Here is a 230,686-nt window from a genome sequence, read left to right as displayed (position 1 = left end):
ACCCTAACCAAATTAGCTTTTTAAGTAAAGTAAATGAGTCGCACTATCATGCGGATTGATATGAGCACTTTGTGTGGTTGTTAGTCACGCTTCCTCAGTCTTTCTTAAACAAAGGCACTGCTTGTTGTGTTTTGACTGTTCACGACTTCCCCTTAAATAGCGAATAGTTGGCTATTAGTGGTGCTTATTTGAGCAATTTAAGTCGCTATGCTACAAAATAATTCATGTATGGCATTTGGGGAAATGCCTACATCAACCTAAAAAATAAAAGACATACAAATACATACAAAGACAACACGGCACAAACATAAGAGGAACATACTTTGATATCACTTAACTCATCTGTAAAAGGTTTGAGTAAGCTCAGGCTGCTGAAACCAATCTCATTACTGTCTTTTTCAATGCTATTGAGCGCCTGTGGCAATGGCGATTTTACGTATAATAGTCAGTCCAGTTTTGAGCCGCCGACACCAGAAGTTCCGCAGCCACCAATGCCCGTTGATGTGGTACCGGCTTTTGCGCCGGAAGGTCAGCTTAGCGCCAATATTCGTTGGACAGACTTTGGGGTGCCGCACGTTAAAGCCGATAATTTAGAAAGCTTAGCTTATGGCGTTGGCTATGCGTTTGCCAGAGATAATATCTGTATTTTGGCGGATCAAATTCTTAAATATAACTCGGAGCGCGCTAAATACTATGGCCCTGATATGGTGCCTGGATCTGGCGATTCAGAACACTTAATCAGTGATTTTGGTTTCCTTACCTTAGATATTCGCAATATCGCCCAGAATAGTATTCGCGGCATGTCGACTAACTCGCAGGCAATGCTGTCAGGCTATGCCCAGGGCTACAACAAATATCTTGCTGATACGGGCGTAGAGAATATTGATCCAGCTTGTGCTGGCCAACCTTGGGTGCAGCCAATTAGCGATCTCGACATGCTCACATATTCCTTGGGGATTGCCCATTTACCCGGTGCAGCGAACTTCTTAGGCGCCATGTTTGCTGCTGCGCCTCAAGGTGAATCGTTTTTACCCTTTCCAAAGGGGAGTAAAGCGGCGAAAGCAGCTGCTGAAGAATTGCCTTTTAAAATTAACCCGAAAGTGACGATGCCAGAGATAAACGAACAAGAGCTTGGCTCTAATGGCTGGGGGCTAGGTAAAGACAGAACCGCTAACGGTAAAGGTATGGTCTTGGCAAACCCTCACTTTCCCCATACCGGCAATCTCAGATTCTGGCAATTTCACTCAACTATTCCGGGTTATATGAATGTTATGGGCGGCTCGCTAATGGGCGTGCCAGGCGTTGTGAATATCGGTTTTAATGAAAATGTTGCCTGGACACATACGTTTTCGACCGCTGAGCATTTTGTCTTGTATCAGTTGACGCTAAACGATGGCGACCCAAGTCAGTTGTCACAAGTGGTCGATGGGGTAAACCGTCCGATCACTCGTCGTGAATTAGTGATTGATGTTGCCGTGGCGCCGGGGCAAACCATACAACTTGCCAAAAATAGTTACGCAACTCATCAAGGGCCTATGGTTGTTGTACCGGGAGCTTTTGAATGGGGACCAGATGGCGACGCATACGCAATTAAAGATGCCAACACCGCCAATTTGGATATTGTCGACCATTGGCTGGCGATGAACCTTGCCACTAATATGGACGAGTTTAAGCAAGCGTTTAGAGATCACGATGGTGTTATTTTTAACAATACTATGGCAGCGGATCGAGAAGGCAATGTCTTTTACATTGATGATTCAACCGTACCGTTTTTAACCGATACTGCGATCACTGAGTTAACGACCAACCCGTTATTGATTGGCGCCAAACAACAAGCAGGTTTTACCGTTTTACCAGCGTTTATTTCGGCGTTTGATTTTGATCGCCCTGTTCCTTATGAACAAGCACCTAAGTATTCAGGCACTGACTATGTGCAAAACTCTAACGACAGCTTTTGGCTAACGAATGCACAGGCGCCAATTACAGGCGTTTCACCGCTTTATGGGCAAGTGGATAATCAACAATCATTGCGTTCGCGTATGGCGCATAAATTGTTAGCAGACGCAGCTGGCAGTGACGGTTTGTTTACCCCAGAAGAAGTGGAACAAGCGCTGCTCGGTAATCGCAATTATTTGGGTGAAGCAGTTCTTAGCGACTTACTCACCATGTGTCAAAATCAGGGCAATACGCCCGTTAATGTTGATGGCCAAAATATCGATATTAGCGCGGGCTGCAGTGCATTGGCGCAATGGGATGGCACAATGAACCTAAATAGCAGTGCCGGTCACCTGTTCCGCGAATTTGCTTTTCAGTTTAATCTCGCGCCGCAATGGCAAAATGATTTCGATCCGGCTAATCCTATTACAACGCCCAATACATTGGCGGCAACGCCTGAGGTGTTAACTCAGTTTGCACGGGCAATTATGACGGTAGAGTCAGCTGGCGTAGCGTTAGACGAGGTGCTAGGTACGGTTCAGTTTGTGGAACGTAGTACACCTGATGGGCAAGCAACCGGCGTGAAAATTCCATGGGCAGGGGCGCATAATATTGAAGGTGGTTTTAACGTCTTTAGAGCGGCTACCAGTAATAATGGTACTTTATTACCACGCCATACTTACCCAACGCTGCCAAATACCATGATGAGTGTCGAAGGTGAAGGCTACCACATTAATTATGGTAGTAGCTGGATGACAGTGGTGAACTTTACTGATGAAGGGCCGGTAGCTCGTGGCTTGTTAAGCTATTCGCAATCACATGCGTTTGGCGCAGATCACAATTTAGATCAAACCATGCTTTATTCTCAGCAGCCGCAATTAAGACCACTTCGCTTTACCGAAGAGGACATTGAAAATAATAAAATAGGCGAAATTACAATTACTTCTGGGGAATAATAGCTAACGTGGCTAAAAATGTTCTAAAAGCCAACGTAAAGTTGGCTTTTATGTACAGGAAGTACGGTATGCCACGGTGACAGGACATCAAAGAGTGGCGATGTCTAGGACATACGGTATGCCGCGGTGACAGGATGTCAAACAGTAGCAATGTTTAGGGCATTCGTTATGCCTTATCGGAGGAAAATGCCAGAGACAGGATGCCGATATGTGATCAGATGGTCACGCTCGAATAGCATTAAACAATCTACTCTCGGCCAGTGATTATTCCGGTTGGGATAAATATTGGTCGACGTTTGTACTTGGCATAATATTTACCGTTTCATAAAGCTCAGAGTAAACAATAACCGCTTGGCCAGTGACTAGCTGCTGTTTAACTTGGGCAATTTTCTGCGTTAACTCGACGTCTTCTAAGCCGTAATCTGTGCCTTCACGCAGTACAAACTCTTGAATTAACTTGGTCAAGGTTTCTGGCTGGATTTCTTGGTAGGGGATAATCATAGAAATTCACTCAAATAGTCTGGCGCCCGTTGCTCTAACCAGTAATCAGGCTTAAAGGGATTATTGCCACTGATAAAGCCAACGTGTCCGCCTTTTTTACTGATTTCAAATTGAATATGCTCAGGCAAGGTTTGTTTTGGCACAATCTGCTCGTGATCCAAAAAAGGATCGTCGGCAGCGTGAATAAACAAGCATGGCACATGAATATCACTCATTACTGGCTTACCGCTAGCTTTGTGGTAGTAGTCTTCGGCGCTGGCGAAGCCGTTGATGGGCGCTGTCACCATATGATCAAAGTCCCAAAGTTCACTTACTTTGGCAAGTTTTGTCGGGCAAATTTGAGGCAATAGTTGCTGTTCAACCTTCACGAGTGTGTTGGCTTTTAACATATCCACTAAGTATTTTTGATAAATTCGCGAGCTACCTTTAGCGATGTGACGGCTACAACTGGTTAAATCGAGCGGAGCACAGATAACGGTTGCTGCTCGATAGGGATGATTTTGCTGCTCAGCAAGATAGCGGGTTAGCACATTGCCACCCAAGGAAAAGCCAACCGCGGCCTTTGGTGCTTGTGGATAGAGGTTGTGTAACCACTCAGATAAAAAACTAATGTCACGCGTATCACCTGAGTGGTAAGAGCGTCCCTGACGGTTTGGACGACCACTGCAACCGCGAAAGTGCATCAATAATCCTATCCAGCCACGGGCTTTGATCGCGCTTAGCATTCCCTTGGCATAATGGCTATCTGCCGAGCCTTCTAAGCCGTGTAGCACCACTACAATGGGTTTGGTATTATTGCGCTCTGGTAGTGCTGTCCACGCAAGATCGATAAAATCATCGTCCGGGGTTTCAAGGCTTGACTTGTGCAGCGCGATCCATTGTTTTTTTCTGAAAAACTTCGCCAGAATGGTTTGCAGGTGAGCGTTACGCAGCCACCATGCAGGTTTAAAGTTGCTAGTTGTGATCATGAATGTTGAGCGGAATAAACAAAAAAGCCTACCCATAATGATGATGGATAAGCTTTATTATACGGATCTTAACTGTTTAGAAAACTGCTGGCTTAACCTGATTAAACGAAATGATTAAGCGAACGCTTCAACACGTTAATTAGACCAGTTGGTTAACGAGCAGGCCACGGCGCGAATCTTCTTCACGGCGTGTAATTATTGCCGCTTGCAGTTGTGCTTCCGCTTGTTTTTGCTCTGAGCTAGCTTGCCCGAAATCCGTATCTTGAATGCGTGAGCGCGATGCACTGACATTCACAACGGATGTTTCGTAAGTGCTCACTTGGCTGCCTAAGCTATTGCTATCGGCACCCAGTGCCGTTGCTTGCTGGCTAACACTTTCAAAGGCCGTTTCCAGTGCCGCTTGTGTTGCTGCAGGGTCACTTGCGTCTAAACCGGATAAGAAATTTGGATCACCCAGTGCTTCACCGGCAATCGCATTTACCTGTTCGGTTAATTGGTCGAGCTCACCTTGAATAGCGTTTGGATCATTGAATGCGCTACCAGATTGCACCGAAAGTTCATTGGCGCGCTGTAAGCTATCTGAAATAGCAGACAAGCTGGCTTCTTGCACATTGTTTAGGTTGATTTGATCCTGAGCGTTTACGCTCAGTTGTCTGTCACCATTAATTTGCGAGGTTAATCGCTCTGATATTTGCAGGCCCGCAGGATCGTCAGCCGCTCGGTTAATACGGCGAGCAGAAGAAAGCTGTTCTTGTGCTTCTTCTTGACGTTGACGCTGCTGCTCAATAAAGCTGAGCGAAGAGGATTGTTGGTTAACAGAGATCATAACGACGACACCATGTTTTCAAAGTCAAGTTATCTGAGTTAAGCTCCATTATAGCAAAGCTAGTACAGAAAATGTTTAAAAAATGTACGTGAATTTTACGCTTGTTAACCAACCTCAAAACTTGTTAGTAAGCCTATGTTTAAGCTGATAAATTTACTTATCTTCAGCAATGTTCTTCAAGAAGAAGTAAACGTAGAAGGTACAAATAGCGAGTACGATAGCCAAGCCGCCAAAAGAGAACCAGAACACAGGGTCGTTAAAGAATGATTTAAGAATGTCCATGACATGCTCCTTATTTGTTACTGATTGCTATTGTAAATAAGGAGCAGAATAGGTTTGTGATGTAGATCAATAATGCCCGTTAAAATTGATTAATTATTGACTGTTCTTTGCTCTGATTTCGGCTTGGGCAAGCAAGTTGCGATAGAGACTGTCGGCTTCTTCTCGGCCTTTTTTAATCTGCTCTACGCCTAATTTGCGCTCGTCGAGCACGCGACTACTCTCAGCCGGTTTGTAGCCATTGCGCGATGCAATGGTATTCCAAATATACGATTGGAATAGGCTTCTTTCTGTGCCTTTTCCTTCAAAGTGCATCAGGGCAAGGTTAAATTGTGCCAGTGCATAGTTCTGACGTGCTGCTTTTTCGTATTCACGCACGGCTTTTGTGTTATCGCGATAAGTACCGGTTCCTTCTGCATACATAACCCCTAGATTGAACTGTGCGCTAGCTAGTCCTTTATCGGCGGCCTTTTTAGTGAGTTCAAAAGCTTTCTTAGCGTTTTTTTCTACGGGCTCACCTTCGGTGTACATCAAGGCCAGCTCAAATTGTGCGTCAGGGTAATTTTGATCGGCTGCAAGCGTCAGTAACTGATATGACTTTTGCAAATTTTTGCGCATTCCCCAACCATTTTTATACATCATGGCCACTTGGTATTGTGCAGGGGCGTAGCCTTCTTCAAGCAAGGGCTGAAACTCCGCCATAGCGGCTTTAAACTGGCCGCGATTGAGTTCATAAATGCCAGATTTTAAGTCAGCGCCTAAGGTTGATAGCGAGGATATTGACAGCACTAGCGTTAGGCTAGCAAGGTTAAGTTTGTTCATAATAACTCTCTTGTCGTAAATGAACGCGTTATTGTTTAGTGTAGCAAAGCACTATCAAAGTGCCGTAAAAACAAAGCAATTTCGCGTTAGAGATCATTGTGTTATCTTTATCTTACGCGATTGGATTCATGATCGCGTCAATTTTTTCTTCCAAATCAAGCCATTCCATTTCGGCATCACCGATCTGCCCCGTCAACGCTGCTTGTTGTTTGAGTAAACTTGATAGCTTGGCTTTGTCGTCTGACTGATAAATTTCACCATCGGCAAGAATGGCCTCGACCTCGTCAAGTTCAGTTTGCCACTGCGCCATCTGCTTGTTGAGCTTGTCTACCTGCTTTTTCAGTGGTGCAGCTTGCTTGCGTAGCTCAGCCTGTTGCTGACGCTGCTGTTTTTTATCGACACTGGGGCTTTGCGCTGATTTAGGCTCAGCCGTTTGTGCTTTGGTGAATTTTTTATCATCATTTAACCATTGCTGGTAATCGTCGATGTCACCGTCAAAATTGGTGACTTTGCCTTGCCCAACCAATAAAAATTCGTCAACACAAGATTCTAATAAATAACGATCATGGGCAATGAGAATGATCGCCCCTTGGAAGTCTTGCAGCGCCATCACTAAGGCTTGGCGCATCTCCAAATCTAAGTGGTTAGTGGGCTCATCCAGCAGCAGCAGTTGTGGCTTGGCCAAAACAATCAGCGCGAGCACAAGTCGCGCTTTTTCACCACCCGACATCGTACTGGCTTGTGCCAACGCCTGATCGCCGCTAAAACCGAAACGCCCTAGATAATTACGGGCATCGAGTTCACCAAAATGCGGCGCGTCACGCAAGATATGCTCAAGTGCGGTTGAACTGCCGTGAAGTTGCTCCAGTTGATGCTGAGAAAAATAGCCAATATTTAAATCTTGTGCGCAGAAACGCTCGCCGCTCAGCAAGGCGAGCTCACCGGCTAATGACTTAATCAAGGTCGATTTACCCGCGCCATTTCGCCCTAATAACCCCAAACGTGTGCCTGGTACTAAGGTGATATTCGCTTGCGCTAAAATACGGGTTTCACCATAGCCGCAGTCAGTATCTGTAATTGACAGCAGTGGGTAAGGTAAATGCTCAGGTTGCTCGAAGCTAAAAGTAAACTGGCTATCAACATGGGCTGGGGCCAAGTCAGGTAACTTTTGCAGGCGCTTTAAACGGCTTTGCGCTTGCTTCGCTTTACTGGCTTTCGCGCGGAAACGATCAACAAATTTGGTTAAATGAGCTACTTCTCGTTGCTGTTTTTGGTAAGCGGCGTCTTGCTGGGCTAAATGCTCAGCGCGCTGTCGCTCAAACGCGGTGTAATTGCCCGAGTACAACTTGGCACTTTGGCGCTCGATATGCAGAATTTGCCCAACCACATCGTCGAGAAAGTCACGATCGTGAGAAATTAGTACTAGCGTGCCATCAAAGCGCTTTAACCACCGCTGTAGCCAAATGACGGCATCAAGGTCTAAGTGGTTGGTTGGCTCATCCAGCAACAATAAGTCGGCTCGACTAATCAATGCTTGTGCTAAGTTGAGGCGCATGCGCCAGCCACCAGAGAAGCTTTTCACTGGCTGACTTAGTTCCGTTTGGCTAAATCCCAAGCCGTGCAGCAATTCGCCAGCACGCGCGGGGAGGCTATAGCCATCAATGGTTTCTAGCTGGTTTAATAGGCTCGCCTCTAAGGTGCCATTATCGGCGAGACGAGCTTGCTCAAGCTCGGCTTCAATGGCGCGATATTCAGTGTCGCCATCAATGACATAGTCCAGTGCACTTACGTCTAAGGCTGGGGTTTCTTGTTTTACCGTGGCGATTCGCCATTTAGCGGGCATTTTTAGCTCGCCTTTATCCGGTGAAAGGCCGCCCAGTAACACGGAAAATAGTGATGACTTGCCACAGCCATTCGCACCGACTAGGCCAACTTTATGTTTGGCGTGGACAGTAAACGTGGCATCGGTAATTAAGGCTTTTGAGCCTCGGTAAACATCTAAGTCTTGGGCAGTGATCAAGTGCGCGTTCCAATTAGTACTACTTTATAAAATTGGCGCTATTGTCGCTTTTCCCCCCAGTCGCTTTCAAGTTAAAATGCAGGCGAAGTAAGGTAAGAGGTACAGTAAGCCGTACGATAAAGAGAACGAATGTGAAAAAACGATTTATTGCGGGCGCCGTTTGCCCGAGCTGTAAGGCAATGGATACCATGGCATTAACCAAAGAAAATGGTATTGAGAAAGTGACTTGTGTGAGTTGTGGTGAGCAAATGACACAGCCCGAAGCGCATGTTGAAAAGCAAGTGCGTGAGAGCGAACAAATGATTGGTATTTTTAAACCGGAATAGTGTTTAACCATAAAAAAGCCAGCGTTAACGCTGGCTTTTGCGAATACCTATGTTGGCGTGACACATTAATAATGTGGCGGCGGTGGCTCATCTTCCGCCTTCATTACATTACTTGGCGCCATGTCTTTTACGCGCTGTGCAACAAGGTGCAGGTGTTCCTTCATTTCAGCGATTGCCGCTTGATGAATGGTAATTTCTTGGTTTAATTGTTCAATTAAATCTTCTTGAAACGCGTTTTTCGCTTCTAGCGCTTCAATGCGTTGTTCTAACGCTTCCATTGCTTGATGTGAACCGCTAGGGTTATCAGCAGTTATTGGGGTAGTGGCCATAGTTCGGCGAATCCAGAGGAGCTTTCAGTAATAAAGGTACTATTATCGCGAAAAGCGGCACTGTAAACAACGGCACCAGCAGGGCGAATATCTTCGCGAGGGGTTACCCGCCAACTGGCAATGCGTTGCCCTGTCCCAATATTCCATAAACTCACTTTACGTGTTGGCGCGCCAGTGAGGAGTTGAGTGCCATCAGGCGAGAAGCGTACTGAGCTAAAAACTTCTTGGCGATTCGTATATTTTAAGCTGTTAACCAACTTGCCGGTTTTCAAATTCCAAATATGCGCATCTTTTTTACTGTCGGCAGTAAAGGCATAGCGCCCTTGTGGGTCAAGCGCGACTTTAGTGACGCGACTTGGGTGGTTGAATTGGTAGATTACCTGCCCTGACTGAGTATCCCAAACATAGGCAACAAAATCGTTACCACCAGAGATGGCAACCCGACCGTTAGGTAGCATATCTACCGTATTCACTTTTTCACTATGGCCTAAAAATTCGAGGCGACGGCCGTCAGCCATAGTGACATGAACCACTTTACCGTTGGACTGACCGATAAGCAGATAGTTACCGTTGTTAGCAATAGCGATATCGCGAATGCGTGATTCACTGACTTGATAAAACCCTTCCGATTCACCCGTTTCCACGTTCCACAGCGAGAAAGCTTCGCTGTTGGCGGTGATCACATGTGAGTTGTTGTCGGCAATATCAATGGCCAGTACTAAATTGTCGGCGTTGTCTTGCTGCTGTGACCAAGTGTATTTGAGGGCGTTTTTGTCGAGATCCCAAACACTAATACCGTGATGAATAGAAGAGACGACACTAAGTTTACCATCGTTAGCAATGTCGGCTGCGCGAGCGCCTTCTGCGGCGTGACGCCAACGCTCAATTGGCTGTGAATCACTCGGCTGACAAGCGCTTAAAAACAGCGGCAAAATGGCAATTTTACAAAGCGAAAACAAGCGATTAGCTAACATCAATATTTAATACTTTTTTCTGACCACAATAGCCGTTAGTATAAGTGTTTTTTCACGCGATTGAATAGAATAATAAAAATCACCTCGGTCTGTACTGTTGTGTTTGAGTTATGTTCAACTTTGGAGTATTAAATGAAATTGTTTAAACCGACTTTGGTTGCAATTGCAATGGTGTCTGTATTTGGCTGTCAAGAAGCTAAAAAAGAAGACCCAGTGGCAGCACAAGCGCCAGTTTTGGAAGCGGAAATTGACAAGCAAGCTTATGGTTTAGGCGCGTCAATTGGTATGTACATGGAGCGTAATCTAGCTGAGCATGAAAAGTTAGGTTTAGCGTTAGACAAAGAGCTTATCGTAAAAGGCTTTGTGGAAAGCTTAGAAGGCAAATCACAACTGCCTCAAGAAGAAATTCAAGCCTTGCTAATGTCGCTTGATCAACAAATGAAAGAAAAGCAACAAGCGCAAATCGCCAAACAAGCGGAAGATGCATTAGCAGAAGGCCAAAAGTACCTTGAAGAAAATGCGAAACGCGAAGGTGTGATGACCACTGAATCAGGTATCCAGTACGAAATTATTACCCCAGCTGAGGGCGAAAAGCCAACGGCAACTGACACGGTAAAAGTACACTACACAGGTACTTTAATTAACGGTGATAAGTTCGATAGCTCAGTGGATCGCGGCCAACCAGCGGTATTCCCACTAAATCGCGTTATTCGCGGTTGGACTGAAGGCGTTCAGTTAATGTCGGTAGGTGCTAAGTACAAGTTTACAATTCCTTCAGATTTAGCCTATGGCCCGATGGGTAACCCGCCGCGCATTCCGGGTAACTCAGTACTGAATTTTGAAATTGAATTATTAGAAATTCAAAAGCCAGAGCCAGCACCAGAAGTGGGTGAGCAGGCGGAAGCGGTTACACAGTAATTTTCTGTTAGCCCTTGTCCTTGTCCCGTCCTAAAATAAGTTGACGGTTTTTGAAGGCCAGTGATTTTTATCATTGGCCTTTTTCATTATGCACTTGATTAGGCGTTTTCATTTCTAAATTTAAGTGCGGTCTCATTTCATTGTATATGTAAATTGATTCATCGACGAGCTGCTTTAACTCGGCAATACCTTTACATTGATACAGTAAAAATTCTTGCTTGAGAATACCGTTAATTCGCTCTGCTAGTGCATTCTGGTAACAGTCATATCCATCAGTCATTGATGGCTTAATTCCATGTTTGTTTAATACCTGTTGATATTCATCCGAGCAATATTGTAAGCCCCTGTCTGAGTGGTGAATTGCCTGATGTGAATATCTTTTGTTACCGATACTCATATTTAACGCCTTAACCACATCCGATGCTTTCATTTCATCACTTAACTCATACCCCATTATTTTGCGTGAGTAAGCATCCGTTGTCAGTGATAGATAATGAGTCCCTTCGTCCGATTTTAGATACGTAATATCACTAACAAGCACCTCTTCGGCTTTCGTTGCTTTGTGCTCTTTAAGCAAGTTTGGGTGCTTACGCATCCAATGTTTACTGTTCGTGGTTTTAGTATAATTTTTCCTTGGGCTTACAAGTAAACCTTCAAGCCTGAGGTAAGTAAACAAACCATCTCGGCCAAGCTTTATACCACGCTTCATTAAATCAGGCTTTATCAATTTGTATAGCTTGCGAGTGCCTACTCGTGGCATATACTTTCGCCAATGGCCAATTAACTCTTTAACAGGCGCCAGTGTGAGGCGTTTTGCTTCACTTCGTTTAATCGCCTGATAAACACTTTGCCGCGAAATACCAAATGCTCGACATACCGTCGCTAATTTTATTCTTCTTGTTTCTTTTTCTCGCCAGAGATACTGGCGTAATACTTTTTTCGAATACCAGCCCCATACTCATTATCCATAATATCAACCATGCCTTCCATGACATCATTTTTAAGCTTTAGGTCTGCTATTTCTTTTTCTAGACGTTTGATCTTTTGATTTGGGCATATCAGGCATACTAATTGGTTTCGACCAATCCAGCTTACCATGCTTTCGTAACCAAGTTAGAACCGTACTTCTACCTTGAATGCCATAATGTCGCTGGGCTTGCTTATATGTAAAGTCGCCTTTTTCTACTTGCTCAACTACGGCTAATTTAAAGCCCAGCGTGTAATCTCTTTGAGTTCGTTTAACTCTTTGTTTATCTGTACTTCTCATAACAAGTCCTAAATGTGTAAACACATTTCAGGACGGGACACCTTGTTAATAAAAGCCAGCAGCATTTGCTGGCTTTTTTACGTACAGGACGTACGCTTTGCCCGTGCCTCATGGTGAGAGGGATAGGGCATCAAGGAGTGGCGAGTGATTGTATAGATGTCGTAAAATAGCCATATTCTTCCTTTCCGCTATTTGCTATGAAATCTTTGCTTATTATTGGTTGGGTCTGGCCAGAGCCTAACTCTTCTGCCGCTGGTAGCCGTATGGTGCAGCTTATTCGCCTGTTCCAAATGCTTAACTATCACATCACTTTTGCCAGCCCTGCCCAAAAAACAGATCATATGATGGATCTTTCCCATCTCACTGTCGATGTCCAGGAAATTACCCTGAACTGTGACAGTTTCGATAACTTTGTCTGTGACTTAAACCCCGATGCGGTGATGTACGATCGCTATATGATGGAAGAGCAGTTTGGCTGGCGCGTTGCCAAACACTGTCCTGATGCGCTGCGCATTTTAGACACCGAAGATTTACAAAGCCTGCGCAATGCGCGTCACCAAGCGTATAAGCGTGATGGTCACCTCGACGATACTAGTTTAACTACTGAACTGGCGATTCGCGAAGTGGCGGCAATTTATCGCTGTGATCTCACCATTATGATCTCGCCAGCTGAGATTGACTTGTTGAAAACACACTATCAAGTTCCAGAATCACTGCTGTGTTATTTACCGTTTTTGTACACGGATAAAGAGCTCTCACGCACTAGTGCGGCTTTTAGTGAGCGAGCGCACTTTGTTTCCATCGGTAACTTTCGTCATGCGCCTAATTGGGATTCCGTACTTTGGCTTAAACAGCAAATTTGGCCAAAAGTGCGCAAGGTATTACCACAAGCTCAGTTGCATATTTATGGCGCATATCCCCCGAAAAAAGCGACCGATTTACACTGCGAAAAATCAGGTTTTCTTGTTAAAGGTTGGGCTGATGATGCGTTTGAGGTCATGAGTAAAGCCAGAGTGTGTTTAGCGCCTTTGCGTTTTGGCGCGGGTATTAAGGGGAAGCTAAGCGATGCTATGCTGTGTGGCACGCCGTCGGTAACAACAGCGATTGGCGTTGAAGGTATGACGACTGAGTTAGATTGGGCTGGTGAGGTTGCCGAAACGGTTGATGACTTAGCGCAAGCGGCGATTAGCCTCTACCAAGATGAAGACAAATGGCTTAAGGCAAGTGCGTTGGCCAAACAAAATCGTCATTTGTTGTTTCATCATGAGCCTTTTGTGCAGCAGTTTCGCCATCAGCTTACAGAGCTAGCGAATAACCTGGCCGAGCACAGGCAAGCGAATTTTATTGGCTTGATGCTAAACCACCACAGCCATAAAAGTACCCAGTATATGTCACAATGGATTGCCGCGAAAAATCGCTTGGCAGACTAGTAAGTGCCAGTGCCGCTTAACAGTTGAGCGGCACTGGCGAGGCGCAAACGTTGAGGTCTAGTTAACCTCAGGTTTGGATAAAAAATAGAGAATAACAAATCAATTCAAATGCTGATATTCATCGTTATCTTCTAGCGAGAAATTTTTGCTGATATCAAGGCAAATTTGCGCGTCAATAGCGAGTCTATTGCAAGTAAATTTAACGCTGGTAGCAGTAAAAATAGCCGCTAGAAGCACATTAGTTATCCTGAGCTGAGGTTAATTATTTCGATTGGTATTGAAGATGGTATTTAGCTGATGGGCAAAACGCACACTCGCCATCACCATACGTTGATTAATTTGCTCAGACATCACATCAAGCTCAGCTTTCCCCAATGATATAGGCTGAGCCTTTTCTTGACAGGTATCAGAGGCATTGAGCTGGCAGTAGTGAGTGGATGGCGCGCGGGCGATAGCAAAAGACTCATTGGCCCAATCGATAACCGTTGCTTTTTGCCAATTAAGCTTATCAGCTGCTGGAACGCTTAATAACTGCTGATTTAATTGAACAATAAACTGCTGGTATTGACCTGCGAGCTTGTTGCTCTGGGTTTGTCGGGTGAGCAAACATTCATCCCACAGCCAGTGCATACTCGTGCACTTAACGCCCTCTGCGTTGACTTTAGTCTTATTACCGCCCCAATCGTTGGCAAAACTAACATGTAACGGCTGATGAATATCACCTAGCCAATGGCCTAAAAACATCAGTGCTTGAGTACGTTGTTGAATGTTTTTGCCTTCGATCACTTGGTTGGCATGATACGGAATCGCCTGAGTAATACAGTCTTTTTGGCAGGTGTCGTGTGTTAGCGCTTGTTTATCTCGACCTGTGTTAACGTAATGCCAAGGTTTCAAGTCATCGTATTTACTCAGCTTTTTGATGGCATCCGGCCAAGTGCAGGCCTTGCCCAGCGTGACCTTACTCGCTTTATCATCAAAGTTGTATTCGTTGATACGCTTGCGTTCAGTTTTGCTAAGGCTGGCCAGCAGGTTATCTACTTTGGCTTGTGCGGTCGGTGTTAACTGCTGGTAGGCAAGGTCGCAGACTAACTGGTGTCCAAGCTTACCTAGTGCATGGGCTGGTTGAAGTGAAGTGATAAGTGTAATGAGTGCAGTCGTGATCAAGGCTGCAATGGTTGTCGTTTTCATGTGTGTTGTTAGTACTTGTTGTCGGTGATGGTTTTCAGTAATGGTCGTAAAGGTTTGAAGACGTGCTCGTTGAAGGGGCAATGCTGTCATGCTGCATAGTTTACTGCAATGGTTTTTTACTTTGAAGCGCCGTCGGCTTGAATTGTCTAGCTGTGCTCTGGAGTGAACTAGATTCACCAAATCGTCAGTAAATAACCAATAAATACAAACAGGCAAGTAGCATGGCTACTCACCTGTTTTACGGGGCTTGCTAGCTTTTCTTACGCCTTTTGCGATTTCCCTAATTATTCGTGAGCCGTGACTATTTCTGGCTCAGCGCGTTTGGGGGTTAGTTAGCTGTTGACACGTAAATGATTTTTGGCGCTTGGTCTGCTTTAGCAACATCGCGAATAGTTACCGATGCCTTTACCTTGTTACGGCCAACACTGTGCTTATTTAAAAAGTTGAACGACGAGTTGGCATGGTAGGTATAGGCAAATTTTGCTGGCGATACATCATTACAGCGTATGTTATTGATATTCACCTTGCGATCGTGAATCCCCATTTTGCGCAGCATGTTTTTAACCCCTTTGACATCATTATTGCCTGCTTTCACGCAAAACTGTGTTTCATGCGAGTTATCAGTGGCGACGAATTTGTATTGTTGAGCAAAGCTGGCTGGGGCATATGAGCCTGCAACAATGGCACTTACGGCAATTCCAGCGAGTAGTTTACGTTTCATTGTTCTCTCCTAAACTTATCTTAATGTGCTTAGCCAATATGCCGACTAAACGTATGATACCCAGCGCTAGCTAAGTATTCGCATTGTTCCGTATTTAAAACTTGGTGTTCCTTTTCACTCTATTGCTACTGATAATGTGCGAGTGAGTAAACAAGGTCATACTGCTGTCACCGTAAAAGCAATTCCGTTTTGCTTGTCATTAGTTTTAGCAAAAGAGTGTGTACGAGCGATGTCGTGGTTTTGTCGAAATGTAAACGAGTGTAGAAAAGCATGACAAAGATCACTTTTTGCAATCGCTCAGATATACTAGAGCTAATAACTAACCCATTCTTTTACAGGGAATTTGCTAATGAATGAGCAAGCAGCAAGGGCATATTTGCTCGCAAAGCCTGAAACAATTAAAGATTTTCCATTTGGCGAAGACGTTGAAGTTTACAAAGTGAAAGGCAAGATGTTCGCCACCTTATCCTTGGGAAAAGGCAATGAAAAAGGCACGGACGGCAAGCTTGAGGGGTATTATTGTATGAATTTAAAATGTGACCCCGAAGAAGCGGTTATGCTGCGAGATATCTTTGATAGCGTGATCCCCGGCTATCATATGAATCGCGCGCTGTGGAATACGGTGATTTTAGATGGTTCCATTCCGCAAGGTGAAATTGAGCGAATGATCGATAACTCGTTTAAACTGGTGGTTGCGAAAATGACCAAGAAAGATCAACAGTCACTTTTGATCCATTTAATCTAGTCCACAGGCTCTAGCCGAACTAGTTTAACCCACGTATTTTAAGCCTCTTATTTTAGTACACCTCATAAAGCCGATGGGACTAGTAACGCTCACCATGTTTTTTGCTTTAGCGACTCAATAATTACCTCCATACCATTTGCAGGTTAAAGTAACTGCTCATCGCCGTTTGTCATTGACTGTAAAAACTGACTATTTGGTAAAATTTGCGGAAACTGCATATTCACTATCTGGTATAACCAGTAAAATAGCCAGGCTTTGTGAGTTAGTACTCATTACCCTTATCGGGCTAAGTGCTAGGAAGTTAATGGAATGTTCAAGGATTATAGTTTATGCACACAAAGGATATTAGCGATAAATTATCACCTGAGTTGTTAGCGGGAGCAAAAGTAGGTACTAAGCTAGTTTTTCAGTTGCTAATGAAGCGAGAGCAGAAAATTTATGGCGAGTTAGTTGGTATTGATGCTAATCGTTTGTTAATTGTTAAACCAACGGTTTTCCCTGCGGCTATTAGTTATAGCCAAATTGAAGCCGGTGCATTAAGTGCCATTCACCTTGTTGTCGATAATGGTGAAAAGGTGTGCCTTGCCTTTCGTAGTGAGGTGGTGACGAGCATGACATATCCGTCCAAATTTATTTTCTTTAAATTTCCTGAGCAGGTGACAGGTCGCTTTGCCAGTAGCCGAAACTAACAAGCATATGGTGCTTTAAGCTGTTAGTGATATGCGTTGTTATGATCCAATTGAATGTTAAGTATGTTTAGTCAGTTACTCAAAAAGTTATTTTCTCCGCTACAAGCCGCTCCTAAAAGTGCACAAACGAACCTCTATTATTTTGAGCAATCTCGGCCATCTTCAGCCGCTCAATCTGCAATTCAGTCAGCCACTGCGAGCCCTTCAGTACAGGTTAATGGGCGACTAGGCACTGATAATCAGTATGGTAGCAATCAGCCTCATAAGCGTGACAGCCAACTAATCCCTAAAGCGGTAGAGTTTGCTACTAGCGGGCATACTTTTACGCAGCGAGAGCAATATCAAAACCACTTTTACGATGCCTTGTTTGGCCAGCAAACACAGCACAGTGCTGACGATGAGTTAGCGGGTTACGTTGCTGAACGTATCGCGCTTTTATTAAATAACCCAAGTGTTATTCTACAAGCACTGCCTGTTTTACCGGCCTCATTGAGTGAGGTGATTAGTCAGCTCAATAATGACGAGTTTGACACCAATGCCATTGTTCATTTATTGCAACATGAGCCAGCGATTGCTGCGAAAGTGATCCAATTAGCGAATTCATCAGCATACAACCGCAGTAGTAAGGCAATCACTGATCTTAAAAATGCGTTTATGTTGCTAGGGGCAAATGGTGTTAACGAAGGGGTCATTCGTGGTTTTATTAGTCAACTCATTCCGCAATCTGATGTTTATTTTAAATATTATGGGCGGAAAATATGGCAGCATAGCTTATTGTCGGCGCAGGTCGTTAAACACTTGTTGTCCGAATCAACAGACAAGCAAGTTGCTGCTAAAGGCTATTTGATTGGCTTAGTGGCAAATTTAGGTAACATCGTTATTTATCAGTTATTGTCTGAGGCTTTTTCACAGGTGCACCCAGATGCCAGCCCAAGTTCGGCTGTGTTTAGAGCGTTATTGCTTAAAAATGCCAGAAAACTTAGTTATTTGATTGCTAAATATTGGCAATTTCCAACCGCCATTACCGATGTGCTAGGGTTATTAGCTAAGGTTGAACAAGCTGAAAAGCTGGCTGCTTTGTATCAACATAATGCTGTTGCAGCTTATGTCTATGAAGCTATTTTATTGGCAGAAATTAGCATTGCAGTTAGTGATAATCAGCTGATTGTGGAAGACGCTTACAGTGATGTACAAACCTTACTGTTTTCACCACAGGCAAAGGCTTATGCTCAAAAGCTATTGGCAGCGCCCACTAAAGTCATCGCAAGCTAGCTTTAAGAGTTTGCGATGGTAATACACCAAAAAGCTGTTTGTACTCCTGTGCAAATCGCCCTAGCTCTAAAAATCCCCACTTTAAAGCAACATTGCTCACTGTTAATGATTTATCCTGAGCTGCTAATAGTTCATAGTGAACTTTATTTAAACGCAACGCTCGTAAATATTTGACGGGCGTGATGCCTAAATATTCGATAAACCCATATTGTAAACTGCGCTCGCTAATCTGTGCAATTTGGCATAAAGCACTCATATCAGGTAAATCACTGGCATGATGTTCCAAATAACCTAATACGCGTTTTACCCCGATAATGCGTTTAGGCTGGCGTGATAAGGTTTTCTCTGATGCGCTTGTTGCTGCCAATGCGTTAAGGGTGAGCCCTAGTATTTCAGCGTTTAATAGGCGCATTAATTTCGGTGAAGCCATCACTTGCTGATTTACTTGACTGAGTAAGCGTTGAATCACTGCTGGATAATCAGTCGCGATATTATCTGCAATCGGCTTTAAATGGCTGATGGCGAGCTGCTGATTAAGCTCTTCACCTGTTAACTGGTGGTAATGTTGGTAAAAATAATCACGCTGAAATACGTTTGAAATATAATCAATTGAGCCTGAAAAGCTGATATCCCACGTGCCACCTGTTGCGACAATTAAGCTTTTCTCTATTCTAGCTTGGCCGCAAAAGTTGTAATCGCCAGAATGTGGTAAAACAAAGCCAAAAGGGACAAAAGTTTCTGCTGGTGAAGCACTTATACTACTGCCTAAGTTGATCGACTCTCGAAAAATATGGAGTTGACCTATCGTCACTTCTTGATAGTTAGCGGCAACTTTCCCTTGTTCAAGTTGAGTGTAGTGACGATTTTTTTTCGCCTGAAAGTCAGCAAGCTGTTGTAAATTACTCGTGGAAAGCTGGCGTGTGTGCATACGAATTTATATTAATGAATGTCGATAACTCACTACGACGAGGGGTTTTTTAATTCGGGTTAGGCAAGGGCTAAAAACCCAGCGTATGTTAGCTGGGTTTTATCAGTGCATTAACGAATCAGTGATTAAGCTAATGAATCTTGTAGTGGCGGTACGACTTGTTTTTTACGGCTCATAATGCCGTCGATCCACACTTTACCGTCAACAGATACAGCACCGTAGGCTTTTTCCGTTAAGTCATCATTGTTACTGACGACGAGCACTTCTGAGCCTTCTTTCATAATGTCGGTAAGCACTAACAATACGCTGTGGTAGTCGCCTTCCGCTTTTAATGCCGCGATATCGGCTTGTAAGTCAGCTTTCATGTCGTCAACTAACCCTAAGTTGATCAGCTCTAGCTGGCCAATACCGACTTTGTTGCCGTGCATGTTGAAATCTTTAAAATCACGCATCACTAAGTCACGTACTGGTGTGCCAGCAACCGCTGACTTAACTTCAAACATTTCCATGCCTAGTGCTTTGTAGTCTTCTACGCCTGCGATTTCCGCAAGTGCTTCAACACACTTGATATCCGCCGTGGTACACGTTGGCGATTTGAAGATAACGGTGTCAGATAAAATCGCACACATCATGGCGCCCGCAATGTCTTTTGGAATGTCAACACCGTGGAAGTCGTACATCATTTTAATAATGGTGTTAGTACAACCTACTGGGCGAATCCAACACTCAAGTGGTGTTGAGGTGGTGATATCACCTAGTTTGTGGTGGTCGATAATACCTAATACTGTCGTGTCGTCGATATCATCTGGACCTTGGATGCGATCTGAATGATCGACTACGTAAATGCCGTCAGTATCAGCAAAGGTCATTTTTAATTCAGGTTGCTCAAAACCAAACTTGTCTAAGATAAATAACGTTTCTGGTGATAGCTCGCCTAAACGTGCTGGTTTTACGTCTTCACCAATTTGGTTTTTTAGGTACGAGAGGGCGATTGCTGAACAAACTGAATCAGAATCTGGCACCTTGTGTCCGACCGCGTAAGCTGGCATTGATAATTCTCCAAGCAAGAAATTGATATTCGTTAATTGGCGCGTATTCTAGCAGTTTTTGGTGGATAAAAAAAAGCCGCAGTCTTATTCGAATAACCTCGAATTTGATGCGGCTTTTACTGAGCTATGAATGAGCGATGAATGAGCTTTTGAAGCGTTTTGAAATCGCGTGATACGAGCTAGTTATAGTAGCTCAAGCATTTTTCAACTTCGTTTTTAGAGCCCATGATCACTTCCACACGCTGGTGAATATCATTTGGCTCAATCTCCATTATCGGCCCCTGGCTGGTCATCGCCAAACCACCCGCTTGCTCCACTAAATAGCTCATCGGGTTCGCTTCATACATTAAGCGCAGCTTGTAAGGTTTTTCGGGGTTTTTGTTATCGGCAGGGTAAGTGAATATACCGCCACGAGTTAGGACACGGTGAATATCGCCAACCATAGCGGCAATCCAACGCATGTTAAAGTTCTCGCCGCGCGGGCCATCGCTACCAGCCACTAAATCATTAATATAGTTTTGCATTGGTGCTTGCCAGAAACGTTGGTTCGACATGTTTATAGCGAACTCACGGGTATCGGCTGGCACTTGTACATTGCGCTCAACCAACAAGTAACCACCGTGGGTTCTGTCGAGTACGTAAAAATGCGTGCCTTTACCTGTGGTCATGACCAACATGGTTGACGGGCCGTATAGCACATAACCAGCGCACACTTGCTTGTGGCCAGGTTGTTGGAATTGTTTAGGATCGTCAGCGGCAAGCTCAGGAATAGCTTCGTGAATCGAGAAAATTGTGCCAATCAGTGAGTTAATATCGATATTTGAACTGCCATCGAGTGGGTCGAACGACACTAGGAACTTGCCGTTAGGATCGCCAGCCACTGAGGTATCTTCTTCCTCAGACGAAATGGCGCGAACAAAGCCTGATTCCAGCAAAATATCTTTAATTAATTCGTTGGAAACCACGTCTAGCTTTTTCTGTACTTCACCTTGAATGTTTTCATCCAAAGTCGAGCCCATTAAGCCGCCTAGTTGTGCTTGGCTGACGCGGAATGAAATTTCTTTAGTGGCGGCAAGAATGGTTTTAATTAACGAGATTAAGTCTAAAGGTACGTCGTCTTCGCGTAATGCTGGCGCTAGTCGTTGCATAGGGTTACCTAATTGCTTGTTGTTGATGGCAAGTTATTGTTGGCTGGTCGATTTCTATTTGATCCACCTTCGCCAACTGTATATTGTAGGGCGTGTTGAACTTTCAGTCTCTAATGTTCAATACGCCCTAGCTAGAGCAAAATTTCTCGGTGGCCAAAAAGCTAGTTAAGTCATGCATTTCGCTATTGGCGCGGGTGATCAATTTATTGAAAGTTTTCACTCTAACTTTTAGCCGATTATAACGCAATTTTGCGACCGTTTTTAGTAAAAATAATAAGGAATTAGGATGAAATTAAATCGTCTGTTAACCGTGCTGATACTCTGCCTTAGCTGGCTTTCCAGCGCGTGGGCAGCGCCTGCTGACTTCGCAGAATTTAGCAAAGACAAGCAATATCAATCAGGCTATTTTTCGTTTTATCACGACGAAAATAGCGGCAAGGTTTACCTAGAAATTGACAACTTTGAGCAGCCGTTTTTATTTCAAAGTAGTATGCCACACGGCATTGGCTCTAACGATATTGGCTTAGATCGCGGCCAGTTAGGCAATACCCGTTTGGTGCAGTTTGAGCGTGTTGGCGAAAAAGTGTTTTTACGTCAGCTGAACACTTACTACCGCGCAAATAGCGACAACGAGCTTGAACGCCAAGCCATTAATGAAGCCTTTGCCAGCTCAATTATTTGGGGCTTTAAAGTGGCTAAAGCGAGCAAAAGTGGCAAGGTTGTGGTGGATTACACGCCGTTTTTACTTTCTGATATCCACGGTGTCGGTGAACGTTTAAAACAGCGCAAACAAGGTAGCTTTAAAGTCGATGCTACTCGCAGTGGCTTGTACGCTAAGCGCACTAAAGCTTTTCCTCAAAATACCGAATTTGAAGCTACGATCACGTTTAAAGGGTCGGGCGCGGGTACTTACTTAAAATCAGTGACGCCAGAAAACACAGCGGTAACCGTTAACTTTCATCATTCCTTAATTGAACTGCCTGACGATAATTACCAAGAACGTGCATTCCACCCTTACAGCGGCTATTGGGCAATTAGCCATGCCGATTACGCCACTAAAATTGATGAACCACTGATCCAGCGTGTTATTCCGCGTCATCGCTTAGCAAAGCAAAATCCTGAGGCAGCTGTTTCACCGGCAGTTGAACCAATCGTTTATTACCTAGATGCGGGCGTGCCAGAGCCAGTAAAAAGTGCCTTGTTAGACGGTGCACGTTGGTGGAATCAAGCGTTTGAAGCGATTGGCTACCAAGATGCGTTTCAGGTGAAAATGTTACCAGCAGATGCTGATCCTATGGATGTGCGTTACAACGTGATCCAGTGGGTTCATCGTGCCACGCGCGGTTGGAGCTATGGGGCATCGGTTATTGACCCACGCACAGGCGAAATTATCAAAGGCCATGTTACCTTGGGCTCATTACGTGTCCGCCAAGACTACCTGATTGCCCTTGGCCTAACTTCACCATTTGGCAATGATACAAACGAGGAGAGTGGTGAACAAGCAGATACCAGCAAGCAGCAGGAAATGGCACTAGCACGTATTCGTCAGTTATCCGCACACGAAGTCGGTCACACGCTAGGGATTGCCCATAACTTCGCAGCCAGTGTGAATAATCGCGCCTCGGTGATGGATTATCCACATCCCTACATCACACTTAATAACGGTGAAATTGATTTATCAAACGCGTACGACACAGATATTGGTGCGTGGGACAAGTACGTTATCGCCTATGGCTATAGTGATATTGCCCCTGAACTTGAAGGTGAAGCACTCGCGGGTTTGATTGCCCAGGCGAAAGGCCAAGGCTTGCAATATATGTCGGATCCCGATGCCAGACCAAAATCAGGTGGCCATGCGACAGGGCATTTATGGGATAACGGCAAAAGCGCCGCCACTGAGTTGACCCGCGTATTAGCGGTACGTGAAAAAGCATTGCAAGATTTTGGTATTAACTCAATTGCCAATGGCACGCCGCTGTCAGAAATTGAGCAGGTATTAGTGCCAATCTATAACTTCCATCGCTACCAAGTGGAAGCGGCAGTGAAGCTTGTTGCTGGTGTTGATTACAGCTACGAAGTTAAAGGGGAAGGTGAAGTGGTTGGCGTGTCAGCCGTCGCGGGTGATAGCCAATATCAAGCCCTAGACGCCTTACTGGCGACCTTAACACCGAAAACGCTCACCCTGAGTGACGAATTAATCGGTTTAATTCCACCAAAAGCCTATGGCTATCAGCGCAATCGTGAAAGTTTTAAAGCCAACACTGGGCTAACTTTTGATCCGGTCAGCGCTGCAGAAGCGGCAGCGAAACATACGGTTGGGCTGTTGTTAAATGCCGAGCGTTTAGCGCGATTACAGCAGCAATCGTTAATGGGCAAAGATATTCCGTCAGTGGAAAAACTGTTGGATATGCTGCTAGAAAGTACTATTAAACAAAACAGTGAAAAGGGCTTAGGCTTACTGGTGCAGCAACGTGTTAACCAACAGGTAGTTGAGCACTTACTTACCCTGTGGCACAGCGATAAAGTGGTGACGGAAGTTAGAGCTGAGCTTTATGTCGCGCTAAAAGACTTAGGTGACTGGTTAGATGACAACCGTAAATCACGTAAACACCAAGGCATGAAAGCGCAATTTACTTTATTGGCTGAGCAAATCGACTTTAGCTTAGCGCAAGGCAAGCGCGTCACTCCGGCATCAAGTATAGCGTTGCCACCGGGTTCACCAATTGGTCATGAATAAGCTGATGCAAAGTGAGAGCTTATTAAGCGAGTTTCATTCGCTAGCATTGCTGGGTGTTCCGTTTGACGATAATTCATCGTTTGAACCAGGCCCAGCCAAAGCGCCAGCCGTGATCAAAAACGTGCTGGCGCACGGCTCGCTTAACAAGGGCACTGAGCTTGGGGTCAACCTTGCTGACAACCCCCAGTGGCAAGTTGTTGAGGATGTTAGCTTTTTAGCGGGCAAATCTACCCCATATGGCTTTAACCACGATATTGAACAAGCGGCATTAGCGCAGCTCGCGGCAGGCAATTTATGCTTGTCGCTTGGTGGTGATCACAGTGTTTCCTATCCACTGCTAAAAGCCTACGCCAAGTATTTTCCACAGCTGACCATACTCCATATTGATGCCCATTCAGATTTATACGACAGTTTCAAAAGCAACCCGTATTCAAATGCTTGCCCGTTTGCGCGGGTAATGGAAGACGGGCTATGTCAGCGCTTAGTACAAGTGGGTATTCGCACGTTAAATGCTCACCAGATTGCCCAAGCGGAAAAATTCTCGGTAGAGATGTTCGAAATGCGCCACTGGCCGCTCGCTAAGCCATTGTCATTTGATACGCCTGTATATTTATCGCTAGATATTGATGGTATTGACCCAGCTTTTGCACCGGGGGTGTCTCACCGCGAACCGGGCGGCTTAACGACACGTGAAGTGATTAACCTTATCCATCAAATTGATGCGCCACTTGTCGGCGCTGATATCGTGGAATTTAACCCGAATCGTGATATCGACGGGGTTACTGCCCAAGTTGCGGCAAAGCTGACAAAAGAGCTGGCCGGTAAGATTATTCAATCGAGCTTAAATGGGTAACTGAGCATGTGGGGGTTGGCATGGTTCATTTGGTCTGGTTGAATTGGCGTAGATGATTGGGCATTAATAATAAAAGTTAATTAACACTTTCACTTTTTTAACCTTAGTTAGCAGTCAAGGATTTGAAAAACTAATTTCACTGAATTTAAAAGGGAATTTATTTTGCGAATTAACACCTTCATACTGCTTGCGCTGCTTTACCTAGGAGTGACTTCAAGCACATACGCGAGTGAAGCAAAGGCATTTATTGAGCTACTACAAAAGCACTACCAGCAAACGGCCTCAATTAGCGCTTTTTCACTGACTCACAGTTATTTTGGCCGCAGTGACCCATATCAATCATGGGACTATCAAGCCCCTAGCCGCTACAAAGCCTTTAAAGTCACAGATATTGATATGGAAAAGCAGCACTACTATCAAAATGTTGTGCATCACTTTACTGGTGGCTTGTATTTAGATGAAGTGCACTTTCAAAATGATAGCGAGAGCTCGCGTTATGAACGCAATGGTATTTCCTTGGGTAAAAGTGCCATAGCGCAGAGTATGAATAGTTTCTCTCGCTATAAAAACTTAACCTTAATGAATCTCGATTTCTTAGCGGTTAGACCTTTGCTGCAAACAATTAGTGTTAGTCAGGATATTAGTGAGACCATCGACATTCAGCCAGACAAAGTCGCTGGAAAAGTGACTTTAGCGCATCGACAGGCTGAGGGCGCTAAAGGTAAAGAAATCGAGTATGTGTTTAATCTCGCGCCGCTGCGTTTAGAATCCATCAATAACAAAGCGAGAAAACGCATTTTTCTCTATGGCGATTACCGAACAAGCAATGGCTACCACTTCGCACATTCATTGATTAAGCACTACAACGGCGATGTGATCCCCAGCTTTATAACCCGAATTGAGAAGTTTGAGGTGATTGAGCAGATAACACCTGAGAAGCTCACATTGCCCAATGGTTATCGCATCAAACCTGCTGAGCAATATTTAGCGTTAGCTGCTACTGAAATCGCTGAAGACCTTTACTTAATTAACGACGCATCACAAAAGCACAATACCTTATTTACCGTAAACGGCGGCAATATTATGGTGTTTGGCGCACCAAGAAGTAGTCGCTTATCAGAATCTGTGTTGAAAACCATCAAGCAGCAATTTCCTACTAAGCAAATTAGTGGTGTTTATGTCACTCACCCTTATCGTGAACACATAACTGGGCTTTTACCTTTTGTGGAACAAGGGGCGAAAGTGTATGCCGATGACTATACGATTGCGGCAATTAAAGCCTATCCACGCTTTACGGATAAGATTGACAGCTTTTCTTTTGAACCTATCAGCCATGAGCAGGTGAACAATGGTGTGCAATTTTATGTTCTTGAGAGCGCTCGTTCAAAACGCCAAAGCTTTGCCTACTTTACCCAAAGCGGAACGATTTATCAGTCAGATTTTCTTGAAATCGCTCGCGATAATACCATTGCCAATATCCTGCCCAGCTACAGCAAACAATTTATTGATTTTGTTCGAGACTCAAAGCTCAAGGTTACGCGCATTGTAGCGCAAAACCGGAATAGCAATATTTCACTGGCGGTTATGAATAAGGCTTATCAAGCGAACACGATGTAAGGCAATGGTGTTTTTATGCTGAGCTTTCTATGTATTCCCTTTTAATAAAACCTTTCAATAAACAAGTGAACATAGTTAGTCTGCTATGTTCACTGAATAAACTATCGGTTAATCATCAATTAGGGCAAAATCTACATCATGGCGTTATAGGTTTTATTCATCACTTCTACTGAAATATTGTTGTTTTTGTAATTGCCGACAATACGCTTTAATTTCAGTTGTTTGCTACGGACAAAATCAATAAAAGTTCTAGTGTAATTCGGTATCACTTTAGGAATAGTGTTATCAAACGCTATATTAAGAAAGTTTGCTTGAAAGATAATTTCGCTGTCTTTGAAGTAGACAAAACTTTGTCGCTTAGCGTGCATACTTTCTAAAATATAAAAGCTCGCACCATCAATCACTTGTTCATGCTCGATGGTGCGGAATTTGAATGAATCGATATTTTCTGCAAAGCTTGGAAAGGCTTTGATAGCCGCAATAGTATAGTTATCTGCCAATATCTCGATTCCTTGCTCCGCATAAACATTAAGGCCTGCTATATCTGGTGTTTGAGGGTGGGTTACATGAATGGCAGTAATTGCTTTTTCGGGAAATTGTTCGCGAATAAGTGCAGTGGTTTTCTTTGCTTGTGCTGGCGAGCCACTTGCGCCAAAGACCATGATTTTATCGCCATTGACTTTAAATAAGCTGTTACGCCAAGCTGAAGCGTCGGTGACGAGAAAAAGGTCTTTGGCAATTTCTGTGGCTGTTAAAACTCCATCTCCCCTTTTAATTTCGGGACCATAGCCTGCTGGAAGCTTTAATTTCGAGGTGTCTACGTGCTCAATGATATCGAACCTATCATTAAAACTGATGTAGGCAGGTACGGGATCGCCGTTGTAATACTTATTCACCGAGCGTGCGAAGGTGAGACCTCTGGTTGTTTGGTAATCATCGTAGACGTAGATCGCTTGCCTTGATTTATTGTGTAGTTTTAGAAGCTGTAAAGGCTCGTTACTGAATTGATAGTCAATAATGCTTTCTTCTGACACTTTATGGGTAAGGGTAGTTGTATTTGATTGAGTATCGTGAGCAAGGGTAACTTTACCGCTAATATCAGTTTCATCTAGTAACGGTCTTACAGCCAGAAAGTCGATATTCATTGCCATAAAACTCATAAAGCGATCAAAATTCCCCATACCTCTGTTTAAATACCGCTTGCCTAAAAAGTTACCGTTTTTTTCGTAGTAATAACTTTCGGTATCGTTTTGGTACTGCGCTCTATCAAGTATTTGACCGCCGGGAGAATACAGAATGTCATTGTCATAAAAGTGCTTTTTCGCCATATCCACTTCGACCATCCTGACCGACAGAACGCGATTCGGTGCTTGATAGTCCCAATAATCATGAGATCGATACTGTTTGTTTAAGAAGTGGTAGCTAAATGAAAAAGCGTTAATTGATCTGGTGGGTTGATAGTGGGCTTTTAGTTTTTCAACAAAATCTTCCGTTTCGCCTGCCCATGCGCTTGCAGCGAGTAATGAAAAAGACACCATAGCGACATTTATTGCGAATGTTATGTGGCGTGTCTTCTTAAATAATTTCAACATAACGATTTTTACCTTCTTCCTTGCATCAATAATCTAACTGGCTGAATAATAAGCTATAAAATATCGAGGAAGTGTGCTGCTAATAAACGATGACAAGTCAGTATTCTGCGTCTAGTTGCAGTTTTTCGTTTTCAATTTTTTACTCTGTTAGCGAAGGAAGGTGAGCGTAATGCCACCTGCTCGTTTCGGTTTATTCTGCGGCGTGATTGTTAAGCGTTTGCTGATACTTGCTGAGTTTTTCTTGATACGTGCGTTGCCAATAAGGCACAAGGTCTTTAGCGTGCTCGACCGCAAGTTTCTGCTCTGCTACTGCCTTTTTATAGTCTTTCAATTGAAAATAGCCAGCGGCCAGTGCTTCGTGGGCAAAAGCAGATTCTGGATATTGTTGAGTCGCTTTTTGCAGGATCGCAATCGCAGTTTCAGGTTCATTTTCTAACTTTGACTTTGCGAGTGCTTTTAGCGAGTTAAGCGCTGAGACTTCAAAGCCGTATTTTTCTGCCGATAAAAACTGATAGTGGGCAAGAATGGCATCAGCCCCTTGTTTGGCGATAGCAGAATCAGGTGTTAGTGCTTGGTGAACATCGTTAAATATTTCTTCAATGGCATAGCTGGTTGCCAGCACGGGCTGGGTCATATAGTAGTTGCCGTCAAAGCGTTGAACGCTGACTTGGGTATGCTCAGGCGCTAGCAGTGTCATCTGCGCAGTGACTTGTTCAAAAGCCGCAAGGTGTGATTTGTCGTAGCTGCTATCACTCATCGAAAGTGCCACGTAGCGGGGTTTGTTGGGTAACTTACTAAATTGTGTTGCTACTTTTTCATGAAGTTTTAGTGGGTGATTGTTGAGTGTCGGGCTGGCAAGAATATAGGCATTAAATAAATCAGGTTGATCGAGTAGCAAGCCTAAGCCTACAGCGGCATTGCCGGTAAAGCCGCTGTATATTTTAAAGCCATTAAGTCGGTAGTTTTTGGCAATATTGGGCAGTAAATCTTGGGCAAAGTACTCTAATAGTTTGGTGCTTTTTCCTTCCACGTACTCAGCATAAATAGCCGCAAAGGCTTCGTTGTAATTTTTTGGCGTCACAATAATGGTTTCCAACCATGGCCAAGCACCGTTATGACTCATCCAGTCGTGCATGCCTGCGTGCATCGGCTGGCTGCGCGGATGGATATCAAACAACAGTACATAGCGCTTGTCAGTTTTGGTTTGATAACTAGCGGGTAGGGTAACGTTGTAAATAACTGGGGCATCGACTAACTCAGAAGAAATAGTTAGCTCTTCAATTGGGTTTAAGGCGCTGATATCTGTTGCGCAAACGGACAGTGATAAAAGCGAAATAGTACCTAGCATCGCCAGCATTAGATAACTAGCAAACTTAACCATTTTATGTGAGATGACAGGAAATGCTTTGTGTATTGTATGCATTGCGTTCTTCCTTGTTTTTGTTGTTATTTTTAAGTCGAGCTTAAAGTATAAAATTTATACGGCCATCAATTTACGACTAGTTTCGTATATTGATAACACAGCGAAAAGCGTTGTGCAAAAATTAAACTTAACCATACTAGGTGGTTCAGAACTGAATAAGGTGAGAAAAACGGCATGGCGGGAAGGAATGCCATGCCGGTGGCAACAAAAATTGATTGAACTAGTCGTTTTGTGTTGCCAAAACTGATGTGAGTAAAGTGATTAGCTGGCGGTTACTTTGTCTGTGTCGATGTTGTTGGGCTTTTCCGCGCTATGTTTTTCAGTACTAGGTTTTTCGCTGCTAGCCTTGTCATTATTAACCACCATTTTGTCGCGCTTTAACGCCCTTGGTTTTGAGAGCACAACAAAGTTACCCACCATAATGGCGATAAAGCCAAATACTGTGTATTGATCCCAGACAAAGCCTTCAACCACGGTTGAAATAGCCACGGCAACTGCAGGAAATAGGATATTGGCATACGAAGTTTTATGCGGGCCAATACGCGTCATCAACGACAAGTAACAACCAAAGGCGATCACTGAGCCAAAAATGGATAAAAATAACAGTGAGCTGATATAAGATGCAGACCACTCAAAGGTAAACGACTTACCCTGTGCCAGAGCTAAAACGCTCATAAAAATAGTGCCATACAGCATGCCCCATGCATTAGACTGAACAACGGGCATTTTATTGTTTTGGTTGCGAATCGAAATCATATTGCCGGTTGATGCCGATGCGGTGCCAATTAGGCATAACACTAGGCCGTATAACGTCATATCAGTAAAACTCAAGGTCTTCACTTGTGGCCAAAACAAAATCACAATGCCGATTAAACCCAAAGTACCGCCGATAACCACTTGAGAATTCACAGGGGTTTTATACCAAATACGGGCGTTAATAATGTTGAACAGCAGCAAGGTTGAAAAGGCAATACAAGTTAGCGCTGAGTTAATATGTTGCTGTGCTTGATAGAGAAAAAAGTAGTTACAGCCAAATAACGCCATGCCGAAAAGTGCTACCCACATATGTTGCTTAGTGTTCATTGCCAGTGGCAGCTTTCGCAGCCAACAATAGATAAACAAAACAGTCGCGGCCAGGCCAAAACGATAGGCGACCGAGGCTTCAGGCGCGACTTCGCCCAATTGGTAATTAATGGCTATCCAAGTGCTGCCCCAAATCAGCACAGTTAGGATGTAAAGCATGGTGTTGTTCATCGAATGTCCTATCACAATTGGGTGTTGAATATCGTTGCTTAAATACGCGACTGACTGTTTATTATTTCACTGACCTTATTTTAGTTGTGCTGCCAGAAACAGTGTCGAAAACTTTGTTTGAAGGCAATGTCTAAAACTAATTGCTTGATAGACAGTGTAGCGAGTGTTTGTTTTAATAACATATACAGAAAAATGAAAATGTAACCTATACAGTTTGCGATGAAACTACTTAACCGTCAGTCGTCTGATTTCCTCTATCAGCAAATTATTGAGTTTATTGATGATCAACAGCAGCAGGGCTTATTACGCGCGGGTGACAAGCTGCCAAGTTTACGCAAGCTGAGTAAGCAGCTGGAAATAAGCGTACCTACGGTTAAGCAAGCGTATTTAGAGTTAGAAAAGCAGGGGCGGGTTTGCGCTCGCCCGCAGTCAGGCTATTACTTGCAAGCCGAGCAAGCCCGTACCTTGCAGCCTACGCGCAGTAAATGGATGGGTAGTAAGCCTGTGGAGGTCAATTGTCGTAGCTTGATTGAGCAAGTGCACGATGCCGTTCACTTACCCAATACGGTGGCGCTGGGCATTTCTAACCCTGTGAATACTCACCCGCCAGATAAAGCGCTAGCGAGGTTAATGCGCTCAGTGCTCTGCAAAGTGGCAGAAAAAGCGGTGAGTTATGGGCCAGTGAATGGCGATCCTAAATTGCGAATGCAGTTGGCATTTCGCTATCAAGAGTTGGGAGTTGCGGTCAATTATCAGGATATGCTGATCACCAATGGCTGTCAGGAAGCGCTGTCGATCGCATTGCAATGTGTTGCTGAAAAAGGCGATGTGATTGCGATTGAATCGCCTTGTTTCTTTGGCCTAATTGAACTGATTGAAAGCTTGGGGATGAAAGCGTTGGAAGTATATACCTGCACAGAAGACGGTATTTGCCTTGACGAGCTGGAAAAAACGCTCAATCAATATCCCGTGAAAGCTTGCCTATTTTCAACGGCGATCAATAATCCCTTGGGGTCACTGATGCCTGATAGTCGCCGTCAGCAAATGGTCGAGCTGCTAGAGCGCCATAATGTCCCCTTGATTGAAGATGATACCTATGGCGACTTGCATTTTGACGGCGAGCGACCAAAGCCAGCCCAGCTGTATTCTGAAAAAGGACTAGTGCTCACTTGCTCGTCTTTTTCGAAAACGGCAGCACCGGGCTACCGAATTGGCTGGTTAATTCCGGGGCGTTTTGAAGAGCAAGCAAAGCGTATTAAACGGGCGCAATCGTGTTCAACCCCGATGTTGCAGCAATGGACGCTAACCGAATATTTGCTGTCGGGTGAATATGATCGCCATTTGGCTGTACTGCGTAAAAAACTGATCTACAATTGTGAGCGCATGCGAGCATTAATCGCTGAGCACTTTCCCAGTGAAGTGTGTATTGCTAAGCCACAAGGAGGCAGTGTGCTTTGGGTGCGATGTCGTTCACATGTCAATACCGATGATTTTTTTCACGAGGCGATTGCCCAAGGGGTGAGTTTTGCACCGGGTGGGATTTTTTCACCGTCGGGTAAGTACCAGCACTATATGCGCATTAGCTTTGGTGTGCAGTGGCACCAAGATATCGAGCAAGCGATTAAAATTCTGGGGCAATTAGTTGCTCAACATCAGCACCATTCAGTCAATAAACCTTACATCAAAAAATAAATTTGAGAGCACTGTGACCCAAAATCCGTTCACTATTTCGAAGAAAATCTTATTACCTTTGCTGGCGTCAATTATGGCGCTATCACCGTTGGCAATTGATTTGTATTTGCCCGCAATGCCGCAAATTGCGGATGAGTTAGCGACGACCATGCCAAGCGTACAAAATACGCTGAGTATTTATCTCGTTGGCTATGCTTGTGGTTTATTATTTTTTGGCCCCTTGGCTGATAAATATCCGCGCCGCAATCTAGTGATGATAGGCCTCATTGGCTTTATGCTGGCCACATTCGCCTTGCCGTTTGCCACTAGCATAGAAGCCTTTATGGGCATGCGATTTGTACAAGCGTTTTTGAGTAGTGCCGCGACAGTTGTCGTGCCAGGTACGATTCGCGAGATCTATCAGAAAAACACAGCCAAAGGCTTATCGTACGTTAGTATGATCATGATGCTCGCCCCGATGATCGCGCCTAGTATTGGCAGTGTGATTTTGGCGTTGCATAGCTGGCAGGCGATTTTCTATGCCCTAGCAGTTTATGCCTGCCTGATTTTACTCTTTGCTGTGAAACAATTGCCAAATCGCGCAGCGTCCTTAGCAAGTGAGCAAGGTGAACAGCAAGCGCAATCACCGAGTTTTCTCGGCCGTTATAAAATTGTCTTAGGTAATAAACCCGCGCGCTTAGAGCTGATCGCTTCTATGATGATCTCACTGGCGTTTTTCGCTTACATCACGGCGGTGCCGTTTGTTTATATGACGGTATTTCAAGTCAGTGAATTTACCTTTAGTGTGCTGTTCGCGGCAACGGTGGGCGCTTTGATGACAGCACATTTTATTAATACTCGCTTAGTGGTGCGCAAGGGGTCACGGACTATGCTTGGTTATGGCTTGTTAGTGGCAGTGATTGCTTCAAGTGCGCTCGTCATGGTGAATTACTGGCAGTTACCGATTGCCTACACCGTTTCTGCGGTATTGCCATTAATGGGTAGTATTTCCATGATCGCAGTCAATGCGGATGCCATTATTTTGCAAAAATTTGCGGAACAATCAGGCACAGCCACGGCGGTGATTGGCGTATTACGCTTTGGTATTGGCGGTTTAGCTGGGCCAATTTTAGCCTTCTTTTATGATGGCTCTGCGATGCCGTTTAGTTTGCTGATGTGGTTATCAGTGCTAGTCGTCTTGCTTGTGCAACTGCCGCGCTTTCTTGGTGAGAAAAACGTTGTGGATAAAACGCTCAGCAAGAGTAGCTGAGCCTGACTAAGCCTAAGTGACAGGCTGGGCTGAATGGCTTAACTCACATACTCAATTTAACGAATAAGGAAACAACAATGAAAAAAGTCGCAATTATTTTAAGTGGCTGTGGTGTCTTTGATGGCAGCGAGATTCACGAGGCGGTGATCACTATGTTATCGGTTGAGCAAAATGGTGCTCAGTATCAATGTTTTGCGCCTGATGTTGCGCAAATGCATGTGGTAAATCACCTGACGGGAGAAGTCGCGGAGCAAGAGTCTCGCAATGTACTCGTTGAAGCTGCGCGTATTGCCCGTGGCGAAATTAAGCCAGTGACTGAGCTTAATGCTGATGAATTTGATGCCTTGCTATTACCGGGCGGCTTTGGCGCAGCAAAGAATTTATGTGATTTTGCCGTTAACGGCGGCGAAGCATCAATGAATGCGGATGTATTAGCTGCCTGTCAAAGCTTTGCCAATGAAGGTAAGCCAGCGGGTTATATTTGTATTTCACCAGCAATGATCCCTATGGTGTATGGCCAAGGCGCAAAAGCAACAATTGGTACTGATGCCGATACTGCCGCAGGCGTGACTGCGCTGGGGGGGGAGCATATTGAATGCCCGGTGTCTGAGTTTGTTGTCGACGAAGCGCGCAAAGTGGTCAGCACGCCGGCCTATATGCTGGCAGGCAATATCTCACAAGCCGCGGAGGGCATTGGCAAACTAGTAAAACAAGTGCTAGCAATGACTTAGTACTACGGCTGGCTATCTTACGGAGAAATTTTAATCTACGTAATTTATGCGCTAAGCTATTGATTAAGTAATAGTTAGCACGCTGCTAGCTAGTATTAATCAATAGCATAAATTAATAGCAGGTAGGCAATGAAAATCGTCAATAAATGGTCAACCTTAGGTGTTTTTTTCATTGTTCTGCTGTTGCTAGTGATGTACGCCAGCGCCCCTGTCGTCGTGTACTTTGCCAATAAATCACTAGCACAGCAAAATCTCGCTGTTGATATTCAGCAACTAACCGTTAATCCTTTCATTTCGGCAATTGAAGTAGAGCAGTTCTCGCTCAATCATCGTCCGGCGAGTCAGCAAGAAAACTCGACAGCTTTAGACACAACATCAATGCTCACGCTGCAACACCTAGCAATTAAACTGGACACTTGGCAGCTAATCAAAGGCGAAATACACGTTGAGTTTGTTGATTTACATGGTATTCAAGTGTTCAGCGAGCTTGCTGACTCTCAGGTGTCTTTTTCTGGCTGGCAACCTCGCTCAGAAAATTCAACAGCTAAGCCATCAAAAGAGGGCAGGGCTCCTAGCGGCGATAATACGCAAGTGTGGTCCGTTCGCGGAGACTTGTTAACGCTTGAGAATCTTAGTTTTTCACTGAAAGCGAAGCGAGAGCATACTTGGTTAGTGCATCGCTTGGCCATCAGGGAATTGAACGCCTCTCAGCGCTCGCAAAGTCCAGTGCCGGAAATTGCTTTTAATCTCGCGTTAGAAAGTGATTTTAACCGCCAGCCATTCAATGTTGAGCTAACCTTGAGTCACCTTGAAAAAGTAACTCAAATTGACGTTCGAAAGTTCGAAGCCAAAGCTCGAATTGAAGACTTTATGCAATGGCTACCACAGGATAGTCAACTCTCAGGCATGGCTGACTTAGCTTCAACAGCGAGACTAACTAAAACGGAAAAAGCTCAAGGTGCTTATTGGCAAATTGCCGATTTAGACACGCAATTCAAGTTAAACACGCTGGCGTTAACCTTACCCGAAGGATCAGCTGATGCGCTTGATGGTTCAACGCTGAAACTCGGCGATATGGCAATAAACTTGGCTTCAGAGCAGTTCGCGATGCGCACCGCGAAGCCATTGGGTGTAGGGGAGCCATTAGGTTCAGCTGAGCAAGTGGGTGCAAGTGGCACAGGTGAACTCGCTGACAATCTGGAAGGGAGCTTGCTCGCGCAATTGTCGCTTCATCAACTGAACTGGTTGCTCGCCAATGGCGACACGTTAGCAGCCATTGAAGAGATTATCGTCAATGATCTTAATGTAAAGGTTACAGAGCAAGCGATCGATATCGCATCGTTGAGCCTAAGCAACGGCATTATTTCACAAGCACAAGCGTTGCATTCAATCGCGTTAAATGGTGAGCAACCAGACGCTTTGCTTGACATTGATATGCTTGATATTACCGCACTATCTTTTACTTCCTCTACATCGCCTATTGCTCCTGCTGCGTTAAATATTGCTGATATTGCCCTTAAACTTAAACGTGCGACAGTATATAAAAGTCAGCTCATGCCAGCCGAAAACTGGGTGCTCGCGCCGCCAGTTGTACCAGAGTCTTCGAATCAAGAATCAACTCAAGCCGTTTTGCCTGCAGTGAAAACAGAGCAAAGCCAACAAGCTTCTACAGCTAATCTCGTAGCTAAACAGGAAACTCCACTTGCTGAACCGTCAGAAACAAAAGCAACTGACGAATCAGTCACCACAGTTCACATTGATAATATTGCGATTTCAGGAGCCGCCGAGCTAAACATGTTTGACTATACGCCGAGTGAGCCCGTTACTCAGCGCTTGCTCATAGATGAGTTCAACCTGAAAAACATCAATTCACTAGCGCCAACCCAGGCTAGTCCATTTGTATTAAACGGCCAACTTGGCAAGCGAGCCAAGATTGAAGTTGCTGGTGATATCTATCCTTTTACTGAGCATCTGGATTTGAATATTAAAGGGAAGCTCTCTTCTGTTAACCTAGCAACCTATTCCCCCTATGTTGTCGACGCCATTGGTCACAGAATTAGTCAAGGTCAGCTAACGTCAGACTTTGCCCTAAAGTTGCAGGAACAGCAGATTAATGGTGAAGTGACCACCTTGCTCAAAGCAATGGCGTTAACGTCAGCCCCCAAAAAGGACTCAAAAAAAACGAGTGGCAGTCTTATTCCCATCAATGCGGCGATTGGCCAATTGGCCGACAGCCAAGGCAATATTGAGTTAACATTCCCGCTGACGGGTGATATTAATCAACCAAACTTAGGCATTGGTGGTTTAATTTCCTTAATTACGGAAAAGGCGCTCAAAGAAGGGGCGAAGAATTATATGATCCAAACCTTCTTACCTTATGCCAACATCATCACAGTGGCTATGCTGGCGAGTGATTCTCTGTTCGAAATTTCGATGGAAGATTTACCGTATCAATCTGGCCAATTAGCACTTTTGGAGCCTCAACTGGCATATGCTAAGCAACTGGCTGCGGTGATGGCGCAGCAAGAAAGTGCGCAAGTGGTGATCTGTCCCAAAGTGAATGCCTTGGATATAACAAACTCAGCGGGCACTGCAGTAGCCGAGCCAAATATTCAACTTATCGCGTTTGGGGAGGCTCGGTTAGATAAATTTACCGATCATTTAATTGAGGAGCTGGGCATTGACGCCGAACGCATTATTCATTGCCAAGCAAGGATTGAGGATGAGAGCCAAGCCAAGTCTCGGCTGACTTTTGCCATAAAATAAGCGGGTTAGTAAGGTTTTGCGCTGCGATTCAAGGCAGAGAAGAGCTTAGGCTTCGCCGTGTTGCTCTCTGATTTTTGCTTGCTGAATGCGCCACTTTTGCAGTCTCTCGTAGTAGTCATCCCACACACAGGGGCAACAAGCACCGCCGCCACAGCAATCGTCATCCGCAGGCGGATTTGGCTTTTCTCGTTGATCTTGTAAAGGTTGCACTGTGGTTATCTCAGACATTTTTAGCACTTATCTTTAGTGAGCAGGCAGTATACGAAATATTTCGAATATAAAAAACGCTAACCTAAGTTAGCGTTTTTGTTGAGCAAATAACGGATAATTAAGCGCTATTCTTGCTCAGCGAGTTTTTTCTCTAGGTAGTGAATATTCGCACCACCGTTAACAAAGCCTTCATCACTTAAAATATCTTGGTGAAGGGCGATGTTGGTTTTAATACCATCAACTACTAGCTCGTTTAACGCATTGCGCATACGAGCAATCGCCACGGCACGATTATCACCATAAGTGATCAACTTACCTACCATTGAATCATAGTGCGGTGGCACTGAGTAGTCGGCATAAATGTGAGAATCCCAGCGCACACCTAAGCCACCTGGTGGGTGGAAGCGAGTGATTTTACCCGGTGAAGGAATAAACGTGCGTGGGTCTTCGGCATTGATACGACACTCAATGGCGTGACCGGCAATTTTAATGTCTTCTTGCGTGTACGACAGCGGTTGACCCGCAGCAACACGCAGTTGCTCTTTGATCAAATCAACACCTGTGATCATCTCAGTCACAGGGTGCTCTACCTGAATACGGGTGTTCATTTCAATAAAGTAGAACTCACCGTTTTCGTATAGGAATTCGAACGTGCCCGCACCGCGGTAATCAATTTCGATACAAGCATTACAGCAACGCTCACCAATTTTGGCGCGCATTTCCGGGGTAATGCCCGGCGCTGGTGCTTCTTCCACGACTTTCTGGTGACGACGCTGCATCGAGCAATCACGCTCACCTAAGTGAATGGCATTACCTTGGCCGTCGGCGATGACTTGGATTTCAACGTGACGAGGGTTTTCTAGGAATTTTTCCATGTAAACCATATCGTTGTTGAACGCTTGGCGTGCTTCCGTTTTGGTAAGCTGAATCGCTTCTAATAGCTCTGACTCTTCGCGTACCACGCGCATACCACGACCACCGCCACCACCAGAGGCTTTGATGATCACTGGGTAGCCAATGCGCTTACCGTGAGCAAGGTTGGCTTCGTTGTCGTCAGTTAATGGGCCATCAGAGCCAGGTACACAAGGTACGCCAGCAGCTTTCATCGCGCGAATTGCAGCGACTTTATCACCCATAATGCGAATACTTTCTGCTTTTGGACCAATAAAAGTGAAGCCTGATTGCTCAACTTGCTCGGCAAAGTCGGCATTTTCAGCTAAGAAGCCATAACCTGGGTGAATTGCCACGGCATTAGTGACTTCTGCTGCGGTAATAATACTTGGAATGTCTAAGTAACTTTCTGTCGCTGGTGGCTTACCAATACAAATGGTTTCGTCGGCCAGCAGTACGTGTTTAAGATTGCGATCCGCTGTTGAGTGCACCGCTACCGTTTTAATACCGAGTTCTTTACACGCGCGCAGAATGCGCAATGCAATTTCTCCTCGGTTGGCGATAACTACTTTTTCTAACATGAAATTACCCTTAATGGTTGGGCTTATTCAATGATGAATAGCGGTTGGTCAAATTCAATAGCGTCTTCGTTTTGCGCTAAGATCTCTTTAATGACACCAGACTTGTCTGCTTCGATTTGGTTCATCATCTTCATCGCTTCAACAATACATAAAGTATCGCCAGCGTTAACGTGTTGACCTACTTCAACAAATGATGGTGCGTCAGGTGATGGTGAAGCGTAGAAAGTACCCACCATAGGTGAACGTACAATGTGGCCTGAAAGTGCCGCTGGTGCACTTGCTGCCTCTGCAGGCGCTGCGGGTGCAGCAGCAGGTGCTACTGGTGCTGGTGCCGCCATTGGCGCAGCTTGCATAACAGGTGCAGCCACCATAGTGCCGCCTTTGTTAATGCGAATAGACTCTTCGCCTTCAGAAATTTCAATTTCGTTAATACCTGATTCTTCAACGAGTTCGATCAGTTTTTTGATTTTTCTAATATCCATGTTTACACCTTGTTGTCGCGTGTGGATTCTTATTTATGCTCGGCGCTGCGCGTAACTTACGCGAGTGCTAAATTTACTAATTGCTGATGTGCACTATCGAGTGCACAAAAATAACCATGACTACCTAAACCGCAAATAACGCCAACCGCGACATCTGAAAAGTAAGAGTGATGCCTGAAAGGTTCGCGCTGATGTACGTTTGATAAATGCACTTCAATAAATGGAATGCTTACTGATAACAGTGCGTCACGCAGCGCGATACTGGTATGGGTATAGGCTGCTGGGTTGAAAATAATAAAATCAATTTTTTCAAAAGATTGATGAATTTTATCAATCAGTGCACCTTCTGAATTATGTTGAAAGTGCGTTAAGGTAATGCCTTTTTGCTCAGCCGCTTGAGTTAAATTCGTCATGATTTCGGCCAGCGTTTCGCGACCGTAAACCTCTGGTTCACGCTTGCCAAGCATGTTTAAATTGGGGCCGTTAAGTACCAGAATGTTGAATTTTGCAGTCATCTTTATCAATTTTGCGTGAAAAATGTTATTAACTATTGATGTTGTCACAAAAGATTTAAGATGAGAACCGTGTTGCGCAAAAAATCACCTTAAAATTTAATTTTCGACACATTATAGTGATTTCGACGAATTTGGCAGCAAAATACTGGTCTAATCACTGAAGTATGTAAAATGCTTTGCGAGTTTGAGTAAATTAACTACAATAACTTAATTGCTCGCATCTATTTGTTTCTGTTCAACTAATTGTGTGGCAATAAACTGTAGCCATAGCGCTGTGCTCGTTAACATAGTGAAGTACACAAGGACGTTGTTATTAACAAGCTCATTCTCCTCGTTATTTTCCTTGCTTTATGTTCAGCTCCCTCACTCGCCGCGGAGGTTTCTGCCGTTGTCCATCCATCGGCTTCGACTACTCAGCTGTCGAAACTTGAGCTGAGAAGAATATTTTCTAAACGCATTACCCGGTGGCCCAACGGGCAGCCCATTATTGTGTTTGTCTTGGCAAGTAGTGACCCGTTACACCAGCGCTTTTCAAAAGAGATCCTAAAGATATTTCCGTATCAACTCGACCGAATTTGGAACAAAATGATTTTCTCCGGCGTCGGCAGTGCCCCGATTGTCGTTAAAGATCACGCAACACTACTGGAAGAAGTCAGAAATACTCCTGGTGCAATTGGTTATGGTGAGGGAGTGGCACATCAAGGAGGAATAAATGTTATTAAAATCAGTGGCTAGTGCCAAAGCACTGATATGGTTATGTGTTGCGCTAGCGAGTACTGACGCTAATGCTGCCGAGCGAGATTGGCAAGTACATGGCTTTATCGCTCAGGGAGTCGCTAAGTCGCAAGGGAGCGATTATGTCAACGATGATGGTAATACGTCGCTAGAGCTGACAGAAATAGGGATTAACGCATCGTATCAAGTCAACGAGCAAATCAGGCTTGCCGGGCAAGCAGTTTATTTAAATGCCGGTAATCGCCTTGCTGAAGGCGCTAGAATCGATTACGCCTTGTTAGACTGGTCGGTTTTCCAAACACCGCAAAGCCAACTCAATATTTATTTGGGACGATATAAAAACCATCACTGGCTCTACTCAAGTACTCGTGATGTGCCGATGACTCGGCCTTCTATCGTGCTCCCCCAAGGCATTTACTTTGATGGTTTTCGCGATATTGCCGTGGGTGGCGATGGCCTTGCCATTGCGTACAAGCGCAACAACGAGCAGTGGGGCGAATTTGACTTTAATTTCAGTTATGGCACGTCGAGTATTTCGGATAAACAAACCGAAATTATTCTCAGTGAACTTGCGATGGGGCGCATGAGCCACGAGCGTGATCATCAAGCTAGCATCTTTTGGCAACCGCAAGCGAGTCAATGGCGGTTTGGCATTTCAGCGTTAGACAGTGAATTTGCTTATAACATGGGTAGAACAGACAATTTTCTCGATGCAACGATTGTTTTACAGCGTTATCTCGTCAATGGCCGTTATGAGGGAGAGCTTTGGGAGTTTAGCGGCGAGGCAATGCAGGAGCGCTTCTTACTTGAAGGCTTTTATACCTCAGATTTCCAACAAGACAATATCGGCCAAGGTTTTTTCCTGCAAGCGCGTTACCAGCTGACAAACAGCACTAAATTATTGGCGCGTTTTGAGCGATTTTATGCGAATAAGGACGACCGAAAAGGTAACAACTTGATGGCGACCACCCATGGGCAAGTGCCCAATTATTTTGGTTTCCAACACGATAATGTCGTGGGGATGTCTATCCAGATTGCCAACCATTTGGAGTTACAGTTGGAACATCACTGGGTTGAAGGGACCGCGCGGCTGACGCCCGTTGTTGTGCCCAATACACAGATCAACGACAACAAGTATTGGCAGTTATGGGCCGCTCAACTGATGTACTGGTTTTAACATGAATCGCACTTTTGTCAGCGTACCATTAAAGTTACTGTGCCTCATTGTTGGCACTTTGCTCTTGATGAGCGCTGGCTTTTCCAGTCTGTCGTTGTGGCGCTTAGAGCATGAGTTTACCCAATTTCAACGAGACAAATTAAATCTAGGCAGTGCCCAATTCAGTGTTGAAAAGTCGCGCCTTGATAACCAAATCCGTATTTGGGTTGAGTCATTTTCGGATATTGTCGGTGTCAATGAACAGCCGACTTTTAACCCGTTAAGCGAAGCAGTTGCCGAGCAGTTTTACGCCCTTCAGTTACACCTTAACGTGGAAAACCTCTGGTTAATTGATGAAAACTTACAAACCTTGTGGCTGTCTTCAGAAACAACCCCCAGATTGGTACGAGAGCACGCGATTGAAGTCTTAAATGTGCAAGAGCCGTTGAGTTCAATTCTCTGCGATCGCGATTGTCAGCTTTATACCAGCGTACCAGTGATTAATGAGCAGGGGAAAATTGCCGTGGTTACTATGTCAGCTTCGTTGATTGACGTGATTTTCTCGCTGCACCAGAGTTTGGACAGCAATGTTGCAGTCATTAGCGTGCCTTCGGGACAAACCTTATCATTGCAGCAAGTCTCTTTTATTTCGGCATCTAATCAGGCCTTACTGAAAAAAATATTTGCACAGCGGCCTGAGCAGCTATCGCTAGCGCAGGTCATGGACGAAGGTATTCAATTAAGCCAGGCTGACAACCATTTCTTGTTGAATTTTATGCCTTTGGCAACTACCTCGTCGCGCGAATACTTCTTGGTATTGATTGATGATGTCAGTGTGTTTAAAGAGAAAAATGAAAGTTACCGAAACTATTTTTTAGTCACTGAACTGTTTATTTTTATCACCCTTGCCATGCTAGTATTTTTCGTGACTAGCCCATTTGCCCGCCGCTTAATCAACCTTGCCAATGCGCTCCCGATGTTGGCGCGTCGAGAGTTCAATGAATTTCGCAAAGTGCCGCTTAAACGCCGCAGCTTTTTTGTTGATGAGCTCGATATTCTGGCCAACGCTGCGCAAGAGTTAAGTTTTGAATTAGAGCAGCTTAATCTGGAAATTGAACAGAAAACGAAAGAGCTAGAGAACATTGCCATGTATGATTTGCTGACGGGCCTGCCCAACCGCAACATGCTTAATTTGCAATTACACAAACTGGTCGCCAGTTTGCGCCGCCGTGATGATGGCATTGGTGTGTTATTCCTCGATTTAGACGACTTTAAAAAAGTGAACGACAGCCATGGTCATGGCGAAGGGGATCGCTTGCTGGAAGAGGCCGCGAATCGCATTCGCACCAGTATTGATACGGTTGATTTAGCGTGTCGATTTGGCGGTGATGAATTTGTGATCGTCTTACCGCAAATATCGTCGATTGACGAAGCGATAGCAACAGCACAACAAATTCTCACTCGCTTTAAGCAGCCAATCAAAGTCGGCTCAGGCGTGTTTTATGTCTCTACCAGTATTGGTATCGTCTACAGTGATAACGAAGCGCTGCGTGCCGATGACTTGGTGAGCTTTGCCGATATTGCCATGTATGAAGCGAAAAAAAGTGGCGGCTCTCGATATCACATTTATCAACCGGAAATGTTCACCCGTGTCGCACAGCGTGTCGAGCTTGAAGGTGAAGTTCGCCAAGCACTCCTCAAACAGCAGTTTAGCTTGAGCCTGCAACCTCAACTAAGCGCGAAAGATAAGAGACTCATTGGTTTTGAAGCGCTACTACGCTGGCATCATCCTGAACAAGGCATGATTCCACCCGACGAGTTTATTCCAATTCTGGAAAACTCGGAATACATGATTGAGTTAGGCTATTGGGTGATGCGTCGTTGCTTTGAGCTGATGAGTGAGTTTTTAGAACAAGGGTTAGTTGACGTGCGCATAGCGATTAACCTGTCGGCGATGCAATTCTTAGATCCTCATTTAATTGACTACTTACGCCAGTTAATGCGGCGCTTTAATTTATCAGCTAAACACTTCGAGCTGGAATTAACCGAGCAGACCTTAGTGTCTGACATCGACAAGGCAATCAAAGTGATGAATAGCCTAAAACAGATTGGTTTCAGCTTTGCCATCGACGATTTTGGTACTGGCTACTCGTCACTTGCTTACCTCAAGAAAATGCCTGTTGATGTGATAAAAATCGACAAAAGCTTTATTTTCGGTATGTTGGAAAATCACTCGGATTACCAAATCATTATGTCGACCATTGCCATGGTGAAAAATTTGGGGCTTACCGTCGTGGCAGAGGGCGTTGAGAGTGGCGCTCAGTTGCGTAGTTTAACCATGAACGACTGTGATATTATTCAGGGCTATTATTTTTCAAAACCCGTACCGGAAGCTGAACTTCAGCACTTTATTGCTGATAAAGTCGTCGATGGTTTTTGGAAAACCCAAGCCAAACAACACTAACGCTCAACCGCTACTAATCAAAAAGAAATAGACAATGACGACGTGGACTGACCTTCTTGCTGCAGAAAAACAGCAGCCTTATTTTCAAGACACTTTAGCTTACGTGCAGCAGCGCCGTGCTCAAGGGGTAACTGTTTATCCGCCCAAAGACGAAGTGTTTAATGCCTTTCGCACCCCGGCATTTGATGAGATAAAAGTGGTGATTTTGGGGCAAGACCCTTACCACGGGCCTGATCAAGCACATGGCCTATGCTTTTCAGTGAAGCCGGGTATCAAGCCGCCACCGTCTTTAGTGAATATGTACAAAGAGCTCGCCACCGATATTGATGGTTTTGAGATCCCTAGTCATGGCTATTTGCAGCCTTGGGCTGAGCAGGGGGTACTGCTGCTTAATACTGTGCTGACGGTCGAAGCTGGGCAAGCTCACTCGCACAAGCATTTAGGGTGGGAGCAGTTTACTGATCGTGTCATTCAAACGCTAAGTGACAGTGGCCAAGGCATTGTATTTTTGCTGTGGGGATCGCATGCCCAGAAGAAAGGAAAAACGATTGATGGTAACAAGCACCATGTGCTCAAAGCGCCGCACCCATCACCGTTATCGGCGCATCGAGGTTTTTTCGGTTGCCGCCATTTCTCGCAAGCTAACCAGTTGTTGGTGAGCCAAGGTAAAACGCCCATTCAGTGGCAGGTATAAATTGGCAGAAATAGCGCGGCAGGTATAGCCCGTCGCCATTGAGCCTTTTACTTTGACGCTAACAAAAAACGCCGAGTTATTGCTAACTCGGCGTTTTGTTTTAACCGTTTGAACTATTGAAATTGGTGTGACTACTCAAATGTAGCATTTACGTGGGCAGCAAATTCTGGTGCGCCCATAAAGCCAGTTACACGTTTGTTACCAACTTCATTACCTTGCTTATCAAAGAACAGAATCGAAGGTAAGCCGAAGACATCAAAGTGTTCCATCAGCTCGACCGAGCTTTGTGAACCAGTGTCGGTTAAGTCAATTTGTACCAGTAAGGTATCTGACAGTGCTTTCTGTACTTCCGGTTTCGGGAAGGTGTATTCTTCAAACTCTTTACAGGCGATACACCAGTCAGCGTATAAATCTAGCATGACTGTTTCACCGCGCTGATTCGCCTGAGCAATCGTCGTTTCTAATTCTGCAAGATTGGCTATGCGCACAAAGTGTTTAACATCAGACTCATGGCTGCTGGCAGCAACGGCCGGTTGTGGGAACACTTGTTTGTATAGCTGGTTTGCACCGACAAATAGCGCTAGGAAAATCACTAAGCTACGCGCACCATACCAGAAGTTTTTATTGGTATTTTGATTCGCTACGTAGAAGTAAGTAGCGGCACCTAGAATAAGTAACGACCATAGTGCACCAGAGATACTTACTGGTAAGAAGCGCTCTAGTAAGAAAATAGGCACAGCTAATAGCAATATACCAAAGATGTTCTTGATGATGTTCATCCAAGCACCAGCTTTCGGTAGTAATTTACCACCAGAACTACCCAGTACTAACAATGGTAAGCCCATGCCAATACTTAGCGCGTATAGCGCAGCTGCACCCAAGACAATATCGCCAGTTTGCGAGATGTAGATTAATGCGCCAGTTAATGGGGCTGTGGTACAAGGTGAAGCCACTAAACCTGAGATTGCGCCCATTGACGTTACGCCTGTGTATGAGCCACCTTCTTGCTTGTTGCTCATTTCGTTTAGCTTGTTCTGCCAGCTTGCCGGTAGTGCTAGGTTAAACATGCCAAACATCGAAAGCGCCAAGAATACGAACAGCACACTCAAGACGATTAGTACCGCAGGGTGTTGGAACATGGCTTGGAATTGGGCACCGGCAAGCGCTACCACGACACCTAAAATCGTGTAAGTAATGGCCATACCTTGCACATAGAAAAACGAGAGGCTAAAGGCGCGTTTCGTTGATAAGTTATCGCCTTGTCCAACAATAATACCCGTTAAAATTGGGTACATAGGGAAAACACAAGGAGTGAATGACAATAATAAACCACCAGTAAAGAAGGCGATTAAAGTCACTAGCAAGCTTTCATTTTGCAACAGTGATAATAATTCAAACTGCTCGCTGCTGCCTGCTACAGCCGTTTCTGTGTTAGCTTTTGGCGTTGTCTCGGCACTGTTTGGTGTCGCGTTTAACGCCGCTAATACATTGTTGGTGTCGCTCGCTTTTACCGCATTTAAATCAACCGTTTTAGTGGTTGGTGGGTAGCAAAGGCCTTTTTCCGCACAGCCTTGGTAGCGAATGGTGACACTTGAACCGTCGGCCGCTTCAATAATTGGCAGCGTAAATTCTACGTCTTTATTAAAAATTTGTTGAACGCCAAAGAATTCATCTTCATGCTCTTTACCAGCAGGTAACTCAGCTTCCGCGAGCGTTGCCCCCTCGCTGGTAAAGCGAAATTGGTGGCGGTATAGGTAGTAGCCTTCTTTAACGTTAAAGCTAACGAGTAACTTGTCTTTGTTTTGGTGAAAATCAAAAACAAAGGCTTCGTCAACTTTTAAGAATTCATTGTCGTTGCTGAATAAGCTAGACGCTGAGGTGTCAAAAATACTGTCTTGTGCATGTGTATCAATTGGCGCTAGTGAAAGCACAAACCATGTCAATAAGAGTAAAGCGAACTGTTTCATAAACTACTTTAACGAACCTGCAATCCAGTCTAAATATGCGCTATTGCCTTGCTGGATATCTAGGGCAATAACTTCCGGTACCTCGTATGGGTGAAGCGCTTCGATACGAGCCGATAACTCGTCAAAGATCTCTGCTGATGTTTTGATGAACAGCAGCACTTCATCCTCTTTTTCAATTTTGCCCTGCCATTGATACACAGAAGTGATACCAGGCATCAGGTTGACACAAGCAGCGAGTTGCTCTGTGACGAGTTGCTCTGCGATTTGCTCGGCAACCATTCGGCTTGGGCAATTACACAATACGACTTGATACATGACTTTTCAGCAATTAGCACGGGCAAAAATAGTGGGCTATTTTTACCATGTTTAGGCCAATAATGCACCGTTATAGGTCATGAATAACCTCGCAATGCAGCTAGTAAGCGTATCGTGTGGTTGAAAATGACCCGACTACCCTCATATAAGTTTCAATAAAGTTTGCAGGTGGACTTATGTTTCGCGTTTTATTCTTTTTATTTATTGTGGTTCCGATTATAGAAATTGCGGTGTTAATGCAAGTGGGCTCGCTGATTGGCGCATGGCCAACGGTGGCGATTGTGGTCATTACTGCATGGCTTGGGGCAAAGAATGTTAAAGCACAAGGAATCGCGACCATTCAAAACTTACAAACTAAAATGGCGGTGGGCGAAGAGCCATCACAAGAAATTGTTGCCGGTTTGTTATTACTGGTAGCTGGTGTGCTGTTAGTCACCCCAGGCTTTGTGACTGACGCCTTTGGGTTATCATTGCTTATTCCACAAGTACGCAGTGGGTTAGTGGCGAGTGTGCAGCAGCACTTGGCAACGCAGACTGTACAAGGCATGCATGGTATGGGTGGTGCAAGTTTTACCTATCAGCAGCGTTCTACCTATGAGCACGGCTCTAGCTATCAGCAGGGCTCTGGGCAGTCATCAGGTCAGCAACAGGGCTTTGAGCAACACACGGATCCTTTTGACAAAGCGCGAACTAAAACGGGTCATGTCGAGCAAGGTAATACCATTGAAGGCGAGTTTGAGCGCAAGGACTAAAAAATTTAATTATCAGGGTTGTATTGGCAAAATACGGCCCTATTTATACTCGTGCCACCTCAAGATGTTTGATTTCAGCGTCTTCACAGGAGTTCAATATCAAGGCGCAGCTTGCAGGAATGGTTTTCCCTTTCAATAAGTTGCAACGCAGAGATTGAACTCCTGTGAAGCGCCCTCATTTTAGATAGTAGAGAAGGGTTGGTTTAAAAACGATTTATGCTTCGTTATTAATTTTAACAAGGGAATAACCATTATTTGCAATGAATGCCTTGCCTAAATCGTTTTTAATACCAACTGAAACAAACACTTTGAAGTGGCACGAGTATATCGTTCAAAAATTTACATAAACACTATTCTCAGGAGAGAACATTCATGAGCATTCGTCCATTACACGATCGCGTAATCATCAAACGTAAAGAAGTAGAGTCAAAATCTGCTGGCGGTATCGTATTAACGGGTAGCGCTGCTGAAAAATCAACGCGCGGTGAAGTTGTTGCAGTTGGCAACGGCCGCATTCTTGAAAACGGTGAAGTACGTGCCTTAGACGTTAAAGTTGGCGACCAAGTTATCTTTAGCGAAGGTTACGGCGTAAAAACTGAAAAAATCGACGGCGAAGAAGTACTTATTCTGAGCGAGGGCGACATCTTAGCCATCGTAGAATAACGAGCAAAGTTGACGAATTATTGCCGCGCATGCTGTAGCACAACATGCAGTATTAGCGGTGAATAAACTATTGCCATATCTGCTGTAGCACAACATGCAGCAACCAAGGGCGATAAGACGATAAAAGATAGGAATAAAAATCATGGCAAAAGACGTATTATTCGGTAATGACGCTCGCGCTAAGATGCTTAACGGTGTTAACGTTTTAGCGGATGCGGTAAAAGTTACCTTAGGTCCAAAGGGCCGTAACGTAGTATTAGACAAGTCATTTGGCGGCCCATCAATCACTAAAGATGGTGTTTCTGTGGCAAAAGAGATCGAACTTGAAGACAAGTTCGAGAACATGGGCGCTCAAATGGTCAAAGAAGTAGCGTCTAAAGCAAATGACGAAGCTGGTGACGGTACAACAACTGCAACAGTACTTGCACAATCAATCGTTAACGAAGGCTTAAAGTCAATCGCTGCGGGCATGAACCCAATGGATCTAAAGCGCGGTATCGACAAAGCGGTTGCTGCAGCTGTAGAAGAGTTAAAAGCGATTTCTACACCATGTGCTGATAACAAAGCTATTGAGCAAGTAGGTACTATTTCTGCAAACGCTGACACTAGCGTTGGTGAAATCATTGCCACAGCAATGGACAAAGTAGGCACTGAAGGCGTTATCACGGTTGAAGAAGGTCAATCGTTAGAAAACGAACTAGACGTGGTTGAAGGTATGCAATTCGATCGCGGTTACCTATCGCCTTACTTCATCAACAACCAAGAAAGTGGTGCGGTTGAATTAGAAAACCCATTCATTTTATTAGTGGATAAGAAAGTATCAAACATCCGTGAATTGCTAACAACGCTAGAAGGCGTTGCCAAAGCAGGTAAGCCACTACTTATCATCGCTGAAGATGTTGAAGGTGAAGCGTTAGCAACATTAGTTGTGAACAACATGCGCGGCATCGTTAAAGTAGCAGCGGTTAAAGCACCTGGTTTTGGTGATCGCCGTAAAGCTATGCTGCAAGACATCGCAATCTTAACAGCTGGTACTGTAATTTCTGAAGAAATCGGTATGGAGCTTGAGAAAGCGACTCTAGAAGACCTAGGTCAAGCGAAGAAAGTTGTGATCTCGAAAGACAACACAACGATTATCGACGGTATCGGCGAAGAAGCTGACATCCAAGGTCGTGTTGCCCAAATTCGCGGTCAAATCGAAGAAACAACGTCTGACTACGACAAAGAAAAACTTCAAGAGCGCCTAGCAAAACTAGCTGGCGGTGTAGCAGTGATCAAAGTGGGTGCTGCAACTGAAGTTGAAATGAAAGAGAAGAAAGACCGCGTTGACGACGCACTTCACGCAACTCGCGCTGCAGTTGAAGAAGGTGTAGTTGCAGGTGGTGGTGTTGCGCTAGTACGTGTTGCTGACAAGATCAAAGATGTTAAAGGCGACAACGAAGACCAAAACCACGGTATCAATGTAGCGGTTCGCGCAATGGAATCACCATTACGTCAAATCGTTGCTAACTGTGGTGATGAAGCGTCAGTCGTACTTAACGAAGTACGCAACGGCGAAGGTAACTTCGGTTACAACGCTGGCAACGGTTCATACGGCGACATGTTAGAAATGGGTATCTTAGATCCTGCGAAAGTAACGCGCTCTGCATTACAATTCGCTGCTTCTGTTGCAGGCTTAATGCTAACGACTGAAGCTATGGTCACTGACGCGCCGCAAAAAGATGCAGCTGCTCCTGCGATGCCTGATATGGGCGGTATGGGTGGTATGGGCGGAATGCCAGGCATGATGTAATCATCAGCTGACCATTTCACTGAAACACATCCTGTTTCAGAAAGCCCGTAAAGCAATGTTTTACGGGCTTTTTTAATGCCTTAACAATTCAATTTGTTTCACTCTTGTTCATGTTGTTTCATTTTTTTGAGGGTATAAAGTGGGGTATCGTTCCTTGCTTAACTTCAAAACCTTACCTTTATTTATAGTGATACCCCAATTTATACCCCATTGAGGAGTAATGAAGTGGCACTATTAGCAAACGAACTATTAAATCTTTCCTGTCCAGAAGACAAAAAACAAGTGAAGTATTATGATTCTAAAGGGTTGTATTTACTTGTAAAAATAAATGATTCGAAACTATGGAGATTTCGTTTTAAGTATGCCGATAAGCATCAAGAAATGGCTCTTGGAAAATACCCCGCGATACCCCTAAAAAAAGCTCGTGAAATGGCAGAAAAGGCGAGATTGCTTTTAGCTCAGGGTATAAATCCTATGGATGAAAGGAGAGAAAATAAACGTGTTAAAAATACTCCAGAGCGAGCATTTAACAAAGTAGCTCTAAAATGGTGGGAACATCAAAAGGAAACGTGGAGTGAAGATCATGCCGCCAGAATAAAACGGTGGATAGATAATGAAATGAAAAGCCTCGGTAAGCTAGCAGTAGAAGAAATTGATACAGGCCATATTACTGAACTAATGCTAAAGCTCGAAGCGGCGGGAACTCCCAAAAAAGCGCCAACAATTTTGTCTATCATAAATAGAATTTTTGGCTATGCACTCGCTCATAGACTTACCAGAACGAATCCCGCTCAAGGCTTACCTCTGAGTGATATTATTAAACCGTTACCCAAGGTGCGCTCTCATTCTGCCATCGTAAAACCAACAGAACTTGGTAAGTTAATCTATGCCATAGATAACACTCAATCAGGCTCTTATTGTACCTCAGAAGCTTTAAAGCTTATTCCTCGTATATTTTTAAGGCCAAACGAAATACGTAGCTTAAAATGGGAGTATGTTGATTTTGATGAGAAACTTATTCGAATCCCTGCTGAAGAAATGAAAAGAGATAGGGAGCATCTCGTACCATTGGCTCAACAAGTCATTGCACAGTTGAGAGAAATACAAAGTATCACAGGCTACTCCGAGTATGTGTTCCCAAATCACAGAGATGGTAGCAAACCAATGAGTAAAAATGTCATGACTAACCGTTTACGCGATTTAGGGTATAGTGCAGATGTGATGACCGCACATGGATTCAGAAGTTCAGCATCAACGCTATTACATGAGCGAGGCTGGCACCACGAAGTTATAGAAACACAACTTGCTCACCTTATAGGTAGCGCAACAACAAGGGCATATAATCGCTCAATTCACTTGGCTCAACGTAGAAAAATGATGCAGGAATGGGCTGATTATTTGGATAAAATAAAAAAACAATAGATACTGGTTTAATATACAGTTTTTTATCTCCATATATAAATGCATTAGTAATATGGAGATAAGCAAAGTGTTAAATACATCAAATGAAAGCGTTGGGAAAGTACAGCTTGTTTTAAGCAACGAAAATACAAAATATGCAGGAATAATTATTATTCTTAGCTTACTGCAAGTAGTTCTAACAAGTTGGATCATGCCAATGGTAGAACCAAAAGCAAAAAGTAATTCCCCCTCAAATCTTGCCAGTTTTAATCTCATGAAAGAGCAAGCTGTAAAAGAGCTTGAGTACATTGTGGTTAATGATCTGCGAAATGGCGTAGAACTAAGAGAAGGGAGTAAAATAACGATGGATGAAGAGTTTAAAAAGAGGAAAAACAAGCTTTTCTTTCACTATCGTGCGCTCATCAGAAACTTGATGTACTGCAAGGATTTTTCAGCATCATTATTAGGAGAAGTGCCTGACCTAAACTATTTCATTTTTTATGATATGAAAGAGGAAGCCTTAAAAGATGTTCTAACAGCCCTTCAGAGTGCAGGCGAATCTTTAGCTTGGTTAGAATCTGTAGAACAGGAGTATATTAATCAAGTTCAAATGGAAAATGACCTGACTAAGTATGTGGTTGAAAACCAAATCAAAGAGCAAACAGCAGAATTGATTAAAAAGCAAATAGAGTTCTTTCAGTCATTATTTGGTGGAGAGTTTTCATTACTAAACCGAGGATCAGAGCCTAACAAAAAGTTTGTTAAGTTCATGAAAGATACTGAAGTACTGATAGGTATTCACTCATTTGCTATTGAAAAATACAACGAAAAGATGAGCTTTTTTAAATCTCTAATTGTCTTGCTTCAAATATTTCTCGCGGTAATTACTGCTGTAATGCTATTTCAAAAAGAGTGGGTTTCTATACCTAAGTTAGAAGCTTAATATCTACCTATATCGCGAGTTTAAAATAGCGACAAGGTAGTGTATCTATATGAAGAAATTAAACCATCGCAAGAATGTAAATCCCAATTTTCTTTAGACACTAATTAACAGTAAAAAATTTGAACAAGAATGTTCTTTTTTGATGAAGTAATTTTATTAATCAGATCCAAAAATTAGCAGTTGTCAATTTTTAGAGCTATCAAAGCTTGGCTCAGCAATCAGTCGCATTGGCAACTTTGAAAAAAGTCTGAAAAATTAATGTTTTGTTAACATTGCCTCAGTATGATTTTTAAACTGGTGACGTCCCAGAATTATATATTTTTTAACTTTTTTTGAATGAAAAAAGAAACATTCTTAACGTCGATTGCGATCGACGTTTACCAATCAAAAAACGATCAAGCTCCAGAACGATCGAAAGTATTTTATGATTTGTTCAATCTGGATAAACAACAAATTAAGAGCATTATTGATATGATCCGTTTTCACTGAAATCAATGAGACTCTATAAATGTGTTATAGAACTTGAAAACAATTTAGCTTATTTCTTAGCGAGCCAAAAACAAAATTACTGCACGTTAGGAAACGAATTAAAAATCACTTTAAACTTAATCATATCTACATGATCCCAATCATTTGAAACATTCAAAACTGGTTCTTTCATTATCACTTAAACAAGCGTATTGCTTTATCTCACAAGCAAAGACACACCTACATCACTTGAAGAACGGGCTGTGGAAAAAGTGAATTAATTAAGCAATTTATTTATTCAGAAATAAAATCAAAGAAAACTAAAAATGCGGTCATCTTACTTGATCCACATTGAGATATGTCGAGAGAAATAAGCAGATTCAAAGAATTTGGAAAACTCCCAACATCCCAAAGGTTGGTCTATATTGATCCGCTGCTGAGCGACACTCACTCTCCGAGCATTAACCCGTTCTACTTCACACTAAACGATGAGAGAAGCACACACTTAATGGCTCAAGAGATCATAAAAATACTCAATACACTACTAAAAGACGCCACAACCACCAGCCAAATGAACGCTATATTATACCCATGTATTAGGGTGCTACTTTCAAGAAATAATAGCTCACTGGCAGATCTCAAACGATTCATGAACGACAAGCAAAACCAAGATCTCGTACAAATAGGGCTACAGGCCAGCAACTCAATCATTCGAGACTTCTTTGAGAATAAATTTCAAGAAAAGTCACTAAATGTCAGTAAGCACGCTATTGAAATGAGATTACAATGATTACTCAATGATCCCTTATTTCAAAGGCTTTTACTGTGAAGTAGCTCACTCGATTTAGAGCAACTTATTGAACAAAGAAAGATCATTATATTTAGATTACCACTTGGGGAAGCATGAAGTGAAACCGTTCAAATTTACTGACGTTTCATAGTCGCTCTACTCAAAGTCATAGCCTTAAAACGAGCCAAGATCAGTGGTTATCAAAGAACACCAACCTATCTATTTATTGATGAATTTCATAACTTTGTGAGTCCTGACTTTGAAAAAGCGCTTACTCAACTTCGTAAATATAGGCTCTACCTAATATTGGCAAGCCAGTATATCGGGCAATGTGCTGACAGATACTTACAAAAAGCTTTGTTATCAGTTGGAGTGATCATCACTGGTAATAACGAACGAAAAAGCCGAAAAACGATAGAAGATGAAACGGGAATATCCAGCACAGACATAGAGAATTTGAGGAACTGAGAATTCTTCGTTAAGTCCTATCTCACCCCACCATTTAAAATAAAAGTACCTAGGCTGCTCCTCGGGAATTCCCACTCTATGGCTTTGCAACAATTCAAAAAGCTTTGCAAACAACAAATATCAAAATATTACCGTAAAGATGTGTTTAGCTTTGAACCGCAGAAATATCTAAGCACTATAAATTTAAAAGGTTTAACCCCTAAATATTCAAGCTAATGCAATGAAAAATTATGGAAGTAAGAATTTTAGAAGCTTTGGCCTTGTTCCAATATTTGACCTCGGTTCAACTAAAGCGACTTTTTCCTAAACTTAGTAATTCAACAATAAACAGGTATCTACGAAAGCTCAAACGAGCAAATAGGCCAACTCTGCGAGCCTTAGAATTTGGTTTTCACCCAAAGAAGTGACCACTTGCTCCAGTGTATTGCTTGACTCAACAGGGCAAAAACTGGCTTATGAAGCATCACTGATATAATGAAGACGATATAAAAATGCCTAAAAGCAGGAGTAGTTTCTTCACAATCGACTACTTCCACCGCCTAGCCACTGTTGATTTCGTGATGGCTTTTATACAAAAACTAATCTATGAAAAATATAAGCTGAAATTTGTTCATTACTATTTTGAAAAACGTTGAAGCAATAACTCGCATCAATGATTACTCTCTCAGTCAAAAGCAGCTATTAGCTTTGAAGACGTTCAGATCATTCCAGATGCACTGCTGTGCTACCAAACGCCCTCGTCTACTCAATTAGTGTTATTCGAGCAGCACATGGGAAGCGATGTAAAACGAGCTATTAAGCAAATACTTTGGCATTGCTACTTTTTATCAAAATGAACAGTAAGTAAAAAGTTTGGAGTAAAGAATAACGCGACTGTAATTTTTGTTTTTGAACTTGAATCCTGTCGTCAATATGTGATTGAAAGGTTAGAAAAACTTAGCGACTTTACTAAATTCAAACCTTACTTTCGATTTTGGCATCAAAACTCTAAGTTTATTTTGCCTTAGCGGAATCTAATTCTTGCTTTGCCAAATCAACTAAGCTCCCAGCCGAGCAACCTAATACATCAGCAATTGCAAAAATAGTCGATAGGCTTGGTTGGAACAACCCTCGCTCAAGCTTTGATATGTGAGCTCTCTCAATATTAGCGTCTAGTGCCAGTTGTTCTTGAGAAATCTTTGCTTCTTTGCGTACCTTTTTTAACACAATACCAAAAGCAACTTTTGCATCCACGACTGAAACTCACATTACGAATAATGCTTGAAATCATGAAATTTTGAGTTATATACTGCCACGTTATATATAACTCATTTTGATAGGTGATTGATATGAAGTGGTCTGCAATATTACTAACTGTTTTGTCATTTGTATGGCAAAACGCAAACGCAAACGCAAACGCAAACGCACAAGAAAACAAAACTTCAGCCTATGGCATCAATTACCAAGAGCATACATTTAACGAAATTCTTACTGAGTTTATGTATGGTATTGAACCCAAATTGCTAAAGCACTACGAACAATTGAACCTTACGAAAGAAGAAAAAATCTGGGGATTAGAAGGGATGGCTGAAGCCCTAGCAATGAACAACATATTTTCAACCATCGTAAAAGACATTGAAGCCGCAGACCCAGACGCAACAGTCGCTTTTACAAAATTGCCCAAAGAGCGATATTCAAAACTTCATTTACTTGCCAAACATTTTCGAATTAAAAAGGAATACAAAGAAAAATTTGGTGTAGAGCTTACCGAAGAAGAAGCTAAAAAAAGTCTAAAACTCTATCAAGCTTTGTTTGGAAAAGAATATGAAGCAGAGAAAGACACTATTAAACACTAACCAAGATAGTATGGAAAACACGAATGAACAGCTGTCACAAGCTGAATTGAATAGTCAAAATGTATCAGAAATGGTTCATCAACTATCAAAGCAAGTTGCTTCTCAATTATGAGAAACTAATTTACAAAGCCTATGAAAAATGGTTTTACAGCACTTTGAATTAAAAGTTACAGAGTGATTTGATATTCAGCAGGAAAAAGAAAACTTTCATTTGCGTTTAAACGGCTTGAAACGACTATCTTTACTAGAGCATGTTAGTGGCTTTTGAATTTTTACATCACAGCTCTCAAAACAAAGTATGAGCGCGGTTGACTCATTGTTCCTCACAATGAGTCAAAGTAGGGAATCAGTGTCATACCTAAGAGTAAACTGATTCCCTACTAATAAAACATCTATTAATCTTTTTAACTGAGAATTTGGCACAGACCTTAGTCACGAAATAGCTTTGAATGAGGCTGTTACGAATTCCGATGAAGCTTGTGTTGAAAGGTTAAGTTATTTGTTTTCAACACTTGATCATACAGAGCTACAAGGTACAAAAACAATAGGTTTGCTTGAACAACTCGCAGATGGAAATATTGATGCTTATACCCAAATTAAAGAGCTGTTACTGAGTGACCCAAATGAGCTAAATAAACTATTATTGGCAGCTAAACAACATGATGCAGATAACCCTGAGTCACAAATATTTCAAGAAATCTCATCGGTTTTAATTGATATAGACCCAAGCTTTGGTGAAAAGATCAGACAATTTGAAGAAAAGTACTCAATGAGCAAATCACTAGAAACCAGTTATTTGCTATCTTTGTCTGGAAGTAAAATTCAAAGAGAATGAAGCTCTTTTATCTCAGAAGGTGAAGATAACGAAACCATTGCTATTGATATGGAAAAAAAGCCACCTCTGCGAGAAATATCGCTTGATGGAGATAGTTATTTTATCGAATCAAACTTTCCATTGGCTGAGCTGCATAAACCTGAATTGGAATATCAAAATACTTATATGGAAACCATGCCAAAACTTAGATCTGTTTGATTACTTAAAACTGACACTGTGCAAGAACACATCGAAGACCTTATTGCGCACCAAAGCAATTTAGAAGCTATCAAATCAACTCTACACTCATGCTATCAAATTGATGTTTCTTATATCGAGTCTATAAATGATTTACAGCCATCAAATTTAGCAAACACCATGATCGAGTTACAACGAGTGCTTGATCTGGCAATGGAGAGATATAAAACGTGAATTGACGCAGCAATTAAAGCCAACAAAGAAATGGTTAAACTACAGGATAGGGAAAAACGCCAGATCCTGAGTTTTATAAAATCAATTGGCTTTGATCTGATAGACCAACACCTAACCGACTCTCTTATCCAAGAAATCAGAAGTAACTCTCTCATGGTTGAGTGAATTGACCTTGCTGTTGACCGCCTAGATATTGCCAATGGTATTTTCGGTGAAACACCTAGCGAGCAATGATGAACTAAATGGAAAGAAAACATCATCATGTTTTACAACAAAATGATCAGTTGAACTCCAAACGAACCTCTATCTGTAGCAGCACATATTTCCACATGAGGAAAAGTTGAAGATAGAACTCAAATGCAATATTCACTCAGAGCTTATGGGCTGGTAAATGACAGTGGAGCGTTTAATAAAGAAAAGGCTAGGAATAATTTGAAAAGCAATAAAAGTACGCTCTAAGCTACTAACTAGCTTGAATATTAATATATTACCCCAATAAAAGTAGGGATAGATTTAAAGACAAGATTTTATGGAAAAATTAAAAAATATTAATTGGGAAGATTTAGTTGACGGTAAGCACTCGTGGATTAGCGAACACCTAAAAGAACATGACCCAATTCAAGATGGGAAAGTCATTACAAGGTATTACTCTGTAGATTTTTCAGGAACTCAACAAGAAACTGTAGCTCTAGTTGATTCGATTGCGGAGTCAATATCACATTACGTCTATGATCAAAAGCAGCTTAATGAAATGAACCAAAAAGGAATTACGCCATTTAGAAAGGCCGTGTCTTTTTTTGGTGAAACGAATCCAGACATGGATGGTAAGTACGGGGAATTATTACTCTATATCCTCACAGAAGCTATTTTACAGACCCCTTTGATTTGCCATAAGTTGTCCCTCCTTACAAATACTAATGACCAAGTTAAAGGAGGAGATGGAATATTTTTTGGGGAATATGAAGATGAGTTATCAATTCTAATTGGTGAATCAAAAATTCATCAAACACACTCAAGTGCTTTAGTAGATGCTATGGGGTCACTAGATAGATTTCACGACAACTATAGCTCAGATAACTTATCCCATGAACTGTTCATAGCTCGTTCAAACATATCTGAAAACTTTGAATTTGATGAAATTGAAGCCTTGTATAAAGCTTTTACACCAGGAACAAAAGAGTATAAAAATTGTATAAAAACTCATCCGGTGTTGCTTGTTTTTGAATCAAGCAAAATTAAATCAATTGAGGAAAAAGCTAAAAATAAAGCTGAAGCCGAAGAGCTATTCGATAAATGGCTTACTAAAAGAGCAAATAAAACTAAGGAAGCAATTGAGGAGCAATTAGATAACTACCCGAATCTAAAGGCTGTGTACCTTGATGTATTTTTACTTCCTTTGAATAACGTATCTAAATTCAAAAATGCTTTATACAAAGCAATTCACGGAATAGATTATAAACCTACAAAAGCAAAATAAAACATGAGAAATAACGGATTACAGGCGGCAAAACATGAAGATTTTGCAAATGTTTTAGATAGATTGCTAGAAAACTTATTTTTAGCAGATATGGCATCGCAAGATAGTTTAAATGCCATTAATGATGAAGAGATTAGAAGGGCTACTTGGTTAGCTTCAATTGCAGCACTAGGTGCTGGTGATTATGAAAAAAACCTAGCAAACTCATACGGGGCTCTTTTACACCTTAGTGATCCTGAAAATGAAGTATATAAAAGAGCTTGTTATGTTTTACAGTCAAGAACAGGAAATTTAATAACCAGCCAACATATCCCTAAGTTATTTAATGGTGAGAAGCATGTTGGAGATTATGGAACAGTTTTAAATTACGAGTTAACTGCAAATAGAGCTTTACTAGAACATTCATTTTCAGATGAATCGAAAATATATTTCACTAGTTTTCAAAAACTACTGTGGGAATCCTTAGTTGATGGAAAAAATATAGCAATTTCAGCACCTACTTCAGCTGGTAAATCTCACATAATTAAGAAATATATTTATGAATTAATCAGTAAAAAATCATGCAATATTATTTTTATTGTTCCAACAAAAGCTCTTATTAATCAGGTGAGTAGCAACTTAAAGTCAGAACTCAAAGATAAAGCTCACGTTCTTACAACCTATATCCCGATTGAATTATCAGAAGGTGTTTCATCTGTATATGTTTTAACACCAGAAAGATGTTTAAAACTATTACAAGATAAAGAACTAATACAACCTGATTTAGTATTTATTGATGAAGTGCATAATATAGAGAGTGGCGCTAGAGGAACAAAATTTGAAAATATAATTTACTCTTTGATTTCTAGGTTTAAGAGTACTCAGTTTGTTATGGCTGGACCATTTATTAATGAACTGTCGAATAGTCTAAAAGCAATATGTGATATTTCACTAATAGACCATCAAACATTATCTACTCCTGTTTTTCAGTTAAAAACAGCCCTCACATTTTTCCCAAAAAGTAGAGAAGTAACTTATAAAATCATCAGTCCGACCGAAAATTTAATTGAAGGAAAAATCAAACTAAAAAAGTCACTTTTTTCAAAAATAAAAACGAATAAAGGTGACGCGCTAGAGTTTATTGCTGGTTTGTTCCATCATAATGACCTTAATATTTATTACTCTCCTAACAAAAGCAGTGCAGAAAAATGGGCAAGTAAAATTGCACCAACAATAGCATCAAACAATCCTGACATTATTGATGCCGCAGATGAGCGAATAAAAGAACTAATATCATTCCTAGAAGATGAGGTTCACCCTAGTTATTCATTGATAAGAACTCTCAGGCTAGGTGTAGCATTTCATCACGCAGGTTTGCCTGATATTGCGAGACAAGAAGTTGAAGAACTATACTCTAGCTCTGCGATTAAAAACATAGTATGTACGTCTACATTACTCCAAGGTGTAAATCTGCCAGCTGATAGGTTAATAGTTATTTCTCCCAAGGTGAGTAGACAGGAAATGAAAGACTTTGATTTCCTCAATTTAATAGGCCGCGCAGGAAGAGCTAATACTAAGCTTTTTGGAGAAATTTATTGTATCGATGTTGAAAATGAAGAGTGGGCTGAAGATAGACTCACAAACAAGGTAGCGAAAACAGTAAAGGCATCGTCTTCAATTTTTTTGAAAGAATACGAAGTGGTACTAGACAAAATAGCTGATCTTTCTCGCACTGAGTTAAAAGAAATCACTGAAGATAAAGACGCTCATGAAAATATTTCTTATATGAGGTCTCTTTTCCATACTGATAATGCCCATTTTAATAAACTATTATCTAGTTCAGGTATATCTGAAGAAGCATCAACGAAATTTGTCTCAAAGCTAGAGGATATATATTCAGGTATACGCATTCCTTCAGAGTTAATATCAAAGAACCCTTTTATTGATCCACTACTTCAAAATAAGCTGTTTACCGATATTGAGAAAAATGGACTTAATATGTGGTTGTTTTCAAGGCTTCCTATACATAAGGGTGGGGAAAATGATGAAAATGCAGCATTTGAAGAGCAAAGCTATTACAGGCAGTTTGAATCAATCTTTATCCGATTAAACGATATTTTCGAAATTGAAGATGAGATAAATTATCAGTCATTTAACGATTACGTTGGTATAAGAAAGCTTGTACTTGATTGCCATCGTTGGATGCAAGGTAAGAAGCATCGCTTTTTTATCGATAAAGTTATAGGTGAAAGCTCTCGCGATGAAAAGCAAGTTGATAAAGCAGCGCGGAATATTACTAACCATATAAGTAGAAATATCACCTTTATAGCGGTTAAATATTTAATGGTTTGGTCTGATATTGTCTCGCACTTCCTTACTGAAGAACAACGTGAGGAGAATAGTTACATACTGAATTTGCCATCTATGCTTGAAATGGGAAGTTATGATCCTAAAATATTGGAACTTATGAGTTATGGTATAAACCGCTCAGTAGCTTTTGCTATTTCAAAAGATATTAAAAAACTAGATATGTCAGTAGAAGATGCCTTGAGTAAAATTGATAAGACTTCTTTACCCAATATTTTTGGACGATACTTAAAAAAAGCTGGATATTAAACGAATCACAGTCTCAAGGTAGCCAGTTATTTTATTTTTAACATTAAGAGTCGGTTTAGGCTTTGAGCCAAGCCGATTTATCTTTGTACCTTAAAATAAACCGAAAAAGTTAGGAACTTTGCTTTTTATAGCTGAGTGTCCCTATATTCATAATATAACCCCAATACACATGCAAAATACAGTAGCTAAATTACAAAGCCACTTTTGTCCCTACGGCTATCTAGATATAAAAGCCATTTGTGAAATGTGAGACGACGTTAATTTAAGAGAAAACGAACTATTTGAAATTATCGATCAAGCGAGAACTGATTGCTGATATAAAAACTGGGAAGATCTCGATCCTGTTTACTTTGTCCTCAATCATATTGTGCAAAACGCTCGAAGCAAAATAGAAGAAATTACAGGTTTTGATTTTCAAAACGATACAAATTTTCCCATCGAAGTTTATGGCAACTATATGTGTTCTAGTATCGAGTATTCAAATGAAGCAGTTGATGAACTGGTAAGCAATACCACTTGAGAAATAGAGCAAATTCTTGATGATCAATGTTGCCAGTACCTTTTTAAAAGCCTAGAACTGGCAACGTAATAACACCGATCTTCTAAAAGAGATTTTTAAGGTGCAATTTGCTTCACTTCTTTTTTCTTTTCTTTCTTAAATTTATCATTGAGTACTTTTTGACTGTTTTTCAGCTCAGCAAGGATTTCTTTCTTGCGAAATACGCTGAGTACTTCCTTAAATATTTCAAAGGCTTTTAGTAAATCATCTTCATTAACACCATCAGCATGAGTACCTTCATTACCGACCAATCGCAACGTATGAAGTAACTCAGACTCAAGAGGGTATGATTTAGCTAATGCTTGAATGTTATTGTTCAGATTGTCTGTTTCAGCACCTAATTCTTTGCAAAATTGCTCGATAGCACGGCGTAATTTACTCGCGGAAGAGTTCGTATCAATATGAAAATGGTGAAATGCGCCAAGTAGCTCTAGCTGAACTTTCACTGGCACCTGCTTATCAATTTCAAAAAATGGAATGGGAGTAGAAAAGTGCTCTACTTTAAACAGTGTCGGTGATGGTGCTCTGTTAGAATTATCGCTCAAATCAACTTGGGCTAAACCATTAATTGAGACACTATCTCCGCATGAATTACATGACATGAAAGCTATAAATTTATGAAAGTAGTATTCAGGTCTATATGCTTCTAGAGCAATTTGACCAATACCTAACAGTATTCCCATTAAGGGACTATGCTCAATAACCTTATTAAGTCGCTGTTCACTTTTCTCTAGCTCAGATTCTTTTTTCTGGATGACCGCTTGATAATGTCTGGAAGTCGCAGAACGTTCATAGTTCTGAGAAATTTTTCGTGTCTGAACACTTTGCTGGTCTATGGTTAATTCAACTTGATTACAGTACGGACAAGGTAGTTTAGGGTACTTATTGTAGTGCTACAAAGTTGATAATGCCTTTCCATAGTTGCGTATTCAATGCCTATCCCTCATACAAAAATTAGGCGTAAAGCCTAACATTTTTTGTACCGTATAGAACTTAAAAATAGCGAAACTCTCTAGCTTCCACTACGCTTGGATAATAAGTAAGCAAGATTGCAAAGTCGTTACGACACTTTGCTATCTTGCTTAGGGAGAAATCCCTAAGAACCCTTGAAGCCAAGCAAGTGAATAGGTGGAGTCATGGACGAAAAACGTCGAGATTATTTAAACAAATACAAAAGCCAGCACAGGCGGATTAATCTTACCGTTTCTAATTCTGACTATCAGAAAATCGAATATTTAGCCGATAGGCTTTCACTCAAGCCAACCTCATTTGTATACAACGCTCTGCAAGAAAAGCTAGAGCAAAGTCCGTACCTGCCAGATGATATAAAACAAGAACTCAGCGAGGTTAAGTTTTTAATTCGCAATATAGCGAACAATATAAATCAAGTGGTACATCGCTCACATACGTTAAAAGTTATGGTACATGAAAATGACTTACTTATGGAGCTAAAAAGACTCGAAGAGACAGTCGTTAATTATGTTCATGGCAAGGTGGATCATGATCATTAAATCAATGAGCAGAAAAACTAAAAGCTTCTCTCAACTTTATCATTATATGAAAAGTGGCTCGTCACTGAGTAGTGAATATGACGTTTTTCGTCACAACCTATACGCCACACAAGATAAAGATATTGTCAGAGAATTTTTAAATAATGCTAGGTTTGTAAAATCTCGAAAAAACGGCAATTACTTATTTCATGAAGTTATCTCGATTACCAAATCTTCAAAACTGACCTTAGCGGAAGAAAAACAACGTTTGCTCGATATTATTCAAGTTTATGTGCAAAAACGTTGTGACCGAAACCTTGTTGCCGGTTACTTACATGATGAAAAAGATAACAACGTCCATTACCACCTAATGATCAGTAGTAATGAAGTTGACTCACCAGTAAATCAACGTCTTACAAAGTTCGAATTTGATAAAGCAAAGAGAGAAACAGAAAAGTACGTCATTGCTACCTATCCAGAGCTTGAACAGGATATTTTAATTAGTGCTACATCAAAGCAGCGAAAAACTCACCAATCAAATAAGGCTAGCGAGGTAAAGCGCAGAGGTGGTCGTTTGGAGAAAAGAGAAAACGTTTACAAGACGCTCAACAGTATTTTTGCGCAATCAAAAAGTATGCAAAACTTTTTCGCTCGTTTAGCTCAAAATAATATTCAGATGTATAACCGTGGTAAAGCCATTGGCTTTATAACATTAGAAGATGGCAAAAAATATCGTTTAAAAACCCTAAAACTCGAAGCTGAGTTTAAAGAATTTGAGACGAGAATCAGTGAGCCAGAGCATTCTCAAAAAGAAGAGGATAAGAAACGAGGTCAAGCTGCTGAAAAGAATAAACAGACCCAAAGCTCTCATACAACAAGCCAAACATCCTCTCAACGTTCTGTAACCGAGCTAGAACGAAGAAAGGCTCAAGCTGAAAATATTCGTAAGCAATCTCATAACAAAGATCGTGATCGTGGTAAGGAGCATTAAACTTGTCAAAAATACTCAAAGACACGTTTTCAAGTATATTTAAAATTGGCAGTTACTTCGCCAAGAAGAAATTACTTTCTCGTGAAAGTGGTGCAAGGCTTGCCAACAATAAAGAGCTGTCGAGTATTTTTTCACGCTCAAATAAAGGGCTATTGATTAATGGTAATGATCAGAGAATTTCACTCACTGATTCGTATGAACACTTAGCTGTTATTGCTAAGCCTGGTTCAGGAAAAACCACTGCCTTTATTGTGCCAAATGTCTTAGAGCTGGGCAGTAAAGATTGTTCTATGATAATAAATGATCCCAGTGGAGAGATATTTCAACTCACCAGCGGTTACCTAGAAAAACAAGGATATCGAGTTCAGATTCTTAATCCTGAGAGTTTAGAACAATCAGCCAGATTTAATCCATTTGCTGGACTCACAGCCCAAGATACTATGGAAATAGAGCAAATTTGTACCTCTATTATCATGACGAAATATGGCGCAGATAAAGAGCCAATATGGAACGAAGGAGCTATAAGCATACTAGAGGTGCTAGCCAAATGTTTATCTTATTCTCAAACTCAAGAGCTGAACCTTGTTGAGTTGAACTCACTCATTACGCTTTTCGGTAGTGATGGTCGAGCAATCGAAGATTGGGTTGCTGAAAACTCAATTAACCCACAAGACTACAACGATAGAACACTGTGGCAATCTTGGTTAGGGATCATATCGAGTAACGAGAAAATGCTCAGCAGTTATGTCACTATCTGCAAAACGGCACTCAAACAATTATCAAACCCAAATATTCAAAAGCTTCTTTGCTCAGACACACTCAATCTGCAAGAGATACGAAAGCAAAAAACAGTTATTTACTTAAACTTCTCAGAAGCAAAACAAGGCTATTACCAGTTTATTATTGATCTGTTTTACATAAGGTTGATATCTACACTCATGCAGAAAAAACCAACTGCAAATGAGTTAGATATATTTGGCTTACTCGATGAATTTGGTAATAGCTACATTCACGAATTTAATATTTCAATCAATAACCTGAGAAAGTATAGAGTTTCTTTATCACTGATATTTCAAGGCATTTCTCAGCTGAGTCAAAAGTACGGTGAACAAACAGCCAAAGCAATCAAATCAGGGATAGGCAGTTATTTAATTTATCGTGGTGGTGACTTAGATACTAATAGTGAGTTTTCTCAGATACTAGGGAATAAGTTTATCCATCAAAAAGAAAGCTTCGGCAATATTGTTGAAAGTAGGCAAGAACAACAACTTCTTGCTCCAGACCAAATACGAATGTTGCAAGACAATGAAGCCATCTATATTTCTAAAAATTACCCTGCGGCTATCTTGAACTGCACTAAGTATTTTGAGCATGGAAGATATAGGCGCTTAACAAAGAACAAACCTGCTTGCTCAACGACTAATAAATTTACCTTAAATTTTGACAGTAAATTGAGGATATAAGTATGAACTCGGCAATCCTTATTTTCCTTTCAATTACTTGGTTTGTCGGCCTGTTTATTGGTTGGTTTTTCAGAAATGGAACATCAATATTGGGAGTAATCGTGTTGATTGTGATGTCACCTGTATTTGTATTTATTTCAGATGTTGATTGGTGGCCGTTAACGCTCGCTTTTGTTTTGGGGCTGCTTACTCATACATGGAAGCCGATATATAGGAAGATACAACAACTATGACGGAACTACTCTTTGGCGCAGCTGGATTTATGACTATGGGGTATCTCATAGGGAAGCTGTTTATACGCCTTAACCCTTTTTTGATATTACTTGGTGCTTTTGTGCTATTTTTTGCTGTCGCACCAGTTATGTTGCAATTAGATAATAGAAACTTTGCTACTGTTTTTTTCATTCTAGGTGCAATTCTTAATTTTAAACGGCCTATTTCCAGCGTTATGGACTATATCTCTGGGGTCTTTGGTACGCTCAAACTAAGAAAGTTAAACGAAAGCTATATCAATGACCTTCACACGCAAAAAGCCCAAGTCGAGCAAGAACTTCACGAACAAAAGCGACAGTTTGAAGAAGATATACGCCGCCAAAAGGCGCAAGCTGAGGAACAGCTCAGACGACAAGAAGAAGACCTGAAACGAAAACAAAAGCAATTTGACCGTAAACAACGACAAAAGAACCAAGGATCAAGCTATCAACAATCCCAAAGAGCAGATTCACCATCAGAAAAAGATAAATGGCATCTAAACCCGTTAGTATTTGAAGAAGCCTGTGAAATACTCGGATTGAGTGCTGGAAAAACACTGCTTGAGTACAAGCGAGCGTATAAGGCGTTGGTATCAAAGTATCACGCAGACAAGCTTTCAGGCTTGAGTGAGGCTTTGAAAAAGCAAGAAGAAGAGAAGATTAAAACTTTAAATCTAGCTATTACTACGATTAAGAAAAAGTTGAGATGATCATCTATTTAAAATCACTCAAGGAGATCTATTTTAAGCGATTTTCTTGACTTATATTTTTTCAGAATACAATTAATATGTGCCCCGTAAATCAAAAAATTACACTACCTAAAGAGTTTGAATTTATTAATGAAATTCAAAAGAAGCACCGCAAGGTAAAAAAATATGACATATTAAAAAGAGCTTTGATATGGAATTCAATTCTTGAGGGCTTACATGACTCAAACTCAGTTTAAGCATGTAATGACCGTATAGATAGCTTATTCAATAACAAGTAATTATGAAGGGAATAATATATTACAGGAAATCAACTGATAGGGATGATAAACAAGCTAATACGCTAACGCATCAGCTTAGTAATTGCCGTCAAACAGCAATTGAACAATGAATACAAGTTGTTGAAGAAATCTCAGAAAGTAAAAGTGCAAAACAAGAATACGCACGCCCCTGATTTAATCGTTTAATTGATATTTGTAAGCGTAGGAATATCGACTACATCATTATTGATGAGCCTAAAAGATTATCGAGAAATAACATTGATACGTCTAGAGTCATTGACTTGCTGGATAAACAAAATATTCAGTGAATACTTGGTACATCACGCCAATATCTATCATGAAATTCGAGAGATAAGTTTTTATTGCAACTTGATTTATCCTTATCAAAGATGGATAACGAAGACAGAAGTCATGACGTAAAAAATAAAATGCTGTCATGCACCCAAAATACGTGAAGGTTTCTCAGCAAAGCTCCTTTTGGTTATAAAAATATTACTGTGAGAAAATGAAATAAAGCCATTAGAGTTGATAAATATTCTGCAACTATAGTCAAAGAGATCTTTGAGTTAAGGTGTGACTGAAAATCCTTCCGAAACATTTGAAAAACTATTGCTAACAAATATGGCAACAACATAGATACAAGCTTAGAGCCAAGTGCCATTCATCGCATAATAACTAAAACATTTTACTATTGAGCCTTTAAATGGTCATGAAAATACATCATTTGAAATCATAGGCCGATCATCACAAAAGAAGTTTTTGAACGCGCTAATGCGATTTGAAAATGAACATATGAACTAACATCCGCTCCTAATCCCAAACCTAAAAGTGATGCGACCCCTTACCACTTAAAGTGATTTGTAAAAGATATCTCAGGTAAAAAGCTCACGGCTTATACTAAAAAATGACATATCTACTATATGAATCACTCGAAAAGTAAGGAAAAGGTAAACATCAATCAGCAAATTATCTTTAATGAATTTGGGTGATATTTAAGATGTTTTGATAACAAATTAAGCCCTTTTAAATCGCTGGATGAAAAAATAATCACAAAGCTAATAGAAAGGCAGCATAAGCATGTGAATTTATCTATTGAGCAACTTGAGCATAGAATAAATATGCTCAAATCAAGACAAGAGAGATTACTAGATTTAAAAATTGATGCATCAATCAATAATGATGTCTTCTTATTTAAAAACAACCAAATTGACGCAGACATATTTGAATTATCAGAGCAAAAAAAGAAACTGAGCAGTAAAAATGTCACGGAAATCACCCAACGAGTAATTGAACTGTCTAGTGGGCTATATGATGCCTATTGTAAGGCTTCAGATAGAGTAAAGGCGATGGTGATCAAGTCTTGTGGGATTGAACTTTTTATAAACCACAAAAAAGAGCTCAAAATAGAGGATTCTCCGCTATTTAAAAGCTCTAAAATGCTTGTGTTCTTATTTGGTACACCTGAAAAGTTCGACTATTGAACTTTTTATGAATCCATAGCCAAAATAGACCTCAAAAAACTCACAGATTTGCACCACGAAATTAACCATTTAGAAGCGTCTGAGCTATCAGATTGAACATAATTCCAAGTAAAAATTAATGCTAAATAAAAGATAACCAAGTTTTGGTTTGAAATATAAATATGCTCTGCTTGATCTTTGCACTTTATAGGTATAATACAATTAGTTAGAAATAATATCTTAGAACTTCATTCAGTAAATAGCGTTTATGAGTAGTACAAATAATTCAGTACCTGAAAAAACAGAAGCTTTATACCAAGGCTTTATCAACATGCTTGTTGAAGGCAAGGTTAGTGATGTCTCAGACCTTATTACTCAAATATTAAATAAGCGAAACAATATGGACTTATCAGAAAAAATTTCACAAGTAGATACACTGAAAAAATGGCTTGATAGTTTTAGACCTCTTTCTTATGAAATCGTTGAAGAACTGAAGAAACAATACGATGTGAAATTTACATACAATTCTAATGCTATTGAAGGTAATACGCTTACTCAAAGCGAAACAGAGTTGGTGATCGAAAAGGGAATTACTGTTGGAGGAAAACAGCTTTCAGAACATTTAGAAGCAATAGGACACAAAGAAGCTATTGACTATATTGAAAGCCTCTCTAGAAAAGAACAACCAATTACACTTCGTGAAATTAAAGATATTCATAATGTCATTATGAGGGGGATTAGCATTGAGGAAGCAGGAAGGTATAGACAACTCGATGTAAGAGCTGCTGGTACTGGTCATACGTATCCAGCTCACTTTCTCGTATCAGGATTGATGGATGAATTTGTTGATTGGATGAATTCACAGGAAGCTAAATCATTACACCCTCTAAAACTAGCTACTGAAGTGCATTATCGTTTCGTTTCTATTCACCCTTTCAAAGATGGTAATGGCCGGACAGCTCGATTACTTATGAACCTCTCACTTTTACGCTCAGGCTACCCTATAGTGATTATTGATAATCAAAAACGCAGTGAATATATCAACTCACTTGTTTTCGCTCAGGATAATCATGATAACACTGATGAGCTATTTGGAATGATCCTTGATGGCTCAGAAGAATCTCTTATTGATTACTTAAAAATTTCCTCTACGGCAGCAGCTAGCCAAGGGAAAGGGGAATTATTTTATGAAGAAGTTCAAAATTATTTAGACAAATTAACTGTTAGTGAAAAATAGAACTATGTGACTCATCCGTTGCATAGTTCTTGTTAAATGACTCTGTAACTAAATCTGTGTAACTGCCTATTATTAATACCCATATAGGGTTTAGGATAGGTAGTTATGAACAAGAAAGAACTTGAAGTCTTTGCCAAGCAAGCGGCTAAATCCATCAAAACGGAAGCAGATTTAACGAACTTTCGTAAAATGCTTACCAAGGTAACGGTTGAAGCTGCGCTTAATGCGGAGCTGGATGAACACCTTGGTTATGTTCGTCATGAGCAATCCATCAACGATAATTCACGCAATGGCTATTCGCCCAAAACTATACGAACAGAAGATGGCGAGATTGATTTAGATACACCTCGTGATAGAGATTCTAGTTTTGAGCCTCAACTGGTTAAAAAGAATCAAACCCGCTTTACGTCAATGGATGACAAGATTTTATATCTGTATTCCAAAGGCATGACGACTCGTGAAATCGTGTCCACATTCAAGGAAATGTACGATGCAGATGTTTCACCAACACTGATTTCTCGTGTGACTGATGCGGTTATCGCTCAAGTCGTCGAGTGGCAAGCCAGGCCGCTTGATGCTGTTTACCCAATCGTCTATCTCGACTGCTTGGTTGTAAAAATACGCCAAGATAAGCAAGTCATCAACAAAGCCATTTACTTAGCCTTAGGCGTGAATATCGAAGGCCATAAAGAACTTCTAGGTATGTGGATATCAGAAAACGAAGGCGCGAAGTTCTGGCTTAACGTATTAACGGAGCTTCAAAACCGTGGCGTCAAAGATATCCTTATCGCCTGTGTCGATGGCCTTAAAGGTTTCCCTGATGCAATTAATACCGTTTATCCTGACACACAAATTCAGCTTTGTATTGTTCATATGGTGCGTAATTCATTGAAGTTTGTGCCGTGGAAAGACTACAAAGCCATCACGGCTGATTTAAAGCGCATATACCAATCGGTAACTGAAGATGAAGCCTTAATGGCCTTAGAGCAGTTTGAGCAACGCTGGGACAGTAAATATCCCAATATCTCTCGCTCATGGCGAAATAACTGGCAAAACGTTAGTACCATCTTCAATTACCCTGAAGATATCAGAAAAGCTATTTACACCACCAACGCTATTGAATCGCTGAACTCAGTTATACGTAAAGCCATTAAGAAACGTAAGCTGTTCCCACATGACGATTCGGCGAAAAAGGTGGTTTACTTAGCTATTGAGCAGGCATCTAAAAAATGGACGATGCCGATAAGAAATTGGAAATCGGCCTTAAATCGATTTATGATCGAATTCGAAGACCGATTAAAAGATGTTATTTAAAACTGGCAGTTACACAAAATGTGTTACAGGGTCTGTTAAATTTAAGAAGTTGAAGGCATTCAATTTGATTCGGTAATAATCTTATTAATTTTTTCTTGTACCCGTCTTAAATTCGCATCACCAAATGCAAAAGGTCCAACACTGGTTACACCATTGTCATTGTGTGCGGTAAGCCAATAGCCCTTGCCATGACCTGTTGTTCCAATTTTTAACATCATTACCCCTATCCACTCTTCACCATTTGAATCAGCAACAATTTTGTAGTGCATAGCAGCAAAACCATTTAGGTATTTACCAGTCGCTTTAAAAATACCTATGTAATCTGCATTTTCTCCGTCAATACTATTAGTGTAAATATTGGTGAGCATTTCAATGTTGTCGCCATTAATAGTAACTTCGACATTTTCAAATTTGTACGCATACAGCTGTGTATGAAAATCACTAAGCCCTTCAACACTTGAAATATCATAATCAGTGCCAAAGCCAGAAAATTTACCTTTGTGATGCAGAAAGTAGGTTTCCGAGTTTTTAATATAAACGATAGAGAACACTGTTATAAGCACCAGTATAGCGAGTAACCAAACATACTGGTTTTTGCTTTTTTGGCTGTTAGAGCTGTGTAATCGGAGAGACGTATCATCCGTTTGCTCTGGAGAGGATATATCTTCTTGAAGCTCAATTTGTTCAAACTGTTTAGGCTTGTTTTCAGCTACCTCAATATCAACGTTAGAAGTATCTAGCTGAGTGGTTATAGGGTGCCAACTGTGGATCGTTTCAATTGAAACATCTAAAAAATCGGCTAATCGCTCTACGTGAAGATCGGAAAGCGGTTTTGATAAAACTCTATAATAGGATGAACTAGAAATACAGAGCAGGTCATAAACAAAAGGCATCTTCACACCTTTTTTTCTGCACATGTCAGCTATTTTATTTTTTAGAATTGACTGCCCTTGTTTTGCATTCATCAAGACGACCTTATCTTTACCACAACATTAACGATCCTAAGCTTGTAAATCGTAACAAAGTAAGGGAACAACAAAAAGGCAATGTGATTGATTTTCAGCACGAATTTGCTCATATATTCTTCATTGAGTGTTGAAGAGTAACTTATTAGCCTCACTATTTTCCCAATATTTTCTCATTTTCCCAAACTTTTCCCAAAACACCTAAATTATTGAATTTCATTTACTTTTATCTTGATAAACTTGCTTTTCAAAGTTACAAATAATGTTCGTTTTATATAAGTTTTCATTTTTAGGATGTTACTTCTGTGAAGGCACTGGCGAATATTGTACTCAATTCATTACTGATAATTTCCACTCTAACTTTCTCTAGTAACTCGCTAGCTGAATTGAATATTTCAGATGCTAATCCGTCATTGAGCCTGAGAGGCTGTAATGATAGTAATGTCCAAAGAATGATTTCCGATGGCATTCTTGTTAGCGGAACTATGAGCGTATCTGAAACTACAGAGAATACAGCGCTATTTAAATGGAACTACCCAGCAGATAATGATCATCAAAATTTAAAAGCGCAGTTAGGCATTTATGATTCGAACGACAATGTTATTGCTCGAACACAAATATCAAATTTACATAGCATTTCAGCAGGCTTTATATCTCAGCATAAAGAAAACATAAGCAACGGTAATTATTACGCTCAAGTTGCAATTATGCTAAGGGGGGATAGTTCAAAGCTTTGCGCCCTAAAAAGTAATACGGTCAATATATCTCAAATCATAGTACAACCTAATGAATCACCAGAGCATATAAGGTCGAGTGTTTCTTCAAACGAAATCAATGTGAATGAAAATGTAACTTTTACAAGTGTTTGGAAAGACCAAGACTCAACAGCCATTGTCAACGTAAAGGCTCGCTACCGTAAAACAGGCACAACACCATGGACTGAAGTAGTACTTGATGACATTAGCGGCAATGTAAAAACAGGCTATACCTTCAATAAATCCATCACCATGACAGCGATTGGTCAGTACGAAGTTGAGTTCCAAGCATCTGATAATGATGGCAATACTGCAAACTATCAAGGTCGCAAAATCTTTACGGTAGTTGAAGAGAGTAATAGTGCGCCAACATTAAATTCAAGTAGTGCCTCTCCAACTTCAGTCACGGTAGATAATGATGTTGTGTTAACAAGCGTTTGGAAAGATTCAGATTCCACTAGCATTATCGATGTTAAAGCGAGATATCGTAAAACGGGCACATCATCATGGGCTGAAGTCGTGTTGAATGCCATTAGTGGCGAGGTTGCTACGGGTTATACCTTCAACAAAGCTGTCACTATGACTGCCATTGGTCAGTATGAAGTTGAGTTCCAAGCGTCTGATAATGATAGTAATACCACGAGCTATCAAGGGCGCAAAATCTTTACGGTAGTTGAAGAGAGTAATAGTGCGCCAACATTAAATTCAAGTAGTGTTACTCCAGCTGAGGTTACGCTAAATGATATAGTTACTTTGGCCAGCGTTTGGCAAGACCAAGATTCAACAGCCATTATCAACGTAAAGGCTCGCTACCGAAAAATAGGCACAACATCATGGACTGAACTCGTATTAGATGCCATAAGTGGTTCGGTTGCTACGGGCTATACCTTCAATAAAGCTGTCACCATGACAGCCATCGGTCAGTACGAAGTTGAGTTTCAAGCATCTGATAATGATGGTAATACAGCGAGCTACCAAGGGAGAAAAGAGTTTCTGGTTCGAGAAAGTGCTAGTAACGTTTCTATCTTGAAAGTCAACCTGTCAGGTCAAGGTAAGATACACAGTTCACTAAATAAAGATATCGACTGTGGCTCCAAATGCAGCTATCAATATGAAAACAATAGTCAAGTCACTCTAGTGGCTGTAGCTGAAGAGGGCTGGAAGTTTAGTTCGTGGAGTTATCAGCCTACTCAAACTAATCAATGTACGACGGCAACTTGTAGTTTAGTCATTAAAGAAGATTTAACGCTTACTGCGGTATTTATAGAACAAGAAACACCAACGACAGATCCTCGCCTTATTGACTTTAGCCCCAAACGAGCTGTAAAAGGCAGTAGTACTACCTTTACTTTGGTTGGTGAAAACTTACCAGAGCAAATTATTGCAAACATTCAGGGGACGTTAGGGCATTGTACTGATATTAGCAGTAATGGAAGCACTGTAACTTTAACTTGTACCCCAGATGAACAGGGCGCTAAACGTTTTTATATAAAAGATGCAAGCGATAAAAACCAGCCTATTGCAGGCTCGGAGCATTGGTATGTAGAAGTTACGCCAGCAGTCCAAGGTAATGCGCCTTCTGTATGGATTGATAACTTACCCGATTATGTAACTTTAGATGAGCAATTTACTTTAATTGTCAAAAGTGAAGATGTTGACGGAGATCTGGTAAGCATTCAAGCTGACTGGGAAGGTGATAATAATCTTGATCGCAAAGTTAATGTAAGTAACCCATACGGACAAGATATCGTATTCTCTTATACTCGTAGTAATAACGATTTAAGTGATTTAACACTGAAGTTCATCGCAACAGATGAGAGCGGTAATGAAAGTACTTTTAAATACAACATTCCAGTTGTGCAGTCTCAAGAAACGGAAGAGGTAGTTTCAGGCTACGAAGGGGCTGAATTAGTTAGAGCTCAAGATCAATGCACAATAAATGCCGCGGCTTTGAGCAATTCTAACCCAATAATTCCAAGCAACGGCGCTAAAGTTGAGTACAAGCAATTACTCACTGTAAATGGCGTTGTACCCGTTACTTTTGATATCAGCTATAACTCACTTATTCGTGGGCAAAGCGGTATTGGTATAGGTTGGGATTTCGCCAATGCCTATGCAGCACAAATTGCTGAAGCAGCAAATGGTGATATCACCATTTTATGGTCAGATAATCAGCAACATAAGTTTAGCCCTAAAGGTGATGGAACATACAATACCGAAAGCTTTGGCTGCCGTTTAGATAAGCTTAGAAAATTAGAAAACGGGACTTTCTCAGTTGAACGCCGTAATCGCTTAACCTATGTTTTCAATGAATTTAATTTCTTAACCCGTATTGAAAACCACAAAGGTCAAGGTGTTAACTTTGAATTTGATGAGCAAAGTCGCCTCAAAAAAGCATACGATCCTATCAGTAATGCAGGTATCAACTACATCTATAACCAAGATGGTTTCTTAGTTAAAGCAACCAGCACTGCGGGTAGAACAGTTAATCTTAACTATGAAGATAAGCGATTAACCAAAATCACACATGCCGATGGCACAGTTGAAGAATTCACCTATAACGCCCTAGATCAAATCGTAGACCACTTCCTAGACACTGTTCTAGTGAGTTCAACTAAATACGACAATAAAGGTCGCGCTATAGAGCAGGAGGATTCACGCAATGACAACGAACCTCTTCGTCTTGCCTATCAAGAAACCTATGAACAGGTTATTACAACCATTACCGATAGAAACGGTAAAATCACTCAAAAAACCTTTGATAAAAATTATCAGCTTGTTAAGGAAGTAAATGCTTTATCGCATGAACAAAACTTTGAATACAACCAAGACGGCAAGCCAACCTTAGTTACCAATGGTAGAGGCTACTCCACCAGTATGGCTTATACTCAATTTGGCGATGTCACCGACCTATCAACACCAGACGGCGCAATTGATAAAAACCAATACGATAATAATCGTAACCTAATAAGACACGCCAATGCATTAGGAGAAGAAACGCTTTATAGCTATGTAGAGGGAACTAACAACATTGCAACCATCACAAATGCACTCGGATTAACAACGTCGTTTACCTATGACGAAAATAATCAGCAAACGAGCATCACTACTCCTGAAGGAAGAACCACTTACTTTACTTATACTAATGGCTTATTAACTAGCGAAACTAATCCAGAAGGCGATAGCCGTAACATATATTATGATTTAGATGGCTTTATAGAATCTGAAACTGACTTTCAAGGAAACACAACCACGTACGAGCGTGATGGCTTGGGGCGTGTTACTCGAAAACAAGACCCGCTCAATTATGCTGAAACGTGGACTTATGATGCCAGAGGCAATGTGCTGGAATATGGTGATAAACGCTATAACAGTGAGGCCATAGATTATGCAGGAAAATTTAAGTATAGCTATAACGGGCAAGGTGATTTATTAGAAAAACGCTGGGTTAGCAAACACTACAGTACGCCTGATGTTGTACATAGCTACAAATACGATGGCGAAAGCCGTTTAATCGAAAGTACCGATCCTAATGGCAATATCACAGTAATAAAACGCGACGCTCTAGGCCGAGTTATCGAAACAACCGATGCATTAGGGAATAAAGTAGCAGCCAAATTTGATGAAAACGGCAACCTAATTGAATCTAGTGATGCTAAAGGCAATACCAGCAAAGTGACGTTTGATGCAATGGATCGCACCACACAAACAGAAGATGCCGCAGGTAACAAGCAATCTTCTGTGTATAACTTACTTGGGCAGATCACCAAAACAACTAATGCCTTGTCACAGGTTTGGCATAGTGCTTATGACAAACTTTCTCGCCTAATCAGTATTACCCATCCAAGTAATCCCGATGAGCCACTAGTTGCCAAGCAAAGCTATGATAAAGATAACAATGTTACCGGTGTCACTGCGCCAGCCGATGACACGCGTACACTCGACCTTAATAACAATGCGCAAGTCGAAACTGAAACCACAGCTGATAACGTAGCGCTGCAATATGCATACAATGAAAATGGTTTAGTAAGTACTTTCATTAATGGACGCAATCAACAAACAAGCTATCAATACGATGGTAGTTCACGTTTAATAAGCGTTACTGACCCTATTTCTACTGTTAGTTACGGCTTGGACGCTAATAGTAATCCTATTAGCATTGTAGAGAACAGTGTCACTATTTCTCGTTTGTACGACAGCTTTAACCGCGTTGGTCAGTACAAACAAAATGCTGACGATGATCAGCGAATTAACTTTGCGATTGATGATGTGGGTAATGTTACCCAGCTGCAATACTTAAATAATAACCAGAGCTTAAACACGCAAATTAAGTACACGCATAATGCCCTGAATTTGGTTACATCGGTAAGTAAGCTGGGCAGTAATGATATTGCAGCAGAGTATGAATACGATGCCAACCAAAACATTACTAAAGTGACTCGTGGTAACGGTACTGTACTGGAAAACACCTATGACAACTTAAATAGGCTAACTAGCAGTATTGATAAAGCGCCAGATGGCACTGTAATACTTGAACAGCATTATACCTACAATGCTATTGGGCAAGTCATCAAGGAAGATATCAGCCCAGAGTTTGCTCCACCGGTTGAGCTATTAACTCAGCAGGTAATGACCTATTCAGCCGATAACCGTATTGCCAGTAAAAATTCAGAAACTTTTGACTTTGACCTTGATGGCAATACACTCAATGTAGGTGATTTGGCATTAAGTTTTAATGCCCGTAATCAACTAACCAGTGCAGGTAATCACCAATATACCTACAACGCTGAAGGGATGCGTGATACGCAGACTTATTCAGATGACAGTGGTGAAACTCAAATTCGCTATGCTTTGTTACCAGATTATATCGGCTTACCACAAATCGCATGGCAGCAAGTTACTAACCCTGATGACTCGGTAGATTACCATTATTTCATCTACAGTCCTTATGGTTTAGTTTCTCAACGTACATCGAAAGCCAACCAAGCCGCACAAGACTACTATTTTCACTATGACTATCGTAGCTCAGTAGTCGCAATTAGTGATCAAAATGGTGATATGGTTGCCCGTTATGGCTATACGCCATTTGGTACACGTTTTGATGCGCCAGAGTTTGCAGAGCAAAACCAAGCGATCACAACACCATTCGGCTACAACGGCCGCGATGGTGTGATCACCGATAATAACGGCCTTATCTATATGCGTGCCCGTTATTACTCACCAGAGCTACGCCGTTTTGTGAGCAAAGACCCTATCCGTGGAGATATTAGTGATTTAGGTTCGCTCAACCGATATGCCTATGTGGGCGGAGATCCGGTGAACTTGGTAGATCCGAGTGGTCAAGCAGCTGAAACTGCTTGGGATATTGCCAATGTTTTGATTGGAGTTAGAGAAACCTATAATAACATAGAACAAGGTAAATATTGGTCAGCTGCTGGATCAGCATTTGGAACTGCCTTAGATGGTTGTGCAGCAGTTTTTCCATTTGTACCAGGAGGTGCCAGCACACTCATTAAAGCCAATAAATATAGTAAAAAGGTAGCCTCAGAAAAAAGTGTACCGCAGCAAGTAAACCCCAATAAAAGAAGCTATAACTCGAAGGAAAGAAATGAGCTATACGATAAATATGACGGTAAATGCTATTATTGCGAAATCCAATTACAAAAACAGAAAGGTAGTCCTACCTCATTAGAAGCTGATCATGTTAAGGCTTATATTAAGGGTGGCAAAACCACGATAAAAAATGGAGCCGCCAGCTGTAGGAGTTGCAATAGAAAAAAAGGCAAAAAAGACTTTTTACTAGAATGGATGCCTCCTAAATTAAGGTACAACGAAAAAGTCGAATATATTCTAAATAAAATATCAAATGAATAAAGTTGACGTGAATGATTTAGCAATTGTTTGTCCACATATTATAAAGAATGAGAGACCTATTCTTTATATTGATAAAGATGAAAAAGATAGATTTGCTTTTATGTGTGGATTATATGATCACATCGGTACTGAAGGAGCAAGACTAAGCCATATTAGTCACATAGTTGAGGCCGATAAAAGTATTAAAGAAGCCATTGAGAATTTGAAACAGAATCAATATTGTGAACGAAAGTCTATAAATCATGAATGGTTTTTTGGGGAACTAGAATGAATAAACTAATTTTATGTAAAGCTATTCTATTATTAAGCTTTAATACTTTTGCTGTCGACTACAAATACGACAATGCTAATCGTATTACAGAAGCTGCCTATAAAGACGGTACTGTAGTCAGTTATACCTACGACAAAAATGGAAACTTACTGACGGTAACACCAAATAAAAGTTCATCTGGTGGCCAAGATACTGGAGGCTCAAATACAGGAGGAAGCAATACTGGTAATACGAATACAGCGCCCCCCGAAACAATTGAACCAGCTAAACAAGAATCTAGCGGCGGTTCGTTCGGCTGGATAACTTTGATCATTGCTAGCGTTCTGGTTGTAATACGCCGCAAAGTGGTTGTGAGCATAAAAAGGTGACCAAATAGTGATGTTATCGGTGGTTGGTGAGCAGTGAAAAAAAACTTAAACCCAGATAAAGAAGCAATAGCGAAGAATTTGCAAGAGTTAGCATTGCGCCCTATCAATCGTTATCTGTATTACCAAGAAAAAAGGCATGTGGGCTGTATTCCTACTTTGCCAGAATCTGCAAGAGCAGATGCAATCAAAAAGCGAATTCAGCACTATTACCCGAATCAAAATATTAACCTAGATGAAGTTACAATACAGCTTGCTTCGCCTGTCGCACGTTTTGACAGCTGGCTTGAGGCGCAGCATGGCAACGCTAGTTGTCAGTTAGCCCTTGAGCAATTTAGCAACCAAATTTTAGCCTTAGTTTATGCGGGACAGCCACAAAACCATAACACTCACTTTGACTTAAAGCAGGCACTATTAATGGCGTGTGAGTCGGTGAAAATTAACGATGAATATCGCAATCAAAAATTTCAATTAATTGCGTTTTCATCTAAATACATTCGCTCAACAGTGTATGCGTTTATTGGTCATACGGAGCCGCTTTATGGTTGTGTGTTACCAAAAGACGTTAAATCGACAGCACAGTGCTATATGGATGACGCCCTATTTAGCCAATGGTTTGGTGCTAATTTGTCAGTTGTAAAATAATTCAATCGTTAGATAGCAAAGGTAACTTTGATGAATAAATTTGTATTCGTAATTATTCTATCCCTATTAGTTACATCTTGTGGTGGTGGCAGTTCAGACTCTTCACAGTCTGAAACCACAGCGTTAATACCAAAAATTGAATTACTTAACAGTGATATTATCGCTGGAGATCGTATCCAGCTTTCTGGCGCCAAAAGCGAAGGAAGTGGTTCCTTGAGCTACTTATGGCAGCTGACTAGCAAACCATCTGACAGCCAAGTATCAATATTAAACGATACGAGCCAAGGCATTGAGTTCATAGCTGACGTTTCAGGTGAATATGAATTGATGTTAACGGTAAATGCCAATAATCGTTCGCAAAGTACATCACTAACAGTGAATGTTGCAGTCAATGAGCCTCCTGTAATTAACATTGAGTATTCGGACAGGCTTACGTCAATAATTGCTGGAGAAACAGTATCGTTAAACGCTCAACAATCAAATGACCCTGAGCAACACGAATTAAGTTACCTTTGGCAGTTTTTATCTCAGCCAGAATCAAGTAACCAATCAAGCACAACTAATGATTATCTAGATTTTAATCCTCTAGTGCGAGGTGATTACTCGATACAGTTGTCCATTACTGATGGGTATAATACCGCTACTCTAGTACTCGACTACAAAGCAGTTGAAACACGCTCGTTACTCGTACCCAATGCCAACTCTAACCTATCAGCTAAAGAACAAGTTGAAGCTGTTTTCGGTGAAGGAAGTTTAGACTTACCAGAAACTCACGATGCGGAGCATTTCGCAATTACAACAGATAGTGATATTGGCGATCACTTTAGCTTTACACTTCACTTGGAACAAGATGGTGACCGAGCCATTCCAATAGAGCAAACAGACCGACAACGCAGCGAAATAAAAACATATGCGAATAGCCCTGAGCAATTGACCTGTGAGCAAGGTGAAGCCATGTCTGTTTTCTGGCAATTCAAAACGGATGACATAGGATTAAGTTATTCGTTTTCACATCTGTTTCAAATAAAGGGGGAAGCTGACCACCCACTGCTTACTTTTACTGCTCGGCGTGTTTCTAATGAAAACAATGCGCTAAGAATACTGCACAGCGAGCAAGACACTGTATTAGCTGAAATTGACTGGGATTTAGTCAAACAGCGTTGGCTGGATGCTCGTATTGATTTTTCATGTCAAAACGATGGCTATTTAAAGGTAGTGATTGCTGATACTTCCAATCAACAAGAACTTGTATCATTGGACATATCAGAGATTGATATGTGGCAAGACATCGCTCTCGATAAACTGGGTTTTAAATTCGGACTATATCGTAGGGTTAAACTCTATGCTGATGATGAACTATTTAGAGAGGGGCTAAGTTCACTGATTGATAAGGTATATGTGGGCACGATACGCATAGAAACACACTAAGCCAGCTAACGTTAAACCAAAAACCTTTGAATGGAATATCAGAATGTTGAACTCACTATTTAAAACTCACTGGCTAGCACTTGGTCTCAGCGTATTAGTTTCAGCTTGTTCAACTTCGCCCCATTTGAATCATGGAGATTACAGTACTCATTTTACTTGCACAGATAAAGACAAAAAAGGTGAATACTTCTTCGTCAATAAATTCTATTTTCCTCCAACACCACAAGAAAAAGAAAATGAGCTACCAATATTAAAACAAAGAATGGAAAAAGAGCTGAAAATGAAATTATATGATTGCAAGGAAGTACCAGATGAATACGTTCCAGATGATCTTTAAGAGAATAACGAATGTCTAGTTCATATAAAGAAGAAACAGCGACATATACACGCACATGTAAGCACTGCGGTTCAACGCGAAAACCCTTAGTAAAAATAGCCTACTACAGAGGAGATGTTATTAGTTCTGACGTATATTGTGATGCCTGTGGAAAGAACATGGATAGCTTAAAAATAGAAAATAAGCTTTTGATCATGGTTGTTATTTTGGTCGCTATTATTTTGTTATCGTCAGACTGGTAAATATAGCTATCTATTGTTTATCTCTATCAAAATCACGCTTAGAAGTATTATTTTCTCTGAATTTCTGCATTTCATCTTTACGAGCTTGAATAACTGAAGCTTTATTATCAACGCATGACTCAAAATAGTCTTTTTCATCACCTGTAATAAGTGAGCGTTGTAAAAGCTCTACTTTTTCTTCTGGAGAAAATGAAGTGACAGCTACGTTAAGGGTATTTTGGATAGTATCTTGAGCGTCAAGCAGCTCTTGCTTTGAACCAAGCATTCCCTCCCAGCCTTGCTGATCATGATATTTAAAACTAGCCCCAATATTTTTCCACTCTTGGTAAACACGACTAAAAGCCTTTGCTTTTTCCGCAAGTGAATCGTCTACTGGGTGAAAAAAATGAGCGTTCAAAACATCAATCCTAAAGAGAGTACCACTTAATAATGTGCGCTAATCACCATAATTGCAATATTTAGCAGAACTTTGATTTTTATAAATAAAGACACTAATTTAAGTATTAGGAGTATGAAGCAACTAACAGTGTAGTAAAAACTCAGGAGTAATATTTAGCTATGTCACAACCATTTAATCAGCAAATATGTGATATGGCGAACTCAATGGGGATATCGCTCTACCAGCGCTTTTCTCAAACAGAAGCATCCTTATTTCTTCACTGTAACCTTGAAGTGCTACAAACACTCCAGAAACAGCATAAAATCGAATACATTCAAGTGAGCAAAGACATTTGCGAATTTTTTGGCTTCCAGCTAATCCAATACCTCGTACAACAAATCCAACCTAGCACTCAGCAGTCTTCACCTGAGAATCCAGATAGAATAATAGACATCAAAGAAGTACAGAAGCTTACAAACCTCTCTAGAACAACAATTTGGAGAATGGAAAGGGTAGGTAAGTTTCCTGACAGATTACCGCTTTCAAGTAGTCGAATTGGTTGGCGTTATAATGATATTCAAGAATGGATAAAGAGTTGCTAGGAACGATTTATATAGAATTTTTAGCGAGTGTTTCATGTTGTTTCAATTTAGTCCATTATTCATGCTTTACACAGATCGTAAAGCCTTTAAAATATCATCGAGAATCACATTGAACCATCATAAAAAGTAGGTGGGGTATAATGTGGGGTACGACTAAAAAAAGTAAAGATATACTCAATATAAAACAATGAGATAGGCTGCAAATGGGCAGCATGATGTAATTTTGCTGGTCTAAATTGATTCTTACTGCGTTGCCTTTTCGGCTCGCATAGAAAATGACCTATGCGTCGCTCAAGGCGCCTTGTCATAATCAATTTATCCTACGCAAAATATGCTAACCCTATTTGCTAAAACCCGCTTAGGCGGGTTTTTTATTGCCTGAATATTTATCAGTGGAGCGATGTGATGTATTGCTGGTTCGGGCGCTCACATACAAAGTAACCTATGCTTCGCTCGAACTGCCTTGAATTAGCCACTTTTCTCAGCGTAAATTGGCGTAAATAAATGCTTAGAAAAAAGTTTTATCCTGCGCAAAATGTGCTGACCCTATTTGCTAAAACCCGCTATTTAGCGGGTTTTTTATTGCCTTGAATTTGTGCCCGTAATTTTGATTACGGCGTTTTTATTCCGATCACATACAAAGTAACGTATGCGAAGCTTATAACGCCTTGTACGAATCGTTTTATCCTGCGCAAAATGTGCTAAAACTCGCCTAGGCGGTTTTTTATGGCCTGTAGCTTTGATTACTTTACAATGAATGCTTGGTTCGGACGCTCACATTATCGCTTTTATTGCACGTCTAACACCTTGTTTATTTTGCCATTCGGCGATGATTTCTTGCCTTTACACTATCTTTACTTCACTTGATGTAAATCATAGCTTACATCTTTAAGATGTCTTAATTTGACGGGCGATGGCTTGTTGCTTAAATCGAACATAATGTTGTAAAAAGCATGTGAATAGTTAAGCGATTGTCAGTACAATTGCCGCCCCAATTATCGGTGCTGGGTATCGGCATTCGCGGCGCATTGCAGTTCTGGGCTGTTTCTTACAAGGTTAGCAAGTTAACCAACATTTACACAGGGTATATGATGAAGTATTGTCACTTAGTATTGCTCCTCTTGGTGTTACTGGCTGCTGGCTGTGTACAACTAAATCAAGCTCAAACCGGTGCGCAAGTTGATAAGCAAACACAGCTGGCAATTTCTGCGGTGCGTGATTTACCCAACAGTTTTGCCAAAGGCGATGCGTTTACTATTGTGCCAACATTTGTTGATTCTTCCGTTATCAATACTGAGCAAACGGCGATTTATCAAGCCTATGGCGAGGCGATAGCCAGTGCGTTGCAATTAGCGGGCTATCAGCAAAGCGCCAATGAACAATCAGACTTTACTGTTGTCTATGGCTTGGCGCTACAGCAAGATTTATCCGACACGGCGATTAGTGAAAATTTAGGTGTTTTACCTGGTTTGAGCAGTGCCGAGCGCTTGGAAAAAGGCAGTTTTCTTATCTATATTGAAGACAGTGTCACTAACCAGCGTATCTGGCGTGGTGCGGTGCAAGGCTTTGTTCATCAAGACTTTAGCCGCGCTCAACGCGAACAGCGCGCGGTTACTATCGTCAACTCTGTTCTTTCATCGTTTCTCAACGAGAAATAACAACTTATTCAGACGTTTATATTACTATGATGCAATTTATTTCCCTTCTAACTTTTAGCGGTAAGCGCTTAACAGGTGTACTGATGTCGGTGGCTCTGGCAACTTCATTACTGGCCTCAATGCAAGTGAGTGCGGCGTCGGTTCAAGTCGAGTGGCGTGAACCGGATAGCTACCGCGATATCCACCCTGCTGGCCGCAGTCACGAACAATTTAGAGCGACGACATTTACCGACTTGGAGCATAATTTCGGTAAATTAGCCAAATCTTTACCTGACAACCAACTGTTGAAAATCGTGGTGCGTGACTTAGATCTAGCTGGCCATGTCAATATGAACAGTGAGTCGCCGCGCCGTCGTTTTATTTCGAGCTCGTACTTTCCCAGAATGAAATTTTCATACAAGCTGTATGATCAATCGGGTCACTTGATAAAAGCAGGTGGCGCGTATTTGAAACGCCCCGATTTTATCGCTTCAACCGCACAAGAATACAAAGACAAAACGCTTGGTTATGAGAAGCAAATGATCGACCGCTGGTATGCTGAAACCTTTGCGCCACGGGATGTGAAGTAAACTTTGTGATTAATTGTAAAGCCGCTGAACTAGCGGCTTTTTTATTGGTCACAAATAATACAACAGCGCAGTAGGTATAAAAATGAAACAGACAACATCAGTTGTGATTACGGCACTTATCAGTTCGACGCTTAGCTTTTCATCGTTAGCTTCTTCATCGTCGGCCTTGTCACCAGCGACCAACAAGGTCGAGATAAATTGGACGAATGCTGAACACTACCGTGATTTGCGTTCGACCACTGAAACTAAGCAGGCCACTCAGCGCCGATTTTTTAAAGAAATGGGGGAATACCTCAACCACTTGTCAACACAGTTACCAGATGGCTACAAACTGGCACTAGAGGTAACACAAGTCGACCTTGCTGGTCGTATTCGTTTTGTAAATGGGCAGCAAGTTCGCATCGTCAAGGATATTGACTATCCTAATATGGCATTTAGCTATCGATTAACCGCGCCGAACGGCCAATTGATCAAGGCTGAAACAGCTCAAGTTAAAGGAAAACGCTTTTTGTTGGGGGCACAGCACCAGCCCCATAAATTAAAGCCGTTTGCCTATGAAAAAAAGATGATCGAAGCTTGGTTCGACAAGCACATCGTCCCTCAGATTTAATCGTAAGCTGATCAGCCACTTGCGATTACGAGTGACAAAACAACAATCGACAAAGCTTTCAGTACCAAAGTACATAGTGACAACATAATCAGTGACAACGCAGGATTAAAAGACATGAAATTATTATCGTACAGCCTAGTAGCAATTTTACTTTCGGTATTTAGTCTGACTACGGCTAATGCCGGCACCGTATCGGTCGAATGGACAAATCCAGACGACTATCGTGATATTCGCCCAACCAATGAATCAAGAAAGCGTTTTAAAGAGCGAACGTTTAAAGACTTAGAGCAGTTTGTGACTAAGTTAGCCGCTGAATTACCGCAGGGATATGAGCTTAAACTTAACGTGACCAACCTTGATCTGGCTGGCAATGTCGAGTTTGGTCGCACACAGCAAATTCGCATCGTTCGCCAAATTCACTTCCCCAGTATTGAGTTTGACTATCAGCTGATTGACGGCAATAGCCAAGCAGTGGCGAGTGAGCAAGTGTCGCTCAAAGACATGAATTTCTTACACCATATCAAATCAAATTTGTTGTCTAAGTCATTGGGATACGAAAAACGTATGTTGAAAGAGTGGTTCAACAAAACCTTCGCAGAGCAGATTCAAAAGACCTAGCTTTGCGCTATTTTGCCTAGTGTTGAGATATTTAGCATAACGGAATGACAAAAAATATTTAGCGAATGAGCACTTAGGTGGTATATAAACCGTGTTGAGCAACAAACTCTTGGTTATCAATGCGGTTTTTTTTCTTTATTTTTAGTGTTTTCCTTACTTTTACGCCGGTTGCAGCTGCCGATATTGACGAGCAGTTAGCGACTATTCAACAATTAGAGCGCACGCAGCAATTGGCCGAACTTAAACAGCTACTCGGGCAATCTTCATTAACACCCATTCAGCGCTTTTCGGTTTTAGAAGCGGTTACTTGGCATTATTTTCAGCACAATGAGTTAGATGCCTCGCTTGAACAAGGGCAAATTGCCCAACAATACGCAAAACAATATCGCCTGGCCGACAAGCAGGCGAGCGCGAATAAGTTAATTGGTATTATTTATTACTACCAAGGCAACTTAAAACAAGCACTGGCAAGTTACCAACTTGCACTCGCTTACTTTGAAAAAACTGCGCAGAAAATTGAGCAAGCAAATGTGCTAAACAATATTGCACTGGCGCAAAGTGCGATGGGGCGCTCACAGGCCGCGTTAACAAGTTACCTAGCGGCAGAGCCGCTGTATTTAGCGCACGGATCAGAGTACGACGCCATCGATGTGCGAGCCAATATTGCTGGTTTGTACATAGCGCTGCGGCGATTTGATCAGGCGATCGCTATGCTTGAAAGTGCAGTCACCTATTACCAAGCCAATAATCATCAGCAAGACTTAGCAAGAGCGCAGGCCGACCTTGGTGTTGCGCATAAGTACGCGGGTAATTTGCAGCAAGCCCAATCTCGCTTGCTCGCGTCCTTAACGTTTTATCAACAACAAGAGGACAGTTACAACCTAGCTGCTACGCTGCACAATATTGCCGAAGTGTACTTGCTGATGAAATTACCGATTAAGGCACAAGCATACGCAGAGCAAGGGGAGATGCGCAGCCGCGATAGTGAACACAGTAAAGCATTAATTGGCAATTTACAGGTACTGGCCAAGGTCTGGTACTGGCGAGAGGATGCTCTGCGGGCTCAGCAACATTTACGGGAAGCGATGAATCTCGCCAAAAAGCTTGATTACCAAACGTCGATGGCCTCGTTACAGATACTCAATGCACTTGTTGAGGCGGCGTTAGGTCGCCCTGAACAGGCAATAGCGGCAGCGCAAGCGTACCAGTCATTGGAGCGCAATCGCTTCAATACTGAGCTCAATGCGATGTTGGCAGAAACTGAGGCACTTCAACTGCAACAAAAGTTTGATATTTTACAGCAACAAACTGCTTATCAAGCGCAATTGAGCCACAGCCAAACCGTTAAGGAGCGTTACTTTTTTGCCGCAGCGACTTTGTTTATGTTAGTGCTGTTTTTGGGCTATCGAAAATTGCGCGACTTTCACCTGCATAAAGAGTTGGCGCTGCAGGTTGAATTACAGACGGAGAAATTAACCAAAGCTAATCAACAACTGCTACAAGCCTCATTGCAAGACGGGTTAACAGGTGTCCAAAATCGCCGTAGTTTTGATGCGGATATCCGCAAACTCTGGCAAGGGGTTACACAAACTAATCAATCATTTGCGTTGTTGTTTATCGATATTGACCACTTTAAAGCGTTTAACGACACGTATGGTCATGTTACGGGCGATAACATACTAAAAGCAGTAGCTCAGGTGTTGGAGCAGTCGGTTACTCATAATGCCACGGTTTATCGCTACGGAGGTGGAGAGTTTGCGATACTGCTTGAGCATAGCAGCAAAACGCAGTTAATTGAGCTGTTCGAGCGGATCCAAGCCAAGCTGAACACTATGGCCAGTGTGGCGATGCAAGAAACTATCACCGTTAGCGCTGGGGCGTGTTATTCAGATGAATATCTCGGCTCGCTAAACGAGATGCTCAAGCGTGCAGACAGTCGTTTATATCAAGCGAAAGATGCTGGCCGAAACCAGCTTGTCGCTTAGCTTACCCGCGAGTGGCTTACCGAAATCAGTCGGTGTAAGACTTTTCGAAGTTAGCGAGTACCGTAAAAAGTTGCTCAATTTTTTTCACCAGCGCAATTAACTGCGCTTGATTTTGCGATTCTTGCCACGTTAACAAGTCGTCAGCGACTTCTTCCACATAAGGTTGGAAGGTATTCGCTGATGAGTTAAAGCCCGCGTCAGCAGTGAATATGGCAGAAAAGCCCGCTTTTTTCTCTTCGCGCAATTGTGCCAGCGTAGCATCGGCAGCTAGTGATTTTTTCAAAATAATCGAAATATTATCAATTAGTTGTTGGTTTACAGCGTCAGACATAACAAATGAAGTAATGAGGAAAGTTAGCGCTATTATCGCAAATTAATAGGGGTTTTGTTAGGTTCGCCAGCAATTTCGCGTACTAGCTTAGGCATTAAGTAGCCGGGTAGTATGGTCATTAATTCATTAACAATACCAATGGCACGTGCTTCGCTAATATCAAAATGCGTCGCGCCTTTTACTTTGTCTAACAAAAACAAGTAATAAGGCTGAATGCCGCTATCAAACAAGCGTTCGCTTAGCGCAGCCAAAATTTCTGCACTGTCATTTACCCCTTTAAGCAAGACGTTTTGATTAAACAAGGGAATGCGTTTAGCCCGCAGTTTTTCAATCGCTTGTTGGACGTGTGGGTCGATTTCATTCGGGTGATTAATATGAAATACCATAGTCGCTTTTAAGCGTGAATTGGCCAGCATATTCACTAAACCGTCGGTGATACGGGCTGGAATAACCACAGGTAAGCGAGTGTGTATGCGCAATCTGGTGACATGTGGAATTGCTGATATTTGCTCAACCAGCCATTGCAGGTGTTGATCGTTAGCCATTAGTGGATCACCACCGCTAAAAATTACTTCGTTGATTTCACTGCGCTTGGCAATATAATCCAGTGCTTGTTGCCAGCGTGCTTTGTTGGGGCTGTTGTCCTGATAGGGAAAATGGCGGCGAAAACAGTAGCGACAGTTCACCGCACAGCCACTTTTCACTATCATCAGTACGCGATGGGTGTATTTATGCAGCAATCCCTCGGCTGCGGTTTCGTGCTCGCCGAGCGGATCGCTAACAAAACCATCAAGTTCAATAAATTCATCGCTAAGCGGCATGACCTGCTTTAGCAGTGGATCATTTATATCGCCTTTTTGCATCCGTGAGATAAACGGCCTTGGCACGCGCACGGGAAATAACTTGCGGGCGTGAAAGTGCTCAAGATATTGCTCAGGGTTGATGGTTAATAACTCAAGTAGCTCACGAGGATCGGTGACCACTTCGGCTAACTCTTTTTGCCAAGAAGTGTGCAAATCTGGTTGAATTTGAGTTATTATCTGCGGCATTTGTTAATCTAATCTCTCGAAAGTTAAGCGAGTATTTATGGCTTCTTTTAGTACAAACCAATTTAAAGCTGGTCTGAAATTAATGATCGACGGCGAGCCTTGTAACATTCTTGAAAATGAAATTGTTAAACCGGGTAAAGGCCAAGCATTCAACCGCGTTAAAATCCGTAAATTAATCTCTGGTAAAGTACTAGAGAAAACCTTCAAATCAGGCGAGTCTGTTGAAGGTGCTGATGTAATGGATTCAGATCTGGGTTATTTATACGCCGATGGTGAATTCTGGCATTTTATGAATAACGAGACTTTTGAGCAAGTTGCTGCTGACGAAAAAGCGATTGGTGACAACGCGAAATGGTTAGTCGAAGGTGACGTTTGTACTATCACTTTCTGGAACGGTAACCCTATCTCAGTCGCGCCGCCGAACTTTGTTGAACTGGAAGTAACTGAAACAGATCCGGGTCTAAAAGGTGACACAGCGGGTACTGGTGGCAAGCCTGCTACTTTAAGCACAGGTGCTGTGGTTCGTGTACCATTATTCGTACAAATTGGCGAAGTGGTTAAGTGTGATACACGTAGCGGCGAATACGTCTCTCGCGCTGGCAAGTAAACACACCGAAATCTTAAAAAAGCTCGCTTAGGCGAGCTTTTTTTGGTGCTAATTTTTGCATCAGTTTTGCTTTAGTTTGCGTATTAGTTTTCGCGCTAATTTCGGTATTAGCTGAGTTGAAAACCCCCGCTTTGCCCTCATAATTACTAACTCCACAAAGTTAAGGTTGCGTTCATGACCCCCGCATTAGAAATCAAAGATCTACAAAAAATATATAAAGGCGACTTTCACGCCTTAAAAGGTATTAGTTTGTCGGTTGAGCAAGGCGACTTTTTTGCCTTGCTTGGCCCCAATGGTGCAGGGAAGTCCACTTCAATCGGCGTGATCACATCACTGGTGAACAAAACCTCAGGCACGGTTAACGTGTTTGGCCACGACATTGATAGGGAGCTGGAAAAAGCAAAAAGCTATATCGGTTTAGTGCCGCAAGAATTCAACTTTAATCAGTTTGAATCCTTAATGCGTATTCTGGTCAACCAAGCGGGTTATTATGGGGTTGAGCGCAGTGTTGCAGTAAAACGAGCCGAGAAGTACCTCAAACAATTAGACTTGTGGGAAAAGCGAGACAACGCTGCCCGCATGCTTTCTGGTGGTATGAAGCGTCGTTTAATGATCGCCCGTGCGCTGATGCACGAACCCAAGGTGCTTATTCTGGACGAGCCAACGGCAGGTGTGGATATTGAGCTACGTCGCTCTATGTGGGAATTCCTGCGTGAGCTGAACGCACAAGGCATCACCATTATTTTGACCACTCACTACCTGGAAGAAGCCGAAATGTTGTGCCGCAATATTGCCATTATCGACAGTGGTCAGATTGTTGAAAACACTAGCATGAAACAGTTATTGGCGACCTTAGATATTGAAACTTTTGTCTTAGATTTGCCAGCCAATAGCGTTAAACCTAGCCTGCAAGATTTTACCTATCGCGTGATTGATGATCATACGCTGGAAGTGGACGTGAAGAAAACCCAAGGCTTAAACGGCGTATTTGCCCAGCTTTCCGAGCAGGGCGTGCAAGTGTTAAGTATGCGTAATAAGTCAAACCGATTAGAAGAGCTTTTTGTGCGACTCGTTGCTAACAACGATGCACAAGCTGGGGCATAAGAGGAGTAACCAATGAACTCAAGTACAAATTTTATTGCGTTAAAAAGTATTATGCACAAAGAAGTGCATCGTTTTATGCGCATTTGGGTACAAACCTTAGTACCACCAGCGATCACGATTAGCCTGTATTTCGTGATATTCGGCTCGCTAATTGGCTCGCGCATCGGTGAAATGGGCGGCTTTGATTATATGTCATTTATTGTGCCGGGCCTGATCATGATGAGTGTGATCACTAACTCTTACTCTAATGTTGCCTCGTCGTTTTTTAGCGCCAAATGGCAACGAAATGTCGAAGAAATGCTAGTGGCACCTGTGCCAAACTGGGTGATCGTTGCGGGTTATGTGGGCGGCGGTATGGCACGTGGTATTTTAGTCGGTGCCATTGTCACGTGTATTGCCATGTTCTTTACCAATATTCAAATTCACAACGTTGCCGTGATCATCATTACAGTGGCGCTCACCTCTGCGGTATTTGCCCTTGGTGGTTTGATCAATGCGGTATTTGCCGGCAGCTTTGATGATATTTCGATCATTCCAACCTTTGTCTTAACACCGTTAACGTACTTAGGTGGCGTGTTTTACTCGATTAGCTTGCTCCCTGAATTCTGGCAAGGGGTGTCACAGCTGAACCCTATCGTCTACATGGTTAATGCGTTCCGTTATGGCTTTTTAGGTATTAGTGATATCGACTTAACGGTGGCTTTTGCTGTGCTCGGTGTGTTTATTGTGGGCTTATGGTCAACGGCGATGTACTTAATTCGCAAAGGCATTGGCCTAAGAAGCTAATGGTGAGCAAGCTAATGTCTGAGCAAGAAAATCAAATTGACGCGCTTAGTGGTGATTCTAAGGCCATTGTCACCAACCAAGATGGCGTACACGAAAAGCTAGAGCAAATTGTGCAAAAGCACTTGGCGCATCGTTTTGAAAAACCTTACCAGCAGCATACCCTAACCGCTTTCGAAGCGCTTGATGCGAAAGTTAAAGCATGGGGTGGTGAGGTTATTCTTGATGCTTGCTGTGGCGTTGGTCAAAGCACGCGGTTAATCGCCAAGCAAAACCCACAAGCGCTGGTCATTGGCGTTGATAAATCGGCACATCGGGTCAATCGTAACGTTGAAGAGCACTTTCCGGTGGATTTAGCTGGGGTCAGTAACTTTGACATTATCCGTGCGGATCTTAACGATTTTTATCGACTGGTCGCCCAAGCGAATTGGCCAATTGTTAAACACAATATTTTGTACCCCAACCCTTGGCCAAAAGCGAAGCATATACAGCGGCGCTGGCATGGCGCGGCGGTATTTCCCAGTATTATTAAAATCGGTGACACCATAGAATTGCGCAGCAATTGGCGTTTATACCTTGAAGAGTTTTTGCTCGCGGCTAAGCTTGCTGGGCGCAACGGCCAGATCACTGAGGTTAAACTAAGCGCTGCTGATACACCCATTACGCCGTTTGAAGCCAAATTTATCAACAGTGGCCAACAATGTTGGCAATTAACCATATCCTAGTGATTTTCACCAAATTCACTGGTTTAAATCACTAAGCTTCACTTGCTACTTGGTTATCAAACAAAATAAAAGCTAAATAAAACAAGTGGTTGCGATATTGGCGTAAAAGTTGATTTACTCCTTGCTCAACGCAAGGAGAGTTCAATGTCTAACACCGTCAAAAAAGATGTATTAACTAAAGCATTTGTTTTAATTAGCCTTTCCCAAGCTATTCTGATCTACATCGGGTAATCAATACGTAACAGACACTTAGCATTCGCTATGGTGGCAATAACACAAAGAAACGAGACATTTTCGACGATTTTGATTACACTGCCGCATTCGTTTTTAAACAGACAAAAGTTCTAATATCACGGTAATGTATGACGGCAGGTAAACGCGCGGCGGAAGTATCATTAGAGTCGATGCACCGTATCTTTACAATTCCTGAAGCTCCAGATTCAACCTTAGGTCGTATCGAAAAAGAAATTTCGGAGAACCTAGCGGGCTTCTTGGGAAACCATATCGTTGCGACGGAGCAGGCACTGACAGAGATTGAAAAAGACTTTGCTGGTGCCAGCATTCCAGAGCAGCCAGCATTTGTCTCTGATCACACGCATCACTTGCTAGACAAACTGGTATCGCGCTCTGTGCACACCTCAAGCCCAAGTTTTATTGGGCATATGACCTCGGCATTGCCGCATTTCTTATTGCCATTATCAAAGTTAATGGTTGGCTTGAACCAAAATCTGGTCAAAATTGAAACCTCGAAAGCCTTTACGCCACTTGAACGCCAAGTACTGGGTATGATGCACCGCTTGGTCTATCAAGATTCCGATGACTTTTATCAATCGTGGATGCACAGCGCAAACCACTCGCTTGGGGCATTCTGCTCAGGGGGCACGGTTGCCAACTTAACCGCGCTGTGGGTTGCGCGTAACAATATGCTAAAACCCGACGGTGACTTTAAAGGGGTTGCGCGTGAAGGCTTATACAGTGCGTTAAAGCACTATGGTTACGATGGGTTAGCGATTTTAGTCTCTGATCGCGGTCATTATTCACTGAAAAAGTCGGCAGATGTACTAGGACTAGGCCAAGACAGTGTGATTGCTATTCCGACCGACGAATACAACCGTATCGACTGTCAGCAATTAGCAGCCAAATGCCAAGCGTTAGCCGATCAGAATATTCGCGTGTTGAGTATCATCGGTGTTGCAGGTACTACGGAAACGGGCAATATCGATCCACTGGCCGAAATGGCGGCAATTGCCAAGCAATTTAACTGTCATTTCCATGTCGATGCGGCGTGGGGCGGTGCGACTCTTTTATCGAACAAATACCGTGGCTTACTGGCTGGTATTGAACAAGCGGACTCGGTGACAATTGACGCACATAAGCAAATGTATGTGCCGATGGGCGCTGGCTTGGTGGTATTTAAAAATCCGTCTTCTGTGGCGGCAATTGAACATCACGCTGAATATATTCTGCGTAAAGGCTCGAAAGACTTAGGCAGTCACACCCTCGAAGGCTCGCGCCCGGGTATGGCGATGTTGGTCTATGCAAGCTTGCATATTATCAGTCGTCCGGGTTATGAATTGCTGATCAATCAAGCGATTGAGAAAGCAAAATATTTTGCCAACATTATCAAAGCGCACAATGAATTTGAGCTGGTTACTGAGCCAGAGCTATGCTTATTGACCTATCGCTATGTGCCATCGCAAGTACAAGCCTTTATGGCAGGTGCCGATATTGAAACCAATCAGGCACTTAACAAAGGTATTGATAAGCTGACCAAGCATATTCAAAAGACACAGCGAGAGGCTGGTAAGTCGTTTGTGTCGCGTACGCGTATAGAAGTGCAAAAATACGGCGGTAAAAAGGTATTGGTTTTCCGTGTGGTGCTGGCAAACCCATTAACAACAGAAGAAATTCTGCAAGAGGTGCTTACCGAGCAGGTGGAAATTGCGCAAAGTAGTATTAAGTTTTTGCCAGAATTGTTGGCGAAAATTAGCAACTCGAATTAGGTTAACTAAACTCCCTCATTAATAGCAAAAAGCCGCGTTTATACGCGGCTTTTTAATCGGGTTCAGGAAAATAAGCTTACTGATTGATGGTAACTTGTAAGTTATCAATCAACCTGGCTTTACCGCAGTAGGCGGCAGCAAGAATGACCAGCGCTTTGTCATCGTCACTGGCGGGCTGCAGTGTTCGAGCGTGAACAATGTTGAGGTAGTCCACCTGCAATCCTGCTGCGTTGATTTTTGCTTCGGCTTGTTTGGCTAAGCCAATAAAATCGTCGTTATGCTGAATTTGCTCAGCCAGCCATTGCATACTTTGATAAAGCACCGGGGCGGCGGCTTTTTCTTCTGCTGTTAAATAGCCGTTACGCGAACTCATGGCTAAACCGCTGTCTTCACGCTTAGTGGCGACTGGTACTATGTCAATCGGCATGTTTAAGTCTTCAACCATGGTTTGAATCACTTGCACTTGCTGATAGTCTTTTAAACCAAAGCAGGCAACATCTGGCTGAACGAGATTAAACAGCTTGCAAACCACAGTTGCAACGCCACGGAAGTGACCGGGGCGACTCTCGCCACAGTAGCCATCTGAAACTTGCAATACTTCCACAAAGCTCTGCTTGTCTAAGCCTTTGGGGTAAATCACGTCTGGCGTTGGTGTGAACAAGAGCTCACAACCTTGTTCAATAAGCTTTGCTTGATCTGCTGCCATCGTACGTGGGTAGTTATCAATATCTTCACCAGCGCCAAACTGCATTGGGTTAACAAAGATACTGGCAACGATTTTGTCGGCGCGCTTTTTTGCTTCCGTGACTAAGGATAAGTGCCCTTGATGTAAATTTCCCATGGTTGGCACAAAACCTATGGTCAAGCCTTGTTGCTGCCACGCCTTAATTTGGGTACGTAGAGATTGAATGTCGCTTACAACTTGCATAACAATAGTGCTCTTACCTAGCTAAAAATATGGTCTTCGCCAGGGAAGTTACCGTTTGATACTTCGTCGATATAAAGTTCGATCGCTTTTTTGATATCACCAGTATCTTTTAGGAAGTTACGGGAAAATTTCGGCATATAGCTGCAAGAAATACCCAAGGCATCATGCATCACTAGAATTTGACCATCCGTATCGCGACCTGCGCCAATACCTATGGTTGGAATGCTTACCGCTTGGGTGATCGCTTTACCTAAGCTTTCAGGAATACATTCAAGCACGAGTAGCTGGATACCTGCGGCTTCCAGTGCCTTGGCTTCTTCAATCATGGCTTGCGCTTGCGCTTGCTCGCGGCCTTGTACTTTAAAGCCACCAAATACATTGACCGATTGCGGTGTTAACCCCAAGTGACCACAAACTGGAATACCGCGCTCAACTAAGCCTTTGATGGTATCAACTAACCAGCTACCACCTTCCATTTTGACAATCGAAGCCCCCGCCTGCATCAGCTTAGTGGCGTTTGCAAAGGCTTGCTCTTTGGTCGCGTAGCTCATAAACGACAAGTCACTAATGATCAGCGTATTGTCAACGCCTGCTTTAACGCAACGGGTGTGATAAGCCATATCTTCAACGGTCACAGGCAAAGTATCATCGTTACCTTGCAGCACCATTCCCAATGAATCGCCAATGAGAATGGCATGAATGCCCGCTTGATCAAACAGCTTGGCAAAGCTTGCGTCGTAGGCGGTAATGGTGGAGATCTTCTCACCATTTTGTTTCATTTTTAATAGCTTAGAAGTTGTCATTTTAGCCATAGTATTGTCCAAATAAGTAGCGTTACACCGCTGAGGTAAAATCGCTAGCTGAGTTTGAAGGTAGCATGTGCAAGCTCAGCTAATTTAGCTGCAACTTACCATAAATTTTTAACCCGTTAGTTGCAATCGCTTTGCTTAAATCACTGACGAGTTCACCACTAGGTAGCGATAATTGAGGGGCAATTTCTGCCAAAGGCAGTAACACAAATTCACGCTCTGTCATGCCGTAATGGGGAATGATAAGGCGCTCTGAGTTAATGACTTGTGCATCGTACAAAATTATATCGAGGTCGAGAATACGCGGCCCCCAGCGATTGCCTTTGCGCACGCGACCCGCTTGTTGCTCTATTGCTTGCAGCGCATCGAGTAGGGCTAGGGGAGTTAGCTCAGTTTCCAGTGCCAAGACGGCATTCATATAATCGGGCTGATCTTGCGGTCCCATCGGGCGGCTAAAGTACAAGCTTGACACAGCGCTAATACGCGATTGCGCCACTGTGCCAATCGCGTCGACGGCCAGTTGGATCTGTTTGGCTGGCTCGGCGAGATTACTGCCTAAGCCAATGTATGCGGTGGCCATGATTAATCAGCCTTAGGTGCACTGGCTTTATTGGCGTTGCTGCGAGGTTTGCGGCGTTTACGTACCGTGCGGCGTGACGAGCGCGCACCGCTGACTGATTTAACCATCATTTGCTGTGCTTCGTGCGTTGCCGCTTGAAAGTCTGTCCACCACTTAGCGAGTTCGGCGGTTTCACCACCTTCAATTTCGCCGCGCAAAAGCAAGAAGTCATAACCCGCTCTAAATTTCGGGTGCTCAAACGCTTTATACGCGCGTTTGCCTTCGCGTCTAGCTAACTTGTCCTGCAATATCCAAATGTCTTTCATCGGTGCTTGAAAACGCTTAGGCACGGCAATACTGCGCTGTTGCTCAGACATGACCTCGTGCAGCGCGGCAAAGAAGGCGTCTTGCGGCGTTAACTGGGTTGTTTGCTTTAATTGGTTCACTTGACGAGACAACGGATACCACAGGAAGGCGGCGAGCAAAAACGCTGGTGTCACTCGTTGGTTAGTATTAATGCGCTCGTCGGTGTTGTTCATGGCGAGTTGAATAAAACGCGACATTTGCTCGTTATCGTCAGCATCTGCGGTGGTCAAGCCTTGCTCAACAGTCGGGAAAAGGTACTTAAACAGCTCGTAGTCTCTGAGCATATGAAAATTGGCGAGTGCTTTACCGGACACGAACAGTTTGAGGAATTCTTCAAACATCCGTGCTGGTGGAATATTGTTTAGCAAACTTGCCAACGGCTTGATCGGCTCAGCTGTCTCGCTACTAATATTCATGTCCAGCTTAGTGGCAAAGCGCACTGCGCGTAACATGCGCACAGGATCTTCGCGATAACGAGTTTCAGGATCGCCAATTAAACGAATAGCCCGTTGTTCTATATCGGCGACACCGCCCGCAAAGTCGTAAATGTTGAAGTTTTTAACGCTGTAGTACAACGCATTAATGGTAAAATCACGGCGCTCGGCATCTTCGTCGATGGAACCGTAGATGTTATCGCGCAGTAACATGCCATCAGCACTTTGCTTCGAGGTTTTCTTGCACTCTTTTTGTTTGTCGTTGGCGCTGTCGTGATGACCTCTAAAAGTCGCCACTTCAATAATATCGCGGCCAAAAACAATGTGTGCAAGTCGAAAGCGTCTACCAATCAGGCGACAGTTGCGAAATAGCGCTTTGATCTGCTCAGGGGTTGCGTTGGTGGCGATATCAAAATCTTTTGGTTCAATGCCCAGTAGCATATCGCGTACACCGCCGCCAACAAGGTAGGCTTCGTAACCGCCTTTTTGCAGGCGATAAAGTACCTTCAATGCGTTGTCGCTGATGAACTTGCGTGACACTGTGTGTTGGTCACGAGAAATCACGATGGGGAACTGGCTGTCGGCAAAGGTATTTGCCTGTTTAGCATTGTCTCTACGGAGCATTTTTTTACACAAATTGATAACGCGTTTAATAATCACAACCTCTGAATACAACTCGGAACACAAAGAACATTTTAGGCACTCGCCTTAAAACGGCGCAATTTTAACCTAGCCATCAGTAAAAGAGAACGAAAACTGTTGATGATTAGAATAAAAGTTCTAAACCTAATCGCCTAAGGTGGTAACGCAATACTGGACTGTTTCGGTACGTTAGCCAAGCACCAATGTTCAATAGCCCAATTCAGGATCTCTTCAGGTGTTGCTTCACTTAGCGTGTTCGGCGGTTGCTGTCCTAAAAATTCAAGTGCTTTAATGATACTGGCTTGCGGCGATTTGCGATCAATTGCGGGCGCTTTATTCTGTTTGCTTAGCTTGAAGCCGTCGTGGGTCGTAATTAGCGGTACATGCGCATATTGCGGCGGCTGAGCGTTGAGCGTTTGATACAGGGTTAATTGACGCGCTGTGGGTTCTAACAGATCGCAGCCGCGCACGATATGGGTAATGCCTTGGTCAATGTCATCGCTAACAACCGCGAGTTGATAGGCGTATAAGCCGTCTTTACGCTTAATGATAAAATCTTCACGAGCCAAGTTGGTGTCACATTGCACCGCCCCTTGGATTAGATCTTGGTAATGATTGGTTTGAAATTGATTCCTAAGACGCGTGGCATGGTTTTGGTAAGGCAATGCCAAGTGCTGGCAATGGCCATTGTAAGTGCCGCCACTGGCTTTAATTTGGGCACGCGTACAGGCGCAAGCATAGGTCAAGGCGTGCTGTTCCAGCTCAGTTAGCACCTGCTCATACAAAGCGGATTGTTGGCTTTGATAACGCACGGTTTCATCCCAGTGCAGGCCATAATCTTCCAGCGTCCGCAGAATTTCGTCGGCGGCGCCAGCTTGCTCTCGCGGCGGATCAATGTCTTCGATACGAACAAGCCACAAGCCGTCATTGGCTTTTGCATCTAAGTAGCTCGCCAGTGCCGTTAATAATGAGCCAAAGTGAAGTAAACCAGAAGGGGAGGGAGCAAAGCGGCCGCGATATTGGTTACTCGGCCGCTGAGTTAGCGAAAACGCCATATTGTAGTGTCAATCAATACGTTAGGTATTTAAACGTATTAGCCCGCCATTTGGCGTTCTTTGATTTCCGCTAGTGTTTTACATTCGATACATAAATCGGCTGTAGGGCGCGCTTCTAAGCGGCGAATACCGATTTCGATACCACATGAATTACAGAAACCAAAATCATCTTCTTCAATCAGTTGAAGTGTTTTTTCGATTTTTTTGATCAATTTACGCTCGCGGTCACGAGTACGTAGTTCTAAGCTGAACTCTTCTTCTTGCGCGGCGCGGTCAACTGGATCTGGGAAGTTAGCGGCTTCGTCTTGCATATGAGTTACAGTGCGATCGACTTCTTCACGTAACTGATTACGCCAAGCTTCTAAGATTTTCTTAAAATGCTCTAGCTGATCGCTGTTCATGTACTCTTCACCAGCTTTTTCCTGGTAAGGCGCTACGCCAGCTAATGCGAGAATGCCTAATGCTTTTTGTTTGTCTGGCATGCTGAATCTCCTAATGCTACTAGTCCAGTATGGGGAGTAATGTTACTCACTTGCAAAGCCATCTGACTTCATTTGCCAAAATCAGGTCTTGCGACCTAGTCACCATTTTTCTATCAAGGCTATATTGTGCTTGCTGCAATGGTTTTCAAGAGAAAGTCACGAATAAATAAGGTAACGCAATAAATTCAATAAGTTAATCTATTACTTTACATTTTTTAGCCGACTGACCCTCAACAAGCAAGCCCTTTTAGCAGTATTTACTAGGGTTAGTCAATATTTTTGTGGTGTTGGTTCCAATCAGTTTAGATCTTGATCAAGCTTTATTGTTACATGCTAGGAGCTATCTCAAAGGATAAGCATTAGCGAGTAACTTCATTTGGCGCGCGCCTGACAGGTAAGGCTCGGTTTAGGGTCATTTCTGTCGGAGAAATATCTGCTTGATAAACCAGTACTTCAACACCGGCGGCCATCGCCTCAGCCAATAGCTCAGCGTATTTCGGATCAATGTGCGCTGCTGGGGCAAAACTGGTGATGCCAGAGTGTAAGACCGCAAACAGTAACACCGCCCTGTTTCCTTGCGCGGCGATATGCATCAATTCACGTAAGTGTTTTTGACCGCGCGTCGTGACGGCATCTGGAAAATAGCCGTGGCCGAGTTTAGTGGGCTCTGAATACGCATCTGCGTCGAGTAAGGTGACGCTTTTGACTTCGACATAGGCATTTGGCGATACCCCGTTGGAGAGGAGAATATCAATTTTGCTATTTTCTTCACCGTATTTCACTTCCCGCTCAATGGTGTCATAGCCGTTGAGTTCAGCGATTAATCCTTGGCTAATGGCCTGCTCCGCTAGCTGGTTGGCACGGACGGTATTAACACAAATAAAATCGCCTGCCCGTTGTGTTTCGGTCAGCTCCCAGCTGAACGGGTATTTGCGTTTTGGATTGTCCGACGTACTGTACCAAACGGTATCTCCTGGCTCGGCACAGCCAGTCATGGCGCCAGTGTTGGCAACATGTAAGGTCGTTTCGCTGCCATCGGCCAATATAACGTCGGCAAGAAAGCGCTTGTAGCGTTTGATCAGGGTGGCTTTGTTTAATGACAACTGCATAATACGGCTCAGTTTTGGTGAGAATGGCTTAACTCTGATGTGATGACAGTCTCGATTGTATGTTGTTTGTCACGCAATAGAAAGTGACCTACAAGCTTAAAGCGTACCGTTAATCACTATAAACAAGCCAATGGTCAACCTATCCTGTCGATAAATCTGAGCGACTGCTATTTTTTTACTGGCCTCAAACAAAAATAATAAGGTGGTAAAAATGACGGTTTTAGCCAAAACAAATTTACCTGCGCAAGCCTCGCTGCAAAGATGCTTAATCGTAATAACACTGGGGATTATCGCCCTGCTGTTAAGCAGCTGCGGCGGTTCGCAAGTGCGCCCTTGTGAGCGCAATATTGAAGACTGTCTCGTCGACATCCCGCCACCTGTAGAAGTGTGGTGGGATGCACCACTGCCTGATTTTAGTGAAAACCCCGATCGCCCCGTTATTTCATTGCTCGGTGAGCGTACTCAAGTTTTTTCAGTTGGCGAATTTTACCTTGAAGAAGGAGCGTTGGCAGCAGATGAGCAAGATGGGGATATTTCTGAGCAAATTGTGATCACTGGTGATGTCGATACCAGTCGCGTGGGCGACTATCTAGTGCGTTACGCCGTCACCGATAGCGATGGACAAGCCGCTATTGAGCAAGCACGTGTCATTCGCGTGATCGACAACAACCCCCAACACTTAACGCGGCGACCACTAGGCACAACCGCTGCAAATTTTGGTTATTTTGAGCACTTACCGACCAATTATGGCGAACCAGCTCAGCAAAAGCCGCCGCTGTTAATCTACTTACATGGCAGTGGTGGTAACCTGGAGTTCACGACAGACACAGATCCGGTTACCTCACTTGACGCGGTTTTGGAAAATTATGGGGTTCCTCGGCTGATTGATGACCGAGAGTGGAACAATAATTTGCCCTTTGTTGTCGTGGCGCCGCATTTGGGCACCATTCCCGGAGTCGGTTTTAAAGACCGTCTTGATGCTTTTGTCGACTATGCGATTCACACTTATGATATTGATGTTAATCGCGTTTATTTAACGGGCTGGAGCAGTGGTGGTTATTTAAGTTCAGCTTATGCGGTCGATTTTCCTGAAAAAATTGCCGCTATTGCCCCCATTGCCTCTGGCTTAGCCACCGAGATTGAAGATTTACCCGATGACTTCTGCAATATTGAGCAAGTGCCTGTGTGGCTGTTCCATGGTACCGGCGATCAAATTACCCCCTTCGTTCGCTCAATTCGCGCTTACAATGCCATTGTCGATTTGTGTCAGCCTAGGGTTATTCCCAAGTTATCGCTTATTCTGCAGGCGAGACATCATATTCACCATGCCGTTTACGATTTATCGGCGCTTGTCGGTGGCAGTCAAGAGGCGACTTATGACCCGCGCTATGAACCGTATGACGAAGACATCTTCCAATGGCTGCTCAGTCATAGCTTGCTTGATAGGTAGTGTTTACGCCATGGGTTGACCACATGCGTGTTTTTTTCACCCCACGGTAAGAGAAAATAAGATATAATCTTGGCTAAAATTATTGGTCAGGAAAGTTGATGTTACAGCATTTTTATAGTGAAGAAGCCGTCAGATATAACAGCATGGAAATTGCTGTTATCCTGCAAAAGTTTCGCGAGCTATTGCACTATAATCAGACGCTTAATCAGCACCTGATCAATAATACTTACTGGCTAAAAATGACCGAGCAAGGGCTAACAGATTTATTTCCCTTCATTGAAAAAGGCAAGCTACTACGTACCCTGTACCGGATGAAAGAGCTTGGCTTAATCCTGCAAAAACAAGATCAAAGTAACACCTACTGGTTCACCGTTAACGACCTTCCCGTGGAAAACCCAGCGGCGCCAAGTCATTCAGTTAGCCCGCAAGCACAGGCGTTTGTTAATGGTCAGCAAGTAGAGCCTGCGAGTAAGCGCCTATGGTCAGATGTCAATCAAGAGTTTATTGCGGAATCAGTCGCTAAGTTAGTGGCAAAGCACGGTTATGATCAAAACCACTTCTTTGAGATATGGCATACGTTTGCTGCATCAATGGATGCTAACGGCGAACAACCACCCGCGCGCATGGATCTTATTCAAAAACGCTTTGTTGCCTATGCCAGTAAAGTGCAAATGAACTTAGCGCACGGCAACAGGCGCTATCAGCACACGTATAACCAAACCGCTGAAAAACGCGAACAAGCGGTGGAAGCTTGGCTTGGCTATATTGATAAGATGCCACCGGAATTTGTCTACAAAGTCGATTCTAGTGGCCTACAGGCTTCGCTGGATTTTGTTTGGAATTGCTTTATTCGCAAGTCTTACGAAAAACAAATACCGTTGAAGAATAGCTACCAATTGGAAAATGGCTTTTCGGTTTTTGTTAACACTTGGCGTCAAAACGAGTTGAAAGATCAGCAAAAACCTAGCTATAAACCAAGAGGTGGTTATCAAAAAGTGGATCACAGCGACACCTCGTGGGCGGATGACATCGATTTGGAGGGACTGTAGCCAATGAACAAACGTACGATGGACAACAACCGATACGGTATGGCGCACAGTGCTCCGCAAAACGTGTCATCGACAATGTCTGATTTTAGACAACAATACCAACAACAAGGCCATGGCAATAGCATGGCACAACGTGGCACAGCTGATGTACCTGCTGATTTACAGGTCACCATTAACAAAGTCGTGGAAGCGATCGATGGTATGTATCAGTTTTCCGGCCTGCGAGATACCGACAAAACCAATCGCTATAAAGCCGAGTTAACCAAGGGCTTGTACAGTATTCGCGATCGTATTGATGAGGGAAATTTGAGAAGTGCGTTGAATTTTTTCCGCACTCAAGGAGGCAAGTTCCCGCCGAGCGTACCTGAATTTATACAAGCGGTATTGGGTCAACACGAGGAGCAGGCCAAGCCACCTGAGTTAGTTTGGTTCGACGCTTCAAAGGCGTTGCCAAAACATAGCGCAGAGCAAATGGCTGCGTTTGCAAAGCAAGGTATTGCTGATGCCAGAGCAGTATTAAAAAAGCGCCCTAAGCGCTAGCTATTGGCGGCTGTTTAGGCGCTAGTTAACCATGTTCAGTGCTCACCAGCCTCAAACCTTGTTGTTAAAAGCTCAACTTGATATGGCCTCATGATGCTCGCTTAATTACTGTTGCGTAATAGCTATCGCGCTATTCGTCATAGCATTTGTCATCTACACTCATTGTTGTGATTACAAGTTTTATGGCTGAAACATAGCACATCAAGAAGAATAAGGTCTTTATGAACTTAGCTGTTAACCATCGCTTTTTTCTGACTTTCATTCGCCATGCGGCGCTTTGCACTGGCCTTTTTATGCCTGTACTAAGCTGTGGGCTAACGTATGCACAGCCCATCCAGATGACAGTGTGCATTGATGATCAACTATACATTCCCTATTTCGATAAAGACGAACGCATGGGCGATGATGGCAAGGTCATCGAGCTAATCCAATGGAGCGCCGAGCAGAATAATTTAGTGCTTAAAGTACTGCGTAAAAGCTGGCCGCGTTGTTTAGCGGAAATTGCGTCAGATAAAGTCGATGCCATTATGGCCGCTATTTACACACCAGAGCGGGCTGAATTAATGGCGTTTCCAGATGGCGCAGCACAAGCCAATCCCGACATTTATTTACTGCGCCTACGGTATCCATTTTTTGTTCGCAAAGGGAGTGACTTTCGCTTGCGTGATTACCAACGGCAATCGGGCTTTGGTATTAATGCGCCAAGAGAATACATTGCCCATCAAATGCTTGCGCATATGGAGCTGTTATCAGCCTATGACTATACGCTTGAGAACGGCTTAAAAATGGTCGCGGCCGGCAGGCTTGATGCTTATGTTGTTGAGAGTGCTTCTGGTCATTATGCGGTGGAGCGATTGGCGCTTGAACAACAGCTTCAGGCGACAAGTGAAATCTTAATGGAGCGCTACACCCATATTCCCGTCAGTCGGCAGTTTTATCGCCATTACAAACCTCAAGTAGACAGTTTTTGGCGCGACTTAGCTACCGCCCGTGCAAGGGTATTAGCTGACGTTGACTAGCTAATACCAATTGAAACAAGCACTTTGAAGTAGCATGGGTATATAATGTTGTTATAACAATGACATTTCTGAGGCTAGCGATGACCACTACTTCACTATTCCTATCAAACCAACCTCCTTCTACTGGCTGGCAAGCGAACAACCTGATTCAAGTGATTGATGATCACATTCATGTCTACCTTGAGCCAGAAAGCTTGTACCCATTGCGTGACCTGCAGCGTGCAGGGCGAAAAATAGATGGCTTAGGTGTTAAACATATTCATTTTGACGGCGATGCTTGGTCGGCTGAACAGCAGTGGGCTGTGGCCCTTGGTTTTACCAGCATTGGTAAGCTGACCAATGTTGATTTTAGTGGCGAACAGCAAGCAGAGTTAAGCAAAAAACTGGCAGTGTATGCATGGGCGAGAGACTTAACCAACCAAACACCAGCAGAGCTTTATCCTTTATCGCTGGCAGAAAAGACGGTGACGTATCTGAGCGGGCTTGCTGGCGACAATATTTCAACCACAATTACTGCCGGTGAAGCGCTAGTTGAGCAAGGCTGGCTTGGTATTTACAACGTCGGTAAAGCCAGTGCTAACCCACCTTGTTTACTGGAAGTTGATTACAATCCAACAGGTGATAGCCAAGCGCCAGTTACCGCCTGTTTAGTGGGGAAAGGCATTACCTTTGACAGCGGTGGCTACTCAATTAAATCGAATGCCGGCATGTTTGATATGAAGTGTGACATGGGCGGTGCTGCGGTGGTGGCAGGTGCATTCGCACTGGCCATTGAACAAGGGCTGAACAAGCGCGTAAAACTGTACTTGTGCTGTGCCGAGAACATGATCAATGGCCATGCTTACAAGCTAGGTGATGTTATTCGCTATAAAAACGGTGTCACGATGGAAGTCGCCAATACCGATGCCGAAGGACGAATTGTACTTGCTGACGGCCTGTTAGCTGCGGGTGATACTGGCGCGCCATTGATCATTGACGCTGCTACGTTAACGGGGGCAGCGGTTAGTGCGACCGGTGGTGACTATTCGGCGCTGTTTTCACTGGATCAACAAACGGCAGATCAAGCCATTAACGTGGCTCGGGCGGTCAATGAACCCATTTGGCAATTACCGCTGGAACAATGGCACCAAACTAAATGCCCGTCGGCCTTTGCCGATACGGCCAACAGTCGACCAATTCCTGGAGGTGGCCCGGGCGGCGCAAGTAATGCGGCAGGTTTCTTGAGTCGCTTCGTACCGAACCAAGGCAAAGGTTGGTTACACTTTGATATTGCTGCGGCTTATCATGGAAAAGCAAATGAATTGTGGGCGGTGGGGGCAACCGGTTTGTCAATTGCGACTATTGCTCAGTTAGTGCTGGACGCTGAGTAAGCCTCAAAGCACTAGCCGATCAACAGGCAGCAGCTACATGGCTTGTGGTTGCTGTTTTAAAAAATCTGTCAGCCAAGTTTCTGCACTGTCGATATTGCTGAACACAAAAAATGGCATGCTACAGCTTGAGTAAATACGCCTGAGTTGCATTTGTTGGATGTCGGCATGGGCGTTTTCCAGTAACACAGTTGCATTGGCAACCATATTGTTTTTAGCGCGAAACTTGGTGATATCAACAATGTGGCTTTCTATTTCCGGTGTGAACACGCCATTACCGCGGTAAACCACCAGTGAAGCCCAAGGTTGGTGTTTCATTTCCAGCGTCAGATCAATCATGTCTTGATGATATTGCTCAATGGTTTGCTCGCCTGTTAGCCGCTGTACCTCGACCAGTAAAATATTACCTTTCTTGACCATTTTGTAGTAAGAATCGAGATGCTTGTTCATAACGCCCAGTCCACTTTTTGCCGGGCTATATCAATAGCAAGGTTTGACTTTCTTGCCAAGTAAGCAGATTTTTAGCAAGTTACAAGTTTTTTAAATTATTTATTATTCAAGTATTTATAATGGTTTAGAAATGTTGAAGCGCTCAATTACTTGATAGTCAACGCCATTGGCCGTGGACTTTGAAAGATATAAACTAAAACTTGAAATCGTGAGCACAATAGGTGGAATAAGCACGGAATTAATTTCTTTTTTACCTTCAACTTCCCCCTTTACTTTATCTTCAATTTTACTCTCAACTTTACTTTCACCAAAAGAGAGCTGACTCACTTTTCGGCTCAACGTAATGTGAGGGATAAATTCCCGCTCGGGTATTTTGATGCCTTGGCCTAGGGCTGCGTTAATTAACTGCTTGGCAAGTGCTGCCAGCCAGTGTGGTGTTATTTGCAGACCTGCGTAGAGTACTTTTGCTGTTTGAAATATCGCGAGATGATCGACTGTCAATGTTAGCGGCTGAGGTTGAATATTGGGGCGAGGTTTGGGGGACTGAATTTGGCTATTCGTTGCAGTCTCTTCGGCTGATAAGTTTGCTTTTGGTGGGGCAAATGTTGCTGCAACTTGGTTAATCGCGGTGAGTTGCTCGTCAGTGGCTTGACCAAGAAACGCCAGCGTAAGATGCAAATTCTTAGGGGGCGTAGGTTTTGGTAAAGACGGCAAAATACGCGCTTGCAATGCTGCTAAATCGTGCCTGCCACGCTCATCAATGTCTAACGCATAAAAGTATCGAGCCATAGTGTCTTTTATAAAACAGTGCCTTGTGCAACGCAAGCGTACGGCTTGATTATCGTATCAGGCGTTTTTCATGCCCTAATCCACTAATTTTGCAGCCAATACACTAGCTTTGACGATTTGGTGACAACTCGATGATATTTTGTGTTCGAATAATGAACAGGTGTTTGTGTGCTAAGACCGAGGAAAATGACTGAGGAATATGGCTGAGGGATATGACAGAGGAATACAGAGCTCAAGCGAGTCGTGCGTGACTCGCTTGGCATTATTCGAAAGGCTTACTGATCAGTTTATTAAAGGCGGAAACTGATTAGAAAGTGGCGAATTAAGTCGTCATAACGCTATTAATCGTTTCTGCTAAAGCGGGGAGGTACTGCTCAGCTTGCTCGAAGTCATATTCGCTCAAGGCGCGAGACAACTTGCTCTCTGTTTCATTAGGTAGCAGTGTACTGAGTTGTTTTCGTAAAACGCGCCATGTTTCCTGCGCGTCAGCGTCAAAATCAGTGACCTCTTCACACAGTTGTTGATAAAGCTTGTTGAGCGTAGCTGTGTCGTGTACTGGCTCTGCTGGTTGCGTCTCGTCGCTACTGAGTGGTGGTAGGCTAACTGATTGTATTGATGCGATGACGTTCGCCATTGCCTGCTCTGCGTTGCTAAGCTGAGCGCCATAGCTATGACCTTGCTCAATAATTTGCTCTAGCTGAGCCAGAGTTAACGACAGCTCAGTAGCGCCAATACTTGCTGTGACGCCTTTAAGCGTGTGGGTGGCGCGCACCGCGCCATCAATATCGTTAGTGGTGAGTAGTTGGCGAAGATGGCTAATCGCTTGACTGTGATTGGTCACAAACTTCTCGAGTAAGCTGAGGTAAAGTGGGATATTCCCCGCGATTCTTGCAAGCGCGCTTTCGGTGTCTAAGCCAGCTATTGCTGGTAATGGTGAAGTGTTTTCTGTCAGTGGTTGAGCGCTTGTTAAGCTCTTGTCGGCGACACCTGTCGTTGCGGCTATAGTGTCTGCGTTTATCCCTCTATCGGTCGTCAGTAGTTGATTTAGCGGTTGATTTTTCGGCGCGATCCAGTGGCTTAACATAGCGAATACTTCACTAGGTGATATTGGTTTAGTGAGGTGATCGTTCATGCCTGCCTCTAAACAGCGCTCGCGATCGCCTGCCATGGCATTGGCGGTCATGGCAATAATTGGCAAGCGTTCTTCGCCAATGTGCTCACGTATACGCATTGTTGCTTGGTAGCCATCCATGACCGGCATTTGAATATCCATGAGGACAACATCGTAGGGCAATATAGCCAAGCGCTCACTCTGTTTGTCCGCTTGTTCGTCAGTGTCCATATTAGCCAAAACTTTATCGACCGCTTGCTGACCATCAACGGCAGTATCAACATTGAGGTGTGCCATCTCCAGCAGTTCAGTGGCGATTTGTTGGTTGATTTCGTTGTCTTCTACCAGCAACACATTCGCCCCTCGAATGGCTTCGGTGGAGCTGATATCGAGCTTTTGTGTGGTGATTTGTTGAGTGACTTTCTCACTGCGCCCAAGTGCTTGTAAATTGGCATCAAGCAATGTTGATGCACTCACTGGTTTCGTTAAATAAGCGCTGATGGGTAAATTGTGACAGGCTGCCATCATCTCGTCGCGATCATACGCGGTCAGCATAATAAATTTCGGCGTGACCGAGTGGTGGTTGGCTAATATTTCCTTGATCAGCTCAGCGCCGTTTGTGTGTGGCATTTTCCAATCGGTTAACACAATATCAAAAGGTTGCTGATTTTCTACCGCGCGTTCAATGTGCTGTAAAGCATGCTCGGCTGACTCGGCAATCACGCTATTAAAGCCAATGCTTTGGGCGATGGTTTGCAATATTTCACGCGCGGCCATGCTGTCGTCAACAATCAACACTTTGATATCGGCAGCATCGGCGATGGCGAGTTTAGGTCTACTGACGGGTTCATCTGAGCGGTCAAATTGGGCCGTAAAACTGAACGTACTGCCTTTTTGATATTCACTCTCAACCCAAATTTCTCCCCCCATCATTTCGGTTAAGGTTTTGCAAATTGTTAAACCTAAACCTGTGCCGCCATATTTGCGAGTTGTTGAGGCATCCGCTTGACTGAATGATTTAAACAAGCGTTGCAGATGGGCTTCTGTCATACCGATACCGGTATCACTGACAGAGAATTGTAGCGTTAGCCCTTGTGCTGAGTCTTCTTTGGCCGCTATTTTGATGATGATTTCACCTTGCTCAGTAAATTTGACGGCGTTGCTCGCAAGGTTGATAAGAATTTGTCCTAATCGCAGTGAATCGCCGACTAGGCACGTCGGTAAGCCGGGGGCGAGATCAATTAATAGCTCAATCCCTTTTTGCTGGCTTTTTAAGGCGATGGTTTCAATAACATGATCGAGTGTTTCCGTGAGGTTAAACGGTGCTTGTTCGAGTGTTAATTTGCCTGCTTCAATTTTAGAAAAATCGAGAATATCATTAATAATTCCCAACAGCGCATCAGCCGAGCCGTGAATTTTATTAATGTAATCATGCTGTTTATCGGTGAGGTGAGTTTGCAGCGCCAAATAGCTCATACCGATAATAGCGTTCATGGGGGTGCGAATTTCATGGCTCATATTTGCCAAGAAATCACTTTTGGCTTTCGTGGCTTCTATCGCTGAATTTTTAGCCTGCTCTAGTGCGCGTTGCGCATCTTTACGAATCGTGATGTCGCGCACTGCGCCCGTGAAAAAGTGTGCACCTTCAAAGGTAAAGTCACTCACTGAAATACCAATATCAAAGGTTGAGCCATCGGCGCGTATACCGAGTTGATCAATGATATGGCCGTTAAACATGTCTTCTGGACTAATGTGATGAAACGGTAGCTCCATCAATAACGACAGCGGTTGACCAATAACTTGCGCTTTACTGTAGCCAAACATCAACTCTGCAGAAGGGCCAAAGCTGTCAATAATGCCTTGATCGTTGACTATGATGATTGCATCGGAAGCATTGTCGATAATGGTTTGGGTGCGGTCAATATTGCTTTGCAGCTCGCTCGTGCGCTCTGCAACTAAGCACTCAAGCTCTCCATGTGAGCGGCTTAATGCTGTCGTGGCGCGCGTGCCGAGTTTTAGCGTGAACAAAGTACAGCCGAATAGCAAACTCAGGGCAACACATAGCATACTGATAAGTGTGTATTTGAAAATGGTTAACAGCTGAACTGACTCTTCAAGGTCAACTTCAACTGCCATACCAATGTTCAAATCCGCATCCCAAAGCCAACTACCAACCACTTTGACGCCGCGATAATCGTTATAGCCAACTAGGTTACTGCTAGTGAAACCACGCGTTGCACTCTGTGCCATTTCGGTCAATGGCCACGACGCCATTGCTTGCGCGCTGTATTGCTCGGTGAGCAAGTTTTTTCCGGGATTGCGCAGTGGCAATGTGAGTATTGGCGACTGCTCAGCATTGATTAAGCCAATAGTTTTCAATTGATTTTCAAAACGCACGTTTGAAATAAGTCGCCCTTGTTGATTAAAGGCATAAGTTTCCCCTGTTCGACCCGTGAACCCCGTTGCCAATTGGTTGGAAAACTCTTCGCTCGGATCAAATGCCAGAGCAAGAATGGCAATGGTTTGGCCACCTATATCGGTAATGGGCACAGCAAAAAACAAACGCGTTTGATTGCTTTGGGTTGGCGTTGGGTTAGGTATTGGGCTAAGCACTTGGCTAGGCATTTGAATAGGTGGTAAGAATACTTGGTCACCTGCTAGCACGCCAGTGAGTTGCTCACCATAATACTGCGCCAGTGGGTGCTGTTTGCCTAATTCACTATTACCCATGGCGGATAAGCTCACCATGTCAGGGGAGAGAATATAGAACTCTTGTTGGCCCAACGTTTGGCTGCGGGTAGCAAAAAACTGGCGCAGTTGAGATTGCAGTGGTGAGCGAGTTAATGCCGCGGTACTGGTGTCAATCACGAGCAGTTGTTCAACCATAGCGACCAGATCACTGTGGCTGGATAGGCGACTAAGCAAGAGTCGCTCTTCGTCTATCCAGTTGTTCAATCGGCTGTGAGTTGACGCCAATAATGAGTTGAGATTATAGCCCAATACCTGTTTGGTCTTGTGTTCAGCATTGTTAATCACGATAAAGGCAATGAGCAGCAAAATAACGGCAAGCCCTACCAAGCCTGAGATCACCAAACGTTGAAAACGCGTTGAGCCAAAGCGTTCAGCCAAGCGTTTCTCATCACTGCGTAGCATTAACGTACTTACACCAGTGCCAATTAACAGTAAAACAAGTACTAATGCGATAGCGACATAGTAAAGCTCAAGGTTACTGACAGTAGCGCTCGCTTGGATTTGCGTTACATCGCTAGATTCCAGCCAATGTTGATTCTTTTTGATCAGCCGAGAGACATCGGTTACCGCGAGTACCTTGTTAATGATGCTAAGTAATTCTGGGTGCTGCTGGCCGACAAGAAAATGCAAAGGCTCTGGCGGGACGACTTCTTCATCAAGCATTTTTAAGTTGCGAATACCTGCTGCGGCGATTCGATCGCGCATCACGATTTGTGCGTCGAGCAGGGCGTCTGCTTGGCCTGACAATACGGCGTTAATCGACTGATCAACACTTTCGGTTGCCAGAATATTGGCCGCTGGAAAGCGATTGGTGAAATGTTCAACACTCACGTAGCCACGAGGAATGGCAATGGTGGCATTTGCTAAGTCGTCTAGCTGAGTGAGGTTCTTGTTTTCTTTGAGAACAAATATTTTTTCATGAATGAGGTAATACGGCCTGGAAAAATCGCCGAAGCGTTGTCTCGCTTGGGTCAAGTAAGCGTCTGGGATCAGGTCAATTTCACCTTTGGCTAGTGCTGACAGCAGGTCTTGCCACTGACCACTGACAATTTCAAACTTTAGCCCCGTTTGTGCCGCAATACTTTGCAGTAGCCCGCCTGCAATGCCGCCAAGCTCACCATTGTTTTGCTGAAAAATAAAAGGTGGCCAGTGCTCCACGCCTACTTTGATCGTGGTATTGGCCAACCAGTCACGCTCTTGTTGGTTCAATGTAAATAGCTTTCCTTGACCCTCAACCGCGGCGTGCTGTTGGTTGCGTCGGCTTTGTTCAAGGTGGTTTTTAAAGCCCAAACTGGCCGTCATAAAGGCGTCTTTAGACGCGAAGTAGTCGTCAGAATTGAGCACTTGCATAGCTTGCTGGCGCTTAGTTTGTTTTGCCAAATCAATGGCCTTGGCCTCTAATTCAAGCAGTTTTGCGTTGCTGATAGTCAATCGCTGGATAAATTCAGACTCACTGGCCTCAGGGTGGTGTTGCAACCTTGCGACTAAAATCTCCAGCTGAGGTTTGTGCTCGCGATAACGGGCTAACCACTTTTGCTCTCCTGTAAACACATAACTCAGCACAGACGAGGTTAGCACTTCATCAAGGTATTTTAATTCGGTCGCAATCGCTTGTGCTTTGCGGTTGCCGTGGTCAAAGTGCTTTGTTGATGCCGTGATAGGCAGAGTGTCGGCAGTAGTGTTGCTATTAAGGTGGGGGGCTGGTTGGTGCTCAAGCCGATCATGGGCAAATGCCAAATTGCCGGAGAAAACACCGAGCAATAATAGGGTAAAGACCATCCATTGCGGCCGACAACGAATGCAAGCCAAGCTATGCGAGCCACGGGAAACTGCGGCAAATAGGCTGTTGAGCATGGTGATTGGCTTCCTTAATAATTCAAGAGTCGTTACAATTTGGAACGGAGACTAGTTCCCAGTATAACAGGGCGGGCAATTGGGAAGAAATGACAATTACCGTCACTTTTTAATTTAGATCAACTTCTTGAATTGTTCGTAAAATCGGCAGTTGTGCCAATTGATGAGCAATAAACAAAGCGTGAATATTTTGCCAAGCTTTCCTATCGAGCAAATTAAAGCCGAGTTTCTTACGGCGTTAAACCAGCATCAAACCATTATTTTATCGGCGCCTCCCGGTGCTGGTAAATCAACGGTATTACCCCTTTGGCTGCTAGCAACGCCGATGGCAGATAACACCATTTACCTGCTACAACCTCGGCGTGTTGCGGCCAAAAACATTGCTATTTACTTAGCGAGCCAGCTCGGCGAGTCGGTGGGGCAAACGGTCGGTTATCGCCTGCGAAACGATAGTAAAGTATCTGCCCAAACTAAGCTCGAAGTCATCACCGAAGGTATTTTAATTCAGCTGTTACAGCAAGATCCTGAACTTGCTCAGGCGAGTTTAATTTTGTTTGATGAATTTCACGAACGCTCGGTGCAGGGCGATATGGCGTTTGCATTGGCAAGAGACTGCCAGCAAGGTCTGCGTGAAGACCTCACGATAGTGCTGATGTCGGCAACGTTATCAACCGAGCAGCTAACGGCGCAACTGCCAGATGCCGTCAGTTTGTATTCACAGGGGCGCAGTTATCCGGTTTCTACTCAGTTTTTTCCCGTGCCCAATCAAGTGTTTTGGCGTGATCATGCACTGAACGTTATTCGCCAACACGCCTTGCATCACCAAGGTTCCACGTTAGTCTTTTTACCGGGTGTCGCGGATATTCGATACCTATTTGACCAGCTGAGTGACCAGCCTCAAGCACTGCCAGCAGATCTGATTATCGAACCATTATTTGGTGACCAATCACTGGCCGAGCAACAACGGGCAATGCAAGCGGTAACAGGGCAACGAAAAATTGTATTGGCAACCAACATCGCCGAAACCAGTTTAACCATAGATGGCATTACCTTAGTGATTGACGCGGGCTTTGAAAAAGTCGCCCGCTACGATGTGCAAACCATGACCAATCAACTGACTCAGCAAGCAATTAGTAAAGCGTCAGCAATTCAACGAGCAGGCCGAGCAGGGCGATTGGCACCGGGGCACTGTATTCGCTTGTACGGCGAAGAAGACTTTCAACGTCGTCCAGAGCAAGCAGCGCCAGCGATTTTGCAATCAGATTTACTTCCTGTGTTGATGGAAGCTGCCCGTTGGGGTGTGTCAGCACTGACTGAGCTGCCCTTGTTGGATCAACCTAACCAAGCGTTGACTAACCAAGGCTGGCAAGCGTTAGCACAACTTAACATTGTCGATGAACAGCAAAAACTCACCAAACACGGCCAGCAAGTGGCTCAGTTGAGTTGCCATCCAAGATTTGCCCATATGCTAGTGGCGGCTAAAAGTATCGCAGCCGAAACGGACGACTTGAGGGTATTGAATTTAGCTTGTTTGTTGGCCGCGTTATTAGAAGAGCGAGATATTCTCAGCCGTGAAGCCAGTCGTGACAATGCGGATATTGGCGTGCGCGTTGATTTAATTGTCAGCAAAAATCGCGCAGGTAAAACGCATGGCGCTATTGCTCGTATTGTGCAACAGGCCAAGCAATTGGCGCGACAACTAGGGCATACATGGCAGGGGCAAGTAGCCCGTGAATCTTCAGGGTTACTCTTGGCATTCGCTTACCCAGAGCGCATTGCGAAAAAACGCAGTCAGCAGTCAAGTTACCTCTCTAGCGCAGGCAAAGGGCTAACCTTATCTGATAGTGACTCGCTTTGTGATGAGACGTTTATTGTCGCGGCGAACACCGTCAAACTTGGCAATGAGCAACGAATTTCACTGGCGGCACCTGTGAATTTAGCCGTGTTAGAAGAATGGCAGGTGGTTGAAATCATCGCCCGCGAAGAATTGAATTATAACGAGCAAAAAGATGCGATTAGCGCCAGTATCAAGCGTTATTTAGGGGCTATTGTACTGGCGGAGCAAACTAGTCAAACCCAGTTAACCCCGGAACTTATTACTGCCATGTGGCATCAGCAATTGGCGAAAAAAGGACTGGCATGGCTCACGTTTTCTGACGATGTGAAAGCCTTGCTGGCGCGTATTCGTTGGTTGGCAGCAAATGCCCCTGAGCTATCCATTCCTTGCATGGATGATAGCTGGTTACTGGCTAATTTAGCGGAATGGTTTGATCCTTACGTTGGCGATATTAAGAAAAAGTCGGCTCTACTGGCATTAGACTTTATGACGATGCTGCATTCGGTATTGGATTATCAGCAACAACAAGCGCTGGAACACTTTGCGCCACTAGCCTTTGTGGGGCCGACCGGGCGCAAATGCCCGATTCGATATCCAAGCGATTCAACCAGTGCGCTAGTAGGAAAATCGCCAATCGTGTCACTGCCAATGCAGGAAGTGTATGGCCTATCTGACTCACCACAAGTTGGCGATAGCACTCAAGTTACACAAGGCAACGGTATTAACCTGACGCTTGAACTGTTATCACCCGCCGGTCGACCATTGCAAGTTACGCAAGATCTGGCTGGCTTCTGGCAAGGCAGTTATCAACAAGTGCAAAAAGAAATGAAGGGTAGATACCCAAAACACTTCTGGCCTGATGATCCTGCTAATGCCCAGGCCACCAATAAAACGAAGCGATTTATGTAACAGAAAGTAGCGGCTAATTAGGCGGACTCGTTTGGCCTTAATACTGGGTCATGGTTATGTATGGAGGATATAACCTGTGCCTCTGAGCCTTTTAATTCTCGCTGAATGATTAAGTATTTATTTCATTTGGCAGAAATATGAAGGTAAAAATGAGCGCTAGGTGTCCGTTTGCTCTTTAGTGTTAACAGTGAAGAGCAAACGGCATGAGTGTTATCGTTATAAGTGTTAACGGTTTAAAGACTTCCAAAAGATAACTTTATCATCGCCTTTATCGTAATAGTCAGGCACGGTCGCGATTTTTTGATAGCCAAGTTTGGGGTAAAACCGTCGAGTTAATTCATATGCTGGCAGGCTAGATGTTTCAACCAGCAAAATCCTCGTTTGCATACTGCGAAGCTTCGTTTCAGTCGCAAACATCAATTGTGAACCGACACCTTGTCCCTGATGGGATTTGGCGACAGCGATCATTAATAAATTCCAGGTTCCTGCTGTCATTTGCTCTGGCGCGCTATAGGCTACACCAACAACTTCACCCTGTTTGCACTCGGCGACAAGCCAATACTCAGGTGTTTGCTGCGAGAAGTAGCCATGGCTCATTTCGTCCAGATAATGGGCCGGAAACAGTTGGTTTTCTGCGATAATCTGTTTGATTGTTGGTAGATCGGCTGTTGACATTGCGCGAATATTGATAGTTTTTTTCACTGTGTTGTACTCAAATTTAAGGTATGAAAAACCGCTCAAAAAGCATCAAGTTTTTGAGGGAAAGAAGGCTAGTAAACTAATCGCTCAGTAGCAGTGGTTTACTAGTAATTGATGACAATCGCGTTCAAAAAATTACCAAGTTGACGAGTGAAAATGCTGCGCCATGGATGCGCGCAACAAAAGAAAATATATCCGATAGTTTGGTATTTCACAATGCTCAGCGAAGTCAAAGTAATGAGCCAACGCAATTTGCATGCAGATTGCGGCATAAGTTGTAATGGAAGCGCTGATGTACGTTGTCTGTGAGTGGCGAAATAGAGAATGCTAACTAGCGCCTGTTAACCCGTAAACTTAAATGATTTTGCTATATCGCTTATGCAATATCTCAACCCGTTCAATATATACCTGAGTTTCGGCATATGGCGGAATGCCGTTGTACTTCTCTACTGAGCCTTCGCCAGCGTTATATGCGGCGGCAACCATGCGAATATTACCGTAGTATTTCTTTGTCAACTTGGCGAGGTGTTTCACGCCACCACGAATATTTTGCTGCGGATCAAATGGGTTGACCACGCCAAGTTCGCGCGCAGTCGCTGGCATTAACTGCATTAACCCCTGTGCACCTTGCTTGGAAATCACATCTTTGCGAAAGTGCGATTCGGCATGAATAATGGCGCGTACGAGATTGGCATCCACTTGGTAGTAGTCAGCCATGCCTTCGATTTCTTTGTAGTAGGCGTATGGGTAGAGCTTAGTTTCTAGCCAGTCAATTTCGGAATAAACGCCACAGGCATAGCAGCCAAATTTGACGGTTTCGTAATAAGTATCGACAGGCTCAATGTCAGAAAACGACAGCACGCCTTGCTCAGAGTGGTAGCGATAAACACTTTCTTCTGCCTTAGCACTGCTGGCGGCCAGCGCGCTTGCTGCTATCAGCAAGGTCGAATAACTAGATTTTAATCTGAATTGGAACCTGCACATGGTTTTGCGGATATTCCCTTATCAACAGCTAACACGCCACACCATCATCAAACGCGCTTCGCTTTTGTGAGAGTTTTTATAATTATTGAATTAACATACTGTTTTTTGATGTAAATGTCTAAATAACCAACACATTTAGCCGTTTGGCTGCGCAGCGAATAACCGTCGTTAATGTTATGACATTGTTAGGTGGTGATTTACAGCAGCGTTTTACGCCTATTTGCGCTATGATCCCGACTTAGACAACTGCTTAGCGAACTACTTAGAGAATCCCATCTTGCCAACACACAACACAGCTCAAACACCTGCCCAAAATGCCGCCACAGGAAAGCGCCTGAATAAATTTATCAGTGAATCGGGTTTTTGCTCGCGCCGTGAAGCGGATAAATTAATTGAGCAACAGCGAGTGACGATAAACGGCAAGCTACCGGAGTTGGGAACAAAGGTACAAGATGGCGACCAAGTGGCCGTTGATGGCAAGCCAATAGCCGCCAGTGCTGAGAATAAATCGGATCGTATTTATATCGCTTATCACAAGCCGATAGGGGTGATTTGTACCACTGAGCGCCAAGTGCGCGGCAATATCGTTGATGCCATTGGTCATCAAGCGCGAATTTTTCCCATTGGCCGTTTAGATAAACCCTCGGAAGGGCTGATTTTTCTGACCAGTGATGGCGATATTGTCAATAAGATCTTACGTGCTGAAAATGCCCACGATAAAGAGTATATCGTCACGGTAGACAAGCCGATCAGTGAACGCTTTGTTGAGCGTATGTCGCGCGGCGTGCCTATTTTAGGGACGATTACCAACCCTTGCCGCGTTGAACCCGTCAGTCGTTTTGTTTTTAAGATCACCTTAACCCAAGGCTTAAACCGACAAATTCGCCGTATGTGTGAATACTTGGGTTATGAAGTGACTAAGCTCAAGCGCGTGCGCATTATGAATGTTGATTTAACCGGCTTAAAGCCGGGGCAATGGCGCAACTTAACTAAAGACGAGCTAGCGCAAATTAATAGTGCGGTAAAAGACTCGCGTAAAACCTCACTGAAAGCCGAGCAGGCGGAAAGCGAAGGCAAGGGAATTAAAAGAAGCAGAAGCGATAAAAGTCGCCCAAATGCTAACAAAGTCAAAACAGATAAAGCCACTCAAAAACCCAGTGCCCAAAGAACAAATCTAGACACGCGTGATGCTGGCGCATCGAATAAGCCACAGCACAAGCCGAAAAATGAAGATCGCAGCGGTAAAAAGCCAGCAGCGTATACGAATCGCAAAGACGCCAAGCACACTGCCAAACGAGATCATCAATCAGCGAGACCTATTCGCGATAGCGAACAGCCAAGAAAAAACCGTGCTGAAAAGCCTAAGCCAATTAGCACTAAAAGCAACACTTATCGCATCGATAACCCTAAACTCAAAGCCAGTAAAAAAACTGATAACGAAGTCAATGAAACGGGTAACAATGCAGGTAATAAAAAGCGTTTATCCCTCGGTCGAAAAAAGTAATCACGCTGAAACTAATAAGGCTATGGTAGGTCAATAACGGTTTTAGCTATTCATCAAATTTCTGCTGAAAATAAATTCTTAGATTCACATAGTCAGTGGCTTGTCTGTTATTTTGTTGATTGGATATATCGACTAATGGATGAGGGCCCGTATGCACGTTCCAGAAAAATGGCGAATTCAAGCGCCGAGTGATATTGCTGACATTATCAATCGATACAGCTTTGCGACTGTCGTTTCCCCCAGCTTAGACGCCACACATGTACCGCTAATATACGACCAAGCACAAAACTGCTTAATCGGTCATATCGCCCGCAATAATCCCCATAAAAAAGTGGCCGAAAACTCTGATGTGTTGGCAATATTCCATGGCCCACACGACTATATCGACCCGACTTGGTATCAAAGTAAACCTGCCGTACCCACATGGAATTATGTTGCTGTGCATGTTCATGGCAGCTTGCACTGGCTTGATGAGGTGCAAACCATAGAAGCGGTTCAACAGTTAGTTCAAAAATATCAGCCTGCGCTATTACACGAGCAAGAGTTAGACGAACAAGCATTGGATGAACAAGCGCTAAATACTGATAGCCAACTCACCATGCCGCTGGATTACCAGCATAAACTCGCTAAAGGCATTATCGGTTTTTGCATTGATATCGACCGCGTCGAAGCTAAGGCCAAGCTCGGGCAACATCGCAGCCAAGCGGATCAACTGGGGACAGTGAAAGGGTTAATGAATAGCAAGAGCCCAGACGCTCAGCAGCTACTCGCGATTATGGAGCAGCTTTCACTGGGGCTTGGTAAGTAGCATATAACTAATCAATTCTTGCTCAACTCTATTTTGAGTCCGTAAATTGTTAACAACAATATTGCTACTGGTTCAACAAGTTCGCAGGTGAGTATTGATCCGTTAGCAATGGTGTATCACTAGGCCAGTCTTGCTTGTCAGTAAAGCTGTTAAATACTTTGAGAATGTTAACGTCGTAAGGGCGCAAGCGATCGTGAAGTGATGCCAAGTTTGCTTCTAGCTGATTTGGCTTGGGTAAGCCATTTTTCGTGGTTAAAATGATGCGGTTGTCATTCTTATTGTTTTTTACTTGGTAAAAGTCACCAAACACGGCTTGGTAAGTTGCTGATTCATAATCATATAAATCGCTAATAGAAAAAGTGTTAGCGGTGATCACCCCATTTGCGGACAGCAGCGCTTTGGTTTCCTGTAAAAACTCTTTCGTCATCAAGTGTTCGGGAATATAGTCGCCATTAAAAGCGTCTAAAATAATCCAGTCGTACTGCTGTTTTTTCAGCAATGCGCGCTTGATAAAAATACGGCCGTCTTTAACTTGGCTGGTAACCTGATCATTTTCAACGAAACTAAAATACTGGCGAGCCACTTTGATCACGGCTGGGTCTATTTCAACGTTTTCAATTTCTGCAGTGGGTAGCAATTGGTGCAGGGTGTTCGACATAGTACCGCCCCCTAAACCGACAATTAAAATACGCTCTGGGTTGGGGTTCACTATCATGCCGGAGAACATTAATTTGGTGTAATTGAACACCAATCGATTTGGCTCCGATTTCAGAAAACAGCTTTGATTGGTTTTCTTGCTCTTGACATTGAATTTAAGACAGCGAAGGTTGCCTGTGTCTTCTACCAAAATATTGCGATACAAGGATCTTTCTTGGTGAATCACTTTTGCTTGCACGGCATGACCTGCTAAGCCAAGCACTAAGAGCAAACTCGCAACGTAAACACTAACTTTCATGAATCACCTCGGCTGCACTGTTATTGGATGTTTGCTGAGCGGCTTTCTGGCAGGTAATGGCCACACTACCGAGTGCCACCAGCAGCAAACTGTAACTGACAATCAAGGTATTTACTTCAAACCACAAGACGAAATAGAAGGAAGTGAATATTGTGCCAAGCGCTGAGCCTAACGTACTAACAAAATAGAGAATACCCGCCACTTGGCCACTTTGTTCTTTATTGGTAACCAGTAAACGCACTGAATAAGGTGAAATCATACCAAGTACTATGGTTGGTAGCAGAAATAAGGCACTTGCTGCGGCAAGCGAGCCATAGCGGCTGTCCTCTATCGCCACAAATATCCACTCCATTATCGGGTTTGCCCACAGGGCAATGGGCAATACCAACACACCGGCAATGATAAAAATAATCCCGTAGCGGCTAAGGTTAGCATCACGGGTTGATAGCTTACCGCCATATAAGTAGCCAATCGACAGGCTCAGCATAAACACAGTAATAATGCTGCCCCAAATATGCACGCTGCTGCCAAAAAATGGTGCGAGAATACGACCACCAAGCAGCTCTACCCCCATAATCGAAAAACCACTGCAAAAGGCGAGCAGGTAAATCAGTGGGTTTTGCCAAGCGGCGCGAGGTGGAGTGTTTATTGATGAAGAAGCCGGCGTGCTTGCGCTAGACGTATGCGGCATAGCTGAGTCTCATTGGTGGGTATTTAGTCAATAAGACTATCGTATAGATATACCCATGCTACTTCAAGATGCTTGATTTCAGCGCTGTCACAGGGACTCAATATCCAGGCGCAGCTTGCCGGAATGGTCACTCCCTTTCAATAAGCTGCAACGCAGAGAGTGAGTTCCTGTGAAGCGCCACCTAACTTAAAAAAATGGGTTGGAATTAAAAGCGATTTATTTAGGGTGTGTTGATCTTTCGAGATTGAATTTTGTTCAATCTAAACGCTTTCTGATCGCGACGCTCGCTTTGTCGCATAGTCGTTCTATGTAAAAAGCGAGCAACAATGAGCAGGAAGCGTTTAGATGAACCCGCAGGGCAGCGCCTGTTTGAATTTTCTACTGTGTTGGCACTTATTTATGGAGAATGCCTACACTGCACAAGTGCCGCCTTGTATAAAACCCAAACAGGCTGCTGCAAAAACAACCCTGAAAGATCAACACGCCCTAGTGTTATTGATTTTACTTTCTATGTAAAAAAGGGAGCATGAAACCAAACCTGTGCCGAAATCGCTTTTAATTTCAACTGAAACAAGTGCTTTGAAGTAGCATGGGTATTTACAGATTGCTGGCTAGTCAGCAATCTGTGTTTTTCCGTAGGTCAGTACCAGTAGGTAGGTATTTGTTGGTAAGGGCTTGTTACAACAAAGGTTTTAGGAAGCGCGCTGTATGCGAGCTTGGATGCTCTGCGACTTGCTCTGGGCTACCAGTAACCAGAATTTCTCCGCCACCAGAGCCACCTTCTGGGCCAAGATCAACAATCCAGTCTGCGGTTTTCACCACGTCTAAATTATGCTCAATCACTACTATGGTGTTGCCGTGATCACGCAGGCGGTGGATAACTTGCAATAGTTGTTTAATGTCGTGGAAATGCAAACCCGTTGTCGGCTCATCCAAGATATACAAGGTTTTACCTGTGTCGCGTTTGGACAGCTCTTTGGCGAGTTTCACGCGCTGCGCTTCACCACCCGATAGCGTTGTGGCCGACTGGCCAAGCGTGATATAGCTTAAACCGACGTCCATTAAGGTTTGTAGTTTGCGCTTCACCGCTGGAATGGCATTGAAGAACTCAAGGGCGTCTTCGATGGTCATATCCAGTACTTCGTGAATACTCTTGCCTTTGTATTTTACTTCCAGCGTTTCGCGGTTGTAGCGCTTACCTTTACACTCGTCACACGGTACGTAAACGTCTGGCAAAAAGTGCATTTCCACTTTAATCACACCATCACCTTGGCACGCTTCACAGCGACCGCCCTTGACATTAAAGCTAAAACGCCCCGGCTTGTAACCGCGCGAGCGAGACTCTTGTGTCGCCGCAAAAATATCACGCACAGCGGTGAAAATACCTGTGTAGGTCGCAGGGTTTGAGCGCGGTGTACGACCAATCGGGCTTTGGTCAATATCAATGACTTTATCGAGCTGATCTAAGCCTTCAATTGACTTGTAAGGCGATGGCTCCTGCGTAGTGGCATTATTGAGCTCGGTATGGGCAATTTTATACAAGGTATCATTGATAAGTGTCGATTTACCTGAGCCGGAAACCCCAGTAATACAGGTCATTAGGCCAACGGGGATAGTTAAATCAACATTCTTGAGGTTGTTACCTGTCGCACCTTTTAACTCAACCACGGCTTTTTTATCAAATGGTGTGCGTTTTTTCGGTACTTCAATCAGCTCTTTACCTGAAAGGTATTTACCCGTTAGTGAGTGCTCATTATTGACAATGTCTTCCAGCGTACCGGAAGCGATCACTTCACCACCATGGACACCAGCACCCGGGCCAATATCGATAACGTGGTCTGCTTCGCGAATGGCATCTTCATCATGCTCAACCACAATCACAGTGTTACCTAAATCACGCAGATGAGTTAAGGTGCCAAGTAAACGCTCGTTATCACGCTGATGCAAACCGATAGAGGGTTCATCCAGCACGTACATAACGCCCACTAAGCCAGCACCAATTTGGCTCGCTAAGCGAATGCGCTGGGCTTCACCACCGGAAAGCGTGTCGGCACTGCGTGATAGGTTTAGATAGTTCAAGCCAACGTTGACCAAGAAGCCTAAGCGATCGTTGATTTCTTTTAAAATTTTCTCGGCAATTGCGCCTTTTTGCCCCGTTAAATTGAGCTGCTGGAAAAAAGCGAGGGCATCAGCAGTGGAAAGTTCCGCAATATCTTGCAGTGGCTGCTCACCTACAAATACGTTACGCGCTTCAAGGCGTAATCGCGAGCCACCACAGTCGCCACAATGTTGGCTGTTAAGGTATTTCGCCAGCTCTTCACGCACTGCATTCGATTCAGTTTCTTTGTAGCGGCGCTGCATATTGTTCAAAATACCTTCGAACGGGTGATTGCGCACCACAATATCGCCGCGATCATTCATATACTTGAACTCAATCGTTTCTTTGCCACTGCCGTACAATACGAGTTTGCGGATTTTTTCCGGGAGCTCTTCAAATGGCGTATCAACCGTAAATTGGTAATGATCGGCTAGGGCTTGCAGCATTTGGAAGTAGTAAAAATTGCGTTTGTCCCAACCGCGAATCGCGCCACCAGCCAGGCTAAGCTCAGGGTTAGTGATCACGCGATTAGGGTCAAAGAACTGCTGAATACCTAACCCATCACAGGTTTGACAAGCGCCAGCTGGGTTGTTGAATGAGAATAAACGCGGCTCCAACTCCTGCATGCTGTAACCACAGTGAGGACAGGCAAAGTTAGCCGAGAATAGCAGCTCTTCGCGATCAGGCTCGTCCATAAAAGCGACTTTGGCGGTGCCAGCGGTCAGCTCTAATGCCGTTTCGAATGATTCCGACAAGCGTAGCTGAATATCGTCACGTACTTTTAAGCGGTCCACCACGACTTCAATGGTGTGCTTTTTGTGTAGTTCTAACGTCGGTGGATCAGACAGATCACAGACTTCGCCATCAATACGCGCGCGAATGTAGCCTTGAGCGGCAAGGTTATCGAGCAGTTTTACATGCTCACCTTTACGGTTTTGCAGCACAGGCGCAAGGATCATCACCTTTGTGCCTTCATCTAACGACAATACTTTGTCTACCATTTGTGACACGGTTTGCGCCGCGAGTGGTTCATAATGGGTTGGGCAACGTGGCTCGCCAACCCGGGCGTAAAGCAAGCGCAAGTAATCGTAGATTTCGGTGATGGTGCCGACCGTCGAACGCGGGTTGTGGGAGGTGGATTTCTGCTCAATAGAAATTGCGGGTGATAAGCCTTCAATGTGATCAACATCAGGCTTTTCCATTAAGGATAAGAATTGGCGAGCGTAAGCAGAAAGTGATTCAACATAGCGGCGCTGCCCTTCGGCATACAGTGTATCGAACGCCAATGATGATTTACCCGAACCAGATAAACCTGTGATAACAATGAGTTTATCGCGAGGAATTTCTAAATTGATGTTCTTGAGATTATGAGTACGAGCGCCTCTTACTTCAATGTTTTGCATTAACCAATCCACAACCTAAATTTAATCGCTCATTATTGCATATAAAGGCGGCAAAGTTGATCTGAAATATCAATGAAACTTATGGATTATCTTTGTGGCGGGGGCATTGGCTGTTTACATAGAGACTGTTGCGCAAAAGATCTAGTGGGTGATCGACTAAGTTATTGATTTGGTTATGGAGTAGGCTGTTGGCTAGACAAACTTGTATCGCCTCGTTATAACAGGGGGATAAAGCGTTAACAAATTCGTTGAATTCACGATAATAAAAACAAGCGATAACCATGAACTTATATATTCAATCGAAAAAAAGCTACAAGGTAAAACATCCTGTTTGCACGCGCAACGTATTAAAATCTGCATTTGTCAGTTTGGTATTGCTAGCCAATGTAGCCACGGCTCATCGTTCTTCAGCCCTTGATTTAGCAACCTTTACTGAAACGGCCACAATTCCTCAGTTACATCAGAAAATGAAAACAGGTGAGCTAAGCAGTGAGGCGCTGGTGCGTTTTTATTTGGATCGAATTGCCGCCATTGATGACAGCGGCCCCATGCTTAACACGGTTGTGCAATTGAACGCGAATGCACTGGCGCAAGCTAAAGCTTTTGATCAGCGCTTAAAAAGTGGTGGTTTAGTGGGGGCAATGCACGGTATTCCGGTATTGCTCAAAGACAACATAGACACCACCGATGGTATGGCCAATACCGCAGGGTCGCTCGCGCTTGCCAATAACTTTCCGAAACAAGAGGCCTTTTTAGTCACCCAGTTAAAAAAAGCGGGCGCGATTATTTTAGGTAAAGCGAATCTCAGCGAGTGGGCAAATTTTAGAAGTGATAAAGCCAGCAGTGGCTGGACTAGCCTTTATGGTCAAACGAAAAACCCTTACGATTTAACACGCAATCCTTGTGGTTCAAGCGCTGGCTCAGGAGCGGCCATTGCCGCTAACCTTGCTACGGTCGCGGTCGGGACTGAAACCGATGGGTCAATAACGTGCCCGTCAGCGGTCAATGGGGTGGTCGGCATTAAGCCAACCATAGGGACGGTGAGCCGCCAAGGCATTATTCCCATTGCCTTTAGCCAAGATACGGCAGGGCCAATGGCGCGCAATGTGGTTAACGCTCAGATCGCACTAGCAGCAATGACGGGATTTGATCGGCAAGATCCTGCACCAGTAAAAATTGATGATAAAACGCAAACATTCGCGAAAAACAGTAGTCAAGGCAAGCGTATCGGTGTGTTGCGTCAGCTTAGTGGCTATCACCGAGATGTTGACCAATTGTTTGAGGAGGCTATCAAACAGCTTGAAGCGCAAGGCGCGGTTATTGTTGATGACTTAGCGTTCGATGAAGGCGTCAGCTGGGGCGCTCAAGAATATGACGTGTTACTTTATGAGTTTAAAGACGGGATTAATCACTACCTTAAAGGTACAGCACAAGGTTTGCCTAAGTCGCTAGCTGAGCTGATTGAATTTAATAACAAGCACAGTGATAAAACCATGCCGTATTTCGATCAGGAAATTTTTATCAGTGCTCAAGAAAAAGGTGATTTAACCAGCGAAGCATACCTAACGGCGCGCAAGCACGCGAAAGAAATGAGCCAAGCTAAAGGTATCGATAAGCTGCTAGAAACCCATCAATTAGACGTGCTTATTGCGCCAACCACGGGGCCAGCGTGGAAAACAGACTTAGTCAATGGCGATAACTTCTCAGGCTCTGCCTCATCACCTGCTGCTGTCGCAGGCTACCCACATATTACCGTGCCTATGGGATATGTGAGTGGTTTACCTGTGGGTTTATCGCTATTTGGGGCAAAGTTGGCGGAACCTGTATTGATCGATGTTGCTTATGCTTACGAGCAGGCGACTTTACACCGCAAGCCACCTAAGTTTACTGGGCGATAGTTCATTGTATAAAACTTTATGCAACAATGTTTATCGCTTGGTGGCGTTTGGATTAGGTAACAAGCTGTATCCTTTGGTGGTGTGGTATCATACGCCGTGGTAGAATCTGCCGCCTTATTAACCCTAAGTTAAACCTTAACCTGTCAACTTTCGTTAACTGATTTATGAGTGCTTCTGGACTAAATTCCCTCGAAAAAAAGGCGGCGTTTTCACTGGCAACCGTCTTTGGCCTGCGTATGTTGGGCCTGTTTATGATCTTACCTGTGTTTGCCATTTATGGGCCAGAGCTTACCGGCTTTTCACCAATTTGGCTGGGGTTGGCGATTGGTGCTTACGGGTTAACGCAAGCACTGCTACAAATTCCAATGGGCATACTTTCCGATAAGTTTGGTCGCAAGCCTATTATCATGGGGGGCTTAGTGGTATTTGCCATTGGTAGCGTGGTTGCCGCGATGTCTGACTCGATTTATGGCGTAGTGCTTGGCCGTGCATTGCAAGGTATGGGGGCAATCGCAAGTGCCATTTTAGCGCTAGCCGCCGACCTCACGCGTGAGGAGCAGCGGCCTAAAGTAATGGCGACGATTGGCATGTTTATCGGTTTATCCTTCACATTGGCGCTCGTTGTCGGGCCATTAGTGGGGGAAAGTTACGGCTTGAGTGGGCTTTTTTGGTTTACTGGCATCTTAACGATTTTCGCCATGCTGATGATCCTGTTTATGGTGCCAAATTCTGTGCACAAAGCGCCAAAAGGCGATAATGTCGCTATGCTCGACCAACTGGGTAGCTTGGCTAAGCATCCGCAACTGGCGCGCCTGAACATCGGTGTTTTCGTCTTGCATATGGCATTAACCGCTTGTTTTATTTACTTACCGACGCGCTTGGTCGAAAGCGGCGTAGCGCTTGAACAACACTGGCGTTTATACCTGCCAACCTTACTGTGTTCATTTTTCTTGATGGTGCCGTTTATGATCATTGGCATCAAAAAAGGTAAAGAAAAAGAAATGTTTTTGGCGGCGATCACCTTACTAGCGTTGACCTTGCTGATGTTTGGGGTGCTTGCGAATACAACCACTACGCTCGTGGTGTTAATTCTGCTGTTCTTTGTTGCCTTTAATTATTTAGAAGCAACGATGCCATCCATTCTATCGCGTATTGCCCCAGCTGGCGTTAAAGGCAGTGCCATGGGGATTTTCTCGTCGAGTCAGTTTTTTGGAGCGTTTGCGGGTGGTGCGATTGGCGGCTGGCTTGCCAATAGCTTTGATGCCACTGTGGTGTTTTTAGTGATGGCCTTAATTGTTGGTGTTTGGCTGGTGGCTGCCAGTGGTATGAAACGTCAGGCAAAATCGAAAAGTTTCAGTTTTGCTGCGCAATTTAGCTCAGAGCAACAAGCTGATGAAGTGGCTGAGCAACTCGTTAATATGCCCGGTGTAGTGGAAGCTACCTTAGTGTATTCAGAAGCCGTTGCCTACCTAAAGCTAGATGACAAAGTGGCTGATATTAAAGAAATTAAAGCGCTGTTAAACGCTTAATTGCAGAGCTTTGCTGATCTGGTAATACTCGGTAGTACGGCTAGGTATGACTACTTGCCATTGCCACGAACATTTCGACCAAGCCATCCAAGGGGATGGCTTGGTTGTTTATAGAGCCTCATTAGGCGCTCATTTGCTTAATAAATCGCGACAACATAGCCCGTTTGTTGTTTTACTCCAAGGTTAAGTGAAAAGTCGTCATCGACGGTTAGACCAATCAATGCTCTACCAAGTGGCGCTGCTGGGGTGATCACATAAATTTTTTGACTGTGCTCTGGTTGCGTATGCTCTAGTTGCGTTGGCGGATCGTTTGCTAGCGTTATGCAAGTGCCAGCGGCACAAGGTAGCAAGTAAAAATGCTTTGTGGCGCTCTCGCTGTCTGTCGATGCCGAGTCGTAAGCTAACGAAAACAAAGCACCGATATTGATCACCTCACTTTCCTCAACGGCTTGTTCTTTTAGCTGTTGCAATTGGCTTTTCAATTCGGCAATTCGTTTACTTTGCCCTTCAGCCAAATAAGCTGCTTCAATTGCTAGCGTATCGTACTGCGTTTCGGCTTTTGATTGATCATCAATTGCCGCGTTGTGCGCTTGTGTTGCCGCAGCCAATGCTTGCGTTAACAGGGCCTCAATGGCAGCTTGTACTCTGGTCAAAATATCTTTTTTATTCATGCACTTAACTTGATGAAAATAGTTATCATTTTTACTTGTGAAAATTTAATCTGACAGGTGTCAAAATAAGCTTGAGTTTTAGTTTTAGCATGCGTATTTTAAATAATAAAGTGGTATCAGCCTAACGTAAAAAGTGACTTAACTATGACAACTGCAACGACAACCGCAACTCAATACCCTCATATGCTTGAACCTTTAGATCTCGGTTTTACAACACTGAGAAATCGCGTGTTAATGGGCTCTATGCACACTGGCCTAGAAGAAGAGCGAGGCGGCTTTAAAAAGCTCGCTGCTTTTTATGCTGAACGCGCCAAAGGTGGTTGTGGTTTAATTGTGACGGGCGGTGTTAGTCCCAACATTCGCGGTCGTGTTGAGCCATTAGGTAGCCAGATCAGCCGCTTTTGGCATGTCAATAAACACAAAGAAGTGACCGAGGCGGTGCACAACGAAGGTGGTAAAATTTGTTTGCAGCTACTGCACACTGGCCGTTATGCCTATCACCCATTTAGTGTGGCGCCAAGTGCGATTAAAGCGCCAATCAATCCATTCAAACCGAAAGAAATGTCGATCAGTGATATTCGCGGTACCATCAAAGATTATGCGAAGGCATCAAAACTAGCGCAGAAAGCCGGTTACGACGGTGTTGAAATCATGGGCTCGGAAGGCTACCTGATCAACCAGTTTAGCTGTAAGCGCACCAATCACCGTACCGACGAATGGGGTGGTTCGTTAGAAAATCGCATGCGCCTTGGGGTTGAAACTGTGCGTGCGGTTCGCGAAAAAGTCGGTGAACACTTTATTATTATTTTCCGTTTATCCATGCTCGATCTGGTGGAAGGTGGTAACGAGTGGCATGAAGTTGTGACTATGGCCAAAGCCATTGAGGCAGCTGGCGCAACCATCATCAATACAGGTATTGGTTGGCACGAAGCGCGTGTACCGACCATTGCCACCTCAGTGCCTCGTGCGGCGTTTACTTGGATCACCGAGCGCATGAAAAAGGAAGTGAGCATTCCATTGGTCACCACTAACCGTATCAATACGCCAGAAGTGGCTGAGCAAGTGCTGGCTGATGGTCACGCCGATATGGTGTCAATGGCGCGTCCGTTCCTGGCCGATGCTCATTTTGTCAATAAAGCCGCAGCGGGCAAAGCGGAAGAGATTAATACGTGTATTGGCTGTAACCAAGCGTGTTTAGATCATGTCTTCAAGCGCCAGCGTGCATCGTGTTTGGTGAATCCAGAAGCGTGTTACGAAACTGAGCTAACCTTTAGCAACACCAAGCAACAAAAACGCATTGCCGTAGTAGGTGCCGGCCCCGCGGGTCTGGCATTTAGTGTTTACGCCTCGAAACGCGGTCACGCGGTGGAAATTTTCGATGCAGCGGGTGAAATTGGTGGTCAATTTAACTTTGCAAAACAAGTTCCGGGTAAAGAAGAGTTTTATGAAACGCTGCGCTATTTCCGTGTTCAGCTTGAAAACTTGAACGTACCAGTGCATTTAAACAGCTGGCAAACCGCACAAAGCTTAGCAGAAGCTGGTTTTGACGAAGTGGTATTGGCAACGGGCATTAAACCTCGCGCATTAAATATTCCAGGCATTGATAACGAAAAAGTCATGAGCTACTTAGACGTACTGCGCGATAAAAAGCCTGTCGGTCAAAAAGTGGCGGTGATCGGTGCAGGTGGTATTGGCTTTGACGTCTCTATGTTCCTAACCGAAAAAGAAGGCTTAGTGAATGATGTCGATGAGTGGTTAAAAGAGTGGGGTGTAGACCGCAACTATGAAACTGGCGGTGCCTTATTGCCAACAGCGCCACATAAAGCAGAGCGCGAAGTCTTCTTAATGCAGCGCAAAACCACCAAAGTAGGTGCGGGCTTAGGTAAAACGACGGGTTGGATCCACCGTGCTTCACTGCAAAAGAAAGGCGTAAATATGATACCGGGTTGTAGTTACAAAGAAATTAACGACCAAGGTATTGTGATTGAAATTAATGGCGAGCCGCAGCTGATTGAAGTCGACAACGTCATCGTTTGTGCTGGCCAAGAGCCAAATCGCGATTTACAGCAAGGCTTAGTTGACCTAGGGCAGAGCTGTCACATTATCGGTGGTGCCGATGTGGCTGCGGAGCTTGACGCTAAGCGTGCTATTCGCCAAGGGGCGGAATTAGCGGCGAAGATTTAGTGTTTAATTATTACTGTGTGAATCTAAAGGCACCGTATTTTTGATTACTAGTGCCTTTGAATGATAAGGGTTAATTTAAACCGAGTATATTGGCCGTCATTAATAGGTTAAATGGTTCCGAAGGTTTAATGATACGTTTTTTTATATGCTCGTCTAAGTTATCAAACTGATGCTTGGCTTTTAAATGGGCAATGTTTGTTGATATTACGAGTCGATTAGCCTGTTCTGTGGTGTTCAGGAAGTCAGGCTCGATACTTTTCAGGAGTGTTGATTGGGTTAAGAATTGCCCTAAAGCCTCTTTCGAGCATTCCAATAAGGTATCGTAGTAAAAATACTCGATAATTGTTAGCTTTTGCTCTTTGGATAGTTTTACGCCGCTAAAAGTATTCGCATCAAGCACCCTGTCACTCATTGAACAATGAGACTCCTGCGCTTCGAGTGCCACTAAGCTCTCGTTAAAGTTGTTAAAGGCCTCAGATATCAGTGCCTTTTGGCTTTCTGAAGCAAAAGCGGAGTAGGCGAGCAAAGAAACAAAAAAAACAAACAGTTCTTTCATCATCATCATTCCTTAATTTAGTTTGCAGCCTTTATGAATAGCTTGCCAGAACTTGCGCTCCTTGTAGTTCTTAACCTTTAACATCGTTAAACCCGAAATATTCCAAATACGTCTTCTCGCTATTTTGGGAACTACCGTCATAGCTCTAGTAAATGCTTCAAAATCATGAGAATAAACTGAATAGGTTGAGGCAATCGCACCATTTCCTGCGAATAAGTTGAGCATTACACCACCGCCAGATATCTTTACTAAAAATGGCGCTAACTCATTAATTTTTTGAATCTCTTTTAGCGAGGCTTTGCTTTCTGATGAGAGCTCTATGCTTTCGATGTTAGGGCACTTCATTTTAATTTCCTTATTAAACAATTAAGTGTCAATCACACACTAACCAAAATCAATTGTAAACGCAATCAGCGAGTAAAAGCTGACAGGCAAGGAAATGCTCCAATAATGTGCCTGTTGCTTGAGCGCTCTAAGCTTCTCAACGCTCACCTGCAACTTCGTTGATCTGAATTGGGGTTGTAAAATCTGCTTGCTGATCGAGCGCGAGTGGAATCAGCCAACGCAGGTTAGGCAGTAGATTGTTTGGTAGCGCTTGCACATCAATTAGCTGGACTTTTTCTTGTTCCACCGTTCTCGCCTTGTAGGCCAGATCTGAGTGAGCAAAGAAAAAGGCGACATCGTAGCCGTTGGGGCGAAATACCTGGGCAAAGTGCGTCCATTGCGTTGCATTGGTGGTAACGCCAGTTTCTTCTGCAAATTCGCGAACCATAGCCGCGATGGGTTGTTCGCCTGCTTCAATTTTTCCGCCGACACCATTGAGTAAACCACGCTGCCAAGTGGGATTGATTTTCTCGATTAACACAACTTTTGATGCATCTTGGGTAAACAAAAAGCCCGCTACGTATTTTTTCATTTTTACCTTTACTTACTGTGGTTTACTTATTCATGTGAACTGAGCTTACTATGTTATTTATTATGCGAATTTAACGCTAGCAACATCTTCAAGCGCATTCGAGTCGCTATTAAGTTGGCTAGACAATCAGCCATTAAAAAGGCCAGCAACGATGCTGGCCTTGATTAAGCTCAAATGCTTGTTACACCTATGACCAATTTAACCGACATTCGACTCCATTGTCATTAATGACGCGTTGCCGCCAGCGGCTGTGGTGTCTATCGTGATAGTCTTTTCAGTCACCAAGCGGTGGAACAAGCCTTCATTCGTATAAGCGGTAATGAGAGGTAAAATTGCTCCTTTACGCGCGGCAATGGTTTCACCTGCATATTGCTTAACTTTGCTGTTGTTACTGGTTATCGCACCTGCCAAATGAGCATGGTTAAGTACAGCGGGTAAGTGGCCTAGTTTTGCAACGGTAAACACACCTTTCGGCAAGCCAATCGCAGTCAGCTGCTGGGCAATACTTTTGGCCTCTTCAAGGTATTTGTCATCAACCACAGCAACGACACAGTTACCAGCCACTAGTGCTGACGCTACGGCGACTAACCAGAAGTTAAAGCTAGTGGCTTGGCAGCGAATACACGCGAGTGTGCCGCGCGATTCTAGATACAAGATGTTAGATTCACCTGTTGGCCCCGGTAACTCAGTTGGCTTAGCCAAGGTTTTTTCAGCAAACAGCAACTGACTGCGGGCATCATGTAAACTTTGGGCTAAATCACTCTCTTGCGCGAGTACTACTTTATTTGAGGCCAGTTGTGCTAACAATTGGCGTACCAGCGACAAACGATCATTTAATGGCGTAAACGACCAGCTAAGTTCTGCTTTGGGTTGGTTAGCCAAATCACTGGCTACGCTTGAAACTGTGGTTTTCGCGAGTTCAAATAAACTGTTGAGTGACGCTTGCTGAACCTCGGTTAAGGTGGCGTCATTCGCTTTTGCTTGTATTTGAGCTTGCGCACTGTTTTCCGGCTTTTCTTTAACCAAACGGGTTAAGTACATTGGCCCACCCGCTTTTGGCCCTGTGCCTGATAAGCCACGGCCACCGAACGGCTGGACACCGACCACGGCACCAATCATATTGCGGTTTACGTAAACATTACCAGCGCGAGAGCGAGCGGCAAGGTACTTGGCTTTGTCTTCAATGCGGGTGTGAATCCCCATGGTTAAGCCAAAGCCCGTGCCATTGATTTGGTCAATCACGTTTTCCAAGTTTTCCGCCTTGTAGCGAATCACATGAACAACAGGGCCGAATACTTCTTTGGTTAATACCGATAAGTCGCTGATCTCATACAAGCGAGGGACAAAGAAGTTGTGCTCATCATCGTTAATTGCCAAGTTCGGTGCCTTGCAAGCAAAATGCAAAGTACCGCGCGACTTTACGTAATCAACGTGTTCGTTTAGCGCATTTAAGGCGCGCTTGTCGATCACTGGGCCAACATCCGTGGTTAGCATGGCAGGATCGCCAATGTGCAACTCTTGCATTGCGCCTTTGATCATTGTGATGATTTTATCAGCGACTTCTTCTTGCAGGAACAACACGCGCAGTGCGCTACAACGTTGGCCAGCACTTTGGAAACCTGAGGCAACGACATCATCAACCACTTGCTCTGGCAAGGCGGTTGAGTCAACAATCATACAGTTTTGGCCACCAGTTTCGGCGATAAGTGGCACAGGGTCACCAGCGCGCTCGGCCAGTTTTTGCGAAATCCAGCTGCCCGTTTCCGTTGAGCCAGTGAACATAATGGCTTGAATGCGTTCGTCTGGCACTATGGTTTGGCCAACTTTGCTGCCACGCGCAATTACGGGCTCTACTGCCGATGCTGGCAAGCCAGCCTCTTTCATTAATTCGATGGTGCGCAGGGCGACTAAACTGGTTTGCTCGGCGGGTTTAGCCACCACAGTATTACCGGCAACCAATGCCGCTGAAACTTGGCCTAAGAAAATTGCCAATGGGAAGTTCCACGGGCTAATACACAGCACTACACCACGCGCTTCAAGCGTACCATCGGCTAACAACTCTTCAGCGCGTGCGGCGTAATAACGGCAAAAGTCGACTGCTTCACGCACTTCGGCAATACCATCAGCAATGGTTTTACCTGCTTCTTTGGTACAAAGAGCAATTAACTCGTCGCGATGTGTTTCCAGTAAGTCGGCAGTTTTTAGTAGTACCGCTGCGCGCTCCGCGACTGGCGTTGCTGACCAGCTGCCAAATGCACCGTGCACACGCGTTACAATGGCAGACATTTGTGCTTCGTCAGCGTGTTCAATATAGCCCAACACTTCATTGTTGTTGGCTGGATTGGTAACGGGCTCTGCGCCGTCGATAGCTTCGATGGCTTTTGTCGTTTCAAACCAAGCTTGCATGTTGTCGCGCATCACAGTGATTTGATCGATATCGGTTAAATCTAAACCTTTAGAGTTAGCGCGCTCGCTGCCGTATAGCTCGATAGACTGTGGTATTTGCGGGTTGTATTTGTTTTGCCAGCTTTGCACGGTTTCAACAGGGTCAGCCAACAGGCTTTCTACCGGAATATCTTCATCAACAATATTGTTAACAAACGAGCTGTTGGCACCATTTTCCAGTAAGCGGCGCACTAAATACGCCAGTAAGTCTGAATGTTCACCCACTGGTGCATAAACACGACAAGGAACTTGTTTACCCGTCACCACTTGGTCGTAGAGGGATTCACCCATACCGTGCAAACGCTGGAATTCAAAGCCTTGGTGGTTTTCCGCCATTTCTAAAATGGTGGCAACCGTGTACGCGTTGTGAGTGGCAAATTGTGGGTAAATGGTGTCGCGGTACTCAAGTAGCTTCTTAGCACACGCTTGGTATGAAACGTCAGTCGACGGTTTGCGCGAGAACACCGGGAAATCCTCAAAGCCTTCGGCTTGTGAGATTTTAATTTCGCTGTCCCAGTAAGCACCTTTGACCAAACGCACCATCATTTGGCGGCCAACTTTTTGGGTGAGCTCGCGTACCCATTCAATCACGAATAAACCGCGTTTTTGGTAGGCTTGTACCGCAATACCAAAACCATTCCAGCCGTCTAATTCGGCATCAGCGAATACCGCTTCAATAATATCGAGGGAAATATCTAAGCGATCGGCTTCTTCGGCGTCAACGGTAAAACCAATGTCGTAAGCTTTAGCCGCTAATGCCAATTGCTTGAGGCGCGGAATTAATTCGTCAATAACGCGCTCGCGATGTGAGAACTCATAACGCGGGTGAATCGCTGACAATTTAATTGAAATACCTGGGCTTCGCTGAGGGCCTTTGTGATTGGCGGCTTTACCGATGGCATCTATCGCCGTCATGTAAGCGTTAAAGTAGCGATCGGCATCGGCCATAGTGCGAGCGCCTTCACCTAGCATATCGTACGAGTAGGTGTAGCCTTTCGCTTCGGTTTCCACCGCGCGCTCAATCGCACCATCAATGGTGTGTCCCATGACAAATTGGGTGCCCATAATTTTCATGGCGTAGCGCACGGCTTTGCGGATCACAGGTTCACCTAAACGGCCAACTGTTTGTTTTAACAAACCAAACTGGGCTTTTTTCTTTTTATCAGAATAGTTAACCAGTTTGCCTGTTAGCAATAAGCCCCAAGAAGAGGCATTAACGAATAACGAGTCACTGTTGCCGATATGTGATGACCAGTCGCCTTCGGCTAACTTATCGCGGATCAGGCTATCGGCCGTGGCTTTATCTGGCACACGCAACAGCGCTTCTGCCAAACACATAAGTACCACGCCTTCTTCGGTAGACAATGAGAATTCGTTTAGTAGCGCGTCAACACCGCCTTTGCCGACTTGGTCTTTACGAATGTTGACCACGAGCTGGCGGGCATAATCCCAAGCGCGAGATTTAGCATCAACGCTAATTTCAGCAATGGGTAAAAGGTTGGCTAATACTTGATTTTCATCCGCGCGATAGTGATCGCGAATCGTCTGACGAATAGCACCTTCTTGTGTTTTGGGTGCTGTGAGTGAGCCGGTAAAAAGCATAGTGTCACCTGTAGTAATTTTAGACATTATTGGTGCGGTATTTTACGGAAATTACCTCAGTATTTTTTGGCTTAATTTGCTAATATGCCAAATAATATACTGTAAAATATCAATTTAACCGATAAAGGTGCTGGGGTTGCTGCTATTGCGTTGATCTTACTAAGGTTACAAATACTAGTGCCGCAAAGCAGCAAACACCGCAAAAACAACTATGTCTGATCCTAAAACACGACAACTCGATCGAATCGACCTTACTATTTTAGGCACCTTGCAACAGCATGGCAGAATTTCTAACGTAGAGTTGGCCAAGCGCGTCAATTTAAGCCCAAGCCCTTGTCTTGATCGCGTTAAGCGCCTCGAAGCAGAAGGCTATATTGAACGCTATGGCGCAACCTTAAATGCAGCCAAACTCAAATACGGCATGTCGGCTTTTATTCAAGTGACCCTAGATCGCACCACAGGCGATGTCTTTAATCGTTTTCGCGATGAAGTGGTCAAAATCAAAGAAGTGGCAGAATGTCATATGGTGGCGGGGGGCTTCGATTATTTACTAAAACTACGCTTTGAAAATATGCAGGCGTATCGCGAAGTACTTGGTGTGATTGTTGAATTACCTGCGGTTTCACAAACCCATACGTACGTGGTGATGGAGCATATTAAGAAAGACCATGGCGTGCCTGTGCTGAGTTAACCACTACACTAGGTGACACATAGCTGCTCGGCAGCGAGCTTGGTTACTTACCGCTCATTCAGTGCTGGTTGTCGCTAGCCCACTGGCGTTTTATTTAAGCGAGCTTTATAGTGATTGGCTATTTTGATAATAACAATCAATTCCACTATGAAGTATCTTTCAAAAAAATTCGCAACCCCCATTATGGTGGCGGGGCTAGCGACAATTGGCTTGTCGGCGTGTAACCAAGCAACTGATAACACAGCCCCTGAAGCTGCTCAAGCTAGTTACCCACAAGTTAACGAAAATAACATCAAAGCGCATATCGCATTTCTTGCTGATGACACCCTGGAAGGCCGCGATACGGGCAGCAATGGCTACCAGATTGCCGCCAACTACGTCACGTCCTACTTCAAGCAGTATGGCTTAACGCCAATGGGCGAGCATGGCGGCTTTGAGCAAGAAGTCACTTTCCGCAAAGCACAGCTGGTAGAAAATAGCCCCGCCATGACGATTTCAGCCCCGTCGGGTCAGCATACTGTGGCGTTTAAAGAGCAATTTTTAGCGTCTGGCTCGGCATTAGAGGTGGACTCTTCCGTTAGTGCAGAAACGGTATTTGTTGGCTATGGTGTGGTGGATAAAGCGTTTGGTTTAGACGACTATGCTGGCCTAGATGTTAACGGCAAAATTGTTGTTATGTTAACGGGGCGCCCTGATTCATTGCCTTCAGAAGAAGGTGCACACATTGGTTCATCGCGTGAAAAAGCGCGTCATGCCGCAGAGCGCGGCGCCGTGGGTATTGTCACTATTCACACGCCTAAACGTGAAGGCGTGCGTAAATTTACGGTGTCAGCCAAATATTCAGACTCACCAAGCTACAGCTGGTTAGATAATAATGGCCAGCCTTTCGGTCGCTACCCTGAACTAAAAGGCGGTGCTTACATCGACCGCGACGCCGCTGCGCCACTATTTGAAGGTGCTGAAATGTCCTTGGCGCAAGTATTTACTGCCGATACTGAAAACCAAGCTATCAAAGGGTTTGCACTTAACGCATCAGTTACGCTGAGCAAGCAAAGCACACAAAGCGAGATAACCAGCCCAAATATCGTTGCCGCGATTGAAGGTAGCGATCCCACCTTGAAAAACGAATATGTGGTATTCAGTGCGCACTTAGATCATATCGGTGTGAAAGCGCACAGCGCTCATGGCGATGAAGGGCAAGACAATGAAGAGCAAGACACTATCAATAACGGCGCGCTAGACAACGCCTCGGGTGTCTCTATCTTACTGGAAACTGCACGTATGATCGCCAGTATGGAGACTAAACCGCAGCGCTCGATTTTATTTGTCGTGGTCACAGGTGAAGAAAAGGGCTTACTAGGCTCTAGCTACTTTGCCACTAACCCAACCGTACCTGCGATGCAAATGGTGGCAAACGTTAACCTAGATATGCCGCTTATTTTGTATCCGTTTGCCGATGTCATTGCTTTTGGTTCAACACATTCAACACTCGGCGGCATTGTTGAAGCAGCAGCTGGCAAACTAGATGTGTCATTAAGCCCAGATCCATTGCCAGAGCAAGCCTTGTTTACCCGTAGCGATCACTACAGCTTTGTTAAAGCGGGAATTCCATCGGTATTTTTAATGACGGGCTTTAAATCCAAAGATCCTGAAATCGATGGCGGTAAAATGTTTATGGAGTTCTTATCAACCCATTACCACAACCACAGCGATGAAATTGATCTGCCAATTCGCTACGACGCGGCGGCATCATTTGCTGAGGTCAATATGATGATAGGTTTAGAAATTGCCAATCAAGCTGAGCGCCCGAAATGGCATGATGGTGACTTTTTTGGCAAGACTTTTGCCCAGTAGTTGCTGTGACCAGTAATACTCGAGAGGAAAACGCACGGCGACAGTAAAGTATTGTTGCCAAGCCTCTAACTTTCGGGGCTTTTTGAGTAAACCTGTGCACAGGGAGCGTGCGCAGGTAGTTGAAAATATCGTCAACGAACGTTAACGTAATGTTAAAAAAGGTTCACAATATTCACTATAGGAAGCGATTAGCTAATGACGAAGCAACTCCCCAACGATTTCATTCGCTTGCAAGCTATTGATTATGCAAATCAGGCGAATGGCTCATTTGCGTTGCCTGACGCTTGCTTTAAAGTGAAAACCTTGATGGAAGATGAGCACTCTACGGCAACAGATTTTGGCAATATCATCAGTGTTGATCCGTCAATGACTTCGCGTTTGTTGAAAATAGCCAATAGTGCTGTGTATAGCTTTTCAGGTGAGATCAGTACCATCTCGCGTGCGATTACCGTTATTGGTACCCAGTCTATTTACAATATGATGTTGGTCGATGTGGCAAGCTCAGCGTTTAAGCACTTTGCTAATCAGGCGATTGATCTCAAGCGCTTTTGGCGAACGAGTGTATATTGTGGCTTAGCGGCAAAAAATTTAGCGATAAGTGCGGGTATTCGCGATATTGAGCGCTTATTTGTCGCCGGTTTATTACAAAACTTTGGTGAGCTGATCGTCGCCAAAGTCTCTCCAGAAATCGCACAGCATTGTGAGCAATACAGCCAAGACGATTTACCTTGGCAGCGACAATATCAGGCACTGGATTTTACCTACACGGATGTGTCGGCAGAGTTATTGAAATTGTGGCAAATCCCGGAAAAAATTATTCTACCGATCCGTCACTTTAATCAAGCTCTCGACATCCAAATTAACAAGGATGTTAAAGTCATGTACCTCGCTTCTCGTTTGGCGTTAGTCGACAGCCACCCTGAGCTGTTTACTTACGACGATATTGTCGACCAAGGTTTGTGTCAGTCGTTGGGCATTACGTTTGAAGAGTTAATTGCTGCGGCTGAGTTTGCCCATGACGAAGCTGACAATGTTTTAAGCATTATGGGCGCCAAGTTCTTCGATAAGCCAAGTGGCTAGACTGATGAAACACCTAAGCTGAACATTATTTGTACGGTTAGCAAGTGCTAACTTAAATTTATAAGCTCAGGTGCGAGGTAGGGGCAGACAAGCACAGTAATCCTTGATAGCATCTGGCGATTAACAAAATTTTATCAGCGCTTATCTAGGTCGTGGTTAGGAAGTAAGGCAAAACTTACACCTTTGTTGAGTTCTTTTTGAGAATTAGCTGACACTTAGATAACAATAACTATAAATAAAGGAAACATATGAGCGCGAATAGAGAACAATTTAGTTCCAAACTAGGGTTCATACTGGCGGCGGCTGGCTCTGCGGTTGGTATTGGTAACCTAGTTGGTTTTCCGGTCAATGCCGCGAAAAATGGCGGCGGTGCCTTCTTATTGGTGTATGCACTATTTGTACTCTTAGTGTGTTTACCTGTCATGGTGGCTGAAATGGCCATGGGGCGTAAAACCCAAAAAGAACCCGTAGGCGCTTACAAGGCGCTTAATAACGGCGGCTCAGGTTGGAACCTAGCCGGTTTGTTAGGCGTACTAACGCCATTTATGATCGCCGTATTTTATATGGTGATCACGGTATGGATATTCGGTTATATCGCCATTACGCTTGGTGGCGGATTAGACTATTTAGCAACGCCACAAGCATTTGACGAGTTTACCAAAAGCCCTTACATTTTCGGTGCTATGGTGATCGTTGCAGCCATTATTAATTTTATTCTGGTTGCTGGCGTGAAAAACGGAATCGAAAAAGCCGCGAAAACCTTAATGCCGAGCTTGTTTATTATGCTCGTATTGATGGTTGTATTCGTGCTTACTCGCGACAATGCCTTTGCGGGGGTGGCGTTTTTTGTGATTCCTGACTTTAGTAAAATTACGCCGTCAGTGGTTAACGGTGCTTTATCTCAAGCATTTTTCTCGTTATCGCTAGGCATGGGCATTCTAATTACCTATGGCTCTTATATCAGTAAAAAAGCGGATATTGTCGGTTCGGCAAAACTGGTAGCGATCACAGATACCGCAGTGGCTTTTACCGCGGGCTTAATGATTTTACCGGCGGTGTTTTCGTTTAACCCGCAGGTTAATCCACAAGAATTAAGTGATAGCTCGGTATCACTGATTTTCACCTTCTTGCCGAAAATCTTTTTAGCACTGCAAGGCTCTATTGGCTATGTTGCGGCGAGCGGCATTGCGGTATTTTTCTTTATGCTGGTGTTCTTTGCGGCGATCACTTCACTGGTGTCGATTATTGAAGTACCGGTTTCTTACCTAGTGACTGAGAAACAGCACTCGCGTAAAAAAGCCTTGTTTATTTTGATGATGACAGCGGGCGTTTTAACCTTATTTGCCACTGTGTCGTTTGGAATGGTGAATTTCTTTACGGAATTTACTAGCTATGCAGGCGGTACGCGCTCTTTCTTCGACATTGTCTACGATGTCTTCTACGACACTATTTTGCCGTTAAACGGTTTGCTGTTGTGTTTATTTGTTAGCTACCGCTGGAAGAAGCATCGTCTATCAGAAGAGCTTTCTGTCGGTAACAATAACTACCAAGGCTCATTTGCAGAAAAGTACATTAACTTTTCATTAGGTACATTCATCCCCGTTATTTTATTGGGTATTTTCTTAAATACTGTTGCCGTGAAGTTCTTTGGCTATAACATTTTTGGCTAGCGACTAGGCTAGCCTAACCGATAGCGAAAAAGCCGCATCCCGTGTATGATGCGGCTTTTTATTATCTGCTACTCAGATAACCTCAAACCGTTGGCAAAAGTTCCTATGAGCATTTCTATTTCCACTCTTATTGACCATATCCAACTACAAGATGACGCTAATACGCAGCGACTTTTTCATGGTCGTGGTCATGCCTATGAAGGGCTTGAGCATATTTGTGTGGATTGGTTTGCGCCTGTCGTTTTAGTGACTCTTTATCGCGAGGTTGAGCATGACAGCTTGCTAGCACTTGCGCACAGCTTAAATGAGAAGGTAGGGGCATGTCAGTCGGTATTGGTTCAGCACCGTTGGCAGCCAATGGCGCCCATAGAGTGCTTAGTGGGTGAGGATATTCGACAACTCCATGCACTAGAATCAGGGCTGAAATACCAGATTGAATTTGGTCGTGCGCAGAATCACGGATTGTTTTTAGACATGAAAAATGGCCGCGACTGGGTGCAAGCAAATGCCAAAGATAAAAATGTGCTCAATCTCTTCTCTTATACTTGCGCCTTTTCCGTAGCGGCAAGTCATGGCGGTGCCAAACAAGTGGTGAATATTGACATGAGCAAGCCATCGCTTGCGCGTGGCCGTGATAACCACCGTTTAAATGATCAGTCAACCGAACATATTGTGTTTCAAGCGGTTGATATATTTAAGTCTTTTGGGCGATTAAAGAAATTTGGTCCTTACCAGATGATCATTGTTGACCCGCCCTCATTCCAAAAAGGCAGCGTTAATATTGCGCGTGATTACGGCAAAATTATTCGTCGTATACCACAATTGGCGAGTCCAAATGCTGACGTGATGCTGTGTTTAAACAGTCCGGATTTAGATGAAGCGTTCTTGTTAAATACGGTTGCCCAAGAGTGCCCTGAGCTGGAGTTTGTCGACAAGCTAGCCCCACCGGCTGTATTTAAAGAAGCACATGCAGGCAAGGGCTTAAAAGTGATGTTGTTTCGCTATGCGCCATAGTGTTTTAGCTATGGGGCGAGTGCTATTGCGTGAGTTTTTAGCGCGCTGTGCTTAGTTAATCACAACGCGAGCGGCAAGTAATACTAAGAAGCTGCCAGTGATGCGATCAATAATGTGGCTGTTTGCTTTGAGTTTATTGATCACTGGGCCACGTGAAAGCAAAAACGTAATTAAGCAATACCATAGGGCATCAATACCACCCACCGTTGCCGTCATGATCACTTTTTGCGTGACGCTGGCGTTTTCATCAACAAATTGACTGAATAACGCCAGAAAAAAGATCGCCAGTTTAGGGTTTAAAAAGGCAATCAAAAAACCGTCTCGCCAGCCGTTAACGTTTGCTTGGGGCGTGCTTTCATCTGAGTCTGATAAATCGAGTTGTTGCTTTTTACTGAGCAGAGCATTGATGCCCAAGTACAGTAAGAAGGCTGCGCCGCCGTATTGAATAATGCTAAACAAGGTTGGCGACTTTACTAAGATAATGCCAATGCCCGTCGTGGTAATGGCGGCGTATAGTGCCACGCCGATACCGTGACTAATCGCGCTGGCATAACCTGCTTGGGCACCACCCGCCATGGTGTTTTTAACCACCAGTGCCAAACTGGGTCCGGGAGAAAGCGCGCCCATAATGCAAATCGCAACGAGCGACAGCCATAAATGTAATTCCATTGATATACCTTAAACTTTAATATCTTAAATCTTAGTGCCTACCTCAGACAGTAGTTCTTTCAATTGGTATTACTCACTCAGTTTATTGTTCAGTGCCAATTGAGGCGCGTGTCTAATACGCAGAAAACTAGCGAATCTTGGCACACCTTTGGCAGTTTTACCACTGTATTGATAAGTGATGATACTGCCAATTGGTGGCGGGTTTTTACGTTCGTGATCGGAAAAACCACTGCCAATTTTAAACTGTAAACCATCAGGGGTTTTCACCTTTATCGCCCCTAATTGTCCAGTGTATTTGCCTTTGCCTGGCAAATGCGCAATCACCTCTGCTTCGGCATCGAATAAAGGTTTAAGTTTCATAATATTGCTAGTGCGACCGCCTTGATAGCGCGCTGAGGCTTTGTGGAGCATTAATCCTTCGCCACCAGCGGCAATTGCTTGATCGAGCCACGCGGTAAGTTGTGCATTATCTGCTAATCGGTACTGCTCAACCATTTGTAAGTGACGATTATTGGTTTTGACAATGAGTTGGCGCATTTGCGTAATACGCTCAGAAAAAGTCCCTTGATGGTTGGGTAGGTCAAACACCAGAAATTTCACTTGCTGCCATTCAACATCTTTTGCTTGCTGTTTGTTGACAATCGCGGCGATTTGCTCGAAACCACGGCGCTTTATCCACAACTCACCGTCCATGGCAACACTGGGCCAATGCTCGGTAAAGAAGCTGGGCAGGTTAACTCTGTGTCCGCCGCGAGTGAAGAGCTGTTTGCCATCCCAATAGCCACGTACACCATCGAGTTTTTCACTAACCCAATAATCGCGAATATTAGTGCTTTGATGGTAGTCACTCGCCAGTTGCAGGTTAAGTGGGTTGTGAGTGGCATTTGATGAATTGCAAAATAAGCTGAAAGTGCTGCATATCACCAAAATAATTGGTAGTTGAAAATTAAGGCTCTGGAACATGGTGCCTCCTTGGCGTGATTGAATGTCCTATTCTTTAACCTAGAAGAAAACTCAATATTTTCAATTTTTACTATAGTGATACTATTCTATTTTTCTTCTCTGCTCTGAAACGACAAGGATAGTCTTTATGAACAAAACCATCGACAAAACCATCGACAAAACAATAGGATCTTTGTGCCTCTCTTTAGCACTTTTAGTAGCATCTACTTCGCCAGTTTTGGCGCAACCCAGTAAGCAAGCTAAGTGTGCCAAATACAAAACCAAGCTTGAAAATATTCAAAGCAAACAACGCCAGCCCAACAGTGTTAAACGCAGCAATAAACTGAAAGAGCAAGCACTTAATGCCTTTAAAAAGTGGCGAAAATGCCAACAAGGCAAATTAAAACCTCGATAGTTGGTGAAAAATACCAACTCTTCATCTTCTGAAAATCCTAACGTTATGAAAGGTATGGCTTTTATTTAGTGGTGTTGTTTTTGCTTAGATACTTAGCAAGGTAAGTATCTAAGCATTGATTCAACGAGAGCGGGAGAAGGTTAATGGAGCAGAAAATGAAGAAAACCTTAATCACTTTGGTGGGCGGCTTTTTGGTCTTTATCGGCGCTGTATTTATGATTGTGCCGGGGCCAGCGATACTCTTTCTACCAGCAGGCTTGGCACTGCTGAGCTTAGAGTATACTTGGGCTAAGGATTGGTTGAAGAAGTGTCAGCGTATAACGCGCAGAGGCGCTGAGCAATTAGATAGGCTCTTATTGCGCCTTAAACACAAGTTCAATTAGCGGAGCTGCTTTGCTCTTTTGGGGCAGGGCTGCTTTTTGGCGGGAACTATGCGGGGAACTATGCGGCCTGATGATAATTTGCCTTCATGGTTAAATAGTTCTGGCTAATTTGGTCGATGGTATCCGCACAGTAAGGGCGTAAACCGCTCAGTACCATGTGTTTTTCACCTGTGCCAATGAGCGTTTCGCCGTTGTATAAATTAAATGCTAAAACGGCATTACCGCGCTTGCCATCAATGGTTAATGTCGACGAGGCAAGTTCCAGTCGAACCTCGCTAACGCTAAGATCTAACATTTCAATGCTCATGCTTTCGTACATGATCATCGGGCGTGCAGGGTTGATCATCACGTCATTTTTTGCCATCAAATCGCATAAAATATGTGGAAAGGTATGGCCAGAAAAGCCCACGTAAGCGCGCACTAGTGCTTCTATCAGCGCTTGGCTTTGGGTCATTTCACCGTCAGTTTCGATCGTTAAATATTGTTTGCCGTTGGCGTCGGTTACTGCTGTCTCAGCGGCAAGCTGACTCGGCAAGCTCAGTTCAATACCGTCAGTCACCATGCCAGAAAAATTAAAGCGCATTTGCTTAGCTAAACCGGCTTTGGCAAGGGTTACCGCGAATAGCAAATCACCCGGCACACAAAAGCGTTTAGCGTCAATATCGTGCAATGGGTTGAAGTCATCTGCAATTTGCTTGGCAAAATCACTCGCTTGTTGACGAGTGAAAGAAACTGTTGCTGGTGACTGATTGTAAAACTGATTGATGAACATAAATTAGCCATTTACTACCTTGATTTCGCGAGCATTTTATCAAGACTTCAACGTTAAGGCTAAACTTGAATTACTGAGCAGACCAGTAAAATCAAGGGCTGAGCGTACATGTGTAGGCTAAATTAGGTCGATTTAGGGGAGGTTACAACTAAAGCTTCTTTCTGTTGCTTGGAAAGTTGCTTGATAGCGTATTCTCGCTGACAAGCAAGCGAACGGCTGGCTTGTGATTCGCTGTAGACAAGTTCAACTGGCCGTCTTACCCGTGTATACTTGGCACCTCGCGTTGGCGATTGGTTATGCTCAATTACCCGCCTTGACAGATCTGTGGTAACGCCACAGTACAAGCTATTGTCTGCGCAGCGCAGCAAATAAACGTACCATGCTTGTAACATGTTGGTTTCCTCTCACTATGACTGCACTTAGGTGCAAATGGAGTTAAGTTGCAAAATAGTATTCCAGTTGATCGTTTTTGTCATCTGCGGCTTGATGATATCAGTTTTAGTGCTGTTCGGGCGCAAGGGGCTGGCGGCCAACACGTGAACAAAGTGGCAACGGCGATTCATTTGCGCTTTGATATTCATCGCTCGAAATTGCCGGATAAAACCAAAGAAAACTTGCTCAAAGTCTCTGATCACCGGATCACCAGTGACGGTGTTATCGTGATTAAATCGCAAGGTTCGCGCAGCCAAGAATTCAATAAGCAAGTGGCGATTGAAAAGTTAGTGGTAATGATCCAGCAAGCCAACAAAGTACAAAAAGTGCGCCGCGCAACCAAACCCACGAAAGCTTCGGTTAGAAAACGCTTGGAAAGTAAAAACAACCGTAAGCAAGTTAAACAACAACGAAAAAAGGTCATAATTTAAGAGGGCAATATGACAACTACCACAGAGATTGGTGCACTGCGGAAAATGACCGCTCAATTAGGTGCAGATGGTCAAATTAGCTATCAACTCCCTATTGGTGAGCAATTGGTTGAGCTGAATCCGCTAATTGGTAAAGAGCTAACACTGGTATACCATCAAGAAATTCGCTGCTGTCACTGTAATCGCAAAACAAAGAAAAGTTATTCGCAGGGTTTTTGTTACCCATGTATGCAAAAGCTGGCGCAATGTGACATGTGTATTATGAAGCCGGAAACTTGCCATTTTGAGCAGGGCACTTGTCGTGAGCCAGAGTGGGGGGAAACTCACTGTATGATCCCACACTACGTTTATCTGGCGAACACGTCGGGCTTGAAAGTAGGTATTACCCGCCATACTCAAATACCAACGCGCTGGATCGATCAAGGTGCAACGCAAGCCTTGCCAATTTTTAAAGTCAGTACACGCTTACAGTCAGGGTTAGTGGAAACTGCACTTGCTGAGTTTATTGCGGATAAAACCAATTGGCGAGCAATGCTCAAAGGCAATGCTGACGCGATGGATTTAAAACAGAAAGCTGCTGAACTTATGCCACACATTAGTGAGCGTTTGGACGCTATCCGCATTAAATTTGGTGCTGATGCCGTTGAGCAATTGGACGAAGCCGTGGTGGAACTGCATTATCCCGTAGAGCAATTTCTCACTAAAATTAGTTCGTTTAATTTCGACAAACAGCCAATCGTTTCCGGTACCTTACTGGGGATTAAAGGCCAGTACTTAATTTTCGATTCTGGGGTGATTAACATTCGAAAATTTGGCTCGTATCATATTAGCGCTCAGTTCAGCTAGGACAATTAGCTCAACTAGCCCAATTAGTATAACTTAGGACAATTGCTAGCGACTCTACAAGCACACTGAGCTGGAGAGGCAAGGGGACAAATAATTACGGAATAATCGTTTATTTTTTGTTTAATAAGACTATACTTGCAAGAAAATATCCTAGGATTCAATTAAATAGCTAATGTTGGTATTTAAGTGAAGCACAGAGGATTTTTCGCTCGCCTAGCTAGGTATCTATAACGATGACAAAGTTTGGGAATGCACTACATGAAAGCTGTTGAATACGCTGAAAAAGCCAATGAAATTTTTGTTTTGTCAGATTCTTTTCTGCGCATTAAAGAACTAATCGATGACGAAACCTCAACCATTGATGATATTGCAGAGGTTATTCTTATTGACCCTGCGCTTTCGGCAACGGTGCTCAAGCTTGCTAACAGTTCCTTTTTTAACTATCCAGGTAAGATAGACACCATCTCTAAAGCTGTACTCGTGCTTGGTATTACTGAAGTCTATAACTTGGTCATTGCTTATTTCACCACTGACGCGTTCAAAAAGATTGATGCAGATGCTAAATATTTAGAAAGCTACTGGGAATGCTCAGTTGATTGTGCATTGCTTATCAAATATTTGGGTGAGTCGCTCCGCGTGCCCAACGCAGAGCGCTTGTTTATCCTCGGCTTACTTCACAATCTTGGCGAGTTAGTCGTGAAGCAGTCTATGCCTGAGCAAGTTGAAGCTTGCCAACCCGATGGCAGCGATGCTATGCCGTGGCAGCTGCAGCAGCAAACCTTGGGTTTTACTTTTGGCGAGTGCACTGCTGAGCTGCTGAAAATTTGGCAGTTGCCTTATTCGCTTATCGAGCCTGTTCGCGCGCAAGACAGTGACGATCTTAGCCATGCCAGTGATGAAACGAAGTTATTGTATGTGGCCAAGCGTCTAATGTGGCATAGCAACTATTTTCCTAAAGACTCACTTGATAAGTTTATTAATCAAGAGCAGCTAGACGCACTATTGGTGAATCAAGAACTCGTGGGCGCAGCCTTGAGCTACTGCGATCAAGAGCGTTTGGCGGTGCTTTCAGTGCTTAAACCTAGCGCATTGATGATTTACTAGCGACAAGCGGCTATATAATCCATCTTGACGCGTTAATGATTGCTTCGATCGTCTTCTTGCGTCATCGTAGACATTCTCGCGCCAACTAAACTCGCGATAATAATCGCTAAGTAAAACTGCCCTGAAATCGCCTGAAAGTACACTAAGAAACGAGTTAATGGTAGGGTGGGGCTAATATCGCCAAAGCCTAAAGTGGTCAGTGTGACAAACGAGAAGTAGATAAAGTCAGGAAATAAAATATACCAAGCTTCATTTTCCCCTAGGCCGCTAAATGCATTGCCGAAATAAAGTTGGGCTAAGGTGTAAAGTAACGCCCAAATCAACCCCAGTAATAAATACAAGCATATTGATCCTAGAATTTTGTTGCCATCTATCTTACCGGAAAAAATCACCTGCTTGAGTGTTTGAAACGCAGTAAACACAAAGAAGAAAAGCATTAATATCAAGTGCGTAAACTCAATACCAAACGCATTAGTGTAATTGCCTATCATAGAGGTCAAAATAATAGCGCTTGGGAAAATAGCAGCTTTAGTGAAGAGTACATGCTCGCTTTTTACCCCCCAAACTGCCAGTAATAATGTGATCACCGTGGTGGATTGTACGAATCTTTGAATAGAAGCATCAAAAAATTGCTGGGCAATGGCGGTGCTAAGCAGCAGTAAGGTAAGTGCCACAGTTAAGTACATGAAATTATCATGATGCGTCATTTTTTTTAGATGTGCTTTCATAAGTATCAGTGCGTCAATCTGTTCTTGGCTGCTTTTCCTATACTGCTCTCAATTTATCAAACCCCATGATGAATACCAATCTCGTTTACGTTCGAAAATGTACCAAAGTAGTGCTGCTCAATCTTTGTGCACGCTTTCAGGTCATTGCTTTGTCTGAGGTGCACCATAGAAGTGCAAGGAGAATTCGAGTTATCACTTTAAAATATTTAAATTGTTGTTTTTAATGAAAATAAATTGTTTGGCACAAGGCTTGTTACATTTTTACAAAAAACGATAGGGGAATAACAATAATGAAGTTAGTTAACGCAATCATTAAGCCGTTCAAGCTCGATGATGTTCGAGAAGCTATCTCGGAGATCGGTGTTGAGGGTTTGACTGTCAGTGAAGTCAAAGGGTTTGGTCGCCAAAAAGGACACACAGAGCTATATCGTGGTGCCGAATATCAAGTGGATTTCTTACCAAAAGTTAAATTAGAAATTGCCGTAAACGACGACGTGGTTGAGCGTTTAGTTGAAGCCATTACCAAAGCTGCTTATACCGGCAAAATTGGTGACGGTAAAATCTTCGTTTACAACTTAGAGCAAGCCGTGCGTATCCGTACAGGCGAAAACGACGTAGCAGCACTGTAGGGGATCATCATGGAACAAAACATTTTTCACCTTCAATATGCGATGGACACATTCTATTTCCTAGTGTGTGGTGCATTGGTTATGTGGATGGCGGCTGGTTTCTCGATGTTAGAAGCGGGTTTGGTTCGCTCAAAAAACACGACTGAAATTCTAACCAAGAACGTCGCCTTATATTCTATCTCTTGCATCATGTACTTAGTGATTGGTTACAACATTATGTACGGCTCTGCAGGTGCATTTTTATCAGGTATCGAAGCTATTGATGCCGATGCGGTATTAAAAGATTTTGCAGCACGTGATGATGGTTTCACTGGTGGTGCTATCTACTCAACGGCATCTGACTTCTTCTTCCAAGTGGTATTCGTGGCGACAGCAATGTCAATTGTTTCAGGCGCGGTTGCAGAGCGTATGAAGCTTTGGGCTTTCCTCGCATTTGCTGTTGTACTTACTGGTTTCATCTACCCAATGGAAGGTAGCTGGACTTGGGGTGGCAATGCGGTATTTGGTTTGTACACACTGGGCGACTTAGGTTTCTCTGACTTCGCAGGCTCAGGTATTGTTCACATGGCGGGTGCGGCAGCAGCACTAGCAGGTGTATTACTACTGGGTGCACGTAAAGGTAAATACACGGCTGACGGTAAAGTTAACGCGATTCCAGGTGCTAACTTACCATTGGCAACACTAGGCACTTTCATCTTATGGATGGGTTGGTTCGGCTTTAACGGCGGTTCAGTGCTTAAATTAGGTGATATCGGTAACGCACATTCAGTTGCTATGGTGTTCCTTAACACTAACGCAGCTGCCGCTGGTGGTGCCGTAGCAGCGTTAATCCTAGCGAAAATCTTATTCAAGAAAGCAGATTTGACCATGGCATTAAACGGTGCGTTAGCGGGCCTAGTCGCAATTACTGCAGAGCCTTCTACGCCAACTCCGCTACTTGCAACTTTATTCGGTGCAGCTGGCGGTATCATCGTCGTATTATCAATCATCGGTTTAGACAAGCTACGCATTGATGATCCCGTAGGTGCTATCTCAGTTCACGGTGTCGTCGGCTTATTTGGTCTACTGATCGTGCCATTAACGAACACAGGTGCTACTTTCTCTGGTCAGTTAATCGGTGCCGCTACTATCTTTGGTTGGGTATTCGTAACTAGCTTCATCGTATGGTTCGCATTGAAAGTAACCATGGGGATTCGTGTTAGCGAAGAAGAAGAGTACGAGGGTGTTGATAAGGCTGACTGTGGCTTAGAAGCTTATCCTGAGTTTACTCGCAACTAATCAAGGTTTAATTAACCTAGCATCAAGAAGCAGCCTTAGGGTTGCTTTTTTTATGATGTAAGCGGTGAATCAATACTAAATAATTTATTTCACTCATTTTTGTGTAGAATTAATGCAATAGATTGAACGGAAGTAGAAAGCTGATTATGGCAAGAGAGCAATTTGGTATTTGTGCCGAGCCCAACTTACACGGTACTTATCTAATATTTAATGCGATGGATGACAGTAATGCCTTTATTCGCCAGGCATTATCACGAATTCCCGCCATGCTTGATCACTATGCAGATCAATTCTCAGAGGCAAACTTAAATGGCGTTGTCGCCATCGGTGCCAATTATTGGGATGAACTTGTCCCAGAAGGGCGCCCTAATCAACTTGCACCGTTTCCGACATTGCAAGCGGATGATCGTATTGCGCCAGCCACGTCAGGTGATATTTATATTGAAATTCGCAGCGACCGAGCTGATGTTAACCATATTGTTAGCTCAAAAGTGGTTGAACTTCTGGAAGATAAAGTCGAGTTGATTGAGCAAACCCGCGCTTTTCGCTACTTGGACGGCCGCGATCTTACTGGCTTTGTTGACGGTACAGAAAACCCACAAGGGTTGCATCGCCGCGAAGTCGCTTTGGTAAAAGAAGCACAAGATGCCGCCTTCGCTGGTGGTAGTTATCTCCATATTCAGCGTTATCGCCACAATATGAAGCTGTGGAATATGCTCAAAGAAAAAGCCCAAGAAGATGTCTTTGGTCGCACTAAGCTCGACAATGTTGAGTACGCCTCTGCGGACAAACCGTTAACAGCTCATACTAAGCGCACCAACTTAAAAGACGCTGACGGTAAGAGTATTGAAATTCTACGCCAGAGCATGCCGTATGGCGATATGAAAGTACAAGGCTTGTTTTTTACCTCATACTGCCATTCACCTGAGCCTTTTACACTCATGCTGAAAAGTATGATCCAAGGGGATGAACACGGCCATTTCGACCATATGTTGAAGTATACAGAAGCACAAACTGGCGTTGCTTTTTTTGCACCCAGCCTTAACTTCTTATCCGGGCTAGCAGAAGCCTAACAAAGGCAAAAGCCAACAGAAAAATAAAGCAGCTAAATTAGCTGCTTTATGTTGTTTGGGCTACCCTGCTGTTGAAGTGCTTTGTCACTTAAAGTAGGCTTTACTTCAAGCGAATTCCATCATCGCCAATGGTAATTTTGTTTTGCTTGAGTAAGTGACCCACGGTCGCTTTAAAGGCTTTTTTACTGACACCAAATTCGCGGCTAATTTCAGCGGGTGATGACTTATCATGCAAGGCACAATAACCGTTATTCTCTTTTAGGTAAGCCATTAACTTATCCGTGAAATCAATGACTTTTCCTTTACCTGCACGGGCAAGAGTCAAATCAATGCGGCCATCTTCACGCACGCGTTTGATGTAGCCTTGAACGGTTTGCCCAGTGTGCAGTTTTTGATGAATTTCACTGGTGAAAATTAATCCCCAATGCTGATTATTGATAATGGCTTTGGTGCCTAAATCAGTGCGGCCAGCGATAACAAGCTCCACCGCTTGGCCTTCTTGGTAGTCAGCTGGCCAAATATCTAAGTACTTATCCAACTTAGAAGAAGCCACCAAGCGCTCGGTACGTGTATCGACAAATACGTGCACTAAGTAACGTTTACCTAGTTCCATTTTTTTGTGCATTAGATTCTGAGGTACCAATAAGTCTTTTGGTAATCCCCAGTCAAGAAAAGCGCCAAGCTTGTTCACTTGCTTGACGTTGAGTGAGGCAAAGCCACCGGCTTCGACATAAGGTTTATCTGTGGTCGCAACAAGTCGATCTAACGAATCGGTGTAAACAAAGACATCGAGTACATCGTCTAACTCACAGGTTTCTGGCACATAGCGATTAGGTAGCAAGATCTCGCCTAAGTCACCACCATCTAAATAAACGCCGTTGGCGGTATGCGCAATAACCTTGAGTTGATTGAATTTGCCGATGTCAGCCACAGTTTTAGCCTCAAAAATGAAAAACGCGCTATTTTACCTAAGCGCCATGCCAATTGCGAGTTGTGGATAAAACCAATAGTTTCGTAGCGGGTTGTAAAGCGCGACTGTCACCAACTCAAGTGGGATGGCGCATCGTGCTAGAAAAAATAAACGACGGACAGGTCACCAAACGATGTTTGAATATGACGGCCTTCTTGTTTCCACGCACGCAGTAATACTAAAAACTTTTGGTTTTGTGATGTCCATGAAAGACCTGCGCCATAAGCACGCGCTTTTTCGTCGCCTGATTCTTTCAAATTGTCTACATCACTGAGGTTTTCAATGGTGCCTTTGCCAAATTTGTATTCGGCAAAAAAATGAATATTGTGAGGCGCTTGTAAGGATAAAAATGGGCCTATATCACCGCTGTAAGAAATGGAATCGAGCTCGGTTTTTGGGCGGTCATCGACATCGACAAAGTCAGTATCAAAGATGAGGGAATTGTTTGATTCAAGTGATAATCGTTTAATTGACCAACCACCATTAATGCTCAACGACCAGTCAAAAGACGAACTCAGTTTAGGGCGGTTGAGGAAGAAGTGTTCAAATGCTGAGGTTTTACCACCAAAGGTGTAAAGGCTGTGTTGACCGAACAGCTCTATTTTGGTTGATTTGGTTTGCGCAAAAAAGTCACTTTGTTGGCCTGGTCCTATGAGGTTCTCGACTCTCGTTTGCAAACCTTCAAGTGTTTGGTAATTCAGTACTATTCGAGTGTTCTTGAGCTTTCTATAGGAAATCAGAATATTTTGCGTATCGGTTTCGATATCGTCTTTTCTGGCGTCAACGGCATAACCAATTTCAATATCGTTAATGTCGAGAAAAAAACCAATGCGTTCGTTATTCGTTGGCGAGAGATGAAAAAGGGCTTTTTGTTCAACGCCATTGCTTGAACGGTAAATCAGGCTTTGGCTAGTATCGGGACGAGAAAGCGTGGTTCTTAATGAAATGATGTCCCAATCTATTGCTAGACTATGATGAGAGGCTATCGCTAGTGCCAACCCGAGATAACATGAAATCCTGTGTTTCGCCACGCTACGACCACTGAGTAGATAAATGTTAATTTCAGTCTAACTTGAGAAAGTCGTGGAATATGTCACAAATTTATAAAAAATTTAAAACAAAATCAGTGCAAGTGGGCAATGTCGGCAAAGCATAATGAAGTGGTGAAGTATAGAAGCTCAGCCCTTAACGCTAGTTTCTGTGCAGCGCTCACTTACCTTCGTCCTCGTATTTACTTTACTTAATTGAACCGCTCAATTTAACCTGAGCTTGGAGTTTAGCCTGCGTATATTCACTGTGGCGCAAATGGAGTAGATCCGCAATTTTTCGAATCACATGCTGTTCGATTGCCACCAGTTCGCCATCAGCAAGCGCTAGTTGCCACAAGGTTTCAACCATCACGACTTTTTGCTGAGGTGAGTAATGTTGGTTTAACACCGAAGTAAAGCGGTGAAAGTCTGTTGCATTCTCACTTAGCTCGATGGCCTGTGTAACGAGTTCGCTAACCTCATTAGTTGTTAGCGGGAAATACGTGGCGAGTATGTGTTGAATATGCTGTTGTTCGCTCTCGTCCATTAGCCCATCAGCTTTCATCACTTCAACGAGCAATACCGCACAGGCAATATCAAGGTTGAGTTTATCTTCCTCCACGACTTGTTCTTGAAAAACGTCATTAAAGAATTGTTGAATTTTATTCAGCATGATATGGGCTACTCTGTTGGGTACGGCTTTGCAGGATGTTGTTTAACAAGATTCACTTTACCGGATTGTGCGCTTTGCTCAATCTTAGCGCCAATCATAGCTAACACAAGGCCACTTTTGTGTCTGAGTATTAAGTAAAGGTACGTATTGCAAAGGGAATTTTTAGTATTAGTGATTACCACTAATTAAATTCATATTTAATCAATTATTGATGAAAATAACTAAACAATTGCTGTTTAACTGGCTTGTTTAGCGGCAAAATTCAGGTGGTAAATTAATGCCGTCTTCAATTTATCTACTTGTAAATAAAGCATAAAAAAATTTTTTGTAAGTGGGGGTCCACAAACATAAGGCTTGGCGCGTAATTTGTAATAACCGTTTACAACTTTAACCGCGCTTATGACAAAAAGTTAGATAAAATTCACATTTGGTCATAAGAAGTTGCATGCAAATTGAGGGCAAAGCAGTGACAAGGAAAAAACAAATAATTATACCCATCATCATCTTAGTCAGTGGCATTTTAATCTTTATGGCATTGTCGAGCATGAAAAAACCTCCTGAAGAAAAACCTGAAGTTGATAACACACCGATTGTCGCGGTTGAACCTGTTTCCGTTGGCCCAATGCACCTGAAAGTCGGTTCGCATGGCGTTGTTGTACCTAAGTACGAAACAGAATTGGTGGCTCAAGTAAATGGGCAAATCGTTGAACTGTCCTCGGCATTTGTCAGGGGTGGATTTGTCGAAAAAGGCCAATTGTTAGCGCGAATCGACCCTAGCGACTATGAGGCAGCACTGATTGATGCCGAAGCAAACCTCGCATCATCGCAAGCTTCGTTAGAAACAGAGCGTGCACAAGGTAAAGTGGCAGAAAGCGAATGGCGTAAAATTACCGATGCCTTGCCAACCGAGTTGAGTTTGCGTAAACCTCAGCTTGCGCAAGAGCTAGCGCACGTTAAGGCGGCAGAAGCGCGCGTGCTAAGAGCAAAACGTGATTTAGAACGCACCGAGATTCGCGCGCCATATGATGCCATGATTGAAATGCGCTCAATTGGTTTAGGCTCATATGTCGGTACCGGCAGCGCGGTTGGAAAATTGTTAGGTACGGCGATTGCAGAGGTACGCTTACCTGTGGCAGATAACCAATTACAATTCTTAATTGAAGAGGGCAAAGCGGCCTCAGTGACCTTAAAAGGCACGTTTGCAGGTCAAGAGACGCAGTGGCAAGCGCAAATTGCACGTGGTGAGGGCGTTGTCGACAACACCAGTCGTATGAGTTACTTAGTTGCTGAAATCAAAGATCCCTATGCATTAACCGACAGCAGCCATAAACCCCTGCGCTTTGGTGCCTACGTTAATGCCGATATTTACGGTTTAATACTGGCTAGTGCGACCACAGTACCGCGCTATTTGGTAGAGAACGAGCGCATCGCCATTTTAGATAGCGATTCTAAGCTACGTTATGTCAGCGTTGATATTATTCGCCAAGATGGAGCTAGCCTTGTGATCGGCGGCGGATTGAACCAAGGTGATCGCCTTATCGTGTCGGCCCTTGACTACCCTGTCGATGGCATGGCGTTGGCCTTAGAAAGCGATAAACAAGACAGCGAAGAAAGCTCTGAAAATAGCGGCGAAACGCAAGTTGCTAGTGTCACAGCAGCAGTGGAGTAGGCTCATGAGTGACTATACCCCAGCTCAAATAGCCGATACGCATAAAGGCTTAATTGCTTGGTTTGCTCGCAACTCGGTTGCAGCCAACCTATTAATGGCGTTTATCTTGATCGGTGGCTTGCTAACCGCAGGCACTATCAGTAAGCAAATGTTCCCACAATTCAAAATTAATTGGATTGAATTCAATGCCTCATACCCCGGTGCTGCGCCACAGGAAGTCGAGGAAGGCATTACCATTAAAATCGAAGAAGCCCTTGAAACCATTCAAGGTTTAGACCGCGTGATCACTTATTCAAATCGCAATGGCTCCAGTGGTTATTTCCGCGTTGATGAAGATTACGACCCGCAAGTAGTGCTTGATGAAGTTAAATCGCAAATCGATTCTATTTCATCGTTTCCTGACGGTATGGAGCGCCCGGTTGTTGAACGCATCAAATATCGCCAAGAAGTGATGTACATCAGCCTATACGGTGATTTAACCAATAAAGAACTAAAAGCCTTAGGGAAAAAAATTCACGATGAAATTCAGCAGCAACCACTGATCAATATTTCAGAGTTCTATAGCGGCCTTGGCTATGAAATTTCAATTGAAGTGAGCAAAGATCGCTTACGTGAATACGGGTTAAGTTTTAGCGATGTCGCGCAAGCTGTGCGCAATCACTCGCGTAATATGTCGGCGGGTCAAATTCGCGCGGAAAATGGTTACATCAATCTACGCGTCGAGAACCAAGCGTATCGCGGTCACCAATTCGAGCAAATTCCTGTGATTACCTTAGGTGACGGCACCAAAATATTGCTTGGAGATATCGCCACGATTAACGATGGCTTCCAAGAAGGCCTTCAGTACTCTAAATTCAATGGCAAAAACTCGGTCACATTTTTTGTCGGTGCCGCTGGCGAGCAAAGCATTACTAATGTCGCCAAAGTGATGAGCGACTTTGTTGAGCGCAAGCAAAAAGAACTGCCAGAGGGCGTAAAGTTAGAAACTTGGGTAGACTTTACTTACTACCTTGAAGGCCGCTTAGACATGATGCTAGATAACATGAAAAGCGGTGCTGTGCTGGTATTTCTAATGCTTGCCTTGTTTTTGCGCATTCGTTTGGCGTTCTGGGTGATGATGGGTTTACCTGTGTGTTTCTTAGGAACACTATTGGTCATGCCACTAGAATTCATCAATGTCACCATTAATATTACCAGCTTGTTTGCCTTTATTTTGGTACTGGGTATTGTCGTTGATGATGCTATTGTCATGGGGGAAAGTGCGCACGCAGAAATTGAGGATAAAGGTCACTCGCCAGAAAGTGTGATTCGCGGCGTAAAACGCGTTGCGATGCCAGCTACCTTTGGTGTTCTCACCACCATTGCCGCGTTTGTCCCTTTAGTTTTAGGTGACGGCCCAGGCTCGGCGTGGAGCCAATCTATTGGTTATGTCGTGATCTTCTGTTTATTGTTCTCGCTCGTGGAGTCTAAATTGATTTTGCCAGCGCATTTGATCAGCATGAAGGTTAAACCTGCCAATCCCCGCAACCCTTTGCACCGTTTGCGCGGCGCGGTAGATCGCGGTATGAAACACACGATTGAGCACTTCTATCGCCCTGCGATCACTACGCTAATGAACTATCGCTATGGCGTGATCATGTTCTTTATCAGTATTTTATTGGTCAGTGCCGGTTTATACAGCGGTGGTGTCGTGCGCTTTATTGGTCAACCTAAAGTACCACACGACTTCCCGCGTATTAGTATCGAAATGAATACCGATGCCGCGGAAAAAGCGACATTGAGTACGGTTTTGACAGTTGAAAACATCTTGAAAAAAGTTGACCAAGATATTGAAGCAGAATTTGGCAAGCCAATGATCGCGAATATGCAGGTTGATTTACGCAGCCGTACACGCGCGCAAATTATGGTGAAGCTAGTGGAGCCACAAGCGCGTGCCATGAACACGTTTGAGCTAGCTGACCGCTGGCGTGAAGCTATTCCTAACTTGCCTGGGGTTAAGCAATTTTCAATAGACGACAACCTATTTGGCGGTGGCCGTGAGGATGGTGATATTAGCTTTAGGCTAGAAAGCCAGGACGACGATCAGTTACTTGCTGCGGCGAAGGATTTAAAAGCTAAGTTAAACGCTTTAAAAGGGGTTGGTGATGTTAACGACAGCCGTCAAACCAGCGCGAAAGAAGTACAGTTTACCTTAAAGCCGCTTGCGTATAGCTTAGGACTCACCTTGTCAGATATCGCTTCACAAGTGGGTTATAGCTTCTATGGCTTAGAAGCGCAGCGCATTTTACGCGACAGTGAAGAGATTAAAGTGATGGTGCGCTACCCATTAGCCCAGCGCAGCTCAGTTGGTCATGTTGAAGATGTGATGATTCAAGCGCCTAACGGTGCTGAGCTACCGCTGTCTGAGCTAGCAACCATCAGCGTGGTTGATGGCGTTACGCGCATTCGCCGTGAAAATGGTAATCGCACCATTAATGTTTGGGCGAGTGTCGATGCCGCGCAGGTTGAGCCTTTTGAAGTGGCTAAAGATATTCGCGATAACTATATCCCTGAATTGCTGCGTAAATACCCACAAGTGCAAAGCCAAGTTTCTGGCCGCATTCAGGAAGAGATGGAAAGTGCCAATAAACAGCTGCGCGACTTTGTGTTATCGCTTCTGGTGATCTTCACCTTGTTAGCGGTGCCGTTAAAAAGCTACTCGCAGCCATTGATGATCATGACGGTTATTCCATTTGGTATTGTTGGTGCTATGGTCGGCCATATGATTTTAGGAATCGATCTAAATGTCTTGTCGATGTTTGGCATCATTGCCGCAGCTGGTGTGGTCATTAATGATTCACTGGTGATGGTTGACTATGTGAATAATTCTCGTCGCGAGGGGATGACCCTCAAAGATGCGGTGATTCATTCTGGCTGTCGTCGCTTCCGCGCGATTGTCCTGACGTCGTTTACGACCTTTATTGGCCTTGTACCTATCATGTTAGAAACCAGTATGCAGGCGCAAATGGTGATTCCAATGGCAGTGTCATTAGCGTTTGGAGTGCTGTTTGCGACGGTCGTCACCTTAGTGATGATACCTGCACTTTATTTGGTGATTGAAGATATTCGCGGCTTGTTTAAGCGTAACAAGCAAGCAAATATTGCACAGTCAGATAATCTTGATGACGTCAGTAATAAGCCTGTAGAGGCGAATTAATGCCTTTTAGGCAATAGACAACTTACTGATAAAAGGGAGGATCTTGGAGCCTCCCTTTTTGCTTTGTCATCGACATTAGTGTACAAAGTAAGCAGGTCTTAACACGCGCTAGATGTGATATTTGATGGCACAGTTTTGACAAGGGTAATATTTAGCAAATGATACTGAGTAATGGAACAAGCAAGGTTTGCACAAACACTAACGCAACATGACTTTGAGTTGCTGGCTCACGGGAAGCAAAGTGGTTTTGTTGCGGCTTATAAAATATACGCTGATGACGTTTATTCGCTTTGTTTTCATCTGGTGTGCGATGAAGAAATTGCCACCGAGCTGCTGCATTTAGTTTTTTCTCATCTACTCAAGCAGCTTTGCTCGATAAAGCTGAGGCAAGATCTTGGTCCTTGGCTGGAAGAGATCACGCTGACTGCCTGTCGAGCATATTTTAAACTCGCGGAATACGCCCAACAAGCAAAGTTAGAAAAGCAAGTGAAGCGCAAAGCAACAGGCGCGTTAAATCCAAACACTGTGCAGCAAAGTACGAGCGTAGCCAAGCCAACTAACTCTTTAACAGACTCTTTAACCAACCCGGTACTAAGCTCGGAAGCACTGTCACAAATCACACCTTCACAACGCGCCATGGTTTATTTACATGCAGCACAAAACATCAAACAGAAAGCCGTTATTAAGAAAATTGTCTTAACGGCCGACGCGAACATGCCCGCTTACGCTTCGTTTTACCGCGCCGCGATTAGACAATGTCGCACTTGGTTGACTAGGGTTATAAAATGAGTGGCTTTGACGAACAGTTGAAGTGGCGAATCGCAAGTGCCGATAGCTCGCTAGAGCATTGTTCCGCACCGGCGTTAGCCGAGGATATCTGGCGGCTTCACCAGCTCAGACAAATGTCTAAAATGGTGGCAATAGCGGTGTTTGCGACCTTAGTTGCTATCAGCCTTTGGTGGTACCATCACGGGCAATCAGCGGTGACCATGCCTGACTACATCATTCAAAGCCATCTTTATGAGCAGCAACTTGCACAATATGCAGATGTTGAGTTGTCTGAAAGCCACAGTGCCATTATGGCGAATTGGCACCATGAATTGTCGGTCATAGATCAAACTATAGAGCGTGGTAAAGGCAATTTATATAACGTGGAGTTGTGGCAACGCCGCACGAATTTATTGAAATTGATGGTTGAGTTTTATAGTCGACCACTTGATTTGTATGAGATTTAAGGAAGCCCAATGAAGTACTTGGTGATTGCATTGTTGCTGCTTGCTAGCAACGTTAATGGCAATGAGTTGAAGTCGGCTCAAGCACAACAAATAGCAGATCAGTTAGTCCGAACGATTAACCAGAAACTCGCCGAAATTACTGCATTAGAAGTTGCTGAAGGCGTACCCATTAAAGATATTCACATTAATCTAACACAAGGTAAGCGCTTTGACAGCGGCCGCTTTGGGGCAATTTTAGATGCCAGTCAGCCGGGTCGAGTGGTGTCGGTAACGCCACGCAGTCAAGCCAGCCAATTGGGCATCCAAAGTGGCGATTTGATTGTCGCGATTAACGATATTCCTTTCGTTGATGGTGCCGCTGGTGCCGCGCGTTTACTCCAGTATTTGCCCAATGATTCATTGGTTAAAATTGATGTTAGGCGCAATGGCAAAAGCTTGATCTTAAAAGCGCATTTAAAGGCTAAATACTTGCCGCAATGGCAGCTAACCAGTGCTGAATCATTGGGTTCAGACACAGGTTTGAACAGTAGCCATGTGCCTTATTGGCAGCTTGAAGAAAATGCGCCTATTTTTGCGAGCATGCGCGAAAAGCATATGGATGTCGTCACTAAACTTGGCAGTTGTGGGCGTATTATTTTGGTCAATAGCTTGTCGATTTCACCAACAAAATACAGTGGTTTAAAAAACACCACAGTGATCAAAGAAGTTAATGGCCAAGCCTGGATGAAAGATAAATCTCGTGTTCGCGTTGATGTTGGGCTTCATCGATTACGCATTGGCAATAAATACGATTTACCAAAAGAATTTCGCGATTTCACCATCAATGTTGCAGCGAATACTAACTATTATATCGCCTATACGCGAAATAAAGCCTGGGTTGATGATAAAGGCACAAATCTGGCACTTGGTAAATACACAGGCCCCGTGATTTGGAAGACAACAGAGCAAGCCTGTGAAAAGTAGCGGTGCGGCAATAAAAAAGCCAGTAGCGTAAAGTACTGGCTTTTTGCTATTAGTTTGCGCTAATAATACCGCAGCTTAGTCTTGGCGTTACTTAACGCCTAGCTCTTTTAAACGCTCGTCTAAGTAGGTGCGTTGCGTGTGGCGCTCAGACAATACTACTTCGTCACGCGGGTGCAAGAATAACGGTAGTGAAATACGTGAATTCTCAGAGCCTTTACCCGTTGGGTTGATCACTCGGTGGCTCGTTGATGGGAAGTAGCCACCAGTCACTTCTTGCAGCATATCACCAATGTTAATAATTAAGTTACCAAAGTCACAAGGAACGTCTGACCAAGTACCGTCATTTAACTTAACTTGTAAACCAGGCTCATTAGCGGCTGGTAAAATAGTAAGCAAGTTAATATCTTCGTGTGCTGCGGCGCGAATAGCACCTGGCTCTTCATCACCTTTTAATGGCGGGTAATGCAATACACGTAGCAAGGTATTTGGCGTGTCTTTGATCATATTTGACAGTGGCTCAGAGTACTTAGCTGCAATTTCCGCTGGGCTGTGTTTTTCTACCCAATCAAGTAGCTCTGCTGCTAGGTCAGACGCTAGCTTGTAGTACGCCATAATCTCGTCTTTTAGTGACGCCGGAATGCGGCCCCAAGGGTAGACGTGGTAATACTCTTTAATGTCTTTTTTCGTGTGTCCTTTTGCGATCTCAGAAATTTCTGGCGCAAAGTAACCGTCTTGAGTTTTTGGATCGTATGCGAAATCGTCTTTTTCATCGCTGGTAAAAAACTCGTACCAGTTATTGTAAATAGACTCAACAACCTCTTGTTTAATTGGGTGATTAACCAGTACACCGAATCCAGTTTCTCGTAAACTTTTAACGAATTGTTCAGGTGCATCAGGTGATTGATAGTCCACAACTTGTACTTGCATCGCTTTCTCCTGCTAAGGCATTATGTGATAAATATAGTTGATAATAATTATATCATTACTTGACTATATGGTCAGCTTTTTATTTTGTGGTATGACATCTAATTGATGGCTGGTTATAATAAAAACACTTCTATCTGGGATAACTACATCAAATGACGAGAAATTTATTACTTTTGGCATCAGCCAGTATTTTGTTGTTAGGCTGTGCTGCTAATGAAAATGCTTGCGAGGATGTTACGTTAGCCGCTGAGCAAGTGCAGCAGTGCCAAGTATTACAACGTCAAATTACACAAGCGAAAGATCGACCTATACTGCGCACTGAGCTTGAGCGACGCTATGAACAAGACTGCGTTCAAATCCGTTATTACCGAGACGACAAGCAAGCGGCGATTTGTGGTAATAAAGATCAATTAGAGCAAGCCGCGGAAGCATTGAAGAAAGAAAGCAAGTAACAGGAATTTCTTTCGTCATCGTGTTTTGCAATTGAGTTTTAGTAAAGGTAGTAGGTATCGCGTCATGACAAATTCATCAGGTGAAAAGTTGCCCAATAGCGATGAATTAAACCAGACAAATGAGCTGGAGCTATACAGAGTCGCGTATCAGAACCTACAACAGCGCCACACCGCGCTTTTTAAGTTAAACCAACTGTCACAAGAGTGTAAAGAGCTGTCCACGTTCTACGGGCAAGTTCATCAAGTCATCAAAGCCATCATGACGGCAGAGAACTTTTATATCGTCATGTATGACCAAACACTGTCAACGTTAGAATTTGTTTATCATGTTGACGAGGCTGACGATGTGCCGAAAGGGCAAATTCCATTTGATAGCTTCAGGGGCTCTTTGACGAGTCATGTTATCGCGACCAAAGAGGCGTTGCTGGCGACGCCTAACATGATAGAAAACATGATCGCGGACGGGGTGCTTAACAATATCGGCACCGCGGGGATGGACTGGCTTGGTGTGCCACTTATGCAAGATGGCTTTGTTATCGGTGTTATGGTGATCCAAAGCTATAACGAAGATACTCGCTACAGCGAAGAAGACAAGGCACTATTGACCTACACTGCCCAACACGTTGTCTCAACCCTTATCCGTTTACAAGATCACGAACAGCTGCAAAAGGCGGTGTCATCGCGAACTCGTGAGTTGATGGAACAAATTCGCGAACGGGAAAAAGCTGAACTGTTACAAGAATCGCTTTATCGCATTTCCGAATTAACGAATAAAGTCGGTCTTGAAATAAGTGATTTTTATGGCCAAGTGCACAATATTATTGGCCAATTGATCAACGCTGAGAACTTCTTTATCGCTAAGTATGACAAAGAAAGTGATACCATAGACTTTGTCTACTACTTAGATCAAAACTCACGCAATACCGCCAGTGACTTTTTGCCACAAAAATCTTCCGACCTCTACACTGCCTTAGTGATCAGGCGCAAGCAAACCTGCTTGCTGACTTATGACGAAATGTACGAGTTGTATCGCCAAGGTGAAACGAAAAAGCCGCAAAAAGAAACTAACTCTTGGCTTGGCGTACCCCTAATTGCAGACGATGAAGTGATTGGCGTATTAGTTTTACAAAGTTATCAACGCCACATTACTTTTAATCAGCAAGATGCTGAGCTACTGAACTTTGTTTCACACCATGTGAGCATGGCCATTAGGCGGCGTGAAACACTAGATTACGAGCGACGCACCCATGAGTTGCTGGAAAAACAGGTTAAAATGCGCACCGAAGCGTTGGAAGAAGAAATTCGCCAACGCAAACAAGTCGAGCAGATGCTCAAGCACAATGCGTCACATGATGTGCTAACGGGCTTGCCAAATCGCGTCGTGTTTTTAGATTTGCTTGATCACGCCATCAACAATATGAAACGCCGGCCAGAGATGGAATTTGCCGTACTGTTTCTCGATCTCGATCGCTTTAAAATGGTGAACGATAGCCTAGGCCATCACGCAGGGGATTTACTGCTCAAAATTGTTGCCAAAGAGCTCAGAAGTATTATTCGCGCCAACGATACGGTCGCTCGCTTAGGTGGCGATGAATTTGTTGTGTTAATTGAAGATATCGACAGTAAAAACGAAGTTTATGAAATTGCGCAGCGCATTACCTGCACTTTGGCGCAACCTTTTGATTTAGACAACCAGCCAGTCTTTATCGGCACCAGTATTGGCATTTTGTTCAGTGATGTCCGTTACGATTCCGCGGAAACGATGTTGCGTGATGCCGATACGGCTATGTACCACGCCAAGGATAGTGGCAAAGGTCGATTTGAAGAATTCGACGCCAGTATGCACCAGAAAATCCAAGAAGAACTCTCACTTGAAGCGGATATTCGCCAAGCGATTGAACTAGACGAGTTTACGCCATATTTTCAGCCTATATACCAGCTAGATTCCAGCGAAATTATTGGCTTTGAAGCACTTGCTCGCTGGCAAAGTGGAAAGCGTGGCATGGTGATGCCAAATAAATTTATACCTGTCGCTGAAGAAACTGGCTTAGTGGTTGATATTGACTTACAAATTATTCGCAAAGCTTGTGACCAGCTAAAGCAATGGCAAACACAAGGTATTTGTAATCAGCAATACGTGAGTTGTAATTTGTTTGGTAATCACTTTTACAATCCAACGCTCCCCGCTGAAATTCAACACATTCTGGCCAGTGCGGGCTTAGAGCCAGCACACTTGCGTATTGAGTTAACTGAGCGCGTGCTATTGGAAGAAAATGAAGTCGTGCTAGCGAACATGGAAGCGTTAAAGCAATTGGGTATTAAGCTATTACTGGATGACTTTGGTACTGGCTATTCAAGTTTGAGTTATATGCATCGCTTCCCGTTAGATGTGGTGAAAATCGACCGTTCATTTATTACTGACGCACATTTAAAACCGAACAATCGAGCCATTATTAAAACGATTATCGATTTGGCGGCCAACCTGCAATTAGCAACGGTCAGTGAAGGCATTGAATGTCAGGAAGAGGCGGATATTCTCGCGCGAATGGGTTGCCTATTCGGCCAAGGGTACTATTTTGCCAAACCTATGCCGGGTGAGCAAACAACAGCATTATTAACCGCTTAGTCGCTCAGGTTTACGTAATTCGTCATTAGGATAACAGCTTAGTCAGCAAGGTTATGCAATTACTCTATTAAAAGCGGTTATGTTTAGGTATATTGTTAAGTAATTTATTAACTTACTCTCTGGATTAATGACACTACTTTTAATCTATCTTGCTGTCGCCATTGGCGTTTCTTTTCTTTGTTCCATTTTAGAAGCAGTTTTACTATCGGTTACGCCGAGCTATGTCGCGCAGGTGCTAAAAAGTAAACCGCGCGGTGGTAAAGTGCTGGAAAGCGTTAAAACTAATTTGGATCAGTCGATCTCAAGTATTCTTATTCTTAACACTTTCGCCCATACAATGGGGGCGGCAGGCGTTGGTGCACAGGCCATTCAAGTGTTTGGCGAGTCGAAAGAGACACTCGTTGCCTTTTTATTAACCTTAGCGATTTTATACTTCTCTGAAATCATTCCTAAAACACTTGGTGCAACTTTCTGGCGTAATCTAGCCATACCTTCGGCGTACATTATCAGCTTTTTAGTGAAACTGGTTTACCCCTTGGTTTGGGTGTCTTCATTCTTGACTCGTTTGTTTAGCAAAGGGAAAAATGAAGTCATCAGCCGTGAGGAAGTGTTAGCGTTAGCAGCACTGAGCCACAAGGACGGTGCGATTGTTGGGCAAGAAAATCAATTAGTTGAGAATATTTTACAGCTGCGCGATGCCAAGGCGGAAGATATTTTAACACCGCGTAGTGTGGTTCATGCGCTACCTCAAGACATTACCGTAAGCGAGGCACTCAGTGCGGAAAAAACCGCTAACTTTACCCGTATCCCTGTGTTTCAAGAGTCAATAGATAACATCACAGGTGTACTGCTTAAAGCGCACCTATATGAAAGCGAGCGTCAAGGTAAAGGTGATATTCCGGTGCGAGAAATAGCCCTACCTTTGTATCGAATCTCTGAAAGTTTCCCTGTGCTTAATCTTTTGGATGTCTTTATTAAGCGTCACGAGCATATTTTCTTAGTGGAAGATCACTTTGGTCAAACCGCGGGTATTGTCACGCTTGAAGACTGCATTGAAACCTTCTTGGGACGTGAAATTGTCGATGAAAGCGACCAAGTTGAAGACATGCAAAAGCTGGCAAAAGCCAATTATCGCCACCGCTTAAAAGCTAAGTTCTCTGCTAAGTCGCAAAAGCAGTAGCCTTTAGCGAGCTGCATTGCCAATTATATTGCTAACTACATAGCCAAGCAGTGCGCTTGCATTGCCCATTATGGCCAGCAAGTCTTATGACACAAAAATCCGATAAGCCAGCACCTAAACGTGCTGGCACTAACAAAAAAAACACCACCACATCACCACGTCGAAAAACGGCTAGCACAAGTAAACGTGCCAGCGGTGCGAAGCAATCAACGACGAGAAATTCCAAACAAGCTAAGTCAGCAGGCAGCAATTCAACAGGCAGTAATTCAGCAGGCAGTAAATCCGCAGGTAAGCAAACCAGCAAGATTAGGCGCTTTGGCCATTGGCTGTTCGCCACGGGATTGAAGCTCAGTGTTTTTGTGCTGTGCTTTTTAGTGGTCTACACCGTTTATCTGGACGCTAAAGTCAGAGAAAAGTTTGAAGGTCAGCGTTGGCAAGTGCCCGTACAGGTATTTAGCCGCGCGGAATTAGTCGGCGCAGGTGAGCCGCTGTCTTTACCCTATCTCGCTAAATCACTCTCTCGCAGTGGTTATCAGAAAGTCGCGAAAGTGTGGCGCCCCGGTCAATATGCACAATCCGCCTCGCGCATCATTATTTTCCAGCCGGAATTTAGTTATCGCGATCATGACTATAGCGCTGCGCGCTTAACGATTGACGTAAGCGGGGGCAAAGTTCAGAAAGTTTACCACGGCAATGATTTAGTAAAGTCAGTCACCTTAGCGCCACAACTGGTCGCACGGATTATCCCGTCCAGTAAAGAAGACCGCGTTTTGGTTGGGCTTGAGCAAGTGCCCGAATCCCTACTAGATACCTTATTGCTTGTTGAAGATCGCGATTTTTATTTTCATAGTGGTGTGTCGCCACTGGGCATTTTACGCGCTTTATATAGCAATATCGTGGCAGGCCGCACCGTACAAGGCGGCAGTACGCTGACTCAACAGTTGGTTAAGAATATGTACTTAACCCGTGATAAAACCTTAGTACGCAAAGTAAATGAAGCCTTGATGGCACTTATTCTTGAATATCGTTACAGCAAAGACCAGTTGCTCGAAGCCTATGTAAATGAAGTGTATTTGGGGCAGCATTTTGCCAATGGTGTTTATGGTTTTGGTTTGGCATCAGAGTTTTATTTTGGTCGACCATTAAATCAGTTAACTCCTGCGCAAATGGCATTATTGATTGGTGTCATCAAAGGGCCAAGTTACTACGACCCCTGGCGTAAGCCGGAAAATGCCAGAAAACGCCGAGATTTAGTACTCAAGCTGATGGTCGAGCATCACTTAATTGATGTGCCTAGCTACGAACAGGCAATGGCGGCCAAGCTTGGCATTCGACCTAAGCGGCGTATGTTGCGCCAGCACTTTTACAACTATATGCAGTTAGTCAAACGCGAATTACCGCAATTGCTAGGGGATCAGCAACAAAACGCCGGTGTCAAAGTGTTTACTGGCTTCTCTATGAAGGCACAGCTGTTATTGGAGCAAACCACGGCTCAAACCTTGACTGAGTTAGAGCGCAAACACAAGCAAACCTCATTACAAGCGGCCGCCATGGTTACTGAATCGGCCACCGGTGAGGTGATGGCGTTAGTGGGGGATAGAAACTTTGATAACAATGGCTTTAACCGCGCGTTAGATGCCCACAGGCCGATTGGCTCATTAATCAAACCCGCAGTGTACTTACCGGCATTAGAGCGCTATCAACAGTTTAATTTTGCGACACCTATCGAAGACAAGCCGATCACGCTAGGCTCAGAGCAAGGCAAGGAATGGCGCCCTAAGAACTATGACGGCAAGTTTCGAGGCCAAGTGCCATTAGTTGATGGTCTTGTTGAGTCGCTAAACATCCCAACGGTTAATCTAGGCATGTCGCTTGGCTTAGCAGATGTCGCCCAGTCAATGGCCATGTTAGGTTACGAAAAGCCGCTTACTGAACGGCCTTCCATGTTACTGGGGGCGGTGAATATGTCACCTTACCAAATAAACCAGCTGTATTTGCCAATCGCCAATCAGGGGTACTACGAACGCACGCATGCTATCACGCATGTGGTTGCCCATAGTGGCGAAACCTTGTGGCAATATCAGCCTAGGCATGAACAACGTATTTCATCGCAAAGCGCCTACTTGATGAACTATGCTTTACAGCAAGTAACACAGCGCGGTACGGCCAAGTCCCTTACTTGGCGCTTAAAAGGTGCTGAGGTTGCTGGTAAAACAGGGACGACTAACGATCAACGCGACAGTTGGTTTGTCGGTTACGACCAGCAGCAGTTGATCACTAGCTGGATTGGACACGATGACAACAAACCAATGAAATTAACGGGCAGCAGCGGTGCCTTAGTGCTTTTTGCTAACTACTTAAAACAAGCGGGTGTGAATAACCTCAGTTGGCCTGCGCCGGATAACGTTACTGAGGTTGGCTTTGAGTTAACGACGGGGAATGCGGTGCGTGAAACTTGTCAAAATATGGCGTACTACCCAGCGGTGACCATAGATCTCAGTTATTCTAGCTGCATGGAAAAAATCGTCGATAAACGTTCATGGCTAGAAAAATTGTTTGGTCGAGGTGAGTAACCTCAGCTCTGGATAACTAATGTTCTTCTAGCGGCTATTTTTACTGCTACCAGCGTTAAATTTACTTGCAATAGACTAGCTATTGACGCGCAAATTTGCCTTGATATCAGCAAAAATTTCTCGCTAGAAGATAACAATAAACATAAGCATTTGAATTGATTTGTTATTCACTATTTCTTATCCAAACCTGAGGTTGAGTAGATTTTGCTACTAACACAGGCAATAAAAAAGCAGCGGAATTCGCTGCTTTTTACCGTAGCTTACATTGCAGTGATATAGATAGCTTGTTTCCATTTCGCTTTTGATATGACCAAGCAAGCATAGCCATTAGGTTTATTCGGGAGCAATGTGTTAGCACTGCCTAAAAACTTTTTTAACCAGCCTTTGGTCAGTTGTCCACCAGTAGCTAGTGACTGGATTAATTCTTTTAGGTTTGCGTTACACCTTGCGTTTGCCGCTATCATTTCTTCTACTACTGTAACTGTTCGTTCATTAAAGCCACTCTTTACACTTTTTAAATTGGCGTCATGGCCAATAGTGTGAGTAATCAGTTTATATAGTTTATCTTTCTGTGATGTCGTTAGCATTTCAAATTTACTCCATTAAATTTGCTATTTGTCGCTTAGTGAATCCATTAGAGTTAATCATCAACAGTTCATTATCTACCTCTGTTCTGGTGATGAATGTAGTACATTGCAGGCCATTGCAAGCATAGTAGAAATGGTACTTATCTGAAGTCTTTTCCGTGATTTCTGGGGAGTCAAGTGCAAAGCGTAATTCTCGTCTGGAGTTATTGAATTTATCTTTGATGTTTTCTGGCAGTGAATCTATCTTTTTTGTGCCGAGTATAATTTGGGGGTAGTCATGAAGATCGAACTCTTCTGGAAGGCCGTCTTGCTCTCGATTAATCAAAAAAGTGGCGATACTAGCGCTTTCATTAAATTTAATTATTTGCCCGTCCATATGTGACAAAACACTACCAGAGAGACACTTAGCTGCTATTGAAAGAGAGAAGTTTGCGCTTAAAAAAAACCTTACATTATCGCTGTGAGGGAGAGTACCCACATTGGCGTGAGAGTACATACAATAGAGCAGGAGGAAACTTAAAATCCATTTATTTATCATTTTATATTCCTTATAAAAATCTATTTTGTGTTGTTTGTCGACTACACAAACTTAAATAATTCTATGAATAAACACAATTATTTCCATACATTTCTAAACAAAAAAGCCCATCAGGTGATGGGCTAAAATGCAGTTTTTCTTTTACGGTTTACTCAGCTAATTTAGCAAAACAACGATCTGCTGCGGCAATCGTGTTTTCGATATCTTCGTCAGTGTGAGCGGTTGATAGGAAACTCGCTTCAAATGCCGAAGGGGCTAGGTAGAAGCCCTCATCTAACATTAAGTGGAAGAAGCGCTTAAATCTCTCACCATCACAGGCGGTTGCTTGGGCGTAGCTAGTCACCGTTTCCTCTTGGGTAAAGAAGAAACCAAACATCGCGCCAACATAGTTAATGCTCAATGCAATGCCATGCTTTTGTGCCGCCGCTTTAAAGCCTTTGGCAACTTTTTCGGTGTTTGCGGCTAGTTGCTGGTGCTTGTCACCTTGGCATAATTCACCCAATGAAGCTAAGCCTGCTGCCATGGCAATTGGGTTACCCGATAAAGTACCTGCTTGATAAACAGGACCAACCGGTGCAATGTAATCCATGATTGCTTGCTTACCGCCAAACGCGCCAACAGGCATACCGCCACCGATGACTTTACCTAAGGTGGTTAAGTCTGGTGTTACTTGGTAATGCGCTTGTGCGCCGCCTAGTGCAACGCGAAAGCCTGTCATGACCTCATCAAAAATCAAAACACTGCCGTGCGTGTCACAGACTTCACGAAGACCTTCTAAGAAACCTTCCACAGGTGGAATACAGTTCATATTGCCCGCCACTGGCTCGACAATAATACAAGCGATTTGGTCGCCTAGTTCAGCGAAAACTTGTTTTACTTCGTCAAGGTTGTTGAAGCTTACCGTTAGTGTATGCTGCGCAAAGTCTTGAGGAATGCCCGGGGAATTAGGCACCCCCATGGTAAGTGCGCCGGAGCCTGCTTTGACTAGCAATGAGTCGGCGTGACCGTGGTAACAACCTTCAAACTTTAAGATCTTATCGCGACCTGTGTAACCGCGTGCTAAGCGAATGGCACTCATCGTCGCTTCTGTACCTGAGCTGACCATGCGCAGTGATTCCATTGAAGGCACCACTTCGCGAACTTTTTCTGCCATCTCAATTTCCAGCGCGGTTGGCGCGCCAAAGCTCAAGCCATTTTCCACGGCTTTTAACACGGCATTGCGAATAACTGGGTGGTTGTGGCCTAAAATCATTGGTCCCCATGAGCCAACATAGTCAGTGTATTTTTTACCGTCGGCGTCAAAAATATAGGCGCCGTCAGCACGCTCAATAAAGCAGGGTGTCCCACCTACGCCGTTAAAAGCACGTACTGGTGAGTTAACACCACCGGGAATAATGTTTTTGGCTTGTTCAAAAAGTGCTGCAGATTTTTGCATGTTTTTTCCTGTAAATTCTATGTTCAGCTGTGTGGCGAGTATTGGCGTTAGCGAGTTAAAACGCTTTGTTGGTGTGCCACAACACGGGTTTTTCATAAGCGGTGAGCTTGTCTTCAACTCCGAGTGTTAAGGCGAATAACGCCATTCTCACCAATACGCCATTTTGCGCTTGGCGGAAAATCGCTAAATTCGCTAAATCGTTCAAATCCGTATCGAGCTCATTGGCTTCAGGACGAGAGTCACGAGGTAGAGGGTGCATGATGACTGTGTTTTCTTTGCAGTATTGCTGATACACCTGTTTGTTTAAGCTAAAGTGGCCGCGGTATAAATCGGCTTCGTCTTGGCTGGCAAAGCGCTCTTGCTGAATGCGGGTTTGATAAATCACATCACAGGCTAAGTTACCGGCAATTTTATCGGTTACGATCACCTGATGTCCCGCGTTGGTTAGCGCGGAAATAACGCTGTCTGGCATTTGCAATGCGGTAGGCGACACCATGGTCACTTTCACGTTGTTGTATAGACTGAGTAGCTTAGACAATGAATGTACGGTGCGACCATGTTTGAGATCACCCATCAACACGACATCGAGATTATCTAACCCTTTGCCAAAGCGTGACATTTCAGATTGGATGGTAAACAAGTCAAGCAAGGCCTGCGTGGGGTGCTCGTTAGCACCATCGCCGCCATTAATCACGGGGACGCTAGAGCCTTCGGCAAACTCGGCAACCGAATGCATTTTCGGGTGGCGCATGGCGATTACATCGGAGTAGCCGCTAATCACTTGCGCCGTATCGTAGAGTGATTCACCTTTACTCAGTGACGAGTTTTCTTCGCCAACGGTTTCGCGCACAAAGCCACCCAGTAAGTTAAATGCTGTGCCAAAGCTGACGCGGGTACGCGTACTCGGTTCAAAAAATAAGTTGTTTAAGATGGCGCCATCTAACACATGGCAACGCTTTTGGCGTGCGGCATAAGGAGCCATTTGTGCAGAGACATCAAGAATTTTAGCAATAGCATCGCGATCGAGTTGCGACACCGACAAGATGTGATTACCTTGAAATTTCATCATAACGCTTTTCCAGCCATGACATGAGTGGTTGCAACTAATGTCAGCTTGATATTACCGCCATTAGCGCCTCTAAAATTATCGGCGCGAATATAGCACAGAAAGCACTACAATTGAATGAGTTTACAGGCGCTTTATCACACAGCTAAAACGCCTGAGAAGTGGTGAGTTAATTTACATGGGTTTCACGTAAGCAAGGATAATAACAGCAAAAAGCATAAGCACAGGTACTTCGTTAAACACGCGATAATAGCGGCCTGAGCGGGTATTGCGATCGTGTTTGAAATCGTTGAGTAACTTAAAACAGTAACCGTGGTAGGCGAAAAGAATAATCACTAAGGTTAATTTGTAGTGCAGCCATTTCGCCGCCACAAACCATTCGCGTCCGTATTGGAAAATAAGTGCGAGCCCAAAAGCCAGCGTTAAGAAGGCAAACGGTGTCACAAACAACAACAAGCGTCGCTCCATGCCTTTGAGTTGCTCGATAACATCCGGATTATTGCTCTCAGCGTGATTGACAAACAGCCGAGGTAAATAAAAAATGCCGGCAAACCAAGCGACCATAAAAATAACGTGGAAAGCCTTGAGCCATAAAATCGTGGTCATTAATGAATATTTCCTTTCGTTAAGTAGGAGGTGATTTGTTCGAAGGTGACCAAACCAATAATATTATCCGGTGATTGGTCGTAAATGTACACGCCACCGGAGCGCTTTTCATTGAGTCGCCAATAGGCTTCCGCGAGCGTGTCTCGGCACGAAATGGGCACTAGCTTGTGCTGCCTAAATCGCTTGCTTTTACCGGGTTCGTTGATCACTTCATGCCAGTAAAATTCATCGTTGCTTTGCATGATCAAATATTCATGTTTAAGGGCTTTTTCCAGCATGACGGCTTCGCTATCACTTGCGTTAAGCAGGGCTAGGTTGGTACGCATAATGCCCAGTAAACCGATATTGTGCAGCGTATTTTCAACCGGTGGTGTGCGATAGGGCAGATCTTGCACATTAAGCTGCATAATAAACACCGAGCGGTTATTAAATAATTGCCCCGCACACAGGCAAGCGGTTGAAATTACGAGCATGGATGGCGCAATAACTTCCAGTTGGTTGGACAATTCTACCACCGCTAAGAGGGCAGCTAATGGCGCATTTAATGTCGCGGCCATAAAACCCGCCATGCCCATTAAGGCAAAATCACTGGTCATCTGATCGTCAAAAGCGATGCCCATTAAGCTGGCCGCTATGGCACCTGCAATTGCCCCAACACTTAAAATCGGGCCGATGACGCCGCCGGGAATCCCTGAGCTTACGGCGACTATCGTTAACCCACATTTGGCAATGAGCAGCCCAATTAGCAGGCCCGTACTGGCGTCATCACTCATGGTAAAGTGCATCGCACTTAGATCGGTTCCCATCGCATAGGGAATAATCATTCCTACTGCGCCGGTAATAATACCGGCGATCAGCAGACGAGCAATCACGTGGAATTTTTTCGCCTTTTCGATAGCGGTCACAATAAAGCGATTGAAAATAGCCGCTAATGTGCCGAGCATTAGGCCAAGTAATACTAGCCAAGGGTAGTGTTGGAAATCTAAACTGACGGCACTAAAGAAGCCATAACCGTGCGCGGGCCCAAAAATACTGCTGGTCACGGCTGAGCCGACAATGGCCGCGAGCATGATGGGAATAAACATGTGAACTTTGTATTCGCGTAAAATCACCTCCATCACAAATATTACCGCGGCAATTGGCGTGTTAAAACACGCTGCGATACCGGCCGCAACACCACAAGCAGCCAGTGTTCTTGTCGCATTGGACGGCAAGTTAAAACGACTGCCCAAATAGGCGCTACTCGCAGCCCCCAAGTGAATGGCTGGGCCTTCTTTACCGACCGAAAAGCCACTGGCAAGCGCGATAATGCCACCAAAAAATTGGTTAATCGTATTGCGTAGCGGGATAACGCCATAAGCAACTTTGAGGCGATGCAGTACAAAGGGAATACCCGTGCGAATGTATTGATAGCCCGTCAGCCAAGCGGTTAATAAAATCGCTAAGCTGCCAACAATTGGCAACAGTAAACGATTTAACTCCGTTAAGCTGGTATAATGTCCAATATCGGCCAAAAACCATTGTTGAATGGTATTGATGGCACCGAGAAATAGTGCAATGAGCAGGGAGGAAATTGTACCGCCAATAATGGCAAGTAAACACAGTTGCCAAGAGGTGATCGGCAGGGCTAAACGCTTGCGCATCTCCAGGTCGAAATAGTTTATTGTGTCTTTAACGCGCGTTATGTTTAGCAAGGAAAATCGTTTTACGTTGTTTTTAAATTCAATAATACTTGATAAATGAATTGGTTAGCAAAAATAAATCTGCCTGTCGTGGTTCGTCGCTTAGGCCCTTTTAAATCGGCACTCTTGCTGTTCTCTACTGTCGCACTTTGTTTGTTCGTTGGCTACCGTATTGGTAATTATTTTCACAGTTTTCAGATCAACACCATAGCGCAGCAAAAACAGCGCTTAGATAGCTTGTATGCGCAGCACAACGACAGCTTAAAGCGCATTCACATGTTAGAAGTTGAATTGGAAGTTGAACGTTTAGCCAATCAGCAGGCGCAACAGACCATCAAATCGATGGAAGTGGATCACTTTACGGTTAAAAAGCAATTGGCATTTTATGAAAAAGTCATGGCACCTGAAAAACAAGCTGACGGGCTGGTCATTGATCAAGTGGATTTATCTCCCACAGAAAGTGACAATCACTTTAAGTTTAGTGTCGTGCTTGTCCAGCAGAAGCTGAAAAAGCGTTATGCCAAAGGCTATATTGATGTTGCAGTAAAAGGCAGCCAAGCGAACCAACCGACAACACTCAACTTAAAAAACATCAGCGAGCTGTCAAAAGAACAGCGTTCATTTAGCTTGAAGTACTTTCAACGCATTGAAGGCGAGTTAACCTTACCAACGGGTTTTATTCCAGAATCATTGGAAATTAAAGCCGTGTTGCCCAAGGGAAAATGGCAAAAATATAGTGAAGTAAATCAAAGTTATCCGTGGGGGGAATTAGTTAAGCCAAGTTAGTCTATGGTTTTAGACAATCGAATACTTGATTAAAGTACTCAGGTTTACGATAATTCGCCTCTGAATTTAGCATAAGCCCTACAACAAGCGCGAGAGATGTCGATGTCTAACCCAGAATCAACTCCTGAATTACCGATTCAATTTACCGATGCTGCGGCAACTAAAGTGTTGGCCTTGGTAACAGAGGAAGAAAATCCAGCACTAAAACTGCGTGTTTATGTGACGGGTGGTGGCTGCTCAGGATTCCAATACGGTTTCACGTTTGATGAAAAAGTCAATGAAGGTGATATGACTATCGAGAAGCAAGGGGTGACTATGGTCGTTGATCCCATGAGCTTGCAGTACTTAGTTGGCGGTGAAGTTGACTACATCGAAGGTCTTGAAGGCAGTCGCTTTATTGTTAGTAACCCGAATGCAACAACAACCTGTGGCTGTGGTTCATCATTCTCAATTTAATTGCTTTGCCTGAGCGCTAGCTCAGTCACTGAATATCCAATCTTAAAGCCTGCTCAACGAGCAGGCTTTTTTGTCTCCAAAGAACTATCTTTTTACTAGGTATACGCTAGCGCTGTTGCAGCTATGTGGACATTATTTGGCGTTGTGATTGACGTAACATTTTGTAGCAACCTGATTTTGATGAATTACGGCTAGTCAGTTAGACTATACGGTCTAGTGTATTATTTAATTTTTGATAAGAGAAATTGCATGTTAAATCGCCAATGGATTGCAGAACGCCCTTATGTCATAGCGATTGTGATTGCGCTGCTATTGGTGCTCTGGATGGCCTCAGGCCTTGGACAGACGGAGAGTAAACCGCAAGAAAGCCAACAGACAACTGAACAAACGACGAATCAAGCGCCTATTCCCAAAGTAAAAGTAGCAACGCGAATGGCGACTGCGGTATTTGATAGTGTTGAGTTGTATGGGCGTACAGAGCCGGATCGCACAGCGACACTCAAAGCTGAGGTTGATGGCAAGGTGGTTGAAGTGCTCGCTAAACGCGGCGCGGCGGTTAAAAAAGGTGATGTGATTGCGCGTATTGCCATGAATGACTTGCAGGCGCGATTAACCGAAGCTAAAGCATTACGCACACAGCGGGAAATTGAGCATCAAGGCGCGACTAAGCTGCACAAAGACGGTTATCAAGGGCGTGCTCAGTTAGCGCGTGCTGTTGCGGCATTAGAAGCGGTAAAAGCGACGATTGAGCGCTTGGAAATCGATATTGCCAATACTGTGATTCGCGCGCCATTTGATGGTGTGATGAATACCCGTTATGTCGAGCAAGGTGATTACGTTAAAGATGGCGATCAAATTGCGATGATTGCCGACTTAGATCCACTGATTGTCCGTGCTCATGTCACAGAAAATCAAATTACCCAGTTAACAACAGGTCAACAGGCGCATATCGAATTGCTTAGCCACCAGCAGGCAAAAGGCCAAATTCGCTATATCGCCAGTGTCGCCGATGATGCCACAAACACCTTTAAAATTGAGGTCGCCATTGAAAATAGTGACTATCAGCTGCTCGCCGGCATGAGCGGTGAAGTGACCCTACCGTTGGCAGAAGTTGATGCCATCAAAGTTTCTCCTGCGCTGCTGGCGTTAGACGAACAAGGCAATATTGGTATTAAAACTGTAGTTAATAATCAAGTGGTGTTCACTGGCATTAATATCGTTAAAAGTGAAAGCGACGGTATTTGGCTGACCGGCTTAGGTAAGCAAGCAGATATCATTGTCCTTGGTCAAGGTTTTGTGCGTGCAGGCGATACCGTCGAAGCGGTATATGACTCAGCGCAAACACTAGCGCAGCAACCCAGCGAACTGAATAAGGGTTAGCACGATGTTATCAATGATAGATGCCGCACTTACTCGCACTCGCTCGGTGCTAATGGTGTTTGTGCTATTGCTGATTTCAGGGGCGATCACTTACGCCAATATCTCGAAAGAGTCTAATCCTGATGTCACTATTCCGTTTATCTATGTGTCTATGGTGCACGATGGTATTTCGCCAGAAGATGCTGAGCGCATGCTCGTTAGGCCGATGGAAAGTGAGCTTAAATCGATTGCGGGCGTAAAAGAGATGACGGCTAATGCCAGCGAGGGCCATGCGTCTGTCACGCTAGAATTTCTAGCCGGGCTTGATCCGAAAGAAGCACTGGCAGACGTGCGTGATAAAGTGACGCTGGCGAAAGCAAAATTACCGTCAGATTCTGAGGAGCCGGAAGTGCACGAAGTGACTATGGCCAATGAAGAGCCTGCCGTAACCGTGATCCTCTCTGGCCCTGTGACGGAGCGCGGCTTAGTCACACTCGCGCGTGATATGCGCGATCGCATTGAAAGCCTGCAAGAAGTGCTGGAAGTAGAAATCGGCGGTGACCGTGAAGACATGGTGGAAATTATTGTCGATCCGCTGTTGATGGAAAGCTACGGATTAGATCAAAACGATATTTTCAATTTAGTTGAACGCAATAACCGCTTAGTACCAGCGGGGACAATGGACACAGGTAAAGGGCGTTTTGCCGTGAAAGTCCCATCGGTATTTGAAACCATTGACGACCTGCTGGAGCTGCCCATCAAGGTCAATGACGACCGTGTTATTACCTTTGCTGATGTCTCTACGGTGCGCCGCGCCTATAAAGATCCTTCCTCTTTTGCCAGATTAAATGGCGAGCGCTCTATTTCATTGGAAGTGAAAAAACGCTCTGGTGAGAACATTATTGAAACGGTAGACAAGGTAAAATCCTTAATTGACGCACAACGGGCTAAATGGCCAAACCAAGTGATGGTCAATTATGTGGGCGATCAATCCATTGACGTTAAAGATACCTTGAGCGATTTACAAAACAATGTGCTTTCGGCGGTGCTGCTGGTGGTCATAGTGGTTATTGCGGCGCTGGGTACGCGCAGCGCCATGCTTGTTGGCCTAGCCATTCCCGGGGCGTTCCTTACGGGTATTCTTGTGATTGCGATTGCCGGCTTAACCGTCAATATTGTGGTGCTGTTTGGCTTAATCATGGCGGTTGGCATGCTGGTTGACGGTGCTATCGTGGTCACCGAATTTGCCGATCGCCAAATGAGCGAAGGTGTTGATCGCGTTAAAGCCTATCAAATGGCAGCGCGCCGCATGGCATGGCCAATTATTGCATCGACAGCGACAACGCTTGCTGCTTTTGCACCGCTGATGTTCTGGCCGGGCATTATGGGTGAGTTTATGAAGTACTTGCCGTTTACCTTGATTGCGGTACTGACCGCCTCGCTCGCGATGGCGCTTGTTTTCGTGCCAACCATTGGCGCAGTGTTTGGTAAGTCGCGGGCGATTAGCGCTCAAGAAAAAGCGCAAATGATTGAAGCGGAAGCAGGCGATTTAACTAAGCTTAAAGGTTTTACTGGCAAATACGTTGGTGTCTTGTCGAAAGCGATTCGCAACCCAGTTAAAGTATTGCTTGGCACGATTGTGATTGCGGTTCTTGTGATGTGGGGTTACGGTCAATCTGGCCTTGGCGCGATCTTCTTCCCGCAAGTCGAACCAACCAGTGCGATGATGATGGTGCGCTCACACGGTGATTTATCCATTCACGAAAAAGACGAAATCATGCGTGACATCGAAGCACGTATTCTCCCAATCGATGACATTGAAACCTTATACACGCGCACAGGTGGCAATGATCTCGTCGGTACTTTCCGCCTAAACTTCAAAAACTGGCAATTGCGCCGCACCGCTGATGAAGTGATTAAAGACATCGAACAGCGTACGGCTGATATGGCTGGTGTGGAAATTGAGGCACGTAAAAATGAGCCTGGTCCTTCGTCAGGTAAAGACCTTGTCGTGGAGCTCAGCTCTCGTTTTCCAGATAAGCTTGATGACAATATTCGCATTGTGCGCAATGCCCTTGCGGCCAATGGACAGTTTACCAATATTGAAGACACGGGCTCGAAACCGGGTATTGAATGGCTGTTGGATATCGACCGTTCGTTAGCGGCCATTTACGGCGCTGATGCTGCGCTGTTAGGCTCTACCGTACAAATGGTGACGAATGGCTTGAAACTAGGCGAGTATCGCCCAGATGATACTGATGACGAATTAGACATTCGTGTGCGTTTTCCCGAAGACAAGCGCAACCTGAGTCGATTAGATACAATTCGCGTCAAAACCAATGAAGGCTTAGTGCCTGTTGGCAGCTTTGTTGAGCGTACCGCCGCACCGAAAGTGGATACTATTCGCCGTGTGGATGGCAAACGCGTTGTTACGGTGCAAGCGAATTTAGTACCGGGTGCTCAGCTGATCCAAGTACTCCCTGAACTTGAAGCGCAGCTGCCGACCTTAGGTTTAGATCCATTAGTGGATATTGCCATTAAAGGACAAAACGAAGATCAACAGGAGTCACAAGCCTTCTTAGTCAATGCCTTTGGCGTTGCCTTGTTTGTCATGGCGATTATTTTGGTGACGCAGTTTAATAGCTTCTACCAAGCTTTCTTAATTTTGAGTGCGGTGGTGTTTTCAACTGTGGGGGTCTTCTTGGCGTTGATGATAGTGCAAAAGCCCTTTGGTATTGTCATGGGCGGCATCGGCGTGATTTCACTGGCGGGCATTGTGGTCAATAACAACATCGTATTGATTGACACTTACAATGTCTTGCGCCGCCAGGGTTTTCCCATTACCGATGCGATTTTACGGACTGGTGCACAGCGCTTACGCCCTGTGATGTTAACCACAATCACCACGATTTTGGGGTTAATGCCGATGGTTTTACAGGTCAACTTAGACTTCTTTAATCGCACGGCAATCGTTGGCGCTCCGTCAACACAGTGGTGGGCGCAGTTAGCAACGGCCATTGCGGGTGGCCTTGCTTTTGCAACGGTACTGACCTTAGTGTTAACCCCAACATTGTTGGCGCTTCGCGATCGCCGCAAAGAGAAAAAGAGCGCGAAAAAGCAAACTACGGCGCCTGTTAAAGTTGAGAAGATCAGTGATGCGGCCTAAGCACAGGGAGATATACTGCTAGCGCTTACTGTTATTAATCGTTTAAGTGAAGTGCTCAGGTTGAGAGCAATTGAATCACAACACATCACTTATGACGCCAACAAAAGAAAACCGCCTTAGCTAAATGCTAAGGCGGTTTTTTAATAGCTTAGTGTTAAGACGCAGTTTACATCAAGCTATATTTGACTTCTAAGCCAACGACACGGCCTCGCTGCATTGGCCCCCAAAAGCCGCTGCCCGTAATGTTGCCCCAGCGGGCTTCATCTAGCAGGTTTTTACCGTAGATGGAGACGGAAAGATTATCGTCGAGGTTAGACCAGGTAATATCAGCTTTTAAATCTTTCGCTTTCGGGAAGTAAGCACTATTGCTATCGGTGTAGGCGGTTTCGTCTCGATATGAATAACCTAATTGAAAATCAACAAAGCCATTATCTTCCAGATCTAAGCTATAGTTGGCGCTGATACTGTAAGACAACTCAGCTAAGCGCGGTAAATCATCACCAAACTGTGCGGCCGTTTCAGGTCGTTTAAAGGTGTAATCACCATCTAAAATACCAATTGAACCTGCTAAGGTGAAATTGTCGGTGATCACCCCAACAAAATCGACTTCCAATCCCTCGATTTCGGCATCGCCAGCATTCAAGGTCGCTTGCAGCACGATAACATCGGGATCAGCGACATTGATTTCCCGTTGAATATCATCGATTTCATTAAAGAAGTATGAGGCATTTAAACGCAGTCGATCGTGAAACAAGTCGGTTTTAATACCAATTTCATAAGAGTTTTGGCTCTCATCATCGGTAGGCCCCGGGTCGAATAGGTTTGGCTTAGCGTTGCGGAAGTTAACCCCACCACTGCGGAACCCTTTCGTCCAGAAAGTGTAAAGTAAGGCGTTATCAGCAAGCTTATAATCGAGTCCTAATTTCGGTGTGACACTGCTCCAATCGCGTTTCAGATTGATATAGGTACAATCGGCAAAGTTGAAGATGTCGGTACATGAGCCGGCACTTGAGTCAATTACATCCGCGTCTTTATCTTCCTTGGTATAGCGCAGGCCAGCGGTTAAGGTTAAGCGCTCGGAAATATGGTAGTCACCACTGGCGAATAGCCCAGTAGTTTTATGATCCATGCTACCACCTAAAGCCACGCGGCGGGCGCCGCCGAAGATTAAGCGACCTTCAAGGTAGCTAATATCTTGCTCAAAATAGTAATAACCTATGGTGTAGTCGAGCTTGTCATCAAAGGCTGAGGCGGCATAACGAATTTCATTACTGATCTGATCTTGCTCGGTATCGGCAGACACGGCAAAAATTGGTGCTGGTGAGCCATCTAAGTCAAAAACGCTGAGCATATCGACTTCACGCCAACCTAAGATATTGGTCAGCACACCATTGCCAATTTCATAATTGGCTTCCAAAATCAGTTGATTCCAATCCCCATCGGTTAAACCGGCTTCATCACCTGCGGTGGTAAATTCCCCTTGTGGATTATCTAAATACTCGCCTGTGGCGGCATCTAAAATCCCTAAGGTGGATTGCCATGCTGCACCGTCGCCTTCGACACTGCCGGTTTCACCAATCAGGGTTACTTCAAGATTGTCGGTCGCATCGTAAACTAAGGTGCCGCGATAAAATTCTGTCTCCATTGCCCCCGTGACTTCGCCTTCTGGGGTGAAATAGGTGGGCGTAATAGTGACATCCGTGCCCGGAATGGTAAATTGCGATTGATGACCACTGCCTTCGTAGTCAAAGTAACCATCATCATCATTGCGATAAACGACAAGCTTGCCGCGCAGTTTATCGTCCACTAAGGTGCCTTCAACAGTACCTGCAATGGTATAGGAATCACTGTCAGTAATGGCTGCTTTGACGGACGCATTAAATTCTTCGCCGGGGCGCTTGGTGCGAATACTGACCGCACCACCGGTGACATTTCGGCCCAGTAATAAACCTTGTGGGCCACGTAATATTTCGATGGACTCAATGTCATACATATCGAGTACGACACCATAAGTGGTGCCTAAGAATACGCCATCAATAAAGGTGCCGACGGTTGGATCGACAGAGGGAATTGACGAGTTAATACCTTGACCGCGAAATGAGAAGTTTTGCACGCCAGGAATGGTACCGACTTCTTCAAATTGAACATTAGGTGAGTTGAAGGTGAGATCGCTCAGATCGTCAACATTCAGCGCATCTAATTGCTTTTCACCAAAGGCGGTGACAGCGAGCGGTGTTTCTTGAATTGGCTCTGCGTTTCGCAGCTTTCGCGATTTAACTTCGATCACTTCCATCAAGGCGTTTTGATGGCCAGTGTCTTGTGTTCCCTCTTGTGCATAAACGGTCGGCATTGTTGACGCCGAGAGCGCAAGCGCCAAAGCACAGCACACTTTGGTGTGCGTTGTTGTTAGTGTTTTCATAGCTTTCCCCAGATTGTGTATTCCATTAGCACTAAATTTTGCGATTTAGCCTAAAGTGCACTTGCTCGTAACAGAGTCGAGCAGGGCCTTTTAGTTGACGTACCTCAGGGCTGTTATGTTTCAGCCTGACTATTATTTTTGTTGTTCGCTACGTCTGTTCAAAAAATGTTGTCAGTGATTGGCTCGCTTTGAAGCTGTTGTTGTAATTTTGAGCACTTTTTCTTTTCTACCCGTGGTGTTTTCAAAACACAACAACTTTATTTATAAGTTCGATTCATATTTTTAATAGGCAAAATAAGAGGGGTGAATAATTTAGGCATAACAGGGGCTTTAGGTAAGCATGGTGAATGTGAGTTTATTCGGCTTATTATCCTCGGTTGGCCTAAGTTATTGATATTTATGCTAACACCTCTGACCAGTTAGGTTTTTTTCACTCGTCTGATACGCACTTTCTGAGCATGAGAATCAGAGCGTTATTTAGCGAAGGAACCGTCAACCCCTGATAACGATCAATCAATCGTTAGTGTTCTGCTATTCGCCGAATTTTGCTTAACTTTAACGGTTTATTTAACAAATTATTACACTAAAGTAATTACTCTAATGCTAAAGTTTTAGCCTATTGTTTGGAAAACAAATTGTCATAAAACTTGATCATCGAGGGCTATTGGATGAAACAGCTTGTTAAAAAGTCAGCACTAACTTTCTCTCTTCTTGGCGCGGTGCTTAGTGCATCAGTTGCCGCGCAAGAGCCTATTCAACCTATTGAACCAGCAACTAACATTAATCAAGCGGAGGCAGAGCTCGGTAAAAAGCTATACTTCGACCCACGCTTGTCTAAGTCTGGTTTTATTTCGTGTAACAGCTGTCACAACTTGAGTATGGGTGGCACTGATAACTTAACAACGTCGATTGGTCATAACTGGCAACAAGGTCCGATTAACTCGCCGACCGTACTTAATTCAAGCCTGAATTTTGTGCAGTTCTGGGATGGCCGTGCCAAAGACTTAAAGGCACAAGCAGGTGGCCCAATTGCCAATCCAAAAGAGATGGCTTATAGCCATGAGCTAGCGATTGAAATGTTAGGCTCTATTCCTGGCTATGTTAAAGAGTTCAAGGCGACATTTGGTAATGAAGCGATCAATATTGATCAAGTGACTCAAGCTATAGCTGAGTTCGAAAAAACGCTAGTAACGCCTAACTCTCGTTTTGATTTATGGCTAAAGGGCAATCAGAGCGCGATTACTGCCCAAGAAAAATCGGGTTACCAGTTGTTTAAAGCAAGCGGCTGTGTCGCTTGTCATAATGGCCCGGCAGTGGGCGGCTCTATGTTCCAGAAAATGGGCTTAGTGAAAAAATACGAAACGTCAAACCCTGCGCAAGGCCGCTTTGATGTGACGGGTAATGAAGCCGATCGTCATAGCTTTAAAGTACCTACTTTACGTAATGTTGAGTTAACTTATCCGTATTTCCACGACGGCCAAGCAAAAACTTTGGCTCAAGCTGTAGATATCATGGGACGAGTTCAATTAGGTCGAGAATTTAACAAGCAAGAGATTAGCGATTTAGTGGCTTTTCTTAAAACACTAACTGGTGAGCAACCTAAATTTGCTCTGCCAATTTTACCGGCGTCAACTGAGCGCACGCCATTGCCAGAGCCGTTCGAGGTATCAGCCGCAGAATAATTTGCGAGTCGCAAGTTAACTAAACCCAAAGGCAAGCTTTACGCTTGCCTTTTTTGTACCTAGGGCTGAAGCGTGAATATCGAATATAAAAGACTGCCTAATTGTCATTAGGCTTAATTTTGGGCCAAGATACAAGGCCAACTTTATAAATAAAACAAGGAGTTAAGTTGAGTTGTTTGCTTTCGCCCCGATTGCGTGCAGTAGCAAGGCTAATTGAGCGAATCAAAGTAAAAATTACACGGCGGGTGATGCCCACTTTAGCTGCCGCCTGTTTGGTGCTTTGTAATACGAGCATTGCCGAAAGCTATGAAGAAAAAGTTCAGGCCTCGCTTAGTGCTATCGGCCAGCCCATTGCAGCAATTGATTTTATCTCGCTTGACGGTCAGCCCCGTGCTTTTAATGCGCTTGTTGGCAAGCCATCGGTTGTCTACTTTTTTGCGTCTTGGTGTGCCCCTTGTTATAAAACCTTACATGATATTGAACAAATTCGTCAGCAGCAAAAAGTCAGCGTTACGTTAGTTGCAATCGCGCTCGATGAAGATAGCACAGCGGTCGCTGAGATGATCAAGCAAACAGGTTTTACGGGCGAAACATGGTTGGCGAATAGTGGCGCAAAGCCCCTTAAAAAACGCCTGTTTGCCAATGCCTATAAAGTCCTGCCCTATGTGGTGCAATTGGATTCTGATTTAGTGCTAGTAGATCACAGTTATGACATCAAATCGCTTAGTCAGTGGCAAGCGGTTCTCGTCAACGGCGAACAATTATCACAAGCGAGTGTGGGTAAATAAGAGAGATAAAAAAGCGATATAAGCCGTTTGTATCGATTAGCGGCTTATATCGCTGGCTTCGGAAGAACTAGCGTCTTTTAGTTGCTAGCCCGCATAGAACTTAATGGATTTTGTCACATCGACGTCATCGCTATTACTTGCGGTAATGCGAATGTTCAACGAGGTAACGCCTTGTGGTAAGTGCTCAGGCGGTGCCGTTAAGGTAAAGGGCACAACCAACATTTCTAGCGCCTGAGCGTTTAACGGCTCTGATAATGACAATTCAATATCATCTTGCCCTTCGATGCTTAATGTAAAGCTCTCAGCGTGTTGCAGTTTATTGGTCAGCTTGAGCTGGTAGCTATTTTCAATATGGCCGTCAAATGTGGTGCGATACAATACATTTCTGTCGCGTAACACCGATGCTTCAATTGGTGAACGTGTCGCGATAAAAAAGCCCATCAACACAAACATAGCAAAAGTAAATGCGCCGTACGCTAGTATTTTAGGACGAAATGCAGAGACTGTTTTACCTGCTAGGGCATTCTCATTGGTAAAGCTAATCAAGCCTTTTTGATAGTTGAATTGGCTCATGGTTTGGTTACAGGCATCAACACAGGCACCACAACTGATACATTCGTATTGCAGGCCATTGCGAATATCAATACCAGCAGGGCAGACATCCACACATAAATTACAATCCACACAATCGCCTAAACCCAATGCTTTAGGATCATCTTTGCGTTTGCGGCGCCCACGGTTTTCACCGCGCACTTTGTCATAAGCAATTAACAGCGTATTTTTGTCGAACATGGCTGATTGAAAACGCGAGTAAGGACACATGTAAATACACATCTTTTCTCGTAAAAAACCAGCATTGCCCCAGGTACAAAGCGCAAACAGGCCAACCCAGAAGTAAACCAAGCCAGACCAGCTCAGCGAGAATAACTCGCTATACAGGGTTTTGACTGGAATAAAGTACGACATAAATGTCAGTGCAGTAAAAAATGACAACACTAACCAAGCAAGGTGCTTTGCAGCTTTCTTTTTGATCTTGTCAGCGTTCCATTCCTGCTTATCAAGACGGATACGTTGATTACGGTTACCTTCAACTTTCTCTTCTACCCAAATAAATAAGAACATCCAAATGGTTTGTGGGCACATAAAGCCGCACCATACGCGGCCTAGCCAAGTGGTAAAGAAAAACAGCGCAAAGGCGCCAACCATAAAGAGTGCCGCTAACGCGGTGAGATCCTGCGGGAAAAAGGTGATGGAGAAAATACGAAATTGCTGGGCTGCCACATCGAGCAAGATGGCCTGTTGGCCTTGGTAGGGGAACCAAGGGATCAAGACAAAGATCAGCATCAGAATCATGCTGCTGTATTTACGCAGCTTGGCGTAGAACCCTTGCTGAAGACGAACATAGATACCTTCATCATGCTTATACGGCTTGATGATCATATCTTCTTCTTTGATATCAAATTTCATGGTGTGCCCTCTAAACTACTTCACAGGGCATATCGCAATTTAAGTGCCAACCAGGTAATTTAATTATCCTATTGAATTTGTTATATATTATTTGTTTAGGAATAAGTTCAAATCGCGATATATCGTGGTTTAAGTGCTGATTACACGATATATCGTGACGTGGGTGTAAGTATCTGTAGTAGACTTGCTGATTTACATTAGTAACGCAGTGACTAATTGGCTAATTAGATGCGCGTTTAATCCCTAACTTTTGCATTTTAGAGCGCAGCGTACTGTCGGCTAAGCCTAAATGTTTAGCAGCACCAGAGGCGCCACCGATGCGCCATTGGCATTGTTCAAGTACTTGGCGAATATAGCTAGCCTGCACTTCATCAAGTGTTTGGCCAATTGTTTTATTAATGGCAGTTGATTGTTGAATACCAAACTGCGGAGCTGTTGTTGAACCGTGAATATGCTCGTTAGGTAGCGCTAAATTTAGCTCTGAGCTGGTGGATAGGATCATCGCACGCTCAATAATATTTTGCAGCTCTCTGACATTGCCCGGCCAGTGATAGCCCGTTAAAGCGTTAAGGCTATCTTTGCTAATGGCGGTCACTTGTTTCGCTAATTTGCGATTTAAGCGCTCGATAATTTGTTCACACAATAATGGAATATCGTCAACACGCGCTCTGAGCGGTGGCATTTCCAGAGGAAAGACGTTGAGGCGATAGAATAAGTCCATCCTAAACTCGCCATTGTCGACCATAGCTTTAAGATCGCGATTGGTGGCTGCGATCAAACGAATATCGACTTTTATCGTCTTGTTGCCACCAACTCGTTCAAATTCTTGCTCTTGGATAACGCGCAGTAGCTTACTTTGCGCCTCCAAGGAGAGTTCGCCCACTTCATCTAAAAATAGCGTGCCCTGATTGGCCAGTTCAAATTTACCTTTGCGTGTTTCATTAGCGCCGGTAAACGCACCTTTCTCATGACCAAATAGCTCAGACTCTAACAAACTAGGCGTAAACGCAGCACAATTCACTTTGATCATTGGCTTTTTCGCGCGATTGCTGTGAGCGTGCAGTTGTCTGGCGGCAAGCTCTTTACCTGTACCGTTTTCACCTAAAATCAGCACGGTTGAGTTGGTATTAGCTACTAGTTTTATCTGCGACACTAATCGCTGCATGATCAGGCTATTGCCCGTTAACGAGCTGGCCGTCCATTGCTGTTTCAGTTCACTTTGCAGGTAATGATTTTCTGCTTGCAGTTGCTCGGTCAGTGATTGAATTTTTTTCAGGGCAATTTGTAGTGCCTGTTCATTATTTTTTTGCTCGGTAACGTCACGAAATACCGCAACCGCACCAATCACTTTATTATTATGAAAAACAGGTGTGGAGGTGTACTCCACGGGAAAGGCACTACCGTCTTTGCGCCAAAACACTTCATCGCTAATTTGTCGACTCTTGCCATCTTGAGCGGTTGCGTAGATATTGCACTCGCTAGCGGGGTAGGGGCTACCATCGGCACGCGTGTGGTGGTGATATTGGTGAATTTTTTTACCGAGTAACTCTTTGGCATCCCAGCCTGTCATTCGCTCAGCAGCCGCGTTGATGAAAATGGCATTACCTTGCGTGTCGAAACCATAAACCCCTTCGCCAACAGCGTTGAGTAAAAGATCAGAATTGGCGAGTAGTTGTTTTAAATCAGCAGAGGTCATTTAGTTATAAATCCACAAACGGATAAGCCACAAAGTAAATAGGCCACGAAATGTCGTGGCCTATTCTAGAATAAATTTAGATGGATTTGTAGCTCGCGCTATTAACCTTTATGCGCTGCGATTTGCGGCAATATGTGCAAGGGCGATTAATGCAGTTTTATAATCGTTATCAGGTAATACAGAAAGGGCAGTGATCGCTTTATCAGCCTCTTCTTCTGCTTTTTGTTGGGTATAGGTTAATGCACCGGTTTCATCCAACGCCGCTAATATCTCGTCAAGATGTTCCATACCGTTACAATGTTCAATGGCATCGCGAATCAATTGGCGTTGCTGTTCATTGCCGTTAGCCATAGCATAAAGTAGTGGTAATGTTGGCTTACCCTCTGCCAAATCGTCACCGACATTTTTACCCATTTCTTTGGCGTCTGCGGTGTAATCCATAATGTCATCCACTAACTGGAAGGCAGTGCCTAAGTGTTTGCCATAGTCTGCCAGTGCTTTTTCGATCTTAGGATCAGATCCTGCGATCACCCCAGCTAGTTGCGTCGCCGCCTCAAATAAGCGCGCTGTTTTGCAGTAAATTACCTGCATATAGCTTTCTTCTGTGGTGTCAGGATCATTACAATTCATTAATTGCAGTACTTCACCTTCTGCGACCACGTTAGTTGTGTCTGACAGAATTTCCATGATGCGCATATTTTTAAGCGTCACCATCATCTGAAATGAGCGGGTATATAAGAAGTCGCCCACTAATACACTGGCACTATTGCCAAACAAGGCATTGGCGGTTTCACGGCCACGACGCAGTGATGACTCGTCTACTACATCATCATGCAATAATGTGGCGGTATGAATAAATTCAACGATCGCCGCGATCGTAATATGATCCTTTCCCTGATATTGGATCGCTTGTGCTGCTAAAACACTCAATAATGGGCGCATTCGCTTGCCGCCAGCGTTGACGATATAGACACCTAATTGATTAATTAATGCCACATCGGAATTTAGCTGGCTGTAGATAAGATCGTTCACTTCGGTCATGTCTTGGCGGGCAAGTGACTGAATATCGGTTAAATTCATAGCAGGGAAAAGCGGAAGTTTTTGATGTTGATTAGCGCTAAGTTTACACGAAAAATACCCGCAATGAATAGGGCTAAAGCGTCCTTCCTACGGGGCTGATAAATAATCAGCAATAAAAGTAACTTTAGCCTTGCGATCATAGATTCCTTCGCGTAGAATTCGCGCCCTATATTTTTAAATTTAAGCACCTAGAATGTTCACAAAACAAGCAGGTGCGGTACGGAGTAGCTATGTACGCGGTATTCCAAAGCGGTGGTAAACAACACCGTGTAACTGAAGGTCAAACAGTTCGCTTAGAAAAGCTTGAACTAGAAGTTGGCGCTACAGTTGAGTTCGATAATGTTTTAATGATCGCTAACGGCGAAGACATCAAAGTTGGTGCGCCTTTAGTTGAAGGTGGCAAGGTTACAGCTGAAGTTGTTTCTCAAGGTCGTGGCGATAAAGTTAAAATCGTTAAGTTCAAACGTCGTAAGCATTCACGCAAGCAGATGGGTCATCGCCAATGGTTCACTGAAGTGAAAATTACTGGTATTAACGGCTAATTTTAGGAGCATTTCAAGATGGCACATAAGAAGGCAGCAGGTAGTACCAAGAACGGTCGCGATTCAGAAAGTAAACGCCTAGGTGTTAAGCGTTTCGGTGGTGAGTCAGTTTTAGCTGGTAACATCATCGTTCGTCAACGTGGTACTAAATTCCACGCTGGTAACAACATGGGTATTGGTAAAGACCACACATTATTCGCTTTAACTGACGGTAAAGTTCAGTTTGAAGTTAAAGGTCCTAAAAACCGTAAGTTCGTTAGCATCGTTGCTGAATAATTTACTGTTTAACCGATCAAAAAGCCCTGCTACTAAGTAGCGGGGCTTTTTTTTGTCCAATACCCATGCTACTTCAAGATGCTTGATTTCAGCGCTTTCACAGGGGCTCAATATCAAGGCGCAACTTACTGGAATGGTTACTCCCTTTTAATAAGTTGCAACGTAGGGAGTGAGTTCCTGTGAAGCGCCGCACACTACCTTATATAAAGGGTTGGTTTAAAAGCGATTTATACTGTGTTATTGATTTTAACAAGGGAACGACCATTCTCTGCAATCAATGCCTTGTCTAAATCGCTTTTAATTCCAACTGAAACATGCACTTTGAAGTAGCATGGGTATACAAGTAAATACAATTGTCCGATTGGGCAACAAGCTAAAATCGCTTATAATTAGCGTTACGCTAGCTAAAGTAAGCGTTCAGCTGTCATGTTAAGACAGTGGAAATGAATAGTTCGGAGCATTTGACACTTAAATGAAATTCGTTGATGAAGTAGAGATCCGCGTCGAAGCGGGTGATGGCGGTAATGGCTGTGTAAGCTTTCGCCGAGAAAAATATATCGAATTTGGTGGCCCAGACGGTGGTGATGGCGGCGACGGCGGCGACGTCTACTTAGTTGCTGACGAAAACCTTAACACGCTAATTGACTACCGCTTCGAACGTTTCCACAAAGCTGAACGCGGTCAAAACGGTATGTCACGTAACTGTACGGGTAAAGGCGGTAAAGACTTGTTCTTAAAAGTGCCTGTCGGTACACGCGCTGTTGATGTGGATACGGGCGAGCAAGTTGGCGATTTAACCAAGCATGAACAGCAACTAATGGTGGCCAAAGGTGGCTGGCATGGGTTAGGTAATAACCGCTTCAAAAGCAGTACTAACCGTGCTCCACGCCAGAAAACCGATGGCACACAAGGCGAAATTCGCAATCTTCAGCTTGAGCTTTTACTTCTTGCGGATGTTGGCTTATTAGGTTTGCCAAATGCGGGGAAATCGACATTAATTCGCAGTGTTTCGGCGGCCAAACCAAAAGTTGCAGATTATCCATTTACCACCTTAGTGCCTAACTTAGGCGTTGTCCGTTTAAATTCACAGCGTAGCTTTGTCATTGCGGATATTCCGGGTCTGATTGAAGGCGCGGCTGATGGTGCTGGCTTGGGCACGACATTCTTACGCCACCTTGAACGTTGCCGTGTATTACTGCATGTGATTGATGTGATGCCTGTTGATGGCAGCGATCCTGTAGAGAATGCAAAAACCATCATTGGTGAACTAGAGCAGCATTCCGAAAAACTGGCGGATAAACCACGCTGGTTAGTCCTTAACAAGTTAGACTTGTTGCTTGATGAGGAAGCGGAAGAGCTCAAGCAAGAAATCATCGAAGGACTTGGCTGGGAAGGTGAAGTACACACGATTTCAGCATTCAATAAAATGGGCACAGAGCAACTGTGTGCTGATTTGATGAACTTTATTGATGCGCTACCTGCTGAAGAAGAAGCAGAAGACGACGAGCAAAAGGTTGAATTTAAGTGGGATACTTACCATCAAGATGCGATGTCAGATATCGAAGAAGACGATGATGACTGGGATGACGATGATGACGACTACTGGGATGAAAACGTCGTTTATACCAAAGAGTAAAGTAGCGTTAAGTAACGGTATTTAGCCAAAAGAGCGGGAATTCCCCGCTCTTTTAGTATCCGCGCATTGAAATTTCAGACGAGGCTACAGAGCAAGTTATGCCTAGGATGACGTTGTGAGTGAATAAGGTGTTTATTAGGTGATGATCAAACTAAGATCGTAAACCGGGTTTTGTATTGTGGTTCCGTTTTAGTTGTGATGAGCTTGATATGTCATGGCGTTTTAAGATCTTAACTCAGTGTGCAGCTCCAAGATTATCAATGCGTAAAACCCAAAAGCGCGTCCTTCTTGCATTGAGTCGTGGCCTGTAGACTTTAACAAGGCCTTGATCATAGCCTTGTTGCAATTTCTGCTTTAGAATTTGGCTTTTATTTTTTGACTGTGAATAAAGAATGACCCTGCTTTCGATGATAGTTGCTCATGCCGATAACCGAATTATTGGCAAAGATAATGATATGCCATGGCATTTACCGGCAGATCTTGCTTACTTTAAGCAAACGACACTGGGTAAACCTGTTGTAATGGGACGTAAAACCTTTGAGTCTATTGGTAGGCCTTTACCTGGGCGTCAAAACATCGTAATTACACGTAATGCTGATTATGTTGCTGACGGAGTTGAGGTTGTCGCTTCTGTTGATGCTGCCTTGGCACTAACACAGGGCGTTGAAGAGGTCATGGTGATCGGCGGCGGAGCAATATACCAACACTGTTTACCTGCAGCAGACAAGCTTTACATAACGCATATTGAAGCAAGGGTTGATGGCGATACGCAGTTCCCTGACTACGATCTGGATAATGACTGGCAATTAACGCAAAGTGAGCCGCGAGCGGCGGATGAAAAAAATGCTTACCCGTTAAACTTCTGTGTTTATGAGCGCAAAAGCGCTTAATTCAAAAGCGCTTAATTGAATGGGGATTTTACTCGTGTGGTGTCATTGTTAGGCTAATTGTGACGCTATGACACCACATCATTAAATGATTAATACACTCGCTATTTATTGGCCGCTAATTAGCCGTTAGTTCAAGCTTTTCAGCAGAAACTAATACACCATTAAGATCAGCATAGACCCAATCACCGGGATTAACGGTGACACCAGCAAAGCGAATGCTAACGTCTTGATCACCCAAACCGCGTTTATCCGTTTTAATTGGCATAGTGCCGAGTGCTTTTACGCCAATTGCCATTTGATTGATGGTGGCAGCATCGCGAATGCACCCGTTGATCACGACACCCGCCCAGCCATTTGCAATGGCTTCTTCTGCCAACATATCGCCAATTAACGCACGGCGCATTGAAGCACCACCATCGACGACCATGACCTTGCCATAGCCAGGTGTGCTGACGAGCTTTTTAACAAGTGAGTTGTCTTCAAAGCACTTGATGGTGACGGCTTGACCACAGAAGGTCTCGTGTTGGCCAAAACTGCGAAACTGAGTTTCAAATACGGCAACTGCATCAGGGAATTCGTCACAAAGATCGGGCAGTAGGTCAAAGTCTTTAGTTTGCATTGCTTGCATCTATTAAAAAGTATCCATGAAAACGAGCTTGCTGTTTACCTTAGCTTAGCTGGCAGCAGAAAGTAAATTATTCTGGCAAATACTCGTCATGCTGGTGGCATAACCTACGGGGCTTGGTCATTACTGATAGTAACAGGCGATTAATAACAGGCAATAAAAAAGCCGCTAATGCGGCTTTTCCAAGTGGGGTTATGTTGATGTGGCGCTACAACTTAAACTCTCGCACTGATTGTTGTAGCTCTTCAGACAGTCGAGCAACTTCGCTACTTGAGCTCGCGGTTTGCTGTGAGCCAGCGGTCGTTTGCTCAGCAATCGTTACAATTGACTCAAGGTTTTCACTAATTTCATGTGCCACGACACTTTGCTCTTCGGCAGCCGTTGCGATTTGAGAGCTGCGATCAAAGGCTTCATGCACGGCATGCGTGATGGTCTCAAGTGCTTTATCTGCATTTTCACTTTGCTCGACACAATTTGCGGCTTGTGCTTTACCGATATCCATCACGGAAACCGCTTTTTCAGCACCAGTTTGCAATACTTCAATCATATTTTGAATTTCTTGCGTCGACTCTTGTGTACGACTCGCTAGTGTTCTAACTTCGTCGGCAACAACGGCGAAGCCGCGTCCTTGTTCACCGGCTCGTGCTGCCTCAATAGCGGCATTAAGTGCCAATAAGTTAGTTTGCTCTGCAATACCGCGAATTACATCTAAGATGCCACCAATAGAAGCACTGTCTTGCTGTAACTTATTGATCACTTGTGAAGCTGATTCAACCTCTTGTGCCAACAATTGAATGGTTTCGCGGTTTTTGTTCGAAATAACTTTAACGCGCTCTGCTTCATCATCCGCTTGTTTAATCTCACCTAATGCGTCATTGGCACTCGACAAGACACTTTGTGAAGTACTGCTCATTTCGGTCGTCGCAGAAGCAGCTTGCTCAACTTGGTTGCGCTGCTCTTCAATGGCTGTGGTGCTTTGCGCCGTGACCGCTGATGTTTGCTCTGCTGCGGCGGCTAGTTGCGTTGAGCGGCTCACAATGCCTTGAATTAAGTTGCGCAAGCTATCGATTAGCAAGTTACAGTTTTTTGCCAATTGCGCAAATTCATCTTTACCACTGTCGTCAAGTTTGCGAGACAAATCACCTGAAGCAACAATATTAAGCATATCGTTAACTTGGCCCAACGGGCGAGTAATGCTGACCAGCGTAATGCGAGTAATCACAATGGCTGCGATAATTGAGAAAATCATGATAGCTATGGTTTGTGTGTTACCGCCGTCAACCGCGTCAGTGACCATTTGGTCAATTTTCGTGGTGGTGTCGTTTGCTAACGCAATTTGTTTGGTCAAAATGGTGTTTGCGTTAGCAATTTCTTTAACGCCTGCGTCAAGCGCTTCTGTCGCTTGTGCAATCGCGGTTAACTGCGTATTTTTGCTGTTAATAACACTGCCACCTTCGCCAACTAAGGCTTTAATGCTCTCAAGTGCCGACGTTAACTGCTCTGCTTCGTCAGTGGCATTTGCTTTTTCAAGCTCGATCAGTACGTCTTGTATTTTGCGCTCTAACTCAACAAATGCACTGTTAATTTCGCGGCTGATAAGGGCAACTGTTTGCGGTTCAAGAGAATCTCGATATTCGAAGGCTGAACTGACAATACCGTTCAGTGATGTTTCAATTGTTTCACCCATTTCAACCGCACGTGCTAATTTGCTATCAGCAAGGTCGTGATCGGCTAAATCCAATAAAAGTGTTGCTGCGTCATCCGCATTTTCTTCGAGCGTATCAACATTATCAGATAAGGCTTGGCGTTGTTCTATGCTGATTTGGCGGTTTTCAAATACCTTGATAACGTCTTTATTGAACGACTCAAATACAGGCGCTACCTGGCGTAAATTACTGAGTAAAGCTTGCTCGTGTTGCACAATTTGCTCCAGTTGTTTTAACTGCTGTGCAAATTCGGTATTGAGTGCGTTGTAGGAGTTTTTATTGTCATTGAGCGGTGCTAGTTCCGCCTGATAATAGCCTTGTAATGATTGATTTCCCATGCGCATTAAATCAATCATTAACTGATTGCTGCCTGCTAGAGTCGGAATGGCCAGTTGACCCGCTTCGTCGGTAGATTGCTTGATGGTATTGAGATTAAACAATGAAGATATACTGGTTACCACAAGCATCACTGCTAAGATGCTAAAACCACCAATAATCTTAATTGCGACGGTGAAATTCATAGACACTACCTTTTGTATTGTGATTTCGTAATAAATTTTACGTTAATCAATGATTTGCATATTCATAATTACATCGATTATTTTTATTATTATCGACTAAATCTGAGTATGATTTAGTTACAACAATTAGACATTATAACAAGCGAATCCGGTTTTTCATTAAAAGTTCTCAAACTGTAATGGCGGTATAAAAGTTAGCTTGCTTGGCAAACCGCTAGGTCGTTGTTGCGCTTTGTGTGAAGAGTTTTTTGTCTTGCCAGCGCAACATGGTTAGGTGATTGCCCCACACACATCCCGTATCTAGGGCATAAACATTTTGTCTGGCGCAGTCGCCCATTAACGCCGCCCAGTGACCAAATATCCAGGTATTATTTTTCAGCTTGGCCAATTCAAACCACGGCTTTAATTCTTTGGGGGCTTTCTTAGGTTGTTCTTTGCAGTCAAATTCTAACGTGCCATCAGCATAACAATAACGCATACGTGTAAACGCATTGACTATATAGCGAAAGCGCTCGGCTTTCGTTTCAACCAAGTACCAATCATTTGGTTGCTCGCCGTACATGATCGACAACCATTGCTCGCGTTTATTGCCAGCAATTTTTTTATGGGCAAAGGCAGCCTGTTTAACCGCTTGTTTGATTGACCATTGCGGTGACAAACCGGCGTGAGACATAAAGCCATCTTGTGTTGGTAGTTGGAGTAATAACGGATGCTGAGCAAGCCAATCACACAAAGAGGAAAAGTTAGGGGCATTTAACAGCTGGGATAAATGGTCGGAGGGTTTTGCTTTTTTCAGTCCCGCTGCTATCGCCAGTAAGTGTAAATCGTGATTCCCGAGCACAAAGTTAGCACTTGAACCGAGTGATTTTACGAACTCTAGTGTTTCAAGCGACTGCTTGCCACGCGCCACTAAGTCACCTGCTAACCAAAGCTGATCCCGATGAGCATTGAAGCTGACTTTACTGAGCAGCAAATCGAGTTCGTTGAAACAACCTTGAATGTCACCAACTAAATATAACGCCATCGTACTATCAGCTATGCAAAATGGTAAGGTTGGATGCGTTAGTTAAGAATATTGGGTAGTGCCAATCTAAACACTGGAATGTCTACCCAAAATTTCTGCTGGTTAGGGGCGATCATTTGATATTGCCCTTGCATTGTCCCGACGGGAGTGCTGAAGACTGAACCGCTGGTATAGGTATAGGTTTGCCCCGGGGCAATAGTGGGCTGTTGCCCAACCACACCTTCACCTTGTACCTCAGACTCTTCGCCATTGGCATCGGTAATCAACCAACGTCTGTTAAGCAGCTGCACTGGCGTCTCACCCGTGTTTTCAATACTTATGGTGTAACTGAATACGAACTGTTTTTTGTCTGTGTCAGACTGATTAGGTAAATACTGGCTGACAACTGATACTGAAATATCGTCAGTAGCGGCAACCGTCGGCGAAGATGCACTCATTAGGTATCAGACTCTAAATCTTCACTACTCGCGCTATTGGCATGAATATAATTTGCCAAGCTGATGTAGTTATCTATGGTTAAGTTTTCTGGGCGCAGGGTCGGGGTTAGTCCCAGCGACTCTAACTCCTCGGCACTGACAAGCTTTTTAAAGCTATTGCGAATCGTTTTTCGGCGTTGATTAAACGCGGTGACACAAACACTGTTAAGTGTTTTAAGGCACTCAACTTGGTTGTTAATATCACGACGAGGAATTAATCGCACTATGGCCGAATCTACCTTAGGTGGTGGCTGAAAAGCTTCTGGGCCAATTTCCATGACTGATTCCACTTCACATTGGTACTGCGTCATTATTGATAGTCGGCCATAGGCTTTGGAATCCGGCTGTGCTGCCATGCGATCCACGACTTCTTTTTGCAACATAAAGTGCATGTCTTTGATGTCGGCTTTAAAGCTCAGTAGATGGAAAATTAACGGCGTTGAAATGTTGTATGGCAAGTTACCAAACACGCGCAGTGGCTGCTCTGCTGTCGCTAATGTTGAAAAATCGAACTTTAACGCATCAATTTCGTGAATGGTTAGGTGCTGTGCCAAAAAGGGATGATGGCGCAAGCGCTCTGCTAAATCGCGATCGAGCTCAACAACCGAAAGGTCGCCAGCGCGCTCAACAACGGGTTCAGTTAATGCGCCTAACCCCGGGCCGATTTCAATTAAGTTTTCACCTGGCTCTGGGTTGATAGCATCTACGATGCGGCTAATAATGGCATCGTTGTGCAGAAAGTTTTGGCCAAAACGCTTTTTCGCCTGATGGCCTAAATGGGTGTTTTTACTCATCTAATTTAATGACTTTTTCGTGTTGTATTACTTAATCTTGACTAATCGCGAGACTAAGATTGATTTTCAGCTAACGTTATAGCCGACTGAATGGCTTCGATAAAGCTGCCAGTGTCAGCTTGGTTGGTGCCCGCGAGCTCTAACGCCGTGCCGTGATCCACTGAGGTACGCACAAAGGGTAAGCCAAGGGTAATATTTACCGACGAACCAAACCCTTTGTATTTTAGCACTGGCAAGCCTTGATCGTGATACATACTTAAAATTGCATCCGCATCTTGCAAGTATTTCTCTTGGAAAATGGTATCGGCAGGCAATGGGCCAATAACGTTGATCCCTTCTTCGCGCAACTCGGCAAATGCTGGGTTCATCACCTCGATTTCTTCTCGTCCTAAGTGGCCATCTTCACCGGCATGGGGGTTGATACCACACGCATAGATTTTAGGTTGCTCAATGCCAAATTTTTCACGTAAGTCTTTATCTAAAATACGGGTTACTTTTTGCAGGCGCTCTGGGGTGATCGCCTTGGCTACATAGGCCAATGGAATGTGTGTTGTCACCAGGGCCACGCGCAGGCCGGGAGTGGCCAACATCATCACGACATCGGAGCAATTGGCTTGGTGCGCAAAATACTCAGTGTGACCGCTAAACGCGATACCGGCTTGGTTAATTAAGCCTTTGTGTACAGGGCCTGTGACAATGGCATCAAACTCACCAGAGATATTAATTTCACTGGCCACACGCAAGGTTTCAACCACATAAGCACCGTTGCTAGGGTTTAACTGCCCCGGTACAACGTCGGCTTCGGTTGGAATCGACTTTATGGTCAGCGTGCCTGCTTTTTGCGGCACCGGTGTTGCCTTGCTATCGTATTCAGTTAAAGTTAGCGGCAAACCCAATTGCTGTGCGCGCTCGGTCATTAGTTTAGGACAACCAACCACCACGAGCTGCACTGGCCAGTCTTGCTGGGCAATCGCGACAACCAGATCTGGACCTATCCCTGCCGGTTCGCCCGGCGTGATGGCAATGCGTTTAACCATTATTTCGTTTCCTGTTCGAAAATCTCGATGTAGGCTTCGTCGCGGGTTTCTTTGATCCAACGCGCACTCTCCATACCAAACTTGCGATTGAATAAGAGTTGGTAGGCGCGATTTTCATTCATTTGTTTAGTGGCATCCAACATTCGACGGCCTGTCAGTTGCACTAAGTGCCAGCCAAATGAAGAGCGGAATGGTTTGTGGTACTCGTCGGTATCAAGGCGTGCCAGTGCATCGCGGAATGCCGGGTCGTAAGACTTAGGATCTGCCCAACCTAAATCACCGCCACGCACAGACGTTGGCCCTTCAGAATGCTCTTTGGCTAGGTCAGCAAAGTCAGCTTCGCCTGCGTTAATTTGGTCGAGGAAGCCTTGCAGGGTTTCCTCCGCTTTTGCTTCACTTAAAATGATCGACGGTTTGATCAGAATATGGCGCGCTTGAACTTCTTCAATTTCTACTTTCTGGCGACCGCGAATATCTAAAATCTTAACAATACTAAAACCAAGACCTGTGCGGATTGGGCCGAATATTTCGTCTTTTTCTTGACCGTCAACGAGTTCAGAAAACAGCGTTGGTAGCTCGTTAATATTACGGTAACCCAAGGCGCCGCCATCAAGTGCATTGGCCCCACCGGAAGAAGCGATAGCAATTTTGGCAAAGTCTGAACCATTGTTAAGTAGCTCGATAACTTTGTCAGCGCGCACTTTCGCTGCGTTCATGTCTGCTTGTGTTGGGTTTGGTGGGAACTCAATCAAGATGTGGCCTAAGTTGTATTCCACATCAAGGTTAGTCTGTGCTTTCATCTCTTCCAGCAAGTTGGCCACTTCTTGTGGGGCAATATAGATGCGGCGGCGCACGTTAGCACGGCGAACTTCCCCTGAAATCAACTCAGTGCGGACATTTTCACGATACTTTTCATAGTTAACCCCTTCGGCAACTAAGGCTTCGCGGAACTGGCTTAGGTTCAGTTTGTTTTCGCGTGCCATATTGCTGATGGTTTCATCCAGTTGCGCATCACTAATTTGCACGCCCATACGCTCACCTAATTGCAGCATCAAGCTGTCGTTGATGAGCTTGTCCATGACTTGTGTGCGGAGCGCGCGATCTGATGGCAGTGATTGGTTGTTCTTTTCGGCGTTGCTTTTGATGTTTTCAAGCAGGTCTTTTACTTCAGACTCTAATACCACGCCGGAATTGACGATGGCAGCGACTTTATCAAGCTGCTCAACTTGAGCCTGAGCACTGCTGATCATGCCCATCATCATTGAGGTGGCTAAGGTGATTGCGGTTAACGTTTTCTTCATGAAACTTACTTCTTAATTATTGAGAAAGTATGGGCGTTTGTAGCCGAATATACTCGAATTAAACATATCTTGAGTGCCAACAGTACCCGTTTGGCCACCAAACCCTTTGATGACAAACTCTAGCACGAATCCACTGTTGAATTCATCGCGGTTTTCAATGTCAAAACTCTCGCCGTCAACATTGGAGTTGATATGACGATGGTAAGCGATGCGAACTGCCCAACAGCAGCTTTCATACTGAAAACCTGCGTAGCTCTCTAAGCTGCGTTTTTGTTGCAAATCTTGAGTAAAGCGACCGACAAATTGCCACTCCGGATTTATTCTGACACTGGAAAGCAGAGAAAGTTGCTCGATACTAACATCGGATACGTCCCGTGAATACCTGTGGTTTACCTGAAAGATGTTATCGCGGCTTTGGCGATAATCAATACTCACTTGGCTCTTGTTGGTTGTGTCGGTGTCGGTGTTGTACTGGATATTACCGCTAAATTGCCATTGCTGATTGCCGCGAATAAATAAATCGGCAGCAAGCGATGATTTATCCGCTGAGACACCGCGGTTTTCATCGACGGCAATATTACTGTCGTTCAAGTAGAAAATACGACCAACACTCGCGCGAAACTGTTCAACGTTGGCACTGTCGAGCAAACGTGAGGTTAAGCCCCAAGAAAATTGATTCGCTTCGGCGATGCGATCTAAGCCACTGAAGCGGCGATCGCGGAACAGCCCTTGGAAATCGTCTTGTAAACTTGCGGTGTCATACAAGCCGATATTATTTTGCTCTTTGTCTGAAATGTACAAATATTGCAGCTGTGGCTCTAACGTCTGGGTATAACTCTGACCAAAGTAGTCAGCGGCGCGATCGAAATTAACCCCGCCGTGAACGCGAACTTTTGGGAGCGTACGGGTAACACTCTCTTCCAATTGGCTGTCCAGTGGGATCTGCTCTTGGTCGTAATAGGTGTTAAGCACCTTAAATTCCGAATTGAAAAAGTAGGCTGGCGTGGTGATCGGTATATTGAAGCCTGCTTCGATATGATAGCGATTCGCTTCAACTAAATTGGGGTTAGGAGTCTCAAAGCGCGAAAGCTCTGAATAAACGTCAAAACTTGCATTCCACAGACCCAGTGGGTTGGTACTCGAAAACTCCACTTGTGGCACGGTTTTATAGCTCGGTGTGTGATTACCCAGTACTTCAAAATCTTGCAGTTTGATTAAGGCTTGCCAGTTATCACCAAAATACGCCAATTCGCCTAACTGATATAAATACGCGTCGTTGTCGTTGTAATGGCGACTGCCGATATCAACTAAATAGTTGTCATCACTGATTGATGTGTAGTCAATATGCGCGCGGAAGTTCTCAGAAAAGTTACCCACGTGCTGGTAGCGCCATAAATAGCGAGCATCGTTATTGGTTTGAATTTCATCGTCTTTGTGCAGGTATTCAACATCGATTTGACCGTATTGGTCATCAACTAAATAGCGAAACTCGGTTAATAGCTGTAGCCCGCGCTTCGACATATAACGCGGTGTGATGGTCGCGTCATAATTTTCCGATAAGTTCAGGTAATAAGGCAGCTCAACTTGCACACCAGAATTACCCGAAGACTTAAACGTCGGCTCTAATAGGCCCGATTTACGCTCATTGGTAACCGGAAATGAAAAGTAGGGAACGTACAGCACAGGCACTTCAAAAATTTCTAACCGAGCGTTGTAGGCTTCCCCTTCGTTTTCTTCAACCGAAATGTTGATGGCGCTGGCTTTAATTTGCCAGTCGGGGACATCGCCGTGGCAAGTGGTGAACGTTGAATCGAGTAAAGCAAGTTTGCCATCAGCAGTGATCACTAATTTACCCGCACTGCCATGGCCCGGGTTATCGGCTAAGTAGTACGAAGTCTCAGATAATGAAGTTGAATTATCGGCTTCTGAAGCGGTTAGCTGATTAGCGAATACGTCTACGCCCTCACTTTGAAAGTGAATAGTACCAGAAGCGTTAATTTGTGCTCTGAGGCGATCAAATGCGACTTCGTCAGCTTTGATTTTTTGGTCGTCTTTGATCAGTGTCACGCCGCCGCGAAACACGGCAAGCTGATCTTTTTCAATACTGGTGGTGCGAGAAACGATGCTGATGCTGTCTTTGTCTAGCGACTGCACCGAGCCTTGAATCGTGTCAAATTCGGGCAGTGGACAAATAAGGCCAGTTACTAGTTCAGTTGAGGGTTCAGCGGTTTGTTGTGCCATTGCTGGCGAGCTAAGAAGATAACAGCTACTCGCTAATAACAATTTTTTAGTTGGAAAAGGCATTCAGATCCCGAGGTTAATTTACAGCACAAAACAGGTCGGTTATCCACACACTGTTGCGTTTGATTGTTATTCTTTCGACAAACCCCGTTATAATATCGTAATTTTCAATAACTCGCTAATTGGTTATATTCACTTTTTAGTATTCAATCAGTTTATGTTCAGGGATTTTTCTTGTCTTTAGTAACCAGCTCAGCCCCCCGCATTGATGAATTAGTTCAATGGCTTGAACAATCCGGGTTCTTATCCCCAAAGTTAGTTGCCATGACAGGCGATGCGGGCTTTCGTCGTTATTACCGATTTACTCATGGTGCGAGTGCTTACATCGCGGTCGATGCGCCGCCAAGGTATTGTAATAATGCCGCATTTTTTGCGATAGCGAATCAGCTCGCTGAGCAGGGTATTAAGACGCCGGCAATTTATGCCCATGATCTAGACACCGGTTTTTTCTGCCTTGAAGATTTTGGTGCTGCTTTGTTGGCAGACGTGTTAACGGACAATTCAATGGCGGCATGGTATCGACAGGCGATAGCAATACTGCCCACCATTGCCCAAACGCCAGTAACGGCTGAGATGAAAACCTTCGACCAAGCGTTTGTCGAAACTGAGTTAGCCATTTTTACTGAATGGCTACTGGCTAACTATTTGGGGCTTACATTAACTGAGCAAGAAAAGCAGATACTCGAGACGAGCTTTACGATACTTGCCGATAATATTTTAGCCCAGCCGCAAGTTTTTATGCATCGTGACTTTCACAGCCGAAATCTTATGGTGCTTAGTGATACGCTCACGAGTGAATCGGTGCCAAGTGACAAGCAAACAAGCGAGAAAACGTTTGGTGTGATTGATTTCCAAGACGCTGTGCTTGGGCCGATCACTTATGATGTGGTTTCCCTGCTACGCGATTGCTATGTGAAATGGCCAACCGAGCAAATAACTCCGCTGCTTACCTACTTTGTTGAGCAGATGACCGCAACTGGCAATTATTCAGAGATATCATTTGAAACGTGGCAGCGCTGGTTTGATTTAACGGGCTTACAGCGTCACATCAAAGCCAGCGGTATTTTTGCTCGCTTGTTGCTGCGCGATGGCAAAGCGGGCTATATCAAAGATATACCGCTGACCTTATCTTATATTGTTGATATTGCTAGCACCTACCCAGAGTTAGGGGCGCTTGCCAACTTAGTGCGTGATAAGGTGATTCCCGCACTTACAGAAAAAGCACTTGCTGAAACCGCAGCAAGTAAAACGCAGCTAAGCAAGGAGCAATCTCAATGAAAGCCATGATCTTAGCAGCTGGTCGCGGAGAGCGTATGCGCCCGCTGACCGATCACACGCCAAAGCCCTTACTTGAAGTGAATGGTCAATCACTGATTGAGTACCATTTACACATGCTCAGACAACTCGGCATCACCGAGGTGATTATCAATCACGCATGGTTAGGTGAACAAATTCCACAAAAGTTAGGCGATGGCCGTGCTTATGGCCTGCGAATTCATTACAGTGCCGAACTTGCTGGCGCATTGGAAACCGCAGGTGGCATTGTCAAAGCCTTGCCTTTGCTTCAAGAAAATGCCGCTGGGGAACCATTTCTCGTTATCAATGGCGATATCTTTTTGTCAGCGCCACTTGCTTCATTGCCTGAATTAGCGCCTGATAAATTGGCGCATTTGTGGCTGGTAGAGAACCCTGAGCACAATCTTAACGGTGACTTCGCCCTGCAAGGTAAGTTAGTGACTAACGATAATGACGATAACATCCCGCGCCATACTTTTAGCGGTATTGCCTTATATCGGCCTGAATTTTTTGCTGATATAAATAGCGCTCAAGAAGCAAAATTGGCGTTGGGGCCGCTGCTCAGGCAAACCGCTGAGCAAGGGAAAATCTCAGGCCAGCTATTAGCAATCAATTGGACGGATGTCGGCACACCAGAGCGATTAGCTCGTTTAAATCAACAAGTGAAGACATCGCACATTAGGAATGAAAATGCGGATTTGGGGTAAATTATTAGGTTTTCTGTTTGGCTTTATGCTCACCAAAAATATTTTTGGTGCCTTGCTTGGTATGTGGCTTGGCCATCGTTTTGACAAGGGCATGGGCTTTGATTTTGAGAGCTTTAGCGTTAACCAGCAAGATGAGATGACGCGCCAAGCGGCCTTCTTCTACACCACTTTTTCGGTAATGGGGCACATTGCCAAGGCCAAGGGCCGAGTGACTGAGCATGAAATTGCCTTTGCCACCGCCTATATGAATAAACTGGGCTTGAAAGGGGAGTTGCGTCAACAAGCACAAGAGGCGTTTCGCGAAGGGAAAATCGCGGGTTTTCCGCTAAAAGAGCGCTTGAAAAAGTTTAAGCAAAGTTGCAAAGCACGTAACGATTTGATGTTGATGTTTCTTGAGATTCAAATTCAAGTGGCATTTGCCGATGGCTCGCTCGATCCTGCTGAGCGTGAAGTGTTGCACAAAATTGCCGGTTACTTGGGCTTCTCGGCACAAGATCTCGATAAGCTATTGGAAATGATTATTGCAGGGGAGTCGTTTCATCGACAGCAGCGCCAGCAAGGTCAACACAGTGGCGGCCAGCAATCGCGCCAAGCAAGTGCCAGATCTTTGCTCAAGGATGCGTATAAAATTTTAGGGGTGAGTGAGAGCGCATCGAAACAAGAAGTGAAGAAAGCCTATAAAAAGCTGATGTCACAACATCATCCTGACAAGCTAGTGGCAAAAGGCTTACCACCGGAAATGATGGAGCTGGCGAAACAAAAAACGCAAGATATTCAAGCGGCTTACGACCTGGTTAATCGACAGCTTTAACTGCAAACCGTTAAAAATAAAGAGCAGTGCCTGTTGGTTACTCATCGTTACTTGATATTCTTCGCAGGCGATTTCTACCAGCCGACGGTGGTGAGCCAGCCTTTTATTTCTTTGGCGAGTGCTTGCTCTGGGTAGTAACCCGCGCGAAAGTTGGTCAGCGCTCGTTGGCGATAAATCGGCTTTAATTCGCGTTTGGCGGCTTTATTGCGATCGGCGGCAAAGTGTTCAATCCAATGGACATCTTTTTTTAATACGATATCCAGTACCGGCAAGTCGGAGCCTGCAATTTGGTTAGCAAGGCGCTGGTTACCCACTGCGCTTTGCCTGTGGGCGCTGAGTGTGATTAACGCGTTGGGTTGCTCAACTGCCGCTTGTTCGTATAAATCCATTAAAATAGCGGCGTTATTCCCTTGGGCGATCACTAAAAATATCCCCGGAAATTCAGCCGCTTTTTCCATCACAGTCGTTAGCATCGGGGCTAACTTTTCAGCGTATTTATCCAGTATTTCTTTGTTTTCTTCGGCGGCTAAGGCCAGTTTTAGTTGCTGGCTAGGGTAATTGTCGGGTTTGGTGAGCGGTTGAATGACAATGGTCGTCCAACCTTCATCGGGTAAGTGCTGGCGTAAAAAATTGATCGCACGGCTGTCGGTTGCCGCTTGCTCCCATTCCGGTAATAAAATGGCAATACCGCGATCTGTACTGTGGTTATCTGGCTGTAAAATGGTGAGGAAGTCGTCAGTGCCGGCGAGCATAGGGGTGACTAAACTGCTATCGACACTGCGTTCGATATCTTGGGTAAATTGCTCGATAAGCGAAACTGGCGGGCGTATCTCGATTTGTTCGGTTTGCTCAGTTTGATTAGCTGAATCACCTTTGTCCGACAGCTCTTTTTGATCGCCTGTCATATCGCCGTCAGCCATATTGTTTTTGTCTGTCATGGGCTGCTCTTGCATCGCTTTGTCATCAGCTTTTTTACTAGCGCCTTCTGGGGTTTGCTGGGCATTTACCGTTAACGGGCTAATCAATAGGCTCAGTACAAAGCCGAATAAAAGTGCCAATGTGACAAGAGAATTATGAGGAGTGGAAGCTTTCACCGATACATTACCTATTAACCAAACTATGCGCCGCTAATACCAATTGAATTAATTGGCAACATACAAACAGTTTATCGGCCAATACTAACACGGCTTTAGGCTTGTGGAATATGGCCTTCAAATACACAAGGGGCAGTAAAGGTTAGCGCCTCTTTAGTGACGGGGTGAGCCAGTGTCAGTGATTTTGCATGTAGCTGTAAGCGGTTGCTTAGCGCTAACGCTTTATCGTGGGCATACAGGCGATCGCCAATAATGGGGTGGCCTAGAGATAACATATGAACGCGCAGTTGATGCGAGCGGCCTGTCACTGGGGTAAGCTCCACTAGAGCCGTTTCGCTTTCTTGTGCGATCAGCTGGTATTTAGTTAAGGCTTTTTTGCCATGCTCGAAATCGACTTTTTGCTTAGGGCGATTCGGCCAATCGCAAATCAGCGGTAAATCCACTTCACCAGCAATTTCGCTAAGCTGACCGTAAACACGGGCAAGGTAGCTTTTTTGCGTTAGGCGCTTTTCAAATTGGCGACTGATATCGACATGGGCCGCTTTATTGAGCGCCATCACAATAATACCGGAAGTCGCCATGTCCAAACGGTGCACTATGGTTGCTGTAGGTAGCACCGACATCACACGGTGCTGCAAACAATCCTGATGCTCAGCTAAGCGACCGGGTACGGATAAAATACCGCTTTGCTTGTTGAGCACCACCAAGTCATCATCTTGATAGATGATATCTAAATAAGGCGACATCGGTGGGCGATAGATAAAATCAGGGTTGGCAACCATAACGACTAATTCCGCATTGCCCCTTGCTTAGTGGGTAACCACAACTAAGCGGATCGCTTCAAACGTTAATTGCGCTTTGGCTAAGTATTCCGTTAATTGGCTTTGCTGAGTTTTGATAAAGTCCAGCTCGGCTTGGCGAACACTTGGGTTAATTGCCGCTAACGCCTGTAAGCGTTCAAATTCCTGATCAAGCGTTTGGTGCATATTGTTGTTGGCTTTTTCAGTGATCGCTGGAATTTGCGCTTGTGCATGTGCTTCGGCTCTCGTAACCAAGGCTGGCACTTCACCTTTTAGGGCTTTGATCAATTGCGTTGCCACTTGTTTTTTCACTGGCGTTAGCTGCTGTTCAAGCACTTGTGAAGAGACTTTACTCGCTAGGTTGTTACCGGCTTTATCCACTAATACGCGAATTGGTGTCGTCGGTAGGTAACGACCAAGCTGTAAGTGGCTTGGCGCTGTTGCTTCGACCGTGAAAATACATTCAAGGAAGAAGGTACCAACAGGTAAGGCTGGGTTTTTCAATAAACCAATACTGGCGTTACCAATTTCATCGCTGAGTACTAAATCCATGGCGCCGCGCACCATCGGGTGATCCCAAGAAAGTAGCTGATAGTCTTCACAGGCAAGTGCGGTTTCGCGATCAAAAGTGACGGTCGTGCCATCTTCCGGTAATTGCGGGAAGTTTGGCGATAACATATGCTCGGTAGGGTTAAGCGCAATAGCATTGTCAGCTTTGTCGTCTTGCTGAATGCCGAACACATCAAACACTTGGAACATGTATTGTGGCAAGTCAATTTGGTTATCTAATTTTGCCACTTGCTGAACAATTGCTTGCGCACGGCCTTGGCCGCTAGAGTTGAGTTCGAGTAGCTTATCGCGGCCATTTTCAAGCTCTTGCTTGATGGTTAAATGTTGTTGATGACTCGCTGCAATCACGGCATCAATCGCATCGCCTTGCCAGTTTTGGCTAAACATCGCGACTTGTAAGTCATTGCCGTGGCTTTCAAATACCGCGCGACCTGTTACACAGGTATGTTCAAAGGCATTTAACGATTCTTGATACCAACGGTAAAGCAGGGCTTGCGGCGATTGCTCGAAGTAAGGAATATGAAGCTTAATCGTCTGCGTTTGACCAATACGGTCTAAGCGACCAATACGCTGCTCAAGTAAATCTGGATTAGTTGGTAAATCGAACAGTACCAAGTGGTGAGCAAATTGGAAGTTACGGCCTTCGCTGCCAATTTCTGAGCACAGTAACACTTGCGCGCTGTCTTCTTCTTGTGCGAAGTAAGCGGCTGCGCGGTCGCGTTCAAAAATGCTCAAACCTTCGTGGAAGACGGCCGCGCGAATACCTTCTTTGGTGCGCAGTGCATTTTCTAGTTCAATGGCGGTATCGGCATGAGCACAAATGACGAGCACTTTTTCTTGGCCAAGCGATTTTAATAGCTCAATCAGGTAATCAACGCGCGGGTCGATATCGTACCAGTGGCCCGTTGCTGCGCTCAAACTACTTACGCTATACAGGCGCTCTGGCGTGGTGAGCAACTTGCTTTGTCTTAATTTGGTCAGCTCTTCTGGAGACTTATCTGCCACTAAATCGGCAATACTTTGCTGGTAAGCCGCGGGCAGCTCCATTGGTGCAGGCAGTGCTTGACGCTCTGGGAAGCCCTTGATGGTATTGCGGCTGTTTCTAAACAGAATACGACCTGTACCATGGCGATCTAATAGTTGTTTGATAAGCCCTTGGCGCGCAGTTTCTTGCGCACTTTCATCATCACCAGCCAACGCTGTCAATTGGCTGTTGATATCCGTTTCTTGCAGTAACTTTTTCAGCGTATCGCTTTGTGCTGTGCTTAATGCCTGCTTGGCGACTAAGGCATTAGCCGCATCGGCAACTTCAGTGTAATGGCTTTCTTCTTCAATAAAGGCTTGGTAATCGTAGAAGCGATCGGGGTCAAGCAGGCGCAGACGCGCAAAGTGGCTTTCATGGCCTAATTGATCTGGCGTTGCTGTTAACAAGAGTACGCCCGGGATCACCTCAGCAAGTTGCTCAATACACTGGTATTCAACGCTTGGTGCTTCTTTTGACCAGTTTAAGTGATGCGCTTCATCGACAACCATTAAATCCCAGTCTTCTGCGATCAAGGCTTCGTACCACTGTGGGCTTTCGGTGATGAAATCTAAATTAACGAGTACGAGTTGCTCTGCGCTAAAGGGGTTTTCGTCGCCACTCTGTTGGCAGCGCTCTTCATCGTAAATGGCAAACTTTAAGTTAAAGCGGCGCAGCATTTCGACTAGCCATTGGTGCATCAATGATTCAGGCACAACAATCAGCACACGTTGTGCGCGGCCAGTGACCAGCTGTTGATGAATAATCAAACCAGCTTCAATGGTCTTACCTAAACCTACTTCATCGGCAAGCAAAACGCGCGGTGCGAAACGGCTGCCCACTTCTTCGGCGATGTACAGTTGGTGAGGGATCAGGCTAACACGACCGCCCGCCAAACCCACTAGTGGTGACTGTTGTTGTTCGTACTGGTGTTTTAAGCTGGCTTTGCGCAGGCGGAACCAGTCGAGGCGGTCAACTTGGCCGTTAATCAAACGGTCTTGTGGTTTATTGAATTTAATAAAGTGATCTATCATCACTTCTTTAAGCTGCACTTGCTCGCCACTGTCTTCGCGTGTCCCTGTGTAAGTGAGCAAACCACCTTGCTCTACCACCTCTGCGACTTTTAGCATCCAACCTTCATGGCTAGGTACTAAATCACCTTGGTTGAAGATAACGCGGGTCAGTGGGGCATTATCAATTGCATATTTTCTCGCTTCTCCCGTGGCGGTAAAAATAATCGTCACATGGCGATTTTCGACACCGGTTACCGTACCAAGTCCTTGATCTGATTCACTGTCACTGATCCAACGTTGGCCAGGGAAAAAATGCATATTGACACACTCCAAAAACGATTCAGCCAGCTAATAAGTGATTGGGCGTTGCTCGCGTTATCTCACAACACAATACGGCAACACAGCTGGCTCAGGCAAAAAAGGGGCGACATATTACCGTTAATACTAGTTGTAATCATCAAAAAGTTCGTGTTTTTTGTATGCAATTTGTTCGTGGTGGTCAGCGAGTGCAGCAGAGGTGGGTTTTCGAGCAGTACCAAGGTGCTTTTTGCTTACTCAATTAGCGGCTAAAAAGCACTTGGTAATTTCTTACTATGACAGGTTTTAAAGGCGCGTCAATAGCTGAAAAAATTGCGGGCAAAATCGCGAAAATTTGCTTGCGAGCGAGCGGTGAAACTGTCAAAGTGAAATTGAACGTATACCAACTGTGTTAATTCATTGGTCGGGTTGGTATGACAAGGAATTCATCAACCGCTAGAAAAATCATAGCTCAGGTTGATAGTGACAATACGGGCTTGCGTTAACAGCCCCATGTTCTTTCGTCTGACTACGATGGCTCTATGCTAAGCGAGTGTGCCTATATGTCTGACGAAACCATTATCTACGTATTAGATACCAATATCCTGCTTCACGAACCTTTCGCCTTTCTCTCCTTTAAAGAACACGATGTCGTTGTGCCGATGACGGTACTCGAAGAATTAGACTCCATCAAAGATCGCAAAAAAGATGTTAGCCGCGATGCCCGCGTTGCGATTCGCGCACTAGAGGATGTGCTAGCGAATTCAACACCCGAGCAAATAATTGCTGGCGTGCCGCTCGCTACTAATCTAGGTAGCCAAGAGCAATCACCAAGCGGTGCGCTATCCATCATCAATGATTATGCGCTAGAGCAAAAAGCCTCAACCTTGTCGTTTAACGAAAATGACAATCGCATCATCAATGCCGCCATCAATATTCAAAACCATCACCCAGATCGCAAAGTGGTGTTGGTTACTAAAGACATCAACATGCGGCTAAAAGCCAAGGGTGCTGGTATGGCGCATGTAGAGGATTATCGCACTGACCAACTGATTGACGATGTGCGCTTTCTCACCAAAGGTTATCACCAATTTGACGGGGACTTTTGGGAGCAAATTAAAGAGTGCGAAAGCGAAAGCGAAGGGCGCAATACCACACATTATGTGAAACGCGATATTTTGCCTGCCACCTATATGAATGAATACTTACTGGATGAGGGCGAGCATTTTGCGGGTAAAATTGTCGGTTGGGATGAGCAGCAATTAGCCATTCAAGACTTATCGCGTGAGCGATTAATGGCCAAACAAGCGTGGGGTATCCATCCGAAAAATATTTACCAAGGGATGGCGATGGACGCCTTGCTCGACCCAACGATTGATTTAGTCATCCTCACTGGCCCTGCTGGCTGTGGTAAAACAGGTATTACTGCAAGCTTTTTTTTAATATTTGTGCAGACCTATCTACAGACCTTATTCTTACTGAAGAAATTGAGTATTTATAACAGGCTAAGATCTAATATCTCTAACATGTCATTAAGTGTGACTTAAAGAATAGAACCATTAATCAATAAATATAAATAACGGATTTAACCTGCAAGAAGGCACAAACAAAAATAATAAAGCTAAGGTAAATCTAAAATGCTAATTAATGAAAATCGTTCTCAAAGGAGAACTAAAATGAATAACCCAAGTGAAAATAGAAATCCAAGAGTATTAGATACATCGGCACTAGTTCATGATCCAAAGTCATTGCTCGCTTACAGTGAAGATGTATACATTTGTCTAACAGTTTTAGAAGAGTTAGATAACTTAAAAGAAAGAACTAATAAATCGGTAAGTGCTGATGCTCGTGTATGTATTCGAATGCTTGAAGACATAATTAATGGGCACAGTGCCGAAGAGATGGAAGCAGGTATTCCACTGCCTTCTACTGAAACAGCTAAAAGAGGCAAGTTGTTCATTGGTATTGATACTCAATTGGACATGGCAAAAGAGTTAAAGCACACGATTGGTAGCGATGCTGACAACAGAATAATTAACTATGCACTGCATCTTCAGAAAGAGTTAGATAAAGACGTTACTATCGTTAGCCGCGACATTAATATGCGACTAAAAGCTCGAACTGTTGGTGTTATGGCTGAAGATGTATCTGTTGATAATCAAATCGCAGATATAGATTTGTTATATACAGGAGTACAAGCGTTTGAAGGAGATCTTTTTGATCGAATCGAATCAGATAAAGATTTCAAAGTCTCAGGAGAGGTTTATACATTCCCAATAAGCTTGTTTAACGATGAAGTTCAGCCAAACATGTATTGGTACGATGAAGCTGGACATATTGGGCGAATTTCAGAAGTAACAGATACTGGAGTTTTCACGAAGTTATTGCCGCGTAAGCAAGAAAAAGTATGGGGCATATTGCCTAAAAACCAGCGTCAGGCCGTAGCTTTAAGCCAATTAACAGACCCTTACTATGACTTAAATATCATCCTTGGTCCTGCTGGCTCCGGAAAAACTTTTTTAGCAGTTGCTTCGGCGCTGCATCAAGTATTGGAGTTGAAAAAGTACAAAAAAATCGTTGTGGTTCGCTCAAGAGACTTTATGGATGATGACCCCGGATTCCTTCCGGGGGATTTAACAGAAAAATCGATGCCTTTGCTCGCAGGCATTACAGACGCACTTATCTCGATGCACTCGGATGATAGTCACGAAGGAAATATCCACGCTACAGTTGAACACGTGATCGAAAAAGCCAATATAGAATTTACTAGTATGGCTTACTTTCGGGGCCGTTCAATAGACGATGCTGTGTTAATCATTGATGAAGCTCAAAACATGACTAGAGCGCAAATCAAGGGTATGTTAAGTCGTGGAGGTAAAAATTGTCGGACTATTGTATTGGGTAACCTAGCCCAGATTGACGATAAGTTTGTAACACCTGCTTCGTCTGGTGCAAGTGCGGCTGTTAATGTATATAGAAATTATGAGAAAGGATCAGTTCTGATTTTTGATGAGGTAGAACGTAGTAGCTTGGCTGAGTTCACTGAAAAGAATATGTAGACATCAAACTACAATTCACATTTCCTTATAATATTGCGACAATAGCCACTGCTTTTTGCAGTGGCTTTTCAGAGAAGCCAGTTTCCACACATGCGGACGAAATGGATTTACTCTGGGTTTAAAAGATTAATTATACATTAAAGATGTAATGACTTAGGTACTGTGGACCTTAGTTGTTACGTTTTGGTGTGCATATGTCTTTTAAATCAGAAGCGCTAATAAGTAATGTAAAGCGTCAGGCAAAAAGGTTGTCAAAGAAGTTATCAATTCCCCTTGGACAGGCCCAAGAAGGGGTATCTATTTGTCTGTATGCTTGTGACAGTTACAGGGATTTACTAGTAAAAATAAAAGCTGAATCTTTTGACAATCCATTGATAGCACTGTCAGCTCTCTCTCCAAACTCGGAAATATTTTTAGTAAAAATATTAGCTAGTCACCTAGATGGAATTATCGGAAATTTTGAAAAAAAATTTCCCGGCTCCAATATAAATGAAGAAATGGTCGTATCCCTGTTTGGGCTTAGCTTTCCAGAGTTCAAACACAAAATATCTACCTAAATTTGTACAAATACGTAAGTTGTCATTTTGTTTTTTGGCGATATTATAAGGTGAGGGCTGAACGGACAGCCTACGCCTACGCATATTTTTTCGTTAAAAATATGAGCAGTGAAGCGGAGCATCCGTAAAAATTAGTGATTCAAATAGTCAAATAAACAATGTGTTTGTAGGCCATTGTTTGCTTGCAGTATTGTTTGGAGAACTAAATGATCTCACTTTATCAGTTAAAAAATAAGCTAAATAAACAAGCTAAAGACTTCGCATTACTTTTGGAGTTACCAGATTTATATGCGCAAGGACTCTGGAGCAGAGGCGTATATAGTTGTGCCCACTTTTCTCAAGCGCATGAGCGTCTGCAAGAAGCTTTCGACAGCCACAATTTAAATTCAATTCTAGAACACAACTCATTTAAATACTTGATGAACAACGAATACGATGATCAAGAAATCATTGATTCACTTCATAAAGAAATCGAGTCAATGGCATCTGAAATTGAAAGTTTGATGCTTGCTGATATTGATACGTTAGAATTGATTTCAACGATATACAGGGTTTTAGGTTTGCCCGAAGATGCTCAATTTATAGTTAACACTGGTGCTGATTTTAGATTAGAGTGGCGACCATATTTTGACGCGTTTGATGATCCGTTGATAGTTCAATATGCTGATTTGAAGTTTCAGGGTCGCTATTACAGGCTAATCGCTTCAAAATTTCCATTCGAGCAGCTTTCAATTGATAACATTAAAAAATACATGTACATCAATCATGTAAACCATGATGGAGAGTTTGAGGGATGTATTTCCGAAGGAAATAGCTTTTCGAAACATGAAGACTGGCTAATGCTGACACTTGAACTATTTAGTGACTCTGTAACTAAATCTGTGTAACTGCCTATTATTAATACCCATATAGGGTTTAGGATAGGTAGTTATGAACAAGAAAGAACTTGAAGTCTTTGCCAAGCAAGCGGCTAAATCCATCAAAACGGAAGCAGATTTAACGAACTTTCGTAAAATGCTTACCAAGGTAACGGTTGAAGCTGCGCTTAATGCGGAGCTGGATGAACACCTTGGTTATGTTCGTCATGAGCAATCCATCAACGATAATTCACGCAATGGCTATTCGCCCAAAACTATACGAACAGAAGATGGCGAGATTGATTTAGATACACCTCGTGATAGAGATTCTAGTTTTGAGCCTCAACTGGTTAAAAAGAATCAAACCCGCTTTACGTCAATGGATGACAAGATTTTATATCTGTATTCCAAAGGCATGACGACTCGTGAAATCGTGTCCACATTCAAGGAAATGTACGATGCAGATGTTTCACCAACACTGATTTCTCGTGTGACTGATGCGGTTATCGCTCAAGTCGTCGAGTGGCAAGCCAGGCCGCTTGATGCTGTTTACCCAATCGTCTATCTCGACTGCTTGGTTGTAAAAATACGCCAAGATAAGCAAGTCATCAACAAAGCCATTTACTTAGCCTTAGGCGTGAATATCGAAGGCCATAAAGAACTTCTAGGTATGTGGATATCAGAAAACGAAGGCGCGAAGTTCTGGCTTAACGTATTAACGGAGCTTCAAAACCGTGGCGTCAAAGATATCCTTATCGCCTGTGTCGATGGCCTTAAAGGTTTCCCTGATGCAATTAATACCGTTTATCCTGACACACAAATTCAGCTTTGTATTGTTCATATGGTGCGTAATTCATTGAAGTTTGTGCCGTGGAAAGACTACAAAGCCATCACGGCTGATTTAAAGCGCATATACCAATCGGTAACTGAAGATGAAGCCTTAATGGCCTTAGAGCAGTTTGAGCAACGCTGGGACAGTAAATATCCCAATATCTCTCGCTCATGGCGAAATAACTGGCAAAACGTTAGTACCATCTTCAATTACCCTGAAGATATCAGAAAAGCTATTTACACCACCAACGCTATTGAATCGCTGAACTCAGTTATACGTAAAGCCATTAAGAAACGTAAGCTGTTCCCACATGACGATTCGGCGAAAAAGGTGGTTTACTTAGCTATTGAGCAGGCATCTAAAAAATGGACGATGCCGATAAGAAATTGGAAATCGGCCTTAAATCGATTTATGATCGAATTCGAAGACCGATTAAAAGATGTTATTTAAAACTGGCAGTGAACTGGTTTAATTGAGCCGGACACTTTAATAAAGGACAATGTTCCAATATTGAGGTGTTAAATGACAAAACGAAAAAACAAAACCTATACAACCGAATTTAAACAAGAAGCTGTAGCCTTAGTGACTGAGCAAGGCTATACGGTCTCACAAGCCTCAGCTTCTTTGGGGATCACCACTAAACTCATTTATAACTGGAAAGCGAAACTTGAACAACAACAAGCTGGTAATGCGTTAAGTGAAGATGAACGAGCAGAGCTAAAACGGCTCAGAAAAGAAAATAAAGAACTCAAAATGGAGAAAGAGATCTTAAAAAAGGCAAGCGCCTTCTTTGCGAAAGAAATGAAGTAAAGTATGGGTTCGTCAAGGCCAATAGTCAGGCTCATGACGTCCGAAAGATGTGTGCTGTGATGCAAGTCAGTCGTTCAGCTTATTATGCATGGCTTAAACGACCAGCCAAGTTAATTACGGCAGAAGAGCTTCATTTATATCGGCGAGCTAAAGCACTGTTTAAACGTAGCCGCGAGAGCTTGGGCTATCGCGAACTACGTAAGAATTTACGCAAAGAAGGCTTTGAAATTGGTAAGCACAGAACTCGAAAGCTCATGGAAGCGTTAAACCTAAAAGTAAAGCAGCGAGTTGCCTACAAGGTAACAACGAAGCGTAAGCATGCTGATGCAGTTGCAGATAATTTGCTTAATCAGAACTTTAATCCGTTGGGGCCAAATCAGATTTGGGCTGGTGATGTGACTTATTTAAAAACAGGCGAAGGTTGGATGTATCTTGCTGTTGTGATGGATTTATATTCTCGACGCATTGTTGGTTGGCATATAGATAAACGTATGACGACTGACTTAGTGATGAAAGCCATGATTAGGGCTTATAACCTGAGAAAACCAGCTAAAGGCTTAATATTCCACTCTGACCGAGGCTCTCAATACACCAGTAAGCGTTACCGTCAGCTGCTCGAACAATTTGGTATTCGAGCGAGTATGGGTGATGTGGGAGCCTGTTGGGATAACGCAGTAGTGGAGAGGTTCTTTGGCAGTTTGAAACATGATTGGTTACTTAAAGTGGCTCAACCTACGCGTGAGCATATGAAAAATGATGTTGTCGATTATATGAAGTATTACAACTTAGAAAGACTGCATTCAGCTAATGGTGATATGTCACCAGTAGAGTATGAAAATTCTTTTAGAAAAGTGTCCGGCTGGAGTTGACCAGAACACAGTTACACAAAATGTGTTACAGGGTCGCTGTTAACGGATAACTTTGTTTCTAAACTTTAGTAAAGCCTCGCAAATTTAAGTGACCCCCAATAGTTGGGCATTCCAATTACTGGGGATAATTTCACGCAGATTTTCATAGTATTATAGCGGTAGTTAGTTCACTTTCTTCATCGATTAACATTTTACGCGCAGTATCTAGCAATTCTGATGCTGTGCATGCACAGCCAAAATCGTGAGCCTCTATTCTAATGTTGTTTGCAAATTTAGAAGAGGTGAAAATATTCGAAATATAGTCTTTTATGCTATCGAATTCTTTGTACTCAGAGTAGCTAGTTAAAAACAGAAATTTGCGGTTCTCACGTTTAGCTATTCTATATAATTGCATTTGAGTAATAGCAAACTCACACTCTTTAATGATTTCATACACAATGTTTAGCAAACAGTGAGTTTTTGCATGCGGAAGTTTTTCATTAAATATTTTACTTTCTAATTTGGTTTTCAAACCAGTGCAGTAGCATGCATAGATATCTTCATTATTATTCATTTTGTTATTTCTCTATTGTTATTTCTTTCTCCTATTTCTAATTTCCTAAATAAATTATCTCCACTACTACAGCTTTATTCAAGTGTAATTTTCTGATAATAAAGGTTATTTTATTATTTGTTGTTTTATCAAATGTTTACTGTAAGCGCTTTTGAGTGGATGTATGTGAGAAACTAAGAGCACTATAAAGCTGTTGTATATATTCATCTTTTGACACTCAAAATTTTCAAGTAATTGGTATGTATATTCATTCTTTTATTGAGTGAAGAATAGATAAGATTCCCGATCTCTGAGTTTCTGTGAAAAGCTTAAACCTAAATCTCTAAGGCTAATGTTTGATTTATAATCAGGATAAATGTCTTTAAGAAACTCTAGAGCCTTTCGTGTGTTGCCTACTGAATCTAACGCTAAAACATAGAGGTATGGATATTGTGGGTTTTTAGCATCATATTTCATAGCTAACTTGAAATGCTTTATCGAGCTAGCTTTATCTCCAGAACGAATTAGGAACATTCCATAGGAATATTGTATTTCAGCTGATGTGGGGATTTTATTTAAGGCTATTTCAAAAAGTTGCTGCTCTTTTTTTACCAGTTTTAAACTTCGGTAAATATCGCCTAAATTTATGTAAGAGGCAGCAAAATAAGGATCAATTGCAATACTCTGTTCCAGTTTTTCAATTGCTGCTTTTTCACGTCGTAACTTTAAGTCTATAAGCGCTTGGTTGAACAAGCCTTCTCCTCGCCAAGCGGAAGCGTTACCAGACTTTAGCAACTCTTTTAATGCATATTTGAAATTAGGGAACCATTCTAAGTTATCCGAGATGAAGTGATTAGCAGCAGCAACCCTTATAGCTTTGAATTCATCGTTAAGTAGGTTTTTGAAGGATAAATTTTTGTCTTTCTCTGGCAGTAGGTTGCCTACTTGGGCTGTTGCTAGTCTGATCAAAGGTAAATGACTATTTGCCCAATTCTTTACAACATGATCGGATAATATTTGCGTCGTATATGGGAGTAGGCTAATTGCAGTTGCTCGCTTAATTTCTGACATATCATCATCATTAATTAGTGCTAAATGAACTTCCAGAGGAAGTTCTTGGTTACTCATCAATTTCATATAATTCTGTTCTGAATTAGATAATGCTTGAGGTTTACCAAACCAAGATTGTAAATGCTCCGCAGCCCAACTATTATTCTTATCGCTGTGACAGGAGATACATGCATTTGGTGTAGAAAATTCATTTGATAAATCTGGTCGAGGTATCTTGAAGCTATGATCTCTCCTTGCGTCAACACCCATGTATGTTGTTTCCGGCATATGACAACTGACACATTGCCCTGCTTTAGAATCTAACGGGTGGTTAGTGTGCTTTTCTTGTTCATAAATTTCAGCATTATGGCACTGTAAACATAATCCATTGGTTTGAGTTTTGACTTTCATGCTATGCGCGTCGTGACAGTCCAAGCAGTTAACACCCTCATCGTACATTTTACTTTGTAAGAAGGAGCCATACACATACACTTCATCTTTTATTTGTCCATCCGCGTGATATAACGGTGGTACTAAAAAGTTTGGTGAGAATTGTTCTAGTAAATGTTTGTTAGGTTTGAAACCATCGGTTAGCGGTGCTCGCAATGCATGGCATGAGAAGCAGGTATTCATGAACTGGCCACGCTGCGCTTTTTGTTCTTGCGAGGCTACCTCACTTTTCTGGTTTCTTAATCTAGCTACTTTATCACCCGGAACCAATAGCCAATTTAATAAATCGCTTTTTTCTTTATTGCTTAATAGAGTGCCTTCATTGTTTTGACCCGAAACTGCGTGTTCTGATGGCATATTTCCGTGGCAAGACTGGCAACCTACATTGATATTATCCCACGTTGTATTGAATGAGTTCGTTACCGGGCTAAAATTCCGCTGAAGGCCATCTGAATGACAATCAGCACACATACCGTTCCAGTTTTGCAACGGTTGATTCCAGTGTAATCTATCATTAGGTTTTACGTCTTCATTTGCATAGTTTGGATACCAACGTTGTCCACCTTCTGAAGATGGACGACTGTCCCAAGCAAAAGGAAAAACCTGATACTTTCCATTTTGAGTTGGTACTAAGAATTGCTGAAGAGGGTAGTGTCCAAAGGTGTACATCACTTCATATGAAGATGTTTCACCAGCTTCAGTTAAATCAATTAAGAACTTTCCATTCTTTCTATAAAATTTAGCTTTTTGAGAATAGTGTGTCGTTTCTACATTGTTGAAATTTGCCAAAACAGTATCGACATTGGCAATTGCCATTGCTTTTGCATGATCGGACTTCTGCCAATTTGACACTTGTTTTTGATGGCATGAAACGCAATTTCCCTGATTAGCAATAGAGTGATAGCTAATCAAAGTAAAGGTTAAAGTTAAGATAAATTTTGTTAATTTCAAACTATTAATCTCGAATGAGACGAGTTGTCGATTCTCTTTTCACTAAACTTGGTATGTATTTTAGCTCAGATTTTAAAGGTACATCATTTGAGCTATAGTCTATGGCTCTTTGAGCCGCGTGATTAGCCATTTCAGCGATTGGATAGCGAAGTGTTGTCAACTTAGGCCGCGAATATTTAGAGAGTAATACATCGTCAAAGCCGATAATTGAAATATCATTTGGCACTTTATAACCATTGTCTTCAAATACAGATATTGCACCTATCGCCATAGCGTCGTTGTAAGCAAATACACTAGTGAAGTTTTCTGCTTGCGCGAGTAGCTCTTGCGCAGCCAGCTCGCCGCCCTTTAAAGTAGGCTCATTGTTCACTTTCAATTTTGAGTTAATGCTTAAATCAAAGGACTTAACAATTTCTTCGAATCCACCCAAGCGAAGCTTGGGATCATCTATATCGTAGTTGCTATTAATAAAAGCGACATTCTTGTGCTCTAAAGCTAATAAATGACGAGCTGCAATTTTCCCTCCTTCGAAATTATCCAGCCAAATACATTTATCTGAGACTTCATCAATAAAGCGATCAATGAAAATTAGACCGGGAATTTTGTCGCTTAAACTGACTAGTACATCATCAGACAGAAACTTACTGTGCAATACTATCGCATCGCATCGTTGCTCAACCAATAAATTGATTGCTTTTAATTCTGATTCAGCCGACATTTTGCCAGTACTCAATAGCATTTGCATATTTTTGCTCGAAGCAACTTCTTCAACTCCATTTGCGAGAGAAGAGAAAAATGGATCAGAAATATCAGGAATTACTACACCAATAGTTGACGATTTTTGTGTTTTTAGTGCTCTTGCATTTGCATCAGGTGTATAACCAAGCTTATTCATAATAGCTATTACATTACTACGAGTTTTCTCGCCGACCTTACCAACATTGTTAATAACACGAGAAACTGTTGCGATAGAAACACCAGCCTCTTTTGCTACATCCTTAATGGTTGCCATACACTAAATATTCCTTACGGGTGAAAACGTTTACATTTAAAAATCTTTATCAATCAATATTATATTAATTGTTTTGAAATAAAAAGACTTAAAGTGTTGAACGAAGTTATGTAAACGTTTACCTTTAATCTGAATTATTCAAAATAAAGTAGATTGTTATGGCTGATAAATTTGATCCTACAGAACATCCTCATCGTCGATATAACCCTTTAATTAATGAATGGGTACTAGTATCACCACATAGGGCAAAACGACCTTGGCAGGGGCAAGTGGAAAAATTAGACGAAGATGCAAAGCCTGCTTATGACGAGAGTTGCTACTTATGCTCTGGCAATACTCGTATTAATGGTGAGATAAATGATAGATACGAAAAGACATTTGTATTTACTAATGACTTTGCTGCAATTAAACAAGATACACCTGTCGTAAGTACTAATGATCCGCTTTTTAAAATGGCAACAGAGCAAGGTGAAAGTAGAGTTATATGCTTCTCTCCAGATCATAGTAAAACGTTGCCAGAGCTTTCTGTAGAAGAAATTACAGAAGTAGTGAAAACTTGGAAAGTGCAATGCGAGGAACTTGGCCGTAAATACAACTGGGTTCAGGTATTTGAAAATAAAGGCGCTGTTATGGGGTGTTCTAATCCTCATCCGCATGGTCAAGTATGGGCCCAGCAACAACTTCCTACATTGGTTTCTAAAAAGAGCGAATCGCAAGCTAAATATTTTCAAGAGCACGGCTCAAATCTTTTAGCCGATTACACAAAACGCGAATGTGAAATGCAGGATCGGGTCGTAGTTGAAAATGATGATTGGGTGGTCGTTGTACCTTATTGGGCTGCATGGCCATTTGAAACATTATTATTGCCGAAGTTTTCAATACAACGTATGACAGATTTAACAGTTGAGCAAGAAGTAACGATGGCCGATATTGTTAAACAAATCACTATCAAATATGACAATTTATTCAACTGTTCATTCCCTTATTCAATGGGGTGGCATGGTGCGCCATATGATGGTGAATTACATCCAGAGTGGACGTTACACGCAAGCTTCTTTCCACCTCTTTTAAGAAACGCCACTGTTCGCAAATTTATGGTGGGTTACGAAATGATGGCTGAAGCACAACGTGACTTGACTGCTGAGCAGGCTGCTAATCGACTTAAAGAATTATCTGATATTCACTACAAGGAGGCTAAGTAATGTCTAGAAGTCAATTTGTAACTGACTTACATGTCGAACAGTTTAAGGTGCAACCAGCGTTAGTTATACATGCTCCGGGTCGCGTGAACCTTATTGGTGATCATACTGATTATAACGACGGTTTCGTGTTACCTGCGGCGATTAACTACGGAACTGACATTGCGGCATCAAAGCGTGACGATAAGATTATTTCTGTCTATGCACATGATTGTAACCAAGAAAGTGCTGAATTTTCTTTGGAAGATATTCAGTTTGATGAGCAACGAATGTGGCTAAATTACGTTGCAGGAACATTGAAAGTGCTAATGGAGACATTTCCTGATATTCAGGGGGCGGATATGGTGGTTTCAGGAAATGTTCCACAGGGAGCTGGTCTAAGTTCATCAGCGAGTTTTGAGATAGCTATTTTGAAGACTTTTGTAGAGCTTTATGACTTAAACCTAGATGGTGTTAAGGCGGCTTTAAAAGGCCAACGTGCTGAAAATACTTTTGTTGGTTGTAATTGCGGCATTATGGATCAGTTAATATCTGCAATGGGCAAAGATAAACACGCAATGTTGCTTGATTGCCGAAGTCTTACTTTCCAAGATGCCCCTATTCCAGAAGAGCTATCCATTTTTATTGTTAACTCTAATGTAAGGCGAGGCTTAGTTGACAGTGAATATAATCAACGCCGAGAGCAGTGTGAAAAAGTAGCAGCGCATTTTGGTGTAAACGCACTAAGAGATCTAAGTATCGAGCAATTAGAAAATGCTAAAGAACAGTTAGATCCTATTTTATTCAAACGAGCTAAACATGTAGTAACTGAAAATGCCCGAGTGGAGTCTGCGTTGTTAGCTCTGAAAAACAATGATGTAACTTTATTGAGTGGGCTTATGAGAGACTCACATAACTCACTTCGAGATGATTTCCAAGTGACCGTTAAAGAAATGGATGGCTTGGTAGAGATGATTGATGGTGTACTTGGTAACCAAGGCGGTGTTCGAATGACAGGGGGAGGGTTTGGTGGTTGTATTGTTGCGTTAACACCTACTAAGTTGCTTACCGAGTTGACAGAGCTAGTAGAAAAGGAATATCCAGAAAAATTCGGATTAAAGCCAAGTGTCTATGTGTGTAGAGCATCACAAGGAGCATTTAGAAAATGAGTGTTTTAGTTACAGGTGGAGCAGGTTATATCGGTTCACATACTGTTTTGGCTTTGCTAAAGGCTGGACTCGAAGTCGTTGTAGTAGATAATCTTTCAAATGCTTCCGAAGAGTCTATTAAACGAGTTGAAGAGTTAACTAATAAAACAGTAGCTTTCTATCAAGCAGATATTTTGGATATGGATTTGATGTCCTTTGTTTTTTCAAGGCATGAGATTGAATCTGTGATTCATTTTGCAGGTCTTAAAGCTGTAGGTGAGTCATCTCATAAACCCCTAGAATATTATCACAATAATGTGACAGGAACGATGGCATTAGTTGCTGCTATGAAAGATTTTGGTGTTAGTAATCTAGTATTTAGTTCTTCAGCTACTGTTTACGGCGAGCAAAACAAACCTCCTTACATTGAAACGCAAACATTAGGGCTACCATCAAGTCCATATGGAAAAACTAAGTCAATGGTGGAAGAAATTCTGAAAGATTATTGTATAGCTAATGAAAAGTTTAAGGTTGCAAACTTACGTTATTTTAACCCAATTGGTGCGGATGTAAGTGGCAAGATAGGGGAAGACCCTAACGGTATTCCTAATAACTTGATGCCTTTTGTAGCCCAAGTCGCTGTTGGAAAAAGAGATAAACTGTCTATTTTTGGAAATGATTATAATACTAAAGATGGGACTTGTTTAAGAGATTATATTCATGTAACTGACCTTGCTCAAGGGCATATAGATGCCTTAAATTGGCTAGTTAATCAAGAATCAGGTCTTTGTGAAGCCTTTAACTTAGGGACAGGACAACCATTATCTGTATTAGATATAGTGCATGGTTTCGAGCAATATACAAAGCAAAAAGTATCTTATGAATTTTCTTCTAGAAGAGAGGGAGATTTACCAGCATTTTGGGCTGATGCAAGTAAGGCGGAAGAAGTTCTATCTTGGAAGCCAGTCAAAACTCTCCGTAACATGATGGAAGATACGTGGCGTTGGCAATCTGGCAACCCTAAAGGTTACGAGAGTTAATGCAACGTATTGAACTCGTTAACTCCAATGGCATGAAAGTCCTCCTCGTAGACTATGGGGCAAGGATAGCCTCAATTTTAGTGCCTTGTAATGGTGAATTATTGGAAATGACAGTAACTCCAAAAGATAAGGCGTTACTGGAGAAAGACCTATTTTACTTAGGTGCTACATGTGGTCCTGTTTGTAATCGAATTTCGAACGCCTCTTTTAGTTTGAACGGCATTGTTTACCGATTGAGAAAAAACGATGGTAAAAACTGCCTACATGGAGGGGAAAATAATATATCTCTTAGGCATTGGGAAATATATAAGCAAAGCGATGAGCAAGTAATTTTTAAGTTAACGTTAGCGCATTTGGAAGATGGATTTCCCGGCAATCGAGAGTTGTATGTTCGCTATCATTTATCAGAAGATAACGCTTTGGATATTAGGTTTAATGTTAAGAGCGATATGGATAGTCCTATTAACTTAACAAACCATGCCTACTTTAACCTCGGCGAAAAAGACATCCAACATTTAATGTTTAAGCTAAATGCCAAAGAAATGCTTGAACGAAAAAGTAATGGTCTACCGACAGGTCGTTTATTAAATTCGGAAAACACAGGTTTTGATATTAGCTATTGGACTATGGTTAAAGATTTCATTAACGAAAACCACTATGAGCAAATCATCGCGGAAGAAGGAATGACTCTGTAACTAAATCTGTGTAACTGCCTATTATTAATACCCATATAGGGTTTAGGATAGGTAGTTATGAACAAGAAAGAACTTGAAGTCTTTGCCAAGCAAGCGGCTAAATCCATCAAAACGGAAGCAGATTTAACGAACTTTCGTAAAATGCTTACCAAGGTAACGGTTGAAGCTGCGCTTAATGCGGAGCTGGATGAACACCTTGGTTATGTTCGTCATGAGCAATCCATCAACGATAATTCACGCAATGGCTATTCGCCCAAAACTATACGAACAGAAGATGGCGAGATTGATTTAGATTGAACTGGTTTAATTGAGCCGGACACTTTAATAAAGGACAATGTTCCAATATTGAGGTGTTAAATGACAAAACGAAAAAACAAAACCTATACAACCGAATTTAAACAAGAAGCTGTAGCCTTAGTGACTGAGCAAGGCTATACGGTCTCACAAGCCGCAGCTTCTTTGGGGATCACCACTAAACTCATTTATAACTGGAAAGCGAAACTTGAACAACAACAAGCTGGTAATGCGTTAAGTGAAGATGAACGAGCAGAGCTAAAACGGCTCAGAAAAGAAAATAAAGAACTCAAAATGGAGAAAGAGATCTTAAAAAAGGCAAGCGCCTTCTTTGCGAAAGAAATGAAGTAAAGTACGAGTTCGTCAAAGCCAATAGTCAGGCTCATGACGTCCGCAAGATGTGTGCTGTGATGCAAGTCAGTCGCTCTGCTTACTATGCATGGCTCAAACGGCCAGCCAAGTTAATTACGGCAGAAGAGCTTCATTTATATCGGCGAGCTAAAGCGCTGTTTAAACGCAGTCGTGAAAGCTTGGGCTATCGCGAGCTACATAAAAACTTACGCAAAGAAGGCTTTGAAATTGGTAAGCACAGAACTCGAAAGCTCATGGAAGCGTTGAACCTGAAAGTAAAGCAGCGAGTTGCCTACAAGGTAACAACGAAGCGTAAGCATGCTGATGCAGTTGCAGATAATTTGCTTAATCAGAACTTTAATCCGTTGGGGCCAAATCAGATTTGGGCTGGTGATGTGACTTATTTAAAAACAGGCGAAGGTTGGATGTATCTTGCTGTTGTGATGGATTTATATTCTCGACGCATTGTTGGTTGGCATATAGATAAACGTATGACGACTGACTTAGTGATGAAAGCCATGATTAGGGCTTATAACCTGAGAAAACCAGCTAAAGGCTTAGTATTCCACTCTGACCGAGGCTCTCAATACACCAGTAAGCGTTACCGTCAGCTGCTCGAACAATTTGGTATTCGAGCGAGTATGGGTGATGTGGGAGCCTGTTGGGATAACGCAGTAGTGGAGAGGTTCTTTGGCAGTTTGAAACATGATTGGTTACTTAAAGTGGCTCAACCTACGCGTGAGCATATGAAAAATGATGTTGTCGATTATATGAAGTATTACAACTTAGAAAGACTGCATTCAGCTAATGGTGATCTGTCACCAGTAGAGTATGAAAATTCTTTTAGAAAAGTGTCCGGCTGGAGTTGACCAGAACAGATACACCTCGTGATAGAGATTCTAGTTTTGAGCCTCAACTGGTTAAAAAGAATCAAACCCGCTTTACGTCAATGGATGACAAGATTTTATATCTGTATTCCAAAGGCATGACGACTCGTGAAATCGTGTCCACATTCAAGGAAATGTACGATGCAGATGTTTCACCAACACTGATTTCTCGTGTGACTGATGCGGTTATCGCTCAAGTCGTCGAGTGGCAAGCCAGGCCGCTTGATGCTGTTTACCCAATCGTCTATCTCGACTGCTTGGTTGTAAAAATACGCCAAGATAAGCAAGTCATCAACAAAGCCATTTACTTAGCCTTAGGCGTGAATATCGAAGGCCATAAAGAACTTCTAGGTATGTGGATATCAGAAAACGAAGGCGCGAAGTTCTGGCTTAACGTATTAACGGAGCTTCAAAACCGTGGCGTCAAAGATATCCTTATCGCCTGTGTCGATGGCCTTAAAGGTTTCCCTGATGCAATTAATACCGTTTATCCTGACACACAAATTCAGCTTTGTATTGTTCATATGGTGCGTAATTCATTGAAGTTTGTGCCGTGGAAAGACTACAAAGCCATCACGGCTGATTTAAAGCGCATATACCAATCGGTAACTGAAGATGAAGCCTTAATGGCCTTAGAGCAGTTTGAGCAACGCTGGGACAGTAAATATCCCAATATCTCTCGCTCATGGCGAAATAACTGGCAAAACGTTAGTACCATCTTCAATTACCCTGAAGATATCAGAAAAGCTATTTACACCACCAACGCTATTGAATCGCTGAACTCAGTTATACGTAAAGCCATTAAGAAACGTAAGCTGTTCCCACATGACGATTCGGCGAAAAAGGTGGTTTACTTAGCTATTGAGCAGGCATCTAAAAAATGGACGATGCCGATAAGAAATTGGAAATCGGCCTTAAATCGATTTATGATCGAATTCGAAGACCGATTAAAAGATGTTATTTAAAACTGGCAGTTACACAAAATGTGTTACAGGGTCAATTTAGCTCTTTATGTATGAAAAAACGTGAATTGTTTTTGAGTAAAAGGTTTCATCTGGTTTAACAACAACTGTAGGTAAACTATTATTTGGACTATTGGGATATTGCCCGGTTTCAATACAAATACCAGAACGCTGTTGGTAGGGCGTGTTGTACTTGCCGACGACCGAAGGGGTTAAATAGTTTCCTGAATATATTTGCCCTCCAACTTCTGTAGAAAACACAGTTAACTTCCTACCTGATTTAGGATGAGTCAACTCAGCAAACTTGGTTAACTCTCCTCTTTGTTCTTTGCTCACCCAGAA

191 protein-coding genes and 5 pseudogenes (1 of these 196 only partly in view) are annotated in these 230,686 nt (G+C 43.6%); 113 read left to right on the top strand and 83 right to left on the bottom strand.

Translation table 11 applies throughout. From position 1 onward, the window contains the following. The first annotated feature begins 401 nt into the window (after positions 1 to 401). Positions 402 to 2,891 (top strand): acylase, encoded by a 2,490-nt coding sequence (locus tag DXX93_RS19025; protein ID WP_116009485.1) that lies wholly within the window; start codon positions 402 to 404, stop codon positions 2,889 to 2,891. A gap of 264 nt (positions 2,892 to 3,155) precedes the next feature. Here DXX93_RS19025 and DXX93_RS19020 read toward each other — a convergent pair whose 3' ends face one another. The 6 genes from DXX93_RS19020 to DXX93_RS19000 all read right to left on the bottom strand — a co-directional run bounded on the left by DXX93_RS19020 (position 3,156) and on the right by DXX93_RS19000 (position 8,307). Then, the gene (locus DXX93_RS19020; RefSeq protein ID WP_116009484.1) at positions 3,156 to 3,392 is read right to left on the bottom strand and encodes a YheU family protein; all 237 of its coding nucleotides are present in this window, start codon (positions 3,390 to 3,392) and stop codon (positions 3,156 to 3,158) included. Next, on the bottom strand, positions 3,389 to 4,360 hold the full coding sequence (locus DXX93_RS19015; protein WP_116009483.1) for a hydrolase: 972 nt from the start codon (positions 4,358 to 4,360) through the stop codon (positions 3,389 to 3,391). Before DXX93_RS19015 ends, DXX93_RS19020 begins: the two co-directional genes overlap by 4 nt. Positions 4,361 to 4,499: 139 nt before the next feature. Beyond that, positions 4,500 to 5,186 (bottom strand): flagellin, encoded by a 687-nt coding sequence (locus tag DXX93_RS19010; RefSeq protein ID WP_116009482.1) that lies wholly within the window; start codon positions 5,184 to 5,186, stop codon positions 4,500 to 4,502. Between the two features lie 153 nt (positions 5,187 to 5,339). Next, positions 5,340 to 5,468 (bottom strand): hypothetical protein, encoded by a 129-nt coding sequence (locus DXX93_RS21070; RefSeq protein WP_258872718.1) that lies wholly within the window; start codon positions 5,466 to 5,468, stop codon positions 5,340 to 5,342. A gap of 93 nt (positions 5,469 to 5,561) precedes the next feature. Next, positions 5,562 to 6,287: a tetratricopeptide repeat protein gene (locus tag DXX93_RS19005; RefSeq protein ID WP_258872717.1), complete on the bottom strand. Its 726-nt coding sequence runs from the start codon at positions 6,285 to 6,287 to the stop codon at positions 5,562 to 5,564. A 112-nt stretch (positions 6,288 to 6,399) separates the two neighbouring features. Continuing rightward, positions 6,400 to 8,307 (bottom strand): ATP-binding cassette domain-containing protein, encoded by a 1,908-nt coding sequence (locus DXX93_RS19000; RefSeq protein ID WP_116009480.1) that lies wholly within the window; start codon positions 8,305 to 8,307, stop codon positions 6,400 to 6,402. Positions 8,308 to 8,438: 131 nt separating this feature from the next. Here DXX93_RS19000 and DXX93_RS18995 point away from each other — a divergent pair, with 131 nt between their 5' ends. Further along, positions 8,439 to 8,633: a YheV family putative zinc ribbon protein gene (locus DXX93_RS18995; RefSeq protein WP_116001935.1), complete on the top strand. Its 195-nt coding sequence runs from the start codon at positions 8,439 to 8,441 to the stop codon at positions 8,631 to 8,633. Between the two features lie 65 nt (positions 8,634 to 8,698). Here the strand turns inward: DXX93_RS18995 and DXX93_RS18990 are convergent, their stop codons facing one another. Together DXX93_RS18990 and DXX93_RS18985 are read right to left on the bottom strand one after the other, a co-directional pair. Next, complete coding sequence (locus tag DXX93_RS18990) at positions 8,699 to 8,962, bottom strand: SlyX family protein (protein WP_220347586.1); 264 nt, start codon at positions 8,960 to 8,962, stop codon at positions 8,699 to 8,701. Further along, positions 8,944 to 9,936 (bottom strand): WD40 repeat domain-containing protein, encoded by a 993-nt coding sequence (locus DXX93_RS18985; RefSeq protein ID WP_116009479.1) that lies wholly within the window; start codon positions 9,934 to 9,936, stop codon positions 8,944 to 8,946. The genes DXX93_RS18990 and DXX93_RS18985 overlap by 19 nt, the downstream gene beginning before the upstream one ends. Positions 9,937 to 10,068: 132 nt before the next feature. Here DXX93_RS18985 and fkpA point away from each other — a divergent pair, with 132 nt between their 5' ends. After that, a complete protein-coding gene (gene fkpA / locus DXX93_RS18980; protein ID WP_116009478.1) occupies positions 10,069 to 10,854 on the top strand; it encodes an FKBP-type peptidyl-prolyl cis-trans isomerase in 786 nt (261 codons plus the stop codon). A 70-nt stretch (positions 10,855 to 10,924) separates the two neighbouring features. On the opposite strand, the pseudogene DXX93_RS18975 reads toward fkpA, so the two are convergent. Further along, positions 10,925 to 12,121, bottom strand: a pseudogene (locus DXX93_RS18975) (IS3 family transposase). 197 nt (positions 12,122 to 12,318) lie between these two features. Between DXX93_RS18975 and DXX93_RS18970 the strand changes: the two are divergent. Next, complete coding sequence (locus DXX93_RS18970) at positions 12,319 to 13,551, top strand: glycosyltransferase (protein WP_116009477.1); 1,233 nt, start codon at positions 12,319 to 12,321, stop codon at positions 13,549 to 13,551. 258 nt (positions 13,552 to 13,809) lie between these two features. On the opposite strand, the gene DXX93_RS18965 is transcribed toward DXX93_RS18970, so the two are convergent. Both DXX93_RS18965 and DXX93_RS18960 read right to left on the bottom strand, forming a co-directional pair. Continuing rightward, entirely contained in the window at positions 13,810 to 14,829 is a 1,020-nt protein-coding gene (locus DXX93_RS18965) for a S1/P1 nuclease (protein WP_116009476.1), read from the bottom strand. A 238-nt stretch (positions 14,830 to 15,067) separates the two neighbouring features. After that, complete coding sequence (locus DXX93_RS18960; protein ID WP_116009475.1) at positions 15,068 to 15,460, bottom strand: DUF3718 domain-containing protein; 393 nt, start codon at positions 15,458 to 15,460, stop codon at positions 15,068 to 15,070. Between the two features lie 349 nt (positions 15,461 to 15,809). Here DXX93_RS18960 and DXX93_RS18955 point away from each other — a divergent pair, with 349 nt between their 5' ends. From DXX93_RS18955 to DXX93_RS18945, 3 genes are all read left to right on the top strand, one after another. Next, positions 15,810 to 16,205, top strand: coding sequence for an MmcQ/YjbR family DNA-binding protein (locus tag DXX93_RS18955; RefSeq protein WP_116009474.1), 396 nt, complete (start codon positions 15,810 to 15,812; stop codon positions 16,203 to 16,205). Positions 16,206 to 16,534: 329 nt separating this feature from the next. Then, complete coding sequence (locus tag DXX93_RS18950) at positions 16,535 to 16,894, top strand: hypothetical protein (RefSeq protein WP_116009473.1); 360 nt, start codon at positions 16,535 to 16,537, stop codon at positions 16,892 to 16,894. 54 nt (positions 16,895 to 16,948) lie between these two features. After that, positions 16,949 to 18,166 carry an HDOD domain-containing protein gene (locus DXX93_RS18945; protein ID WP_116009472.1) on the top strand — a complete coding sequence of 406 codons (1,218 nt, stop codon included), beginning with the start codon at positions 16,949 to 16,951 and terminating at the stop codon, positions 18,164 to 18,166. Here the strand turns inward: DXX93_RS18945 and DXX93_RS18940 are convergent. The 3 genes from DXX93_RS18940 to DXX93_RS18930 form a co-directional block, all read right to left on the bottom strand. Beyond that, positions 18,153 to 19,094: a helix-turn-helix domain-containing protein gene (locus DXX93_RS18940; protein ID WP_116009471.1), complete on the bottom strand. Its 942-nt coding sequence runs from the start codon at positions 19,092 to 19,094 to the stop codon at positions 18,153 to 18,155. The genes DXX93_RS18945 and DXX93_RS18940 overlap by 14 nt on opposite strands. 125 nt (positions 19,095 to 19,219) lie before the next feature. Continuing rightward, positions 19,220 to 20,143, bottom strand: coding sequence for a manganese-dependent inorganic pyrophosphatase (locus tag DXX93_RS18935; RefSeq protein ID WP_116009470.1), 924 nt, complete (start codon positions 20,141 to 20,143; stop codon positions 19,220 to 19,222). A gap of 179 nt (positions 20,144 to 20,322) precedes the next feature. Further along, the gene (locus DXX93_RS18930) at positions 20,323 to 21,291 is read right to left on the bottom strand and encodes a class 1 fructose-bisphosphatase (RefSeq protein ID WP_116009469.1); all 969 of its coding nucleotides are present in this window, start codon (positions 21,289 to 21,291) and stop codon (positions 20,323 to 20,325) included. A 286-nt stretch (positions 21,292 to 21,577) separates the two neighbouring features. On the opposite strand from DXX93_RS18930, the gene DXX93_RS18925 reads away from it, so the two are divergent. The 3 genes from DXX93_RS18925 to DXX93_RS18915 all read left to right on the top strand — a co-directional run bounded on the left by DXX93_RS18925 (position 21,578) and on the right by DXX93_RS18915 (position 26,498). Further along, the gene (locus tag DXX93_RS18925; protein ID WP_116009468.1) at positions 21,578 to 24,028 is read left to right on the top strand and encodes a zinc-dependent metalloprotease; all 2,451 of its coding nucleotides are present in this window, start codon (positions 21,578 to 21,580) and stop codon (positions 24,026 to 24,028) included. Next, the gene (gene speB, locus DXX93_RS18920) at positions 24,021 to 24,881 is read left to right on the top strand and encodes an agmatinase (protein ID WP_220347585.1); all 861 of its coding nucleotides are present in this window, start codon (positions 24,021 to 24,023) and stop codon (positions 24,879 to 24,881) included. The genes DXX93_RS18925 and speB overlap by 8 nt, the downstream gene beginning before the upstream one ends. A gap of 162 nt (positions 24,882 to 25,043) precedes the next feature. After that, on the top strand, positions 25,044 to 26,498 hold the full coding sequence (locus DXX93_RS18915; RefSeq protein WP_116009467.1) for a hypothetical protein: 1,455 nt from the start codon (positions 25,044 to 25,046) through the stop codon (positions 26,496 to 26,498). Between the two features lie 131 nt (positions 26,499 to 26,629). Here DXX93_RS18915 and DXX93_RS18910 read toward each other — a convergent pair whose 3' ends face one another. The 3 genes from DXX93_RS18910 to DXX93_RS18895 all read right to left on the bottom strand — a co-directional run bounded on the left by DXX93_RS18910 (position 26,630) and on the right by DXX93_RS18895 (position 30,767). Continuing rightward, positions 26,630 to 28,090, bottom strand: coding sequence for a hypothetical protein (locus DXX93_RS18910; RefSeq protein ID WP_147302724.1), 1,461 nt, complete (start codon positions 28,088 to 28,090; stop codon positions 26,630 to 26,632). A 190-nt stretch (positions 28,091 to 28,280) separates the two neighbouring features. Continuing rightward, on the bottom strand, positions 28,281 to 29,513 hold the full coding sequence (locus DXX93_RS18905) for a hypothetical protein (protein ID WP_147302723.1): 1,233 nt from the start codon (positions 29,511 to 29,513) through the stop codon (positions 28,281 to 28,283). A 261-nt stretch (positions 29,514 to 29,774) separates the two neighbouring features. Beyond that, positions 29,775 to 30,767: a DMT family transporter gene (locus tag DXX93_RS18895; protein WP_116009463.1), complete on the bottom strand. Its 993-nt coding sequence runs from the start codon at positions 30,765 to 30,767 to the stop codon at positions 29,775 to 29,777. 219 nt (positions 30,768 to 30,986) lie between these two features. On the opposite strand from DXX93_RS18895, the gene DXX93_RS18890 reads away from it, so the two are divergent. The 4 genes from DXX93_RS18890 to DXX93_RS18875 all read left to right on the top strand — a co-directional run bounded on the left by DXX93_RS18890 (position 30,987) and on the right by DXX93_RS18875 (position 37,205). Further along, positions 30,987 to 32,459: an aminotransferase-like domain-containing protein gene (locus DXX93_RS18890; protein WP_116009462.1), complete on the top strand. Its 1,473-nt coding sequence runs from the start codon at positions 30,987 to 30,989 to the stop codon at positions 32,457 to 32,459. A gap of 13 nt (positions 32,460 to 32,472) precedes the next feature. Beyond that, positions 32,473 to 33,708, top strand: a complete 1,236-nt coding sequence (locus DXX93_RS18885) for a multidrug effflux MFS transporter (protein WP_116010050.1) — start codon at positions 32,473 to 32,475, stop codon at positions 33,706 to 33,708. Positions 33,709 to 33,785: 77 nt separating this feature from the next. Further along, positions 33,786 to 34,439, top strand: a complete 654-nt coding sequence (elbB, locus tag DXX93_RS18880) for an isoprenoid biosynthesis glyoxalase ElbB (RefSeq protein ID WP_116009461.1) — start codon at positions 33,786 to 33,788, stop codon at positions 34,437 to 34,439. A gap of 129 nt (positions 34,440 to 34,568) precedes the next feature. After that, a complete protein-coding gene (locus DXX93_RS18875; protein WP_116009460.1) occupies positions 34,569 to 37,205 on the top strand; it encodes a DUF748 domain-containing protein in 2,637 nt (878 codons plus the stop codon). 45 nt (positions 37,206 to 37,250) lie between these two features. Here the strand turns inward: DXX93_RS18875 and DXX93_RS18870 are convergent, their stop codons facing one another. The 4 genes from DXX93_RS18870 to aroQ all read right to left on the bottom strand — a co-directional run bounded on the left by DXX93_RS18870 (position 37,251) and on the right by aroQ (position 39,884). After that, positions 37,251 to 37,433 carry an oxidoreductase-like domain-containing protein gene (locus DXX93_RS18870; protein WP_116009459.1) on the bottom strand — a complete coding sequence of 61 codons (183 nt, stop codon included), beginning with the start codon at positions 37,431 to 37,433 and terminating at the stop codon, positions 37,251 to 37,253. 107 nt (positions 37,434 to 37,540) lie between these two features. Then, positions 37,541 to 38,887 carry an acetyl-CoA carboxylase biotin carboxylase subunit gene (gene accC, locus DXX93_RS18865; RefSeq protein WP_116009458.1) on the bottom strand — a complete coding sequence of 449 codons (1,347 nt, stop codon included), beginning with the start codon at positions 38,885 to 38,887 and terminating at the stop codon, positions 37,541 to 37,543. Between the two features lie 23 nt (positions 38,888 to 38,910). Further along, positions 38,911 to 39,369 carry an acetyl-CoA carboxylase biotin carboxyl carrier protein gene (gene accB, locus DXX93_RS18860; RefSeq protein WP_116009457.1) on the bottom strand — a complete coding sequence of 153 codons (459 nt, stop codon included), beginning with the start codon at positions 39,367 to 39,369 and terminating at the stop codon, positions 38,911 to 38,913. 56 nt (positions 39,370 to 39,425) lie between these two features. After that, positions 39,426 to 39,884 (bottom strand): type II 3-dehydroquinate dehydratase, encoded by a 459-nt coding sequence (gene aroQ / locus DXX93_RS18855; protein WP_116009456.1) that lies wholly within the window; start codon positions 39,882 to 39,884, stop codon positions 39,426 to 39,428. A 585-nt stretch (positions 39,885 to 40,469) separates the two neighbouring features. Here aroQ and DXX93_RS20830 point away from each other — a divergent pair. From DXX93_RS20830 to ung, 4 genes are read left to right on the top strand one after another with little or no spacing between them, the layout of a single operon-like run. Beyond that, positions 40,470 to 40,619: a hypothetical protein gene (locus DXX93_RS20830; protein WP_181902271.1), complete on the top strand. Its 150-nt coding sequence runs from the start codon at positions 40,470 to 40,472 to the stop codon at positions 40,617 to 40,619. Continuing rightward, positions 40,597 to 41,796 carry a hypothetical protein gene (locus DXX93_RS18845; RefSeq protein ID WP_116009454.1) on the top strand — a complete coding sequence of 400 codons (1,200 nt, stop codon included), beginning with the start codon at positions 40,597 to 40,599 and terminating at the stop codon, positions 41,794 to 41,796. Before DXX93_RS20830 ends, DXX93_RS18845 begins: the two co-directional genes overlap by 23 nt. A gap of 1 nt (position 41,797) precedes the next feature. Further along, positions 41,798 to 44,239, top strand: coding sequence for a bifunctional diguanylate cyclase/phosphodiesterase (locus tag DXX93_RS18840; RefSeq protein WP_116009453.1), 2,442 nt, complete (start codon positions 41,798 to 41,800; stop codon positions 44,237 to 44,239). A 34-nt stretch (positions 44,240 to 44,273) separates the two neighbouring features. Then, positions 44,274 to 44,933, top strand: coding sequence for a uracil-DNA glycosylase (gene ung, locus DXX93_RS18835; protein WP_116009452.1), 660 nt, complete (start codon positions 44,274 to 44,276; stop codon positions 44,931 to 44,933). A 131-nt stretch (positions 44,934 to 45,064) separates the two neighbouring features. On the opposite strand, the gene DXX93_RS18830 is transcribed toward ung, so the two are convergent. Continuing rightward, positions 45,065 to 46,900, bottom strand: a complete 1,836-nt coding sequence (locus DXX93_RS18830) for a protein-disulfide reductase DsbD (protein ID WP_116009451.1) — start codon at positions 46,898 to 46,900, stop codon at positions 45,065 to 45,067. A gap of 3 nt (positions 46,901 to 46,903) precedes the next feature. After that, positions 46,904 to 47,215 carry a divalent-cation tolerance protein CutA gene (cutA, locus tag DXX93_RS18825; protein WP_116009450.1) on the bottom strand — a complete coding sequence of 104 codons (312 nt, stop codon included), beginning with the start codon at positions 47,213 to 47,215 and terminating at the stop codon, positions 46,904 to 46,906. 176 nt (positions 47,216 to 47,391) lie between these two features. Here cutA and DXX93_RS18820 point away from each other — a divergent pair, with 176 nt between their 5' ends. The 6 genes from DXX93_RS18820 to DXX93_RS21220 all read left to right on the top strand — a co-directional run bounded on the left by DXX93_RS18820 (position 47,392) and on the right by DXX93_RS21220 (position 54,492). Continuing rightward, entirely contained in the window at positions 47,392 to 47,967 is a 576-nt protein-coding gene (locus DXX93_RS18820; RefSeq protein WP_116009449.1) for an FxsA family protein, read from the top strand. Between the two features lie 372 nt (positions 47,968 to 48,339). Then, positions 48,340 to 48,630, top strand: a complete 291-nt coding sequence (locus DXX93_RS18815) for a co-chaperone GroES (RefSeq protein ID WP_116001882.1) — start codon at positions 48,340 to 48,342, stop codon at positions 48,628 to 48,630. A 139-nt stretch (positions 48,631 to 48,769) separates the two neighbouring features. Further along, the gene (gene groL, locus DXX93_RS18810) at positions 48,770 to 50,422 is read left to right on the top strand and encodes a chaperonin GroEL (protein WP_116009448.1); all 1,653 of its coding nucleotides are present in this window, start codon (positions 48,770 to 48,772) and stop codon (positions 50,420 to 50,422) included. A 225-nt stretch (positions 50,423 to 50,647) separates the two neighbouring features. After that, on the top strand, positions 50,648 to 51,844 hold the full coding sequence (locus DXX93_RS18805) for a tyrosine-type recombinase/integrase (RefSeq protein ID WP_116009447.1): 1,197 nt from the start codon (positions 50,648 to 50,650) through the stop codon (positions 51,842 to 51,844). A gap of 67 nt (positions 51,845 to 51,911) precedes the next feature. Continuing rightward, the gene (locus DXX93_RS18800) at positions 51,912 to 52,766 is read left to right on the top strand and encodes a hypothetical protein (protein WP_147302722.1); all 855 of its coding nucleotides are present in this window, start codon (positions 51,912 to 51,914) and stop codon (positions 52,764 to 52,766) included. Between the two features lie 1,405 nt (positions 52,767 to 54,171). After that, a complete protein-coding gene (locus tag DXX93_RS21220; RefSeq protein WP_116009444.1) occupies positions 54,172 to 54,492 on the top strand; it encodes a TraM recognition domain-containing protein in 321 nt (106 codons plus the stop codon). A 993-nt stretch (positions 54,493 to 55,485) separates the two neighbouring features. On the opposite strand, the gene DXX93_RS18785 is transcribed toward DXX93_RS21220, so the two are convergent. After that, the gene (locus tag DXX93_RS18785; RefSeq protein ID WP_116009443.1) at positions 55,486 to 55,725 is read right to left on the bottom strand and encodes a helix-turn-helix domain-containing protein; all 240 of its coding nucleotides are present in this window, start codon (positions 55,723 to 55,725) and stop codon (positions 55,486 to 55,488) included. 95 nt (positions 55,726 to 55,820) lie between these two features. On the opposite strand from DXX93_RS18785, the gene DXX93_RS18780 reads away from it, so the two are divergent. The 4 genes from DXX93_RS18780 (at position 55,821) to DXX93_RS18760 (ending at position 61,645) form a co-directional block, all read left to right on the top strand. Continuing rightward, complete coding sequence (locus tag DXX93_RS18780; protein WP_116009442.1) at positions 55,821 to 56,327, top strand: hypothetical protein; 507 nt, start codon at positions 55,821 to 55,823, stop codon at positions 56,325 to 56,327. Positions 56,328 to 56,772: 445 nt separating this feature from the next. Next, a complete protein-coding gene (locus DXX93_RS18775; RefSeq protein WP_116009441.1) occupies positions 56,773 to 57,162 on the top strand; it encodes a hypothetical protein in 390 nt (129 codons plus the stop codon). Between the two features lie 940 nt (positions 57,163 to 58,102). Then, complete coding sequence (locus DXX93_RS18765; protein WP_116009439.1) at positions 58,103 to 59,050, top strand: HamA C-terminal domain-containing protein; 948 nt, start codon at positions 58,103 to 58,105, stop codon at positions 59,048 to 59,050. 3 nt (positions 59,051 to 59,053) lie between these two features. Continuing rightward, the gene (locus tag DXX93_RS18760) at positions 59,054 to 61,645 is read left to right on the top strand and encodes a DEAD/DEAH box helicase (RefSeq protein ID WP_116009438.1); all 2,592 of its coding nucleotides are present in this window, start codon (positions 59,054 to 59,056) and stop codon (positions 61,643 to 61,645) included. Positions 61,646 to 62,260: 615 nt separating this feature from the next. Here DXX93_RS18760 and DXX93_RS18755 read toward each other — a convergent pair. Next, a complete protein-coding gene (locus DXX93_RS18755; protein ID WP_116009437.1) occupies positions 62,261 to 62,887 on the bottom strand; it encodes a DUF4145 domain-containing protein in 627 nt (208 codons plus the stop codon). A 453-nt stretch (positions 62,888 to 63,340) separates the two neighbouring features. On the opposite strand from DXX93_RS18755, the gene DXX93_RS18750 reads away from it, so the two are divergent. The 8 genes from DXX93_RS18750 to DXX93_RS18710 all read left to right on the top strand — a co-directional run bounded on the left by DXX93_RS18750 (position 63,341) and on the right by DXX93_RS18710 (position 71,398). Beyond that, a complete protein-coding gene (locus DXX93_RS18750) occupies positions 63,341 to 63,715 on the top strand; it encodes a hypothetical protein (protein WP_116009436.1) in 375 nt (124 codons plus the stop codon). Further along, positions 63,705 to 64,685, top strand: a complete 981-nt coding sequence (locus DXX93_RS18745) for a hypothetical protein (protein ID WP_116009435.1) — start codon at positions 63,705 to 63,707, stop codon at positions 64,683 to 64,685. The genes DXX93_RS18750 and DXX93_RS18745 overlap by 11 nt, the downstream gene beginning before the upstream one ends. A 2-nt stretch (positions 64,686 to 64,687) precedes the next feature. Further along, positions 64,688 to 66,148: a type IV secretory system conjugative DNA transfer family protein gene (locus DXX93_RS18740; protein ID WP_116009434.1), complete on the top strand. Its 1,461-nt coding sequence runs from the start codon at positions 64,688 to 64,690 to the stop codon at positions 66,146 to 66,148. A 229-nt stretch (positions 66,149 to 66,377) separates the two neighbouring features. Next, complete coding sequence (locus DXX93_RS18730) at positions 66,378 to 67,109, top strand: hypothetical protein (RefSeq protein ID WP_116009432.1); 732 nt, start codon at positions 66,378 to 66,380, stop codon at positions 67,107 to 67,109. Positions 67,110 to 67,572: 463 nt separating this feature from the next. Then, positions 67,573 to 67,695 (top strand): hypothetical protein, encoded by a 123-nt coding sequence (locus DXX93_RS21215; protein ID WP_116010049.1) that lies wholly within the window; start codon positions 67,573 to 67,575, stop codon positions 67,693 to 67,695. A 771-nt stretch (positions 67,696 to 68,466) separates the two neighbouring features. Then, complete coding sequence (locus tag DXX93_RS18720; RefSeq protein ID WP_116009431.1) at positions 68,467 to 68,868, top strand: hypothetical protein; 402 nt, start codon at positions 68,467 to 68,469, stop codon at positions 68,866 to 68,868. Between the two features lie 247 nt (positions 68,869 to 69,115). Continuing rightward, positions 69,116 to 70,084: a Fic family protein gene (locus DXX93_RS18715; RefSeq protein WP_220347584.1), complete on the top strand. Its 969-nt coding sequence runs from the start codon at positions 69,116 to 69,118 to the stop codon at positions 70,082 to 70,084. Between the two features lie 105 nt (positions 70,085 to 70,189). Continuing rightward, the gene (locus DXX93_RS18710; RefSeq protein WP_116007348.1) at positions 70,190 to 71,398 is read left to right on the top strand and encodes an IS256 family transposase; all 1,209 of its coding nucleotides are present in this window, start codon (positions 70,190 to 70,192) and stop codon (positions 71,396 to 71,398) included. Positions 71,399 to 71,457: 59 nt separating this feature from the next. Here DXX93_RS18710 and DXX93_RS18705 read toward each other — a convergent pair whose 3' ends face one another. Then, the gene (locus tag DXX93_RS18705; protein ID WP_116009430.1) at positions 71,458 to 72,363 is read right to left on the bottom strand and encodes a hypothetical protein; all 906 of its coding nucleotides are present in this window, start codon (positions 72,361 to 72,363) and stop codon (positions 71,458 to 71,460) included. 485 nt (positions 72,364 to 72,848) lie between these two features. Here DXX93_RS18705 and DXX93_RS18700 point away from each other — a divergent pair, with 485 nt between their 5' ends. The 7 genes from DXX93_RS18700 to DXX93_RS20725 are packed head-to-tail and all read left to right on the top strand — an operon-like array spanning position 72,849 to position 82,280. Beyond that, positions 72,849 to 78,992, top strand: a complete 6,144-nt coding sequence (locus DXX93_RS18700; RefSeq protein ID WP_181902269.1) for an RHS repeat-associated core domain-containing protein — start codon at positions 72,849 to 72,851, stop codon at positions 78,990 to 78,992. Further along, positions 78,985 to 79,263 (top strand): hypothetical protein, encoded by a 279-nt coding sequence (locus DXX93_RS18695; RefSeq protein WP_116009428.1) that lies wholly within the window; start codon positions 78,985 to 78,987, stop codon positions 79,261 to 79,263. Before DXX93_RS18700 ends, DXX93_RS18695 begins: the two co-directional genes overlap by 8 nt. Continuing rightward, a complete protein-coding gene (locus DXX93_RS18690) occupies positions 79,260 to 79,631 on the top strand; it encodes a GlyGly-CTERM sorting domain-containing protein (RefSeq protein WP_181902268.1) in 372 nt (123 codons plus the stop codon). The genes DXX93_RS18695 and DXX93_RS18690 overlap by 4 nt, the downstream gene beginning before the upstream one ends. A 33-nt stretch (positions 79,632 to 79,664) precedes the next feature. Beyond that, the gene (locus tag DXX93_RS18685; protein WP_116009427.1) at positions 79,665 to 80,273 is read left to right on the top strand and encodes a hypothetical protein; all 609 of its coding nucleotides are present in this window, start codon (positions 79,665 to 79,667) and stop codon (positions 80,271 to 80,273) included. Positions 80,274 to 80,303: 30 nt separating this feature from the next. Continuing rightward, positions 80,304 to 81,701, top strand: coding sequence for a PKD domain-containing protein (locus tag DXX93_RS18680; protein ID WP_116009426.1), 1,398 nt, complete (start codon positions 80,304 to 80,306; stop codon positions 81,699 to 81,701). A 43-nt stretch (positions 81,702 to 81,744) separates the two neighbouring features. Beyond that, a complete protein-coding gene (locus tag DXX93_RS18675; RefSeq protein ID WP_116009425.1) occupies positions 81,745 to 82,038 on the top strand; it encodes a hypothetical protein in 294 nt (97 codons plus the stop codon). A gap of 11 nt (positions 82,039 to 82,049) precedes the next feature. Further along, complete coding sequence (locus DXX93_RS20725; RefSeq protein ID WP_147302720.1) at positions 82,050 to 82,280, top strand: hypothetical protein; 231 nt, start codon at positions 82,050 to 82,052, stop codon at positions 82,278 to 82,280. A 10-nt stretch (positions 82,281 to 82,290) separates the two neighbouring features. Here DXX93_RS20725 and DXX93_RS18670 read toward each other — a convergent pair whose 3' ends face one another. Continuing rightward, positions 82,291 to 82,677: a hypothetical protein gene (locus DXX93_RS18670; protein ID WP_116009424.1), complete on the bottom strand. Its 387-nt coding sequence runs from the start codon at positions 82,675 to 82,677 to the stop codon at positions 82,291 to 82,293. 161 nt (positions 82,678 to 82,838) lie between these two features. Here DXX93_RS18670 and DXX93_RS18665 point away from each other — a divergent pair, with 161 nt between their 5' ends. From DXX93_RS18665 to DXX93_RS18640, 6 genes are all read left to right on the top strand, one after another. After that, on the top strand, positions 82,839 to 83,261 hold the full coding sequence (locus DXX93_RS18665) for a helix-turn-helix transcriptional regulator (RefSeq protein ID WP_116009423.1): 423 nt from the start codon (positions 82,839 to 82,841) through the stop codon (positions 83,259 to 83,261). A 971-nt stretch (positions 83,262 to 84,232) separates the two neighbouring features. After that, complete coding sequence (locus DXX93_RS18660; protein WP_147302719.1) at positions 84,233 to 84,919, top strand: DUF4136 domain-containing protein; 687 nt, start codon at positions 84,233 to 84,235, stop codon at positions 84,917 to 84,919. A gap of 26 nt (positions 84,920 to 84,945) precedes the next feature. Continuing rightward, positions 84,946 to 85,488, top strand: coding sequence for a DUF3016 domain-containing protein (locus DXX93_RS18655; protein WP_116009421.1), 543 nt, complete (start codon positions 84,946 to 84,948; stop codon positions 85,486 to 85,488). Positions 85,489 to 85,570: 82 nt separating this feature from the next. Continuing rightward, on the top strand, positions 85,571 to 86,098 hold the full coding sequence (locus DXX93_RS18650; RefSeq protein WP_116009420.1) for a DUF3016 domain-containing protein: 528 nt from the start codon (positions 85,571 to 85,573) through the stop codon (positions 86,096 to 86,098). A 114-nt stretch (positions 86,099 to 86,212) separates the two neighbouring features. Next, positions 86,213 to 86,716 carry a DUF3016 domain-containing protein gene (locus tag DXX93_RS18645; protein ID WP_116009419.1) on the top strand — a complete coding sequence of 168 codons (504 nt, stop codon included), beginning with the start codon at positions 86,213 to 86,215 and terminating at the stop codon, positions 86,714 to 86,716. 119 nt (positions 86,717 to 86,835) lie between these two features. After that, on the top strand, positions 86,836 to 88,701 hold the full coding sequence (locus DXX93_RS18640) for a diguanylate cyclase (protein ID WP_116009418.1): 1,866 nt from the start codon (positions 86,836 to 86,838) through the stop codon (positions 88,699 to 88,701). 25 nt (positions 88,702 to 88,726) lie between these two features. Here the strand turns inward: DXX93_RS18640 and DXX93_RS18635 are convergent, their stop codons facing one another. Continuing rightward, the gene (locus DXX93_RS18635) at positions 88,727 to 89,032 is read right to left on the bottom strand and encodes a hypothetical protein (RefSeq protein WP_116009417.1); all 306 of its coding nucleotides are present in this window, start codon (positions 89,030 to 89,032) and stop codon (positions 88,727 to 88,729) included. Between the two features lie 32 nt (positions 89,033 to 89,064). Continuing rightward, complete coding sequence (gene epmB, locus DXX93_RS18630) at positions 89,065 to 90,081, bottom strand: EF-P beta-lysylation protein EpmB (RefSeq protein WP_181902267.1); 1,017 nt, start codon at positions 90,079 to 90,081, stop codon at positions 89,065 to 89,067. Between the two features lie 37 nt (positions 90,082 to 90,118). Here epmB and efp point away from each other — a divergent pair, with 37 nt between their 5' ends. The 5 genes from efp to panP all read left to right on the top strand — a co-directional run bounded on the left by efp (position 90,119) and on the right by panP (position 95,303). Continuing rightward, positions 90,119 to 90,688, top strand: a complete 570-nt coding sequence (gene efp / locus DXX93_RS18625) for an elongation factor P (RefSeq protein WP_116009416.1) — start codon at positions 90,119 to 90,121, stop codon at positions 90,686 to 90,688. Between the two features lie 174 nt (positions 90,689 to 90,862). Beyond that, on the top strand, positions 90,863 to 91,792 hold the full coding sequence (locus DXX93_RS18620) for an ABC transporter ATP-binding protein (protein WP_116009415.1): 930 nt from the start codon (positions 90,863 to 90,865) through the stop codon (positions 91,790 to 91,792). 12 nt (positions 91,793 to 91,804) lie between these two features. Then, entirely contained in the window at positions 91,805 to 92,578 is a 774-nt protein-coding gene (locus DXX93_RS18615; RefSeq protein WP_116009414.1) for an ABC transporter permease, read from the top strand. Between the two features lie 14 nt (positions 92,579 to 92,592). Next, positions 92,593 to 93,300 (top strand): tRNA (guanine(46)-N(7))-methyltransferase TrmB, encoded by a 708-nt coding sequence (trmB, locus tag DXX93_RS18610; RefSeq protein ID WP_116010045.1) that lies wholly within the window; start codon positions 92,593 to 92,595, stop codon positions 93,298 to 93,300. A 362-nt stretch (positions 93,301 to 93,662) separates the two neighbouring features. Beyond that, entirely contained in the window at positions 93,663 to 95,303 is a 1,641-nt protein-coding gene (gene panP, locus DXX93_RS18605; protein WP_116009413.1) for a pyridoxal-dependent aspartate 1-decarboxylase PanP, read from the top strand. Between the two features lie 76 nt (positions 95,304 to 95,379). Here panP and panC read toward each other — a convergent pair whose 3' ends face one another. The 7 genes from panC to sfsA form a co-directional block, all read right to left on the bottom strand. Beyond that, complete coding sequence (gene panC, locus DXX93_RS18600; RefSeq protein ID WP_116009412.1) at positions 95,380 to 96,231, bottom strand: pantoate--beta-alanine ligase; 852 nt, start codon at positions 96,229 to 96,231, stop codon at positions 95,380 to 95,382. Positions 96,232 to 96,248: 17 nt separating this feature from the next. Continuing rightward, the gene (panB, locus tag DXX93_RS18595) at positions 96,249 to 97,043 is read right to left on the bottom strand and encodes a 3-methyl-2-oxobutanoate hydroxymethyltransferase (protein WP_116009411.1); all 795 of its coding nucleotides are present in this window, start codon (positions 97,041 to 97,043) and stop codon (positions 96,249 to 96,251) included. A 79-nt stretch (positions 97,044 to 97,122) separates the two neighbouring features. Next, positions 97,123 to 97,620: a 2-amino-4-hydroxy-6-hydroxymethyldihydropteridine diphosphokinase gene (folK, locus tag DXX93_RS18590; protein ID WP_116009410.1), complete on the bottom strand. Its 498-nt coding sequence runs from the start codon at positions 97,618 to 97,620 to the stop codon at positions 97,123 to 97,125. A 2-nt stretch (positions 97,621 to 97,622) separates the two neighbouring features. Further along, complete coding sequence (gene pcnB, locus DXX93_RS18585; protein ID WP_220347611.1) at positions 97,623 to 98,960, bottom strand: polynucleotide adenylyltransferase PcnB; 1,338 nt, start codon at positions 98,958 to 98,960, stop codon at positions 97,623 to 97,625. A 233-nt stretch (positions 98,961 to 99,193) separates the two neighbouring features. After that, positions 99,194 to 100,096, bottom strand: a complete 903-nt coding sequence (gene gluQRS, locus DXX93_RS18580) for a tRNA glutamyl-Q(34) synthetase GluQRS (protein ID WP_116009409.1) — start codon at positions 100,094 to 100,096, stop codon at positions 99,194 to 99,196. Between the two features lie 38 nt (positions 100,097 to 100,134). Next, on the bottom strand, positions 100,135 to 100,578 hold the full coding sequence (gene dksA / locus DXX93_RS18575) for an RNA polymerase-binding protein DksA (RefSeq protein WP_116009408.1): 444 nt from the start codon (positions 100,576 to 100,578) through the stop codon (positions 100,135 to 100,137). A 359-nt stretch (positions 100,579 to 100,937) separates the two neighbouring features. Next, positions 100,938 to 101,687 carry a DNA/RNA nuclease SfsA gene (sfsA, locus tag DXX93_RS18570; RefSeq protein WP_116009407.1) on the bottom strand — a complete coding sequence of 250 codons (750 nt, stop codon included), beginning with the start codon at positions 101,685 to 101,687 and terminating at the stop codon, positions 100,938 to 100,940. Positions 101,688 to 101,898: 211 nt separating this feature from the next. Here sfsA and DXX93_RS18565 point away from each other — a divergent pair, with 211 nt between their 5' ends. From DXX93_RS18565 to pepB, 5 genes are all read left to right on the top strand, one after another. Further along, entirely contained in the window at positions 101,899 to 103,137 is a 1,239-nt protein-coding gene (locus DXX93_RS18565; protein ID WP_116009406.1) for an immunoglobulin-like domain-containing protein, read from the top strand. A 98-nt stretch (positions 103,138 to 103,235) separates the two neighbouring features. Next, positions 103,236 to 104,186: a hypothetical protein gene (locus tag DXX93_RS18560; RefSeq protein WP_116009405.1), complete on the top strand. Its 951-nt coding sequence runs from the start codon at positions 103,236 to 103,238 to the stop codon at positions 104,184 to 104,186. Between the two features lie 3 nt (positions 104,187 to 104,189). Beyond that, positions 104,190 to 104,726, top strand: coding sequence for a hypothetical protein (locus tag DXX93_RS18555; protein WP_147302718.1), 537 nt, complete (start codon positions 104,190 to 104,192; stop codon positions 104,724 to 104,726). A gap of 221 nt (positions 104,727 to 104,947) precedes the next feature. After that, positions 104,948 to 105,745: a substrate-binding periplasmic protein gene (locus DXX93_RS18550; protein ID WP_116009403.1), complete on the top strand. Its 798-nt coding sequence runs from the start codon at positions 104,948 to 104,950 to the stop codon at positions 105,743 to 105,745. An 80-nt stretch (positions 105,746 to 105,825) separates the two neighbouring features. Beyond that, entirely contained in the window at positions 105,826 to 107,115 is a 1,290-nt protein-coding gene (gene pepB, locus DXX93_RS18545) for an aminopeptidase PepB (protein WP_116009402.1), read from the top strand. Positions 107,116 to 107,148: 33 nt separating this feature from the next. Here the strand turns inward: pepB and DXX93_RS18540 are convergent, their stop codons facing one another. The 3 genes from DXX93_RS18540 to DXX93_RS18530 form a co-directional block, all read right to left on the bottom strand. Then, complete coding sequence (locus tag DXX93_RS18540; RefSeq protein WP_116009401.1) at positions 107,149 to 107,562, bottom strand: hypothetical protein; 414 nt, start codon at positions 107,560 to 107,562, stop codon at positions 107,149 to 107,151. A gap of 114 nt (positions 107,563 to 107,676) precedes the next feature. After that, positions 107,677 to 108,351, bottom strand: coding sequence for a 2'-5' RNA ligase family protein (locus DXX93_RS18535; protein WP_116009400.1), 675 nt, complete (start codon positions 108,349 to 108,351; stop codon positions 107,677 to 107,679). 322 nt (positions 108,352 to 108,673) lie between these two features. Then, positions 108,674 to 114,067, bottom strand: coding sequence for a response regulator (locus tag DXX93_RS18530; protein WP_116009399.1), 5,394 nt, complete (start codon positions 114,065 to 114,067; stop codon positions 108,674 to 108,676). 163 nt (positions 114,068 to 114,230) lie between these two features. Between DXX93_RS18530 and hrpB the strand changes: the two genes are divergently transcribed. Then, positions 114,231 to 116,813 carry an ATP-dependent helicase HrpB gene (gene hrpB, locus DXX93_RS18525; protein ID WP_116009398.1) on the top strand — a complete coding sequence of 861 codons (2,583 nt, stop codon included), beginning with the start codon at positions 114,231 to 114,233 and terminating at the stop codon, positions 116,811 to 116,813. A 225-nt stretch (positions 116,814 to 117,038) separates the two neighbouring features. On the opposite strand, the gene DXX93_RS18520 is transcribed toward hrpB, so the two are convergent. Next, positions 117,039 to 117,515, bottom strand: coding sequence for a GNAT family N-acetyltransferase (locus tag DXX93_RS18520; protein WP_116009397.1), 477 nt, complete (start codon positions 117,513 to 117,515; stop codon positions 117,039 to 117,041). 351 nt (positions 117,516 to 117,866) lie between these two features. After that, positions 117,867 to 118,454 (bottom strand): lytic transglycosylase domain-containing protein, encoded by a 588-nt coding sequence (locus DXX93_RS18515; protein ID WP_258872716.1) that lies wholly within the window; start codon positions 118,452 to 118,454, stop codon positions 117,867 to 117,869. A 376-nt stretch (positions 118,455 to 118,830) separates the two neighbouring features. Here DXX93_RS18515 and rluF point away from each other — a divergent pair. After that, positions 118,831 to 119,751, top strand: a pseudogene (gene rluF / locus DXX93_RS18510) (23S rRNA pseudouridine(2604) synthase RluF); the annotation flags it as partial. A 400-nt stretch (positions 119,752 to 120,151) separates the two neighbouring features. After that, positions 120,152 to 120,808: an FMN-binding negative transcriptional regulator gene (locus DXX93_RS18505; protein WP_116009395.1), complete on the top strand. Its 657-nt coding sequence runs from the start codon at positions 120,152 to 120,154 to the stop codon at positions 120,806 to 120,808. A 64-nt stretch (positions 120,809 to 120,872) separates the two neighbouring features. Here the strand turns inward: DXX93_RS18505 and DXX93_RS18500 are convergent, their stop codons facing one another. From DXX93_RS18500 to uvrA, 3 genes are all read right to left on the bottom strand, one after another. Then, positions 120,873 to 121,763: a spermidine synthase gene (locus DXX93_RS18500; RefSeq protein ID WP_116009394.1), complete on the bottom strand. Its 891-nt coding sequence runs from the start codon at positions 121,761 to 121,763 to the stop codon at positions 120,873 to 120,875. Beyond that, a complete protein-coding gene (locus DXX93_RS18495; RefSeq protein ID WP_258872776.1) occupies positions 121,753 to 122,337 on the bottom strand; it encodes a fused MFS/spermidine synthase in 585 nt (194 codons plus the stop codon). The genes DXX93_RS18500 and DXX93_RS18495 overlap by 11 nt, the downstream gene beginning before the upstream one ends. A gap of 795 nt (positions 122,338 to 123,132) precedes the next feature. Next, positions 123,133 to 125,955: an excinuclease ABC subunit UvrA gene (gene uvrA / locus DXX93_RS18490; RefSeq protein ID WP_116009393.1), complete on the bottom strand. Its 2,823-nt coding sequence runs from the start codon at positions 125,953 to 125,955 to the stop codon at positions 123,133 to 123,135. Positions 125,956 to 126,236: 281 nt separating this feature from the next. On the opposite strand from uvrA, the gene DXX93_RS18485 reads away from it, so the two are divergent. Together DXX93_RS18485 and DXX93_RS18480 are read left to right on the top strand one after the other, a co-directional pair. Beyond that, positions 126,237 to 127,853 (top strand): amidase, encoded by a 1,617-nt coding sequence (locus DXX93_RS18485; protein WP_116009392.1) that lies wholly within the window; start codon positions 126,237 to 126,239, stop codon positions 127,851 to 127,853. Positions 127,854 to 128,017: 164 nt separating this feature from the next. Then, the gene (locus DXX93_RS18480; protein ID WP_116009391.1) at positions 128,018 to 129,382 is read left to right on the top strand and encodes an MFS transporter; all 1,365 of its coding nucleotides are present in this window, start codon (positions 128,018 to 128,020) and stop codon (positions 129,380 to 129,382) included. Between the two features lie 137 nt (positions 129,383 to 129,519). On the opposite strand, the gene DXX93_RS18475 is transcribed toward DXX93_RS18480, so the two are convergent. Continuing rightward, positions 129,520 to 130,053, bottom strand: a complete 534-nt coding sequence (locus DXX93_RS18475; protein ID WP_116009390.1) for a hypothetical protein — start codon at positions 130,051 to 130,053, stop codon at positions 129,520 to 129,522. Positions 130,054 to 130,197: 144 nt separating this feature from the next. Between DXX93_RS18475 and DXX93_RS18470 the strand changes: the two genes are divergently transcribed. After that, entirely contained in the window at positions 130,198 to 132,237 is a 2,040-nt protein-coding gene (locus tag DXX93_RS18470) for an NADPH-dependent 2,4-dienoyl-CoA reductase (protein ID WP_181902265.1), read from the top strand. A 70-nt stretch (positions 132,238 to 132,307) separates the two neighbouring features. On the opposite strand, the gene DXX93_RS18465 is transcribed toward DXX93_RS18470, so the two are convergent. From DXX93_RS18465 to putA, 4 genes are all read right to left on the bottom strand, one after another. Beyond that, positions 132,308 to 132,796 (bottom strand): hypothetical protein, encoded by a 489-nt coding sequence (locus DXX93_RS18465; protein WP_116009389.1) that lies wholly within the window; start codon positions 132,794 to 132,796, stop codon positions 132,308 to 132,310. Between the two features lie 9 nt (positions 132,797 to 132,805). Beyond that, positions 132,806 to 133,138: a hypothetical protein gene (locus DXX93_RS18460; protein ID WP_116009388.1), complete on the bottom strand. Its 333-nt coding sequence runs from the start codon at positions 133,136 to 133,138 to the stop codon at positions 132,806 to 132,808. Positions 133,139 to 133,274: 136 nt separating this feature from the next. Beyond that, positions 133,275 to 133,709: an NUDIX hydrolase gene (locus DXX93_RS18455; RefSeq protein ID WP_116009387.1), complete on the bottom strand. Its 435-nt coding sequence runs from the start codon at positions 133,707 to 133,709 to the stop codon at positions 133,275 to 133,277. 198 nt (positions 133,710 to 133,907) lie between these two features. After that, the gene (gene putA, locus DXX93_RS18450) at positions 133,908 to 137,756 is read right to left on the bottom strand and encodes a bifunctional proline dehydrogenase/L-glutamate gamma-semialdehyde dehydrogenase PutA (protein ID WP_116010041.1); all 3,849 of its coding nucleotides are present in this window, start codon (positions 137,754 to 137,756) and stop codon (positions 133,908 to 133,910) included. A gap of 211 nt (positions 137,757 to 137,967) precedes the next feature. Between putA and DXX93_RS18445 the strand changes: the two genes are divergently transcribed. From DXX93_RS18445 to DXX93_RS18425, 5 genes are all read left to right on the top strand, one after another. Further along, a complete protein-coding gene (locus tag DXX93_RS18445) occupies positions 137,968 to 138,447 on the top strand; it encodes a winged helix-turn-helix transcriptional regulator (RefSeq protein ID WP_116009386.1) in 480 nt (159 codons plus the stop codon). 147 nt (positions 138,448 to 138,594) lie between these two features. Next, positions 138,595 to 140,301: a M28 family metallopeptidase gene (locus DXX93_RS18440; protein WP_116009385.1), complete on the top strand. Its 1,707-nt coding sequence runs from the start codon at positions 138,595 to 138,597 to the stop codon at positions 140,299 to 140,301. 195 nt (positions 140,302 to 140,496) lie between these two features. Continuing rightward, the gene (locus tag DXX93_RS18435; RefSeq protein WP_258872714.1) at positions 140,497 to 141,381 is read left to right on the top strand and encodes an HDOD domain-containing protein; all 885 of its coding nucleotides are present in this window, start codon (positions 140,497 to 140,499) and stop codon (positions 141,379 to 141,381) included. Positions 141,382 to 141,629: 248 nt separating this feature from the next. Then, complete coding sequence (locus tag DXX93_RS18430; protein ID WP_116009384.1) at positions 141,630 to 143,051, top strand: sodium-dependent transporter; 1,422 nt, start codon at positions 141,630 to 141,632, stop codon at positions 143,049 to 143,051. A gap of 105 nt (positions 143,052 to 143,156) precedes the next feature. Further along, on the top strand, positions 143,157 to 144,065 hold the full coding sequence (locus DXX93_RS18425) for a class I SAM-dependent methyltransferase (protein ID WP_116010039.1): 909 nt from the start codon (positions 143,157 to 143,159) through the stop codon (positions 144,063 to 144,065). Positions 144,066 to 144,116: 51 nt separating this feature from the next. On the opposite strand, the gene DXX93_RS18420 is transcribed toward DXX93_RS18425, so the two are convergent. Both DXX93_RS18420 and DXX93_RS18415 read right to left on the bottom strand, forming a co-directional pair. After that, positions 144,117 to 144,734, bottom strand: a complete 618-nt coding sequence (locus tag DXX93_RS18420; RefSeq protein WP_116009383.1) for a LysE family translocator — start codon at positions 144,732 to 144,734, stop codon at positions 144,117 to 144,119. A 69-nt stretch (positions 144,735 to 144,803) separates the two neighbouring features. Then, the gene (locus tag DXX93_RS18415) at positions 144,804 to 145,697 is read right to left on the bottom strand and encodes a DNA ligase (RefSeq protein ID WP_116009382.1); all 894 of its coding nucleotides are present in this window, start codon (positions 145,695 to 145,697) and stop codon (positions 144,804 to 144,806) included. Positions 145,698 to 145,824: 127 nt separating this feature from the next. Between DXX93_RS18415 and DXX93_RS18410 the strand changes: the two genes are divergently transcribed. Further along, the gene (locus DXX93_RS18410) at positions 145,825 to 146,091 is read left to right on the top strand and encodes a hypothetical protein (protein WP_116009381.1); all 267 of its coding nucleotides are present in this window, start codon (positions 145,825 to 145,827) and stop codon (positions 146,089 to 146,091) included. Between the two features lie 143 nt (positions 146,092 to 146,234). Continuing rightward, positions 146,235 to 146,474 carry a PGPGW domain-containing protein gene (locus DXX93_RS18405; RefSeq protein ID WP_258872713.1) on the top strand — a complete coding sequence of 80 codons (240 nt, stop codon included), beginning with the start codon at positions 146,235 to 146,237 and terminating at the stop codon, positions 146,472 to 146,474. Positions 146,475 to 146,532: 58 nt separating this feature from the next. Here the strand turns inward: DXX93_RS18405 and DXX93_RS18400 are convergent, their stop codons facing one another. After that, a complete protein-coding gene (locus tag DXX93_RS18400; protein ID WP_116009380.1) occupies positions 146,533 to 147,246 on the bottom strand; it encodes a DUF3581 family protein in 714 nt (237 codons plus the stop codon). 122 nt (positions 147,247 to 147,368) lie between these two features. Further along, positions 147,369 to 147,638, bottom strand: a complete 270-nt coding sequence (locus DXX93_RS18395; protein ID WP_116009379.1) for a GIY-YIG nuclease family protein — start codon at positions 147,636 to 147,638, stop codon at positions 147,369 to 147,371. Between the two features lie 48 nt (positions 147,639 to 147,686). On the opposite strand from DXX93_RS18395, the gene arfB reads away from it, so the two are divergent. The 3 genes from arfB (at position 147,687) to DXX93_RS18380 (ending at position 150,059) form a co-directional block, all read left to right on the top strand. Further along, a complete protein-coding gene (gene arfB, locus DXX93_RS18390; protein WP_258872712.1) occupies positions 147,687 to 148,109 on the top strand; it encodes an alternative ribosome rescue aminoacyl-tRNA hydrolase ArfB in 423 nt (140 codons plus the stop codon). Positions 148,110 to 148,118: 9 nt separating this feature from the next. Continuing rightward, positions 148,119 to 148,955 carry a DUF2797 domain-containing protein gene (locus DXX93_RS18385; RefSeq protein WP_116009378.1) on the top strand — a complete coding sequence of 279 codons (837 nt, stop codon included), beginning with the start codon at positions 148,119 to 148,121 and terminating at the stop codon, positions 148,953 to 148,955. A 258-nt stretch (positions 148,956 to 149,213) separates the two neighbouring features. Then, complete coding sequence (locus tag DXX93_RS18380) at positions 149,214 to 150,059, top strand: HDOD domain-containing protein (RefSeq protein ID WP_116009377.1); 846 nt, start codon at positions 149,214 to 149,216, stop codon at positions 150,057 to 150,059. A 32-nt stretch (positions 150,060 to 150,091) separates the two neighbouring features. On the opposite strand, the gene DXX93_RS18375 is transcribed toward DXX93_RS18380, so the two are convergent. Next, positions 150,092 to 150,745 (bottom strand): potassium channel family protein, encoded by a 654-nt coding sequence (locus tag DXX93_RS18375; protein ID WP_258872711.1) that lies wholly within the window; start codon positions 150,743 to 150,745, stop codon positions 150,092 to 150,094. A 332-nt stretch (positions 150,746 to 151,077) separates the two neighbouring features. Here DXX93_RS18375 and glnK point away from each other — a divergent pair, with 332 nt between their 5' ends. The 3 genes from glnK to DXX93_RS18360 all read left to right on the top strand — a co-directional run bounded on the left by glnK (position 151,078) and on the right by DXX93_RS18360 (position 153,767). Further along, positions 151,078 to 151,416 carry a P-II family nitrogen regulator gene (gene glnK / locus DXX93_RS18370; protein WP_116001763.1) on the top strand — a complete coding sequence of 113 codons (339 nt, stop codon included), beginning with the start codon at positions 151,078 to 151,080 and terminating at the stop codon, positions 151,414 to 151,416. A 9-nt stretch (positions 151,417 to 151,425) separates the two neighbouring features. Next, a complete protein-coding gene (locus DXX93_RS18365; RefSeq protein ID WP_116009376.1) occupies positions 151,426 to 152,694 on the top strand; it encodes an ammonium transporter in 1,269 nt (422 codons plus the stop codon). A 146-nt stretch (positions 152,695 to 152,840) separates the two neighbouring features. Further along, a complete protein-coding gene (locus DXX93_RS18360) occupies positions 152,841 to 153,767 on the top strand; it encodes a Dyp-type peroxidase (protein WP_116009375.1) in 927 nt (308 codons plus the stop codon). Positions 153,768 to 153,867: 100 nt separating this feature from the next. On the opposite strand, the gene DXX93_RS18355 is transcribed toward DXX93_RS18360, so the two are convergent. From DXX93_RS18355 to DXX93_RS18345, 3 genes are all read right to left on the bottom strand, one after another. After that, on the bottom strand, positions 153,868 to 154,698 hold the full coding sequence (locus tag DXX93_RS18355) for a CvfB family protein (RefSeq protein ID WP_116009374.1): 831 nt from the start codon (positions 154,696 to 154,698) through the stop codon (positions 153,868 to 153,870). Positions 154,699 to 154,835: 137 nt separating this feature from the next. Then, positions 154,836 to 155,768 carry a hypothetical protein gene (locus DXX93_RS18350; protein ID WP_258872710.1) on the bottom strand — a complete coding sequence of 311 codons (933 nt, stop codon included), beginning with the start codon at positions 155,766 to 155,768 and terminating at the stop codon, positions 154,836 to 154,838. A 205-nt stretch (positions 155,769 to 155,973) separates the two neighbouring features. Then, positions 155,974 to 156,438, bottom strand: a complete 465-nt coding sequence (locus DXX93_RS18345; protein ID WP_116009373.1) for a TerB family tellurite resistance protein — start codon at positions 156,436 to 156,438, stop codon at positions 155,974 to 155,976. Positions 156,439 to 156,904: 466 nt separating this feature from the next. On the opposite strand from DXX93_RS18345, the gene DXX93_RS18340 reads away from it, so the two are divergent. From DXX93_RS18340 to DXX93_RS18320, 5 genes are all read left to right on the top strand, one after another. Next, the gene (locus DXX93_RS18340) at positions 156,905 to 158,107 is read left to right on the top strand and encodes an efflux RND transporter periplasmic adaptor subunit (protein ID WP_116010034.1); all 1,203 of its coding nucleotides are present in this window, start codon (positions 156,905 to 156,907) and stop codon (positions 158,105 to 158,107) included. A gap of 4 nt (positions 158,108 to 158,111) precedes the next feature. After that, entirely contained in the window at positions 158,112 to 161,303 is a 3,192-nt protein-coding gene (locus tag DXX93_RS18335; RefSeq protein WP_116009372.1) for an efflux RND transporter permease subunit, read from the top strand. 171 nt (positions 161,304 to 161,474) lie between these two features. Continuing rightward, positions 161,475 to 162,092, top strand: coding sequence for an RNA polymerase sigma factor (locus DXX93_RS18330; protein ID WP_116009371.1), 618 nt, complete (start codon positions 161,475 to 161,477; stop codon positions 162,090 to 162,092). Beyond that, a complete protein-coding gene (locus DXX93_RS18325) occupies positions 162,089 to 162,538 on the top strand; it encodes a hypothetical protein (protein ID WP_116009370.1) in 450 nt (149 codons plus the stop codon). Before DXX93_RS18330 ends, DXX93_RS18325 begins: the two co-directional genes overlap by 4 nt. 9 nt (positions 162,539 to 162,547) lie before the next feature. Next, the gene (locus DXX93_RS18320) at positions 162,548 to 163,501 is read left to right on the top strand and encodes a PDZ domain-containing protein (protein WP_116009369.1); all 954 of its coding nucleotides are present in this window, start codon (positions 162,548 to 162,550) and stop codon (positions 163,499 to 163,501) included. A gap of 87 nt (positions 163,502 to 163,588) precedes the next feature. On the opposite strand, the gene DXX93_RS18315 is transcribed toward DXX93_RS18320, so the two are convergent. Continuing rightward, positions 163,589 to 164,428 carry a 2OG-Fe(II) oxygenase family protein gene (locus DXX93_RS18315; protein WP_116009368.1) on the bottom strand — a complete coding sequence of 280 codons (840 nt, stop codon included), beginning with the start codon at positions 164,426 to 164,428 and terminating at the stop codon, positions 163,589 to 163,591. 152 nt (positions 164,429 to 164,580) lie between these two features. Here DXX93_RS18315 and DXX93_RS18310 point away from each other — a divergent pair, with 152 nt between their 5' ends. The 4 genes from DXX93_RS18310 to mrcB all read left to right on the top strand — a co-directional run bounded on the left by DXX93_RS18310 (position 164,581) and on the right by mrcB (position 171,259). After that, positions 164,581 to 164,880 carry a hypothetical protein gene (locus DXX93_RS18310; RefSeq protein WP_116009367.1) on the top strand — a complete coding sequence of 100 codons (300 nt, stop codon included), beginning with the start codon at positions 164,581 to 164,583 and terminating at the stop codon, positions 164,878 to 164,880. Between the two features lie 64 nt (positions 164,881 to 164,944). Further along, a complete protein-coding gene (locus tag DXX93_RS18305; RefSeq protein ID WP_116009366.1) occupies positions 164,945 to 167,506 on the top strand; it encodes an EAL domain-containing protein in 2,562 nt (853 codons plus the stop codon). Between the two features lie 127 nt (positions 167,507 to 167,633). Next, a complete protein-coding gene (locus DXX93_RS18300; RefSeq protein ID WP_116009365.1) occupies positions 167,634 to 168,686 on the top strand; it encodes a CNNM domain-containing protein in 1,053 nt (350 codons plus the stop codon). 86 nt (positions 168,687 to 168,772) lie between these two features. Then, positions 168,773 to 171,259: a penicillin-binding protein 1B gene (gene mrcB / locus DXX93_RS18295; RefSeq protein ID WP_116009364.1), complete on the top strand. Its 2,487-nt coding sequence runs from the start codon at positions 168,773 to 168,775 to the stop codon at positions 171,257 to 171,259. 260 nt (positions 171,260 to 171,519) lie between these two features. Here the strand turns inward: mrcB and DXX93_RS18290 are convergent, their stop codons facing one another. The 6 genes from DXX93_RS18290 to DXX93_RS18265 form a co-directional block, all read right to left on the bottom strand. Beyond that, the gene (locus tag DXX93_RS18290; protein WP_116009363.1) at positions 171,520 to 171,846 is read right to left on the bottom strand and encodes a hypothetical protein; all 327 of its coding nucleotides are present in this window, start codon (positions 171,844 to 171,846) and stop codon (positions 171,520 to 171,522) included. 7 nt (positions 171,847 to 171,853) lie between these two features. Beyond that, positions 171,854 to 172,384, bottom strand: coding sequence for a hypothetical protein (locus DXX93_RS18285; protein WP_116009362.1), 531 nt, complete (start codon positions 172,382 to 172,384; stop codon positions 171,854 to 171,856). 148 nt (positions 172,385 to 172,532) lie between these two features. Then, the gene (gene hemL, locus DXX93_RS18280) at positions 172,533 to 173,819 is read right to left on the bottom strand and encodes a glutamate-1-semialdehyde 2,1-aminomutase (protein ID WP_116009361.1); all 1,287 of its coding nucleotides are present in this window, start codon (positions 173,817 to 173,819) and stop codon (positions 172,533 to 172,535) included. A gap of 55 nt (positions 173,820 to 173,874) precedes the next feature. After that, positions 173,875 to 174,888 (bottom strand): aspartate carbamoyltransferase, encoded by a 1,014-nt coding sequence (locus DXX93_RS18275; RefSeq protein WP_220347583.1) that lies wholly within the window; start codon positions 174,886 to 174,888, stop codon positions 173,875 to 173,877. 171 nt (positions 174,889 to 175,059) lie between these two features. Beyond that, positions 175,060 to 175,491, bottom strand: a complete 432-nt coding sequence (locus DXX93_RS18270; RefSeq protein WP_116009360.1) for a CopD family protein — start codon at positions 175,489 to 175,491, stop codon at positions 175,060 to 175,062. Further along, on the bottom strand, positions 175,491 to 177,134 hold the full coding sequence (locus DXX93_RS18265) for a chloride channel protein (protein WP_116009359.1): 1,644 nt from the start codon (positions 177,132 to 177,134) through the stop codon (positions 175,491 to 175,493). The genes DXX93_RS18270 and DXX93_RS18265 overlap by 1 nt, the downstream gene beginning before the upstream one ends. A 96-nt stretch (positions 177,135 to 177,230) precedes the next feature. Between DXX93_RS18265 and DXX93_RS18260 the strand changes: the two genes are divergently transcribed. The 4 genes from DXX93_RS18260 to DXX93_RS18245 all read left to right on the top strand — a co-directional run bounded on the left by DXX93_RS18260 (position 177,231) and on the right by DXX93_RS18245 (position 182,940). Continuing rightward, positions 177,231 to 177,959 carry a DUF6776 family protein gene (locus DXX93_RS18260; RefSeq protein ID WP_116009358.1) on the top strand — a complete coding sequence of 243 codons (729 nt, stop codon included), beginning with the start codon at positions 177,231 to 177,233 and terminating at the stop codon, positions 177,957 to 177,959. Positions 177,960 to 178,061: 102 nt separating this feature from the next. Then, positions 178,062 to 178,415 carry an iron-sulfur cluster insertion protein ErpA gene (erpA, locus tag DXX93_RS18255; RefSeq protein WP_116010032.1) on the top strand — a complete coding sequence of 118 codons (354 nt, stop codon included), beginning with the start codon at positions 178,062 to 178,064 and terminating at the stop codon, positions 178,413 to 178,415. A gap of 249 nt (positions 178,416 to 178,664) precedes the next feature. Further along, positions 178,665 to 179,795: an efflux RND transporter periplasmic adaptor subunit gene (locus DXX93_RS18250; RefSeq protein WP_116009357.1), complete on the top strand. Its 1,131-nt coding sequence runs from the start codon at positions 178,665 to 178,667 to the stop codon at positions 179,793 to 179,795. 4 nt (positions 179,796 to 179,799) lie between these two features. After that, entirely contained in the window at positions 179,800 to 182,940 is a 3,141-nt protein-coding gene (locus DXX93_RS18245; RefSeq protein ID WP_116009356.1) for an efflux RND transporter permease subunit, read from the top strand. Between the two features lie 166 nt (positions 182,941 to 183,106). Here DXX93_RS18245 and DXX93_RS18240 read toward each other — a convergent pair whose 3' ends face one another. Beyond that, positions 183,107 to 185,359 (bottom strand): TonB-dependent receptor, encoded by a 2,253-nt coding sequence (locus DXX93_RS18240; protein WP_116009355.1) that lies wholly within the window; start codon positions 185,357 to 185,359, stop codon positions 183,107 to 183,109. A 668-nt stretch (positions 185,360 to 186,027) separates the two neighbouring features. Here DXX93_RS18240 and DXX93_RS18235 point away from each other — a divergent pair. Beyond that, positions 186,028 to 187,041: a cytochrome-c peroxidase gene (locus tag DXX93_RS18235; RefSeq protein ID WP_116009354.1), complete on the top strand. Its 1,014-nt coding sequence runs from the start codon at positions 186,028 to 186,030 to the stop codon at positions 187,039 to 187,041. Positions 187,042 to 187,208: 167 nt separating this feature from the next. Beyond that, a complete protein-coding gene (locus tag DXX93_RS18230; RefSeq protein WP_147302717.1) occupies positions 187,209 to 187,829 on the top strand; it encodes a TlpA family protein disulfide reductase in 621 nt (206 codons plus the stop codon). 84 nt (positions 187,830 to 187,913) lie between these two features. Here the strand turns inward: DXX93_RS18230 and ccoG are convergent, their stop codons facing one another. The 3 genes from ccoG to ispB all read right to left on the bottom strand — a co-directional run bounded on the left by ccoG (position 187,914) and on the right by ispB (position 192,072). Continuing rightward, on the bottom strand, positions 187,914 to 189,296 hold the full coding sequence (gene ccoG / locus DXX93_RS18225) for a cytochrome c oxidase accessory protein CcoG (protein ID WP_116009352.1): 1,383 nt from the start codon (positions 189,294 to 189,296) through the stop codon (positions 187,914 to 187,916). A gap of 220 nt (positions 189,297 to 189,516) precedes the next feature. Beyond that, a complete protein-coding gene (locus tag DXX93_RS18220) occupies positions 189,517 to 190,992 on the bottom strand; it encodes a sigma-54 interaction domain-containing protein (RefSeq protein WP_116009351.1) in 1,476 nt (491 codons plus the stop codon). A gap of 108 nt (positions 190,993 to 191,100) precedes the next feature. Continuing rightward, positions 191,101 to 192,072, bottom strand: coding sequence for an octaprenyl diphosphate synthase (gene ispB / locus DXX93_RS18215; protein ID WP_116009350.1), 972 nt, complete (start codon positions 192,070 to 192,072; stop codon positions 191,101 to 191,103). A 230-nt stretch (positions 192,073 to 192,302) separates the two neighbouring features. Here ispB and rplU point away from each other — a divergent pair, with 230 nt between their 5' ends. From rplU to folA, 4 genes are all read left to right on the top strand, one after another. Continuing rightward, positions 192,303 to 192,614, top strand: coding sequence for a 50S ribosomal protein L21 (gene rplU, locus DXX93_RS18210; protein WP_116001707.1), 312 nt, complete (start codon positions 192,303 to 192,305; stop codon positions 192,612 to 192,614). A gap of 18 nt (positions 192,615 to 192,632) precedes the next feature. Further along, entirely contained in the window at positions 192,633 to 192,890 is a 258-nt protein-coding gene (gene rpmA / locus DXX93_RS18205; protein ID WP_116001706.1) for a 50S ribosomal protein L27, read from the top strand. A gap of 472 nt (positions 192,891 to 193,362) precedes the next feature. Continuing rightward, the gene (cgtA, locus tag DXX93_RS18200) at positions 193,363 to 194,526 is read left to right on the top strand and encodes an Obg family GTPase CgtA (RefSeq protein ID WP_116009349.1); all 1,164 of its coding nucleotides are present in this window, start codon (positions 193,363 to 193,365) and stop codon (positions 194,524 to 194,526) included. 392 nt (positions 194,527 to 194,918) lie between these two features. Then, positions 194,919 to 195,416 carry a type 3 dihydrofolate reductase gene (gene folA, locus DXX93_RS18195; protein WP_116009348.1) on the top strand — a complete coding sequence of 166 codons (498 nt, stop codon included), beginning with the start codon at positions 194,919 to 194,921 and terminating at the stop codon, positions 195,414 to 195,416. Positions 195,417 to 195,531: 115 nt separating this feature from the next. On the opposite strand, the gene DXX93_RS18190 is transcribed toward folA, so the two are convergent. The 8 genes from DXX93_RS18190 to DXX93_RS18155 form a co-directional block, all read right to left on the bottom strand. Next, positions 195,532 to 196,035, bottom strand: a complete 504-nt coding sequence (locus DXX93_RS18190) for a putative 4-hydroxy-4-methyl-2-oxoglutarate aldolase (protein WP_116010031.1) — start codon at positions 196,033 to 196,035, stop codon at positions 195,532 to 195,534. Positions 196,036 to 196,249: 214 nt separating this feature from the next. Beyond that, positions 196,250 to 198,268, bottom strand: coding sequence for a methyl-accepting chemotaxis protein (locus DXX93_RS18185; protein WP_116009347.1), 2,019 nt, complete (start codon positions 198,266 to 198,268; stop codon positions 196,250 to 196,252). Positions 198,269 to 198,482: 214 nt separating this feature from the next. After that, positions 198,483 to 199,292, bottom strand: a complete 810-nt coding sequence (locus DXX93_RS18180; RefSeq protein ID WP_116009346.1) for a symmetrical bis(5'-nucleosyl)-tetraphosphatase — start codon at positions 199,290 to 199,292, stop codon at positions 198,483 to 198,485. A gap of 38 nt (positions 199,293 to 199,330) precedes the next feature. Then, a complete protein-coding gene (gene apaG, locus DXX93_RS18175) occupies positions 199,331 to 199,729 on the bottom strand; it encodes a Co2+/Mg2+ efflux protein ApaG (RefSeq protein ID WP_116009345.1) in 399 nt (132 codons plus the stop codon). Beyond that, positions 199,729 to 200,562 carry a 16S rRNA (adenine(1518)-N(6)/adenine(1519)-N(6))-dimethyltransferase RsmA gene (gene rsmA, locus DXX93_RS18170; RefSeq protein WP_116009344.1) on the bottom strand — a complete coding sequence of 278 codons (834 nt, stop codon included), beginning with the start codon at positions 200,560 to 200,562 and terminating at the stop codon, positions 199,729 to 199,731. Before rsmA ends, apaG begins: the two co-directional genes overlap by 1 nt. 53 nt (positions 200,563 to 200,615) lie before the next feature. Then, positions 200,616 to 201,602: a 4-hydroxythreonine-4-phosphate dehydrogenase PdxA gene (pdxA, locus tag DXX93_RS18165; RefSeq protein WP_181902313.1), complete on the bottom strand. Its 987-nt coding sequence runs from the start codon at positions 201,600 to 201,602 to the stop codon at positions 200,616 to 200,618. Further along, positions 201,599 to 202,900 carry a peptidylprolyl isomerase SurA gene (gene surA / locus DXX93_RS18160; RefSeq protein WP_116009342.1) on the bottom strand — a complete coding sequence of 434 codons (1,302 nt, stop codon included), beginning with the start codon at positions 202,898 to 202,900 and terminating at the stop codon, positions 201,599 to 201,601. The genes pdxA and surA overlap by 4 nt, the downstream gene beginning before the upstream one ends. Positions 202,901 to 202,912: 12 nt before the next feature. Continuing rightward, a complete protein-coding gene (locus DXX93_RS18155; RefSeq protein ID WP_258872709.1) occupies positions 202,913 to 205,141 on the bottom strand; it encodes an LPS-assembly protein LptD in 2,229 nt (742 codons plus the stop codon). A 234-nt stretch (positions 205,142 to 205,375) separates the two neighbouring features. On the opposite strand from DXX93_RS18155, the gene DXX93_RS18150 reads away from it, so the two are divergent. The 3 genes from DXX93_RS18150 to djlA are packed head-to-tail and all read left to right on the top strand — an operon-like array spanning position 205,376 to position 208,015. After that, positions 205,376 to 206,479, top strand: a complete 1,104-nt coding sequence (locus DXX93_RS18150) for an aminoglycoside phosphotransferase family protein (protein WP_258872708.1) — start codon at positions 205,376 to 205,378, stop codon at positions 206,477 to 206,479. After that, a complete protein-coding gene (murU, locus tag DXX93_RS18145) occupies positions 206,476 to 207,204 on the top strand; it encodes an N-acetylmuramate alpha-1-phosphate uridylyltransferase MurU (protein WP_116009339.1) in 729 nt (242 codons plus the stop codon). The genes DXX93_RS18150 and murU overlap by 4 nt, the downstream gene beginning before the upstream one ends. After that, positions 207,188 to 208,015, top strand: coding sequence for a co-chaperone DjlA (djlA, locus tag DXX93_RS18140; protein WP_116009338.1), 828 nt, complete (start codon positions 207,188 to 207,190; stop codon positions 208,013 to 208,015). Before murU ends, djlA begins: the two co-directional genes overlap by 17 nt. A gap of 74 nt (positions 208,016 to 208,089) precedes the next feature. Here the strand turns inward: djlA and DXX93_RS18135 are convergent, their stop codons facing one another. The 3 genes from DXX93_RS18135 to rapA all read right to left on the bottom strand — a co-directional run bounded on the left by DXX93_RS18135 (position 208,090) and on the right by rapA (position 212,831). Then, the gene (locus tag DXX93_RS18135) at positions 208,090 to 209,109 is read right to left on the bottom strand and encodes a DUF3530 family protein (protein WP_181902264.1); all 1,020 of its coding nucleotides are present in this window, start codon (positions 209,107 to 209,109) and stop codon (positions 208,090 to 208,092) included. A 95-nt stretch (positions 209,110 to 209,204) separates the two neighbouring features. After that, positions 209,205 to 209,891 carry a bifunctional tRNA pseudouridine(32) synthase/23S rRNA pseudouridine(746) synthase RluA gene (gene rluA, locus DXX93_RS18130; protein WP_116009336.1) on the bottom strand — a complete coding sequence of 229 codons (687 nt, stop codon included), beginning with the start codon at positions 209,889 to 209,891 and terminating at the stop codon, positions 209,205 to 209,207. 27 nt (positions 209,892 to 209,918) lie between these two features. After that, positions 209,919 to 212,831 carry an RNA polymerase-associated protein RapA gene (gene rapA, locus DXX93_RS18125; protein WP_116009335.1) on the bottom strand — a complete coding sequence of 971 codons (2,913 nt, stop codon included), beginning with the start codon at positions 212,829 to 212,831 and terminating at the stop codon, positions 209,919 to 209,921. 542 nt (positions 212,832 to 213,373) lie between these two features. On the opposite strand from rapA, the pseudogene DXX93_RS18115 reads away from it, so the two are divergent. From DXX93_RS18115 to DXX93_RS18090, 6 genes and pseudogenes are all read left to right on the top strand, one after another. Further along, positions 213,374 to 214,228: pseudogene (locus tag DXX93_RS18115) on the top strand (PIN domain-containing protein); the annotation flags it as partial. A 258-nt stretch (positions 214,229 to 214,486) separates the two neighbouring features. Continuing rightward, complete coding sequence (locus DXX93_RS18110; protein ID WP_116010030.1) at positions 214,487 to 215,869, top strand: PhoH family protein; 1,383 nt, start codon at positions 214,487 to 214,489, stop codon at positions 215,867 to 215,869. A 194-nt stretch (positions 215,870 to 216,063) separates the two neighbouring features. Beyond that, entirely contained in the window at positions 216,064 to 216,426 is a 363-nt protein-coding gene (locus DXX93_RS18105; protein ID WP_116009332.1) for a hypothetical protein, read from the top strand. 206 nt (positions 216,427 to 216,632) lie between these two features. After that, on the top strand, positions 216,633 to 217,313 hold the full coding sequence (locus DXX93_RS18100) for a hypothetical protein (protein WP_258872707.1): 681 nt from the start codon (positions 216,633 to 216,635) through the stop codon (positions 217,311 to 217,313). Between the two features lie 43 nt (positions 217,314 to 217,356). Next, complete coding sequence (locus DXX93_RS18095; protein WP_116007348.1) at positions 217,357 to 218,565, top strand: IS256 family transposase; 1,209 nt, start codon at positions 217,357 to 217,359, stop codon at positions 218,563 to 218,565. Positions 218,566 to 218,637: 72 nt separating this feature from the next. Further along, a protein-coding gene (locus DXX93_RS18090) for an IS3 family transposase (RefSeq protein WP_116009331.1) occupies positions 218,638 to 219,794 on the top strand; the annotation gives its coding sequence in 2 pieces (ribosomal slippage) (positions 218,638 to 218,881 and positions 218,881 to 219,794; 1,158 coding nt in all). Between the two features lie 142 nt (positions 219,795 to 219,936). Here the strand turns inward: DXX93_RS18090 and DXX93_RS18085 are convergent. From DXX93_RS18085 to DXX93_RS18075, 3 genes are all read right to left on the bottom strand, one after another. Beyond that, complete coding sequence (locus DXX93_RS18085) at positions 219,937 to 220,347, bottom strand: hypothetical protein (protein ID WP_116009330.1); 411 nt, start codon at positions 220,345 to 220,347, stop codon at positions 219,937 to 219,939. A 255-nt stretch (positions 220,348 to 220,602) separates the two neighbouring features. Next, complete coding sequence (locus DXX93_RS18080) at positions 220,603 to 222,777, bottom strand: multiheme c-type cytochrome (RefSeq protein WP_181902263.1); 2,175 nt, start codon at positions 222,775 to 222,777, stop codon at positions 220,603 to 220,605. 4 nt (positions 222,778 to 222,781) lie between these two features. Beyond that, positions 222,782 to 223,789, bottom strand: coding sequence for a LacI family DNA-binding transcriptional regulator (locus DXX93_RS18075; protein ID WP_116009328.1), 1,008 nt, complete (start codon positions 223,787 to 223,789; stop codon positions 222,782 to 222,784). A 158-nt stretch (positions 223,790 to 223,947) separates the two neighbouring features. Here DXX93_RS18075 and DXX93_RS18070 point away from each other — a divergent pair, with 158 nt between their 5' ends. The 7 genes and pseudogenes from DXX93_RS18070 to DXX93_RS18040 all read left to right on the top strand — a co-directional run. Further along, complete coding sequence (locus tag DXX93_RS18070) at positions 223,948 to 224,991, top strand: UDP-glucose--hexose-1-phosphate uridylyltransferase (protein WP_116009327.1); 1,044 nt, start codon at positions 223,948 to 223,950, stop codon at positions 224,989 to 224,991. Then, positions 224,991 to 226,136, top strand: coding sequence for a galactokinase (gene galK, locus DXX93_RS18065; protein WP_116009326.1), 1,146 nt, complete (start codon positions 224,991 to 224,993; stop codon positions 226,134 to 226,136). The genes DXX93_RS18070 and galK overlap by 1 nt, the downstream gene beginning before the upstream one ends. Then, positions 226,133 to 227,155, top strand: coding sequence for a UDP-glucose 4-epimerase GalE (gene galE / locus DXX93_RS18060; protein WP_116009325.1), 1,023 nt, complete (start codon positions 226,133 to 226,135; stop codon positions 227,153 to 227,155). The genes galK and galE overlap by 4 nt, the downstream gene beginning before the upstream one ends. Next, a complete protein-coding gene (locus DXX93_RS18055) occupies positions 227,155 to 227,850 on the top strand; it encodes an aldose epimerase family protein (RefSeq protein ID WP_116009324.1) in 696 nt (231 codons plus the stop codon). The genes galE and DXX93_RS18055 overlap by 1 nt, the downstream gene beginning before the upstream one ends. 57 nt (positions 227,851 to 227,907) lie before the next feature. After that, positions 227,908 to 228,144, top strand: a pseudogene (locus tag DXX93_RS18050) (transposase); the annotation flags it as partial. Between the two features lie 63 nt (positions 228,145 to 228,207). After that, positions 228,208 to 229,364 (top strand): IS3 family transposase gene (locus DXX93_RS18045; protein ID WP_116007726.1). Its coding sequence is split into 2 segments (ribosomal slippage): positions 228,208 to 228,451 and positions 228,451 to 229,364, totalling 1,158 coding nucleotides; the frame shifts between segments, so codons are not numbered across the junction. A gap of 11 nt (positions 229,365 to 229,375) precedes the next feature. Continuing rightward, positions 229,376 to 230,347: pseudogene (locus DXX93_RS18040) on the top strand (IS256 family transposase); the annotation flags it as partial. Positions 230,348 to 230,383: 36 nt separating this feature from the next. Here the strand turns inward: DXX93_RS18040 and DXX93_RS18035 are convergent. Beyond that, positions 230,384 to 230,686, bottom strand: partial view of an aldose epimerase family protein gene (locus tag DXX93_RS18035; protein ID WP_116009323.1) — the 3' end only. The gene runs 840 nt beyond the window's last position; only the last 303 of its 1,143 coding nucleotides appear in the window; its start codon lies beyond the right edge, outside the window; its stop codon occupies positions 230,384 to 230,386.

The organism is Thalassotalea euphylliae, assembly GCF_003390335.1.
Classification (GTDB): Bacteria; Pseudomonadota; Gammaproteobacteria; order Enterobacterales; family Alteromonadaceae; genus Thalassotalea_F; species Thalassotalea_F euphylliae_B.
Note: the sequence above shows the minus strand (reverse complement) of the source record. Positions and strands in the feature narration are given on the sequence as shown.

Coding starts and splice junctions, on each gene's coding strand:
- mrcB (WP_116009364.1), top strand. CDS start 168,773: ATGACACAAAAATCCGATAAGCCAGCACCTAAACGTGCTGGCACTAAC.
- DXX93_RS18190 (WP_116010031.1), bottom strand. CDS start 196,035: ATGCAAACTAAAGACTTTGACCTACTGCCCGATCTTTGTGACGAATTC.
- erpA (WP_116010032.1), top strand. CDS start 178,062: ATGTCTAACCCAGAATCAACTCCTGAATTACCGATTCAATTTACCGAT.
- DXX93_RS18440 (WP_116009385.1), top strand. CDS start 138,595: ATGAAGTATCTTTCAAAAAAATTCGCAACCCCCATTATGGTGGCGGGG.
- panC (WP_116009412.1), bottom strand. CDS start 96,231: ATGCAAGTTGTAAGCGACATTCAATCTCTACGTACCCAAATTAAGGCG.
- DXX93_RS18645 (WP_116009419.1), top strand. CDS start 86,213: ATGAAATTATTATCGTACAGCCTAGTAGCAATTTTACTTTCGGTATTT.
- sfsA (WP_116009407.1), bottom strand. CDS start 101,687: ATGCAGTTGTCATTAAACAAAGCCACCCTGATCAAACGCTACAAGCGC.
- DXX93_RS18730 (WP_116009432.1), top strand. CDS start 66,378: ATGACGGAACTACTCTTTGGCGCAGCTGGATTTATGACTATGGGGTAT.
- DXX93_RS18270 (WP_116009360.1), bottom strand. CDS start 175,491: ATGACCACGATTTTATGGCTCAAGGCTTTCCACGTTATTTTTATGGTC.
- hrpB (WP_116009398.1), top strand. CDS start 114,231: ATGAGCAATAAACAAAGCGTGAATATTTTGCCAAGCTTTCCTATCGAG.
- DXX93_RS18830 (WP_116009451.1), bottom strand. CDS start 46,900: ATGAAACAGTTCGCTTTACTCTTATTGACATGGTTTGTGCTTTCACTA.
- DXX93_RS19005 (WP_258872717.1), bottom strand. CDS start 6,287: ATGAACAAACTTAACCTTGCTAGCCTAACGCTAGTGCTGTCAATATCC.
- DXX93_RS18070 (WP_116009327.1), top strand. CDS start 223,948: ATGGCTGATAAATTTGATCCTACAGAACATCCTCATCGTCGATATAAC.
- pepB (WP_116009402.1), top strand. CDS start 105,826: ATGACCACTACTTCACTATTCCTATCAAACCAACCTCCTTCTACTGGC.
- DXX93_RS18990 (WP_220347586.1), bottom strand. CDS start 8,962: ATGGCCACTACCCCAATAACTGCTGATAACCCTAGCGGTTCACATCAA.
- galE (WP_116009325.1), top strand. CDS start 226,133: ATGAGTGTTTTAGTTACAGGTGGAGCAGGTTATATCGGTTCACATACT.
- DXX93_RS18110 (WP_116010030.1), top strand. CDS start 214,487: ATGAATAACCCAAGTGAAAATAGAAATCCAAGAGTATTAGATACATCG.
- DXX93_RS18220 (WP_116009351.1), bottom strand. CDS start 190,992: ATGACCTCTGCTGATTTAAAACAACTACTCGCCAATTCTGATCTTTTA.
- surA (WP_116009342.1), bottom strand. CDS start 202,900: ATGAAGAAAACGTTAACCGCAATCACCTTAGCCACCTCAATGATGATG.
- dksA (WP_116009408.1), bottom strand. CDS start 100,578: ATGCCAGACAAACAAAAAGCATTAGGCATTCTCGCATTAGCTGGCGTA.
- ung (WP_116009452.1), top strand. CDS start 44,274: ATGACGACGTGGACTGACCTTCTTGCTGCAGAAAAACAGCAGCCTTAT.
- DXX93_RS18335 (WP_116009372.1), top strand. CDS start 158,112: ATGAGTGACTATACCCCAGCTCAAATAGCCGATACGCATAAAGGCTTA.
- DXX93_RS18680 (WP_116009426.1), top strand. CDS start 80,304: ATGAATAAATTTGTATTCGTAATTATTCTATCCCTATTAGTTACATCT.
- DXX93_RS18400 (WP_116009380.1), bottom strand. CDS start 147,246: ATGTTCATCAATCAGTTTTACAATCAGTCACCAGCAACAGTTTCTTTC.
- DXX93_RS18815 (WP_116001882.1), top strand. CDS start 48,340: ATGAGCATTCGTCCATTACACGATCGCGTAATCATCAAACGTAAAGAA.
- DXX93_RS18750 (WP_116009436.1), top strand. CDS start 63,341: ATGGACGAAAAACGTCGAGATTATTTAAACAAATACAAAAGCCAGCAC.
- DXX93_RS18100 (WP_258872707.1), top strand. CDS start 216,633: ATGATCTCACTTTATCAGTTAAAAAATAAGCTAAATAAACAAGCTAAA.
- DXX93_RS18290 (WP_116009363.1), bottom strand. CDS start 171,846: ATGCTAACGACATCACAGAAAGATAAACTATATAAACTGATTACTCAC.
- accC (WP_116009458.1), bottom strand. CDS start 38,887: ATGTTAGAAAAAGTAGTTATCGCCAACCGAGGAGAAATTGCATTGCGC.
- DXX93_RS18505 (WP_116009395.1), top strand. CDS start 120,152: ATGCACGTTCCAGAAAAATGGCGAATTCAAGCGCCGAGTGATATTGCT.
- DXX93_RS18780 (WP_116009442.1), top strand. CDS start 55,821: ATGAAGTGGTCTGCAATATTACTAACTGTTTTGTCATTTGTATGGCAA.
- DXX93_RS18560 (WP_116009405.1), top strand. CDS start 103,236: ATGTTACAGCATTTTTATAGTGAAGAAGCCGTCAGATATAACAGCATG.
- DXX93_RS18755 (WP_116009437.1), bottom strand. CDS start 62,887: ATGGGAATACTGTTAGGTATTGGTCAAATTGCTCTAGAAGCATATAGA.
- DXX93_RS18405 (WP_258872713.1), top strand. CDS start 146,235: ATGGAGCAGAAAATGAAGAAAACCTTAATCACTTTGGTGGGCGGCTTT.
- apaG (WP_116009345.1), bottom strand. CDS start 199,729: ATGAGTGCATCTTCGCCGACGGTTGCCGCTACTGACGATATTTCAGTA.
- DXX93_RS18155 (WP_258872709.1), bottom strand. CDS start 205,141: ATGGCACAACAAACCGCTGAACCCTCAACTGAACTAGTAACTGGCCTT.
- DXX93_RS18375 (WP_258872711.1), bottom strand. CDS start 150,745: ATGTACTTAACTGTGGCACTTACCTTACTGCTGCTTAGCACCGCCATT.
- rsmA (WP_116009344.1), bottom strand. CDS start 200,562: ATGAGTAAAAACACCCATTTAGGCCATCAGGCGAAAAAGCGTTTTGGC.
- DXX93_RS18895 (WP_116009463.1), bottom strand. CDS start 30,767: ATGAACAACACCATGCTTTACATCCTAACTGTGCTGATTTGGGGCAGC.
- DXX93_RS18620 (WP_116009415.1), top strand. CDS start 90,863: ATGACCCCCGCATTAGAAATCAAAGATCTACAAAAAATATATAAAGGC.
- DXX93_RS18245 (WP_116009356.1), top strand. CDS start 179,800: ATGTTATCAATGATAGATGCCGCACTTACTCGCACTCGCTCGGTGCTA.
- DXX93_RS18700 (WP_181902269.1), top strand. CDS start 72,849: ATGAGCGTATCTGAAACTACAGAGAATACAGCGCTATTTAAATGGAAC.
- DXX93_RS18705 (WP_116009430.1), bottom strand. CDS start 72,363: ATGAATGCAAAACAAGGGCAGTCAATTCTAAAAAATAAAATAGCTGAC.
- DXX93_RS18650 (WP_116009420.1), top strand. CDS start 85,571: ATGAAACAGACAACATCAGTTGTGATTACGGCACTTATCAGTTCGACG.
- panP (WP_116009413.1), top strand. CDS start 93,663: ATGACGGCAGGTAAACGCGCGGCGGAAGTATCATTAGAGTCGATGCAC.
- DXX93_RS18870 (WP_116009459.1), bottom strand. CDS start 37,433: ATGTCTGAGATAACCACAGTGCAACCTTTACAAGATCAACGAGAAAAG.
- DXX93_RS21070 (WP_258872718.1), bottom strand. CDS start 5,468: ATGGACATTCTTAAATCATTCTTTAACGACCCTGTGTTCTGGTTCTCT.
- folA (WP_116009348.1), top strand. CDS start 194,919: ATGACCCTGCTTTCGATGATAGTTGCTCATGCCGATAACCGAATTATT.
- rplU (WP_116001707.1), top strand. CDS start 192,303: ATGTACGCGGTATTCCAAAGCGGTGGTAAACAACACCGTGTAACTGAA.
- DXX93_RS18105 (WP_116009332.1), top strand. CDS start 216,064: ATGTCTTTTAAATCAGAAGCGCTAATAAGTAATGTAAAGCGTCAGGCA.
- DXX93_RS18485 (WP_116009392.1), top strand. CDS start 126,237: ATGAACTTATATATTCAATCGAAAAAAAGCTACAAGGTAAAACATCCT.
- DXX93_RS18055 (WP_116009324.1), top strand. CDS start 227,155: ATGCAACGTATTGAACTCGTTAACTCCAATGGCATGAAAGTCCTCCTC.
- DXX93_RS18940 (WP_116009471.1), bottom strand. CDS start 19,094: ATGCACACACGCCAGCTTTCCACGAGTAATTTACAACAGCTTGCTGAC.
- DXX93_RS18655 (WP_116009421.1), top strand. CDS start 84,946: ATGATGCAATTTATTTCCCTTCTAACTTTTAGCGGTAAGCGCTTAACA.
- DXX93_RS18890 (WP_116009462.1), top strand. CDS start 30,987: ATGAAACTACTTAACCGTCAGTCGTCTGATTTCCTCTATCAGCAAATT.
- DXX93_RS18320 (WP_116009369.1), top strand. CDS start 162,548: ATGAAGTACTTGGTGATTGCATTGTTGCTGCTTGCTAGCAACGTTAAT.
- DXX93_RS18745 (WP_116009435.1), top strand. CDS start 63,705: ATGATCATTAAATCAATGAGCAGAAAAACTAAAAGCTTCTCTCAACTT.
- accB (WP_116009457.1), bottom strand. CDS start 39,369: ATGGATATTAGAAAAATCAAAAAACTGATCGAACTCGTTGAAGAATCA.
- cgtA (WP_116009349.1), top strand. CDS start 193,363: ATGAAATTCGTTGATGAAGTAGAGATCCGCGTCGAAGCGGGTGATGGC.
- DXX93_RS18905 (WP_147302723.1), bottom strand. CDS start 29,513: ATGCATACAATACACAAAGCATTTCCTGTCATCTCACATAAAATGGTT.
- DXX93_RS18840 (WP_116009453.1), top strand. CDS start 41,798: ATGAATCGCACTTTTGTCAGCGTACCATTAAAGTTACTGTGCCTCATT.
- uvrA (WP_116009393.1), bottom strand. CDS start 125,955: ATGCAAAACATTGAAGTAAGAGGCGCTCGTACTCATAATCTCAAGAAC.
- murU (WP_116009339.1), top strand. CDS start 206,476: ATGAAAGCCATGATCTTAGCAGCTGGTCGCGGAGAGCGTATGCGCCCG.
- cutA (WP_116009450.1), bottom strand. CDS start 47,215: ATGTATCAAGTCGTATTGTGTAATTGCCCAAGCCGAATGGTTGCCGAG.
- DXX93_RS20725 (WP_147302720.1), top strand. CDS start 82,050: ATGTCTAGTTCATATAAAGAAGAAACAGCGACATATACACGCACATGT.
- rpmA (WP_116001706.1), top strand. CDS start 192,633: ATGGCACATAAGAAGGCAGCAGGTAGTACCAAGAACGGTCGCGATTCA.
- DXX93_RS18420 (WP_116009383.1), bottom strand. CDS start 144,734: ATGGAATTACATTTATGGCTGTCGCTCGTTGCGATTTGCATTATGGGC.
- DXX93_RS18180 (WP_116009346.1), bottom strand. CDS start 199,292: ATGGCGTTATATTTAGTTGGTGACATTCAAGGTTGTTTCAACGAACTC.
- DXX93_RS18395 (WP_116009379.1), bottom strand. CDS start 147,638: ATGTTACAAGCATGGTACGTTTATTTGCTGCGCTGCGCAGACAATAGC.
- DXX93_RS18765 (WP_116009439.1), top strand. CDS start 58,103: ATGGAAAAATTAAAAAATATTAATTGGGAAGATTTAGTTGACGGTAAG.
- DXX93_RS18950 (WP_116009473.1), top strand. CDS start 16,535: ATGCACACAAAGGATATTAGCGATAAATTATCACCTGAGTTGTTAGCG.
- djlA (WP_116009338.1), top strand. CDS start 207,188: ATGCGGATTTGGGGTAAATTATTAGGTTTTCTGTTTGGCTTTATGCTC.
- DXX93_RS18955 (WP_116009474.1), top strand. CDS start 15,810: ATGAATGAGCAAGCAGCAAGGGCATATTTGCTCGCAAAGCCTGAAACA.
- gluQRS (WP_116009409.1), bottom strand. CDS start 100,096: ATGGCGTTTTCGCTAACTCAGCGGCCGAGTAACCAATATCGCGGCCGC.
- DXX93_RS19020 (WP_116009484.1), bottom strand. CDS start 3,392: ATGATTATCCCCTACCAAGAAATCCAGCCAGAAACCTTGACCAAGTTA.
- DXX93_RS18410 (WP_116009381.1), top strand. CDS start 145,825: ATGAACAAAACCATCGACAAAACCATCGACAAAACAATAGGATCTTTG.
- DXX93_RS18310 (WP_116009367.1), top strand. CDS start 164,581: ATGACGAGAAATTTATTACTTTTGGCATCAGCCAGTATTTTGTTGTTA.
- DXX93_RS18275 (WP_220347583.1), bottom strand. CDS start 174,888: ATGATGAAATTTCAAGGTAATCACATCTTGTCGGTGTCGCAACTCGAT.
- DXX93_RS18380 (WP_116009377.1), top strand. CDS start 149,214: ATGAAAGCTGTTGAATACGCTGAAAAAGCCAATGAAATTTTTGTTTTG.
- DXX93_RS19015 (WP_116009483.1), bottom strand. CDS start 4,360: ATGATCACAACTAGCAACTTTAAACCTGCATGGTGGCTGCGTAACGCT.
- DXX93_RS18615 (WP_116009414.1), top strand. CDS start 91,805: ATGAACTCAAGTACAAATTTTATTGCGTTAAAAAGTATTATGCACAAA.
- glnK (WP_116001763.1), top strand. CDS start 151,078: ATGAAGTTAGTTAACGCAATCATTAAGCCGTTCAAGCTCGATGATGTT.
- DXX93_RS18675 (WP_116009425.1), top strand. CDS start 81,745: ATGTTGAACTCACTATTTAAAACTCACTGGCTAGCACTTGGTCTCAGC.
- DXX93_RS18500 (WP_116009394.1), bottom strand. CDS start 121,763: ATGAAAGTTAGTGTTTACGTTGCGAGTTTGCTCTTAGTGCTTGGCTTA.
- DXX93_RS18690 (WP_181902268.1), top strand. CDS start 79,260: ATGAATAAACTAATTTTATGTAAAGCTATTCTATTATTAAGCTTTAAT.
- DXX93_RS18845 (WP_116009454.1), top strand. CDS start 40,597: ATGTTATTAAAATCAGTGGCTAGTGCCAAAGCACTGATATGGTTATGT.
- DXX93_RS18550 (WP_116009403.1), top strand. CDS start 104,948: ATGAACTTAGCTGTTAACCATCGCTTTTTTCTGACTTTCATTCGCCAT.
- folK (WP_116009410.1), bottom strand. CDS start 97,620: ATGGCCACCGCATACATTGGCTTAGGCAGTAATCTCGCCGAGCCAGCC.
- hemL (WP_116009361.1), bottom strand. CDS start 173,819: ATGCAAAAATCTGCAGCACTTTTTGAACAAGCCAAAAACATTATTCCC.
- DXX93_RS18935 (WP_116009470.1), bottom strand. CDS start 20,143: ATGCCAGCTTACGCGGTCGGACACAAGGTGCCAGATTCTGATTCAGTT.
- DXX93_RS18925 (WP_116009468.1), top strand. CDS start 21,578: ATGAAATTAAATCGTCTGTTAACCGTGCTGATACTCTGCCTTAGCTGG.
- DXX93_RS18565 (WP_116009406.1), top strand. CDS start 101,899: ATGACGGTTTTAGCCAAAACAAATTTACCTGCGCAAGCCTCGCTGCAA.
- rapA (WP_116009335.1), bottom strand. CDS start 212,831: ATGCATTTTTTCCCTGGCCAACGTTGGATCAGTGACAGTGAATCAGAT.
- efp (WP_116009416.1), top strand. CDS start 90,119: ATGGCTTCTTTTAGTACAAACCAATTTAAAGCTGGTCTGAAATTAATG.
- DXX93_RS18985 (WP_116009479.1), bottom strand. CDS start 9,936: ATGTTAGCTAATCGCTTGTTTTCGCTTTGTAAAATTGCCATTTTGCCG.
- DXX93_RS18465 (WP_116009389.1), bottom strand. CDS start 132,796: ATGATGAAAGAACTGTTTGTTTTTTTTGTTTCTTTGCTCGCCTACTCC.
- trmB (WP_116010045.1), top strand. CDS start 92,593: ATGTCTGAGCAAGAAAATCAAATTGACGCGCTTAGTGGTGATTCTAAG.
- DXX93_RS18360 (WP_116009375.1), top strand. CDS start 152,841: ATGGCAAGAGAGCAATTTGGTATTTGTGCCGAGCCCAACTTACACGGT.
- aroQ (WP_116009456.1), bottom strand. CDS start 39,884: ATGACTGCAAAATTCAACATTCTGGTACTTAACGGCCCCAATTTAAAC.
- galK (WP_116009326.1), top strand. CDS start 224,991: ATGTCTAGAAGTCAATTTGTAACTGACTTACATGTCGAACAGTTTAAG.
- DXX93_RS18435 (WP_258872714.1), top strand. CDS start 140,497: ATGACGAAGCAACTCCCCAACGATTTCATTCGCTTGCAAGCTATTGAT.
- DXX93_RS18430 (WP_116009384.1), top strand. CDS start 141,630: ATGAGCGCGAATAGAGAACAATTTAGTTCCAAACTAGGGTTCATACTG.
- DXX93_RS18455 (WP_116009387.1), bottom strand. CDS start 133,709: ATGAAAAAATACGTAGCGGGCTTTTTGTTTACCCAAGATGCATCAAAA.
- DXX93_RS18260 (WP_116009358.1), top strand. CDS start 177,231: ATGAATTGGTTAGCAAAAATAAATCTGCCTGTCGTGGTTCGTCGCTTA.
- DXX93_RS18300 (WP_116009365.1), top strand. CDS start 167,634: ATGACACTACTTTTAATCTATCTTGCTGTCGCCATTGGCGTTTCTTTT.
- DXX93_RS18185 (WP_116009347.1), bottom strand. CDS start 198,268: ATGAATTTCACCGTCGCAATTAAGATTATTGGTGGTTTTAGCATCTTA.
- DXX93_RS18710 (WP_116007348.1), top strand. CDS start 70,190: ATGAACAAGAAAGAACTTGAAGTCTTTGCCAAGCAAGCGGCTAAATCC.
- DXX93_RS18820 (WP_116009449.1), top strand. CDS start 47,392: ATGTTTCGCGTTTTATTCTTTTTATTTATTGTGGTTCCGATTATAGAA.
- DXX93_RS18945 (WP_116009472.1), top strand. CDS start 16,949: ATGTTAAGTATGTTTAGTCAGTTACTCAAAAAGTTATTTTCTCCGCTA.
- DXX93_RS18470 (WP_181902265.1), top strand. CDS start 130,198: ATGACAACTGCAACGACAACCGCAACTCAATACCCTCATATGCTTGAA.
- DXX93_RS18385 (WP_116009378.1), top strand. CDS start 148,119: ATGACAACTACCACAGAGATTGGTGCACTGCGGAAAATGACCGCTCAA.
- DXX93_RS18475 (WP_116009390.1), bottom strand. CDS start 130,053: ATGAATAAAAAAGATATTTTGACCAGAGTACAAGCTGCCATTGAGGCC.
- DXX93_RS18535 (WP_116009400.1), bottom strand. CDS start 108,351: ATGGCTCGATACTTTTATGCGTTAGACATTGATGAGCGTGGCAGGCAC.
- DXX93_RS18285 (WP_116009362.1), bottom strand. CDS start 172,384: ATGATAAATAAATGGATTTTAAGTTTCCTCCTGCTCTATTGTATGTAC.
- DXX93_RS18425 (WP_116010039.1), top strand. CDS start 143,157: ATGAGCATTTCTATTTCCACTCTTATTGACCATATCCAACTACAAGAT.
- DXX93_RS18540 (WP_116009401.1), bottom strand. CDS start 107,562: ATGAACAAGCATCTCGATTCTTACTACAAAATGGTCAAGAAAGGTAAT.
- speB (WP_220347585.1), top strand. CDS start 24,021: ATGAATAAGCTGATGCAAAGTGAGAGCTTATTAAGCGAGTTTCATTCG.
- DXX93_RS18085 (WP_116009330.1), bottom strand. CDS start 220,347: ATGAATAATAATGAAGATATCTATGCATGCTACTGCACTGGTTTGAAA.
- DXX93_RS18640 (WP_116009418.1), top strand. CDS start 86,836: ATGCGGTTTTTTTTCTTTATTTTTAGTGTTTTCCTTACTTTTACGCCG.
- DXX93_RS18305 (WP_116009366.1), top strand. CDS start 164,945: ATGACAAATTCATCAGGTGAAAAGTTGCCCAATAGCGATGAATTAAAC.
- panB (WP_116009411.1), bottom strand. CDS start 97,043: ATGGCTAAAATGACAACTTCTAAGCTATTAAAAATGAAACAAAATGGT.
- DXX93_RS18460 (WP_116009388.1), bottom strand. CDS start 133,138: ATGAAGTGCCCTAACATCGAAAGCATAGAGCTCTCATCAGAAAGCAAA.
- DXX93_RS18960 (WP_116009475.1), bottom strand. CDS start 15,460: ATGAAACGTAAACTACTCGCTGGAATTGCCGTAAGTGCCATTGTTGCA.
- elbB (WP_116009461.1), top strand. CDS start 33,786: ATGAAAAAAGTCGCAATTATTTTAAGTGGCTGTGGTGTCTTTGATGGC.
- rluA (WP_116009336.1), bottom strand. CDS start 209,891: ATGGTTGCCAACCCTGATTTTATCTATCGCCCACCGATGTCGCCTTAT.
- DXX93_RS18555 (WP_147302718.1), top strand. CDS start 104,190: ATGAACAAACGTACGATGGACAACAACCGATACGGTATGGCGCACAGT.
- DXX93_RS18760 (WP_116009438.1), top strand. CDS start 59,054: ATGAGAAATAACGGATTACAGGCGGCAAAACATGAAGATTTTGCAAAT.
- DXX93_RS18910 (WP_147302724.1), bottom strand. CDS start 28,090: ATGTTGAAATTATTTAAGAAGACACGCCACATAACATTCGCAATAAAT.
- DXX93_RS18345 (WP_116009373.1), bottom strand. CDS start 156,438: ATGCTGAATAAAATTCAACAATTCTTTAATGACGTTTTTCAAGAACAA.
- DXX93_RS18665 (WP_116009423.1), top strand. CDS start 82,839: ATGTCACAACCATTTAATCAGCAAATATGTGATATGGCGAACTCAATG.
- DXX93_RS18240 (WP_116009355.1), bottom strand. CDS start 185,359: ATGAAAACACTAACAACAACGCACACCAAAGTGTGCTGTGCTTTGGCG.
- DXX93_RS18095 (WP_116007348.1), top strand. CDS start 217,357: ATGAACAAGAAAGAACTTGAAGTCTTTGCCAAGCAAGCGGCTAAATCC.
- DXX93_RS18365 (WP_116009376.1), top strand. CDS start 151,426: ATGGAACAAAACATTTTTCACCTTCAATATGCGATGGACACATTCTAT.
- DXX93_RS18965 (WP_116009476.1), bottom strand. CDS start 14,829: ATGACAGCATTGCCCCTTCAACGAGCACGTCTTCAAACCTTTACGACC.
- epmB (WP_181902267.1), bottom strand. CDS start 90,081: ATGCCGCAGATAATAACTCAAATTCAACCAGATTTGCACACTTCTTGG.
- ccoG (WP_116009352.1), bottom strand. CDS start 189,296: ATGAAATTTGATATCAAAGAAGAAGATATGATCATCAAGCCGTATAAG.
- DXX93_RS18970 (WP_116009477.1), top strand. CDS start 12,319: ATGAAATCTTTGCTTATTATTGGTTGGGTCTGGCCAGAGCCTAACTCT.
- DXX93_RS18325 (WP_116009370.1), top strand. CDS start 162,089: ATGAGTGGCTTTGACGAACAGTTGAAGTGGCGAATCGCAAGTGCCGAT.
- fkpA (WP_116009478.1), top strand. CDS start 10,069: ATGAAATTGTTTAAACCGACTTTGGTTGCAATTGCAATGGTGTCTGTA.
- DXX93_RS18445 (WP_116009386.1), top strand. CDS start 137,968: ATGTCTGATCCTAAAACACGACAACTCGATCGAATCGACCTTACTATT.
- DXX93_RS18250 (WP_116009357.1), top strand. CDS start 178,665: ATGTTAAATCGCCAATGGATTGCAGAACGCCCTTATGTCATAGCGATT.
- DXX93_RS18415 (WP_116009382.1), bottom strand. CDS start 145,697: ATGTTCCAGAGCCTTAATTTTCAACTACCAATTATTTTGGTGATATGC.
- DXX93_RS18495 (WP_258872776.1), bottom strand. CDS start 122,337: ATGGGGGTAGAGCTGCTTGGTGGTCGTATTCTCGCACCATTTTTTGGC.
- ispB (WP_116009350.1), bottom strand. CDS start 192,072: ATGAATTTAACCGATATTCAGTCACTTGCCCGCCAAGACATGACCGAA.
- DXX93_RS19010 (WP_116009482.1), bottom strand. CDS start 5,186: ATGATCTCTGTTAACCAACAATCCTCTTCGCTCAGCTTTATTGAGCAG.
- DXX93_RS18530 (WP_116009399.1), bottom strand. CDS start 114,067: ATGCTCAACAGCCTATTTGCCGCAGTTTCCCGTGGCTCGCATAGCTTG.
- DXX93_RS18330 (WP_116009371.1), top strand. CDS start 161,475: ATGGAACAAGCAAGGTTTGCACAAACACTAACGCAACATGACTTTGAG.
- DXX93_RS18480 (WP_116009391.1), top strand. CDS start 128,018: ATGAGTGCTTCTGGACTAAATTCCCTCGAAAAAAAGGCGGCGTTTTCA.
- DXX93_RS18695 (WP_116009428.1), top strand. CDS start 78,985: ATGAATAAAGTTGACGTGAATGATTTAGCAATTGTTTGTCCACATATT.
- DXX93_RS18075 (WP_116009328.1), bottom strand. CDS start 223,789: ATGGCAACCATTAAGGATGTAGCAAAAGAGGCTGGTGTTTCTATCGCA.
- DXX93_RS18235 (WP_116009354.1), top strand. CDS start 186,028: ATGAAACAGCTTGTTAAAAAGTCAGCACTAACTTTCTCTCTTCTTGGC.
- DXX93_RS20830 (WP_181902271.1), top strand. CDS start 40,470: ATGATTTTCTCCGGCGTCGGCAGTGCCCCGATTGTCGTTAAAGATCAC.
- DXX93_RS18635 (WP_116009417.1), bottom strand. CDS start 89,032: ATGTCTGACGCTGTAAACCAACAACTAATTGATAATATTTCGATTATT.
- DXX93_RS18265 (WP_116009359.1), bottom strand. CDS start 177,134: ATGCGCAAGCGTTTAGCCCTGCCGATCACCTCTTGGCAACTGTGTTTA.
- DXX93_RS19025 (WP_116009485.1), top strand. CDS start 402: ATGCTATTGAGCGCCTGTGGCAATGGCGATTTTACGTATAATAGTCAG.
- DXX93_RS18315 (WP_116009368.1), bottom strand. CDS start 164,428: ATGCAAGTACAAGTTGTGGACTATCAATCACCTGATGCACCTGAACAA.
- DXX93_RS18930 (WP_116009469.1), bottom strand. CDS start 21,291: ATGCAACGACTAGCGCCAGCATTACGCGAAGACGACGTACCTTTAGAC.
- DXX93_RS18715 (WP_220347584.1), top strand. CDS start 69,116: ATGAGTAGTACAAATAATTCAGTACCTGAAAAAACAGAAGCTTTATAC.
- DXX93_RS18875 (WP_116009460.1), top strand. CDS start 34,569: ATGAAAATCGTCAATAAATGGTCAACCTTAGGTGTTTTTTTCATTGTT.
- putA (WP_116010041.1), bottom strand. CDS start 137,756: ATGCTTTTTACCGGCTCACTCACAGCACCCAAAACACAAGAAGGTGCT.